Raw genomic sequence first — 230,686 nt, 5'->3', positions numbered from 1 at the left:
GCGCGATGAGCCCGGTGCCCGATGATCCGCACTCCGCTGGCCGACGGCGTCGTCGATGTCCATGCCCATTGGCTGCCGCGGGAATTGTTCGGGCTCCCGCCGGGGGCGCCGTACGCGGCGATGCACGACCGCGCCGGTCAGCTGTACCTCGGTGACCTGCCGCTATCCATCGCCACCGACGCGATGAGCGACCACACCGCGGCGCTGGCGGACATGGATCGCACCGGCGTCGGGGTGCGTGTCCTGTCGCCGCCACCGTTCGCCTTCCCCGTCGTCGACGCTCCTGGCGCGGCTGGATACGCCGATCATTTCAACGCCGCGCTCGGCGACGTCGTCGTCCGCTCCGGTGGGCGACTGGCCGGTCTGGGCATGGTGGCACTCGGCGATGCGGGAGAGGTGACCCGTCAACTCGAGGCGATGGTGCGTGCCGAGGGCATCGCCGGAGTGGCGATTCCGCCCTTGGTCGACGGGAGGTCGGTGGACAGCGCACCGCTCCGGCACGTGCTTGCCGAGGCGGCCCGGCTGGGCCTGGCGGTTCTGGTCCACCCGATGCAGCTGCCGCGCCCGGAATGGTCGAGTTACTACCTGAACAATCTGATTGGCAACCCGGTGGAATCGGCGACCGCCGTGGCCACGCTGCTGCTCAGCGGGCTGATCGACGAACTACCCGGTCTGCGAATCTGTTTCGTGCACGGCGGTGGGTGCGCGCCGGGATTGCTCGGCCGCTGGAACCACGCATGGTCGACGCGTTCGGACGTCAGCGCGCGCGCCGCCCGACCGCCGGTGGAGTCGTTCCGCGATCTCTATTTCGACACGGTGACTCACGGCGACGAACAGCTCGCGCTGCTTGGCCGGCTGGCCGGTGCCGACAAGATCCTCTGCGGCAGCGACTATCCCTTCGACATGGCCGAGGCGGAGCCGGCCCGGTTCGCCACCGAGCACGGGCCCGGAGCCGACTCACTGGGCCGCGCCGCACGCGCTTTCCTGGGCCTGGACGCCGAGTGGAGCGACCGGCGGGTCGCGTCATGAGCACGCTCTTCAGTCCATTGACGGTGCGCGAGGTGACGTTTGCGCATCGGGCCTGGATGTCGCCGATGATGCAGTTCTCTGCCGTTCCCGAGGGCCCGGACATGGGTTCGCCCACCGACTGGCATCTGCAGCACCTGGGGTCGCGGGCCGTCGGCGGGGCGGCCCTGGTGATGGTCGAAGCGACCGCCGTCGACCCGGTCGGCCGCAGCAGCATCTATGACACGGGCCTGTGGAATGACACGCAGGCCGAGAACTTCCGGCGTATCACCGGTTTCATCTCCGAGCAGGGCGCGGTGCCGGGCGTCCAGCTGGTGCACGCCGGCCGCAAGGCGTCGACGGGACGCCCGTGGCCCGACGAAGCGCGAGCCCCGCAAGGCTGGCCGACGGTGGGTCCGAGCCCGGTGCCGTTCGGGCGGCTGCCCGCCCCGGCCGAACTCGACACCGCCCAGATCGGCGCGATCGTCGAGTCGTTCGCCGACGCGGCACGGCGGGCGGCACACGCCGGCTTTCGGGTGTTGGAACTGCACGGCGCCCACGGTTATCTGATCCACCAGTTCCTGTCGCCGCAAGCAAACACCCGCACTGACCGGTACGGCGGTAGCCTGGAAAACCGGATGCGGTTCGCAGTCGAGGTTGTCACAGCGGTTCGTCGGCAGTGGCCGCAGGAGCTGCCGCTGTTCTTCCGGGTGTCGGCGACCGATTGGCTTGCCGGGGACACCGACGATCCGAGACCTGGCTGGACGCTGGCGGATTCCATCGTGCTGGCAGGACAGTTGAAGGAGCTCGGTGTGGACCTGATGGACGTCTCGACCGGCGGGCTGGTGCCCGACGCGAAGATCCCGGTCGGCCCGGGCTACCAGGTGCCCTTTGCCGAGGCGGTGCGCGGCAAGGTGCAGATCCTCGCGTCCGCGGTCGGGATGATCACCGAGCCCGAGCAGGCCGAGCAGGTGATCGCCGACGGGCAGGCCGACGCGGTGTTCCTGGCCCGCGCGCTGCTGCCGCATCCGCCGCAGTACGGCCGAGCGTTCACGTGACGCCGGGTACTCGCCAGACCGGCCTTCCTGTGACACGGGTCGAGGGCCGCGACAAGGTGACCGGCCGCGCCCGCTACACCGCAGACACCCCCGTCGACGGACTCACCTACGCCGCCGTCGTGCAGGCCGAGGTCGCCCGCGGCACGGTGACGCCGGAATCCCTGCGGGACAGCAGTGCTCGCGCGGGGGCAGCCCCCGGTGTGCTGCATGTCCTGACGCCGCTGAATTGTCCTGCGCTGCATCAGTTGCCGACCGAGCTGACCTATGACCTGCCGATTGAACGCCGGCTGCCGCTGTCGGACCTGACGGTCCAGCACGTCGGCCAGCACATGGCGGTGATCGTGGCGGACTCCCCGGAGAACGCCACCCACGCCGCAGCACTGTTCGATCTGCACTACGACATCCTGCCGCCGGTGCGCCATGTCGACCAGGTGATGTCCGAGCCCGCGCCGCCGGACGAGAAGGACGGCCAGATTCGTTACGGCAGTTACCTTCCCGACCATTTCGTGAAGCTTGAGGAGGAGAAGCTCCAGGACCGTCGCGGTCCGCACGACGAGCCGGACCTTCCGGTTCGTATCCACGCCCGGTACACGACGCCGCTCAACGCGCACTATCCGATCGAACTCAGCGCCACCATCGCCGACTGGGACGGTGATGCGCTTACCGTCCATGACACGACCCGGTGGATCACCGGGGAGCGTGCCACGCTGGCGGCGTACTTCGGGCTTGCCGAGGCCAACGTGCGCGTGATCTCGCCTCTGGTCGGCGGAGCCTTCGGCTCCAAGAGCTTCCTGTGGATGCACGTGGTGTTGTGCGCGGTCGCGGCCCGCGAGATCGGCCGGCCGGTCAAGCTCGTGCTGACCCGCAACCAGATGTTCTCCTCGACGGGTCATCGGCCGCGGACCTATCAGGACGTGACGCTGGTTGCCGACGACAGCGGTGCGCTGGCCAGCATCGAACATCACACGGTGACCGAAACCTCGACGGTGGCGCACTTCTGCGAACCGGTCGGACTCTCCAGCAGGTTCCTCTACCAGTCGCCCCGGCTGGTGGTGTCGCACCGGGTGGCCCGGATCAACACGCCGACACCGTGTTTCATGCGCGGACCCGGGGAGGCGCCGGGGCTGTTCGCGCTGGAGTCGGCCATCGACGAGCTGGCCACGGAACTGGGTATGGATCCGTTGGATCTGCGGATCCGCAACCACGCCCAATTGGATCAGGCCAGCGGCAAGCCATGGTCGGGTAAGCACCTGCTCGACTGCTACGAGCTGGGTGCGCAGCGATTTGGCTGGGACAAGCGGCCGCTGGCGCCGCGGTCGCTGGGCAGCGGCGGGGTACGGATCGGTTGGGGTATGGCCACTGCGACATACCCGGGCCGGCGCATGCCGGCGTCGTGCCGCGTGACCACTTTTGGTGACGGTTCGGTGCGGTTTGCGTCGGCCACCCACGAGGTCGGCACCGGCGTTCGCACGGTGATGAGCCAGGTGGCCGCCGACGCCGGCGGTCTTCTGCCCGGGCAGGTTTTGTTCGACTCCGGCGACTCAGAGTTCCCTGACGCCCCGTACAGCGGAGCCTCGCAAACCACCGCGACGGTGGGCTCGGCCGTGTTCGCGGCGGCGTCGCAGTGGGCCCAGCGACTGATCGAGCTCGTGCGCACCGACCTGGTGACGCCGTTCCATGGGCGCGCGGCCAGCGAGATCGCCGTCACCGGCGGTGAGATCGTCTGTGGGGGAACGCACATGGCGGTGGCCGACGCGATCGCACAAGGCGGGCCGCGCTACCTCGACGCGTTGAGTTTCACGGCATCGGTGAACGGCGGCGATCAGCGCGACACGGTCTCACAGTCGTTCGGTGCGCACTTCTGCGAAGTGGAGGTCGACGAGGAGATCGGCCGCGCGGCGGTGACCCGCTGGGTCGCGGTGATGGACTGCGGCCGTGTGCTCAACCCGGCTCTGGCGCGCAACCAGGTCATGGGTGGCATCATTTTTGGTGTCGGGATGGCCTTGCTGGAGCAGGTGCCCTACGACAGCCGGACCGCGCAACTGATCGGCGAGTACTACGTACCCACCCACGCCGACCGACCGGACTTCGACATCACGTTCGTCGACGAGCCCGACTTCGCGCTGGATCCGATCGGTGTCCGCGGGATCGGCGAGATCGGCGTGTGCGGCGTGGCCGCCGCGGTCGCCAACGCGGTCTTCCACGCCACCGGTCGCCGGCTACGTGATCTCCCCATCACCGTCGAGCAACTGCTGCAGGAGGACTGATGGACACCGACCGCGATATCACGCTGAGCGTCAACGAGACCACCCACCGGGTGACGGTAGACGTGCGCACCACACTGCTGGACCTGCTGCGTGAGCGCCTCGGGTTGACCGGCACCAAGAAGGGCTGCGATCACGGGCTGTGCGGGGCGTGCACGGTGGCCGTCGACGGGGAGCGGATCGTCAGTTGCCTGGCGCTGGCGGTATCGGTCGACGGGTCGTCGGTGACGACCATCGAAGGCATCGGTGCCGGTGACGATCTCGCACCGGTGCAGGAGGCGTTCCTCGAGCACGACGCGTTCCAGTGCGGTTGCTGCACGCCGGGGCAGATCTCGTCGGCGCATGCGATGCTGCGCGAGCACGCCCGCGGGGATCTGTCCGCAGCCTCCTTCGACGGTGATCGGCGGGCCGCCCTGGGCGGGTGTCCCGCCCTGACCGAGGACGAGATACGGGAACGCATGGCGGGCAACATCTGTCGGTGTGGCGCCTACGCCAACATCGTCGAGGCCATCGCCGCGGCAGCGGAGGGTTCGCGGTGAAGACGTTCTCCTTCGGACATGCGGTCTCGGTGGACGATGCGATCCGCTCGGTGCAGGACAGCGGAGGTACTTACCTGGCCGGCGGCACCAATCTCGTCGACCTGATGAAAAACGGTGTGCTGCAACCGCCCGCGCTGGTCGATATCCGCCAGCTGGGGCTGACCTCGGTGACCGCCACACCGTCGGGCGGGGTGCGCATCGGTTCCGGTGTCACCAACAGCGGCCTGGCCAACCATGCGCTGATCCGCAGCCAGTATCCGATGCTCTCGCATGCCATTCTCAGCGGTGCGACCACGCAGTTGCGCAACATGGCCACGGTCGGGGGAAACCTGGTACAGCGGACCCGCTGCCCGTACTTCATGCAGACCGAATTCGGCCAGTGCAACAAGCGGCTGCCCGGGTCGGGCTGCGCGGCACGCGACGGGTTCAACCGTGAGCACGCGATCTTCGGTGCGAGCGAGCGGTGTGTGGCGACCAACCCGTCGGATATGGCGGTCGCGTTGGCGGCCCTCGATGCCCTCGTGCACCTGCATGGGCCCGACGGTTCCCGGGTCGTCCAGTTGGCCGAGTTCTTCACCCTGCCCGGGGATACCCCGGAGATCGAGAACTGCCTGCTGCCTGCTGAATTGATCGTGGCCGTGGAGTTGCCGCCGTCGCCGTACGCGCCGCATTCGTGGTACGTCAAGCTGCGTGACCGGCACAGCTACGCCTTCGCGCTGGTGTCGGCGGCGGTGGGTATCGCGCTGACCGACGGTGTCATCTCCTCGGCGTCGATCGCGCTGGGCGGGGTGGCGGCTAAGCCGTGGCGGGTGCCCACGGCAGAGTCGGTGTTGGTCGGTGCGCGACCGGACGAGGCTGTTCTGGAGGCGGCGGCGCGGCAGGCGATGACGGGTGCAGTGCCGTTGAGCCAGAACGGGTTCAAGGTTGCATTGGGGCGCGCCGCGGTATTGCGTGCGCTGACCCGGGCGCTGGCCGCGGACTAAGACGGCGGGGTCGTCCCGGAGGTGCGGGAGGCGGGGACCATCACGATGTGTGCCCGCCTCTGAGCGACAACGGGTTGGGGGACTGGTCGGTGGCGGCGTTCCGGCTCTTGGTGACCATCACGATTCTTGCCCGCCTCTGAGCGACAACTGAGATTGTGTCGGTGCAGTGTGGGACGTTGGCGGCATGAGTAACGCGATGGTTCTGCGGGGGACCGAACTCCGCTACGCGCTAACGATGTACGTCCAGGTCCATGGGCCGGCCACCATCCCTACCCTGCTCGACGTGCTCGACCATTGGGGCTTCGCTATCGAAGGGCGCCCAAGCAAAGTCGTCTCAGACGCGCTGCGCTGGGAGGTGCGCTACGGCCGCGTCCGGCGGCTCGGGCGAGGCCGCTACGGTCCCGGACCGATTCCCCGCTCCACCGCGCACCGAATCGATCAGCGGGTGCTCGCGCTTCGTGCCGAGGCTCGGCGGTTGTCGCTCGGAGGCGGGCAAGAATCACCATGGTGGTGATCCCGCGCGGTGCGGCGGTATGGCGCTGGGGCAGTGCGGTGGGCAAAAATCGCACCGCTTCCGAACCGGCCCCGGCGCGCGCCCGCTACCCGCTGAGCAACCCCTTCGCGACATGGGTGATCTGCACCTCGTTGCTGCCGGCGTAGATCATCAGCGACTTCGCGTCACGGGCCAGCTGCTCCACGCGGTACTCCGTCATGTAGCCGTTGCCGCCGAACAACTGGACAGCCTCCATGGCCACGTCGGTGGCCGCCTGCGAGCAGTAGTACTTCATCGCCGAGGCCTCCGCCAGCGAGATCGGGGTGCCGGTCTGCCCGCATTCGATCACCCGGAACAACATGTTGCGGACGTTCATCCGGGCCACCTCCATGTTGGCCAGCTTGAGCTGGATCAGCTGGAACTGCCCGATCTCCTTGCCCCACAACGTCCGGGTGTTGGCGTAGTCGACGCATAGCCGCAGGCATTCCTCGATCGCCCCGTATGCCATCGCGACCACACCGATGCGTTCGGCAGCGAAGTTGGATCGCGCGCTGTCGCGGCCGTCGCCGGAGGCGTTGTTCTCGGTTTCGCCGAGCAGCCGGTCGCGTCCCAATCGCACGTTGTTGAAGAACAATTCACCGGTGCGGGAGCTGTGAATTCCCATCTTGCGGAACGGCTTTGCCTGCACGAAGCCCTCCATGCCGCGATCCAGCACGAACGTCAGCACCTTGCGGTCACGCTTGTCGACGCTCGGGTCACCCTCGTCGAGTTTGGCGTACACCACGACGACGTCGGCGTCCGGTCCGTTGGTGATGAACGTCTTTTGGCCGTTGAGGATGTAATCGTCGCCGTCGCGCACCACGTAGGACTTCATGCCGCCGAACGCATCCGAACCGGAGTCGGGTTCGGTGATCGCCCAAGCGCCGATCTTGTCGTAGGTCACCAGGCCCGGCAGCCACCGCTCCTGCTGGGCCAGTGTGCCGCGGCCCTGAATGGTCGGCACTGTCAGTCCCAGGCTCACGCCCATCCCGGTGACCAGGCCCATGCTCACCCGGCACAGCTCGGCGAGCAGGACGAAACCCATACCGCCCGAACTGCCCTCGCCGAACATGCCGCCGCCACCGCCGGACTTCGATGCCGTGCCCTCGCGCAGCCGGGCCAGCCGCTTGTCCAGCGACTCCCGTGCCATCTCGTCGATACCGAAGGCGGCGAACAACTTCCGGACGAGGGGATAGGGCTCCATGTCGCCGCTCTCCAGCTCGTCGATGTGCGGGCGCACCTCTTTATCGACGAACTCGCGGACGGCATCACGCACGGCAAGGTCGACGTCGGACCACTCGATCAAGGCAATCTCCGGTTCACGCGGCTGCGGAACGTCCTCGGGCGGGCCGCAGTCCGGCGAGTGAGAACGTGGTGTGGACCAAGGACCCGGCGCGGGCGACGAAGCTCTTGTGTCTGGGGACATAGTGCATGGGCATGCCGCGGCGATCTTTCGGGGGTGCCACAAAACCGGGCGCCTCCACCAGCGGGCCGTCAGCGGGAAGCTGCCCGGCGGCCCGCCGGTAGGCAGACAGCGCCCGCGGATGCAGCCGGATCTCGTCGGGAACACCCCAGAATGCGACTTCCACGGCTTTGCCCAAGAGGCGCAGCAGGATCTCGTCACCGGGCGTCCAGTGCATGCCGGCCTTCTCCCGCACGACCGGGTCGAACAGTCCCGCCGCGATCCAGCGCTGCCCGGCCACCATCGGCTTGAACAACTGGTCCCAGATCGGGGTGGGCATCAGCACGAATTTCGGCTTGGGGATGCGGATGTCGAAGATGTCCAGGGTGGCCTGGTTGATCTCCAGATCCTCGCGGCACACCCGGTCCCAGTACTCGCAGAACTCCTCCCAGGTGTCCGGGACGGGTCGCATGCTCATCCCGTACATCCGGTACCACTGCACGTGCTCGTCGAACAGTTGACGCTTTTCGGCCTCGGTGAGACCGCCGCAGAAGTACTCGGCGACCTTGAGGATGAGCATGAAGAAGGTGGCGTGCGCCCAGTAGAACGTCTCGGGATCCAGTGCGTGGTAGCGCCGGCCCGCGGTGTCCACGCCCTTGATGGAGGCGTGGAATCCCTTGATCTGCTCACCGGTCGTACGGGCACGTGCACCGTCGTAGACGACTCCCATGATCGGGTAGACCGACCGTGCCACCCGCTGCAGCGGCTCGCGCAGCAGGATCGAATGGTCCTCGACGCCCGCGCCGAGCGGCGGATACATGTTCTGCAGTGATCCGATCCACACGCCGAGCATCCCGGTACGCAGGTCGCCGAAGTACTTCCACGTCAGCGAATCCGGTCCGAGCGGGGTGGGCTCGGCCGCCTTTTGGGTCTTCGTCGACCTCATCGTCTGACGATAGGTCTGACAACATTCGTTGTCTATGGTGGCGACGAAGCTGTGACCAGTCGTTAGGCGAAGCGAGACGTTGGCCCGGTCACACACGTTGGCTGGGCCGAACGCCGTTCCCTACCCTTGAGCGTGTGGACGTCGAGCCGTTCGACGATCAACCAGCTCCCTCTGTTGACGTCGATCAACTTCCGCGGCCCGGACGAGGTCCCGCCGCGTGGTTGCGCAACACCAATCACAACCCTGACGTCATCGCCCTGATCCGCCGCGCCCGCAGGGCGCTGCCCGGGGATCCTGACTTCGGCGACCCGCTCTCGGCGGCGGGCGACGGCAGCGTCAGGGCGGCCGCCCGAGCCGCGGACCGGCTGCTGCGCGACCGGGAAGCGGCCACCCGCGAGGTGAGCTTGGCCACACTTCAGGTCTGGCAGGCGCTGTCCGAACGGGTCTCGGGACGTCCGGCCAATCCTGAGGTGACGCTGGTGTTCACCGATCTCGTCGGCTTCTCCGATTGGTCGCTGCAGGCCGGTGATGACGCCACGCTTCGGCTGCTGCGCCGCGTGGCTCAGGCTGCCGAGCCTCCGCTGCTCGACGCCGGCGGACACATCGTCAAGCGCATGGGTGACGGCATGATGGCGGTCTTCAACGACCCGGTCACAGCGGTACGAGCCACGATGGAGGCTCGCGAGGCGGTCAGGAACGTCGAGGTCGACGGCTATACCCCGCGGATCCGGGCAGGGATCCACACCGGCCGGCCGCAGCGCATCGGCTCGGACTGGCTGGGCGTCGACGTCAACATCGCGGCCCGGGTGATGGAACGAGCCACCCGAGGCGGCCTCATCGTCTCCGAGAAGACCCTGGACCTGATCGAGCAGGACGAACTCGATGCGCTCGGCGTGACCGTCAAGCGGGTCCGGCGCCAGGTCTTCGGGGCTCGCGCTCACGGGGTGCCGCCCGATCTGGCGATGTATCGGCTGCGAACCCGCAGGGATCTCCCAGTAGAGGACGAGGCCGACGACCTCGACGCGCAGGCATAGTGGATGGCGATGTTTCTGGCAGTAGTCGCGCGGTTGTCCCGCGTCCGGGTCACCCTCGGCTACACCACCGCGCTCGTCGCGGTGGCGACGGCGTTGCTCCTGTTGGGCCCCCACGTCCGTGATCAGGTGATCCGGCACGCCAGTACCAATCTGCACAACCTGAGCGACGGGCGCATCGGAACCCTGATCGGGAGTGCCTTCGTCACCGAAACCGGGCCCATCTATGTCTGGCTGCCCGGCCTGGTCGCACTGCTGGCGCTGGCCGAACTGCTCCTGCGTAGCCGTCGGCTGGTGGTCGCGTTCGCTGTCGGTCACATCGGGGCCACCCTGCTGGTCGCCGCAGGCCTGGCCGCCGCCATCGGCGTCGGCACGCTGTCGCTGTCGATGGTCGACGTCACCGATGTCGGCATGAGTTACGGCGCCATCGGCGTCCTCGGCGCGCTGACCGCGGCAATACCGCGACCGTGGCGGGCCGCCTGGACCGGCTGGTGGCTGGCGGTCGCGTTCGGTTCGGCGGCGATCTCCGGGGCGGATTTCACCAGCGTCGGGCACGCGATCGCCCTGGTGCTCGGCATGGTGGTGGGCACCAGGTTCGGGCATCCCGCGCACTGGACCACCGCGCGCTACGGGCTGCTCGCCGTCGCGGTCGCCTTCGGCTACATGGTCCTGGCCTCCACGCCGCTGTCGGTCGTCACGGCCGCGGCGCTCGGCGCTGTGGGTGCCCTGCTGGCCTACTGGGCCGACCGGCGTCGTCTAGCGAAACTCCTCGGCGCTGGCTTCGATCCAGTCCGACAGCCACGCCTCGGGAGCGTCGTCGAGTAGTTCACCGGGCATCAGCCAGTCGTAGATCTCGGCGTAGGTGCGGGTGCGCTGCCCCTCGATGCGGCGGTTGAGCATCGAGGGCTCCAACTGATCGAAGCCGTCCAGCCCCATCGAAGCCACGATCTGGGCCGCGCTGGCGACGGTCGCCTGCTGGAAATTGGCGACGCGGTCGATCTTGTCCGGCACATACAGAGCGCGGGCCAGACCCTGGTCCTGGGTTGCCACCCCGGTAGGGCAGCGGTTGGTGTTGCACTTCATCGCCTGGATACAGCCCAGCGCGAACATCATGGCGCGTGCCGACAGCGTGAAATCCGCGCCCTGACACATGCGACTGACGATGTCGACACCGCTGGCCACCTTGCCGGACGCGCCGACCTTGACGTGCGGGCGCAGGCCGGTTCCCACCAGTGCGTTGTGCACCAGCATCAGACCCTCGGTCAGCGGCATGCCGACGTGGTCCTCGAATTCCTGCGGTGCGGCCCCGGTGCCGCCCTCGGCGCCATCGACGATGATGAAATCCGGCGTGATGCCGGTCTTCACCATCGCCTTGCAGATCGACAGGAACTCGGTGCGCGCGCCGATGCAGAGTTTGAACCCGACTGGCTTGCCTCCGGACAGGCTGCGCAGGGTCGCGATGAAGTGCACCAACTCCAACGGGGTGTGGAACGCGGTGTGGGCCGGGGGAGACACCACCGTCTGACCCTGCGGAACGCCGCGGGTCGCGGCGATCTCGGCGCTGACCTTCGGGCCGGGCAGCACGCCGCCCAAGCCCGGTTTGGCGCCTTGGGACAGTTTGATCGAGATCGCCTTGACCGAGGGCAGCGCCGCCTTCTCGGTGAACGTGACCGCGTCGAAGTGTCCGTCGGCGTCGCGGCACCCGAAGTACCCCGAGCCGATCTCCCAGATCAGGTCGCCGCCGTGTTTGAGGTGGTACGGGCTGATCGCCCCCTCGCCGGTGTCGTGGGCGAAGCCACCGCGGGCCGCCCCACCGTTGAGCGCCTCGATGGCGTTGCCGGACAGCGCCCCGAAGCTCATCGCCGAGACGTTGAGCACGGCGATGTCGTAGGGCTGGGTGCAGTCGGCACCGCCGAGGCGCACCCGCGGGCTCAGGTCGGTGGCCGACCGGGCGCGCAGTGAATGGCGCAGGAACTCGTAGCCCAGGCCGTAGACGTTGCGTTCGGTGCCGAACGGCTCGTCACTCTTGATGCCTTTGGCCCGCTCGTAGACCATGTCGCGGGTCTCGCGGTCGAACGGGCTGGCTTCGGTGTTGGACTCGACGAAGTACTGGCGGATCTCGGGTCGTAGAAGTTCGGCCAGGAAGCGGGCGTGGCCCAGGATGGGAAAGGCCCGCAGGATCGTGTGCTTGGTCTGCAGGACATCCCAAGTGCCCAGCGCGGCCAGCGCCGCGACGATCGCGGCCGGGATCCACCAGGCCCAGTGCACCAGCAGAGCCAGCACCCCCAGGGCGAGGGCCGCGGCCCACACTCCGGCGACGATCAGCAGCCTCGTCATGGGACCTCCCCGACGCCGTATCGGCCCGGGGCGCTGCCGGGGCGGGGCGAAATGCCTGCGAGGCGTCATTGTGGCATCACCTATGATCGGCACTTGCGTCACACCCGTGTCGCGCCCCAAGCCCGCTAGCCAAGGAGAGTCTCGCCGCGTGGGTGAGCACGACGCCGACCTGTTGTCGCAGGACTCGCTGACCGAAGCCGTCAGCGCGGCCCATCAGGCGTTCGGCCAGGCCGGTGACCTCGACGGGCTGGCCCGGGCCAAGACCGAGCACCTCGGCGACCGTGCGCCGCTGGCGCTGGCCCGTCAGGCCCTGGCCACGCTGCCCAAAGACGAGCGCGCCGACGCCGGTAAGCGGGTCAACGTCGCCCGCACCGAGGCCCAGAACAGCTACGACGAGCGCCTGGCGGTGCTGCGTGCCGAGCGTGACGCGGCGGCCCTGGTCGCCGAGGCCGTCGATGTGACCCTGCCGTCCACGCGCCAGCCGCTGGGGGCACGCCACCCGATCACCATCCTCGCCGAGCACATCGCCGACACATTCGTGGCAATGGGCTGGGAGCTGGCCGAAGGGCCCGAGGTGGAGACCGAGCAGTTCAACTTCGACGCGCTGAACTTCCCGCCGGACCATCCGGCCCGCAGCGAGTCCGACACGTTCCACGTCGCGCCGGAAGGCTCCCGTCAGCTGCTGCGCACGCACACCTCACCGGTGCAGGTGCGCACACTGCTCGACCGCGAGCTGCCGGTGTACATCGTCTCGATCGGACGCACCTTCCGCACCGACGAACTCGACTCCACCCACACCCCGGTCTTCCACCAGGTCGAGGGCCTGGCGGTCGACCGTGGCCTGACGATGGCGCATCTGCGCGGAACCCTGGACGCCTTCGCGCGTTCCGAGTTCGGGCCGACCGCGCGCACCCGGATGCGGCCGCACTTCTTCCCGTTCACCGAGCCGTCGGCCGAGGTGGACATCTGGTTCCCGAACAAGAAGGGCGGCCCGGGCTGGGTCGAATGGGGCGGCTGCGGCATGGTCAACCCGAACGTGCTGCGCGCGGCAGGCATCGACCCCCAGGTGTACTCCGGCTTTGCGTTCGGAATGGGTTTGGAGCGAACCTTGCAGTTCCGCAACGGAATTCCCGATATGCGCGACATGGTCGAAGGTGACGTCCGGTTCTCGATGCCGTTCGGAGCCGGTGTCTGATGCGTCTTCCCTACAGTTGGCTGCGCGAGGTCGTCCAGCGAGGTACCCCGGGCTGGGACGTCGAACCGCACGACCTGGAACAGGCACTCATCCGAGTCGGTCATGAAGTCGAGGACATCATCACCCTCGGGCCGGTCAGCGGCCCGCTGACCGTCGGGCGGGTCACCGCGATCGAGGAACTCACCGAGTTCAAGAAGCCGATCCGGGCCTGCAAGGTCGACGTGGGCGAAGCCCAGGATCGTGACATCGTCTGCGGTGCAACGAACTTCGCGGTGGGTGACCTGGTCGCCGTCGCCCTGCCGGGTGTCACGTTGCCCGGTGACTTTCACATCGCGAGCCGCAAGACGTACGGCAGGCTGTCGGACGGCATGATCTGCTCGGCCGCTGAACTCGGTTTGGGCGCTGATCATTCCGGGATTCTGGTACTCCCGCCGGGCACCGCCGAACCGGGCGCCGACGCGGCCGCCGTACTGGGGCTCGACGACGTGGTGTTCGACCTGGCCGTCACCCCGGACCGCGGCTACTGCATGTCGATCCGCGGGATCGCCCGAGAGATCGCCTGCGCCTACGGCCTGGACTACGTCGATCCAGCCGACGTCACGCCGCTGCCCGCCGAAGGTCCCGCGCTGCCGGTGACCATCGCGCCCGGCACCGGCGTCAGCCGGTTCGCGCTGCGACCCGTCACCGGGATCGACCCGAAGGCGTTGTCGCCGTGGTGGTTACGCCGCCGACTGATGCTGTCGGGGATCCGGCCGATCTCGCCTGCGGTCGACGTCACCAACTACGTCATGCTCGAACTCGGCCACCCGATGCACGCCCACGACAGCAGCCGGATCCACGGCGAGTTCACGGTGCGCTTCGCCACGCCGGGGGAGACCGTCGTCACCCTCGACGACGTCGAACGCACCTTGGATCCGGGTGACGTGCTCATCGTCGACGACGTCGCCACCGCGGCGATCGGCGGCGTGATGGGCGCAGGCACCACCGAGATCGACGACGACTCCACCGACGTGCTGCTGGAGGCCGCGGTCTGGGATCCGGCCGCGGTGTCACGCACCATCCGTCGTCTCCATCTGGTCAGTGAGGCCGGCCGGCGCTACGAGCGCTCCGTCGATCCCGCCATCTCCGTGGCTGCAGTCGACCGATGCGCGGCGCTGCTGGCCGAGATCGCCGGGGGCACAGTGCAACCTCGCCTGACCGACTGGCGAGGCGACCCGCCGCGCGAGGACTGGTCGCCCGCGCCGGTGCGGATGCGCTTCGACCTCCCGGACCAGATGGCTGGCGTCGACTACGAACCGGGGGCCTCGGTCAACCGGCTCACCCAGGTCGGTGCGACGGTGGCCGAGGACAGCGACGATCCGGCGATCCTGGTCGTGACGCCGCCGAGCTGGCGGCCGGATCTGGTTCAGCCCGCCGACCTCGTCGAGGAGGTGCTGCGCCTGGAGGGCCTCGACAAGATCCCGTCGGTGCTGCCCACCGCACCTGCGGGGCGCGGTCTCACGGCCTCGCAGAAGCGCCGCCGGGCGATCGGCAAGTCGCTGGCTCTGTCGGGATTCGTCGAGGTGTTGCCCACTCCGTTTTTGCCTGCGGGCATCTTCGACCAGTGGGGCCTTGCCGATGACGACCCCCGGCGGGACACCACCTTCGTACTCAACCCGCTGGAGGCCGACCGGCCGCACCTGGCCACGACGTTGCTGCCGGCGCTGCTGGAAGCGTTGTCCCGCAATGTTTCTCGAGGCTTCGCCGATGTCGCGCTGTTCTCTATCGCCCAGGTCGTCCAGCCCACCGAGGACACCGGCGCCGTCGATCTGATCCCGACCCATCGCAGGCCGACCGACGACGAGATCGACGCGCTGAACGCGTCGCTGCCGCACCAGCCGGTGCACGTCGGTGCGGTGCTGACCGGTCTGCGTGAACCGCGCGGGCCATGGGGCCCGGGCCGTCCCGTGGAAGCTGCCGACGCGTTCGAGGCGGTGCGGATCATTGCGCGCGCCAGCGGTGTCGAGGTGGCGTTGCGCGCCGCCCAGCACCTGCCCTGGCACCCCGGCCGGTGCGCCGAGGTTCTGCTCGACGGCCGCATCGTCGGCTACGCCGGGCAGCTGCATCCCGCGGTGATCGAGCGCTCCGGGCTGCCGAAGGGCACCTGTGCCGTCGAGGTGAACCTGGATCTGGTGCCGATCACCGAGACCCTGCCCGCACCGCGGGTGTCGCCGTTCCCCGCCGTTTTCCAGGATGTCAGCCTCGTCGTCGGCGGCGACGTGGCCGCCCAGGCGGTCATCGACGCGGTGCGCGACGGTGCCGGCGAGCTGCTCGAGAACGTCGCACTGTTCGACGTGTACACCGGCCCGCAGGTCGGCGAGGGCCGCAAGTCGCTGACGCTGGCGCTGCGCTTCCGGGCCGCCGATCGCACGCTGACCGAGGACGAGGCCAGCGCCGCCCGTGACGCCGCAGTGGCCACCGCCGCCGAACGCGTCGGCGCCCACCTGCGCACCTAGCCCCCAGGGGTTCGCCCAAACCCACGTTTGGGCGCACTTGTGCGAGTGCGGCGCGCCATTTCGTCGATCTCGGCGAACCGGCTAAGGAATGAATTTGCATACGCGTGCATAACCATGCAGAATCGCGGGATGACTTCGGTGGCGATAGCCGGTGCCAGCGGCTATGCCGGCGGCGAGATTCTGCGGCTGCTGCTCGGCCACCCCGCCTACGCCGACGGCAGGCTGACCATCGGCGCCCTCACCGCGGCCGCCAGCGCCGGCACCCACCTCACCGAGCACCACCCGCACCTGCTGCCGCTGGCCGACCGGACACTCGAGCCCACCAACGCCGAGGTCCTCGGCGGGCACGACGTGGTGTTCCTGGGCTTGCCGCACGGCCACTCGGCCGAACTGGCCGACCAGCTGGGTGAGGACACCGTGATCATCGACTGCGGCGCTGACTTCCGGCTCACCGATGCCGCGGCGTGGGAGCGCTTCTACGGCTCGCCCTACGCCGGCAACTGGCCCTACGGGTTGCCCGAGTTGCCCGGCGGCCGCGAACGCCTACGCGGCGCGAACAGGATCGCGGTGCCGGGCTGCTATCCGACGGCCGCGCTGCTGGCACTGCTGCCCGCCGTCGCCGCGGACCTCGTCGAGCCCTTCGTCACCGTGGTGGCGGTCAGCGGCACCTCCGGAGCGGGTCGCGCGGCCAAGGTGGACCTGCTGGCCTCGGAGGTCATCGGTTCGGCGCGGGCCTACAACATCGCCGGTGTGCACCGGCACACTCCCGAGATCGCTCAGGGCCTGAGCGCCGTCACCGAGCGGCCCGTCACGGTGTCGTTCACCCCGGTCCTGATCCCCACCGCGCGCGGCATTCTGGCCACCTGCACTGCGCGGACCTCGGCGTCGGAGTCCGACATTCGCGCCGCCTACGAAAAGGCCTACGGCGCAGAGCCGTTCATCCATCTGCTGCCGGAGGGGCAATTGCCCCGGACCGGTTCGGTGATCGGTAGCAACGCCGCGCAGTTGGCGGTGGCCGTCGACGGTGACGCGGGTGTGCTGGTTGCCGTGTGTGCGATCGACAACTTGGTGAAGGGAACCGGTGGTGCGGCGGTGCAGTCGATGAATCTCGCACTGGGCTGGCCGGAAACGGAAGGACTGTCGATCGTGGGAGTGGCGCCGTGACGAGACTGCTGCGCACCCAGGGCGTGACCGCTCCGGCCGGCTTCCGGGCCACCGGGATCGCCGCGGGCATCAAGAAGTCCGGTGCTCTCGACCTTGCGTTGGTGCTCAACGAGGGTCCCGACTACGCCGCCGCAGGGGTGTTCACCCGCAATCAGGTCAAGGCAGCCCCGGTGCTGTGGAGCCAGCAGGTGCTCACCGCCGGAAGGCTGCGTGCGGTGCTGCTGAACTCCGGCGGCGCCAACGCCTGCACCGGAGCCCCGGGTTTTCAGGACACCCACGCCACTGCCGAGGCGCTTGCGGCCGCCCTGTCGGAATGGGGGACCGAGACCGGACCGATCGAGGTCGCGGTCTGCTCGACCGGCCTGATCGGCGACCGGCTCCCGATGGACAAGGTGCTGGCCGGCGTCAGCGCGATCGTGCACGAGCTCGCCGGTGGACTCACCGGCGGCGACGAAGCCGCCCGGGCCATCATGACCACCGACACCGTGGCCAAACAGGTTGCGTTGCACCACTCGCCGGACTCCGGGCAGAACTGGACCGTCGGCGCAATGGCTAAGGGTGCGGGCATGCTCGCCCCGTCGCTGGCCACCATGCTGGTGGTGTTGACCACCGACGCCGTGGCGGACGCGGGGGCACTGGACACCGCGCTGCGCCGCGCCACCGCCAGGACGTTCGACCGGCTCGACGTCGACGGCAGTTGCTCGACCAACGACACCGTGCTGCTGCTGGCCTCCGGCGCCAGCGAGATCACCCCAAGCCAGGACGACCTCGACGAGGCGGTGCTGCGGGTGTGCGACGACCTCTGCGCCCAACTGCAGGCCGACGCCGAAGGGGTGACCAAGCGGGTGGCCATCACCGTCACCGGTGCCCCGAGTGAGGCCGACGCGGTCACGGCGGCGCGAGTGATCGCCCGCGACAGCCTGGTCAAGACGGCGCTGTTCGGGTCGGACCCGAACTGGGGCCGGGTGCTCGCCGCGGTCGGCATGGTGCCGTTCCTCATCGAGCATGAACGGATCACGGTGTCGTTCAACGGTTTCCCGGTGTGTGTCGACGGGGCTGGAGCTCCCGGTGCGCGCGACGTCGACCTGTCCGGGCCCGACATCGACGTCACCGTCGACCTCAAGCTCGGTGACGGACGCGCCACCATCCGCACCACCGACCTGTCGCACGCCTACGTCGAAGAGAACTCGGCCTACAGCTCATGACCGTCCCCACCCAGGCCAAGGCGGCGGTGCTGGCCGAAGCGTTGCCGTGGCTCAAGGCGCTGCACGGAAAGATCGTCGTGGTCAAGTACGGCGGCAACGCGATGACCGACGACCTGCTCAAGGCGGCGTTCGCCGCGGACATGGTCTTCCTGCGCAATGTCGGCATCCACCCGGTCGTCGTCCACGGCGGTGGACCTCAGATCAGCGCGATGCTCAAGAAGCTCGGTATCGCAGGCGATTTCAAGGGTGGCTTCCGCGTCACCACGCCGGAGGTGCTCGACGTCGCACGGATGGTGCTGTTCGGCCAGGTCGGCCGTGAGCTGGTGAACCTGATCAACTCGCACGGCCCCTACGCGGTCGGGCTCACCGGAGAAGACGCGCAACTGTTCACCGCCGTGCGCCGCAGCGTCAACGTCGACGGTGTCGCCACCGACATCGGCCTGGTCGGCGACGTCGATCAGGTCAACACTGCCGCGGTCCTGGATCTCATTGCCGCCGGACGGATTCCGGTGGTCTCGACGATCGCGCCCGACGTCGACGGAGTGGTCCACAACATCAATGCCGACACCGCCGCCGCGGCGCTGGCGCAAGCACTCGGGGCCGAGAAGCTGTTGATGCTCACCGATGTCGAGGGTCTCTACACCCGTTGGCCCGACCTCGATTCGCTGGTGAGCGAGATCGACACCACCACCCTGGCGCAGCTGCTGCCCAGCCTGGAGACCGGCATGGTCCCCAAGATCGAGGCGTGCCTGCGGGCCGTCGAGGGTGGAGTGCCCAGCGCGCACGTCATCGACGGCCGCGTCGAGCACTGTGTACTGGTCGAGCTGTTCACCGACGAGGGGACCGGAACGAAGGTGGTGTCATGAGCGAGGGACTACTGCAGCGCTGGCAAGCCGTCATGATGAACAACTACGGCACCCCGCCGGTCGCGCTGGCCAGCGGTGAGGGCGCCGTCGTCACCGACGTCGACGGTAAGACCTACCTCGACCTGCTGGCCGGTATCGCGGTCAACATTCTCGGCCATCGGCATCCGGCGGTCATCGAGGCCGTTACGGACCAGCTGAACACGTTGGGCCACACCTCGAATCTGTATGCCACCGAACCCGGTGTGGCACTGGCCGAGGCGCTCGTCGATCACCTCGGCACACCCGCGCGGGTGTTCTTCTGCAACTCCGGCGCCGAAGCCAACGAAGTCGCCTTCAAGCTCACCCGGCTGACCGGACGGACCAAGCTCGTCGCCGCCGAGAACGCCTTCCACGGCCGGACCATGGGGGCGCTGGCGCTGACCGGTCAGCCCGCCAAGCAGGCGCCGTTCGAGCCGCTGCCCGGTGACGTCACCCACGTGCCCTACGGGGACGTCGAGGCACTCGAAGCAGCCGTCGACGACGACACCGCGGCGGTGTTCCTCGAACCGATCATGGGGGAGGGCGGCGTCGTCGTCCCCCCGGCCGGCTACCTGGTGGCCGCCCGTGAGATCACCAGCCGGCACGGGGCCCTGCTGGTGCTCGATGAGGTCCAGACGGGAGTGGGCCGCACCGGTGCGTTCTTCGCCCACCAGCACGACGGCATCACCCCCGACGTCGTCACCCTCGCCAAGGGACTCGGCGGCGGTCTGCCGATCGGGGCGTGCCTGGCCATCGGTCCGGCCGTGGACCTGATGACGCCGGGCTTGCACGGCAGCACGTTCGGCGGAAACCCGGTCTGCACTGCTGCCGCGCTGGCGGTGTTGCGGACGTTGTCCGCCGAGGATCTGGTGGAGCGCGCCGACGTGCTGGGCAAGACGCTGTCGCACGGGATCGAAGCGCTGAGCCACCCGTTGGTCGACCACGTCCGTGGCCGGGGACTGCTGCGCGGTGTGGTGCTGACCGCCCCGCAGGGCAAGGCCGTCGAAACCGTGGCACGTGAGGCCGGCTTCCTGGTCAACGCCGCCGCACCGGACGTGATCCGGTTGGCTCCACCGTTGGTCATCACCGAGGCGCAGATCGACAGCTTCCTGGCCGCACTGCCCGATATCCTCGACAAGGCGGCACTATGAGCACCCTTCGGCATTTCCTGCGCGACGACGACCTGTCCCCGGCCGAACTGGCCGAGGTTCTCGAGCTCGCCGCGGCGCTGAAGAAGGAGCCACTGAGCCGGCGACCGCTGGAGGGACCGCGTGGCGTCGCGGTGATCTTCGACAAGAACTCCACCCGCACCCGGTTCTCGTTCGAGATCGGCATCGCCCAGCTGGGCGGTCACGCGGTGGTGGTCGACGGGCGCACCACCCAGCTCGGCCGCGAGGAGACCCTGGAAGACACCGGCCGGGTGCTCTCCCGCTATGTCGATGCGATCGTGTGGCGCACGTTCGCCCAGAACCGGCTCACCGCCATGGCTTCTGCCTCCACCGCCCCTGTGGTCAATGCGCTGTCCGACGAGTTCCACCCCTGCCAGGTGCTTGCCGACCTGCAGACCCTGGTCGAACGCAAGGGATCGCTTAACGGACTGCGGATGACCTATTTCGGTGACGGCGCCAACAACATGGCGCATTCGCTGATGCTCGGCGGAGTCAACGCGGGGATCAGCGTGACCATCGCCGCCCCGGCAGGCTTCGAGCCCGATCCACGGTTCGTCGCGGCCGCCCAGCAGCGCGGCGCCCAGACCGGGGCCACCGTGACGCTGACGGCCGATCCCATCGCCGCGGCCAAGGGTGCCGATGTTCTCGTCACCGACACCTGGACGTCGATGGGCCAGGAGAACGACGGGCTCGACCGGGTGGGCCCGTTCAGGCCGTTCCAGGTCAATACCGAGCTGCTGTCGCACGCCGACTCCGAAGCCGTTGTCCTGCATTGTCTTCCCGCGCACCGCGGCTTCGAGATCACCGACGAGGTGATCGACGGCCCGCACAGCGCGGTCTGGGACGAGGCCGAGAATCGCCTCCACGCCCAGAAGGCCCTGCTGGTGTGGTTACTGGATAACCGATGACCACCGAAGTCAGTTCCACCCGCGCCGGGCGGCAGGCGAGGATCGTCTCGATCCTGTCGTCGCAATCGGTGCACAGCCAGAGCGAACTGGCCGTGCTGCTGGCCGACGAGGGTATCGACGTCACCCAGGCGACGTTGTCGCGCGACCTCGAGGAACTCGGTGCGGTCAAGCTTCGCGGGGCCGACGGCGGGGTGGGCGTCTACGTCGTTCCCGAGGACGGCAGCCCGGTGCGCGGGGTGTCCGGTGGGACCGAGAGGATGTCGCGACTGATGGCGGACCTGCTGGTGTCCACCGACGCCAGCGCTAACCTTGCCGTGCTGCGCACCCCGCCGGGCGCGGCGCATTACCTTGCCAGCGCGATCGATCGGGCAGCGTTGCCCCATGTCGTCGGCACCATCGCCGGCGACGACACCATCCTGGTGGTGGCCCGCGAACCGATGACCGGTGCTGAGCTGGCCACCATGTTCGAGAACATCCGTTAGAGCCGAAACAAAAGGAGACACTTCATGTCCGAGCGCGTCATCTTGGCGTATTCCGGCGGTCTGGACACCTCGGTGGCCATCAGCTGGATCGGCAAGGAGACCGGCCGGGAGGTCGTGGCCGTGGCCATCGACCTCGGTCAGGGCGGCGAGGACATGGAAGTGGTCCGCCAGCGTGCCCTGGACTGCGGCGCGGTCGAAGCGGTCGTGGTCGATGCCCGCGACGAATTCGCCGAGCAGTACTGCCTGCCGGCGATCCAGTCGAATGCCCTCTATATGGACCGCTATCCGCTGGTGTCGGCGCTGAGCCGCCCGCTGATCGTCAAGCACCTGGTGGATGCGGCCCGCGAACACGGCGGCGCGATCGTCGCCCACGGCTGCACCGGCAAGGGCAATGACCAGGTCCGCTTCGAGGTCGGATTCGCCTCGCTGGCACCGCATCTGGAGGTTCTGGCCCCCGTCCGCGACTACGCCTGGACCCGGGAGAAGGCCATCGCGTTCGCCGAGGAGAACGCCATCCCGATCAACGTCTCCAAGCGCTCCCCGTTCTCCATCGACCAGAACGTGTGGGGCCGAGCGGTGGAAACCGGCTTCCTGGAGCACCTGTGGAACGCGCCCACCAAGGACGTCTACGACTACACCGAAGACCCGACACTGAACTGGAATAGCCCCGACGAGGTGATCGTCGGGTTCGAGCGCGGCGTGCCGGTGTCCATCGACGGCAACCCGGTGACGGTGCTGGAGGCCATCGTCGAACTGAACCGCCGGGCCGGGGCACAGGGCGTCGGTCGCCTCGATGTGGTCGAAGATCGCCTGGTCGGCATCAAGAGCCGGGAAATCTACGAAGCGCCCGGCGCGATGGCGCTCATCACCGCGCACACCGAACTCGAACACGTCACCCTCGAGCGTGAACTCGGCCGGTTCAAGCGCGGCACCGACCGCAAGTGGGGCGAACTGGTCTACGACGGGCTGTGGTTCTCACCGCTCAAGCGATCGCTGGAGGCCTTCGTCGCCGACACCCAGAAGCACGTCACCGGCGAGATCCGAATGGTGTTGCACGGCGGCCACATTGCCGTGAATGGCCGGCGCAGCCCGCAGTCGCTCTACGACTTCAACCTGGCCACCTATGACGAAGGGGACACCTTCGACCAGTCCGCCGCCAAGGGATTCGTCCATGTGCACGGGCTGTCGTCGAAGATCGCCGCCCGCCGGGACCTGGCACTGTGACGGCTCAACCCCTTCCGCGAGCGTGCGTGTCGGTACGGCGACACGCCGCTGAAGGCAGCCGTTGGCGCACGCTCGCCGGTGGGCAACCGTGAGTACCAACGAGGGCTCGTTGTGGGGCGGGCGCTTCGCCGACGGGCCTGCGCCGGCGCTGGCGGCGCTGAGCAAGTCCACCCACTTCGACTGGGTGCTGGCACCCTATGACGTCGCCGCGTCCAAGGCGCACGCCAAGGTGCTGCACCGCGCCGGGCTGCTGACCGACGATCAGCGCGACGGTTTGCTCGCCGGCCTGGACAGCCTCGGAACCGACGTCGCCGACGGCAGCTTCACCCCGCTGGCGACCGACGAGGACGTGCACGGCGCACTCGAGCGCGGCCTGATCGACCGGGTCGGCGCCGACCTCGGCGGCCGGTTGCGGGCCGGGCGGTCACGCAACGACCAGGTGGCCACCCTGTTCCGGATGTGGTTGCGCGATGCGATGTCCCGGGTCGCCACCGGCGCCCTGGAGGTGGTCTCGGCGCTGGCCACCCAGGCCGCCGCGCACCCGACGGCGGTCATGCCCGGCAAGACCCACCTGCAGGCCGCCCAACCCGTGCTGCTCGCACACCATCTGCTCGCGCACGCCCACCCGCTGCTGCGCGACGTGGACCGCATCGTCGACTTCGACAAGCGCACCGCGGTCTCGCCATACGGTTCGGGCGCCCTGGCCGGCTCGTCGCTGGGGCTCGACCCCGACGCGATCGCTGAGGAGCTGGGATTCGCAGCGGCCAGCGACAATTCGATCGACGCGACGGCCTCCCGGGACTTCGCCGCCGAGGCCGCATTCGTTCTGGCGATGATCGGCGTCGACCTGTCCCGGTTGGCCGAGGACATCATTCTCTGGAGCACAACAGAATTCGGCTACGTCACACTGCACGACTCGTGGTCGACCGGCAGTTCGATCATGCCTCAGAAGAAGAACCCCGACATCGCCGAGTTGGCCCGCGGCAAGTCGGGCCGGCTCATCGGCAACCTGACTGGTCTGCTGGCCACCCTCAAAGCGCAGCCGCTGGCCTACAACCGCGATCTGCAGGAGGACAAGGAACCGGTCTTCGACTCGGTGGCCCAACTGGAGTTGGTGCTGCCCGCGATGGCCGGCCTGGTCGCCACCCTGACATTCGACGAGGAGCGGATGGCAGAGCTGGCGCCGGCGGGCTTCACGCTGGCTACTGATATTGCCGAATGGCTTGTGCGCCAGGGTGTCCCGTTCCGGGTGGCGCACGAGGCCGCCGGCGCTGCGGTGCGCACCGCCGAGGGGCGCGGGGTCGGGCTGGCGGAGCTGACCGACGACGAGCTGACGCAGATCAGCCCGGCGCTGACACCGCAGGTCCGCGATGTGCTCACCGTCGACGGGTCGGTGTCCTCCCGCGATGCCCGCGGCGGCACCGCCCCGGTGCAGGTTGCCAACCAACTCGGTGTCGTGCGGGATACCGCGGAGAGATTGCGGCTGCGGCTGCGGTGACAGACAGCGGGGGATACGGCCTTTTCGCGCAGCGACAGTTCCGCGAACTGTGGTCGGCGAACCTGCTTTCCAGCCTCGGCCTGGCCATGCTGTTGCTCGGCGCCGCGTGGGTGATGCTCTCACTGACGACGAATCCACTCCTGGTGAGCATGGTGCAAACCGCCATCAGCCTGCCGTTCCTCGTGTTCGGGATACCCGCCGGGATCAGCTCAGATCTCTACGGCCACCGCCGCCTGCTGCTCGGCGCGCACACCTGGATGCTGCTCGTCGTGGCCGGCCTCGCCGCGATCACCTTCGGTGGACACCTCACCGCGGCTTCGCTGTTGGTAGCGCTGTTGCTCATCGGGATCGGCCTGGTCTTCCAGCAGGCGGCGTGGAAACCCTTTCTGCACGACCTGCTTCCGGCCGATCAACTGGTTGCCGCGATTTCGTTCAACTCGTTGAGCAACAAACTCGCCCAGGTCGTCGGCCCCATGCTCGGCGGTCTGCTGGTCGGCTTCAAAGGCGCGCTGCTGGTATTCGGTACCCGCGGGCTGTCCCATGTCGTGATGATGGCCGTCGTCCGGCGGGTGCCGAAGCCCGCGGACCCACCCGAGACCGGCTCGTTTCGCGAGGCGCTGGGCTCATTCGCCGACGGGTGGCGTTCACTTCGGGCGTCGCGCCAGTTATACGGCCCGCTGATCCGGCTGACCGCGTTCATGCTGCCCTGCACCGGGATGGTGGCGTTGTTGCCGCTGGAAGCCAAGGAGAACATCCAGACCGAGGTGATCGGCTACGGCGGTCTGCTGACGGCGCTCGCGGTGGGCACGGTGTCGGCGGTGTCGTTGATGCCGTGGATGCAGAAGCACGCGCGGATGGGTGTGTTGAGTTCGGTTGCGGTCGCCGGGTTCTCGCTCGCCGTCGTCGGGATCAGTCAATGGGACAGCATGCTGCTCGACGCGTCGTTCCTGTTGGTTGCCGGATTCTGCTGGGGCATCCTCACGGTGGCTCATCAGTGGGCCGTGCAGACGGCGTCACCCGCCGACAGTCGTGGCTTGATGACGTCCTTCTACACGCTGACCCTGCAGGGCTCGTTGGCTGCGGGCAGTGTGCTGTTCGGGCTCATCGCGACCTGGATCGGGGTGAGCACGACGATCCTGATCTGTGGCCTCGTCGCCGCGTCCGGACTGCTGCTCGTGCGGCCGTTCCCGATGCCCGACGGCGTCGCGCAACCGGCCTAATCCACCAGGTCCGAAAGCTCCAGCCAGCGGTTCTCCTTCTCGGTCACCTCGGCCTCGAGCTCGCGCAACTCCTTGGTCAGCCGGCCGATGCCGACATGGTCGGACTGGTCGTGTTCGGCCAGTTCGACGTGCTTGGCGTTGACCCGGTCTGACAGCTTGCCCAGTGCGCGCTCCAGCGCCGAGATCTCCTTTTCCACGTTGCGCAGTTCGGCTCCCGACAGCGCTGCATGCGGCGCCGGGGTGGCCGAGGTGGGGCCGGTGGACGCGGCGGCGTGACGGCGGGCGGCGATCCGCAGGTATTCGTCGACCCCGCCAGGCAGGTGCCGCAGGTGACCGTCGATGATCGCGTACTGCTGATCGGTGACACGCTCGAGAAGGTATCGGTCGTGGGACACCACGATCAGGGTTCCTGGCCAGGAGTCGAGCAGATCTTCGGTGGCCGAGAGCATGTCGATGTCGACGTCGTTGGTCGGCTCGTCGAGCACCAGCACATTGGGCTCTTCGAGCAGGATCAGCATCAGTTGCAGGCGCCGGCGCTGCCCGCCGGAGAGCTCTCTGACTCGAGACGACAGCTGCTCGCGGCGAAAACCCAAGCGCTCCAACAGTTGTGTGGGCGTCAGCTCACGTCCGTCGACCACATATCCCGCCTTGAGTCGACCGACCACATCGCGGACCATCTCGTCCTCGATATCGGCCAGCTGGCTGGACTGCTGGTCGAGCATGGCCAGCCGCACGGTCTTGCCGCGCTTGACCCGGCCGCCATCGGGTTCCAGCGTGCCCGCGATCAGGCCCAGCAGCGTCGACTTCCCGGCGCCGTTGGCGCCGACGATTCCGGTGCGCTCGCCGGGACCGATGCGCCATTCGACGTCACGCAATACCGGCTTGCCGTCGAACGACACGGACGTATCGAGCAGGTCGATGACATCCTTGCCCAGCCGCGCGGTCGCGAGTTTGGACAGCTCGACGGTGTTGCGCAGCGGCGGGACGTCGGCGATCAACTGGTTTGCCGCATCGATCCGGAACTTCGGCTTGGAGGTACGCGCCGGTGGCCCCCGGCGCAGCCACGCCAGCTCCTTGCGCATCAGGTTCTGTCGCTTGGCTTCGCTGGCCGCCGCCACCCGGTCGCGTTCGACCCGCTGGAGCACGTAGGCCGCATAGCCGCCGTCGAAGGGCTCCACGATCCCGTCGTGAACCTCCCACGTCGTGTTGGCGACCTCGTCGAGGAACCAGCGGTCGTGGGTGACGATCAGCAGCCCACCGGAACTGCGTGCCCAGCGGTTCTTCAGGTGCTCGGAGAGCCAGGTGATGCCCTCGATGTCGAGGTGGTTGGTCGGCTCGTCGAGAGCGATCACATCCCAGTCGCCGATGAGCAGTTCTGCGAGTTGGACGCGGCGGCGCTGCCCGCCGGACAGCGATCCCACCGGCATCTGCCAGTCGATGTCGGACACCAGCCCGTCGACGACATCGCGCACCAGGGCGTTGCCGGCCCATTCGTGTTCGGCCTGATCCCCGACGAGCACTGTCCCGACGGCGGCGGCCGGGTCCAGGGTGTCGGCCTGATCCAGCGCCGCCACCCGCAGGCCGCCGCGGCGGGTGACGCGGCCGGAGTGCGGCGCGATGCGGCCCGTCAGCATGCCCATCAGGCTGGATTTTCCGTCGCCGTTGCGTCCCACGATCCCGATGCGAGCGCCCTCGTTGACGCCGACGGTCACCGAGTCGAAAACCACCTGAGTCGGATACTCGAGGTGGAGGGCTTCGGCCCCCAGCAGGTGCGCCACTGCAAGGACATTAGCGGTGGCTTGCCCGGCGACACCAAAGCCGCAGGCGGCAGGTCGGCTTTGTGCCATGATGTGCTGGCTGTCGGGGCCTTACGCAGCAGTGATGTCGGACAGGGAGTGGTTGTGGACTTGAACTTGTCGGCGGTCACCAGGCCGGTCGAGCGTCTGATGGCGACGGCACAGAACGGTTTCGAGGTGTTGCGCTGGGGCGGTCTGGAGACCGGTGTGGTGCCCTCGCCGTTCCAGACCGTCGAGAGCAAGTCGATGTACAAGCTCCGGCGCTACTTCCCGCCGGACAACCGCCCGGGTCAGCCACCCGCCGGGCCGCCGGTGCTGATGGTGCACCCGATGATGATGTCGGCGAACATGTGGGACGTCACCCAGGAAGACGGCGCGGTCGGAATCCTGCACGCGGCGGGCATCGATCCGTGGGTGATCGACTTCGGGTCACCCGACGAGGTCGAGGGTGGCATGCAACGCACCCTCACCGACCACATCGTCGCGCTCAGCGAGGCCATCGACACCGTCAAGGAGAGCACTGGCCAGAGTGTGCACCTGGCCGGCTACTCGCAGGGCGGGATGTTCTGCTATCAGACCGCCGCCTACCGCCGCAGCAAGGACGTCGCCAGCATCGTGGCCTTCGGGTCGCCGGTGGACACCCTGGCCGCACTGCCGATGGGCATCCCGGCCAACTTCGGTGCAGTCGCCGCCGACTTCATGGCCGACCATGTCTTCAACCGGATCGACATCCCAGGTTGGTTGGCGCGCACCGGTTTTCAGATGCTCGATCCCCTCAAGACCGCCAAGGCCCGCATCGACTTCGTCCGCCAGCTGCACGACCGTGAAGCGCTGCTGCCGCGCGAGCAGCAGCGCCGATTCCTCGACAGCGAAGGCTGGATCGCCTGGTCGGGTCCCGCGGTTTCCGAGCTGCTCAAACAGTTCATCGCCCACAACCGGATGATGACCGGCGGCTTCGTCATCAACGAACAGCTGGTGACGCTCAGTGACATCACCTGCCCGGTACTGGCATTCGTCGGTGAGGTCGACGACATCGGTCAGCCGGCCTCGGTTCGCGGCATCAAACGCGCCGCGCCGAGCGCCGACGTCTACGAGGTGATGATCCGCGCCGGGCACTTCGGACTCGTGGTCGGATCCAAGGCCGCGTCGGCCACCTGGCCGACGGTGGCCGACTGGGTGTCGTGGCAGTCGTCGGGCGGCACCGCGCGCCCGGCCAGCATCTCGCCGATGCCGGACAGCACCGCCGAACCCGAGGATTCCGGGGTGGCGCTGAGTTCGCGCATCATGCACGGTGTGGCCGAGGCGTCCGGTCTGGCGGCGTCTCTGGTCCGCGGTGTCGCCGACGCCGTCGTCACCACCAACAAGTCGATGCGCACGCTGGCCGTCGAAACCGCCCGCACGCTGCCGCGACTGGTGCGCCTCGGTCAGATCAACGACCACACCCGAATCTCGTTGGGCCGCATCATCGATGAACAGGCTGACGGCGCCCCCAACGGTGAGTTCCTGCTCTTCGACGGCCGGGTTCACACCTATCAGGCGGTGAATCGCCGCATCAACAACGTCGTGCGCGGGCTGATCGCGGTCGGGGTGCGCCAGGGCGTGCGGGTCGGGGTGCTGATGGACACCCGGCCCTCGGCGCTCGTGGCGATCGCCGCGCTGTCCCGGCTCGGTGCGGTCGCGGTGCTGATGCCCCCGGATGCCGACCTCGCCGAAGCCGTTCGCCTCGGCGGTGTCACCGAGGTCATCACCGACCCGGGCAACCTCGACGCCGCCCGCAAGCTTCCCGTGCAGATCCTGGTCCTGGGCGGCGGTGAATCCCGCGATCTCAACCTGCCCGGCGACAGCGGCGTCATCGACATGGAGAAGATCGACCCGGATGCCGTCGCGCTGCCCGGGTGGTATCGCCCCAACCCGGGTTTTGCCCGCGATCTGGCATTCGTGGCGTTCAGTACGGTCGGCGGCGGTCTGATCCCCAAACAGATCACCAACTACCGGTGGGCACTGTCGGCCTTCGGTACCGCCTCGGCGGCGGCGCTGGGCGGCAGTGACACCGTCTATTGCCTGACCCCGTTGCACCACCAGTCCGGTCTGCTGGTGAGCCTGGGCGGCGCGGTCGTCGGTGGTGCCCGGATCGCGTTGGCGCGCAGCCTCGAGCCGGAGCGGTTCTTCGCCGAGATCCGTCAGTACGGCGTCACCGTGGTGTCCTACACGTGGGCGATGTTGCGAGATGTCGTCGACGCCCCGTCGTTCAACCTCTCGGCGATCCATCCCGTGCGGCTGTTCATCGGCTCCGGTATGCCGACGGGCCTGTGGCAGCGCGTCGTCGACGGGTTCACCCCGGCCAACATCGTCGAGTTCTTCGCCACCACGGACGGACAGGCGGTCCTGGCCAACGTCGCCGGGGCCAAGGTCGGCAGTAAGGGCCGCCCACTGCCCGGCGGCGGTGTGGTGGAACTGGCCGCCTACGACCCCGACGACGATCTGATCCTGGAGGACGACCGCGGCTTCGTGCGGATCGCCGAGCCCAATCAGGTGGGTTTGCTGCTGGCCAAGCCGTGGGGCCCGATCGATCCGACCGCGTCGGTCAAACGCGGCGTCTTCGCGCCGAGTGACACCTGGATCTCCACCGAATACGTGTTCCGGCGCGATGCCGACGGTGACTTCTGGCTGCTCGGCAGCCGCAACCTGCTGATCCACACCCGCCGTGGGGTGGTGTTCCCGGAGACCTGCACCGACGCCGTCAGCCGAATCCTCGCGGTCGATCTGGCCGCCACCTACGGGGTCGAGGCGCCCGCCGGCACACTTGCCGTCACCGCCGTGACCCTGCGGCCGGGGGCCAGCGTCACCGCCGCCGATCTGACCGAGGCGGTGTCGGCGATGCCGGTCGGCCTGGCTCCCGACATCGTCCACGTGGTCGCCGAACTGCCACTTTCGGCCACTTACCGGCCGACGGTGTCGGCGCTGCGGGCGGCCGGGATACCCAAGGCGACGCGTAACAGCTGGTATCTGGACGCCGATACCCAGAAGTACAAGCGGCTCACGGCCGCGGTGCGGGCACAGCTGGCGGGTACCCAGAACTGAGTTCCTGCCCAGGTCGTGCCGCACTGTTAGGCTCGCCGGTAGTCGGGGTGCCCACGCGTCGGAGGATTGCATGACAACGCACAGCGTTTCCAGCCGCTCGGGTCGCGGCGCCAAAGGCGCAGTGATCGGTGTGCTGACCGCTGCCCTGATCGTTGGCTTCGGGTCCGCGACCGCGCTGGCCGAGCCGTCGTCCACCGCACCGGCCACCCCGACCGCGCAAGCGGATTCGGGCGTTCCCCAGTTCAAGAGCGCTGACGAACTGCTGTTGTTCATCGACCAGGAGTACGACCAGGGTGCCGGCGGCGGCCAGCTGTCCAACCTGATCAAGTCCGTGATGAAGTTGCGCTCCCAGGGCTACAAGCCCTCCAAGTCCAACGTGGCCGAGATCATCGATGCGCTGGATTCCCGGCCCAACCAGAAGCCCTTGATCCAGGCGCTCAGCGACACCCTCGGGTACCAGCAGAAGATCAAGGCGCAGACCGAAATGCTTCAGCAGGCCCAGGCCGCGCAGAACAACAACGCGGTGATGGGTGCCGGCCAGATGCCCTCGGACGGCAACCCCAACATCCCCGGGCAGTAGCCGCATCATGCTCGACGAGAAACTCCTCAGCATCCTGGTGTGCCCGGCCGATCGCGGCCCGCTGCTTTCGGTCGACGGACTTTTGTACAACCCACGCCTGCACAAGGCTTACCGGATCGAGGACGGCATTCCGGTGCTGTTGGTCGACGAGGCCGTCGACGTCGGTCCCGAGGAACACGAGCGCCTGATTACAGCGGCAAGTCCCCGGTGAGATAGCGCTGCAGATTGGGTCCGACGGTCTGCGCGATCTGCTGCGGCGGCAATGAGGCGAACGGTTCGACGCCGACGATATAGCGCGCGACGGCGATACCGAGCATCTGCGAGGCCACGAACTGTACGCGGATACGTCCCGTCCCCGGTGGATTGTCAACTCGCGGAGCGATTTCCGCGGTGACGATGTCTTGGATGAACGTCCGGATCAGGCTGACGTCGGCACCGCTAAGGATGGATCGCATGGTGGCGACCAGGGCATCGCCCATTTCCGAATCCCACAGCGCTAGCAGCATCGCGGGCAGGGCGTGACCGAGTTCCTCGATCGGGATCTCCCGCATCCGGTCGATCACCACCGTTGGGTCGATGGGCATCCGGATGGCCGCGGCGAACAGTTGCTGCTTGGTTCCGAAGTAATGATGGACGAGGGCGGAGTCCACTTCCGCGGCCGCCGCGATCGCGCGTATCGACGTTCTATCGATACCGTTGCGCGCGAACAACTCTCGCGCCGCGCCGAGGATGCGCTCGCGGGTATCTGAGGTGTTGCCCGGCGGGCGTCCCGGGCGCTTCACGGTGTGCGCCGCCGCAGGGTTGCGGCCGCCAGCGCCAGAGCCACCACCGCGAAGCCGAGGACGACGAGCATGTCGCGGATCGCAACGCTGGTCAGTTCGGCGTGGGTGCTGACCTGTTGCAGCGCTTCCAGGGCATAACTGGCCGGCATCGCGTTGCTGATCCACTCCAGCCAGGTCGGCATCATCGCGCGCGGCACGATGATGCCGGCGAGCAGCAGTTGGGGGACGATGACGACCGGCATGAACTGGACGGCTTGGAACTCGGTGCGGGCGAACGCACTGGCCAACAATCCCAGGCCCACACCGAGGATCGCGTTGATCACCGCGATCGCGAAGACCCACACCGGGCTGCCCGCGGTCTGGAACCCGAGCAGCCAAAACGACACCACACACGCCAGGCTGGCCTGTGCTGCCGCGGCGACGGAGAACGCGGTGCCGTAGGCGGCCAGCAGATCGAGCCGGCGCAGGGGAGTGGTGAGGATGCGCTCCAACGTTCCCGAAGCGCGCTCGCGCTGCATGGTGATCGAGGTGATGAGGAACATCACGAACAGCGGGAACAGCCCGAGCAGGATCAGGCACGCGTTGTGGAAGGGCGATACGGCGCCGGGCCTGGTCGGTACGTCGGAGAACATGAAGTACATCAGGGCGATCACCGCGCTGGGGACGACGAGGATCATCGCGATACTGCGGTGATCGGACCGCAGCTGTCGCAGGATGCGGGCCGTCGTGGCCAGGTAGGCGCGCGGACTCAGCCGGCTGGCGCTGCGGTGGTGTGCCGGATGACGGACAGGAACGCTTCCTCCAGTGACGTGCATCCGGTGTCCTCCCGTAGCTGGGTAGGTGTGGTGTGGGCCAGTAGTCGGCCGTCGCGCATGAGCAGGAGGTCGGCGCAGTGGTCGGCCTCGTCCATCACGTGGCTGGACACCAGCAGGGTGGCGCCGCGACGGGCCAGGGCATGGAACTGCGCCCACAGGTCGGCGCGCAGTACCGGGTCGAGGCCGACCGTGGGCTCGTCGAGCACCAGCAGGTCGGGCTGGCAGACCAGGGCGCAGGCCAGGGACACCCGGGCGCGCTGACCGCCGGAGAGGTTCCCGCAGTACGCGCCGGCATGGTCGCGCAACCCGACACTGTCGACGGCGTCGTCGGCTGCTGTCGTGGGCACGCCGTACAGGGCGGCGAAGTAGCGGACGTTGTCGATCACCCGCAGGTCGTTGTAGATCGTCGGGTCCTGGGTGACGTAGCCGACGCGACGCCGCAGCGGGGGAGAGCCCGCCGGATGGCCGAGCACCGTCACCGTTCCCGAGGCGACGATCTGGGTCCCGACGATGCTGCGGATCAAGGTCGTCTTGCCGCACCCGGAGGGGCCGAGCAGCCCGGTGACCGTGCCGCGGGCGATGTCCACCGAGAAGTCGTGCAGCGCCACCCGCTTGCCGCGGACCACCCGCAGGTGTCTGGTGTGAACCGCGCCGTCGGCAGGCGCCGCCAGTAATTCATCACCCGATGAAGTCATCACACGATGAATAATGCGCCTGTCCTGTCGTCACGTCAACGAAAACGGGCACAATGCGTGTCGTGACTGCGCAGCTGCTGGCCGGCGACCCGGTCGGCGCAGCCCGTCGGCTGCTCGGCGGGGTGATCAGCTGCCGGGGTGTGTCCGCGCTGATCGTCGAGGTCGAGGCCTACGGCGGACCGCCGACCGGGCCGTGGCCGGATGCTGCCGCCCATTCCTATCGCGGTCCCACCGCCAGGAACTCGGTGATGTTCGGACCGGCAGGCAGGCTCTATACCTATCGCAGTCACGGAATCCACGTCTGCGCCAACGTGTCGTGCGGCCCCGAGGGCGTTGCGGCGGCGGTCCTGCTGCGGGCAGCCGCGATCGAATCCGGTCTGCAGACGGCGCAGTCCAGGCGGGGTCCGTCCGTCACGCCCGTGGCGTTGGCGCGCGGCCCGGGCAACTTGTGCTCAGCGCTTGCTGTCGAGATGGGGGACAACGGGGTGGACGTCTTCGACACCGCCTCGCCGGTCACCGTGCAGCTCGGCGATCCCGGAGCGGACAGCTGCGGGCCGCGGGTCGGGGTCAGCCGCGCTGCGGATCGCGCCTGGAGATTCTGGCTGACGGGACGCCCCGAGGTGTCGGCGTACCGGCGCAGTCCCCGCGCACCAATGCCGGGCGCGAGCGACTGAGCCGATCCGATACGGGAAGATCAACCCATGAGCACGACGATTCTCGACGAGCTGGGTTGGCGGGGACTGATCGCACAGTCCACCGACATCGACGGGCTCGCCGCCCTAGCGGCGCAGCCCCCGATGACGGTGTACGCGGGGTTCGACCCCACCGCGCCGAGCCTGCACGCCGGAAACCTGGTGCCGTTGCTCACATTGCAGCGCTTCCAGCGGGCTGGGCATCGGCCGATCGTTCTGGCCGGCGGGGCGACCGGACTCATCGGTGATCCTCGCGACAACGGTGAACGCACGCTCAACACCGCCGACACGGTCGCTCAGTGGTCCGATCGCATTCGCGGACAGCTTGAGCGGTTCGTCGATTTCGACGACTCGCCAACCGGCGCGATTGTGGAGAACAACCTGAGCTGGACGTCACAACTGGGAGCCATCGAGTTCCTGCGTGACGTGGGCAAGCACTTCTCGGTCAATGTGATGCTCGACCGCGACACCATTCGCCGGCGCCTCGACGGCGAGGGCATCTCCTACACCGAGTTCAGCTACATGCTGTTGCAGGCCAACGACTATGTGGAGTTGCACCAGCGTTACGGCTGCTCCCTGCAGATCGGTGGCTCCGATCAGTGGGGCAACATCATCGCCGGCGTGCGCCTGGTCCGCCAGAAGCTCGGTGCGACAGTGCATGCGCTGACCGTGCCGTTGGTCACATCTGCCGACGGCACGAAGTTCGGCAAGTCCACCGGTGGGGGCAGCCTCTGGCTGGACCCCGAGATGACGAGTCCGTATGCCTGGTACCAGTACTTCGTCAACACCGCCGACGCCGATGTGATCGGTTACCTGCGCTGGTTCACCTTTCTGTCGGCCGAGGAGTTGGCCGAATTGGAAGTGGCCACTGCAGAGCGCCCGCACGAGCGGGCGGCGCAGCGCCGATTGGCTCAGGAGCTCACCACCTTGGTGCACGGCGAGGCCGCGACTGCGGCGGTCGAACACGCGTCGCAGGCACTCTTCGGCCGGGGTGAGCTGTCACAACTCGACGAGGCCACGCTGGCCGCGGCCCTGAAAGAGACCTCAGTGGCCACCCTCGAGCCGGGGGCTCCGGACGGGATCGTCGACCTTCTGGTGGCCACGGGCTTGTCGGCCAGCAGGAAGGAAGCCAAGCGGACAATCGCCGAAGGCGGTGTGTCGGTGAACAACGTCAAGGTCGAGGGCGACGACTGGGTGGCACAACCGTCCCACTTCCTGCATGAAAGTTGGCTTGTGCTGCGCCGAGGCAAACGGAACGTTGCTGGCGTGCAGCGCGTGCGGTGACTTCTGAGCAGCCGAAACCCTGCTTCTAGCAGGCGATTTGACTCCCCGTTAGCACTCACGTAACTTAATCCACGTCGCCGCGACGCGGTCAGCCCGCAGAGCGCGACGGCATCTTCGAGGAATACTCCCGGATTCCGGGGTGTTCCACTGTCCGCCCTACCGCTCGCGGCGAAAGTCGCGGGGTGTTTGCGCGGCCGGTGAAGGTGTCAGGTCTGTTGTTTGAGAACTCAATAGTGTGTTTGGTGGTTTTTGTTTGTTGTTTTTTGTCATGTTCTGGCACCCCCGTGTTGGGATGTGATGTTTGTTGATGCCAGTTTTTGGTGTCTTTTTGTTAGGTCAGATTTTTCTGATTCGAATTCACCTGTCTTTGGATGGGTTGTTTTTGTTTGGAGAGTTTGATTCTGGCTCAGGACGAACGCTGGCGGCGTGCTTAACACATGCAAGTCGAACGGTAAGGCCCTTCGGGGTACACGAGTGGCGAACGGGTGAGTAACACGTGGGTGATCTGCCCTGCACTTTGGGATAAGCCTGGGAAACTGGGTCTAATACCGAATACACCCTGCTGGTCGCATGGCCTGGTGGGGGAAAGCTTTTGCGGTGTGGGATGGGCCCGCGGCCTATCAGCTTGTTGGTGGGGTGATGGCCTACCAAGGCGACGACGGGTAGCCGGCCTGAGAGGGTGTCCGGCCACACTGGGACTGAGATACGGCCCAGACTCCTACGGGAGGCAGCAGTGGGGAATATTGCACAATGGGCGCAAGCCTGATGCAGCGACGCCGCGTGAGGGATGACGGCCTTCGGGTTGTAAACCTCTTTCAGTAGGGACGAAGCGCAAGTGACGGTACCTATAGAAGAAGGACCGGCCAACTACGTGCCAGCAGCCGCGGTAATACGTAGGGTCCGAGCGTTGTCCGGAATTACTGGGCGTAAAGAGCTCGTAGGTGGTTTGTCGCGTTGTTCGTGAAAACTCACAGCTCAACTGTGGGCGTGCGGGCGATACGGGCAGACTGGAGTACTGCAGGGGAGACTGGAATTCCTGGTGTAGCGGTGGAATGCGCAGATATCAGGAGGAACACCGGTGGCGAAGGCGGGTCTCTGGGCAGTAACTGACGCTGAGGAGCGAAAGCGTGGGGAGCGAACAGGATTAGATACCCTGGTAGTCCACGCCGTAAACGGTGGGTACTAGGTGTGGGTTTCCTTCCTTGGGATCCGTGCCGTAGCTAACGCATTAAGTACCCCGCCTGGGGAGTACGGCCGCAAGGCTAAAACTCAAAGAAATTGACGGGGGCCCGCACAAGCGGCGGAGCATGTGGATTAATTCGATGCAACGCGAAGAACCTTACCTGGGTTTGACATGCACAGGACGTGCCTAGAGATAGGTATTCCCTTGTGGCCTGTGTGCAGGTGGTGCATGGCTGTCGTCAGCTCGTGTCGTGAGATGTTGGGTTAAGTCCCGCAACGAGCGCAACCCCTATCTTATGTTGCCAGCGCGTGATGGCGGGGACTCGTAAGAGACTGCCGGGGTCAACTCGGAGGAAGGTGGGGATGACGTCAAGTCATCATGCCCCTTATGTCCAGGGCTTCACACATGCTACAATGGCCGGTACAAAGGGCTGCGAATCCGTGAGGTGGAGCGAATCCCTTGAAAGCCGGTCTCAGTTCGGATCGGGGTCTGCAACTCGACCCCGTGAAGTCGGAGTCGCTAGTAATCGCAGATCAGCAACGCTGCGGTGAATACGTTCCCGGGCCTTGTACACACCGCCCGTCACGTCATGAAAGTCGGTAACACCCGAAGCCGGTGGCCTAACCCGTAAGGGAGGGAGCCGTCGAAGGTGGGATCGGCGATTGGGACGAAGTCGTAACAAGGTAGCCGTACCGGAAGGTGCGGCTGGATCACCTCCTTTCTAAGGAGCACCACGAGACTGCGCCCCGCCCACATCGTGTGGGGGTTCGGTGAGTGCAGCGATTCGTTGGATGGGCCTGGCCTGTAGTGGGTTTCAGGTTCTGGTGCACGACAAGCAAAGTTGTTCAGGGCGGGGTTTTTACCCTGGCTGCTGCCAAACACACTGTTGGGCTTTGAGACAACAAGCCTGTGCCCCGGTTGCGGGGTGGCCTCACGTTGGTGGGGTCGGAGTGTTGTTGCCTCACTTTGGTGGTGGGGTGTGGTGTTTGATTTGTGGATAGTGGTTGCGAGCATCTAGCGCGCACGAATGGTGGCGCCGGCCCTTTGGGGTGGGTGTTGCGTTGGTGTGTGTTGATGTGCAATTTTTCCTAATCTCATTTTTGGTTTTATGTTTGTAAGTGTTTAAGGGCGCATGGTGGATGCCTTGGCACTGGGAGCCGATGAAGGACGTGGGAGGCTGCGAAATGCCTCGGGGAGCTGCCAACCGAGCGTTGATCCGAGGATGTCCGAATGGGGAAACCCGGCACGAGTGATGTCGTGTCACCCAACGCTGAATATATAGGCGTTGGGGGGGAACGCGGGGAAGTGAAACATCTCAGTACCCGTAGGAAGAGAAAACAATTGTGATTCCGTGAGTAGTGGCGAGCGAAAGCGGAGGATGGCTAAACCGTGCATATGTGATACCCGGCAGGGGTTGTGTGTGCGGTGTTGTGGGGCCTATCTTCTCAGATCTGCCGGTCTGGGCTGCAGTGAGAAAAGAACGTGTTAGTCGAAGTGACCTGGGATGGTCTGCCGTAGCGGGTGAGAGCCCCGTAGACGAAAACATGTTCTCTGTGGTGATGGGTTCCCGAGTAGCAGCGGGCCCGTGAAATCTGCTGTGAATCTGCCGGGACCACCCGGTAAGCCTGAATACTTCCCAGTGACCGATAGCGGATTAGTACCGTGAGGGAATGGTGAAAAGTACCCCGGGAGGGGAGTGAAATAGTACCTGAAACCGTGTGCCTACAATCCGTCAGAGCCTTCGTGTTAAAGCGTGGGGTGATGGCGTGCCTTTTGAAGAATGAGCCTGCGAGTCAGGGACATGTCGCGAGGTTAACCCGTGTGGGGTAGCCGTAGCGAAAGCGAGTCTGAATAGGGCGTATCCACACAACAGTGTGTGGTGTAGTGGTGTGTTCTGGACCCGAAGCGGAGTGATCTACCCATGGCCAGGGTGAAGCGCGGGTAAGACCGCGTGGAGGCCCGAACCCACTTAGGTTGAAGACTGAGGGGATGAGTTGTGGGTAGGGGTGAAAGGCCAATCAAACTCCGTGATAGCTGGTTCTCCCCGAAATGCATTTAGGTGCAGCGTCGCGTGTTTCTTACCGGAGGTAGAGCTACTGGATGGCCGATGGGCCCCACAGGGTTACTGACGTCAGCCAAACTCCGAATGCCGGTAAGTCCAAGAACGCGGCAGTGAGACGGCGGGGGATAAGCTCCGTGCGTCGAGAGGGAAACAGCCCAGATCGCCGGCTAAGGCCCCTAAGCGTGTGCTAAGTGGAAAAGGATGTGCAGTCGCAGAGACAACCAGGAGGTTGGCTTAGAAGCAGCCACCCTTGAAAGAGTGCGTAATAGCTCACTGGTCAAGTGATTGTGCGCCGATAATGTAGCGGGGCTCAAGCACACCGCCGAAGCCGCGGCAACGTATTTATACGTTGGGTAGGGGAGCGTCCTGCATCCAGTGAAGCAGCCTAGTGATGGAGCTGTGGAGGGTGTGGGAGTGAGAATGCAGGCATGAGTAGCGATAAGGCAAGTGAGAACCTTGCCCGCCGAAAGACCAAGGGTTCCTGGGCCAGGCCAGTCCTCCCAGGGTGAGTCGGGACCTAAGGCGAGGCCGACAGGCGTAGTCGATGGACAACGGGTTGATATTCCCGTACCCGTGTGTGCGCGCCCATGATGAATCAGAGGTACTAACCGCCCAAAACCGTCGTTACCGATCACCTTCGGGTGTGAGGATTGGCGGGGCTGCGCGGGACCTTCTCTGGTAGTAGTCAAGCGATGGGGTGACGCAGGAAGGTAGCCGTACCAGTCAGTGGTAATACTGGGGCAAGCCTGTAGGGCGACATCTAGGCAAATCCGGATGTCATGTGCCTGAGAGGTGATGCATAGCCGAGTGAGGCGAATTCGGTGATCCTCAGCTGCCGAGAAAAGCCTCTAGCGAGCACACACACGGCCCGTACCCCAAACCGACACAGGTGGTCAGGTAGAGAATACCAAGGCGTACGAGTGAACTATGGTTAAGGAACTCGGCAAAATACCCCCGTAACTTCGGGAGAAGGGGGACCTCCTACTGTCATGGCCCACGCGGCCGGCAGCGGTGGGGGGTGGCACAAACCAGTGAGAAGCGACTGTTTACTAAAAACACAGGTCCGTGCGAAGTCGCAAGACGATGTATACGGACTGACGCCTGCCCGGTGCTGGAAGGTTAAGAGGACCCGTTAACCCTTTGGGGTGAAGCGGAGAATTTAAGCCCCAGTAAACGGCGGTGGTAACTATAACCATCCTAAGGTAGCGAAATTCCTTGTCGGGTAAGTTCCGACCTGCACGAATGGCGTAACGACTTCTCAACTGTCTCAACCATAGACTCGGCGAAATTGCACTACGAGTAAAGATGCTCGTTACGCGCGGCAGGACGAAAAGACCCCGGGACCTTCACTATAGCTTGGTATTGGCGTTCGATACGGTTTGTGTAGGATAGGTGGGAGACTATGAAGCGGTCACGCTAGTGATCGTGGAGTCGTTGTTGAAATACCACTCTGATCGTATTGGACTTCTAACTTCGAACCGTATATCCGGTTCAGGGACAGTGCCTGGTGGGTAGTTTAACTGGGGCGGTTGCCTCCTAAAATGTAACGGAGGCGCCCAAAGGTTCCCTCAACCTGGACGGCAATCAGGTGTTGAGTGCAAGTGCACAAGGGAGCTTGACTGCGAGACGTACATGTCAAGCAGGGACGAAAGTCGGGACTAGTGATCCGGCACCCCCGAGTGGAAGGGGTGTCGCTCAACGGATAAAAGGTACCCCGGGGATAACAGGCTGATCTTCCCCAAGAGTCCATATCGACGGGATGGTTTGGCACCTCGATGTCGGCTCGTCGCATCCTGGGGCTGGAGCAGGTCCCAAGGGTTGGGCTGTTCGCCCATTAAAGCGGCACGCGAGCTGGGTTTAGAACGTCGTGAGACAGTTCGGTCTCTATCCGCCGCGCGCGTCAGAAGCTTGAGGAAAGCTGTCCCTAGTACGAGAGGACCGGGACGGACGAACCTCTGGTCCACCAGTTGTCACACCAGTGGCACCGCTGGATAGCCACGTTCGGACAGGATAACCGCTGAAAGCATCTAAGCGGGAAACCTTCTCCAAGACCAGGCTTCTCACCCATTAAGTGGGATAAGGCCCCCCGCAGACCACGGGATCGATAGACCAGACCTGCACACCTAGCAATAGGTTTAGGGAACTGGCACTAACCGGCCGAAAACTTACAACAACCAACAAACCACGATTGTTGTAGGAAAAACCTCGCAACCACACACCACGCAAACCACTACACCCCACCACCAAAACACACAGATTTACACTCACAAACGAGTGAATAAAGTTACGGCGGCCATAGCGGCAGGGAAACGCCCGGACCCATCCCGAACCCGGAAGCTAAGCCTGCCAGCGCCGATGATACTACCCAACCCGGGTGGAAAAGTAGGACACCGCCGAACACACATTAGGAAACGCCCCCCGAGCAATCGGGGGGCGTTTCTCTATTCCGGAATGAATTGCATTCACGAATTAAAACAATGCCGAATTGTGGGTCTCTCGGTGCTGCCCGTATCCTTTACAGGTGGTCGACGACAGGCAAGGTAATTCCGGTGGGCGGCCGGCACGGCGCCCCGCCGGTGCGGGCGGCGCTTCAGGCCGTGACCGTCGCGGACCCAAGGCTCCGTACCGCTCCAGTGGCGGACGGGCGCGCGAAGCCCAACCGCACTATCCGCCCGACGCCGAGGACGGCGCCTCCCGGCCGAGCGGCCCACCGATACCGGCGTCGATCGAAGCCAAGCAGCTCGCACCCGAGATCCGTGGTGAGCTTTCGACTTTGGACCGCACGACCGCAGACATGGTGGCCCGCCACCTGGTCGCCGCCGGCGAACTGATCGACGAGGACCCCGAGGCGGCCCTGGCTCACGCGCAGGCCGCACGTGCCCGCTCCGGGCGCATCGCCGCGGTCCGTGAGGCCGTCGGTATCGCCGCCTACCAGTGCGGCGACTGGGCGCAGGCACTGTCCGAATTCCGTGCTGCCCGCCGGATGGGCAGCAAATCGCAACTGCTGCCGCTCATTGCGGACTGCGAGCGTGGTGTCGGGCGTCCCGAGCGTGCCATCGAATTGGCCCGCAGCGCCGAGGCGGCAGCACTGACCGGCGACGACGCCGACGAGATGCGGATCGTCGCGGCCGGCGCCCGCGCCGACCTGGGCCAGCTCGAACAGGCGCTGGCCCTGCTGTCGAGCCCGCAACCGGATTCCTCGCGCACCGGAAACACCGCCGCGCGGCTGTTCTACGTCTACGCCGAGACGCTGCTGGCGCTCGATCGCGGCGAGGATGCATTGCAGTGGTTCATCCACGCCGCAGCCGCCGACATCGACGGTGTCACCGACGCCGAAGAGCGGGTCAGCGAGCTGGCCTGACGTGACAACACTTGTGCAGCAACATGATTGCCTGTTGCTCGACCTTGACGGCACCGTCTTTCGGGGCCATGAGCCCACCGAGGGGGCCATCGAGGCTCTCGACTCGGCCGACACCCGCACACTCTTCGTCACCAACAACGCGTCCCGGGCCGCCGACGAGGTGGCCGAGCATCTGCGTGAACTCGGCTTCAGCGCAACCGCCGACGACGTGGTGACCAGCGCCCAGAGTGCCGCCGGTCTGCTCGCGCAGCAGCTACCGCCCGGAGCGAAAGTCCTCGTCGTGGGGACCGACGCCCTCGCCGGTGAGGTGGCCGCGGTCGGCCTGCAGCCGGTCCGCCTGTTCTCCGACGACCCGGTCGCGGTGGTCCAGGGGCATTCGACAAGCACCGATTGGGCGATCCTCGCCGAGGCGGCCCTGGCGATTCGGGCGGGCGCCCTGTGGGTGGCGGCCAACGTGGACCGCACGCTGCCGACCGAACGCGGTCTGCTGCCGGGCAACGGTTCGATGGTCGCCGCGCTGAGGACCGCCACCGACGCCGAGCCGCAGGTCGCCGGCAAGCCGGCGCCGGCACTGATGCGGGATGCCCTGGCCCGCGGCACATTTCAGACACCTCTGGTGGTCGGCGACCGTCTGGACACCGACATCGAAGGTGCCAATTCCGCTGATCTGCCCAGCCTCATGGTGCTGACCGGGGTCAACAACGCCGCCGATGCGGTCCACGCGCGCCCCGAGCAACGGCCCACCCTTATCGCGGCGGACCTTCGCGACCTACACCGCGAATCCGCCGCCCTGGCCGTCGCCGCCCACCCGGCCTGGCGGGTCGAGGTGAGCGGGGCCGCGGTGACGGTCTTCGCCACCGGCGACAGCCCCGGCGACGACGAGTTGTCGGTGGTCCGTGCGACCGCCCGCGCCGTCTGGGATGCGGCCCCGGACGGTCGTGCGATCACCGTCAGTGCCGGCGACGACACCGCGCGCGCCGCGCTGGAGCGCTGGGCGCTGCTGACGGCGGCTGATCGGCTAGCGTGAACGGTGAGATGACCACCGATCCTGAACAGATTCGCGCCGAGATCGATGCTGTCCTGGCCGAGTTGCCCAGCGTCGACTCCGAGCGCGCTGACCTCGACAGCGTCGATATCGACGACGTCGGCCGCCGACTCGAGGAAGCGCACCAGATTCTGGTTAGTGCGCTGGAATCGGTGGAGAAAGGCTGAGGTCGGCGTGACGCGGCGTGCCCGGGTTGACGCAGAACTGGTCCGACGTGGCCTGGCGCGGTCGCGCCAGCAGGCGGCCGAGCTGATCGGCGCCGGCCGCGTCAGCATCGACGGCATGCCTGCGGTGAAGCCGGCGACGGCGGTGTCGATCACCGCCAACCTGACCGTCGAGGGTGACGGCGAGAGGACCTGGGTGTCGCGCGGCGCCCACAAGCTCATCGGCGCGCTGGACACCTTCGGTATCGACGTGACCGGTAGGCGGTGCCTGGACGCCGGCGCCTCGACAGGCGGCTTCACCGAGGTGCTGCTGGACCGCGGTGCCACCGAGGTCGTCGCCGTCGACGTCGGCTACGGGCAGCTCGCGTGGTCACTGCGTTCCGATCCACGGGTCCGGGTGATCGAGCGGACCAATGTGCGGGACCTGAGCTTCGAGGCCATCGGTGGGCAGGTTGGCATCGTGGTCGCCGATCTGTCATTCATCTCGCTGGCTACCGTCTTGCCTGCGCTGACTGCATGCGCCGATCCGGGCGCCGATATCGTTCCCATGGTGAAGCCGCAGTTCGAGGTCGGCCGCGACCAGGTGGGGTCCGGCGGGGTGGTGTCCGACCCGCAGCTGCGTGCCTCCGCGGTGCTGGCCGTTGCCGCTCGAGCCGAAACGCTGGGCTGGCAGACCGTCGGCGTGACAGCCAGCCCGTTGCCCGGCCCGTCGGGCAATGTCGAATACTTCCTGTGGTTGCGCGCCCACACCGATCGCGCGCTGGTGGGAACCGAACTGGACGCCGCGGTACGCCGCGCCGTCGCGGAAGGACCGCAATGACTCAGGAGCGGGTGATCCTGCTCGTCGTGCACACCGGCCGCGAGGAGGCCACCGACACCGCACGTCGCGTCAAAAAAGTACTGAGCGACAACGGAATCGCGCTGCGCGTCCTGTCCGCAGAGGCCGTCGACCGTGGGTCGCTGCAGCCCGAGTCGGCCGATGTGCAGGGACTCGGGGCCGACGTCGAATTGGTCGACGCAGACGAGCGTGCCGCCGAGGGCTGCGAACTGGTGCTGGTGCTCGGCGGCGACGGGACATTTCTGCGCGCAGCCGAACTGGCCCGCAACGCCGAGATTCCGGTGCTCGGTATCAACCTCGGGCGCATCGGCTTCCTGGCCGAGGCCGAGGCCGAAGCCATCGACACCGTGCTCGACCATGTGGTCGCCCGCACCTACCGCGTCGAGGAGCGAATGACGCTCGACATCGCCGTGCGGGTCGAGGGCAAGGTCGTTTCGCGTGGGTGGGCACTCAACGAGGCCAGCCTGGAGAAGGGCACCCGACTCGGGGTGATCGGCGTCGTCCTGGAGATCGACGGCAGGCCGGTGTCGTCGTTCGGCTGCGACGGCGTGCTCGTGTCGAGCCCGACCGGGTCCACGGCATATGCGTTTTCGGCGGGCGGGCCGGTGGTCTGGCCCGACCTGGAGGCAATCCTGGTGGTACCCAACAACGCCCACGCGTTGTTCGCCCGCCCGATGGTCACCAGCCCGCACGCGACCATCGCGATCGAGATCGACGCCGACAGCCACGACGGGCTGGTGCTCTGCGACGGCCGCCGCGAGATGCGGTTACCGGCCGGTGGCCGCCTCGAGGTGACCAAGTGCAGCACGCCGCTGAAATGGGTGCGACTCGACAGCGCCCCGTTCACTGACCGTCTGGTGCGCAAGTTCCGCCTGCCGGTCACCGGCTGGCGCGGGCGGTAACCCGACGATGCTCGCCGAGATCCGGATTCAGGCCCTGGGTGCGATCAGCGCCGCGACCGCCGAGTTCGACAAAGGCCTGACCGTGCTTACCGGCGAGACCGGCACCGGCAAGACGATGGTGGTGACCGGTCTGCACCTGCTCGGCGGCGCGCGGGCCGACGCCACCCGGGTGCGCTCGGGCGCCGATCGGGCCGTCGTCGAAGGACGGTTCAGCACCGAAGACCTCGACCCGGTTACCGCCAGGCAGATCGACGAGATCCTCGAGTCCTCAGGTGCCGACCGCGACGACGACGCGAGCATCATCGCGCTGCGCTCGGTCAGCCGCGACGGGCCGTCGCGGGCCAACCTCGGCGGCCGCAGTGTGCCGGCGAAGTCGCTGACCGCGTTCACCAACGGTCTGCTCACCCTGCACGGCCAGAACGATCAGCTCAGGTTGATGCGTCCCGACGAACAACGCGGCGCGCTGGACCGCTTCGCCAGTGTCGAGGCCAAACTCGAGCGCTACAAGAAGGTCCGCAACGAATGGCAGGTCGCGCGTCGTGATCTTGTCGATCGCAGCAACCGGGCCCGTGAACTCGCCCAGGAGGCCGACCGGCTGAAGTTCGCGCTCACCGAGATCGACGGTGCCGACCCCTCACCCGGTGAGGACGAGACGCTGGTGGCCGACATCCGCCGGCTCTCCGAACTCGACGCGTTGCGGGAGGCGGCCGCCAGTGCGCGAGCCGAACTGTCCGCGTCGGACGACATCTCGGAGGGTCAACCCCATTCGGCCACCGACAGTCTCGGCAGGGCCATCACCGCGCTGGAGTCCACCGACGACACCGCGCTGACCGCGCTGGCCCGCCAGCTCACCGAGGTGCTGACCGTCGTCGGGGATGCCGGCCGGGAACTCGGCGACTTCCTCGGCGACCTGCCCAGCGATGCCAGCGCGCTGGAGACCAAGCTCGCGCGGCAGGCCGAGCTGCGCATCCTGACCCGTAAGTACGCCGCCGACGTCGACGGTGTGCTGCGCTGGGCTGCCGAGGCACGCGAGCGCCTGGCCCAGCTCGACGTCTCCGAGGAGGCCCTCAGCGGGCTGGCGCGCCGGGTCGAGGAACTGGCCGGGCAGGTGGCCGCTGCGGCCGGTGAGCTCACCAAGGCTAGGACCAAGGCGGCCAAGGGCCTGGCCAAGGCGGTCACCGCCGAACTCGCCGGGCTGGCGATGGCCGACGCCGACTTCACCGTCGAGGTGTCGGGGCTGCCCGCCCGCGACGACGACAGCGCGCCGCTGCGGTTGCCATCCGGGCAACTGGTGCACGCCGGCGCCGACGGGGTCGACCTGGTGGAGTTCGGCTTCACCGCCCACCGGGGCACCGACGTGTTGCCACTGAACAAGAGCGCCTCCGGCGGTGAACTGTCCCGGGTGATGCTGGCGCTGGAGGTCGTACTGGCCGCCTCGGCCGAGGGAACCACCATGGTGTTCGACGAGGTCGACGCCGGCGTCGGCGGCCGGGCAGCAGTCCAGATCGGCCGGCGCCTGGCGCGGCTGGCCCGGAGCCACCAGGTCATCGTCGTCACCCACCTGCCGCAGGTCGCCGCCTATGCCGACACCCACCTGGTGGTCGAGTCCGGGCGCAACGGCGCCAGCGAGGTGCGCAGGCTCGACAGTGAGCAGCGGGTGGCCGAGCTGGCGCGGATGCTGGCCGGGCTGGGGGAGTCCGACACCGGGCGGGCCCATGCCCGCGAGTTGTTGGCCGCCGCCCAGGAGGACAACGCCGCAACCTGATCGTGTTGCTGATGTGACAAAATGTGACTTGTGGGGCTGGTGTTACGGCGCGCCTCCGTGGATAAGGGCATCCTCGCCGACACAATCGGCCCATGAAGATGTCAGCGCTTCTCTCTCGTAACACCACTGCGCGACCGGGAGTGACGGGCACCGCGCGCGTCGACCGCGACATCGATCGGCTGCTGCGCCGGGTCGGCGAGGGCGACATCGTCGTGCTGGACATCCTGGATCTGGACCGGATGACCGCTGACGCGCTGGTGGATGCCCGGATCGCCGGTGTGGTCAACGCCTCGCCGTCGATCTCGGGTCGCTACCCGAACCTGGGCCCCGAGGTGCTGGTGGCCAACAACATCACCCTGATCGACAGCGTCGGCGACGAGGCGTTCAAGAAGGTCAAGGACGGCGCCAAGATCCGCCTGCACAACGGCGGGGTGTACGCCGGTGACCGCCGCTTGGTGCACGGTGTCGAGCGCAGCGACGAAGAGATCGCCGACCTCATGCACGACGCCAAGACCGGGCTGGTGGCGCATCTGGAAGCGTTCGCAGGCAACACGATTGAGTTCATCCGCAGCGAGAGCCCGTTGCTCATCGATGGTATCGGCATTCCCGATATCGACGTCGACGTCTTCCGCCGCCACGTCGTGGTCGTCGCGGACGGTCCCGGCGCCGAGGAGGACCTCAAGGCCCTCAAGCCGTTCATCAAGGAGTACCAGCCGGTGCTCGTGGGCGTCGGCGGCGGTGCCGACATCCTGCACAAGGGCGGCTACCGGCCCGCGCTGATCGTCGGTAATCCCGATTCGATCAGCGCCGACGCGCTCAAGTGCGGCGCCCAGGTGGTGCTGCCCGCCGACGCCGACGGACACGCTGTCGGCCTGGAGCGCATTCAGGACCTCGGCATCGGGGCGATGACGTTCCCGGCCGCCGGCTCGGCTGCCGACCTGGCCCTGCTGCTCGTCGATCACCACGGGGCGTCGCTGATCGTCACCGCCGGCCACTCGGCGACCATCGAGGAGTTCTTCGACCGCTCCCGCCAGCAGAGCAACCCGTCGACCTTCCTCACCCGGCTCAAGGTGGGCGAGAAACTGGTCGACGCGAAAGCCGTTGCCACCCTGTACCGCAACCACATCTCGGGCGGCGCGATCGCCATGCTGATCCTGGCCGTGCTGTTCGCGATCATCGCCGCACTGTGGGTGTCGCGGGCCGACGCCGTGGTCATCGACTGGATCGTGACCTACTGGAACCGCTTGACGCTGTGGGTGCAGGGCTGGGTGACCTAGCCCACCTGCGCAGCAGAAAGGCTTATCGGCTGTGATTTCGCTACGCCACCATGCCATTTCGCTGGCAGCGGTGTTCCTCGCACTTGCCCTCGGCGTGGTCCTGGGCTCGGGTGTGCTCTCCGATACGCTGCTGTCCGGCCTGCGCAGCGAGAAGCAGGACCTGGCCAACCAGATCAACGCGCTCACCGACCAACGCAACGCGCTCAACGAAAAGCTCGGTGCGGCAAATGAGTTCGACACCGCGATGTCGGGTCGTATCTTGCGTGACACCCTGGCCGGCAAGTCTGTGGTGCTGTTCCGCACGCCCGATGCCGACAATGACGACGTCGAGGCGGTCAACCGCGTCGTCGGTCAGGCCGGCGGCGCCGTCAGCGGAACCGTGTCGCTGACCCAGGAGTTCGTCGAGGCCAACTCCGCCGAGAAGCTGCGCACGGTCGTCAGCTCGTCACTGCCCGCGGGGGCGCAGCTGAGCACCACGATGGTCGACCAGGGCTCGCAGGCCGGCGATCTGCTCGGCATCGCGCTGCTGATCAACCGCGACCCCGAGATCAAGCCCGTCGACGACCCTGCGCGTGACACCGTGCTGGCCGCGCTGCGCGAAACCGGCTTCGTCACCTATCAGGGCGACCACGTCGGAGCGGCCAACACCGCGATCATCGTCACCGGCGGTGCCCTCGGGGACGACGCCGGCAACCAGGGGTCCACGGTCGCCCGCTTCGCCGCCGGACTCGCCCCGCATGGCACCGGGACGCTGCTGGCCGGGCGGGACGGCTCGGCGACCGGGACGTCCGCGATCGCGGTGACCCGGGCCGATGCCGGGATGGCGGCCGCGGTGAGCACCGTCGACGACGTCAGCGTCGAGTCGGGCCGGATCACCGCCGTGCTGGCGCTGCAGAAGCTGATCGATGGCGCACCGCCGGGGCAGTTCGGGATCGGGCCCGGCGCGGCCGGCATCACCGTCCCGCAGTAACCCAGAGGTAACCAAGCCCACTGGCGTGTTAGCGACGGCTTGTCGGTGTCGGTGTTAGGGTGAGTTTCCGTGGGTCGGCAGGCCCCAACCAGATCTCGATCGTCATCCGAGGCCTGGAAAACCAAGTCCTGCGCCGTCATCACGGAGGTTGTTCTTGCCACCATTGCGCAAGCACCCACAGACCGCGACCAAGCATCTGTTTGTCACGGGCGGTGTGGTTTCGTCCCTCGGCAAGGGTCTCACCGCGAGTAGCCTGGGCCAGTTGCTGACGGCCCGCGGACTGCAGGTGACCATGCAGAAGCTCGACCCGTACCTCAACGTGGACCCGGGCACCATGAACCCGTTCCAGCACGGCGAGGTCTTCGTCACAGAAGACGGCGCCGAGACCGACCTCGACGTCGGCCACTACGAGCGATTCTTGGACCGCAACCTGTCCCAGTCGGCCAATGTGACCACCGGTCAGGTGTATTCGACGGTGATCGCCAAGGAGCGCCGCGGCGAGTACCTCGGTGACACCGTGCAGGTCATCCCGCACATCACCGACGAGATCAAGCGCCGGATCATGGCCATGGCGCTGCCCGACTCCAGCGGCAACCGGCCCGACGTGGTGATCACCGAGATCGGCGGCACCGTCGGCGACATCGAGTCGCTGCCGTTCCTGGAGGCGGCTCGCCAGGTCCGACACGAGGTCGGCAGGGAGAACTGCTTCTTTCTGCATGTATCGCTGGTGCCGTATCTGGCGCCCTCCGGTGAGCTCAAGACCAAGCCGACGCAGCACTCGGTGGCCGCGCTGCGCAGTATCGGCATCTCCCCGGATGCGCTGATCCTGCGGTGCGACCGCGACGTGCCCGAGCCGTTGAAGAACAAGATTGCGCTGATGTGCGACGTCGACGTCGACGGGGTGATCTCGACCCCGGATGCGCCGTCGATCTACGACATCCCCAAGGTGCTGCACCGCGAAGAACTCGACGCCTATGTGGTCCGCCGGCTGAACCTGCCGTTCCGTGACGTCGACTGGTCGGAATGGGACGACCTTCTGCGCCGCGTGCACGAGCCCAAAGAGACCGTGCGAATCGCGTTGGTGGGCAAGTACATCGACCTGTCGGATGCCTACCTGTCGGTGGCCGAGGCGCTGCGCGCCGGCGGATTCGCCCACCGCGCCAAGGTCGAGATGCGCTGGGTGGCCTCCGACGACTGCGAGACCGACAGCGGGGCGGCCGCCGTCCTCGACGACGTACACGCCGTGCTCATCCCCGGCGGCTTCGGCATCCGCGGTATCGAAGGCAAGATCGGCGCCATCCGCTATGCCCGCCACCGCGGACTGCCGGTGCTCGGGTTGTGCCTGGGCCTGCAGTGCATCGTGATCGAGGCGGCCCGCTCGGTGGGACTGACGGAGGCGAACTCGGCGGAATTCGAGCCGGGCACACCGGATCCGGTGATCTCGACGATGGCCGACCAGCGTGACGTGGTCGCCGGTGAAGCCGACCTGGGTGGCACGATGCGCCTGGGTGCCTACCCTGCGGTTCTGGAGCCGGGATCGATCGTCGCACAGGCCTACGAATCCACCCGGGTCTCCGAGCGCCACCGGCACCGCTACGAGGTCAACAACTCCTACCGTGACCAGATCGCGGGCAGTGGGCTGAAGTTCTCCGGCACCTCGCCGGACGGACATCTCGTCGAGTTCGTGGAATACCCGGCTGACGTCCACCCGTTCCTGGTCGGCACCCAGGCCCATCCGGAGCTCAAGAGCCGCCCGACCCGTCCGCACCCGCTGTTCGTCGCCTTCATCGGCGCGGCCATCGATTACAAGGCGGCTGAACGGCTTCCGGTGGAGATCCCCGAGCAGCACTCCAACGGCAGGGAACACCCCGACGGCGCGGCAGCGCAGATACCCGATCAGGTCCCAGAACACGTCACCCGTGGCTGACCACGACTTCGAGACCGTTGCCTCTGAAACCGTGTACCGCGGAAAGATTCTCGCGTTACGCACCGACGAGGTGCGGATGCCGGGCGGCAATACCGCCGCCCGGGAAGTGGTCGAGCATTTCGGGGCGGTCGCCGTTGTCGCCGTCGACGAACACCGCCGCGTCGCCATGGTGTACCAGTACCGCCATCCGGTGCAGCAGCGGTTGTGGGAGTTGCCCGCCGGGCTTCTCGACGCCGCAGGGGAGGATCCGGCCGTGACCGCGGCGCGGGAACTGCACGAAGAGGCGGGGCTGACAGCCCGGCAGTGGAGCGTGCTGGTCGACATCGTGACCTCGCCCGGGTTCAGCGACGAGGCGGTGCGGATCTATCTGGCCCGCGAACTGGCCGACATCGACCGGCCGGAGGCTGACGACGAAGAAGCCGACCTGACGCTGCACTGGGTCGACATCGAGCAGGCGGCACAGCAGGTGCTGTCCGGGAAGATCGTGAATTCCATTGCTGCCGTAGGTATTCTGGCTGCGCACGCGGTGCTCGTCGACGGCGAGCAGACCCGCCCGGTGGATGCGGCGTGGTCGACGCGGCCGAGTGCGTTCGCCGCGCGGCAGGAGACCCAGTGACCACCTTTAGCGTCACGGCGCTCGACGGCCAGCTTCAGGGCTACCTCGACCACCTCACCATCGAGCGGGGTGTGGCCGCCAACACGATCAGCTCGTACCGGCGTGATCTGCGCCGCTACGCCGAGCATCTGCAGCTGCGCGGGATCGACGATCTGCGCAACGTCGCCGAGAACGACGTCAGCGACTTCCTGGTCGCACTGCGTCGCGGCGATCCCGAGGCCGGGGTCACCCCGCTGTCGGCGGTCTCGGCGGCACGCGCGCTCATCGCGGTGCGCGGGCTGCACCGGTTCGCCGCGTCGGAAGGGATCATCGCCGCCGACGTCGCCCGGGCGGTCAAGCCACCGACACCGAGCCGGCGGCTGCCCAAGAGCCTGAGCCTTGACGAGGTGCTGGCCTTGCTCGACGGCGCCGGCGGCGACGAGCCCTCCGACGGCCCGCTGACGCTGCGTAACCGGGCCCTGCTGGAACTGCTGTACTCCACCGGGGCGCGCATCTCCGAAGCGGTCGGCCTGGACCTCGACGACGTCGACACCCAGGCCCGCTCGGTGCTGCTGCGCGGTAAGGGCGGCAAGCAGCGGCTGGTTCCGGTGGGCCGGCCCGCGATCGCCGCACTGGACGCCTACCTGGTGCGGGGCCGGCCCGAGCTGGCCCGCCGCGGGCGCGGCGTGCCGGCGATCTTCCTCAACGCCCGCGGCGGCCGGCTCTCGCGGCAGAGCGCCTGGCAGGTGTTGCAGGACTCCGCCGAGCGGGCCGGGATCACCGCGGCGGTATCCCCGCACACCCTGCGGCACTCCTTTGCCACCCACCTGCTCGAGGGTGGCGCCGACGTCCGCGTCGTCCAGGAGCTGTTGGGCCACGCCTCGGTGACGACCACCCAGATCTACACCCTGGTCACCGTGCACGCGCTGCGCGAGGTGTGGGCGGGGGCGCACCCGCGTGCGTGATGTCACCGGTATGGCTTTCGGGGAAACAACAGATGGCTAGACTTGCGCCGATGTTCACGCCGCCGATGTGCCTGATCCGGGGGGCTTGGGCGTGACCGACGAGGCAGATGACGACGCACCGATCGGTCTCACCGGCCGCCCGCCCCGCACCATTCCCGATCCCGCCCCGCTGACCTCCCACGGTCCGGCCCGGGTGATTTCCATGTGTAACCAGAAGGGTGGCGTCGGCAAGACCACCTCGACGATCAACCTCGGAGCGGCGCTGGCCGAGTACGGCCGCCGGGTGCTGCTGGTCGACCTGGACCCGCAGGGTGCGCTGTCGGCGGGCCTGGGGGTGCCGCACTACGAGCTGGCCCAGACCGTGCACAACCTGATGATCGAGCCGCGGGTGAGCATCGACGACGTGCTGATCCACACCCGGGTCAAGGGGCTGGATCTGGTACCCAGCAACATCGACCTGTCGGCGGCGGAGATCCAGCTGGTCAACGAAGTCGGCCGGGAGCAGACCCTGGCTCGGGCCCTGTACCCGGTGATCGACCGCTACGACTACATCCTGATCGACTGCCAGCCGTCGCTGGGTCTGCTCACGGTCAACGCCCTGGCGTGTTCGGACGGGGTGATCATCCCCACCGAATGCGAGTACTTCTCGCTGCGCGGTCTGGCGCTGCTGACCGACACCGTCGACAAGGTCCGCGACCGGCTCAACCCGCGGTTGTCGATCAGCGGAATCCTGATCACCCGCTTCGACACCCGCACCGTCAACGCGCGTGAGGTGATGGCGCGGGTGATGGAGCGCTTCGGCGATCTGGTGTTCGACACCGTGATCACCCGGACCGTGCGCTTCCCCGAGACCAGTGTCGCCGGCGAGCCCATCACCACGTGGGCCCCGAAATCGGCTGGTGCACAGGCATATCGATCGCTGGCCCGCGAGGTCATCGACCGATTCGGCAAGTGAGCGCCGAGCCCGCGCCCGAGAAGGGCGGATTCCGCGTCCGGCTGTCCAACTTCGAGGGCCCGTTCGATCTGCTGCTGCAGCTGATCTTCGCGCACCGCCTCGACGTCACCGAGGTGGCGCTGCATCAGGTCACCGACGAATTCATCTCCTACACCAAGGAGATCGGGCCCAAGCTGGAACTCGACGAGACCACCGCCTTCCTGGTGATCGCGGCCACCCTGCTCGACCTCAAGGCCGCCCGGCTGCTGCCCTCAGGTGAGGTGCACGACGAGGAGGATCTGGCGCTGCTGGAGGTGCGCGACCTGTTGTTCGCGCGCCTGCTGCAGTACCGGGCGTTCAAGCATGTCGCGGAGATGTTCGCCGAACTGGAGGCCGCTGCCCTGCGCAGCTACCCCAGGGCGGTCACCATCGAGGACCGGTTCAGCGACCTGCTGCCGGAAGTGATGCTTGGTGTTGACGCCGCGAGTTTCGCCCAGATCGCGGCCGCGGTGTTCACGCCGCGGCCGGTGCCTGTGGTGCGCACCGACCACCTGCACGTGCCGCAGGTGTCGGTCCCCGAGCAGGCCGAGCGGCTGCTGGAATTCCTGGAGCAGCGCGGGGTGGGGCAGTGGGCCTCGTTCAAGGAACTGGTCGCCGACTGTAACGAGCCGATGTTGATCGTCGGGCGGTTCTTGGCGCTGCTCGAACTGTTCCGGGCCCGGACGGTAGCATTCGAGCAGTCAGAACCGCTTGGTGTGCTCCAAGTTTCGTGGACCGGAGACCGGCTGGTGAATGAAGAGCTGGTCAAAGCCGAGTGGGAAGAAGAGTAAAGCCATCATGACCGACGAAGTACCCGATCTAGACCCGGGTATCGACGTCGCCAATGCCGAATTGGACGACGACGAGTTGACCCGGGTGCTCGAGGCACTGTTGTTGGTCGTCGACACCCCGGTCAGCGCCCAGACCCTGGCTTCGGTGACCGAGGAGCCGCTGGACCGTATCAGTGCGAAACTCGCCGCGATGGCCGCCGAGCTGGCCGAGCGCGACAGTGGGTTCGACCTGCGTGAGGCTGGCGGCGGCTGGCGGCTGTACACCCGCGCGCGATACGCCCCCTTTGTGGAGCGGCTGCTGCTCGACGGGTCACGCTCGAAGCTGACGCGTGCCGCGCTGGAGACGCTCGCGGTGGTGGCCTACCGGCAGCCGGTGACGCGGGCGCGGGTCAGCGCCGTGCGTGGGGTCAACGTCGACGCGGTGATACGGACATTGGTCGCGCGCGGGCTGATCACCGAGGCGGGGGCCGACGAGGACAGCGGTGCGACGACGTTCGCCACCACCGAGCTGTTCCTGGAGCGCCTGGGCCTGAGCTCGCTGACCGACCTGCCCGATATCGCCCCGCTGCTACCGGATGTGGATGTGATCGACGATTTGAGTGAAACCCTGGACAGTGAGCCTCGCTTCGCCAAGCTCGCCGGCGTCGGGCAGTCCAATGGCGAGCGCATTGCATTCGATGTGGACACCGATGGCTGACACCGAGGGCGTACGGCTGCAGAAAGTGTTGTCGCAGGCCGGAATTGCGTCGCGTCGGGTCGCCGAGCGGATGATCCTCGACGGCCGCGTCGAAGTCGACGGGCGAATCGTCACCGAGTTGGGCACCCGGGTGGACACCGACAGCGCCGAGATCCGGGTGGACGGTGCCCGGGTCGTGCTCGACGACTCCATGGTGTACCTGGCGCTCAACAAGCCGTTGGGGATGCACTCGACGATGTCCGACGACCGGGGCCGCCCGTGTATCGGTGATCTGGTCGAGCACCGGGTGCGTGGCAACAAGAAGCTCTTCCACGTCGGGCGCCTGGATGCCGACACCGAGGGGCTGCTGCTGCTGACCAACGACGGTGAATTGGCACACCGGCTGATGCACCCGTCCTACGAGGTGCCCAAGACCTATCTGGCGACCGTGACTGGTTCGGTGCCAAGGGGTTTGGGTAAGGCCCTGCGCGCTGGAGTCGCACTCGAGGACGGCCCGGCGTCCGTCGACGACTTCGCGGTGGTCGATGCGGTGCCCGGTAAGACGCTGGTGCGGCTGACGCTGCACGAAGGCCGCAAGCGGCTAGTGCGCCGACTGCTGGCGGAGGTGGGGTATCCGGTGGAGTCGCTGGTGCGCACCGAGCTCGGCTCGGTCACGCTCGGCGATCAGCGGCCGGGCAGCCTGCGGGCGCTGACCCGCAAGGAAGTCGGCGATCTGTACAAGGCGGTCGGTCTGTGAGTCCTGTGGTGGTGGCGGTCGACGGGCCAGCCGGTACCGGAAAGTCCTCGGTGTCAAGGGGTTTGGCGCGCGCCCTGGGTGCCCGCTACCTCGACACGGGGGCGATGTACCGGATTGTGACGCTGGCGATGCTGCGGGACGCGGTCGACCTCCAGGACCCCGTAGCGATCGCCGCGGCCTCCGACGTGCCGCTGTCGGTGGGATACGACCCCGAGGTCGATCGTGCTTACCTTGGCGCCGAGGATGTTTCGGCCGAGATCCGCGGTGATGCGGTGACCCGCGCGGTGTCCGCGGTGTCGGCGGTGCCGCAGGTGCGGGAACGACTGGTGGCGTTGCAACGTGAACTGGCCAGCGGCGCCGACAGTGTCGTGGTCGAAGGCCGTGACATCGGCACCGTCGTGCTGCCCGATGCGGACGTGAAGATCTTCCTCACCGCCTCGGCCGAGACCCGGGCCCGGCGGCGCAACGAACAGAACGTCGGGGCCGGCCTGGCCGACGACTATGAGACCGTGTTGGCCGATGTGCGCCGCCGCGACCACCTGGACTCCACCCGCGCGGTGTCGCCGCTTAGGCCCGCCGAGGATGCGCTGATCGTCGACACCAGTGACATGACCCAGTCCGAGGTGGTAACCCACCTCGTTGAGCTGGTCGAACAGCGAAGCGGAGCGATGCGATGACCCAGGACGGCACGTGGACCGACGAGAGTGAATGGGAAGTCGGCGAGGACGGTTTCGACGAGGACTCCAACGAGGGCGGCGGCCCGCCACCGGTGGTTGCGGTGATCGGCAGGCCCAACGTCGGCAAGTCGACGCTGGTGAACCGGATCCTGGGCCGGCGCGAAGCTGTCGTCCAGGACATTCCCGGAGTGACCCGTGACCGGGTGTCCTACGACGCATCCTGGACCGGGCGGCGTTTCGTCGTGCAGGACACCGGCGGGTGGGAGCCCGATGCCAAGGGCCTTCAGCAGTTGGTGGCCGAGCAGGCCTCGGTGGCGATGCAGACCGCCGACGCGATCATCTTCGTCGTCGACGCGGTCGTCGGCGCCACCACGGGTGACGAGGCGGCGGTCAGGATCCTGCGCCGCTCCGGCAAGCCGGTTTTCCTGGCGGCCAACAAGGTCGACAACGAGAAGATGGAAGCCGAGGCCGCCGCGCTGTGGTCGCTGGGACTCGGCGAGCCGCACGGCATCAGCGCCATGCACGGCCGCGGGGTGGCCGACCTTCTCGACGACGTCCTCGAAGCGCTGCCCGAGGCCTCCGAAGTCGCTGCCGCCCCGGGCGGTCCGCGCCGGGTGGCGCTGGTCGGCAAGCCCAACGTCGGCAAGAGTTCGTTGCTCAACCGTCTGGCCGGCGCGCAACGCTCAGTGGTGCACGACGTCGCCGGAACCACCGTCGATCCGGTGGACTCGCTGATCGAATTAGACGGCAGGATATGGCGTTTCGTCGACACTGCCGGGCTACGCCGCAAGGTCGGTCAGGCCAGCGGGCACGAGTTCTACGCCTCGGTGCGCACGCACAGCGCGATCGACTCCGCCGAAGTGGTGGTGGTGTTGGTCGACGCGTCGCAGCCGCTGACCGAGCAGGACCAGCGGGTGCTGACGATGGTGATCGAAGCGGGCCGCGCGCTGGTGCTGGCGTTCAACAAATGGGATCTGGTCGACGAGGACCGGCGCTGGCTGCTGGACCGGGAGATCGACCTGCAGTTGGCGCAGTTGCAGTGGGCGCCGCGGGTGAACATCTCGGCGATGACCGGCCGGTCGGTGCAGAAGCTGGTGCCGGCGATGGAGACCGCGCTGGAGTCGTGGGACAAGCGCATCTCGACCGGCCAGCTCAACACCTGGGTCAAGGAGATCATCGCCGCCAACCCGCCGCCGGTACGCGGCGGCAAGCAGCCCCGGATCCTGTTCGCCACCCAGGCCACCGCGCGGCCGCCGACGTTCGTGCTGTTCACGACAGGTTTCCTGGAGGCCGGCTACCGGCGATTCCTGGAGCGCCGGCTGCGCGAGACGTTCGGTTTCGAGGGCAGCCCGATCCGCGTCAACGTGCGGGTTCGGGAGAAGCGCAAGCTCAAGCCGCGCTGAATCACCCGTTCGGAGGGTTCTGGTGGCGATCGCACAGTAGATTGCCAATATGAGGTTTGCTGTGGCGGGCATTGCTGCCCTGGTTCTCGCGGGGGTTCCCGCCGGTGTGGTCGTGGCCGAGGTGTTCTCTGCGCCCGCGCCGCATGTGCTGGCCTGCCAGGAGACCGATCAGGAGGACAGCTTCTCGATGGACTGTGCTCCCACCATCCTCCCGGATACCTCAGACAACCTGACCGAAGCCGAAGTCGCCGAGCCAGGATGGAATGCGCATCCGGGCGGCGGTAGCGGCGGTGGCGGTGGGGCACACGGCCACGGCTGAGCCGTTAGGCGTTGAGCCAGGCCCGTTTTCCGTAGCTGTCGAGGTGCACCACCTGTTCGACGGGTTTGCGCGTGGTCGGTCCGTAGCGGCCCTTGGGCCAGCCGAGTGGCACCACACACACCGGGGTGACGTTCAGCGGTAGGCCCAGGATCTTGCGGGCCGAGGTCAGGTTCCACAGCGGCATGGTGATCAGCGACGCCCCCAGGCCCATTGCGCGGGCGGCCAGCAGAAGGTTCTGCACGCTCGGGTAGATGGAGCCGAAGAACGACGTCTCGGCGACGAACGGTTCCGGCACATAGGGCGGCCGGCCGCCGCGCAGGCACGGGATGACCAGCACCGGTATCTCGCTGAAGTGCTCCACCTGCCACTGCACGGCCCGCATGATCTTCTGCATCGACTCGTCGCCGGCAATCTTGCGCTGGCCGATCTTGTGGTAGATAGCCCACGGCTGGCGATAGCGCTTGGCGAGTTGGTCTTTGGTGTGCTGGTCCTTGACGACGATGAACTCCCAGTTCTGGCCGTTGGACCCGGTGGGGGCGCGCAGCGCGAGTTCGATGCATTTCAGGACGATGGCGTCGTCGACCGGATCGGGGCGCACGCGGCGCACCGCGCGCTGGGTCATCATCGCTTCGAGCAGGGGCATGTCGAGGGCGGCGAGTGCGTCGTCGGTGGTCGGCACGGGGTTGGGGGAGTCGCTCATGGTGTCGAGGCTACGGGTGTTGGTTGGGCGCGAACAGCTTTCGCAGGCTTCGCCGGGGTGAGGTTCGGGGCGGGCAGGTGTGGCCCATAGGGTTGTCGGGTGTCCGTGGCCCACATGATCCTGATCGCCCTGGCCGGTATGGGGGCGGGTGCGATCAACTCGCTCGTCGGCTCCGGCACGTTGATCACCTTCCCGACCCTGGTGACGCTGGGCTATCCGCCGGTGACGGCGACGATGTCCAATGCGATCGGGTTGGTCGCCGGTGGGGTGTCGGGCACCTGGGGGTATCGCCGGGAGCTGACCGGGCAGTGGTCCCGGCTGCGCTGGCAGATCCCGGCTTCGCTGACCGGTGCGGGTGTCGGTGCGTACCTGCTGCTGCATCTGCCGGAGAAGGTCTTCATCCAGGTGGTGCCGGTGCTGCTGATCGGCGCGCTGGTTCTGGTGGTCCTCGGTCCGCGGATCCAGGCCTATGCGCGCCGGCGCGCCGAGCAGGCGGGCCGCTCGGTCGAGCACGTCTCGGCGGCGCGGATGACCGCCCTGGTGGCCGGGACGTTCGCGGTGGGTGTCTACGGCGGGTACTTCACCGCCGCGCAGGGCATCTTGCTGATGGGTGTGATGGGGGCGCTGTTGCCCGAGGACATGCAGCGGATGAACGCGGCCAAGAACCTGCTGTCGCTGTTGGTGAACATCGTCGCCGCGGTCGCTTACACGGTGGTGGCGTTCGACCGGATCAGCTGGGCGGCAGCCGGGCTGATCGCGCTGGGCTCGCTGATCGGCGGGTGGCTCGGTGCGCACTACGGGCGGCGGCTCTCGCCGAACGTGCTGCGGGCGGTGATCGTGGTGGTCGGCCTCATTGGGCTCTACCGGCTGCTGTCGGTATGAGACACCGGTGCCCGGATTCGGGTCTGCGGGTGGGCTTGCGGTAGTCTTTCGTCCTGCTGCCGGCGATCCCGGCAGCGCCGCGGGCTGTGGCGCAGCTTGGTAGCGCACTTGACTGGGGGTCAAGTGGTCGCAGGTTCAAATCCTGTCAGCCCGACATTTGTGATGTCGCAGGACATCGGAATAGCCGCGGACCTACTTTAGGTCCGCGGTTTTTTCCGTTTGGGGCCTTTGGGGGCGCCGGTGGGTTGGTAGTCCCTGGTGGGGTCGAGGGTGAAGTCGCGCAGCGTTTCTCCGGTGGCGGCGTTGATGATTCTGATGTTGAGGTCTTGGACGAGGATCAGGACGCGGGTTCGGTAGTGGATGCGGCCGACGCCGATGTGGTGCAGGCGGCCGTTGACGCGCAGGGTGATGGATCCGGCTTGGTCGACGCGGTCGGTGCGGACGCGGTTGTGGGTGTCGATGCGGGTTGCTGGGTCGGCTTTGGGGCGGTTGGTGTAGATGGTGGCCGGTGTTGCTCTGTGGGGTAGGGAGCGATGAGGGCGGCGGTGGTTGTATTCGTCGACGACGGCATCGAGTTGGGTTTGCAGCTCGGTGATGGTGGTGGCGCGGGGTTGGCTGGTGAGTGCTTTTTTGAGGGTTTGGTGGAAGCGTTCGACCTTGCCGCAGGTGGTGGGGTGGTTGGGGGTGGAGTTGATCTGGTGCACGCCCAGGCGGCGTAGTTCTGCTTCGTAGAGGTTGCGTCCTCCTTTGCCGCCGGCGAAGCGGGTGGTGAAGACCATGCCGTTGTCGGTGAGGGTGGAGTACGGAACACCATGGAGTTCATGGGCTTTGCGGAATTCGGTGACCACGATGAGGGCGGTGACGCGATGGTGGGCGGTGACCGAGAGCGCGTAGCGGGAGTGGTCGTCGAGCCAGCAGAGGATTTCGACGTGGCTGCCATTGCGCAGCCACCAGTGGGTGAAGTCGGCTTGCCAGCGTTCGTTGGGTTGTTCGGCGGCAAAGCGGATGTAGGACGATTTGGGTCGTTTGTGTGGGCTGGGTTCGACAAGGCCGGCCGCGGCGAGGTGGCGGCTGATCGAGGCGGGCGACACGATCATCTGGTGGTGGTGTTCGAGGTGCCAGGCGATGGTGTGGGGCCCGTTGTCGAGTCCTTTGCCCGCCAGTTCGGTGCGCAGCGCCACGATGGGGTCGATGGTGGTCTGCGGTAGTCGGGTTGGGCTGGTGTGGGGTCGTCGTGAGCGGGGTTGAAAGGCCGCCTCGCCCTCGGCGGCGTAGCGCTTGAGTAGCCGTGAGACCCAGCCTTGGGAGACCCCGTAGTCCCGGGCGACCTGCGACTGTGAACGACCCTCGACGAGAACAGCGGTGATGACCAGGCGCGCTTTCGACACCAGCTGAAACTGGCCGATCCACCTATTCCGATGTCTTGCGACACCCTATTCCGATGTCCTGAAACACCACACTGTCAGCCCGACATCTAAACCGCCTGTTCACAGGCGGTTTGTTCATGTTCCGCTCGGGTCGGATCCATGGTGTGACCCGCCATTTTGAACCCGATTGGAGTTAAGTACATTTCGGTGCGCAGAAGTCCGGGTGGGTGCGGTCTGGTGCGTCCGCCGCTGAACGGGATGCGGGGCACCATGCACTTGGGAGCAGGCTCAGGCCTGATGGCTGCGGCTCTACGGCGGACGAGTGCTGGACAGCCTCGGTGAACCGGGGGTTGCCGCCCTCCAGGCTGCGCGCGTCGGGCGCTGTCGGCCATGGAGAAGGCATGCTTGACCAACTGGGTGCCACAGTGCCTGGGAGCAGATGCCATGGAGACGGAGCGTGCGACGTGGACGTCCGCCCGATCGCGCGCCAAACACCCGAGCACGCCCGGTCCGGCGGCCGCCGCGTGCCGGGAACTGCTCGCGCGGATCCAGCCGGAGCCTCCATATGCCGGGTGCGTGTGCATCTGCCCCGGGGTGCGGACGAGTAGCTGATCCCGGTGAGCGGCCGTGCGACGCGTATAGGTGTCGCATCGCGCGGGGCCTATACGCGATGTGGGACGGCGCCCTGTTCGAGTCCGTGCGGGAGCAGGTAGCCGCGCTGCTCGGGGTGCCGGCCGGGGTGAGGGAGCGGCTGCTCGGTGCGGTGGCCGCGGGTTGATCGGACCTGCACGCACTGTGCCCTCGGCTATCTCGGCTATCTCGGCTGGGGCGCAGCTGTGTCGTGGACCGGGGAGCGACACCCGCGAAGCCGACCGCATCTACTTGTCGGACGACACTTCTACGATCGCATCATGCCTCGACTCGGCGGATTCCCGCATGCTCGCCCCTTCGATTCCGACGCGCTGTACGAGACCGCGACTTCCGAGTCCGGAGTAGTGAGAACGTCCCTGCCGCCGGGGCCGGAACGGGACGCGATCCTGACCGAGATCGTGGAGGCGCTCCAGGCAGATGCGGCTGATGTGCCCGCTATGGTCGAAGAACTCCGCGGGCTGATGGTCGGCCGCGACCTCACTCAGCTCATCAACTCTGTGGCGGTGCCCGCGATGGCGGTCACGTTCACCGGCGGTGAGAGTCTCGCCGACGGCGACGCCACATCGACGTGGGCGGCGAAAATCGAATACCTCGTGGGTGTCGCACTGTCCGTGGATCCCGGTGGCGCCGCTGACACCCCCGCTGAGGTCACGCAACGGGTGAGTCAGCTGATTAGCGATATCTTCGAAGCCGACCAGGTGCGCATGTTCACCGAGTCCATCGAGATCGCAAGCGCCACCGCTGCGGAACGTGAGCTGCTGCTGCAGCAGCTGCGGTTGGAGTACCAGGCGGACCGGATGCCTGGTTACGCAGTGCATCTCGAGCAAGTGGACGCGGAGGTCTTCGGGCGACACCGCAACTACTACGTGAGCGGACTCGGCTTCGACCCCGCGGACGTCATCCGGGCGACTCGGCTTCACACGCGATCGACTAGCCGCATGCTGTCAGCGGCGCTCGACGGTATGGCCGATGCGTTGAATAGCGGCGGGCCGAGTCCCGAGGCGGGCGAAGCGATGCGCAGAGCGTTCGATGCGATCACGCTGTGGAAGCCCGAGGACGTCGCTGCCAGCACCGGCATCGCCGTGGAACAGGCCTCGGCGATGCTGGAGTTCTTCTCGACGGAGTACGGCTGCCAACCAGAGTTCCGCGTGCCCGGCGACTCGAACCGGGCACGCACCCACCCCTGCATCAAGCTCGACGACGGCACCTACCTCGTTCCGGACCCGTGGTCGATGTCGGCGATCATCCACCACCGCCTCGCCGCGGAACCCAAGCGCAACGGCTTCGACTCACAGAAGTACTTCAAGCACCGCCAGGACGCGCACGAGCGCCTCGTCGCCAGTGCGCTCGAGAAGGTGTTCGGCGTGTCCAACGTGCACTTGACGCAGCACTACGATCCCGCTTCGGGCCAGCACGGCGAGATCGACACTCTCGTCGCGTCCGAGTGGCCCCTGGTGGTCGAAGCCAAGGCGATCGCACTGACCGAACCTGGACGGCGCGGCGCCCCGCTCCGGGTTGACTCGAAGATCGAGACGATCCTTGGCAAGGCGTTGGACCAGACCCACCGCGCCCTGACCTACGTCCTCGATGAAGGCGGCCGCACGTTCGCGCCCACGGAGAACGGGAAGTCGAAACAGCCCCTTCCGGACGCCGTCTCGGGCGGCACAGCGATCATCGCCACGTTCGAGCGGATCGACCCGTTCGCCTCGGGAGGTCTGGCGGTGGCCGGCAACGTCAACCGTCCCACCTGGGTCGTATCGCTCACCGACCTGCTGATGGTTACCGACATCCTCACGGACCCTGCGGCGTTCCATCACTATGCGCGGACGCGGGCCGGGATGCACACGGCGCAGGCTTCGGCATTCGCTGAGGCTGACGCGCTCGGCGCCTATCTACTCGACCGCCTCAGGATTCTGGATAGCGCTGCGGTCGATACGCAGCTCGTCATCGGGTATTCGTGCGAGGCGCTCAACAACTTCTACACCCGGCAAGAGGCCGGTCTGCCGGCGGACAAGCCGACGGCACGTGTGCCGTACGAGGTCGCCGGAGCCTTGGCCAACGTGATGAATGAACCCGGCTGGGCGGCGGGGGTTGACGCGGTCATGGTGGCGGAGCTCGCGGTGTGGAAGAAGTGGAAGAACTTCCGCCGCAAACACCGACGCGGTGGGACCTTCACGCTCAACGATCAGGCGGCTCTCGTCGTTTCGATGGCGGCCGAGTCCTCACTCGAGAGGAAGGGCGATTCGCTCTTCATCAACATCCCAAGCTGACTCCGAACACACTGTGCCACTGGCAGATTCGCGGCTAGGCCACAGTGGTGTCTGGAGGGTGGCGCTACCCGTTCACATCGAGGACGAACCCGTCGATGTTCTCGCCAACGAACTCGTGGCTCCACGCGGCGACGATCGAGAACAGCGAAACGTATTCGACGTCCAGGCCGATGGCGGTGCGGGCCTTGTACATCGACTCCGCCTTCTCGACGCCGGCGTGCGGCTCGACGCGCAGGTCCAAGGGCGCGATCCTCACGGAGCCGTCGCGGGCGGGTGCGTCGAGCGCTGCGTCGATGTGGCGCGCCGCGGCGTTGGCGTTGGTCTTCGCGTCGTTGTGCAGGTTCCACAGAGCGGTGAAAAAAACGCGGCCGTTTGTTGTTGGCACCGAGATGCACCGTGTACTCCGCGCACGGTCGGGGGGAAGACCTGTTCGGGTCGCAACTTCGGCAGCATCTGACTCAGCCGATGAGCTTGCGCTTGGCGGTCTCGAACTCTTCCGGCGTCAACGCGCCGGCGTCCCGTAGCGCCGCCAGCTTGGTTAGTTCGTCCACCCACGAGGTGGAGGCGGCAGGTGCAGCAGCAGGTGCGGCAGCGGCGGGGACCGCCTGACGCGCGTTGCCCCCGAACCGCGGATGCGCGCGCAGAACCTGCTCGATCTTCTGGGCGGTTCCATAGCTCACGGCGGCCTCCGCGAGGACTGTGCCCGAGCCCTGGACGACGAACACCTGCTGCAGCCCAGAAGCACCGAGACGCTTCTTGTCGTCGCGCGTCACCTTGCGCACCGAGAACCCGGTGATGTCGGCGACCGTCACACGGAACGCGGGCAGCAGCTTCCCCGTCTGCCGGTACTCGATGTAGTCGCCGTAGTCGATCACGGCGCCGTTGCCGAACCCGAGCCCTATCGAGTTGCCCACTTCTCTCGCCACGCCGTGCCCCCTTCTGTACCGGTAAGCGCTGATCGTATCGATGCGCGGGGATCGCCGACGGTGGATCACATGCTCATTCGCCGAGGGTCCGGCAGCCAGGCACGGTAGCCGGAACGTCACCCCCGCCGAGTACCCTCCGCGCCCATGCACGTGCACTTCTCGGCCGGCGGCCTGCCGCTCATGCCGTAGCCCCCGCCCCGCGGAACGACCGTGGGCTCGGCGGGGGCTGCACTACCCGAGGAGACCGCCGTGTCCCGCACCGACGCCCATACCCCTTACCGCGTCCGCGTCGCCAGCCGTGAAGTAGTCGTGCGCGCCGTTCACCGCTGCGCCGGCCGCGACTGCGACTTGTTCGATCTCGTTCCCACCTGGTCGATCAGCCGTATCGGCCGCTGCTACTGGGAGTTCCGCTTCACCGACGGTGCGCTCAGTTCGGCCGTCGCGGTTGGCAACAATGTGCACGCGAGCACCAATGGCGTTCTCAACGTGGCGTCAACGCTGGGCAGCAACACTGCGGCCAGCGCAGGCACCACCACCGATGACGTTGCCAACGTCGCAGTGAGCCTCTGCGATAACGCAAACAGCTCCGCCGGAGGCACTTTCGGTACGGCCGGCTTCGGCAACGTTGCGATCAACATCGGCAGCGGCGACAACGTCACCCTTAACCGGAGCGCTGCCGTTGGACTGCTCGACATGTCCAACAACGTCGGTACCCGCAACCAGGCCGCTGCTGTCGGTGTGGCGAACTTCGCGAACAACTTCGGCGGCTCGGACAACAGCGCGCTCGTCAACGCTGGGACTGCGCTGTCGCACCCGGGTCTGAGCCATGCCTTCAACGTCTTCGGCAAAGGCAACAGCGCGACTGCAACCACCGGACCGTTCGCCGTGGCCGGGAATCTTCTCGGCACCGGCAAGAACACTGCTCAATCCGGCAGCGGCGTGAACATCAAATCCGCCGGGGCTACCAACTCCGGCGGTGCCGCCAGTGGCAAGTCCGGCAGGGCGTCGAGTACATAGCCAGACCGGCGACGCGTCTGGTCGGTTGGTGCACGCAGCGACAGTCACATCGGCTGCCTGCCGCCTCAGCCCTTCTGCTTCCACGACGGCGCCACGACATGGCCGCGCCGCACCGCCATGATCAGCAGGATGACGCCCGTCGTCGTGCACAGCAGGAACGCGATGACCGAGGCCTCGACGCCGAAGGTGCCGCCGGTCAGCAGCGCGGGGCCGTCGATGACCGGCTTGACCAGGCCCGGGTCGGTGTCACCGCCCGACACGATGCCCGAGAAGACGCCCGACTGGGTGTAGTTCCACGCGATGTGGAAGCCCATGCTCATCCACAGCCGCCGGGTCAGCATGTAGGCGGCGGCGAGCAGGATGCCGGCTTCGGCGCTGATGAAGATGGCGCCCAGCAGCGTCGCGCTCGGGTTCATCAGGTGAACGAGGCCGAACACCAGCGACGACACGACCAGCGAGATCCAGCTGCCCAGCCACTCCTCGACGATGCGGAACAACACCCCGCGAAACAGCAGCTCTTCGAAGATGCCCGAGCTCAGCGCCATGGGAATCGCCGCCAGCATGTAGGACACGGGATTGAGCCCGTCGATCGTGTAGTTGCCCAACATCATGAGGACGACGATGCAGGCGGTGTAGAGCCCGGCGCCGACGAGAAGTCCGATGCCGAGTTCCCGGCCCATCCCGGGTAGCGTCAGTTCGGTGACCGGACGGCGCTCGATCAGGCGGACCAACCCCACGTAGATGGCGAATCCGACCGCCGACCAGCCGATGACGATTGCGATCTGCAGCAGCGGATTGCCCGCCGCATCTCCCAGGAACATGTTGCTGACGCCCAGCATGCAGAACATCGCGGCGCCCAACACGGCCAGGCGCAGCAGCGGGAACTGGGCGATCCGCAGCCACATCGGCTTGTGATGCCCGATGTCGTCCTGGCTGGCGGTCACCGTCAGCACGTTACCGCCGGGCACCGACTCGATTCGTCCGTCCCGGTATCCCGCCCGCAATGGGGCACACGCTATAAATCAACGGTGAGCACACACGTGAACCTGACCGCCGAAGAAAACACGCTGATCGGCAAATCCCATCCCGAGGCCTTGGCGCGCCTAGACGAGAAGGCCCTGAAGGATCTGCTCAGCCAGCTCCGGCGGGCCCGTGACAAGAACTTCAGCCTCCTGCGCCGCGAGGGCGCAGCCCGCGTCGAAGCCGAAAGTGCGCGCGGCGCCGCCCAGCCTGCCAACGAGAAGCGCAGCGAAAAGGTCGAGGTGTTCGACGAGGCACTGGCACGGGTTCAGGATCGCCTCGACGCACTCGGCTCTGCCGAGTAGCCGTAGCCGGGTGGATATCGCGGGACGCACGGTCGCGGTCACCGGTGCCGGAAGCGGAATCGGCGCCGCATTGGCCATTGCCGCGGCTCAGCGTGGTGCGGCCGCTGTCGCCGTCCTCGACATCAACCTCGAGGCCGCCGAGGACACTGCCTCCCGCATCCGGGAGCACGGCGTGGCCAGTGCCGCGTTCGCGTGCGACGTCGCCGACCTCGCGCAGACCGAACGCGTCGCGGCCGAGGTCGTCGACACCCTCGGAGTTCCTGGCTTGGTGTGCGCGAACGCGGGGGTCAACACACCCGCGACGGCCTTGCTCGACGGCAACCTCGGCGATCTGCAATGGGCCCTGTCGGTCAACGTCATCGGAACCTGGGCCACCATCAAGTCCTTCGGGCAACACCTGCGCAGCAGTTCCGAACCCGGCTGGTTTCTGGTCACGGCCTCCGAGCACGCCGTCGGAGTTCCCTTCGCGGGCAACGGTTTCTACACCGCATCCAAGCATGCCGTGCTCGGGCTGAGTGACGTCCTTCGCCGCGAGCTGCCTGCCCACCTCGGCGTCAGCGTCATGATCCCCGGCCTCGCGGCAACGGGGTTGTGGCAGAGCGGGGCACTGCGGCCCGCCGACTACGGTGGACCGCTACCGGCCACCGAGGCGGAGAACCGCATCATCGCCCGGGGCATGGATCCCGACCTCGTGGCATCGCGTGCCCTCGACGGGGTCGCCGACGAACGATTCCTGATCGCCACCCACCACCACGTACGCGACTACTCCGACGAACGGGCCGCCGACATCGCGGCCGCCTTCGAGGCGCTCGACCCGGGCGACGACCCGTCATTCGATCTCGCGACGGTCATCGCCGCGATGCGGTCGAAGCGATCCGAGCGCACCTAGGTCGGCCCTAGTTCGCGCGGACCGCCGCCCCGGCCTCCGAATCCGCCGGTGCCACCGGTTACCCCGCTTGACGAGTTGCCCGGCTGTCCGTTCTTGCCTGCCTGAAGCCCTCCGAGGCCGCTACCGCCAGTGCCACCGTTCCCTCCTGTGCCCCCCAGCCCGGACGTCGTGGACCCGCCACGTCCGCCGGTACCACCGTTTCCGCCGGCTAGCCCGCCTGCTCCGCCGTCGCCCCCGCTTCCGCCGGGACCGCCCGCGCCGAGGGTCACACCGCCGCCGTTGCCGCCGTATCCGCCTGTGCCACCAGCGAATCCGCCGTGACCACCGTGTCCGCCGCCGCCGCCCCTGCCGCCGGGGCCTGTGACACTGGCACCTCCGTCGCCGCCCGATCCGCCGTCGCCGCCGCGGCCAGTGATACCCGCGCCACCGCCGTCGCCTCCGGTTCCGCCCTTGCCCGCTCCGTCGCCGCCCGCCCCTCCCGCGCCGCCGCGGCCGCCACTGTTGCTCAATGCGCCGCCAGCTCCGCCGTTTCCGCCGGCACCCCCGGGGGCGTTGGCCCCACCGGCGCCACCGTTCCCGCCGCTGCCCCCATTGCTCATCAGGCCGCCGCTGCCACCCGCACCGCCGCCTCCGCCGTTGGCGTGATTGGCGCCGCCGCGACCACCGTCACCACCGACGCCGCCTGGTCCACCGAAGAGTCCGCCGCTCCCGCCATTTCCACCGTTTCCGCCATTGCTGCCTGCCGACCCGGTTCCGCCCAATCCGCCGTTGCCGCCGTGACCGCCGAACAGCCCGCCGGTTCCACCATCTCCACCATCACCTCCACCGGCAGACCCGTTCCCGCCGTCGGCTCCGATCCCGAACAGCAGACCACCGCGGCCACCTGCACCCCCGTTGATGTCTTCGCTGTCGCTGTCGCCGTCGCCGCCGCGTCCACCGTTGCCGAACAGCCCGCCGTTGCCACCGTCGCCGCCGTTGGCTCCGTTACCGCCGTTGCCCATCAACAACCCACCGTTGCCACCCCGGCACAGGCTGCCGCAGGTATCGCGATTCGGCGTGTAGCCGTTGCCGATCAGCAATCCGCCGTCGGGATGTTCGGCGGTGCCGTCGCCCACCAGAACAACGGCGACCGTGGCGGCCGCGGGGCCGACCGCGGCAGACTTACCGAGGCAGGATGAGCCCGGAAGGCACTGGGTGGCAGTGCCTTCCGGAGCCGCCGACGCTGATCCGCAGTTCGTTGCGGCCAGGAGGTATCCGGCGCCGACGATCGCCGCGCCGGCAAGTGCGCTGCGCAGATATGGCGGGTGCGGGAGCCGCGCGCGGTGCTCAGCCATGACCGAGAGCCATTCTCGCCCGCCCGACTGCCAGCGGATGCACGATCGCGGGCATCCCGTGCCACACCCCGTCGTCGGCCTCGACGACGAATCCGTGGGCGCGCATGAGGTCCAGCGTCGGCCGGTTGCACACGCATCCGCCGGCGAAGCCACGCCAGGGCTTCAGCAGCGCATCCTGACATGCCGCGAGAAACGTTGAGCCCGAACGGATGTGCTCGATGAACACCAGGTGGCCCCCAGGGCGCAACACTCGGGCGATCTCGTGCAGCGCAGCACTCGGGTCCGCGACCGTGCACAAGACGAGCGTCGAGACCACCGTGTCCACCGAGGCGTCGGCCAGTGGAAGGTTCTCGGCGCTGGCGTCGAGCACCCGGGCTGCTCGGCCATCGCGGGCCAGGCGCCGGGCAAGCTTGTGCCGCATCCCCGGCTCGGGTTCGGCCAGAAGCAGCTGGTCTATCGCGGCGGGGTAGTGCGCCACGTTCAGCCCGGTGCCCGCCCCGATCTCGAGGACGGTGCCGTAGGCCGTGGCCAGGAGTTCACGCCGGCGCCGCCGCATTCCGACGATCTCGCCGAGCCACAAGAACGGGTCGTACACCCGGGCCATCACCCGCAGCCAGGTGGCGTACGGCGTCGGGGCATGCATGGTCTCGGTCATGCCCGGAATCTATGGGCCACCAGGACCTTGGCGCATCGCTCGATGCGGCCATCTCTGGCGGATGGCCCGTTTCGGCTATCTCACAACAGGCCCAGGCGCGCGGCTTCAGCGACCGCTGCGGTGCGTGACGTACGGCCGAGCTTGCGGCGGATGTTGGCGACGTGACGATGCACCGTGTGCGGGCTGAGCACCAACTGCTCGGCGATCTCCCGATCTGCGAGACCCCGTGCGACGCAACCCAAGATCTCACGCTCGCGGTCCGACAGCAGCCCCGGTTCGCCCGGACTCGTCTGCGGCGTGTCCGGCTGCGCGGAGAGGGCCAGGCGGCACGCCCGGGCCACCGAATCGACGTCGCCGTGCCACGGGAAGTGGGCACTGCCCGGCAGCGGAACGAAGGTGGCGCCGGGGATCGTCGCGGCGACCTCCCGACCCAGCCGGTACGGCACCGCGCGATCGTCTCGGCGGTGGATGACCACGGTCGGCGACTGAACCAGCGGAAGATAGTCGCGGACGTCGAGGCGATACACCAGCGCCAGCAGTGCGGCCGCGGTATCCGCGCTGGCCGACTCGCGCTGCACGCGGGCGAACCGTTCGTGCTCGGCGGCGTCGGCGCCGTCGAGGAACAGGTCACTGAGCATGCGCGAACCCAATCCCCAGTGCGCGCGGACCGCGCCGATGATCGCGTCAGAAACTCCGGGAGGGGTGAGCTCGTCACCCCGGGCATAGGAGCCGTAGAGCACCAGGTGCTCCACGCGTTGCGGACTCGCCGCGGCGAAGGCGGCCGCGGTGCAGCTGCCCGACGAGCCGCCGAGCAGCGCGGCGCGGTCGATGCCGAGTTCGTCGAGCAGCGCCCGCAGCACGGCGACCTCGCCGGCGAGTGTGAGGTCGGTCTCGCGAACGTCGCGGTCCGACATGCCGACGCCGAGCCGGTCGTAGCGGATCAGGGTGTGGCCGGCGGCCACGGTGTCCCAGAATCGCCGCACCCCGGCGTCCTGCCAATCCAGTTCCAGGTGGCTGACCCACCATGCCGGAGCCACCAGCGGCGGGCCGCTCCCGCGCACCTCAAAGGCCACCCGCCGGCCGTCGAAGGGCAGGAACCGAATCTGGGACTCGTCGGACATCGGTTCGAGCCTACGACGCGCTGGTCAGCGGCAGTGGCAGATGCCATCAGGCGCATTCCGCATGGAAACGACCCAGTTAACTGATTCGACCGGCAAATCTCCGGATGAAACGGCTGGGCAACGGGGCCGTGCCATGGCGCTCGGTGCTCCGCTGAGCTGGTACGGTGTGGGGGTTCTAGCTGGTCCTCGGGTCCGCGGATCATTCCACGCCGCGCGGGCGAGTTGCCCCTGCCGGTCGAAAGCAGGGGAGGTGTGATGGCCAAGCAGTTAACGGACGAGATTCTCCTCGCCGAACTGGAGCCCACGGCCGAGGACAACCTCAACCGACATCTCTCGGTGACCACCGACTGGTACCCCCACGACTACGTGCCCTGGGACCGTGGCCGTAACTTCGCCGCGACCGGCGGTCACGACTGGGCAGGCGAGCAGTCGCAGCTCAGCGATGTCGCGCAGGCTGCGATGATCACCAACCTGCTCACCGAGGACAACCTGCCGTCCTACCACCGCCAGGCCGCCGACAATTTCTCCCTCGACGGGGCGTGGGGCACCTGGGTGGGCCGCTGGACCGCCGAGGAGGGCCGGCACAGCATCGCGATCCGCGACTACCTGGTGGTCGCCCGCGGTGTCGATCCGGTCGCACTGGAACGCGCACGCGTCGAACACGTCACCAACGGATTCGGGCCCACCGCTGAGGAGGAGGCCCAGCACAAGACCGACTTCCTGCTGTCGATCGCCTATGTGTCCTTCCAGGAACTCGCCACTCGGGTCAGTCACCGCAACACCGGCAGGGTCTGCGACGATCCGATCGCCGACCGGCTGCTGCAGCGCATCGCCGCCGACGAGAACCTGCACATGATCTTCTACCGCAACCTCTGCGGCGCCGCGCTGGATCTCGCGCCCGATCAGGCGCTCGAGGCCATTGCCGCCGTCGTGGAGAACTTCCGGATGCCCGGCCAGGGGATGCCCAACTTCCGCCGCAACGGCGTGTTGATGGCCAAGCACGGCATCTACGACCCGCGTCAGCATCTCGACGAGGTGCTGATGCCCACGCTGCGCAAGTGGCGGCTGTTCGAACGCACCGACTTCAGCCCGGTCGGCGAGCAGCGGCGTGACGAGCTCGCCGACTACCTCGCCACCTTCCAGGGTCAGGTGCAGAAGTTCGAGGAGCAGCGGGATCGTCTGTTGGCCCGCAAGGCCAACAAGAGTCAACAGCTGACAGGCTAAAGCCGCTTCAGCCCGCCGCGCACCCGGACAGGAACAGCGACGCCGGGATCGTGGCGTCGGCTGGCGCGGTGGTGGTGGTCGGGTTGGTCCCGCACACCTTGGTCTTGTCCTGCACCACCCAGGACTGGCCTTCGGCCCGGAACGCGAACGACGTCGGGGCGCCCCGGTCGGGCTGCTGCGCGCTGGCCAGCAATCCGCTGGTAACCGCCCAGCCGTCGGCGCACTGCAGGTCGTCGATGGTGTAGACGTTGTCCTTGCCGAGTGCCCGCGCCGCCGATGCCGCGGCGTCGGCGAGTTGTGCCTTAGTGCAACGGGTTTCGCCACCGGTTGCTTTCGTGGTGGTCGTCGGACTGGCCGGTGCCGGAGAGTTGGTGGTGCTACAGCCCGACATCACCGCGGCAGCAAGCACCGCGACCGTGGCAGCGAACATACGAGGCGTCATGGTTCCCTAACCTACGAGACCACGATGGACGGCAACGTTCCGGTCGGTGCACTAGAGGCCAGCCCGGCGAAGTAACTGCCCGACCACGTCCACAGACCAGCCTGCAGGCGCAGCGAACTAGCGCCCACCGCTGCATCACCGTCGGCGGCGGCGATCATGCTCGACAGCACCGCAGCCTTGCTCACCATCAGGTAGGCCGAGCTCAAGTCCACCAGTGCCGCATAGGACGTGGGGGACAGTCCGCCGGCCGCGACGATGGCCTGCCAGACGAATCGCCCTGCCCCGGTGGCACTTTCGAGAACCTTGCTCCACACCGCCATCTCCGCCCAGCCGAGAGTGGTGGGACTGTCGAGTTTGGCCAGTGCGCTGTCGTATCGTGTCGCCAACTCCAGCGGGACGGCGCTGGAGTTGCAGTCGAGAAACCCGTTGCAGCTCAAGGTGTCTGCCATCGACGGTACGCCCGCCGGCGGATTCTCCAGCACCACGTCCAGATAGCCCTTGTTATAGCCGTAGAGGGCCAGCAGCACCGGCACCGACACATGCGCCACCGCGTTGACGATCCACGGATTGCTCTGTGCGGCGCCGACGAGTCCGGCGGCCACCCCGTCGAACAGGTGAAGCGCGATCGCCGACGGCGACAGGTCGAAGACCGGTTGGGCCGCCGCCGTCACCACTGCCGGGGCGACGGTCGCCGTCGCCGTGTCACGCAGGTTGTCGCGCAACCAGATTCCGCCGAAGTACCCCGAGGCGGCCAGATTGCCCAGCAGCAGTCGGGTCTGATCCGGGGTGACGGCGGGGTCGGCGAGTGCATCGAGACTGGCCACCGCGAGGTCGCCGAAGAAGAAACGCGGGCTGTCTGCCGGGTCGCCGCCCGCAGCAATGTAGTCGGCGGCGAAGCCCGCCATGAAGTCCCTCGACACGGTGAACGACGCGCCACTTTCGACGGGCATCGCGGGCAGATTCACCGACTCCTGTGTCGCCGACACCGACACGGTCGCGCGGGCGCCGGCGGTTCTGCGCGGGCCGGCAACGGTGGGCGTGGCGGGGCGCGCTACTGGAGTCGACCGTGTGCGGGCCGCGGCCGCCGGCTTGGCCTTCTTGGCCTGCCGCGCCGAATGCGCTGAACTGGTCGACGCCGGGCCGGAATCGCTGTCCGGCGAGGCCCACGCCGAGGCGGCGCCGAACAGGAGCGCTGCGCCCACACCGAGTCCGACCGCCAGACCGCCGACTCGGCCGACGTACCTCGAAGCGCCCATGCTTCCTTCCCCGGGCAATGATGCCCTTTGGTTCTCGCCTGCAGAGGCTATCAGCTCAGCAAATACGGACACCGGCGCAACCAAAGCGTCACGGGGCGTCGTCGAGCTCAGCGCGTACCGCCGCCACGGTGTCCTCGTCGCACAGTCCACGGGAGCGGGCGAGTTCCGCGGCCTCCGAGGCGTCGGCCACCAGGTACAGCGGGATGCCCTCATCTCGAAGCGCCGCCGCACGCACAGCCACCTCGCGGTTACGTTCGTCGTGTTCGGAGCCGACCCGGCGGATCAACACCAGCGCGACGTGACCGGGGAAGTCGCGAGCCATCTCCTCGTAGGTCAGCGGGTCGCGCTGTCCGCTGTCACCGATCAGCACGAACCGCATGCCGGGGTAGGCCTCGAACAACCGGCGGATGGCCTGGCGTTTGTGCTCGGCGCCGCTGCGCCGCAGATATCGCTCGGTCGGGCCCCAATCGGTGAGGAACATCGGGCCCTGCGGGAAACCCTGCAGTTCGGCGAACTGCTCCAGCAACGGGTAGAACGACCAGCTGCCGGTGGAGACATAGAAGAACGTCGGCTCGGGTTTGCGGTTGCCTGCGCGAGTGACGACACCGCGGTTCAGTCCCCGGTACAGCGCTGCCATGCCCGGAATGGCGCGGCGCTGCTCAGCGTCGCGCAGCAGGGTGCGCGCCACCATGCTGACCCCTTCGGTCAGCCCGGTGAGCAGGATGGTGTCGTCGATATCGGAGATGACCAGGAACGGGGCCTTCAGCGACGGCTTGACGACCGGGCCCGTGCCGGACACGGCCTCGTCCCCGACCGCCGTGGTGACCGCGAGAGCCTCGTGCCACCCGACCCGCACACCGGGAACCGCAAGCGCGAACGTGGCGAAGCCGTGGTCGTCGGTGACTGCGGTGGCGCTGTGGCGCCCGATTCGCAATTCGACCTCGGCGCCGGCGATGTCCAGTGCGGCGTGGCGGCGCAGATTGGCCTGGGCGATGTCCCAGTACGGAATTCGGCTGTCGCCCGGTAACTCCGGAGCTTCGATCACCCGAACCCGGACCCGGGCCACGTCGTCGGCGACGAAACCGCGATAGACGATGACGTGCACGCCGCGGAATGCACCCGACTGCACCTTCTGGTCGCGGCGGCGCTGAGTGAGCCGGCCCTCGATCCCGGCGACCGCACCGGCAACCTGTGGGCTGCGCAGCGTCGCATTCAATTCGGAGGCGATGCGGCGGGGGAGGCGAGCCATGGTGTTCAGCATCGCAAATTGCTCGATTGAGTTGTCGAATTTGGTCACCGGATGGGACCAGCGGAGTAGCTTTGCGGCCACGCCGCTGCGCGCGGCACTGTCGGGGGTCGGGGGTGCCCAATGTCTGCCTTGAGCACAGCTGTGCGGGTGTGTGCGGGTGCGTTCGTCGTCGGAGTGCTGTTGGTCGGTCCCACTCCCGCCGGCATCGCGTCCGCCGACGACTCCGCCCACGACGCCGCGACGACAGCGGGCCACCACCCCGGAGCCGGACCTGCGAGGGGGGCGACCAGGCAGCCGTCTGCCGGCCCCGGCACGACCCACGGTTCGTCGGCACGACGTGTCGCAGCCGATGTGGTCGACCGGGCCGAGACCGCTGGAGCCGGTAGCGGGAAGCCCTCCCGGGTTGTTTCCCGGCGTGATCTGCGCGCCACGCTCGAGAGCGCCAACCAGGCCGAGTCGGTCGCGCCGGCCGTGGCGGCGGCCGGTTCCATGCGCGGTGCTGCAACGCCTGCGCGGGCGATAGCCGAAACCAGCACGGCAAACGCGACCGTCGACACTGCGCTGCCGACCGTCGCGAGGACCCCGCGGATCCCGCCGACGTGCGCGACGTGCACGGTCGGTTCGGCGCCGGGTCAGTTCCTCAGGGCCGCGATAACCCATTTCTTCGACTCGGCAACCGAGTGGCTGTCGCACTTGCCGGCCAATCCGATTGCCGACTTCCTCTCCGGTGCACTGCAATTGGTGAGACGGACGTTCTTCAGCTGGACCCTGGGTTCGGGTTCTTCCAACTTCCAACTCATCACGTTCCCCGAACTCGACTCGGCCAGTTCGACATTGGCCGTGCGCGTCGACCCCGGCCAGCAGCGCGCTGATGCGATCAAGGTCGATGCCGGGACGACGTTCACCCTGACCCTGCCCGGACCGACCAGCGACTACACCGTGCTGGCCAACAAGCCCGATCTGGTCCAGATCACGCCATCCGGCAATCAGATCCAGGTGACGGCGACCAAGCCAGGATTCCTGGGGCTCGCCATTCGATCCCAGGACGGGGCGGCGGAGCGCTACGTCGGCCTCTACATCGCCGATCCGGCAACGCACGCCGTACCCGACACCGTCGAGGGGTACCTCCCGGTGGGCACCGTGACGACAGTCGACGGTAGCGGCGACACGTTCCTGGAGAGCTTCAACTTCCGCACCGGCGTCGCACCGATCGACTACGCCTACATCTACGACCAGGGTGGCGCCGGCTACTCCGACGGCAACCTGAGCGGTCTGCTCACCCAGGCGTTGCGGCACGGCATGGTGCCCGTGGTGGTCTACTACAACATCCAGAACGTGCTGACGCCTGCAGGCCAGCCGACCGGAGTGGTGGAAGGTCCCGATGCGGCCTACCAGGCGATCAACGACTACAACGTTGCAACACAACAGGATCCGAGCCTGTTCACCAACTACATGCAGCGCTACTACGCCAAGATGGCGACCGATTTCGGCACGATGAACAAGCTCGGCGTACCGGTTCAGGTCGTCATGGAACCCGACTTTCTGAGTTACATGGCGATCTCGCAGCCGACCTTCCAGGCCCATACCTTCGTACCGGTAGCCGGCGACCGCACCCAGAACACCGCCGAAGTTTCGGCCATGTACGACCAGGGACTGCTCACCCGCGGAGTAGACCCCGACTTCCAGAACAACCTCGCGGGCATGGTCCAGGCCATCAACTACTACGTCGGCAGCCGACTGCCCAACGTGCGCATCGGCTGGAAGACCAACATCTGGAGTGTGGCCGATCAGCAGAACTGGTCACTGGGGCTGCTGCATATGACCGACCAGAGCACCTACCCGTGGCAGGGAACGTGGACCAAGCCGGCACCGACGTGGACCGAGGGCCGCGACTTCATCGCCGCACAGGGGGCGAAACTAGCCGCGTTCCTCGCCAAGGTGGGAGTGACCTCGCTGTCCGGGGCGCCCGGGCGGACCCCGTTCCTCGCGATCGACAAGTACGGGGTCGACGGCGCCTACGCATTCGACCCGAACATCTTCAGCCCGACGACGCAGACCGCGGCATTCGGCAATCTCAGCTCGTTCGTCGTCGGGGCGTACGGCAACGTGGCTTCCCTCTCCGATGCCGACAGCCTGAAGTACTTCGGCCTGTCCAAGGCGGCCTTCCAGGCCTTCTACGCCAAGTACGGCGGCAACTTCCCGGCCGGCGCCGCCGACGTCAGGGCGGTCTTCACGACGCTGCAGAACGCCGCGAAGGCGGACCCTAACCTCGCGCAGTGGTTCTTCAACGCCGACCAGTGGAACAACTACCTGCTCTTGGTCAAGTCGTTGTCCGACGGCCTGGGCGGCACGAAGGTGATGCTCTGGCAGATACCGCAAGGGCACGTCAACGGGTCGACGACTCTGTCTGGCCGGGACCTGACGAACACCAATGCCAACTTCGAGGATTCCGCCACGAGCTACTTCTTCGGCGACTCCTTCACGGCGACGGGTGGCCGGTTCGCTCACTTCGCGGGCAACCAGGCCACCGACGCCGGCGTGAGCGTGGTGGGCTCCACCATCACCTGGGGCGAGCACATGACCTTGGCGAGGCAGTCGGGAGCGATGTCCGTGCTCTTCGGTGCCGGACTCGGGGTCTCGACGCGAGGGTCGCCGACGCCGGGCGGCGGGATCAACGACCACAACTTCTGGTACGACAAGGCAACCGGGTATCTCTCCGGCGCATAAGGCGGCGTGAGGGCGACTGTCAGGTCAACCCAGAATTCGCTGGGCCTCGCGCCGGCCGCTCAGGTACGCCCCGTGCACGGTCGCGAAATGCTCGCCATAGGTCGCCTCACCGGCGAATAGCACCCGGTCAGAGGCCGGCTCGGCCAGGGCGTCCTGGTCGGCCGGGCTGGATCCGACCGCCAGGTAGCTGTAGGAGCCCAGCGCGTAGCGATCCGCAGCCCACCGGGTGACCAGCGACCCCTTCGGCGCGGGCGCGTCCAATGCGGTGCGCACCTGCTCGACGCTCTGCTGATCGGACAGCGCTTCGCGACTGCGTGCCGCGTCGCCGCCGCGCAAGCCCACCAGTACGGCGCCCGCGCCGAAGGACAGGCCGTTGACCAGGACGGGCAGCGGCTGGCCTGGCCCGACCAGCCCGATCACATCCGGAGACTTCGGCCAGAACGGTTCGTCGAAGCTCAGCACCACCTTGTCCAGCACGCCGAAGCCGAGTCGAGCGACGGCCGCGCGCTTGGCCTCGGGCAGCGGTGGGTCGAAAGTGATCGTGTCTGCCTTGAGGACGCCGAGGGGGACGGTCACGATCACCCGGTCACCGGTGAGCACACCGCGGGAGGTGTCCAATCGCACGCCCTGTCCGTCATCGACGATCCGGGTGACCTCGGTGCCGAGTTGGATGCTCAGGCCGTCGGCGAGATGGTTCGCCAGCTGCCGGTAACCCTGCGGCAGGATCAGGTCGGGTCCGGTGAACTCGCCCTCGGCGCCGAACCACCTCAGCGACAGGTCTTCCGGGTCGGCGCCGTACTCGGCGGCGATGTCGGTGGCCACCTGCCAGGCGAACAGCGGATCATCACCGTCGCTCACCCCGGCCAGGGCACTGCCCACTGAGGCCTCCGGCGCGGCGTCCTCGCCAAGGGAGTACACCTTCTTCAACACCGCGGCCCAGGCGTCGGCCGCCGTGTCGAGCGCCGCCGCGTCCACCTGGTGGCGGCCGTCGAACACCACCACGTCGTCCCAGTCCGTTTCGGCAGTGGCGGCGCCGGCCTGGTTGGCAAGGGCGACAAGGGGATTGCCCTTGGTACCGTGAATCCACGCCGCGCCCAGGTCGATCGGCACCCCCAGGGACGTGTCGGTCCACATCCGTCCGCCGATGCGCTCGCGCGCCTCCACCACCGTCACCCGCACACCAGCGTCGGTGAGTTCGCGTGCTGCCGCGAGTCCGGCCATCCCCGCGCCGACCACGATGACGTGTTTTCCGGATGACGGGCGTTCGGTGCCGCAGGCGCCGAGGGCCGCCGCAGCCGCCAACCCGCCTGCCCCGTAGATGAACTCCCGACGAGTCAGCGCGACCACGCCGCTGAGGCTATGCCGGTTCAGGCCAGCATGGAGTCGATCGCTGAGCGGGGGACCAGAACCTGCACCGGGCCCGCGGCTTCGGCCAGCAGCGAGCCCTGGCTGAAGAAGAAGATCACCCCATCGTTGGTGATCGCGAAGTTCTGATAGTTGGCCGGGTCGAGGCCGGCGCTCGGCGGGATGAACACCTGCTGGTCGGTCTGCTTCTGCAATTCGGCGAGCACGATCGGGTAGACCACCGGCAGCGGATCGGCCGTGGGCTGCCACAGGTTGTCCCAGGTGATCGGCTTGCGATAGGCCTGGTCCCAGTTGAAGGACTTGTACGACGTCTGCGGGTGCGCACCGCCGGTGTTCTGGTAGGTCTGCAGCACCACTGCCTGCGTGCCCCGTGGCGGTATCGACGACTCGTAGGTGGTCGAGGTGATGTCCAGCGCGTAGGGCAGCTCGCGTGGGGTGGACGACTTCGCCACGTTGAGGAATGCGTCGCGGGTCTGGCTCACATAGTCGGCAACCGACTTGGCATCCGGATAGCTGCTCGGGAAGCTGACGCTGACGTCGTAGGCAGGATCGGACAGGTTGATCTGGCAGGCCTGTCCGGTGTCGACGCCGTTGATCTCGGCGCAGTAGTTCTTCGGCGCGGCCGCGGCGACGCCGGAAGCGCCCCCGATGGCGACTGCCGTGAGCACCGCGCCGATAGTCAGGATCCGCATGTCGATTCTCCTCCCCAGGATGCCGGCGACTCGAGGCCGCCGCCGACACATCGTAGGTCATCGCGGCGGGCCGGCGAGATCACCGGTGGTGGCGCAGCAACCCGATGCTGACCAGGCTCACTGCCGAGAAACCAGCCATCATCAGCGCGATCGCACCGCTGCCGTGGGCTGCCATCAGCGCCGGTGAGATGACGGGCGGTATTGCGCCACCGAGGATTGCGGCAAGGTTGCTCGTCATGGCCGCGCCGGTGTAGCGATGGTTGAACGCGAAGATGCCAGGGATGAACGAGGCCAGCGGACCCAGCACGATGCCGGTGATCGCGTACGTCACCACGATGGCCACGCCGAACAACCCCGGCTCGCCGGTCTCGATCATGGGGATCACGACGAACGACCACGGCAGCGCCAGCGCGAAGCCGACCGCGATCACGCGCTGCGGCCCGTAGGTCCGGCTCAACGTCGCCGAGATGACCACGACGGCGACCACGCACAATCCGCCCAGCACACCGACCCCGAGAATGTCTGTCTTGGAGATGCCGGCCTGGCGCTCGGCCAGGGTCGTGAAGTAGGTGCCCGCCTGGAACGCGAACATGAACAAGCCGCTCATCACGCCGATTCCCAGGATCAGCTCGCGGGCCTGATGGCGCAACAAGCCGACGATCGGCACACCGGTGTGGGCGGGTGTGGACTCGGTGAACGCCGGGGTCTCCTCGACCTTCAGCCGGATGTAGAGCGCCGCGCCGAGCAGCACCGCGCTCAGCAGAAACGGTATGCGCCAACCCCATTGGAGGAAGGCCGAGCTGGTGGTTCCCAGCAGCGTGTGCGCCAGCAGGAACACCACGTTGGACAGCACCAGGGCGGATCCCAGGCCAAGCTGGGTGAACATGCAGGCATACGAACGCTTTTCGCCAGGGGCGCTCTCGGCGCACAGCAGTGCCGCACCGGCCCACTCGCCGCCGACGGCAAACCCCTGCATCAGCCGCAGGGCGATCAGGATCAACGGCGCCGCGATCCCAATCGAGGCCGTGCTCGGAACCAGTCCGACGCCGATGGTCGCCAAGCCCATGATCATCAACGTGATGACCAGGGTGCGTTTGCGACCGATCCGGTCACCCATGTGGCCGAAGAACGCCGCACCGACCGGGCGCGCCAGGAACGCGCTGGCGAAGCTGCCCAGCGAGGCCACCGTCGCCATGGTCGCGCCCAGGTGCGGGAAGAACACCTCGGGGAACACCAGTGCGGCAGCGGTGCCGTAGATGAAGAAGTCGTAGTACTCGATCGCCGAGCCGACGTAGCTTGCCGTCGCGGCCCGCCGCATGTTCTCGCCACCGGTATGGGAGTGCAGTTCGGTCCGACCGGGGCGCTGCCGCAATGTTTGCATCGGGCCATCGTGGTCGACGCCCGCGCCCAGGAGTATCGGTCAGCGTGTGGATTCCGCCGTCCCCCAATAAGGGGACAACTCACGTGGATGCCGACTCAGAGCACCGACGAAATCCCGTCGCGGGCGAAGTACACGACGAAACCGGCGGCCACGATCCACAGCAGCGGACTGATCTCGCGCGCCTTGCCCGCCGCTGAACGCACCACCACCCAGGTAATGAACCCGACCCCGATCCCGTTGGCGATCGAGTAGCTGAACGGCATCACCGACACCGTCAGGACCACCGGGAGCGCCACCGAGAACTCCGCGACGTCGACGTGGCGCAGCTGGGAGAACATCATCGTCCCGACGATGACCAGTGCTGCGGCGGCGACCTCGCTGGGGACGATCGAGGCCAGCGGCGAGACGAACATGGCCGCCAGGAACAGTCCTCCGGTCACCAGGTTGGCTAGACCGGTTCGGGCCCCCTCTTCGATGCCTGCGCCCGACTCGATGAACACGGTGTTTGACGACGACGACGTGGCGCCGCCGACCATAGCTCCGGCGCCCTCGACGATCAGCGCTGTGCGCAGGCGGGGGAAGACGCCGTTCTCGTCGGCGACACCGGCCTCGCGCGACAGGCCGGTGAACGTCCCCATCGCATCGAAGAAGTTGGCGAACACCAATGTGAACACCAGCATGGTCGCGGCGAGAACACCGATGCGGCTGAAACTTTCGAAGCTGAACGCGCCGACCAGTGACAGGTCGGGCAGCGCGAACGGCGATCCGGACAATTCCGGCACCGACAGCGACCATCCGCCGGGGTTTTGCACCGCCGAGCCCAGATGCCAGATCGCCTCGATGGCCATGGCCACCAGGGTGCCGATCACCAGGCCGATGAGGATTCCGCCGCGGACCCGGCGCACGACCAGGATTCCGGTGAGCAGCAGGGTGAAGATGAAGACCAGCGTCGGGACGGTGCTGATCGAGCCGTGGCCGCCGCCGCCGAGACCCACTGGGGGAGAGGGCAGGCCGGTCGACTGGATGAACCCCGAGTCGACGAGTCCGATGAACAGGATGAACAACCCGATGCCGGCGGTGATCGCCAGCTTGAGTTGCATCGGAACGGCGTCGAACACCATCCGCCGAAGCCCGGTGGCGGCGAGCACCACGATGATCACCCCGTTGATGACCACCAGTCCCATCGCCTCGGGCCAGGTTAGGGTGCCGACGACTGTCGTCGCCAGGAACGAATTGATGCCCAGCCCGGCGGCGAAGGCGAACGGAAGCCGGGCGAGCACGCCGAACAGGATCGTCATCACTCCGGCGGCCAGTGCGGTGGTGGCCGACACCTGACCGAACTGGAGCTCGTTGCCTGCGACGTCGGGGGCACTCGAGAGGATGATCGGGTTCAGCACGATGATGTAGGCCATCGCGATGAATGTGACGATCCCGCCGCGTATCTCGGCACCCATCGTCGACCCGCGCGCCGACACCTCGAAAAACCGGTCTACACGATTCACGTTTCGCACCCTAGGGCTCCGCGCGCTGTTCCGCAGTCGGCTTCTAGGGTTGTCCCGCAACGGCTGTCAGCGGGATGGTGACCGTACCCTGGCAGGCGCCGCTGTCGATGGTGGTCGTGAAGGTGCCCGCCAGCGAGCCGTCGGACTGCGGTGCGTAAGTGGTCACCGAATTCGCCGGGTCGTAGGTGATCGTGCCGTCGGGCAGCAGGCAGTCCCAGCGCCAACTGTTGGACCGTGACCACTGCGACCCCGTCCAGTCGAACTTCACCGACTGCACCACGTTGTCCTTGGGGGTCGGGCCGTCGAGCACCGACGCCACGCAGGTAGCACCGGAGCAGTCGGTGGTCATCTTGTACCAGGCGGTGTAGGGCGTCTCCTGTTGTGTGGCAGCGATACTCGTGCCGGACTTCTGGTCGGTGTGGAACGTGATCTTGTACCAGCCGCCCCAGAACGGGGTGTCGGCGTACGCCGTGGGCGTGGCGAGTGCGCAGCAGACCAGCAGCGTGGCCAGCGTCGTCAGCGGGCGGGAATGTCTGTTCACCGTGATCTCAGCCGACGTAGATCTCGTTGCCGGTGGGGTAGCCGCCGCCGTCGGTGGCGATGTGAACGTGTGTGTAGTGGTTGGCGTCGTCGGAACCGTAGTTGCCCATCAGCCTGGGGGCACCGTTGTGCGAGTACATCACTCGCCGCCAGATCACGTGGTTCAGCGACAGCCGGTCGGCGTTGGCCAGTGCGAACGCGGCGATCTCGTCACCGAGTTCCTTGCCGGCCGGCGTCTGATAGTTCGGGATCATCACGTCGATCGCCAAGCCGTTGGGATGCCACTTGAGCGCATCTGCCCGCACCCCGCCGATGTTCGTGATCTCGGGGAAGTACGAACTGACGAGGCGCTCGGCGAGGATGGTCTTGACCTGCAGGCCCTTCTCGTTGCAGATCCCGACCGGCAGCACGCGACGGTTCACCGCGCTGCGGCTGGCAGCGACGTCGGCTGCTGACATGACGATGTAGTGGGCGGCCACCGGCGCTGCCGGGATATCGAGCGGGGCGGCGGCCACCAGCTCGACGCCGGAGCTGGCCGGGCGCGACGAAGAGGTGCCCGACGCGGGGACGGTGACGGTGCTCGCGGACAGCAGCGCAGCGACCGGAAGAGCGGCCAGGGCGACGCCGGCAATCGACCAGCGGCGCCGCGGCTTGGCTAACCGGTGTTTCCCCACGCGGGGCACTTTACCTGCCCCGTTATGGCGCTTTAGCGCCCTTCGCTATCTTCGGTACCCCGCCGCGCCGGCCCTAAGGACGGCCGCGGGAGCGTCAGGTGTTGCTGCCCCGCGGCCAAGCCGACCCGCCGAACACACCGCCCCGGCGCCGCGAATCAAGCCCTGAACTGGGCGTTCATCCTGCGTTCACCAAAACGAATCCGGAGCGATACTGTCGGCGTTTCAGTTCGCTCTCAGGAGCTGCCAGCGGGCTCGAGACCGGCGGTCTTATTTTTTGAACCGGCCGGCGAACCCACGCAACGGCAGATCCGCACTCGTGATCAGCCCGGGCCGGGCCGCCACCACGGAGGCGATGGCATTGAGGGCGGGCAGCCCGGTGACCGTCATCCCGATCGAGGCGAACGAATCCGGATCGGACAGATCGACGCCGGGCTTCGGGAAGATCATGTGCTTGTTGTAGATGCACGGGTCGCCCTTGATCTGGGTGATGTAGCAGCCTTTGATGTCCCAGCTGGGATCGGTGTGCGGGGTCATCTGCCACTCCAGGTGCGTCTCGACGCGAGGAACTCCGTCGACCAGGCCCTGGTACTTGATGTAGTTGCCGCCCAGCGATCCCTTCGGCAGCTGGTACCACCCGAGATCGACGTCCTTGGTGCACGCACCCAGCTCGTAGGAGAAGGTCACCTCGTCGAGTTGGACGTCGAAGCAGTCGGCCATCATCAGCACGCTGTCGGCGAAGACGCGGGTGTACTTCTCCAGCTTGGCCGGAATGCTCGGGTCGTCGACGGGCTGGCCGTATCCAACCTCGATCCAGGTGTCCTTGGAGTGGTGGCAGGACACGTCGACCGACTCGATCGTGGTGACGTTCTCGATCTCGGCGACGTCCGACGAGCAGACCACCCCGAGAATCTGGTTGACGCCCGGGTTCATGCCGGTGCCGTAGAACGTCGAACCGCCCTTCTCGCAAGCCTCTTGGAGCAGTTGGCTCACCAGCTTGCCGGAGGGGTGCGGGTGGTTGCGGTCCCGGTGCCACCCGGTGATCCAGTCGGCCGTGGTGACGATGTTGATCCCGGCCTCGAGCACCGTCACATACAGATCCTCGTCGGGGAACACTCCGTGAAAGGTGAGCACGTCGGGCTTGGCGGCGATGATCTCCTCGACCGAACCCGTCGCGATCACGCCGATCGGCGGCAGGCCGACGATCTCACCGGCGTCTCGGCCGATCTTGTCGGGGGTATAACAATGCAGCCCGACCAGCTGCAGATCCGATCGGTGCGCCATCCGCCTGATCATCTCGGACCCGACGTTGCCGGTCGCCACCTGGAACACCCGGATCGGTTTCTTGGCGGTCATGGTGTTTCTCCTCAAAGTTGTTCGGCCGCAACGGAGTGCAGCTGGACCGGGGTCTCGGGATAGAACTGATTGGCCCACGTACGGAACGCGGTGAAGCCGTCGTATTCGGAGGTGGCCAGGGCCGGCCGCAGGGTGTAGCGCTGGTGGCGCCAGATCTCGATGTCGGCGGCGAACTGGTCGATCACCATCTGGGCGAATTCGCCGGCCTTGCGTTCGGCTTTCGCGCTGTCCTCGCCTGGCACTCGGCCGATGTAGACCATGAACCGGATGTCGGAGGTGTAGTCGTCGACCGGGGTGATCGCCGAGATGGTGCGGTTGTCGACCATGCCCCAGCTCTTGGTCACCGCGATGCCCAGGCCGGCGTTGATGGCCTCCACGCCGCTGTTGACGTCGTCGATGATCTGGCCCTCGTCGCCTTCGAACGTGATCGTGAAATCGACATAGGACACCGGCCCGTCGAAGTCGTGCCGGGTGAACAGCGGCACGATCGGCGTCTGGTGGACGTACTTGAAATGCGCGAAGTCGACGCCGTTTTCGAGAACGTACTGCGGGTGGATCTGCAGCCGGGCGCGAAACAGTCGCGCCTGTGGGTAGTAGTCGGCGGCGGTGCTGTCGTCACCGAAATCGGCGAAGATGTCGGCCACCTCGAAGTAGGGCTCGCGGCCCTGCGTGTCATGCCAGATGTAGATCGACGAATTGCGCTCGACGACGGGGTAGGTGCGGATGCGCCGACCGCGGTTGGGCCGGTCCTCGTAGGGGATGCAGACGTTGCGACCCTCGCTGTTCCACTGCCAGCCGTGAAACGGGCACTGGATGACCTCGCCGACAACCGTGCCGCCGTGGCCGAGATGGGCGCCGAGATGCTCGCAGTATGCGTCCATCACGGTGACCGCCCCGGACTCGGCGCGCCAGGCCACCAAGTCGGCGTCGAAGTAGGTCATCCGGTGCACGTCGCCGACAGCGATCTCATCCGACCAGGCGACCTGAAACCAGCCGGTGGGCTTCATCGGCAGGGCGGGCTTGGGCATGTCGGCGAGTCTAGGAATTGTTCATAGAGGTGTCAATGAAACATGCGCGGCCGCTACGATCCAGGGGTGGCGGAGGCGGACAGCGCACGGCGGCGGCCGAACCGGCGAGGTTCGGCGACGCGCGAGAACCTGCTCGAGGCGGCCCTGACCGCGCTGGCATCCGGTGACCCCGGTGCGGTGTCGGCCAACCGCATCGCCAAGGAGATCGGCGCGACGTGGGGCACCGTGCAGTACCAGTTCGGCGACACCGACGGGTTCTGGGCTGCCATGCTGCGCCACACCGCCGAGCGGCGCGCGAACCTATTCACGCCGCCGGACCGGCCGGCCAGTCTGCGCGAGCGGGTGTCCCGGATCATCGACACCCTCTATGACGGGCTGACCAACCGTGATTCGCGGGCCATCGAGAATCTTCGCGCCGTATTGCCCAGCGAGAACACCGAACTCGAGCGTCTCTATCCGCAGACCGCGGCGGAGTTGATCTCCTGGCGCCAGAGCTGGCTGGAAACCTGCCAGAAGGCGTTCGCCGATCTTCACGTCGACCCGCAGCGGGTCCGTGAGGTGGCCACCCTGATCCCCGGTGCGATGCGTGGCATCGCCTCCGAGAAACAGCTTGGCACTTATGCCGACCTCGACGAGGCGCGCCGCGGCCTGACAAACGCCATCGTGGCCTACCTCGACGACGGCCGTGACGTCTAAGCGCCGCCGGCGCGGAGGCTTCGCGGTGCTCGCCGTGCTCGTGGTGGCCGCGGTTCTGGGACTGGTGCTCTGGGATCGGCAGCAGGCCGACAACCGCCACTCCGGACCCTCACCGACGTGGACCCCGACGACCTCGCGCAGTGCGCAGCCAACGGCTCCGGTGGCCTCGGCGGACGGTCCCACCCCGCGATTCGACCAGGCCCGCGCCCAACTCGCCGCACTGCCCGTCAAAGGGTGGGACCGCACGCAGGACTTCCAGCGCTGGCGTTTCGGTAAGGCCTGGAGCGACGACGTCGATGTCGAGTTCGGCCGCAACGGGTGCAACACGCGCGATGACATCCTGCGCCGCGACCTGACCAACCTCGTCGTTCGACCCGGCACCTGCTACGCGCAGACCGGCGTCCTGCGCGACCCCTACACCGGTGCCACCATCGACTTCGTCCGCGGCCCCGATACCTCCAACACCATCGAGATCGACCACGTCGTCGCGCTGGCCGACGCCTGGTACAAAGGCGCCCGCGGCTGGGATCCGCAGCGCCGGCTCGACTTCGCCAACGATCCGCGCAATCTTCTCGCGGTGAGCCCGAAGGCCAACTTCGACAAGGCATTTCGCGACGCCGCCTCGTGGCTTCCGCCGAATGCCGCGTTCCGCTGTGATTTCGTCGCCCGCCAGGTCGCCGTCAAGACCGCGTACGGACTGTGGGTGGCGGCCAAGGAGAAGGCGGCCATGATCGACGTGCTGGCCCACTGCTAGACGGTCAGCTCCGCCGCGGCGGGCGCGGGAAGAAGCCACTGGTTCGCGCCACGTACGCGTCATAGGCCGGTCCGCGGCTTCGGCGCATGTTCTTCTCCAGCAGCGCCTTACCGCTGACCCGCACCAGGAAGAACCCCATCAACAGCGGGGAGACCGCGGCGAGCAGGCCGCCCGGATGCCCGAAGGCGAGCAACCACAGGCCCACCCACACGCAGACGTCGCCGAAGTAGTTCGGGTGCCGCGTCCACGCCCACAGACCGCGGTCCATGATCTGCCCGGCGTTGGCCGGATCCCTCTTGAATCGGCTCAGCTGAAGATCGCCGAGCGCCTCGAAGAGGAAACCGACCAGCCACACCGTGATACCCAGCGCACCAACGACTCCCAGTGGCGCGTGTTGATACATCGCGAACTGGACGGGCAGCGACACGACGAACAGGATCACGGCTTGCGGGAGGTAGATCTTGCGGGCGACGAACCCGACGATCGACCCGGACCGATGGCTCATGATGGCGACGTAGCGAGGGTCCTCACCGTGGCCGATATTGCGCACCCCGATGTGCAACCCGAGGCGAAGTCCCCAGATCGCCGTGAGGACGAGCACGACGAGGCGACGGACATCGTCGCCGCCGGCCTGCCGGGAGGCCAGGTAGCTGACCGCGGCCACCACGACAAAGCCCGGACCCCAGAAGATGTCGACGATCGACTGGTTGCGCACCCTGATCGACACGGCCATGATCGCGGCGAAGTACACCGCGACGACCAGAGCACACAGCAGCAGGTTGACGCCGACGGCGCCCCAGGGCAGCTCAGTCCGCCTTGGTGATCAGCCGCTTGAGTGCCGCCCGGTCGGGCTCGAGCAGCTCGGCGATGCGATCCTGGTTGACGTCGGCCACCAGGATCTCGCCGACGTCCTTGTGCACGTCGGTGAAGATGCCGTGGGCCTTCATCTTGTCGGCCTGATAGACGTTGTCCTCGGTGGGCGTGACGTAGTAGACGGCGTCGGCCTTGAACCGGTGCACCATCCAGAGATGGATCACCGTCATCAGCCGCTTTTGCCGCAACTTCTCGGCGTAGGTGTTCTGGTCGCGGACCTGCAGGATGCTGCGGCCGTGCCGGTCCTTGATCGGGTCGAAGACCACGTCGGCCAGCTTCTCGCCGTCGTCGGCGCCGTAGATGCCCAACTCGAGGACATCGGAACCCGCGCGGCGGGGCCGCAGGGTCACCCGCAGCTTCTCGCCGAGGTCGTAGTGCTCGCTCCAGAGTCCCAGCCAGTCCTCGAGGAGCTTCTTGGGCACCTCGGTCTGCACCAGATGCTGGTGCTGCGTGGAGCCCGCCCCCATCGCCTTGGTGGTGGCGGTGCGACCCGACGACGCGGCGAGTGCGGCGTCGCTGCGCGGACCGCCCACCAGCGTCTGCGGTGTGCGGTAAGGAGATTCGACCAGGCGCATTTTACGCTGCAGCCGGGCCAGGGCCAGCATGCCGTCCTGGCGAAGTGCGGTGGCGAACTCCTCGGCCGCGACACCGTCGATCTGGTGACCGCCGTAGGTCATGAAGTTGAAGACGAAGCCCATCTTGCCGATTTCCTCGGGGAAGGCCCGCATCTCCTCGTCGCTCATCCCGGTGGTGTCCCAGTTGAACGAGGGGGACAGATTGTAGGCCAGCATCTTGTCCGGGTAGACGGCATGCACGGCGTCGGCGAACTGCTTGGCGTCGGCAAGGTCGGCGGTCTTGGTCTCCATCCACAGCAGGTCCGCAAACGGTGCCGCGGCAAGGGATTTCGCGATCGCGTAGGGGATACCGCCACGCACCTGGTAGTAGCCCTCCGGTGTCTTGGCGCGCTCGCAGTCCCAGGCGGCGTCGACCCCGAGCGTGCGGGCCTTCTCCCGCGCGGCGTACAGCGATGCGGTCTTGGCGAAGGTGTTCCAGTCCGCCACGCTCATCTCCAGCTGCTCGCCCTCGCTTTCGCGGAACTTCAGCAACTCGGCCACGGCGTCGCCGTAGGTCTCCAGCCCGGCGTCGTCCTGCCAGGCTTCGACGAACGTGGACTCGACCTTGTCGAACAGCGGATCGAGGAACTGTGCGCGGCCGTCCTGCCACGCGGCGGCCGCCTCGGTGATGGCGGCGGTGATGCCGTGCCGGTCGAGCCAGGCATCGGCGACGGCATACTCGCCCTCGGGCAGCGCGTAGAGCAGGTGGCCGTTGAGCTCGGTGACGCCGGAGGTGTAGAAGCGGCGCACCATCGCCAGGAAACACGCCTTGTAGGGCGGGATCTTGAGATTGGTGGCGCCGAGCAGGAACGGCTGGTCGCGCTCGTCGGAGCGGCTCTCCACGAGGTTGGCCGCCTCGGCGTCGGTGCGGGCCACGATGATGCCGGGCACCCGCATGATGTCGAGCTGGAACCGGGCGGTGTTGAGGCGCTTGATCTGCTCATCGGACGGGACCAGAACCTTGCCGCCCTGATGGCCGCACTTCTTGGTGCCGGGCCGTTGATCTTCGATGTGGTACCCGGACACCCCGGCCTCGACGAAGCGGCGGATCAGGTTGCGGACGTGCGGATCTCCACCGTGGCCGGTGTCGGCGTCGGCGATGATGAACGGCCGGTAGTCGACCGCAGGCGTGGCAGCCCGCTGTTCCTCGGTCATCTGCAGCCGCAGGTAATGCTGATTGCGGTCGGCGGTCAGCAGCGCGCGCACCAGGCCGGCCGCCTCGTCGGGGACCTGGCTGAGCGGATAGCTGGCGAGGTCGGGTCCCGGGTCCTCGGTGACCGAGCCCTTGGCTGATGTCGCCCAGCCGCCCAGATAGATGCCCTCGATCCCCATGCGCTTCATGGTCACGGCCTGCCCGGGCGAGTACGGGCCGAAGGTCGTGATGCTCTTCTTCTGGCCGAACAGTTCGCGCAGCCGGGCGTGGAAAGCGGTGGACGCCTCGCGTGCCACCGAGTATTCGACCGGGATCGTGCCGCGCTGCTCGACGACCTGCCGGGCGGTGTAGAGCCGGGTGATGCCCTCGAACCGCGGGCTGTCGAAATACCGCTGCGTGCTGGCGACCTCCTCGTCGAATCCCGACTGGGTCACTGGGTCCGCTTCGATGATGGACATGAGTCGTACGCTCCTCGCTGAGCCTGTTCCCGCCCTGGCGTAGTCGCCCTAGCTCTGTCGATTATCCCGACTCCACTGCCAACTGGAGTAGCTTTGGCCGCACTCGACGGGCCCCGCGGGGCCGCGGTACCACCGTTGTCGTCCACCCGGACCCGGGTTAGTTCGCAGAGCAAACCATCTCGCATTCGAGGCCCATTTATTGCAACGTTCGTCAATAAAGGCGTCTACCGGTAGAAGCCGCTGTACAGCAACACTATTCGACTGAGCCGTTAAAACTTTCCCCTGGGTAACTAATTCGGCGCTATCCAATTTGCGGCGAAATATGCGAAATGGCCTTCAAGCTAATTCGCTGCTCCGGTACATTCCTGTGGTTCGCCCCACTGCCCATCGGCGGTTGGGCGGAGGCCATTCGCTTCGGGTCGGGGAAGGAGGCGGGATGTACGGCGGTCGCACTCGGCGGGCCCTGCGATGAATCGCCCCCCACTCAAGACGGCCGGTCTGGTGACGCTGGTCGTCTGTGCTGTGGTGTTGGCGCTGATCTACCTGCAGTTCCGCGGAGACCTGTCCCCGAAGACCACCTTGACCATGGTGTCCGACCGCGCTGGTCTGGTGATGGAGCCCGGGTCGAAGGTCACCTACAACGGAGTGGTGATCGGCCGGGTCGCCACGGTGTCGTCGACCGACCGCGGCGGAAAGTCGGCCGCGCGGGTGACCCTCGACGTCGATTCGCACTATCTGGCGGCGATCCCGGCCAACGTGCACGCCGATATCAAGGCGAGCACGGTGTTCGGCAACAAATACGTGGCACTGACGGCTCCCGAGCACCCGACGCCCGCCCGCATCCGCGGCACCGACGTCATCGACGCCTCCTCGGTCACCACCGAGTTCAACACGCTGTTCGAGACCGTCACCTCGATCGCCGAGAAAGTGGACCCGATCCAGCTCAACCTGACCCTGTCGGCCACCGCTGAAGCGCTCGACGGACTGGGCAAGAAGTTCGGCCGATCCATCGTCAACGGCAATGCGGTCCTCGACGACATCAACCCGCAAATGCCACAGATCCGCTACGACATCCAGCGCTTCGCCGACCTCGCCGACGTCTATGCCAAGGCCAGTCCGCAGCTGTGGGACGGCCTGGAGAACGCCCTGACCACCGCGGACTCGCTCAACAGCCAGCAGAAGGACATCGACGCGGCGCTGCTGGCCAGCATCGGATTCGGCAATACCGGCGCCGACGTCTTCGAACGGAGTAGTCCCTACCTGGTGCGTGCCGCATCCGACCTGGTGCCGAGCACCCGTCTGCTGGACAAGTACAGCCCGGAGATCTTCTGCGCGATCCGCAACATTGCCGAGGCGTCGCCGGCCGCCCTGGCGGCGTTCGGCGGCAACGGATACTCGCTGAACACGGTCACCGAGATCCTCGGCGCCGCAAACCCCTACGTGTACCCCGACAACCTGCCGCGCACCAACGGCCGGGGCGGCCCGGGCGGTGCGCCGGGGTGTTGGCAGAAGATCGACCGGAACTTCTGGCCCGCACCGTATCTGGTGGTCGACGACGGCGCATCGATCGCGCCCTACAACCACTTCGAACTGGGTCAGCCGCTTCTCACCGAATACGTCTGGGGCCGGCAGGTAGGGGAGAACACGATCAACCCCTGAGACGGCGTGCGCTGGCCTACCCTGTTCATCCATGGCTGCCGGACATGACCGCGAGGCGGGCCCGACCTTGCGGCGCACGCTCAACGTGTGGTCCGCCGTCGGGGTTTCGGTGGCGCTGATGGCCCCGTCGATGGCCATCAACATCAATCCGCAAGGCACCGCCGCCGCCGTCGGTCGTGCCGTACCGCTGGCATTCCTCATGGCGACCGTCGGTGTCCTGCTGATAGCCCACACATTCGTCAGGCTGTCGGCACGATTCAGCCACGCGGGCAGTGTGTATGCCTTCGTCGGTGTGACGCTGGGACCGCGCAGCGGCAGTGTCGCGGGATGGCTCAATGCCGGGACCTACATCTTCTACGGTGCTGTGACATCCACCGCGGCCGGCATCTTCCTGACCGATCTGGCCCGAAAAGTTCTCGGGCCCAATGTAATACCGGGTTGGGCAGCATTCCTGTTCGCCTGGCTGGTGCTGGCCGGTGTCTGGTTGCTGGCGGTCCGCGACATCAAGCGCGGGACGGCGCTGCTGCTGGCTGTCGAAGGGGTGACCATTGCCCTGATCCTGGTGGTCGCCGCGATCGCACTGGGCAAGCTGATCACCGGGCGTGCCCCCGCGGGGCAGCGAGTCGACTTCTCGGTGTTCAGCGTGTCGCCCGGGACATCGGTATCGACGGTGTTCCTCGGAATCGTGTTCGGGTTCTTGTCCTTTGCCGGTTTCGAGGCGGCGGCGACACTCGGCGAGGAGACCCGCGAACCGCGCCGCAACATCCCTCGAGCCATCCTCGGCACCGCCCTGTTCGGTGGCGTCTTCTTCGTCGTCGTCACCGCCATCGAGATGATGGCGTTCGGCACCGACGCGCAAGGTGTTGCGGCCTTCACGAAATCCGAAGCGCTGATGGGCGATCTGTCCGAGCAGTACGTCGCGCCGTGGCTGTCCTACGTGATCGTCGTCGGCGCCACCTTCAGCGCTGCGGCCTGCTGCCTGGCCAGTGTCGTGGGCGCATCCCGGTTGATCTTCGCGCTGAGCCGCGACGGAATGGGTCCCGCCGCGCTGGCGACCGTCCACCGGTCCCGGAACACGCCGCATCGGGCGGCGACGGCCGGCGTCGTGCTGGTGGCATGCATCCAGGGACTCGGGTGGGCGGTCCTGCACGCGGCGCCGTTCGACGTGTTCACGATCTCGGCAACCGCGGGCACGCTCATCCTGTTGGTGGCCTACGCGCTGGCCACGCTGGGAGCCCTTCGTCTGCTGTTCTTCTCAAACCGCGGCGAGGTCGGCAGGTGGGAGGTGGTGATCCCGGTGCTGGGGTTGGCGCTGCTGGGATACACGCTGTACCGCAACGTCGTACCGTTGCCGACCGGCTCGGCGCTGTGGGGACCAGGCTTGGCCATCGGCGCGCTCACGCTGGTCGTCACAGTGGTGCTGGCCCGTCCAGCCGCGGCCCGCGAGGCGGGCGCGAAGCTGCTCAGCCAGCAGGGCTTCCCAGCGGTGGGGTCAGGCGGGCATCCCGGCGGGATCACCCGGCAGCGGGACGACGTCGGCGACAGGCACGACACCGGGCGCGGGCGGTAGCACCTCGGCCGGCGGCGGAGGCAGCGGCGCATCGGGCGCGGGGGCCTGCGCCGGCGGCTCAGGGTTGGCGACGTCGACGACGACGACCGGGGCATCCGGTGCGGGCGGTGCTGCGGGGTCGGTCTGCATTTCCTGGGCCGGCATCGGCAGATACATGTGATGGGTGAACTGCCTCTGGTAGGCACCTCCACCACCGACGCGCACGCCGCCGCCTTCGCCGCTGGACACCGGAGTGCCGTCGGGCAGCGTGACAGCGGTGTGGCCGCCGTTCCAGCCGATCACCAGAGAGTTGGGTGCGGTGCCGTAGTGGAACCCACGGGCGAGCAGAGCGGATTCTTCGTTTGCGGTGTGGAAGCGGCTGCCGAAGGCGGGCCGTCCGGTGGCCACGTTGGACACCCACGAGGCCAGCCCCGAGCAATCGGTGCCGGCGGGACTGTCACCGCCAGGGATGTACGGCGTGCCGGCTACCTGATTGATCAGGGCCAGCAACGACGCGGTCGCAATCTGATACATGCGATCGAACGTAACAACACAAATTTGATCTCGCCAAAACCTGTGGTTTCCATCACGTTTCACGAAAACCTATGGCGCACAGCGCAAAAAACGCGAGCAATACGAACGCAATCGGCTGGCCTGATTTTGCGTATTCGACGAATTATGTTGCCTACAAATGATTGTCGACCCTGCTCGGAGTCGTTCGCGTGTTAGCGATGCGTATGTACGGCAATCGCGGCGCTGTCAATTCCGGTTGCGCTGACCAGGGGATTTCGCCATCAGCGTGACGATCCCGATATCTCTTTATCGATCAAGAAGGTCGAACCCGACGTGCTGCCGTTACCTGTGACAGTGCGCCGGGGCTAGCCCGGTCAGTCCTGGGCGCGGACCTGGTCCTTGACCGCCGGCACAATCGGTGGTGCGTTGCGCCAGTTCGGAATGCCGTCTTCTTCCAGGGCAACCGGGAATCCGTTCTCGTGCACCTGTGCCCAGTGCGAATGGTTGAGCTGGTGCAGCGTGAAACAGGCGTTGAGCGCGTTGTGGAACCCCATGTTGTCGACGGTCTGGTTCACCGCCTCCTTGGCCAGTAGGGCGGCCACGGTCGGGACCTCGGCGATGCGGCGGGCGAACTGCAGTGTCTTCTCGGCGAGTTCGTCTTCGGGGAACACTTTCGACACCATGCCGAGCTGATAGGCCTCGTCGACGGTCAGCGCGTCGCCGGTGAGCATGAGTTCCTTGGTCTTGCGGGGTCCGAACTCCCACGGATGCGCGAAGTACTCCACCCCGCACATGCCCAGCCGGGTGCCCACAACGTCGGCGAACCGGGTGTTCTCGGCGGCCACGATCAGGTCACAGGCCCACATCAGCATCAGTGCGGCGGCGTAGACGTCGCCGTGCACCTGGGCGACGGTGATCTTGCGCAGATCGCGCCACCGCCGCGTGTTGGAGAAGAAGTGATGCCACTCCTGCAGCATCAACTTCTCGGCGCCCTCCCTGGTGCCGCCGTTGACCTGGTAGCTGGGGTGCTGATCAGGTCCGGGGGTGTATTCGGCGCGCGAGACCGCCGAACCGAGGTCATGGCCCGAGGAGAACATCGGCCCGAGGCCACCGAGGATGACGACGCGAACCTGATCGTCAGCCTCGGCGCGCAGGAACGCCTCGTTCAACTCGACGAGCAGGCCTCGGTTCTGGGCATTGCGGGCGTCGGGGCGGTTGAGCATGATGCGGGCAATGCGGCCCTCGTCGAGTTCTTCATAGGTGACGAAGCGGTAATCCTGGGACATACCGGCATTCTATGCAGGCGAGAATGTCGTTACCCGAGCCGGGCACGCAACTCGCGTTTGAGCACCTTGCCGTAGCTGTTCTTCGGTAGGTCCTCGACGAACAGGTAGCGCTTGGGACGTTTGAAGCGGGCGATGCGCTCCAGCAGGTGTGCGTCCAGTGCCGCCTCGGGGGCCGTGCCGACGACGAAGGCGACCACGATCTCGCCCCACTCCGGATCGGGTGCGCCGACCACGGCGGCCTGTGTCACCTCGGCATGTTCCAGCAGCGCCTCTTCGACCTCTCGCGGGTAGATGTTGCTGCCACCGGAGATCACGACGTCCTTGGAGCGGTCTCGCAACGTCAAATATCCGCGCGCATCGAGTGAACCCATGTCGCCGGTGTAGAGCCAGCCGTCACGCACGGTCGCACGGGTGGCTGCCGGGTTGTTCCAGTAGCCCGACATGACAACGTCTCCGCGGCAGACGATTTCACCGATGTCGCCGGTGGGTGCCGTGGCGCCGTCGGGGCCGAGCACCCGGACCTCGACCCCGGAGCGCGGGTAGCCGACCGAGCCAAGCACCGCGTCGTCGGGGGAGTCGTGGTCGGCTCGGCGCAGGCCGGTGATCGTCATCGGTGCCTCGCCCTGCCCGTAGATCTGGGCGAAGATCGGCCCGAACGCCGCCATCGCCTTCTTGAGGCTCTCGACGTACATCGGTCCGCCGCCGTAGACGATGGTGCGCAGGTTCGGCGGCCTGTCGCGGCCGGTCTCGACGAGTCGCTGAATCATCGTGGGCGCCAAGAAGGCACTCGATCCGGGGTGGTGTGCGCACAGAGCCAGGAACTCCCCGGGATCGAACGCCCCGGAGGCCGGCAGAACCTGACGGGCGCCGCGCAGCACATACGGCGCGATGTAGAGGCCTGAACCGTGCGACATCGGGGCCGCATGCACCAGGCTGCAGGTGTCGTCGGGGCTGTCCATATCGGCCAGGTGCGCGACGGTCATCGCGGTCAGGTTGCGATGGGACAGCATGGCGCCCTTGGAACGTCCGGTGGTTCCGCTGGTGTAGAACAGCCAGGCCAGCTCCGCGGGGTCGGTGGACGGCGCGGCGGCGGGCGCTGTGCTCACGCGGGATTCGTACTCGGCGCTGCCGATGATCTCCACCGGGGTCGGTGCGGCGGCAGCCAGGTTCGGCCCGATCTTGGGGGAGGCGAACACCGCCGCCGCGCCCGAGTCCTCGAGGATCTGTGTCATCTCGCGCGGATGCAGTTTGAAGTTCACCGGCACGACGACGCACTCGGCGGCCCAGACCGCATAGAACAACTCGATGATCTCCGGCCGGTTCTCGCTGGCGACTGCGATGCGGGTACCCGGCTCATGTGAGCGCCGCAGCGATGCGGCCAGCCGTAACGACCTGTCCCGCAACTCGTTCCAGGTGACCAGGCAGCGTTCGCCCAGATACACCGCGCCGCTGTCGCCGAACCGGGCCGCGGCCTGGTCCAGCGTCGCGAAGACGTTCAACGCGCGATCCACTGCGAGGACAGCGCGAACTCCGACAGATACTTGGTGGAACTCCAGCCGCCGTCGACCACGATGGTCTGGCCGTTGATGAAGCTGCCACCGGGAGAGCACAGGAACGCGACGGTCGACGCGATGTCGTCGACCTGGCCGAGTCGCGGGTACGGGGTCATCTCGGTGTTGATCTTGCGGAACCGCTCGTCGTCGAGGCGGTGCTCGACCATCGGGGTGACGGTCACGCCCGGGGCCACCGCATTGCATCGAATCCCTTGTGGCCCATACTGACACGCGATGTGGGTGGTCAGCGCCGTCAGCCCGCCCTTGGCCGCGGAGTACGCGCCGCCACGCAGTCCGCCGACGACGGCGAAGGTGGAGGTGATGTTGATGATGGCCGAGCCGGGCCGCATGTGCGGGATCACGTCGCGGGCGAGCCGGAACGGCGCGCGCAGCATCACACCGAGGAAGTAGTCCAAGGTCTCGTCGTCGGTCTCGTGCAGCGGCTTCGGGCTACCGACTCCGGCGTTGTTGACCAGGACGTCGATCCGGCCCCACCGTGACAAGGCCAGCTCGACGATCCGCCGCGGGGCGTCGTCATCGGTGAGGTCGACCGCCAGGATGGCGACCCGGTCGGGATCGCCGATCGCCTCGGCCAGACCGTGGAGCCGGTCGGCATCTCGGCCGGTCCCCACGACGGCCATGCCGGACTCGGCCAGCTTTGTCGCGCAGCCGAACCCGATTCCGCTGCTGGCGCCGGTCACGATCGCTACGGGCATGTCACTCATGGGAGTCCACCAACCTTGCTCGGATCCGATGTTTGAGAACCTTGCCCGCGTCGTTCTTGGGCAGGGCGTCCCAGACGACAACGTGTTCGGGACTCTTGAACCTGGCCACACCGTGCGCCGCCAGGAACTCGCTCAGCTCGGCCACGGTCGGGCCGGGCGCTGCGCGGCTGACGATCACCGCGCAGGCGCGCTCCCCGGTGCGCGGATCGGGAAGGCCGACGATGGCGACCTCGGTAACGTCGGGATGGCCGATCAGCACGTCCTCGACCTCCTTGGGGGCGATGTTCTCGCCGTTGCGGATGATGATGTCCTTGGCCCGCCCGGTGACGACGAGATAGCCGTCGTCGAGCAGCCGGCCCAGATCGCCGGTGCGGAAGTAGCCGTCGGCGTCGAACGCGTCGGCATCGTCGTCAGGGTGCAGGTAACCCACCAGCATCTGCGGCCCGCGGGCCCAAATCTCACCCGCGCCGTCCGGGGCTGCGTCGTGCTCGGCGATGCGGATGGTCGCGATGCCGGTGCGGCCGTCGGTGTCGGCAGCCCGTTCGGGATCCTCCGGCGACCCGACGGTGGTGACCGGCACCTCGGTTGAGCCGTACACCCGGGTCACGATGGCCCGCTCGAAATAGTCTGCGGCACTCCGGATCAGCGACGGTGACACCGAGGCACCGCCACAGATGAACACCTTCAGGTCGGGTAGTCGGGTGCCGTTGTGCCGTGCGGCGGCCAGGAGCTGCTCGAGGAACGGGGTGGCGCCTGCCATGTGCGTGCACCGCTCGGCGACCAGCAGGTCGACGGCCCGATCGGCATTCCAGCGGTCCATCAGCACCGCGGTGGTGCCGAGCAGGATCGGGCATTCGAAGGCGTAGATCGAGCCGCCGATGTGGGCGATGGGGGAGGGCACCAGGAACCGGTCGCCGGCTTCGACGAGCCAGTGGCGGCCGATCTGGCAGATCAGGGAGTGGATCGAGTTATGGCTGTGCAGAACACCTTTGGGTCTTCCGGTGGTGCCAGAGGTGTAGAGGATCATCCGCACCGCGTCGGCGTCCAGCACCGGCCAGTCGACGGGTGTGGGGCCGGACAGCGCGTCGAAGCCGGTCTGACCGGGCGGCGCCGGACCGCGCACCACCACGATCAGCGGTGCAGCGGCCATCTCGGCGGTCACCCGGGCCAGCATCGCGGGGTAGTCGTGGCCCCCGAACTCGGCGGGAACGAAGATCATCCGCACATCGGCATCGGCCAGGATGAAGCTCAGTTCGTGGTCGCGCAGTGACGGCAGGATGGGGTTGACCACCATGCCTGCCAGCGTCGCCGCGTGGTAGACGATGGCTGCCTCGTGCCAGTTGGGCAGCATGAAGGACACCACACTGCCGACCGGGATGCGCGCCAGCATGGCGGCAGCCAGTGCGGCCGCGCGCTCGTGCAGGGTGCGGCAGTCCAATCGGGTCGGTCCGTCGACGAGGACCTCCCGTTCCGGGGTGACCGCGGCGGCCTGGCGCAGCGAGTCCGCGAGGGTGCCGGTGACCCAGAGTCCACCGGCGTACGCCTCGGTGGCTCGCTGGGAATCCGTGGGCACCGTGCGCAACTGTCAGCCCTTCACGCGTCGCATCGTCATCGAGTGGCGGAACCGGGACGACGGATGGGTGTTCACGGTGACCTGGGCGATCTCCGAGTCCGACGTGATGTAGGTCCGCTGCATCTGCAGTGCGGGGGTGGCGGGCGCGACCTTGAGCGTGGCGGCCAGTTCGGGTGAGATCTGCACCGCGGCGATCTCCTGGCGCACCTCGACGATGCTGATGCCGAAGAGGTCCTCGAGCAGCGGGAAGATCGGTCCGGTGTGGTTCTGCAGCATCCGGCCCACGGCGGCGAAGGACCGGTTGATGTAGTACTCGGTTCGGCAGATCGGGGCATCGGAGCCCTCGACCTGCCGGAATCCCACCACCGCAAGCCATTCCGCGCCGACGGGCAGGCCGGTCCGGGCGGCCAACTCCCGGTCGATGGTGACCGTCGCGATCGACTCGATCGCGAATCGGGCGCCCGTGGCAAAGGCGAGCAGGTCGTTGATCGACACGACGTCCTGCACATAGGCGTGCGAGGACGGCCGTGGGACGACCATGGTGCCTGCGCGCGGGCGCGAGGAGACGAGATTGTCCTCCCGCAGCCGGCGTAGCGCCTCGCGAACGGTATACCGGCTGACCGAGAACCGTTGACAGAGTTCATGTTCGGTGGGCAGCTGCGAGCCGACGGGGTACACGCCGTCGACGATCTCCTTGCGGAGCACGCGCGCGAGCTGGATGTAGCGGTGATCAGCGGCCGGTTCGGACATGTCAGCTCCGCCGGCGAATCGCGAGCACGCTGCCCTCGGCGTCGGCCGAGACGAAGATCGTTCCGTCCGGGCCGGCCGCGATACCGGTGAACGGACCTTGGGGCCCGGAGAACGGGGGCATGCCCAGCAGCGGCTTGGGGGTGACTCCCGGCGGCGCACCGACCGGCAGGCCGGTGGCGATGGTGTTCCGGTCACCGCTCGCCAGGTCGACCTCGACCAGCGACGTGGCCTGCACGTCGACCACGTAGAGCACTTCGCCGAGGACGAGAATGCCGTGCGGGCAACCCAGTCCGTCCACCACCGGCTGCGGTGCCGTCCCCCCGAGCCTGACGACGCGACCGGCACCCGATTCGGAGACCAGGACGGCGCCGTCGGGTGCGATGGCAACCCCGACCGGGGTGTCCAGGCCCGTGGCCAGAACCTCGAGGAGACCGGAGCGAGCCGACAGCACCCGCCCGGTGCCCTGCTCGACGAACACCACGTCACCACCGGGTGCGATCGCCACACCGTAGAGCTGATCGAATCCCTCTGCGAGAACGTCGCTTTCACCGCGCTCGGGCCAGAATCGCGCGACCTGACCACTGGAGGTCGTGACGACGAACTCACCGTCACCCGAGGCTGCCAGGCCGCGCGTGTAGCCGGGGAATCCCGGCGTGAACAGCATGCCGACCGGGCGCACCGTGCCGTCGCCCGACGCGACGTGCAGGTAGGGCCCGTCGGCGATGTACACGCGGCCGTCGTGGGCGACCGTGAGATCCAGCGGCCAGTTGAATCCGCCGGGCAGCACCGGGCGCGTCGTGCCCGGCGCCAGGATCTCGGTGATCTCGCCGGAGAAGTTCGAGACGAACAGCCGACCGTCGGCGAAGGTCAGGTTGTCCAGACCGGGATGCAACTCGGCCAGCACGGTCTTCGCACCGGTGCGCGGATCGATGCGCAGCACCTGTCCGGAGTGCGCCTGGGTGGACACGAGGTATCCGTCGGAGTCGAACTTCACCGAATCGGGCACACCCAGTTCGGTGGCGACGACCTCGGGGGCCCCGGCGGGGGCGTCGGGATCGATACGCCAGATCTCGTTGGCGCCCATCACCGGGAAATACAGCAGGCCGTCGGGGCCCACCTCCATGGCGTTGGCCATCGGGACGTCCTCGAGCAGGACGCGTGGTTCCCCGCCGGCCAGATCCAGTTCGAGGATGCGCCCGCCGGGCCGGCACTCGCCGACGAACAACCGTCCGCGGTACATGGTGATGCCGTTGGCGACCGGCATGTCCGCGCGCAGGACCCGGCTGTGGCCTCCTGCGTCGAGGACGGCGACCCGGCCGTTGAGCACCTCGGTGGCGTAGATGTTGCCCGCGTCGTCGAAGACCAGGTCGTCCGGAGCGACGATGTCGCTGCCTTTGGGGCTGATGGCCTCGATGCGTCCGGACGCGATGTCCAGAGCGCTGATCTGGCTGCCGCTGACCTGCGCGATGTAGATGCGGCCGTCTGGGCCCGTCCGCAGACCGTTGGCGCCGAACAACCGACTCGGCGGGGTGATCCGTCGGATCGTCCACCCCTCGGAGACGAGCGGGGGATCGGCAGCGGCCAAGCGGCTGTCCTGCAGCGACGTCGTCACGGAGCGACGGTATCAACCAGATTTAGTCCAGACAATAGTGCTGGACTGATCAAAACCACCCCTTGACGGCGATATAACCGCTGCGGAATCATGTTCTCAATCTAGTAGAGCGGCGTTAATTGTCCGGACTAATAGCGTGCGAAAGCGAGTTATGGCTGATCTTCTGAGCCTCGACGGCCGCATCGTGGTGGTGTCGGGCGCCGGCGGCGGCGGAATCGGCACGACCGTTACCAGGATGGTGGCCGGTGCCGGGGCCACCGTCATCGCGGTCAGCCGGTCGGCGGACAACCTCGACCACCACATCGGACCCCTGGTGGCCGAAGGTCTGCCGGTCGTTCCGGTGGCGGCCGACGTGTCGACCGACGACGGCATCGCGACCGCTCTCGATGCGGTACGCCGTGCCGAGGGCCGGCCGTACGGGTTGGTCAACGTGGCCGGCGGTGCGGCGCCGTCGACGTGGATGCCGGCGACCCGGGTCAGCCGATCCGACTGGCGGGAGTTGTTCACGGCCAACCTCGAGACGATGTTCTTCATGAGCCAGGCGGTGGCCGCCGAGATCAGGTCCGCCGGCGGTCCCGGCTCCATCGTGTCGATCTCCTCGATCAGCGGGATGAACACCGCCCCGTTCCACGTGGCCTACGGCACGGCCAAGGCCGCGATCGTGGCCGCCACCCGCACCATGGCGCTCGAACTGGCGCTCGACGACATCCGGGTCAACGCCGTCGCGCCTGGCGTCACCGAGACCGCGGCGTCGCGCACCTACACCGGCGACGATCCCGAACGGGACCGGGCCGCCATCGCGATGGGGCGGCGCGGACGACCCGAGGAGCAGGCCGGCGCGATCCTGTTTCTGCTGTCCGACCTGTCCAGCTACATCACCGGCCAGACGTTGCTCGTCGACGGCGGCCTGGACCTCAAGTGGAGCCATCTCGGCGCCGACAACACCTCGCTGTTCCTGAAGGACGAGTCCTTCCGAAGAGACATCCGGAGGATCTGATGGACGAAGAGCTCGCGGAGCCGATGACCATCGGCGTGGCGGCCTACACCTCACCGGATTACGCCCGCGCCGAACGAGATCGGCTGTGGCGCAAGGTCTGGCAGCAGGTCGGCCGCGTCGAGGATCTGCCCGAGGTTGGCAGCTACCTGACCTACGACATCCTCGACGACTCGATCATCGTGGTGCGAACCGGGCCAACCGAGTTTTCTGCCCACCACAACGTGTGCATGCACCGCGGCCGCAAGCTGGTCGACACGCCCGCCGGTGCCCGCAACGCCGTGGGGCGGGCCCGCAAATCCTTCGTCTGCGGATTCCACGGCTGGACATACGGTTTGGACGGCACCTGCACCCACATCCGCGAGCAGGCGGACTGGAAGGGTGCGCTGACACCGGCCAACACCCACCTGCGTCCGGTGCAGGTCGACACCTGGGGTGGCTGGCTGTTCATCAACATGGACCCCGACTGCGAGCCACTGCAGGACTACCTGCATCCGGCGGCGAAGATCCTCGACCCGTTCGGACTGGAGAACATGCGGTGCAAGTGGCGCAAGTGGCTGCACTTCGACTGCAACTGGAAGGTCGCGCTGGAGGCCTTCAACGAGACCTACCACGTCTACACCACCCACCCGGAGTTCAACCGGTTCGGTGAGTTCAAGGGCTGGGCCAGGGCGCAGGGCAAGCACAGCAACATCGGTTACGACGCGCCCGACGATATGGCCGAGACGCAGTCGAAGATCCGCCTGGGCACCGGCGATCCGCGCATCTCCACCGCGGAGATGCAGGTGTACACCATGGAGGAGACCAACGCGACGACGACGCAGACACTGGTCAACGCCGCGCTGCGGCTGGTCGACGAACTGCCCGAGGGCACCCCGGCCGACAAGGTCCTCGAGCACTGGCTGGCCTCGGCCCGCCGCGATGACGAAGCCCGCGGCGTGATCTGGCCGCAGATTCCGCCCGACGTGCTGGGTCAGAGCGGCACCGCCTGGCAGATCTTCCCGAACTTCCAGATCGGCCAGGGGCTGACCAGCGCGCTGTGTTACAGCGCCCGGCCCGACCCGGGCTACAACCCGGACAGGTGCATCTTCGAGGCCGCGGTATACGAGCTCTATCCCAAAGGTGGAGAACCGCAGACCGAATGGGAGCACACCCCGGCCGGCGACCCGCGCTGGCGCAGTGTGCTGCCGCAGGACTTCTCGAACATGGCCGCGGTGCAACAGGGGATGAAGTCGCTGGGCTTCCCCGGCACCCTGCCCAACCCCTACCGCGAGCGCAGCACCGTCAACCTGCACTACCAGCTGTCGAAATACATGGGCGCCGGTGAACCCCGCGCGCTCGACAAGGAGAGCAATCGATGACCGTCGAGTGCGGGCCCACGAACACACCCGACGACATCGACATCGAGGCACTGCGGGCGAAGTACGCCGCCGAACGGGCGAAGCGCCTGCGGCCCGAGGGCGCTCGCCAGTATCTGGAACTCACGGGCGACTTCGCAGATTTCTACGAGGTCGATCCCTACTCGCCGGCGCCGGAACGCGACCCGGTCGTGGAGGACGCCGAGGTGGTCATCCTCGGCGGGGGGTTCGCCGGGCTGTTGGCCGGGGCCTACCTGACGAAGGCCGGCATCGAAGGTGTGCGGGTCATCGAGATGGCCGGCGACTTCGGCGGCGTCTGGTACTGGAACAGATTCCCCGGGATCCAGTGCGACAACGATGCCTACTGCTACATCCCGTTGCTCGAAGAGCTCGGTTTCATGCCGTCGAAGAAGTTCGCCGACGGCGCCGAGATCTTCCAGCACTGCCGCAACATCGGCAAACACTTCGGCCTCTACGACGGTGCGCTGTTCTCCACCCAGGTACGCGAATTGCACTGGGACGACGCATTGAATCGGTGGCGGATCGGCACCGACCGCGGGGACGACATCCGGGCCCGGTTCATCGTCATGGCGCAGGGTTCCTACAACCGCCCGAAGCTACCCGACATCCCGGGCATCAAAGACTTCGCAGGCCATGTCTTCCACTCCGCCCGCTGGGATTACGACTACACCGGCGGCGACGCCATCGGCGGCCTGGACAAGCTGGCCGACAAACGGGTGGCATTGGTGGGAACCGGCGCCACCGGCGTGCAGCTGGTTCCCCATCTCGGCCGAGATGCCAAGCAGCTCTTCGTGTTCCAACGAACCCCCTCCTCAGTCGACGACCGGGTCAACACACCGACCGATCCGACGTGGGCGGCCGAACTGGAGCCCGGCTGGCAGGAGGAACGCAAACGCAACTTCCACAACTGGTCACCGTTCGTCGGCGTGGTGTTCGGCGAGCCGGACCTGGTGTGCGACTTCTGGACCGAACTGGGTCGCAACATGACCGCCCGAATCGCGGCCAGCGAGGATCCCGCCTCGCTGAGCATCGAGCAGATCATGGCGATCCGGGAAGAAGAAGACTTCAAGATCATGGAGCGGCTGCGCCGCCGGATCGCGTCCATCGTGTCCGATCCCGCCACGGCGGAGGCCCTCAAGCCCTATTACCGCTTCATGTGTAAGCGGCCCTGCTCGAGCGAGACCTATCTGAGCGCCTTCAATCTCCCCAACGTCACCCTCGTCGACGTGTCCGAGACCAAGGGTGTGGAACGGTTGACGGCCAACGGGATCGTCGCGGGCGGCATCGAATACGGGGTCGACTGCGTCATCTTCGCGAGCGGCTTCGAGATCTCGACCGAGATCAACCGCCGGTATGCGATCGACACCATCGAGGGCCGCGACGGGCTGTCGCTGTTCGACTACTGGCACGACAGCTACAAGACACTGCACGGAATCACCACCCGGGGCTTTCCGAACATGTTCTTCACCGGCTTCATCCAGGGCGGAGTCTCGGCCAACACCACCGCGATGTTCGAGCAGCAGGCCAAGCACATCGCCTACATCCTCGGCGAGGCGCAACAGCGGGGCGCGACGACAGTCGAGCCGGGTCAGGACGGCCAGGACGCCTGGGTGCGGACCGTCAGGGAACTGGCGATCGACAACTCGGCGTTCGAACTCACCTGTACCCCTGGCTATTACAACAACGAAGGTCGCGGCGGTGGGGAAGCCAACGGCTCGTTCCTCGGCGATTTCTACTCGCCCGGGTTCTACGCATTCGACGACCTGCTGCGCGAATGGCGTGACAACGGCGATCTCGCCGGGCTGGAACTCGGGACCGATGGCTGAGCTGAGGTTCGATGGCCGGGTCGCGGTCGTCACCGGCGGCGGTCGCGGCCTGGGTCGCGAATACGCCCTGCTGCTGGCCGCCAAGGGCGCCCACGTGGTCGTCAACGACGTCGATGCCGAACCCGTCGAGCAGGTGGTGGCCGAGATCCGCGCGGCCGGGGGCGACGCGATCGCCAGTGTCGAGTCCGTCGCGACGGCCGAGGGTGGCCAGGCCGTGATCGCCGCCGCGCTGGACCACTCCGGCCGCCTGGATGTTCTGATCCACAACGCGGGCAACGTGCTTCGTGCACCGCTGTCGGAGATGAGCTACGACGACTTCGACGCCGTGCTCGATGTGCACCTGCGTGGGGCGTTCCACGTGGTGCGTCCGGCTTTCCCGGTGATGTGTGCGGCCGGGTACGGCCGGGTGGTGCTCACCTCCTCGATCGGCGGTCTGTACGGGAACCACGATGTGGCCAACTATGCGGCGGCCAAGGCGGGGATCATCGGTTTGTCCAACGTCGTCGCACTCGAAGGCGCCGCACGCGGGGTGCTGTGCAACGTGATCGTTCCCGGCGCGGTGACGAGAATGGCCGAGGGGCTCGACACCTCCGCGTATCCGCCGATGGGACCCGAACTGGTGGCGCCGGTGGTCGGCTGGCTGGCCCACGAAGCCTGCTCCATCACCGGCGAATCGCTGGCCGCCATCGCCGGACGGGTGGCCAGGGTGGTGGTCGCCGAAGCACCCGGGGTGTATCAGCCGGCCTGGTCGATCGAGGCGGTCGGCGAGCGCATCGGCGAGATCCGGGACCTGTCCGCTCCGGTGGTCTTCCCGGCCGTTCCCGCCGGGCACGCCGATCACATCGGCTACAGCTTTGCGATGGCAAGGGGCACAACGTGACTGCACTACGCAGCGGGCCGCTGGCGGGGGTGCGGGTGGTGGACCTGACCGCGATGGTGATGGGTCCGTACTGCACGCAGATCCTGGCCGACATGGGCGCCGACGTCATCAAGATCGAACCGCCGCAGGGCGACGACACCCGCTACGTCTCCGTCGGCCCGGCACCCGGCATGAGCGGGGTGTTCGTCAACGTCAACCGCGGCAAGCGCAGCGTCGTACTCAACCTGCGCACCGACGACGGCAAGGCCGCGCTGCGGGCGCTGATCGCCGATGCCGACGTCTTCATCCACTCCATGCGGGCCAAGGCGATCACGAAGCTGGGCTTCGGCTACGACGACGTTTCCGCCATCAACCCGGGAATCGTCTACACCAACTGCTACGGCTACGGCCACCGCGGGCCCGAGCGTGACCGCCCGGCCTACGACGACACCATCCAGGCCGAGTGCGGCCTGCCTGCCGTGCAGAAGGAGTTGACCGGGGAGGCCAACTACGTCGCGACGATCGTCGCCGACAAGGTCGCCGGCCTGACCGCGGTGTACGCCACGACCATGGCGCTGTTCCACCGCGAGCGCACCGGTGAGGGCCAGGAAGTCGAAGTCGCGATGTTCGAAACCATGGCGTCGTTCATGCTTGTCGAACACGCCAACGGGGCGATGTTCGATCCGCCGCTGGGCCCGGCGCTGTATCACCGCACCATCGCACCCAACCGTAAGCCGTATCGCACCAAAGACGGCTACATCTCGGCGCTGATCTACAACGACAAGCACTGGGCGGGCTTCATCAACGCGGTGCAGCCGGCGTGGAACGACGAACGGTTCGCGACGCTGCCCGCGCGCGCTGCCGAGATCGACACCATCTACTCGCTGCTGGCGCAGACGATGACCGAGCGCACCACCGACGAGTGGCTCACGCTGTTCGTCGACCTGGAGATCCCGGCGGCGCCCCTGAACACCCCCGAAGACCTGTTCGACAACGAACACCTCAACGCCGTCGGCTTTTTCGAGACCGTGCAGACACCGCACGGGGCGGTCCGGATGCCCGGCGTGCCGACCTGGTTCTCCCGTACACCCGGCAGAGTGTCCGGTCCGGCTCCGTTGCTGGGCGCCGACACCGCTGAGGTGCTCAAAGAACTGGGCCTGGCCGAGCTGAACCTCGCCGAGGCGGAAAGCCGATGAGCCTGGACTTCGACATGGGCCCGGCGGCGGCCGCCCTGCGCACCCAGCTGCGGTCGCTGGTGACAGAGCACGTGCCCGAGGGCTTCATGGGTGCGTTCACCGACGACCCCGCCGATCTCGAAGCGGCTCAACGGTTCTGCCGAACCCTGGCGAGCGACGGAATGCTGTGCCTGGCGTGGCCGCAGGAGTACGGCGGGCGCGGCGCCTCGGTGTGGGAGCAGACGGTGGTGCGCGAGGAGATGTGGGCTCACCACGAGCCGCGCGGCGCCCAGTACATGGGTGTCAACTGGGTCGGACCCACCGTGATGCGCTACGGCACCTCAGAACAACAGCGCAAGCACCTGCCGCCGATCGCCGCCGGCGAGGTCATCTGGTGCCAGGGCTTCTCCGAACCGGAGGCCGGCTCGGATCTGGCGTCGCTGCGCACCACGGCGCGCAGAGATGGCGATGGGTGGCTGATCAGCGGGCAGAAGATCTGGACCTCCTACGCCACCATGGCGCAGTGGTGTTTCCTGCTGGCGCGTACCTCGAAAGGGGAGAAGAAGCAGCAGGGCTTGACGATCTTCCTGGTGCCGATGAGCGACCCGGCCATCCAGGTGCGCCCGATCCGGTCGATGATGGGCCCGCATCACCTCAACGAGGTGTTCTTCGACGACCTGCGGGTCACCGACGCCGACGTGCTGGGCACGATCGACGGCGGCTGGTCGATCGTGCAGGACGTGCTGTCCTTCGAGCGGGTGGGGATCGCCAGATATGCCCGCTGCGAACGGCTTCTGATGCTGGCGCCCGAAGCGCTGGGGGACCGTTGGGAGCAGCTGCACGAGGAACTGCGCGGCCGCTGGACCCGCATGCTGATGCACTGCCGGCGGGCCCGGCTGCTGGCCTACCGGGTGGTGTCGCTGCAGAGTGCCGGGCGCATCCAGCCCGCGGACGCCGCCGGATACCGCATCGCGGTCACGAAGCTGGACCAGGACAGCGCCGAGGTCCTGATGGAGATCATCGCCACCGTGCCGCGCGACGACGCGCCAACCGCCTACTACCGGAGCGAGGTCGAGGACCACTGGCGGTACTCGCAGTCGGCGACGGTGGCATCCGGCAGCATCGAGATGCAACGGATCCTGATGTCGCGGGCTCTGCTCGGAGGGGCCAGGCGATGAACCTCGAACTCTCCGAGGACGCAACCGAATACGGCCGCCAAGCGCTGCGCGCCTTCGAATCCGCCGGCGGCGACCTGCTGGTGCAGCAGGCCGAGGCAAAGCCGTCGGATCGCGAAGCGCTGGTCGCCCCGGTGCTCGCCGAACTCGGCGCCTGGGACCTCGACCCGCGCGCCGACTCCGACTCGCTAGAGGCCGCCGCGGCCCTGTGCCGCAGCGCCGGTTACTGGGCACTCCCGTACCCGCTCGCCGAGCGGCTGGCCCGGCCCGCCGATCTCGATGTCGACGGGTTGATCGTCGTCTCTGCCGCGGCGCCGGAAGGCGCGATCGCAGGTCTAGAGACCCGTTGGGCCGCAGTCACACTCGACGGGGCGCGCAGCGCAGCAGTGGCCACCGCGGCGACTGGGCCCGCCTTCACGGTGGCGTTGCAACTGACCGAGATCGACGCTGCCGGTGCCGGCGATGTGGCCCTCGCGCTGATGCTGCCGTGCTGGACGCTGCTCGGAATGCTGGACCGTGCCATCGAGTTGACGATCGCCCACGTCACCTTGCGCAAACAGTTCGGTCAGCCGCTGTCGTCGTTTCAGGGTGTGCAGTTCCAGCTCACCGACGCCGAGGTGGAACATAGCGGCCTCGAGGTGCTCGCCAAACATGCGCTGTGGAGCCTCGACGTCGACGACGCGCTGGCGCTGCGACTGGCCGCGATCGAGGCCGCCGAGGTCGTCTTCCGGGTGTGCCACCAATTGCACGGCGCGGTCGGTTTCTGCGACGAGACCACCCTGTCGTGGCTGTCGCGCTACAGCCAGCCGCTGCGACGTCTGCCGTTCGGCCTGTCGGCCACCCGGCAGCAGTTGACCCAGCGGGTGGGCCGGCGTGGCCTGACCGGGTTGTACTCATGACGGCCGACCTCGATCATTTCCGCGCCAGCGTGCGGCAGTGGTGTCGCACCCACGTGCCCGCCGACTGGCGCGCCACTCAGACCGGGGCGAGCGACGAGGAGTTCGTCGCCTTCCAGAAGGCATCGTTCGCCGAACTGCACCGGGCCGGATACGCCGTGCCGCACTGGCCGGCACAGTGGGGTGGCGGCATGCCGGTCGACCAGCAGATCGTGCTCTACTCCGAACTGGCCGCCCACGACGCCCCACGCCTGGTGCTGGCGTTCGTCGGAATTCACCACGCGGCATCGACATTGCTCGTCGCCGGCACCGACGAGCAGCGCCGCCGCCATCTGCCTGCCATTCTCGACGGTGAGATCTGGGTCCAGGGCTTCTCCGAACCCGAGGCCGGATCCGATCTGGCCGCACTGCGCACCACCGCCCGGCGCGACGGCGAGCACTACGTGGTCAACGGCCAGAAGCTCTGGGCCAGCGGCGGTATGCACGCCGACTGGTGTCTGCTGCTGGCCCGCACCGATCCCGAGGCCCCCAAGCGCCAAGGCATCAGCTACTTCCTGCTGGACATGACCACACCTGGTATCGATGTGAGGCCGATCCGCAACGCGGTCGGCGACTCGCACTTCTGCGAGATCTTCCTCAACGACGTGCGGATCCCGGCGGCCAATCTGGTCGGCGAGGAGAACCGCGGCTGGCAGGTCGCCCAGGCCACGCTCGGTGCCGAGCGCGGGATGACGATGCTGGAGTTGGCCGAGCGGCTGGGCAATGCCGGCTTCGGTTGGCTGGTGCACGAGTGTGCCCGCACCGGAGCCGACGGGCACCGCCCGCTCGACGATGCCGTGGTGCGAGATCGGCTGGCGCAGTTCGAGATCGAGGTGACTGGCCTGCGCGGGCTGTGCCGCGATGTCGTGGCGGCCGGCGAGGCGGGCACCGTCGGTGCGGCCGACCCCTCGATCGTCAAGCTGTACTACAGCGAACTGCTGCAACGGATGACTGACTTCGGTGCCGAGATCGGCGGGCTGGCCGGGCAGACACACCTGACCAAGCCGGCGTCCAGCGGCTGGGAGTCGGGGTCGTGGATGCTGGACTTCATCGGGTCCTGGGAGTGGACCATTCCGGGCGGCACCAGCGAGATCCAGCGCACCATCATCGCCGAGCGGGGCCTGGGCCTGCCGCGGGAACCGAGCGCGCTCTGATGACCGGCTACGGCGACCTGCACGACGAACTGCGTTCGGTGGCACACGATCTGCTGGCCAAAGAGCGCCTCGACTGGCCGCTGCTGGTGCAGGCCGGCTGGATCGGCCTGGAAGCGCCGGAACACTGCGGGGGAGCAGGGGCGACCTTCGCCGAAGTGGCCGTGGTTCTCGACGAGATGGGCAGGGCCGCCGCCTCGACGGCTTACCTCGGCGGTGCGGTGCTCAGTGTCGGCGCACTGAATGCGCTGCAGCCCGGCGATTCTCGTGACCAACTGTTGAGCGAGCTGGTGGCAGGGCAGATCCGCGCCGCGGTGGCACTGCCCACGGATGGGAGCACGGTGCCCCGGTTCCGCTTCGACGGTGCGACGGTGAGCGGCCGCGCCGAGTTCGTGCCTGATGCAACAGACGCCGACGACCTGCTGCTGCTGGCCACCGGTCCCCGCGATCAACTGGTGGTCGTCCGCGTCCCCACAGGCGCGCTCGACGTACAGCGCCAACCGGTTCTCGACGAAACCCGCAGTCTGGCAATCGTGTCCGCGAACGCCGTCGCGGTGGACGAGTCGGCGGTGTGGGCCATAAACACCGAAGCCGCCGCCGCACTGCTGGACCGCGCCCGCCTCGCGATCGCCTGCGACAGCCTGGGACTGGCCCAGGCGATGCTGGACGCGACCGTCTCCTACGTGCGGGTGCGCGAACAGTTCGGCCGCGCCATCGGCTCCTTCCAGGCGGTCAAGCACGCCTGCGCCGACATGCTGGTGGCGGTGACCGTGAGCCGGCGCTTGGTCGACGACGCCGTCGAGGCGCTCGCCGCGGGCGGCCCCCGCGCCGGTACCGCGGTGCTGATGGCCACGGCGCATGCCTGCGGCAGCGCTGTAGAGGTGGCCGGTAAGGCGATGCAGCTGCACGGCGGCATCGGATACACCTGGGAGAGCGGCATTCACGTCTACCTCAAGCGGGCCGCGCTCAATCGTTCGCTGTTCGGATCCCCGGCAGCACACCGCAAACAACTCGCAGAGCGTTACGAGAACTGGAGACAATGACGATGGCTGTGCCGGTGTACAAGCGGATCCTGGACCTGTTCGAGGCCGAGGGTGTCAACACCCTCTTCGGGATTCCCGACCCCAACTTCGTGCACATGTTCACCGAAGCCGACGCCCGCGGCTGGTCGGTGGTGGCGCCGCACCACGAACTCAGCGCCGGATTCATGGCCGAGGCGGCTTCGCGGATGACGGGCAAGCCGGGCCTGTGCATCGGGACGCTCGGACCGGGCATGGCCAACATGGCCGGAGCGATCCAGTGTGCACTCGTCGAGAACTCGCCGGTGATCTTCCTCGGTGGGCAGCGGGCCCGCATCACCGAACGCCGGGTGCGGCGCGGCCGCATCCAATTCGTCCAGCAGGAGCCACTTTTCGCGGCGTCGGTGAAGTTCCACAGCTCCATCGAGTACGCCGACCAGACCGACGAGATCGTCCACGAGGCCATCCGTCAGGCGATGTCGGGCACCCCGGGGCCGTCCTACGTCGAGTTCCCGTCCCACGTCATCCTCGAAGAACTCGACGTGCCCGATGCGCCGCCGCCCAGCCGTTACCGGCTGGTCGACCAGGGCGCGGGTGCGCGCGAGGTCGCCGAGGCCGCCGCCCTGATCCGCGCGGCCCGCAGCCCGGTGCTGCTGGTCGGCCACGGCGTGCACACCTCCCGCACCCAGCAGCACGTCAAGGAACTGGCCGAGCTGATGGGCTGTCCGGTGATCCAGACCTCCGGCGGCACGTCGTTCATTCCGGGACTGCAGGACCGGACGTTCCCGTACCTGTTCTCGCCGGCCGCCAACGAGGCCGTCGAGGAATCCGATCTGTGCCTCGCGCTGGGCACCGAACTCGGCGAGCCCATGCACTACGGCCGCACCCAGCATTGGGCCGCCAACGATGCGAACCGCAGATGGGTGTACGTCGAACAGGATCCGACCGCCATCGGTGTGAACCGGCCCGTCGACGTGGCGTTGGTCGGCGATCTGCGCGGTGTGGTGCCGCAACTCGTGCAGGCACTGCGCGACACCCCGCGTACCCCGTCGGCCAACCTGGAGTCGTTGATCAAGACCGACGCCGCCGAACTGGTGCGAGTCGCCGAGGAGGCCCCGAGCGGGCGCACCCCGGTGCACCCGGCACGTTTCGTGGTCGAGGCCACGAAGGCGTTCGACGAACTCGACGACGGCATCATGGTGCGCGACGGCGGCGCGACGGTGATCTTTCAGTGGACCTACTCGCAGACCAAACCGCGCGACGTCATCTGGAACCAGAACTTCGGCCACCTCGGCACCGGGCTGCCCTACGCGGTCGGCGCCTCGGTCGCCGAGGGCGGTCAGCGTCCGGTCATGTTGCTCACCAGTGACTCGGCGTTCCTGTTCCACATCGCGGAGTTGGAGACCGCGGCGCGGCTGAACCTGCCGCTGGTGTGCGTGGTGGGTGTCGACCACCAATGGGGCCTGGAGGTGGGTGTCTACAAGCGCACGTTTGAACAGCCGTCCCCGCAGCCGGGCGTGCATTGGAGCAAGGACGTCCGGATGGACACGATCGCCGAGGGCTTCGGCTGCCATGGCGAGTACGTCGAGAAGGACGAGGAGATCGGCCCGGCGATCGCCCGCGCCTATGCCAGCGGGAAGGTGGGCGTGGTGCACGTGTGTATCGACCCGAAGGCCAACTCCGAAGAGATGCCGAAGTATGACCGTTTCCGAACCTGGTACGCCGAAGGCACACAGTGAGAGAGGATCAGCCCATGCGCGATTATCTGAAGTTCTACATCGAGGGACAGTGGGTCGACCCGGTCGAGTTGCGGACACTCGACGTCGACAATCCGACCACCGAGCAGGTGGGCGGACAGATTGCTCTGGGCTCCAGCGCGGATGTGGACAAGGCGGTCAAGGCCGCCCGCACCGCTTTCGGCAGCTGGTCGGTGACCTCCAAGGAGGACCGCCTCGACGTGCTGCAGGCGATCCTCGACCAGTACCAGAAGCGGACCAAGGATCTCGCCGACGCAGTCCACGAGGAGATGGGCGCACCGCCCTCGCTGGCGGCCGGCCCCCAGGTCATGATGGGGCTCGGTCACCTGGCGACCGCCATCGACGTGCTGAAGAACTACCGCTTCGAAGAGCAGCGCGGCGAGTCGCTGGTGACCAAGGAACCGATCGGGGTGTGCGGTTTGATCACCCCCTGGAACTGGCCCATCAACCAGATCGCCTGCAAGGTGTTCCCGGCGCTGGCCGCCGGCTGCACCATGGTGCTCAAGCCCTCTGAGGTGGCCCCGTTCTCGGGGCAGATCTTCACCGAGATCATCGACGCCGCGGGTCTTCCCGCCGGCGTCTACAACCTGGTGTTCGGCGACGGGCCCGGCGTGGGCGCCGCGCTGTCCAGCCATCCCGATATCGACATGGTGTCGTTCACCGGGTCGACGCGGGCCGGCATCGAGGTGGCACGCAATGCCGCCCCGACCGTGAAGCGGGTCAGCCAGGAGCTCGGCGGCAAGAGCCCGAACATCGTGCTCGACGACGACGCCTTCGGCCAGAGTGTGGCCGCCGGCGTCGCGGTGATGATGATGAACTCCGGGCAGAGCTGTAATGCGCCGTCGCGGATGCTGGTGCCCAAGACGCGGCTGGACGAGGCGATGGCAGTGGCCAAGGCGACCGCCGAAGGTGTCAAGGTGGGCGACCTGTCCGACAGTTCGGCCATCGGGCCGGTGGCCTCCCGGGTGCAGTTCGACAAGGTGCAGGGCCTGATCGAGAAGGGCATCGAGGAGGGGGCCACGGTGGTCGCCGGCGGCCCGGGACGTCCCGAGGGCGTGGACACCGGTTACTACGTGCGCCCGACCGTGTTCGCCGACGTGAACAACCAGATGACAATCGCCCGCGAGGAGATCTTCGGCCCGGTGCTGTGCATCCTGGCCTACGACGACCTCGATCAGGCCGTCGAGATCGGCAACGACACCGATTACGGCCTGTACGGCTACGTCTCCGGTGCCGACCTGGATCAGGCACGGGCGCTGGCCCGGCGCATCCGGGCCGGCGCCGTCACGATCAACCATGCCTTCGACATCAAGGCCCCGTTCGGTGGGTACAAGACCAGTGGCAACGGCCGCGAGTGGGGCGAAGAAGGTTTCGAGGACTTCCTGGAGACCAAGGCGATCCTGGGGTACGCACCGGCCGGGTCCGGGGAGTAAGGGCTAGCATCGGCGCCCATGCGGGTGTTGGTGCAGCGGGTGACGTCGGCGTCGGTGTCGGTGGCTGGCGAGGTGGTCGGGGAGATCCGGCCGGAGCGTCACGGCCTGGTGGCACTGGTCGGTGTCACCCACTCCGACACCGCGGCGATCGCTGCGCGACTGGCTGAAAAACTCTGGCAATTGCGGATTCTCGACGACGAGCGCTCAGCCTCCGACGTCGGTGCCCCGATTCTCGTGGTCAGTCAGTTCACGTTGTACGCCAACACGGTCAAGGGGCGGCGGCCGACGTGGAATGCCGCGGCCCCCGGCGCGGTGGCCGAACCGCTGGTGAGGGTGTTCACCGATACGCTGCGCGAACTGGGTGCCCAGGTGGCCACCGGAGTGTTCGGTGCCGACATGGCTGTGGAGCTGATCAACGACGGCCCGGTCACCGTGATGCTGGAGCTGTAAGGCCCGCTGCCACCAGTGGTTTGGCGGCGGTCTCCCGCAGCGTCAAAACGGTCAGCAGCGACACCACGGCGGCGATCACGACGTAGAGCCCGGCTGCGTAGTCGTTGCCGGTGCGAGCGGCCAGCAGAGTGACCACATACGGGGTGGTACCGCCGAACACCGCCACCGAGACGTTGTAGCCCACGGACAGGCCGCTGTAGCGGACCCGGGTGGCGAACAGTTCGGTGGCGGCCACCAGCGACGCCGAGACGAACACCGCCTCGATGGCACCCAGCAGGCAGTGCGCCAGCACCGCGTTGGTCAGCGATCCCGAGTTCAGCAGCAGGAACGCCGGATAGGACAACACCGCGAATGCGGCGGCACCCGCGATGAGCAGCGGTCTGCGGCCGATGCGATCCGACAGCGCGCCCAACGGCAGGATCAGCACCAGCGCGACCAGGCTGGCCAGCGTGATCGAGATGAACGACTCGGACTTGGTGAACTTCAGTGTCTTGATGAAATATGTTGGCAGATAGGTGAATACCACGTAGAAGCCCACATTGTGGATGATCATCAGGCCGATCACCTGCAGGATCGGTGCCCACGCCGTGGTGACCGCCTCCTTCAGGGGTGACGCGGCGACCGTGTCGGACTCCGACAGGGCCTCGAAGGCCGGGGTGTCTTCGAGGCGCAAGCGGATGTACAGGCCCACCAGACCCAACGGGGCGGCTAACAGGAACGGGATCCGCCACCCGTAGCTCTCCATGGCTCCTGACGGCAGCAGTGTCTGCAACAGCGTCACAGTCACCGATCCCAGCAGGAAGCCCAGCACCGCCGACCACACCAGAAATGCGACCACCAGTCCCCGGCGGCGATCCGGGGCGAATTCGGCGAGATAGCATGCGCCACCGCCATATTCACCACCGGCGGAGAACCCCTGCAGGCAACGCAGGAGTAGCAGACCGAACGGGGCCAGCACACCTGCCGTGCTGAAGGTGGGCAGAAGACCGATCGCCAGCGTCGAGCCCGACATCAGCAGGATCACGATCGCGAGCACCCGTTGTCGGCCGATCCGGTCACCGAGCGGGCCGAAGAAGAAACCGCCCAGCGGCCGGAAGAAGAACGCCGCCGCGAAGATCGCGAACGTGCTCAGCAGCGCGGCCGTCTCGTTGCCGGGTGGGAAGAACTTCACCGAAATGATCGTGGCGAGGAACCCGTAGATGGCGAAGTCATACCACTCCACGGCATTGCCGATCGAGGCGCCGGTGATGACCCTGCGCAGTGGTGACTCGGTATGGCTCTCGTCGTCGGCCGGCATCTGTTCCCCGCAGTCGAAGTCATGCGAACTCTAACCAAGAGTCACCGACTTCGACTGCAGGAAAACATAATCGGAGTGCTTAGAAGCGCATGTTCCCTGTGACGCGGGTGGCGGTGACCGGAACGTCGTGCATCATCGCCGTCCAGGTGCCGTACTGCATCGGCGGGGCCTGTTGCATCTGCTGGTCGATGCGCATCTGGCGGACCTGATCCTGGTATTGCTGCTGCTGGGCGGCGATCTGGTCGGTGATCTTGTGGTCACCGGGTGCGCTGTTGTCCATGACGCCGGTTGCGCTCCGATCGGGCCGGACCACCCAGGAGGCGCGCGCGCCGTTCATGGTGGCGGTGTAGATGCCGGCGGGAGCGGCGGCGGCCGCTGCGGTGAACGGGTAGGGAGTCTGCTCACCGTTCATGGTCAGCGTGCCACGCAATGTCGTGCCGTCGTAGGCGGCCTGGATGCGGTCGGCGTACATCGACATCATGTCGACCTTGCCGCCGTTCTGGGTGCCGAAGAACCAGGCCTCTTCGGTGGTGCCGTTGGTGGCATAGGCGACGACCTGATCGTTGTCGACGGTGACGGCCAGCGTCATGGGCTCGGTGCCGGCGGCGGCCGTATCGGTGACGTAGGTGGAATCCGCCGGCATGGTGATGGCGTGTGCCGACGGGATAACCGGACCCGCCAGCACCAGCACGGCAGCCGCGGCGCCGGCGGCATAGGTACGGATGGTGCGCTTCATCTGAGATGACCTCCTAGTGATCGGTTCCCCCAGTGGGTGCTGCGCAGAGCACCGGGCGTTACAGCGACGGCTGACACGACCGAACTGTTACCGGTCCGCGCTCTTGCGTCGCCATTGGACGTGAGAACGTAGAGGCCTATGCACACGCACAACTTCGTCACCTACGAGGAGTTCGGCCGTCGGTTCTTCGACGTCGCAGTGACCGAGGAACGTGTGGCGGCTGCGCTCGCCGAGATCGCAGGTGGCGAGTTCGAAATGGGCCCGATGGCCCAGGGGCCCGCCGGCCTGGCCAAAGTCACCGCCAAAGTGCGGATTCAGCAGCCGATCGTGCGGCGCAACGTCGGTGACACCATCACGTTCAGCATCCGGATACCGCTGGTAATCGAACTCATCGTCGACCTGCGCGTGGACAAGCAACGCTTCACCGTCGACGGCGACATCGCGTTGCGGGCCACCGCCAGGGCCGCCGAGCCACTGCTGCTCGTCATCGATGTGGCCAAACCGCGCCCATCCGATATCGCCGTTCACGTCACCTCAACATCGGTGCGCGGGGAGATCCTGCGTATCGTCGCCGGCGTCGACACCGAGATCCGGCGCTTTGTGGCGGCCTACGTCGCCGATGAGATCGACAGCCCCGGAACCCAGCAGGCGAAGGTCATCGATGTCGCCGACGCGGTGGCCTCGGCATGGGACGTGAGCTGAGCCGACCCTCCACCAGGTGAACACCGCGCGAACGCAAAGTTTCGCGAATCCGGGGTAATCCACGGCGGTGACCCGCTTAAGTGGTAGTCGATGACCGCGACAGAGCCCGCCACCGTGGGTGACCGCCGGCTGACGGTGCTGCGCCGCGTGGCCATAGCGGTCTGGGTGTCGGTGGTCGTATTCCGAACCAGCACAACAGGTTTGGCATTCAACCGCGAGCTGATCCTGCTCTACATCTGCACCGGGCTGTTGGCCGCCAGCATCGGCAGGCGCCAGGTCCTGCTGGTGATACGCGACTGGTTGCCGTTCGCTGTGGTGCTGCTGGTCTACGACCTGAGCAGGGGAGCGGCCGACCTGATCGGCACCCCCACCCAGTGGGCATGGCAGGCCGAGGTGGACCGGCGGATGTTCTTCGGATCGGTGCCGACCGTCTGGCTGCAGGAGCGACTGAAGATGCCCACCCCGCCGTGGTGGGAAGTGGTCGTGAGCACCGTCTACATGTCGTTCTTCATCCTTCCCTACGCGGTGGCCGGGGCGCTGTGGTTGCGCGACCGCGACGTGTGGAAAGCCTTCGTCCGGCGGTTCGTGGTGCTGTCATTCGCGGCGCTGGCCATTTACGCGGTGCTGCCTGCCGCGCCGCCTTGGGCGGCGGCACGCTGCCAGCCGGCCGACGTCGCAGGCGGCCCCGCCGGCCCACCATGCATGTTCCGGCCCGGACCGGCCGCCGACGGTGGCCTGCTGGGTCCGGTGGGTGTGCTGAACGAGGGGGCACGCGACTGGGTGGAGCGCATCTCCACGCGCGGGTTCAACACTTTGCACCTCGACGTCGCCCGGGCGTTGCTCGACGAAGGTCAGGCCAGCGTGAACCTGGTGGCCGCGATCCCGTCGCTGCACGCGGGCCTGTCGGTGATGATCGCGGCGTTCCTGTGGACCCGGGTGCCCCGCTGGTGGCGGCCGGTGCTGGCGGCCTACGTGGCCGTGATGGCCTTCGCGCTGGTGTATTCCGCCGAGCACTACGTGGTGGACATCCTGCTGGGGTGGGCGCTGGCCGGAGCCGTGGCACTGGCGGTCCGCCGCTTCGAACGGCGGCGATCAGTCGCGGCGCCGCCGGGACAGATTCAATGGCCGGCCGACCGCAGCCAGCTGGGTGAGAACGTCCTCGACCCGGGTCCGGGGAATCTCCGCGCGCCACTCGGGCAGGCTGCCGGACAGGTTCACCGTGCCCGGACCGAGGCTGATGCCCGTCAGCGTGAGACCGCCACCCAGGTCCGGTAGCCGCACCGGGTAGGCCGGAATGCGAGCCGGCAGCCGCCAGCGCCGCCGACCCACGCGGACCGCTCGCGGATGCAGCAACAGCGTGGTGCCGTCCACCACGACCTCGACCTCGACCCCGCCGGCTCCCGGCCTGCGCGCCCACGTCAGCCACGCCACCCCGTCGTCCCCGACATGCCCGGCAAGCCGGGGGAAGGCGACCCCCAGCACGTCGCCGAGGGTCTGCGACGACATGTCGAGGGTGAGATCGACCGGCGCCGCCACCAATACCGGCGGGACACCCGGCCGCACGTGCACGTTGCGCAACACCAGCCGGACGTCCTTGAAAGTTCTTTGTCCCCAGCTGATCTCGGTAGCGGCGAGGTGTACGTCATTGAGCTGGCCGACCGCCAGGCGGCGGATGTCGAGGCGGGATTCGAGCTCGGTGACCGTCAACGTCATATCGCCGCTGTCGAGCCGCACCGTCAATGTCCGGCCGACCACCAGACGCCTGACCGTGGTGAACAACGTCCGGTACGCCACCGCCGCGCCCGAACTCACCGGCGGCAACGCGACTGCCGACGACCACACCGAGGACAGCATGTCCAGCGGCCGCAGGAGATCCCAGCGAGCAGGACCCACCGATCGCGCCATAAGACGTTCCATCCTGCTCGGCGATGTCCACCGGACGCAACAGCTGCCCAGGTTTGTGATGCGGTCGCGCGGGTATGCGCCTGCGCGATGACGTCGGTGGTGGTAGTTGGCAGCGGTTTCACCGGGTTCGAGTGTGCGCGGCGCCTGGCCCGCGAGCTGCGGCGCCGAAGCGCCGACGTCCAGGTGACGATCGTGTCGCCCGTGGACTACATGCTCTATACGCCGCTGCTTCCCGACGTGGCAGGCGGCCTGATCGACGCGCGCTTCGTCACCATCCCGCTGGCGGGCACGCTGCGCGGCGTTCGGGCCATTCGGGGCCGCGTCGAGAAGGCCGATCTGGCCGCCCGCACGCTGGTCTACACCGATCCCGAGGAGCGCAGCCACGAACTGAGCTGGGACCGGCTGGTGCTGACTCCCGGTTCGGTGACGAGGCTCTTCGACATCCCGGGACTGGCCGCCCACGCCCGCGGGCTGAAGTCGACCGCTGAGGCGCTCTACCTGCGCGACCACGTGCTCAAGCAGCTCGAACTGGCCACCATCGACGACGACCCCGCCACGGCGGCCGGCAGGCGCACCGTCGTGGTGGTGGGCGCGTCCTACTCGGGCACCGAGCTGATCGCCCAGTTGCGCGCCCTGGCCGACGCCGCCGCCCAACAGAGCGGCTTCGACCCCGACTCGGTGCGTTTCCTGCTGCTCGACCTCGCCGAGCAGGTCATGCCCGAAGTCGGCGAGAAGCTCGGCAACGCTGCCATGGAGGTGTTACGGGCACGGGGGATCGAGGTCCGCCTCGGTACGACGTTGAAGGAAGTGCATGCCGATCGCGTTGTGCTCAGCGATGATTCGCGCGTCAACACCCGGACCGTCGCCTGGGTGACCGGGGTGACCGCCGCGCCGCTGATCGAGACCCTGGGCCTGGCCACCGAGAAAGGCCGGCTGAAAGTGGATGCCCGCCTACAGGTTCCCGGCCACCCCGATGTCTTCGCGGCCGGCGACGCCGCCGCGGTGCCCGACCTGACCCGCCCGGGTGAGATCACTCCGCCGACCGCCCAGCATGCCGGCCGGCAGGGAAAGATGCTGGCGCGCAACGTCGCAGCCAGCCTCGGCTACGGCACGGCGAAGGACTACCGGCACCGGAACATGGGTCTGGTCGTGGACCTGGGGCCGCACTACGCGGTGGCCAACCCGCTGAACATCCAACTGTCGGGATATCCGGCCAAGTTCGTCACCCGTTCCTATCACCTCTACGCCATGCCGCGGCTGGTGAACCGGTGGGCGGTCGGACTGGCGTATCTGACCGACGTACTGTTCCCGCGCACGGTGGTGTCGATGGGGCTGTCGACGCAGGAGGACGCGCAGTTCTACGCCAGTGAGGGCATCACGAAGCCCAAGGGCGACTGACCCGCCCGGGCTAGCCGACCTGGGTAGGCGTGACCGTGACGACACCGGGCGCACCGGGTGTCGGGCGGGCTCCGCCACCGTCCTGAGTGCCCTCGGTGGGCGCAGTGGCTACCGACGTCGCGGCCGGTTGTTCCGGCTGCGCGGCCTTGGTGCAATTGAGCATCAGCTGCATCTTGCCGCTGGCCAGATACTTCTGAGTCTGCACGACGCACTTGGCCTGCTGGACGTCACTGCCGACCGAACCGCCGAACACCGTCGAGACACCCTGGGCGTGCAGGATGGCGACCGCCTTGTAGTAGGGCTCGCCGAGCACGTTGAGCGTGCCGCCCGCGTTCGGGTCGGCGCTGCTGGCCCCCATGCCGAGGGCCGCGGCGGCTGAGGCCGCGGCAACCGCACCGGCAGTCACCAGGATGAGCTTCTTCACGGAACCTCCGTCTGTGTCTCCGGTCGAACATAGCGCAGTTGTGACAGCTGTGAACAACCTGGAAGCCGGCCCGCAACGGCGCGGGACGCCCTCTTGCGACATGTATCGTCGCGACCCCGCCCGGACGTTTCACCCGGATGAAAACAGGTGCCCCTCCATGCGGAGGGGCACCTGAGCTTTGTGTTTACTCCGACGAGTCGGACGAGGGCGCATCCTTCTTCGGTGTCGTCGCGCTCTTGACCGCGTCGCGGACGCTGTCGGCGACCTTCGCGGCCGGCTTGGCCGATGTCACAGTGGTCCCGGGCTTGGCCGCGCGGCGGCTGCCGCCGGTGGAGCCGGTCTTCGCCGTGGCGCCGTCGCTGTCGGCGGCCTTGTCGGTGCCGTTCGAGTCGCGGACGGCTTCGGTGCTGCTCTCGGTGACCGTCGTGGCGGTCAGCTCCGGCGTCGTGGCCTCGGCGGCGGCCACCTTGCCGCTGCCGAGCGCGGCGGTGGGCTGGGGAAGCTGTGTCGCGGGCCCGCCGACAGCCACGTTGATGCTGTTGACGGCCGTACCGACCGCCGTGGCGATGCTGGTGGGCCCGCCGCCGATGGTGGTGGCACGCAGGGTGTCCAGGATGCCCGTCGTGCCGAGCACACCGTCGATCACCGCGTTCCACACGCCCTCGGGGTTCAGCGCTGTCAGTTGGTTCACGATCTGCTGGCCGGTGGCCACAGTCGCGGCGATGGTCGCGGTCACCGAGTTCACCGTTGCGTTGATGATGCCCAGGACCGCGGTGGGCAGCACATTCACCAGCGCGGTGAGGTGGTTGATCGTGTTGGTGACGACCGCGGTGATCTTCGGGATGGTCACGTTGGTGAGTTCGATCGAAATCGGCTCGATCAGCGCGGTCTGCAGGGCCGTGATCGCGCCCTGAACGTTGCCGCTGAGCAGTGCGGTGGTGGCGGTGATGACAGCCATCGGGATGTTCCACAGCGAGGCGCCGACGCCGATGCCCAGCGCACCGGCAGCGACGAGCAGGTTGGTGACGTTACCGATCTGGTTGACGGCCACCGTTCGCGCAATGGGGAGCGGGTCGGCAACGACGCCGGAGATGAGCGACGAGATGTCTTCGACCGCGAACTCGAGCGTGGGACCGAAGACGATGAACGGATTGTCGAACACCACGTTCTGGATGGCAGGAGCGTGCACCGTCGGGAGAACGTTCGGCTGCGTGATCGGGGTAATCGCGATGGCGCTGGCGCCGACCATCGCAACTCCTGCGATGAGCTGCGAACGTAACGAGATCTGCATGTCTGCCCTTCTGGGTGTTTCAACGCTGGTGGTAAGAATCTACCTGAGAACGTGCTGAGATTGTCATACCACAGCAAATTTATCGGTCACCAGGTGGCTACCCTGCGTCTTTGCCGTCAACCGGCTGACTTGTGGAACTTGCGGCTCAGGACTGCCGGGTGTCGGTCGGCGTGACGCAGTCCTAGCAAAAAAGAACCCGAACTGAGCGCGCATTTCCTCAGAACTCGCTGCGGTGGCGTTCCTGTTCGATTACCGCCTCTAGGTCGCCGAGTTTGTTCATGGCCGACACCGAACGCGCGGTGCGCATGTTCGAGGCCAGCAGATCCTGGTGCCGGTGGACGAAGGCCCAGTAGCCGGCTGTGAACGGGCAGGCGTCCTCGCCCAGGCGCTTCTTGGGATCGAACCGGCAGTCGGCACAGTGGTTGCTCATCCGGTTGATGTAGGCCCCGCCGGAGGCGTACGGCTTGGTGGCGAGCAGTCCACCGTCTGCGTGCTGGCTCATCCCGATCACGTTCGTCGGCATCACCCAGGCGAAACCGTCGACGAACGCGGTCGCGAACCAGTCGCTGAGCTCGCGGGGGCGAAAGCCGCGTTCGACGGCATGATTGCCCAGCACCATGAGGCGCTGGATGTGGTGCACCCAGCCGCGGTCGCGGACGCCGGCCAGCGCCTGGCGCAGGCACTCGGCAGACACCGCCTCGGCATCGAGATCTGCCCACCATTGCGGCAACGGCGTGTGGGCATCGAGGCGGTTGTGGTCGGCGTAGTCGGGTCCTAGATGCCAGTACAGGTGCCACATGTATTCGCGCCAGCCGAGGATCTGGCGGATGAACCCCTCCACTGCGGCCAGCGGGGCTGCGCCGTCGCGGTAGGACTGCTCGGCGGCGTGGACCGCGTCGAGTGGGTGGAGTACGCCCAGATTCATCGGAACCGACAGCAGCGAGTGAGCCATCGCCCAGTCCCCGCCCATCATGGCGTCCTCGTAGCGGCCGAACAGGGGCAGCCGGTCGTCGATGAACCGGGTCAACGCGCGGCGCGCCTCGGTGGGGGTGACCGCGAACAACCTCGGGCCGTCGACCCCGACGGTGTCCAATTCCATGGCGTCGAGGTCACGGCGGACCGCCGCGTCGATTTCGTCCTCCCGCGGCCGGTACGGTGCTGCGACGTCGAGCGCCGCACTGCCTTTCGGTGGTGACTCACGGTTGTCGGTGTCGTAGTTCCACCGGCCGCCGACCGGCTCCGAGCCTTCCATCAGGATGTCGAACCGGCGACGCTGTTCGCGATAGAAATCTTCCATCCGGAACCGGGTACGGGAGCCGGCCCAGTGCTGAAAGTCCTTGCGGCCCAGCGCGAACGTGGGGGTCGCAAGCACGTCGGCGACCAGTCCGTCGCGCCGCAGCCGTTCGACGAATTCGGCCGCCGCGAACGACGTCGGCTCGTGCACCAGAACCGGGCGCCCGTAGCGGCGCAGCGCCTCGGTGTAGTTCTCGGCCCGCATCAGGGTGGCGCGCTCACCGAGGTCGGCGGCGGCGTGGCGAAGTGCGGACAGCACCAGGTGCAGCTTCTGGCGATGGAATCGGCGGCGGCGCAGTGCCGAGGTGGCCTCCACCAGCAGCACCGGCCGGTGTGCGTGCTCGCCGCCGTAGACCCGCGGTCCCAGTTGGTCGGCGAACAGCCACAGCGGGGTGTCGTCGGCGGGCTCGGTGCTCACGCGCGACACCTAGCCGCCGTTGCCGCGCAGGATTTCCTCGGCGCACCGCAGCCGGCTGTGGCCGGTCTCGGCCATGCAGATGCGCACCGGGGATTCGTCCTCTGACGGCGGCGCCACGGCCGGCGGAGCTGTCAGCACCGGGTTGGCAATGACGTTCTGCTGCCGTGACCACAGGTAGCGGTTCGTGTATTGGAGCTGACTGCAGTACACGGTGGCACCGTCTTCGGTGGTGCCGGTGGCCCCGGGCTCGCCGCAGCGCGCCCCGACGACAGCTGCCGGTGCCTGGTCGACCGTCACGGTGTTGGTGTCGGTCGCGGTGGCGGTCGGCACCGCCGTCGGCGTGGTCGCTGTCGTCGTGGTGGTCGGCGTGCTGGTGGGCGGTGGCGCGAGACTGCTGGTGGGTACCCGCGTCGTCGCGGAGTCTCGGATCTCCGAGCTCACCACGTCCTCACCGCGGAATCGGCCCGCGACGAACGCGACGGCCACCACGAGAAGCACCCCGAGCAGTGCCGGCAACAGGACCCGGGGACGCAGCCAGGACTTGCGGCCCGCGGAGTGCGGTTCGGCACCGGACGGCGCGGCGTCGGCGATGGGGGTGGTCCGGGTGGACTCCGGGTCGGTGCCGAGATCACCGGACAGCGGTGTGGTGATGTGGTGGCCGAGGGCACGGGCGAAGTCCACACAGCGGTCGAAGCGCTGGGCCGGCTCCTTCGCCATCGCCTTGCGCAGGGCCGAGTCCAACGTGGCCAGTTCGGGACGCCGGTCGGCCAGGCTCGGCGGCGCGGCACTGAGGTGCTGGCTGATGACGACGGCGGGGTTGGAATGCGCGAACGGCGGTGAGCCCGTCAGCAGGTGGTAGGCCGTCGCGGCGAGCGCATACTGGTCGGCCCGCCCGTCGAGGTCGCGGCCCATCAGCTGTTCGGGTGCGGCGTAGGAGACGGTACCCACCGTCATGTTCGTCTGCGTCAGTCCGCTGGACTCGTTCGCCCAGCGGGCAATGCCGAAGTCCGCCAACATGATTCGCTGGTCGCCGGATTCCTGGCGGCCCAGCAGGATGTTGGCGGGCTTGACGTCGCGGTGCAGCAGGTGCCGTTGGTGGGCGTAGTCGAGGGCCTCGGCGACCGCGGTGACGATGTTGAGCACCTCCCGCTGCGGCAGGCCGGTGGGATGGCTGCGGAGCAGTTCGGCGGCATCGGTCCCGTCGACGTAGTCCATGGCGATCCACAGCTGGCCGTCGGCATCGCCACGGTCGTGGACGCCGACGATGTTGGGATGCCACAGCGTGGCGGCCATGTCGGCCTCGCGCTCGAAGCGGGCCCGGAACTCGCTGTCGGTGCTGACCGAGGCGGGTAGGACCTTGAGTGCGTCCCGGCGCGGCAGCCGGGGATGTTGGGCCAGGTAGACCTCACCCATTCCGCCCACGCCCAGCAACCGCAGGATGGTGTAGCCGGCGAACGTCTCACCCTCGGCCAACGGCATGGACCGATCCTACGGGCGCACTGTTCTTCAGCCGACACCCTGCAGGTGCGCATCCTCGGTATAGCGGGTCAGCCGCTCACGGGTGGTGTCGCCCAGCGCCGACAGAGTCTCGCCGGTCACCCCCAAAACCCGCAGACACGCATCGGCGACGTGGTGGGGCAACGCGACGCGGTCAGGCCGGGGTTGGCCCGACCACATGTTGACCAGCGACTCGACCAGCCGAAACGGTAGATCCGCGGCATCGTCGTGCACGCCGGTGTCCGCCAGGATCGCCCGGCTCAGATCCAGATAACCCAGGCGAAGCCGCTCGCGCTCGGTCCAGAAGGTCGCCAGCCGGGCCTCCCGCAGCTCCGGCAAGAGATAGAGCGCGCCGAGGTTCCACCGCGAGGTCAGCAGCTGGGCGCCGTCGAAAGCGGCCAGCGCATGGAGGGACTGGGCAGGCGACAGCGGCGGATCGGCGGTGCGCAGCTCAGCCAGAAAATAGAGTGTCGGCGTCACGGTCTGGTGCAACAGCGCCGACAGCAGCTCGTCCTTGGTCTTGAAGTAGTGGTAGAGCGAGGCCTGCCGGATCCCGACGGCGGCCGCGATGGCCCGGGTAGACGTGCTGGCATAGCCGCGTGTGGTGAACAGTTCCCCCGCGGCGTCCAGAATCTCATCTCGGGCGGTCGTACCGGGCCTGCGTTGTTCGGTCAGGCGCGGGCGCCCCGCCCGTTGTGTCGCCATGAGTTCGATGGTGGCGCACACCACCTGCGAAAAGACAGACCTGGCGATTTTCTGTCACATGACAGAAACGCGCGATACCTATCGGTTACGCCCCGATAAGTATTGGTTACGCCAGCGACACCAACGGCGACATCACTGCCGCAAAACTGTCAAGCGACAGGCTGGTGGCTCATCGACGAGCACCGCCACCGAGACCCTCTCACCCTCCCGGGAGCAAACTGGTGATGGCGAGTACCGCAAGCGTTGCGCTCCGCACGGATGCGCCGCCCGCATCCGACGACCTGGCGGTCGCGGTGGTCGACGATCTGCGCGTCACGTTCCGCCGGTCCGGCAAGGATGTGCACGCACTCCGCGGAGTGTCGTTGCGGATCGCCGCGGGCGAAATCGTCGGCCTGGTCGGCGAATCTGGCTCTGGCAAGAGCGTGCTGGGTTTCAGCATGCTCGGCCTGCTGGGTACCAAAGCCGCGGTCGAGGGCAGCGTGCGGGTCTGCGGCACCGATATGGTCACCGGAGCGGCCAAGCAGTTGCGCAAGGTCCGCCGGCTGGACCTCGGAGCGGTGTTCCAGGACCCGATGACGTCGCTCAACCCGACCATGCGAATCGGCAAGCAGGTCGAGGAAGTCGCAGGAAGCCCCGAAGAGGCACTGAAACTACTTACTGCCGTGGGCATTCCGGAACCGGAACGCCGTATGCGGGCCTACCCGCACGAGCTGTCCGGCGGACTGCGCCAGCGGGTGATGATCGCGATCGCGGTGGCCGGCGACCCCGAGCTCATCATCGCCGACGAACCGACCACCGCACTGGATGTGACCGTCCAGGCCCAGGTGCTCGCGCTGCTGCAGCGGCTGCGTACCGAAATCGGCTGCAGCATCGTGCTGATCACCCACGACCTGGGTGTCGCGGCCCAGATCGCGGACCGCATTGCCGTGCTTTACGCCGGGCGCATCGCCGAGATCGGGCCCACTGCAGAGGTTCTCGAGGCACCCGCACACCCGTACACCTATGGCCTGCTGCGTTCCAGGCTGACCTTGGAGACCTCCCGCGACCATCGCCTGACGGCCATGGCAGGCCAGGTTCCCAGTCCTACCGCCCCGTTGCCCGGTTGCGCCTTCGTGCCGCGATGTGCGCTGGCCCGCCCGGACTGCTCGGCGACCCCACCGGAACCCGTGCCGGTCGGCAACGACCGGATCAGCGCCTGCCTGATAGCCCCGCAGGAGATGCGGACCGGCCTCGAAGCCGAGATCGGTTCACTGGGCGACGCTTTCGCCGAGCCTGAGGACGCCGGATCGGAGCAACCGCCCGCCGTCGGAGTCAGGTCGGTCACCAAGGCCTTCACGGTGCGCCGCCGCTGGCTGGATCGGTCCGCACCGAAGCAGGGCAAGCTGCAGGCCCTGCGCGGCGTCTCCTTGACCGTCGGCCACGGCGAATCCGTGGCCCTGGTCGGGGAGAGCGGTTCGGGGAAATCCACGTTGCTGCGGATCATCGCCGGGCTGGAGAACCCCACCTACGGCGAGGTCGAGCTGGCCGGCGGCAATCGGCCGCAGATGGTTTTCCAGGACGCCGGTGCGTCCCTGACGCCGTGGTTGTCGGTGGGCGAGCTCATCGGCGAGCGGCTGCGCGCGACGTCGATGTCGCGCAGTGAACGCAAAGACGCTGTCGCCGAGGTGCTCGACCGGGTCGGGCTGCCGCAGGACGTCGCCAAGTCACGGGCCGCCCAACTCTCAGGCGGTCAGCGCCAACGGGTTTCGCTGGCCCGTGCGACGGTGATCCCGCCGCAGGTGCTGCTGTGCGACGAGCCGACCAGCGCTCTGGACGTCTCGCTGGCCGCATCGGTGCTGAACCTGATCGGCGATCTGCGCCGCAGCCTGGACATGTCGGTGGTCTTCGTGACCCACGACCTATCGGTGGCCCGGGTGGTGGCCGACCGGATCGCGGTGATGTACCTGGGCCGCATCGTCGAGATCGGACCCGCCGACGAGGTGATCGGAAACCCGGTGCACCCCTACACGAGGGCATTGGTCGACGCGATCCCCGACCTGGGACGCGAATGCCGGGTGCTGGCCGGCGAGCCCGCCAGCCCGCTCTCACCGCCCACCGGGTGCGCATTTCACCCGCGCTGCCCGATTGCCGTCGAGGCGTGCGCCGACGCCCAACTCGACGTCCGGCTGGAGGGCACACCGGGCAGCCCACACCAGGTTGCCTGCATCGAACGGAGGGCACGCTGATGGCCGTCGCGCTACCCGCTCCGGCGCTGCTGCGCAGCAGGGAACGCCGACTGGCGGCACTGCCCAGGGATCGCGCCCTGATCCTCAACTGGATCGGGCTGTCGCTGATCTTCGTGGTCACCCTCGTCGCCATCGCCGTGCCCGTGCTGGCACCGCACGATCCGCTGATTCCCGTCGGAATGCCGCTGCAGGCACCGGGTAAGGACGGCTTCCTGCTCGGGACCGACAGCATCGGGCGCGACATCCTGAGCCGGGTCCTCTACGGCGTGCGCTCGAGCTGGTTCGCCGCCTTGGTGGTCGTCGCGGTCGGACTGCTGATCGGCGGGCTGATCGGCCTGATCGCCGGGGCCGCCGGCGGCTGGCTGGACGCCACCCTGATGCGTATCACCGACGCGTTCCTCTCGCTTCCGGCCCCGGTCCTCGCGATCGCCGTGGTCGCCGCACTCGGACCCGGCTTCGTCCACACCCTGATCGCGGTGTCGATCGTGTGGTGGCCGTTCTATGCCCGGCTGGTTCGCGGCGACATCGCCCGCTTGAAGGCGCGCCCGCATGTCGAGGCGGCCCGGCTGTCCGGAACCGGACCGATCCGGCTGGCGTTGCGCCACCTGCTGCCCGGTGCGGTGCCCAACGCGCTCGTCGCCGCCAGCCTGGACATCGGCACCCTGATCCTCACCCTGGCCGCGTTGTCCTTCCTGGGACTTGGCCAGTCGGCACCAGCACCCGAACTCGGTGCCGACGCCGCCCGCAACCTGAGCTACTTCCTGCAGCAGTGGTGGATTCCGGTGATGCCCGGTCTGGGGGTTCTGGTCCTGGCGCTGATCGGCAATATCTCCGGCGACAGCCTGCGCAACCTGATGAAGACGAGCTAGGAGGCCGTCGATGAAAACGTTCGTCGCCTCGCGGATGGCGGCCATGCTGGCCATCCTGATCGCCTTGACCGGGGCGATGTTTGTGCTGCAACACATTTCGCCGCTCGACCCGGTGAAGGCCCAGATGGGTGCGCAGGCCTCGGCCAGCGCGGTTGCCGCCCGCCGCGAAGCGCTGGGCCTCAACGACCCGATCCTCACCCAGTTCTGGCACTACCTGGTTGGGGCGGCGGGCGGCGATCTGGGAACCTCATACCGAACCAGACATCCGGTTGCCTCCGACCTCGGTTCGTTCTTCCCGGCCACTCTGGAACTGGCGCTCTACGGCCTCGGTATCGCGCTGCTGCTGGCGGTGCTGCTGGCGTTCAGCACGACCCTCAAGTGGCGGGGATCGGCTGTGCTACGCGCCATTCTGTTCACCGGCTCCTCGGCACCGATGTTCTTGCTGGGCATCCTCGGGTTGATCGTCTTCTACCAGAAGCTGGGCTGGGTGCCGGCCAACGGGCGCATCGCGATCAGCAACCCGCCGACCGGGCCCACCGGCCTGCTTACCGTCGACGGGCTGCTGCACGGCCGCTTCGACGTCGTCGCCGACGCATTGCACCACCTGATCCTGCCCGCGCTGGTGATCGCGCTCGGCCCAGCGGTGGCCATCGGCCGGGTGCTGCGGTCGTGCCTGCTCACCGACATGGACAGTGACTACGTCCGCACAGCGCGAGCCAAGGGCCTGTCCGAGGGCCGGATCGTGGCTCGACATGTGCTGCGCAACTGCGTGGGTTCGGCGCTGTCGATGACCGGATTGCAAGTGGGCCTGATGTTCTCCGGTGTGCTGGTCGTCGAGCAGGTCTTCGGCTGGCCGGGGATTGGGCAGTACATCGCGCAGAGCGTTCCCGTCGCCGACTTCCCGGCGATCGCCGGGGTGACGCTGATGCTCGGCGCCCTCTACGTATTCATCAATACGGCCGTGGACCTGCTCCAGGCCGCCGCAGACCCCCGCATCGCAGTGACAGGAGGATAAGTTAGGTGCCGAAACAGCCACTGATCGTGGGCAACCCCGTGCTGGTCGTCGTCGACATGCAGGAAAGCGGCGGGATGCCCGCCGACGAGATGGGCATCGCCCACATGTCCGGCTACGACGACCGCATCGAGGTTGCCGAGCGGTTGATCGCATCCGCCCGTACCGCGGGAATTCCCATCGTGTTCTTCCAGGAAGTGCACCGGCCCAGCGGCATCGACTTCGGTCGCGAACTCGACGGGTCCGAAGGTGCGCACTGCGTCGACGGCAGGCCCGGCACCCCGCTGCACCCGCGCCTGCTCCCCGACTTCAACGGGCCCAACCACGAGTTCCACATCGTCAAGCGGCGCTATTCCGGTTTCATCGGAACAGAATTCGAGATCGTCTTGTCCGGGCTGAAGGCATCGACGCTGATCCTCGTCGGTGGCCTGACCAATGTCTGCGTGCACTACACCTTCGCCGACGCCCATCAGCGCGACTTCTACGTGCGGGTGGTCTCCGACTGCGTCGGCGGCTCGTCGGTTCCCGCGCACGAGGCCGCACTGGACGCCATGGAATACCTACAGGCCGGCGCGGTACGCACCAGCGACGAGATCCTCGCCGCCTTCGCCACTTTCACCAACCCGCTTCTCGAAGGAGCCACCCGATGAAGAAAATCCGCACGCTCCTCGCGATCGCCGCGACGGCAACCCTCACTCTGACCGCCTGCGGCGGCTCCAATTCGGGTGGCAGCAGCACCCCGAATGCGGCGCCGACCGACAAGGTGCTGCACCTGTCGTTCCTGCAGGACCCGGGCCAGCCGCCGGACCCCGACATCTACTACGCGGGACAGGGCCTGCTGCTGACCACCAACACCTACGAGGGTCTGCTGCAGTACAAGGCCGGCACCGACAAGGCTGAGCTGCAGCCGCTGCTGGCCACCGAGTGGACCGCCTCGCCCGACAACAAGGTGTTCACCTTCAAACTGCGTGAGGGCGTCAAGTTCCACGACGGCACCCCGTTCACCTCCGCTGCGGTCAAGGCTTCCTTCGACCGACGGGCGGCGGTGAACCAAGGACCCGCCTACATGGTGTCCGACGTGGATTCGGTGACCACACAGGGTGATTACGGTGTGACCGTCACCCTCAAGGCGCCGAACTCGGCGTTCCTGGACTACCTGGCGTGTCCGTACGGGCCCCGCATGCTCAGCCCGGAAGGCCTGCAGAAGAACGCGGGCAGTGACCACGCGCAGGGCTACCTCACCAACCACGATCTGGGCACCGGCCCGTACACGCTGACCGCCGCCGAGGTCGGCTCGAAGTACGAGCTCACCTCATTCCCGGATTACTGGGGCACCAAGCCCTACTTCGAGAAGGTCGAGCTGCCGGTGATCACCGACGTCTCGGCGCAGCAGCTGCAGTTCAACAACGGCCAGCTGGCCGCGATCCTGCACGACCTGCCGTCCTCGGCGGTGCAGTCCTACCTGGACAACAAGTCGTTCGCGAACTACTCGCTGCCGACCATGATGTCGAACTTCGTCTACATCAACCCCAAGAAGGGCATGATGACCGACGCCAAGAACCGCAACGCGGTGATGCAGGCCATCGATGTCGACGAACTGGTCAAGCAGACCTACTTCGGCCGCGGCAAGAAGGCCGAGCAGATCTACCCGGCGAACGTGATGGCCCCCGAGTACGGCAAGCAGTCGGTGACCCACGATCCGTCCGTGCTGACCGGAATCGCGGCCGGGCTGCCGGCTGACCAGAAGGCCGTCACCATCGGCTACGACTCGTCCAACCCCGACAATCAGCTGATCAGCAACCTGGTGCAGACCCAGCTGGCGGCGGCCGGACTGACCGCCAAGGTGCAGGCCTATCCCACCTCGGAGATCTACGGCTGGGTCGGCACCGACGGGCAGTCCGCGCCGGAGATCATGACCTACCTCGGCTGGCCGGATGCGCCGTCGCCCTACACCTGGGGCCACATCTCCTGGGATGCCGACGGCGGCCTGAACTTCTTCGGCTGCTCCGCACCGGCGGTCACGGAAGCACTGGCCAAGGGTCTTCCGACCGGTGACGCCGCCGACTTCTCCACCGCGGGCGAGGAAGCCGTCAAGACGGGTTGCTGGCTCAACATCGCCGATGTCAACGACTTCATGGTCGCCCAACCGTGGCTCAAGGGTGTCGAGCAGGCACACGTCGTGACTGACCCGAACTCTTTGCGGCTCGCCGCACTGTCGGCCGGCTAGGCCGATGGGGGTTCGCCGGATCATCCTGCTGACACTGGGCTGGGAGGAGTTGCCCAAGTCGGTGTCGGTGTATGGCGCAGCTCCGGAGCTGCGGATGCGTGAGCCGGTGCCGGGCGTACTGATCCAGACCGACGGGGGCTGGGTGCTGCTCGACACCGGGTTCAACACCGCGCTCATCCGGGATCCCGCGCTCTACCGCCGGTTCTACCCGACGGTCGAGTACATCCCGGTGCTGCCGGGACCCGGTGAACCGATCGAGGAGTCGCTGCACGACATCGGCGTCGACATCGACGACATCCATCTGGTTGCGCTCTCACACCTGCATCACGACCATGCCGGCGGAGTCAAGCTGTTCGCCGGCAAGGTGCCGGTGCACGCGCAGCGACGCGAACTCGAGTACGGGTTGTCCAACCACCCCGAACCCGAGCACCATGCGATCGCCCGGATCGACTTCGACGATCCCCGCATCGACTGGGTGCTCGCCGACGGCGAGGCGCAGATTGCTCCAGGCATCACCGCGGTGCCCACCTATGGCCACACACCAGGGCATCAGAGTTTCGTGGTCGAACTCGACCGCACCGTCGGCGGCGGGGGATTCGTCTTCGCCTTCGACGCCGCGGATCTCACCGAGAACATCGAGCATGAACTGGCGATCGGCGGGTTCATCGACATCGATCCCGCCGAGACGGTGGAGCCGATCCGGCGGCTCAAGAAGCTGGCCGCCGAGAAGGGCTACGAACTGGTGCCGGGCCACGATCCGCATGTCTGGCCGGAGCTGACCCGCCGGTTCGAGGAACGTTTCGGCCCGGTACGCCCGAAGTGATCACGCTCGACCAGGTGATCCGTGCCCCGCGCGCGGTGATCGATGATGCCGTTCGGCCCGCCGCACTTGGTGTGGCCGACGGCATCATCCGGGTGGTCACCGATGTCGATGCGCCCCTTCGCGCACGCGAGGAGGCGTGGGTACCGCCCGGCGCGATCCTGCTGCCCGGCCTGGTCGATACCCACGTCCACATCAATGAGCCCGGCACCGACTGGGAGGGCTTCGCCAGTGCCACCGCAGCGGCGGCGGCCGGTGGGATCACCACCCTGGTCGACATGCCGCTGGACAGCGATCCGGTGACCACGACCACTGACGCACTTGCGACCAAACAAGCTGCCGCACAGAGCAACTGTGGCATCAGCACCGAGTTCTGGGGCGGTGTGGTTCCCGGGAATCTTGCCACCTTCGCGGAGCTGGCGGCCTTCGGGGTGCGCGGATTCAAGTGCTTTCTGTCCGACTCGGGAAACCCGAACTTCCCGCCATTGACCCCTGGGCAGTTCGGTGATGCGATGTCCGTTGTCGCCGAACTGGACTCGGTGATGTTGGTGCACGCCGAAAGCGCCCGGGTGCTCGCGGATTGTGCTCCACCGGCCGGCCGCGACTATGCACGCTTCCTGGAGTCGCGACCCGACGCCGCCGAGCACGACGCCGTGCGGCTGGTCATCGACGCCGTCGCCGACACCGGGGCGCGGGCACATATCGTGCACGTCTCCAGCGCCACCGTGCTGCCTCTCATTGCGGCAGCCAAGCGGTCCGGCCTGCCGGTGACCGCCGAAACATGTCCGCATTACCTGACTTTCGCCGCCGAGCAGGTTCCTGACGGCGGCACCGTGTTCGCCGCCTGCCCACCGATCCGCGCCGAGGAGAACCGCCGAAGACTATGGGCGGGGCTGGCCGACGGCACCCTGGACATGGTGGTGTCCGACCATTCGCCGTGCGCGCCCGAGCTCAAGGATCTCCGCGGCGGCGACTTCGGCCGGGCCTTCGGCGGAATCAGCTCCCTGCAGGTGGCGCTGCCGGCGTTGTGGACCCAGGCGCGGGCTGCCGGATTCGGCCTGCCCGACGTGTGCCGATGGATGGCGCAGGCTCCCGCGGCACTGGCAGGCCTGACCGACCGCGGGGTGATCGCGGTGGACATGCGCGCCGACTTCACCCTCTTCGACCCGGACGCGGCCTGGGTGGTCCGCGGCGCGGACCTGCTGCACCGTTACCCGGTGACCCCATACGAGGGGATGACGCTGACCGGTTCGGTGGTGCAGACCTGGCTGGGCGGACGACTCCTCGCGGTGAAGGAGCCGGCGTGAAGATCCTGGTCCTCAACCCCAACACCTCGGCGTCGATGACCGCTGAGATCGCGGCGGCCGCCCGTGCCGCCGCTGCGCCCGGAACCGAGATCGACACTGCACAGCCATCATTCGGCTCAGCCGCGATCGACTCGGCGGCCGAGAGTTACCTGTCAGCGGTGGGCGTGATGGACGTCGTGGCCTGTGCGCTGGCCGAGGGCACCTTCGAGGCCGACGCGGTGATCCTGGCCGGGTTCGGCGAGCACGGTAAAGACGCCCTTCAGGAGATGCTGGAGGTTCCCGTCCTCGACATCGCCGAATCCGCGGCCCACGTCGCGCATCTCATCGGCAGGCGCTTCTCGGTGGTGACCACGCTGGCCCGCTCGATCGCACCCATCGAGGACCGACTGTTGCTCGCCGGTCTGGATGCGCACTGCGCCTCGGTGCGGGCCTGCGGTCTGGGCACCGCCGAGGTGGACGCCGACCCCGACGGCGCGGTGGCCGCGATCGTCGCCGAAGCGGCCCGTGCGGTGGCCGAGGACGGCGCCGACGTGATCTGCCTGGGGTGCGCGGGGATGGCCGGTGTCACCGAGGCCGTCTCCAGCACCGTGGGGGTGCCGTGTGTCGACGGTGTCGCGGCGGCGGTGGGGCTGGCTCAGATGCTGGTCGGTCTGGGACTGTTCACGAGCAAAGCCGGGGTGTACGCGGCGGGTCCGGACAACCCGCGCAGCCACTGGCCACTGAGTGCAGCACTAGGGGGACACCGGTGAACATCGACTTCCAGGCCGCCCTGGACCTGGCCTCCCGCGCGGTGGGCGGCAGTGTGGTGGCGGCCAGCGACGAGTCGTTCGGGTTCAAGGAGAACCTGATCGCGGCGTCCGAGCCCAGCTTCGTACCGGGAACCTTCGACCTGCGCGGTGAGGTGGTTGACGGCTGGGAGACACGCAGGCACGCCGCGGCGGGGGACTGGGTGATCATCCGGCTCGGTGTCCCCGGACGACTGCGGACCATCGACGTCGACACCCGCAACTTCACCGGCAACCACCCCACCGCCGCCGTCGTCTACGGCGCGAACCTGGCCGCGGGTGAGGACCCGTGCGGACCGGTCCAGTGGCAGCCACTCGCGGCGTCGACACCACTGAAACCCGACGCGCACAACCCGATCTCGGTCAGTGACCGGCGCCGCTACACCCATCTGAAGTTGGTGATCGACTCCGACGGCGGGGTGGCCCGGCTGCGGGCCCACGGCGATCCCATACCCGACCCGCGGCTGTGGTCCGGCGTCACCGTGGAGGTCTCCGGTGCCGAGCAGGGCGGCCGGGTGGAGCATTGCAGCGACACGTTCTACTCCGATGCCCGATCGCTGATCGCCGGTAGCCGTCCCGGGAACATGGGGGCGGGCTGGGAAGCGCGGCGCAGACGCGACATCGGCCCCGACACCCATGACGCGGTGACGATCTCGTTCCTGGTGCCCGCGCACCTGGACCGCATCGAGATCGACACCTCCTGCTTCGTTTTCAACGCCTCCCGTGAAGTCTGCGTCATGGGCACCCATGACCGGCCCAGTGCGTGCCGGCCCTATTGGTCGCTGCCCTTCGATGAAATCGTCCTGCCGCGAATCCACGTGGTACCCGATGCCCGTCAGGTCTTCGTCGTCGATGCACCCGACATCACCGCCATCCGGCTACAGGCGTATCCCGACGGCGGCATCGCGCGGGTGCGTGCGCTCGGACGTCCGACCGCGGCGGGACTGGCAGATCTGCAGCGATGCTGGGATGAGGCACAGTGACGCCACAGATATCGGAGTGCCCGGGACTGTGGCGGCGAACCCTGCTCATCGACGTCGACGGTTCCCGGGATACCACAACGGATGTGCAATGGCTGCAGGGACTTTCGGCGTTCGTCGACCTGCGTGGCCCCGGTGCGGGATTCGCCGGGCGGCTGTCTCAGCGTGGTGACATCTTCGAGTGGACCAGAACGATCGACCTGCAGCCGGCCGGACCGCCTGATGCGGGCCGGATGAGCTGGGACGGCGCGACTTTGGTCGAGGTGGGCGTTCATGCCGACTACATCGAGCACTGGCAGCGTGAGGCCGAACCCGTCGAACCGTGTTGGGGTCTGCTGTTGTCCGGCCCCGGTGACGCGGTCGCCGTCCTGGTGCGCGTCGGGGCGCGGTTCGGGTGGGCCGTCAAGCAGGAGACCCGGGCCGAAATCTCGTTGGGCACCGTGGCCGACGCCAACTGGCTGATCACGGACTCGGCCCAATCCGGGCGCGTCGGAATGGAACTCGTACCCCGGATGACCCCGGGGCAGCTGTGGGTCGACGACGACTTCGCCTGGACCGTCGAAGAACAAGAAGGAAGCGTGACACTGTGAGTGCGGCGACATCATTTCAATCGATACCCGTCATCGACATCAGCGGGCTGCGGTCCGACGACGCCGCACAGCGCGAACGCGTCGCAGCCGAATTGGGTTTGGCGGCGCGCGATGTCGGGTTCTTCTACATCTCCGACACGGGTATCAGCGAGGACCTCTTCGAGCGCCTGCTGGCCGCCACCAAAGAGTTCTTCGCCCTGCCGATGCCGGAGAAGATGAAGTCCTACATAGGGCTATCCACCTGCCATCGCGGCTATGTTCCGGTCGGGGAGGAGGGTCTGTACGGCGACCTGACCGACCTCAAGGAGGCGTTCGACACCGCGTTGGATCTGCCCGCCGACGACCCTGACCACCTGGCCGGCAATCCGATGCTGGGGCCCAACGTCTGGCCGGACCTGCCCGGCTTCGCCGACACCGTCACCGAGTACTACCAGGCCATCCTGGGGGTGGGCCGAGACCTGTTGGCGGCGTTCGCTGTTGCACTCGGTGAAGATCCCGCCACCTTCACCCGGCACGCCACCAAGACACCGAGCCAACTGCGACTGATCTACTACCCGCACAACCCGCAGGCTCAGGACGTCCAGGGCATCGGTGCGCATACCGACTACGAATGCTTCACCCTGCTCAAGCCGACCGCGCCCGGACTCGAGGTGCTCAACGGCGACGGTGAGTGGATCGACGCGCCGCCCATCCCGGGCACCTACATCGTCAACGTCGGCGACCTGCTGGAGTTGTGGACCAACGGAGCGTTCGTGGCCACCTCCCACCGGGTGCGCAAGGTGGCTGAGGAGCGGTACTCGTTTCCGCTGTTCTTCAATGTCGACTACGACACGGTGGTCAAGCCGCTGCCGCAGTTCGAGTCCGCGTCCGAACCCGCCCGCCAGCCACTGGTGGCCGGCGAGCACCTGTTCGCCCAGACCGCCCAGACGTTCACCTACTTGCGCTCCCGGCTCGAGTCCGGTGACCTCGTCCTGCCCGAAGGGTCGCTGCAGACCGGCACCTTCGGCCAACAGGCACTGCAGTCCCGGAACTGACACCCCGGATCATCAGATGCGTTAACATCCGCTGATCTGCACAAATGCTGCTAGAGCGGGGGTTTGGCCGGTGGGGCGGTTATCGGGCGTGCTGTCACCGGGGCGGCTGCGGTCGCTCGGCTTCCAGTCCAAGCTGCTGCTGATGCTGCTCACCGTGAGCGTGGTGTCGGTGCTCATCGCCGGGCTCATCGGCTACCTGTCCGGCACCAGTTCGCTGCGCACCGCCGAATACCAGCGGCTCACCCAGCTACGCGAATCGCGAGCCAGGGAGATCACCGCGTTCTACGAGAGCATCAACGATGCGGCCACCGTGTTGACCCACAGCTCGGCGGCGATCACCGCGACCAAGGACTTCAGCGCCGCGTTCAAGGACCTGCAGAAGACACCGCTGCCGCCGGGCGCTCAGGAGACCGTGGCCAAGTACTACACCGACGTCTTCGGCCCGGAATTAGCGAAGGGCACCGGCCAGCCGTCCGATCCTCTGCTGTATCAGCCGACGTCGAACGCGCAGACCTACCTCCAGGCGCTCTACACCGCTCCGGCCAAGGGTGACTTCGAGGCGGCCGCGAAGGTGTTGTCGGCCGGTGACCCCAGTGCGTGGTCGGCGGCCAACGCCCGGTACCAGCCGTTCTTCGCCGACTTCGCCGACCGGTTCGGCTTCGACGACGTCCTGTTGCTCGACACCGACGGCAATGTGGTCTACACCGCCGCCAAGGGTGTCGACCTCGGCGCCGACGTGCTCAGCGGGACCTACCAGACCACAAGTCTCGCCGACGCGTTCCGCAGGACGATGCGCGCAACCTCGGTGGACGAGGTGGTCATGACGGACTTCCAGGACTACGCGCCGGCCTACGGTATTCCCACACCGTGGGTGCTCACACCGGTCGGCGACGCAGCAGGGATCCACGGCGTGCTGGCACTGCAGCTGAAGCCCTCCGAGATCAACAGGGTGATGACGGGAAACCGGCAGTGGGAGGACGACGGTCTGGGGGCGTCCGGCGAGACCTATCTCGCCGGACCGGACAAACTGATGAGGTCAGTATCCCGGGACCTGTTGTCCAACCCCAAGGGCTTTCTCGAGGAGGTCGTGGCGAACGGAACCCCGCGGGAGGTCGCAGAGCGCGAAGTGGAAACCGGCGACAGTATCCTGCTCCAGCCCGTGGACACCGCACCCGTGAATCTGGCGCTGGCCGGTAAGTCCGGCGTCACAACAGCTTCCAGCTACCTCGGGACGGAGACGCTGAACGCGTACGCGCCGCTGAAGCTTCCCGGCCTGGACTGGGTGCTCGTGGCCAAGATCGACAAGTCCGAGGCGCTGGCCCCGGTGAGCACCTTCGCGCGCAACATCGCGCTGTCGACGGCGGCGATCGTCGTGGTGGTGTGCTTGCTGGCCCTGCTGTTCAGCCGCATCCTGACCCGGCCCGTCAAGCGCCTGGCCACAGCGGTCCGCCGGGTCGCCGGCGGCGAGCTCGACGTCAATGTCCCGGTGGACTCCACAGACGAGTTCGGCGAACTGGCCTCGGCGTTCAACGCCATGAGCACCAGCCTGCAGACCAAGCAGCAACTGATCGACGAGCAGCGCCGCGAGAACGACGAGCTGCTGTCCAGCCTGATGCCCGAACCGGAGGCCCGGCGGTACCGCGAGGGCGAGGAGAACATCAGCACCAGGCACCGCGATGTGTCGGTGATCTATGCCCAGCTGCTGGGTTTCGACGACTTCGCCCGGTCGCTGCCGGCCCAGGAGTCGGTGGCGATGCTCAACTCGCTGGTGGAGGCCTTCGATGCCGCCGCAGAACGCCACGGCGTCGAACAGGTTCGCAGCATGCAGGACAACGGGCTGCTGGCCACGTGTGGACTGGTCGTACCGCGGGTCGACCATGCCAGCCGCACCATCGCGTTCGCCCGCGAAGTGGCCGAGATCCTCCGGGGGTTCAACCACCAGCACGACTCCCACCTCCAAGTCCGCGCCGGTATCGACAGCGGCCCGGTGACCAGTGGGCTGGTGGGCCAGCGCTCGACGATCTACGCGCTGTGGGGTGAGGCGGTGGACCTCGCCAACCGGGTGCACGCCGCCAACGACTCCGCGGGCGTGTTCGTCAGCGATCGGGTCCACGAGGCGGTGCTGGGGATCTACTCCTTCTCCCCAGCCGGGACGGTCAACGCCGAGGGCGGTGGTACCGAAACCGTCTGGCGGCTCGAGGACACCGCACGGCAGCCGGCGTGAGCTGCCAGAGAGCGAAGGGGGAGCGGGCATGGGTGCGCTGACCGGACAGCCGTGGTTCTGGCCTGCCCTGCTGGTCATCATCGCGCTGCCGCTGTCGCTGCTGATCCTCAACGAACTGCACGGTTTCCTCGCCCGCCGCGACAGCGGCTACGCCAAACCGGTTGCCCTGCTGCGTAACTGGGTTCTTCCCGCGTTCGCGGTGTACCTGCTGCTCGACCAGTTCGATCGCGTCGACGCCCACGCCGACATCCACGGGAACTGGGCCAAGATCGCGGCGACGGTGTTCGGGTTCCTGATCATGCTGGTGCTGCTGTCCGGCGCCAATGCCGCGTTGTTCGGGGAGGCCCGTGCCGGCAGCTGGCGCGAGCGGCTGCCAGGCATCTTCATCGATCTGGGCCGGCTGATCCTCATCGTCATCGGTATCGGTCTGCTGCTGTCGTGGGTGTGGGGCGCCAACATCGGCGGGCTGATCACCGCCGTCGGGGTGACGTCGATCGTGATCGGCCTCGCCGTACAAAGCGCGGTCGGCCCCGTTATCCAGGGCTTGCTGCTGTTGTTCGAGCAGCCGTTCCGGATCGGCGACTGGCTGGATACCGCCGCAGCCAAAGGCCGCGTCGTCGAGGTGAACTGGCGGGCGGCCCACATCGACACCGGCAACGGGATCCAGGTTGTCCCGAACGCGACCCTGGCCACCGGCTCCTTCACCAACCTCAGCCGGGTCACCGGGGCGGCGTTCAACGCATCCGCCGTGCTGGCCTTCGGCGCCGACGATCCGCCGGGCCTGGTCACCGCCGCCCTGCAGTCGGTAGCCGACGCACTGCCCACTAAGCTCCCATCCGTACCTGCCAAGGTGGTCGCACTCGGCGAGAACAAGTACAAGGTTATGGTTCCGGTTCTCTCGCCTGCCGAGGAGTCGCGGACCAAAACCCTTCTGCTGCATCGAATCTGGTATGCCGCCAATCGGGCCGGCGTGCACGTCGACGGCGCGAAGCTGTCGAAGAAGGCCGAGCGCGACTATGTCGAGACCCAATTGCGGTCGATAGCGGCATCATTGGGTCTCGACGATGACGCGATCGCCACGATGTCGGGGAACGCCCGGCGACTACTGTACGCCGAAGGTGAACTCGTGCAGCCCACCAACAGCATTCCTGAGGCGGTCGGGTTCATCACCGAGGGCAAGGTCGGCATGATCGTCTACGCCGGCGACGGCCGTGAGCTCGCTCTGGGCCGCCTCGGCGTCGGCGACTACATCGGCGGGACGTCGTTGACCCGCCAGCGCATGCTCACCGGGGTGATCGCGCTGGCCGACACCACCATCGTCTCGGTGCACCGCGACGCGATGAAGGGTGTCGTGCAACGCAATCACCGCTTGGCCCGCCAGATCGGCGAAGCCATCGAGATGCGGCGCAGAGCCGCCACCGACGCGCTCACCGAGGCCGCCCAGGGGATCCGCTGATCCTCAGCGCAGGCGCCGTGCCGGACGGGTCTCGATCGCGTCGATGACCAGCCGGCGGCGCGCCAGCAACCAGCCGGAGTCGGCGCGGGCGTAGTCGTCGACGTAGTGCAGGTACCAGACCAGGTCGGTGATGCTGTCATCGCGGCGGCTCCAGTGATGCGCCTGCGCCGCGATGCGCCCGTGGGCGGTATCGGGGGTGACACCAGCCCGGTATACCTCCGAAGCGATGCTGTGATGGGTGCGGCCCACCCGGGTGGCTGCGGCCAGTGCGGTGCGCAGAGCCTGCGGGCCGCGGTGGGAGCGCACCGGTGTCAGCACGTCGGGCGGGTCGGGCAGCACCAATTCGCCGTCGGCAGTGAACAATCCGACGACGGTGTCGAGGTCGGTCTCGTCGATGCCCGCCGCGTAGCGGTGCACCAGATCGGTGAGGGCCAACCGGTCCGCCACCGTCAGGGTCATGCGATCAGGCCTAGTCGTTGGGCGCAGGCCGACAGTGCGTCCTTGGCTTCGGTGATGTCGGTGACCGCCGGCATCGCCAGCACCACCCGGTCGGCTCCGGCCTCGGCGAGCCGCCCGGCACGGTCGGTGTCGATCTTGGTGACCAGGTGGCCCAGCGACAGCTCGAGGTCGTCGGGGTCGCGTCCGGCATCCTCGGCGGCGGCCCGCATGTCGGCGACCAGCGTCGCGAGCTTTTCGCCGGCCACGCCTAGGGGCTGCAGTCCGTCGCCCAGCCGGCCGGCGCGGCGCGCGGCGATCCGGCTGTGGCCGCCGATATGGATCGGAATACCCTTGGCGGCAACAGGTTTCGGATAGCATGCGGCGCTGTCGAAGTCGAAGAACTCGCCGTGGTGGCCGACCCCCTCGGGGGTGTCGGCCCACAGCGCGCGCAGCACCTCGATCTGCTCCTCGGCGCGGCGGCCGCGGCTGTCGAAATCGGCGCCGCAGGCCTGCACCTCCTCGCGCAGCCAGCCGACACCGACACACAGCCGCAGCCGCCCACCGGACAAGGCGTCGAGCGTCGCGACCCGCTTGGCCAGCACCACCGGATGGTGGTTGGGCAGCACCAGAACTCCGGTGGCCAGACCGAGAGTGCTGGTCTGGCCGGCCAGAAACGCCAGCAGGTCCAGCGGATCGGGCACCGGGCAGTCCGCAGCCAGCTCGACCCGGCCACTGGGGTCATACGGGTACACGCTGTCGTAGCGGGTCATCAGGACGGTGTGCTCGACGGCGACGATCGACTCGAAGCCGCACGCCTCGAGATGACGGGCGAACTCTGACATCCACACGGGATCGGCGGTCACCCCGGCGCCCACAGGTGCCACGACAGCGAACTTCACATTCTGGAGGCTAGCCCGGTGGGTCGCCGGCCCCTTCGGACAGTCCCACCAGATGAGGCTGGGCCATCAGCCGATCGAGGAACACTACGTGGCCTTTGAGGAGTTTGCGCCGCGCCGCCGCGACCGGAAGCCACGCCACCCGGTCGAGTTCGGGAAACTCCTGCAGGCGTCCGGAGCCTTTGGGCCACTCCAGGGTGAAGGTGTTGCTGCGGGCCGCGCTGATGTCGAGGTCGGCGCCGACGGCGAACACGGTGAGCACCTTGCCGCTCGGTTGCTTGACCGGACCGAAGGCGAGGGGTTCACCGTCGGGCAGCCCCAAGCCCAGCTCTTCGGCGAACTCGCGTCGCGCTGCAAACCAGGGGTCCTCGTCCGGCTCGTACTCACCTTTGGGGATCGACCATGCGCCGTCGTCCTTGCGGGCCCAGAACGGTCCGCCGGGATGGCCGATCAGCACCTCGACCACGTCACCGGACATCCGGTAGAGCAATACCCCGGCGCTGGACTTCGGCATGCGGCGCAGCCTAGTCCGGCGACGGCTCGATGGACTGGCGCAAGGCCTCGGCCAGGGCGGCGGCCCTGGGGTCGACCAGTACGTCCTCGATGAGCAGCGGGTTGCCGTCGGGTCCGGTCAACGGCACCCGCCAGTTCGGATACTCGTTGGTGGTGCCCGGCTGGTTCTGGGTGCGCTTGTCGCCGACCGCGTCGGGCAGGGCCAGCGCCAACAGCCGCGACGGCGTGCGGCCGAGGTAGCGGTACAGGCCGGTGATGACGTTCTCCTCGTCGCTGTCGGCGCCCAGCAGCCCTACTCGTCGCAGTTCGGCCATCCACGCCGCCTGCTCGGCCCGGTCGGCGGCGAGCTCCTCGTCGGCCGGTCTGGTGAGCAGTCCCAGCTCATGGCGTAGCCGGACATGTTCTCCGGCAAGGTAACCCGGGGTCGGCGGCAGGTCATGGGTGGTCACCGAGGACAGGCACAGCTCACGCCAGCGTTCGGCAGGCAACGGGCCGCCGCCGCCGTCGCGATCCAGTTCGAACCACAGGATCGACGTCCCGAGCACCCCGCGGGCCGCCAGGTAGTCCCGCACCCACGGCTCGACGGTCCCGAGGTCCTCACCGACGACCACCGCGCCGGCCCGGTAGGCCTCCAGTGCCACGATGCCGATCATCGCGTCGTGGTTGTAGCGGACATAGGTGCCCTGCGTCGGGGAGGCGCCCTGCGGTATCCACCACAGCCGGAACAGTCCGATGATGTGATCGATCCGCACCCCACCGGCATGTCGCAGAATCGCCGCGATCAGGGCCCGGAAGGGTTGATAGCCAAGCTCTTCGAGGCGATCCGGGCGCCACGGCGGCTGCGACCAGTTCTGGCCCAGCTGGTTGAATTCGTCGGGCGGGGCGCCGGCCGTGGCACCGAGGGCGAGAACATCCTGCAACGACCAGGCGTCGGCGCCGTCGGGATGGACCCCCACCGCGAGGTCGTGCATGATGCCCAGCGGCATCCCGGTGCGCACGGCCTGGGACTGGGCCACCGCGAGTTGCTCATCGAGCTGCCACTGCAGCCAGCGGTGGAAATCGACTGCGCGAACATGGCTTTCGACGAACTCGGTGACCTCCGGGCTGCTCGGGTGCTGCAGACCGGCCGGCCAGCTGTGCCAGTTGCCGCCGTACTTCTCGGCCAGCGCCGACCAGGTGGCGAAGTCGTCGAGCGCCCGGCCTTCGCGCACCTTGTACGCCTCGAACGCCAGCTCGCGGCCCGCCGCGCGCGGCACCCGGTAGACCAGCTTGAGGGCGGTCCGCTTGGCCGCCCAGATTCCATCGCGGTCGATACCGTCGAACGTCGCGGCCCGGGACTGGATCTGTTCCCGCCGCTTCCACACCCGTCGGCGGCGGGGGAGATAGGCGAATTCCGGGATGTTCTCCACCCGCAGATACAGCGGGTTGGCGAAGCGCCGGGATGTCGGCAGGTAGGGGGAGGGCTCCATCGGTGAGGTGGGGGCCGCCGCGTGCAGCGGGTTGACCAGGACGTAGCCGGCGCCGTGGCGGGCACCCGCCCAGACGGCGAGATCGGTCAGATCGGCCAGATCGCCGATGCCCCAGGAGTTCTTGGACCGCACGCTGTACAGCTGGGTGGCCAGCCCCCAGGTGCGTCGCGCCCCGAGCCGGGGCGGCAGCCCCAGCCACGCCGGGGTGACGATCAGCGCGGTGCTGGTCTCCTGGCCGCCGGAGCGCAGGTAGACCCGGTGATATCCCAGCGGCAGATCGGGCGGCAGCACGAAGGTGGCTTCGCCGACCAGCCGGCCGTCCAGGTCGAACGGCGGGGTGAAGTTGTCGGCCTGGCGCACCCCGGAACGCACCGTCCCGTCCTCGAGCCGCACCCAGATGTGGGCCGGATCGCCGTGGGTGACGTGCGCCCAGAACGATGTCTCGGTGTCCGCGCGACCCACGATCGTCGGCGGCAGCGCCCGCGACCAGTAGCTCCTGTCCTGTTCGGAAAGGGCTGCGGCACGGCTCTGTTCACTGCCGGCGTCGACTCCCAGAGCTGCCAGGACCGCCGTCAGGGTGGTCTCGTCGACGGCGACGTAGCGTCCGGTCCAGTCGTGGTAGTCGGTGGCCACGCCGAACCGGCGGGCGAGTTCGTACAGCGACGGGTCCGGCTGTGTCATGGGTGTCATCTTGCTTGGTTGCGCGCGATCGCGTGCAGTACAGCGGACCACCCCGTCCTGGGGTACCGTCGCGCCACGTGGGCAGCGGAGGGCTCGAGGGGCGGGATCGCAGGGCCCGGGTGGCGACGGCGGCGCTGTTTTTGACCAACGGCGCCCTGTTCGCCAACCTGATGCCGCGCTATCCCGAGATCAAGTCCGATCTGGGTCTGACCAACACCGCGTTCGGGCTCGCCGTCGCGGCGTTCTCCGCGGGCGCCCTGCTGACCGGTCTCACCGCACCGATGTTGATCCGCCGGTTCCGCTCGTCGGTGGTCGCGGTCGCAGGCAGTGTGCTGATCGCGGTGTTCACCCTGGCCGCCGGCCTGGCGCCCTCGGGTGCGACGCTGGCGGCCGCCTTGTTCTGCGCCGGCGCGGCCGACTCTGTCGTCGACGTCGCGCAGAACGTCCACGGGTTGCGGGTGCAGCGAAACTACGGCCGGTTCATCATCAACTCGCTGCATGCGGTGTGGTCGATGGGTGCTGTCACCGGCGGGCTGATGGGGGCCGCCGCGATCTATGCCGGTATCCCGCGGGCGGTGCAATTGTCCTTCTCCGCGGTGCTGTTCAGCGCGATCTGCCTGATCGGCTACCGGTTCCTGCTGCCCGGTCGTGACCACGGCCCGCCCGAGGCCGGTGAGCGGGCGGGCGGTGCGAGCCCCGCGCGCACGGTGTACCTGGTGCTGGCCGCACTGGTGGGAATCGCGATCGCCGGCTCGGTCATCGAGGACGCCGGCAACTCGTGGGCCACGCTGTATCTGCGCGACGCGCTCGACGCTCCCGCGGCGTTGGCGGCGCTGGGGTTCGTGGCCGTCGTCGGGTTTCAGTTCGTCGGGCGGCTGCTCGGTGACCGGATGGTCGACAGGTTCGGCCAGCGCGCCGTGGTCCGCTCCGGCGGTGCGCTGATCGCCGTCGGCATGGGCACGGCGCTGGCCTTCCCGACCGTCGCCGGCACCATTGCCGGGTTCGCCGCTGCGGGTTTCGGCTCGGCCACCCTGGTGCCGGCTGCCATGCATGCCGCCGACGAACTTCCCGGACTTCGGCCGGGCACCGGCCTGACGGTGCTCACCTGGCTGATGCGGGTGGGATTCCTGACCTCGCCGATCGTGGTGGGCGCTGTTGCCGACGCCGCAGGCCTGCGCGTCGGCCTGCTGATCGTTCCGGTGGCGGGCCTGGCAGCCGTCGCGCTGGCCAGGGTGCTCAGCCCACGGATCCGCTCAGTTCGATCGTGAGCACGCCGGCGAGGATCAACACGATTCCGCCGATCATCACCGGTGTCAGCGGCTCACCCCAGACCGCCTTGGCGACCACCGCCACCAGCGCGACCCCGGCCGCCGACCACACCCCGTAGGCGATCCCGACCGGCATTCCCTGCGCCAGCGTCAGCGACAGCAGGGTGAAGGCCACCAGGTAGCCGGCGACTACCGGCACGATCCACTTCTTGTTGCGGAACCCGTCCGACGCGCGCAGCGACAGCGTGGCGCACACCTCGACCACGATGGCGCCGGCCAGCGTCAGCCACATCATGAGGTGCTGTCACTGACGCCGCTGTGCCGCGATCCGAGTTCGACCATCAGCACGCCCCCGATGATCAGGGCGATCCCGGCGATGATCGGGGTGGTGAACGGGTCACCGAAGATCACCGCGGCGATCACCACGGTCGCCGCCGTGCCCAGCGCGCCCCAGATGCCGTAGGCGACCCCGACCGGCATCCCGGCCCGCAACACCAGGCTCAGGAAGAAGAACGATGCGATGTACCCGGAGACGACGAGCACCAGCCACCCGGAGTGGTCCTGGGCGGCCCGCAACGCCAGCGTGCCGCTGACCTCGGTGCTGATCGCTCCCATCAGAAGCGCCCATTTCCGCACGCCCAGCACCTCCGTCGTGGTGGTCAGCCCGCCTGCCTCCCGGCGAGTGGCCAGTTGGGACACGCGGCGGGGCGAAAATCGGGCATTAACTGGCCACTCGGTGGCGACTCGATAGTGATCAGCCCCGCCAGGATATCGCCGTGTGAGCAGCGTGACGGCCGGTGGCAGCAGCCCCGCCGATTACCCGTCGGTAACGTGGATGGTTACGCGCAAGCTGCGATGGAGGACAGCAATGACAGCGGATGCGAACATCCGGCCGGTCGTGGACCGCCCGGTGGTGGAGACCGGCTACGGGCCCGTACGGGGTAGCGACGACGGCCGGGTCCGGATCTGGAAGGGCCTGCGCTACGCGGCGGCACCGGTCGGCGATCTGCGCTGGCGCGCGCCGCAGCCGCCGCAGCCCTGGACCGAGGTCCTCGACGCGACGGCCTTCGGACCGGTGAGCCCGCAGCCGCGCAGCCCGATCCCGATGGGTCTGGGCACCCGCGCCGACGAGGACTGCCTGTTTCTCAACGTGTGGGCGCCCTCCGATTCAAACGGCGCTTCGACAGGTGACCCGAAACCGGTGATGGTGTGGGTGCACGGCGGGGCCTACATCTTCGGATCCGGAAGTCAGCCGCTCTACGACGGCACCGAACTGGCCACCGGTTCCGACGTGATCGTGGTGACCATCAACTACCGTCTCGGTGCGCTCGGATTCGTCGACTTCTCGTCGTTCGATGCGGGCTTCGACAGCAACACCGCGTTACGTGACGTGCTGGCCGCATTGCGCTGGGTGCGCGACAACATCGCGGGTTTCGGCGGTGACCCCGACCGGGTGACACTGTTCGGCGAGTCGGCCGGGGCGGGGATCGTCACCACGCTGCTCGCGGTTCCCGAGGCGGCGGGCCTCTTCTCGCGGGCCATCGCCCAGAGTTCGCCGGCTACCTCGGTGTACGACAGCCGCCGCGCGCACGCGGTGGCCCAACTTGTTCTCGACCGGCTGGGCATGACCGCCCAGGAAGCCCATCGCGCGCCGGTACAGGCACTCGTGGACGCCTCGGCCCACGTCTTCGACCACGTCCCGACGGCCACCCCCGGCCGGTTGGCGTTCGCCCCGACCGTCGACGGTCAACTGGTACCGGACTATCCGGTGACGCTGGCCAGGGCAGGCAAGACGCTGCCGGTGCCGCTGCTGATCGGCACCAACAAGGACGAGGCAGCCCTGTTCCGGTTCATGCGTTCGCCGCTGATGCCCATCGCCCCCAAGGCGATTCGCACCATGTTCGAGGAGATCGCCGACGACCAGCCCGGGCTGCAGATACCCAGCGAGGAGCAGATCGGCTCGGTGTACCGGGCGCGGCGTGCCCGCGCCCGCAGCCTCGGCGTCGCCAGCGATGTCGGCTTCCGCATGCCGACGGTCTGGTTCGCTGAAGGCCACAGCACCGTGGCGCCCGTCTACTTGTACCGATTCGACTGGGCCACACCAATTTTCAAGCTGATCCGGCTGGGCGCCGCCCACGCCACCGAGCTGATCTACGTGTGGGGCAACCTCGTGTCCGGCTCGCGTGATGTCACGTTCAAGCTCGGCGGACTCAAGACGGGGGAGGCGTTGTCGCAGCGGATGCGCACCCGGTGGGCCAACTTCGCCGCCGCCGCCGAACCCGCAGGCCCGGCCGGTGAGCCGCACTGGGCGCCCTATCGCACCGACGACCGCACGACGCTGGTGATCGATGCCCACGACGCGGTGGTCGACGACCTCGATCGCCCGGTCCGGCTGGCCTGGGGCGACCAGGTGCTCAGCTTCCGGTAGCCGGCCGCCGAATCTGCGGCCCGGTGGCGGGCAGCCCTCTACCCTGCTGAGGGTGGCGCAACAGACACCTGTGAAAGGCTCCGGCTCACTGACCGGCGCGGCCTTCGGGGTGGTGTCGCTGCTGCTGGTGTTCGGCTTCTCCTACAGCGAAGAGGTCGTCACCGCGTTCCTCGAGGCCACCGGTCTGCACGGCACGCTGTGGCGGACATTGGTGCTGGTCGTTGACGCCGCACTGCTGCTGGCCGTGGCCCTTCTCAAGCGGGCAATCGGGCGTATCGACGGCGGTGCGCCCGGCCTGTGGGGGTGGTGGTGTGCGGCGGCGGCCTTCGTCGTGGTCTACGACGTGGTGCTCGACGTCTTCGACGTGACCCCCGGTGTGTGGGTCAATCAGCTGCTGGCCGTGGTGCTGGCGGTGGTGCTGGGCATCCTGCTCACCTCCTCGCTCAACGCCGACCCGCTGACGTTGGTCAGCGCGCGACGGCGCACCGAGATGCCGCTGGACTGGCAGCGGGTGCGCGCCGTGGTCCCGCTGGTGATCGGCAGTTACGCGGCCTATGCCGGCGCCGCGCTGTGGTGGGGCTCGCTCAACGTCGGCGTGGTGCGGGAGATGGATGCCGCCACCGCGGCAGCGGCCGAGCACATGGCCCTGGTCGATCGCGGGGAGTTTTACGCGCACTTCTGCGCCGGGGCGGTCAGCCCGCGCTACTTCGAGCACATGACCGAAGTCATCCCGCTGCTGCTGATCACGTTGGGCATCGAGTTCGGGTTCTTCCGGCGCTATCTGCGCGACCCGGTTCAGCGGGTCGCCACCGGAATCACCGTCATGCTGCTGTGTCTGGGCCTGGTGGGAACATTGTCGACGCTGCCCTGGGACGGTGTGGGCTGCGGCCAGGTGGTGTCGAAATGGCATGAGTACGCCGTATTCGTGCTGACCCTGCAGGGCGTGTTCATGGGCCTGGCTACCCTGGTGTGGCAGTTACTGGTGGCCGTGCCTGACATCGCGGCCGAGCGGGACGCGCAGCTTTAGGCTCGCGCGGGGAGGTGTGGTCACGGTGGACCGAATCGGGGAGATGTTGTCCGTTCTCCCGCCGCAGATGCGCGAACCGGTGCTGTTCGCGATCCCGTTCTTCCTGGTGCTACTGACCGTCGAGTGGACGGCTGCCCGCAAGCTCGAGCGGCTGGAGAACACCGGCGAAACGGGCCGGCCGGGGACGGGCGCATACCTGACCCGGGACGCGTGGACGTCGATCTCGATGGGTCTGGTGTCGGTGGCGACAATGGGCGCCTGGAAGTTCCTGGCGCTGCTGGGCTATGCCGCGCTGTACGCCTACGTTGCGCCGTGGCACCTGTCGCCGAGCAAGTGGTACACCTGGGTCATCGCGATTGTCGGGGTGGACGTGCTCTATTACGCCTACCACCGCATCGCCCACCGGGTCCGGCTGATCTGGGCCACCCATCAGGCACACCACTCCAGCATTTACTACAACTTCGCCACCGCGCTACGCCAGAAATGGAACAACAGCGGCGAGATCATCATGTGGATTCCGTTGCCGCTCTTGGGTGTTCCTCCGTGGATGGTGTTCACCGGATTCTCGATCAGCCTGATCTACCAGTTCTGGATCCACACCGAGCGCATCGGCACCCTGCCCCGGCCGATCGAGTTCGTCTTCAACACACCGTCGCACCACCGGGTCCACCACGGGATGGATCCGGAGTACCTGGACAAGAACTACGGCGGCATTCTGATCATCTGGGACCGGCTGTTCGGGACCTTCAAGGCCGAGACCTTCCGGCCGCACTACGGCCTGACCAAGCCGGTGAACACCTTCAATCTGTGGACGCTGCAGACCCGCGAATACGTGGCCATCGCCCACGACGTCCGGTCGGCGAATCGCTGGCGCGACCGGCTCGGCTATGTTTTCGGCCCGCCCGGATGGGCACCCACTTAAGGACCGAGCTCACCCGGTTCGCCAAGTAGACGCGCCCGACGTGGCACCATGGCCAGGTGCAGACCGTTTTTGACCGGCATGTCAATCCTGAACTGATCGCGCGCTCGCTGGGCTCCGCCGCCTTCGGCTCGATGTGGCTGGACATCCCCAGGCCGGAGTACCCGCCGCTGCCCGGCGCGCTGAGCTGTGACCTGCTGGTGGTCGGCGGCGGCTACGCCGGGCTGTGGACGGCGCTGCACGCCGCCGAGCGCAACCCCGGCGCCCGGGTCGTCCTCATCGAGGCCGAGCGGGTCGGCTGGGCAGCCTCCGGCCGCAATGGCGGTTTCGTCGAGGCCAGCATCACCCATGGCGCGGAGAACGGAAAGTCGCGCTGGCCTGACGAATTCGACCGTCTCGAGGAACTGGGGCTGGCCAACCTCGACGGCATGCAAGCCGATATCGAGGCGCACGGCATGAAGGTGGACTGGGAACGCACCGGCATGCTGACAGTGGCCACCGAACCGCACCAGGTCCACTGGCTCAAGGAGTCGGCGCAGGACGGCGACGGCCAGTTCCTCGACGAAGCCGCGGTGCGCGCCGAGGTCGCCTCGCCGACCTACCTGGGCGGGCTGTTCGCCGCGCAGACCTGCGCGATCGTGCATCCGGCGCGACTGGTGTTCGAGCTGGCCCGGGCGGCCACCGAACACGGTGTGCAGATCTTCGAGCACACCCCCGCCGTATCGGTGGAGCGCGAACGCTCGTCGGTGCGGGTGAGCACCCGCGGCGGGGCGATCACCGCCGACCAGGTTGTGTTGGCCACCAACGTGTTCCCGAGCCTGCTGCGCCGCAACCGGCTCTACACCGTGCCGGTATACGACTACGTGCTGGCGACCGAGCCGCTGTCGGAGTCTCAACTGGACAGCATCGGCTGGCGTTCACGCCCCGGGATTGGCGACAGTTCCAACCAGTTCCACTACTACCGGCTGTCGGCCGACAACCGGATCGTGTGGGGCGGCTACGACGCGGTCTACCACTACGGCCGGCGGGTTGACCCGATGTACGAGGACCGGCCCGAGACCTACCGCCGGCTCGCGGCGCACTTCTTCATCACCTTCCCGCAGCTCGAGGACGTCAAGTTCACCCACCGCTGGGCCGGAGCGATCGACACCAACACCCGGTTCTGCGCGCACTGGGGGCTGGCCGGCCGCGGGCGCATCGCCTACGTCAACGGGTTCACCGGTCTCGGTGTGGGCGCCGCCCGGTTCGCCGCCGACGTCTGCCTGGACTTGCTGAGCGGTCGCCCGACCGAGCGCACCGAGTTGGAGATGGTCAACCGCAAGCCGTTGCCGTTCCCGCCGGAACCGATCGCCAGCATCGGAATTCAGACCACCAAGTGGTCGCTGGACCGGGCCGATCACAATGCGGGCAAACGCAACGTCTTCCTGCGCACCCTGGACCGCTTCGGGCTCGGGTTCGACTCGTAGATCAGCGGTTTGGGTTTGCTTAGATTGCCGTTCCCTGTGTGTTTACCGTCGTCTTGATCACAACCCACCACGACGTCGCGTTTCCTCAGTAGGCTTCGTGCGCGCGCCCAAGAAGAGGGCGGCTTACAGGAGGAAAATTTCGTGGGAGACACACTCACCGAAGGACAGCAGCTGGGCAAGGGCGATTCGCTCACCTCGCCCAACGGGGCCTACACCCTGACCCTGCAGGAGGACGGCAACCTCGTGCTCGCCGCTCGCGGCGAATCGGTCTGGGCGACCGGCACCAACGGCCAGGACATCGTGCGCGCCGAGGTGCAGACCGACGGCAACTTCGTGCTCTACACCGCTGACAAGCCGGTGTGGCACACCGACACCAAGGGCAAGAAGAGCGTGAAGCTGGTCGTCCAGGACGACCGCAACGTCGTGCTCTACGCCGCTGACGGGCCGGCCTGGTCGTCGCGCACCGAGACCGACGCCCCGCCGCCGCCCGCGGTCGAGGAAGAGGTCGTCGAGGTCGCTCCGGTGGCCGTCGAGGAGACCACCCCGCCGCCCCCGCCGCCGGCTCCCGAGCCGCGCACCTACACCGTCGTGGCTGGTGACACCTTGTTCGCGATCGCCGAGCGCTTCTACGGCGATGGCAACCGCTACCCGGAGATCGCCGCGGCCAGCGGCATCGCCAACCCTGACCTGATCAACATCGGGCAGGTCGTCACCATCCCTTAATCGGGATTCCTGCGGGAACGACGCGGGTACGCAATAGTGCGTTGGTAACGATCGGCGGGCTACGCCGATACAAAGTCGACACACTATTGCGACCGCGTCGTTGACGGGTCGCCGAGCGATCGGGGAGTAAGGTGGCCCGCTTACCTCTGCGATATGCCGTCGCCGCGGCGTTGGCCGCGGCGCTGTGCTCGACTGTCGCCCCCGCGGCGCAAGCCGAGCCCGGCGTCGTCGTCTACCCCGGCATGGAAATCCACCAGGACAGCAATGTCTGCACCCTGGGCTATGTCGACCCGGTCCAGCGAATCGCGTTCTCGGCCGGGCACTGCCGCGGCAGCGGGCCGGTCACCGACAAAGACGGCCGATTCATCGGCATGGTCTCGACGTTCCGGGACAACACCCCCGACGGCTCGGTGGTCCGGACCGACGAGGTGATCTCCGATTACGAGACCATCGGACTGGCCGCCGACGTCACGGTCAACAACTTCCTTCCCGGTGGCCGCCAGCTGGTCGCCGATCCGGCCCCGCCGATGGCGGTCGGACAGCCGGTGTGCCATTTCGGCGTCATCACCGGCGAGAGCTGCGGGTCCATCGAGCGGGTCAACAACGGCTGGTTCACCATGAACAACGGTGTGGTCAGCAAGAAGGGTGACTCCGGCGGGCCGGTCTACATGCTGGTCGACAACAACAAGGCCGTGATCGTGGGGCTGTTCAACAGCACCTGGGGTGCGCTGCCCGCCGCGGTGTCCTGGCAGGCCACCGGCCAGCAGGTCCGCGAGGACGTCGGTGGCGTCGTGAACATCGCCGCCTCCCAGCAGCAGGGGTGACGGCGGCCGCTTCGCGAGAGTGATCTGACGCAGAAACACCGCACTGTCGCTGCGTCAGTTCAGTCTCGCGTAGCAGTTATGCCCGTGCCAGCGCGAACACCGGGATCAACGGCGCCGCCGTCCGCATCTCCTCGAGGGGCGACGTCGGGGTCAACCCGGCGATATGCCCCTTGACCTCCCAGTACCACCGGTCCAGATACCGCTGCAGCAATGCCGGTTTGGCCGTGTCGGCGACCTCGGTCACCGCTACCGTCCGGCGCCGCCAGCGCGGGCCGACTTCGACAACGCCGGCCGCCCGCGCATTGCGCGCCCATTGGGTGTTCCCGCGCGGTGAGACCACGTAGTCGACGCCGTCGACGCGCAGGACGTTGACGACGACGGGGCGCATGACGCCAGTGGTCCGGCCTCGCACCCGCAGGGCGCGGGTGCCGGCGACGCTGACGCCGAGTTCAGCGAGGTGCCGGATGACGGTGTTGAAGCAGCGGGCAACCATGGTGGGCTGGTCGTAGTGGATGGACATTGGACCTCCTCGGATCAAAGTGTGAGCAGTGCTCTCGTTCTAGCGTGGCACGCCACCTCCAGAAAAACAAGAGCAGTGATCTCTTTTCGTGTCAGACTGTCCGGATGGGCAAGCGACTGGAGTCCCGGCAGCGGATCGAGGCACAGATCCTCGAGCTCGCGCGCCGACAGCTCGTCACCGAGGGGGCCGCCGGATTATCGGTGCGGGCCATCGCGCGCGATCTGGGCATGGCATCCTCGGCGGTCTACCGCTACGTCGCCAGCCGTGACGAACTGCTCACCCTGTTGCTGGTGGCCACGTACTCCGAGCTGGCCGAGCGCGTCGAGCGGGCCCGCGAGACGGCAGAGGGTGACTGGCGGGCCGAGGTGGCGGCCATCGCCCACGCGATGCGCGGGTGGGCGCTGGAGCAGCCGGCGTGCTGGGCACTGCTCTACGGCAGCCCGGTGCCGGGCTACCACGCACCACCGGAGCTGACCATCGGCCCCGGCACCCGGGTGGTCGGCGCACTGTTCGACGCGGTCGGCAAGGGTGTGGTCGCCGACGCGATAGGGCGCACCGATGACCATGTCGCACAGCCACTTTCGGCAGACCTGCAAAGACTCCGGGCCGAGTTCGACTTTCCCGGCGACGATTCATTGATGGTGCGGTGCACCACGGTGTGGGGCGCCGTCGTGGGTGCGATCTGCCTCGAAGTCTTCGGCCAGTACGGTGCGGACACCTTCGCCGACACCGATGCGCTGTTCGACCATCAGATCCGGCTCGTCGTCGACCTCCTCGGCGGCGCGACGCCGAACTAGAACACGTTCTAGCCATGTGGGCGGCGCGGCGATATCCTCGTAGCGATGACAAACCAGACACCTGTCCAGATTGCCTGGGTAACCGACGATCTCGGCGCCACCGAGGCGACGCTGTCCGCGCTGCTCGGCGCCAAGAAGTGGTTCCGGATGCCCGACGTGCACTTCGGCCCGGACACCTGCGTCCACCGCGGTGAACCGGCCGACTACCGGGCCGACATCTCGCTGAGCTACGCGGGGGACACCCAGCTGGAGATCATCGCGCCGACCGGTGGCGACAGCATCTACACCGAATTTCTCGCCGAGTGCGGACCCGGTCTGCACCACATCTGCGTGGAAGCCGACGACTTCGACGCGGCCCTGACGCAGGCCGCCGCTGCCTCGACCGTCGTCGCGCAGGGCGAGATGGCCGGCGGCATGAAGTTCGCCTACCTGTCCGCCGCCGCGGCCGGGGTGCCCTACCTGGAAATCGCCTACATCCCAACGGAAATCAAGGCGTTCTTCGACCATGTGAAACAGGAGCAGCAGCAATGAGTGGCCTCGACATTCCCGCGACCGTCAACGCCTCCGAGGTGACCGAGTGGTCCGACGACGTCGACGTACTGGTTCTCGGCTTCGGTATCGGCGGGGGATGCGCCGCCGTGGCCGCCGCCGCGCAGGGCGCGCGGGTGCTGGTTCTGGAGAAGGCCGCCGCCGCCGGCGGAACCACCTCGATGGCCGGCGGACACTTCTACCTCGGCGGCGGCACCGCCGTTCAAATCGCCACCGGACATCCCGACACCGCCGAGGAGATGTACAAGTACCTCGTCGCAGTGTCGCGTGACCCCGAACTCGACAAGATCCGCGCCTACTCCGATGGCAGCGTCGAACACTTCGACTGGCTCGAGGACCTCGGCTTCGAATTCGAGCGCAGCTTCTACCCGGGCAAAGTGGTCGTCCCGCCGGGCACCGAAGGGCTGTCCTACACCGGCAACGAGAAGGTGTGGCCGTACTGCGAGCAGGCCACACCGGCACCGCGCGGACACTCGGTCCCGGTGCCCGGTGAACTCGGCGGTGCATCGATGGTGATCGACCTGCTGGTCAAGCGGGCCGACGAGTTGGGCGTGCAGGTGCGCTACGAGACCGGTGCCACCAACCTCGTCGTCGATGACGGCGCCGTGGTCGGCGTGCGGTGGAAGCGCTTCACCGAGACCGGGGCGATCAAGGCCAAGGCGGTGGTGATCGCCGCCGGTGGATTCGTGATGAACCCCGACATGGTGGCCGCCCACACTCCCGAACTCGGCCAGCCCCGCAAGACCAAGCACCACGGCCTCGTCGCGCCGTACATCCTGGGCAATCCCAACGACGACGGCCTCGGCATCAAGTTGGGCGAATCCGTCGGTGGTGCAGCGAAATTCATGGACGAGAAGTTCATCACCGCCGCCGCCTACCCGCCGGAGATCCTGCTGACCGGCGTGATCGTCAACGCGCAAGGCAAGCGGTTCGTCACCGAGGATTCCTACCACTCGCGCACGTCTGCCTTCGTCCTGGAGCAGCCTGAGCAGGTGGCCTATCTCATCGTCGACGAAGCCCACACCGAGATGCCGGCAATGCCGCTGATCAAGTTCCTCGACGGATACGAGACGATCGAGGAGATCGAGACCGCCCTGGGGATCCCGGCCGGCAACCTGGCGGCAACCCTGGCGCGCTACAACGAGTTCGCCGCCAAGGGTGAGGACCCGGACTTCCACAAGCAACCCGAATACCTGGCCGCTCAGGACAGCGGTCCATACGCGGTGTTCGACCTGTCGCTGGGCCGGGCGATGTATTCCGGTTTCACGATGGGCGGGCTGGCCACCACCGTCGACGGCGAGGTCGAGCGTGCCGACGGCAGCGTGGTTGCGGGCCTGTATGCCGCCGGCGCGTGCGCCTCCAACATCGCCCAGGACGGCAAGGGCTACTCCAGCGGCACCCAGCTCGGGGAAGGCTCATTCTTCGGCAGGCGCGCCGGAGCGCACGCCGCCCGGCGCGCAACGGCCTGAAAAGCAGTGGGCCACAGCGTGATCGACCTCGGCGGCGTCACCGTCGCACGCATCGAGGAGAGCTACGGGATGGCGGTGCCCGCCGGTCTGCTGATCCCCGCATTCGACGCGGAGGGTCTTGCCGACCTGGGTCCCGACACCATGGCCCAACTGCTGGTGCCCGAATCGGACAGCATTCTGCTCAGCATGCACACCTGGGCTGTGCGCACACCGCAGAAGACGATCCTGGTCGACACCTGCAATGGCAATCACAAGCAGCGCAACCCGCCCAACATCGGCATGCTCGACACCGACTGGCTGCAGCAGCTGCTGGCCGCAGGCATCACCCCCGACGAGGTCGACGCCGTGGTGTGCACCCATCTGCACGCCGATCACGTGGGCTGGAACACGACGCTGGTCGACGGGCAGTGGGTGCCGACTTTCCCGAATGCGCGCTACTACATCAACAGGCGTGAGTACGAGTTCTGGAGACCGGCGACGGAGCAGGAGAGCGCAACAGGCTTCAACGGCTTCGTCTTCGAGGATTCCGTCAAGCCCGTGTTCGACCGCGACATGGTGGAGTTGTGGGACGGCGAGGGCGTCGACGTCGACGACCACCTGCGGCTGGAGCTGTGTCCCGGCCACACCCCGGGGCACAGCATCGGCTGGCTCAGCGGTTCGCGAGGAAGCGCCGTGTTCTCCGGCGACTCGATGCACTCGGCCTTACAGGTGTACCGGCCCGACTGGAATAGTGCTTTCTGCGCCGACAGTCAGCTGTCGGCGGCCAGCCGCCGGTCTCTTCTGGAGGCCGCCGTCGAACGCGACGCCGTGCTGATGCCCGCCCATTTCGCCGCGCCGCATGCCTTCGGCGTCGCCACCCGCGGCGATGATTTCGCCCTCACCCGCGCACTGTAAACCGTTGCGGCGCTGAGCTTCAGACACCCACCGGGTCGGCCCTGCGGTCGATTTCCCAGGCCCCGCCGCCGAGCAGTCGCAAGTGGTGCTGATGATGCTGTTCGACGGTGCTGCGGTGGGTCACCGACACCACGATGCAGTCCGGCAACCGGCTGCGCAACAGCCGGTACAGCGCATATTCCTGGCCCTCGTCGACCGCCGAGGTCGCCTCGTCGAGGAACACCGCCTTGGGTTCGGTCAGCAGGACGCGGGCGAAGGCGATGCGTTGTTGCTCACCGGGGGAGAGCACCTTCGCCCAGTCCTGCCCCTCGTCGAGCCTGGTGCCCAGGTGCCCCAGTGCCACGTCGTCGAGCGCGGCTACTAGTTGCTCGTCGGGAATGCTGGCCTCCACCGCCGGATAGGTCAGCACCGCACGCAGGTCGCCGAGCGGGACGTAGGGAACCTGGGACAGGAACATCGTCTGCGCCCCAGCCGGCTGGCACACGGTGCCCGAACTGTATGGCCACAACCGGGCGATGCTGCGCAGCAGCGTGGTGCGGCCGCACCCGGACGGCCCCGTGATGACCAGCGCCTCACCCGGCTCCAGTCGAAGGTCGAGACCGTCGATCAGGACGTCGCCGTTGGGGCGGCACACCTGCACCTCGCGCAATTCGACTGTGCCGTCGAGACTTTCCCGCGCGTTCAAACGTGGTAGTTCGCGCGCATGTTCGTTGGCGTCGACCAGTCCGTCAAGTCGGATGATGGTGGCCCGGTAGGCGGCGAACGAGTCGTAGACGCTGCGGAAGAAGGCCAACGAGTCATGGATGTTGAGGAACGCGCTCGAGGACTGGGTGACATCGCCGAAGGTGATCTGCCCGGCGAACAACCGGGGCGCCTGGACCACCAGCGGCAGCGGCGTGATGATCTGGCTCATCGTCTGGTTCCAGCCCAGAAGGTAGAGACTGCGCACCACGAAGGCCCGGTAGTTGGCGATGATCGCGGAGAACCGCGAGCCCAGGATGGTTCGTTCGGCGGTCTCGCCGCGGTAGAACCCGATCGCCTCGGCGGCGTCGCGCAACCGCACCAGGGCGTAGCGGAACGCGGCATTGGTCAGCTCGTTGCGGAAGCTCAGCAGGATCAGCGGCTTGCCGATCCAGAACGCGATGACGGTGGCCACCGCGACGTAGGCCAGCACCAGCCAGAACAGCGCGTGGCCCAGGGTGAAGCCGAAGAAGGTCAGCGGGCCGGACAGATTCCATAGGATGGGGGTGAACGACACCACCGACACCAACGAGTTGATCGCACCGAACAGCAGCGTGGTCGACGTGCCGACGGTGGGCGTATTGGTCTCTGCGCCAGTGCATGTGGTGAAGACGTCGATATCCATCTGGATGCGCTGATCGGGGTTGTCGATCGGCTTCTCGATGAACCGGCCGCGGTAGTAGGCCTCCTGGCCGAGCCAGTCGCCGGTGAGCCGGTCGGTCAGCCACACCCGCCAGCGGATGATGAACCGCTGCATGAGGTAGATGTCGACGATCTGCCTGCTGATGTAAACCGTCGCGATCAGCGCGAAAGTCACTATGGCAAGCCAGAATCCGTTGACCCCCGAGTCGCGGACCGCCGTGTTACCGGCGCCGGCGCCCTCGAATGCCACCTGAAGCGACGAGTAGAGGTCGTTGCTGTAGTAGCTCAGCAGCACGTCGAGGCGTACCGCGATCATCGTGGAGAACAGCAGCACACCCAGCCAGGCCCACACCTTCCAGCTGGAGCGCCCGCGGAAGTAGCCCCCGGTGATCCGCCAGAACTGCCGGCCCCAGACCGTGTAGCGGGCCAGCAGTACCAGCACGAGGACCGCGACCACCGCGCTGATCGCCCACGCCTTGGCGGCCCACAGCAGCGAGTTCGGGATCTCGTTGCTCCAGTCCAACGAGGGCTTGTACATCTCCACGGGAGTGACTCCTCGGCGTCAGATCAGACCCTGGCCGGTTCGCTACCCTCGACCCGCCCGAGCCGCCACCTGCCTTCACCCAGAAGTTCGAGATGCTTGCTGTGATGTTTGTCGACCGAGCTCCGGTGGCTCACGCTGACCAGGATCATGTTGGGTAGATCGGACCGGACCAGGTTGTAGAGCATCAACTCCAACCCCTCATCAAGAGCCGAGGTGGACTCGTCGAGGAAGACCGCTTTGGGTTTGGTCAGCAAGATTCGGGCGAATGCGATGCGCTGCTGCTCGCCCGGGGATAACACCTTGGCCCAGTCCTGGACTTCGTCAAGCCGTTCGATGAGGTGGGGCAGCGCGACCTGCTCGAGTACCCGACGCAGCTGCGTGTCGTCGACGGTGCCTTCCTCGTTCGGATACGAGACCACCGCCCGCAGATCGCCGAGGGGCACATAGGGCATCTGGGACAAGAACATCGTCGCGTTGTCGCCGCCCGGGCACTTCATCTCCCCGGAGGCGTACGGCCACATTTGCGCCAGGCTCCGCAATAGTGTGGTCTTTCCAGTACCGGATTGGCCCTTGATCACCAGCGTTTCGCCGGGTGCCAGGTGCAGATCGATCGGATCGACCAGCTGCTGGCCGTCGGGGGTACGCACTTCGACTTTGTTGAACTGAACGGTCCCGTCTATGCAATCCTCCTTCACCAACTCGGGCAGGGCCCGGGCTTCCTCGTTGGCGATGACCAAGCCGTGCAGGCGGATGATGGCGGCGCGGTAGCCGGCGAACTGGTCGTAAGCATTGCGGAAGAAGGACAGCCCGTTCTGAATGCTGCCGAAAGCCGACGCGCTCTGCGACAGATCACCCAGCCGTATTTCGCCGGCAAGAAACCGCGGGAACTGAAGCAGATACGGCAGCGGAACGATGATCTGACTGACCGACAGGTTCCAGCCGTAAAATCCCATCATCCTGCTGACGTACCGCTTGTAATTGGATACGACGGGCACGAACAACTGCCGCAGACCCGTCCGCTCGGCGACCTCACCCCGATAGAAGGCGACCGCCTCGGATGCATCCCGCAGCCGGACCAGCGCGTAACGGAAGGCGGCGTTGTACTTCTCATTGTCGAATGCCAACCGAATGATCGGACGGCCGATCCAGAACACCACGATCGTCGCGATGAAGACATAAGTCAGCCCGATGAAGAACATCGCCTTGGGGATACTGACGCCGAATATCACCAATGTGCCCGAGAGGTTCCACAGAATCGCCGTGAACGAAATCATCGAGGTAATCGAGGACACCGCACCGAAAAGCAGGGTCGCCGTCGTGGTGTTGTTGGGCGTATTGGGCAGTGGGCCTACGCCGGCGGTGAAGATATCGATGTCGTACTGGATCCGCTGGTCTGGATTATCGATCGTGTCGTCGATGAAGCGCGAGCGGTAGTAGGCCCGCCCGTCCAGCCAGTCGCCGGTCAGCCGATCGGTCAGCCAGGCCCGCCAGGCAAGCATGAAGCGCTGCATCAGGAACAGGTCGACCATGACGCGCACCACGTGGATGGCGGCCAGCACCGAGAACACCAGAATTGACATCCAGAATCCGTGCGCCCCGGACTCCTTAACCGCTTCGTTGCCGCCACCAACTCCGGCCGCCACCGCCTGGAAGGCGGTGAACATGTCGTTGCCCTGGTAACTGAACAGCACGTCGAGCCGCACACCGGCGATCACCAGCAGTAACAACAACGCCAGCCACAGCCAGACCCCGATGCTGCTGCGGCCGGTGAAGTAAGCCCCGGTGATCCGCCAGAACTGGCGGCCCCACACGGTGAACCGCATGATCGCCGTCAGAATCGCCAGGGTGCTGACCGCAGCGATAGCCCACGCTTTGACGATCCAGAGAAGGGACGGCACAAGCTCGGCGCCCCAGTTCATCGCTGGGGTGAACATCTCCATCCCGGCAAGGTACCGCGACTGGTTAAGAACTTAAGAACAGAGCGCTGGAGGCACTATGTCGAAGCGCCCACTCTGTCGAGTCGCCAATCGCCGTCACCGAGCAACTCAAGGCGCCGGCCGTGAAACTGCTCGATGGTGGCGCGGTGGCTGATGCTGACGATGATCGTTGCCGGCAGCTCATCGCGGAGCTTCTGATAGAGCATCAGCTCGAGACCCTCGTCCATTGCCGATGTCGATTCGTCCAAGAACACTGCCTTGGGCCGGGTCAGCAGAACGCGCGCGAACGCCAACCGCTGTTGCTCACCCACCGACAGTGTTTTGGCCCAGTCCCGTTCTTCGCCGACGTGCAGCACCAGCTGCGAGAGGGCAACCATTGACAGGACCTCTTGGATCTGGCGGTCACCGACTGCACCTTCGTCGCGTGGGTAGCTCACTACGGCTCGCAGACTTCCCAGCGGCAGATAGGGAAGCTGGGGGACGAACATGGTCGCAGACTGGCCGCCCGGGAGCGTCACCGTGCCTGACCGAAACGGCCACAACCCTGCGATGCTCTGCACAAGCACCGTCTTGCCGATGCCTGACGCGCCGGTGATCAGCAGGGACTCGCCCGGTTCGAGGTGGAAGTCGAGGTTGTTGACCAAGTGTCGACCGCCCGGGGTCCGCACGTCGAGATCACGCACGTCCACTGCATCGTCGAGTGAGTCGCCGATCGGTGCCGGGGTCAGGGCCCGGGCACGATGGTTGGCTTCGAGTAGACCGTTCAACCTGATCGTCGCGCCGCGGAAACTAGCGAATGAGTCGTAGGCGTTGCGAAAGAAGGACAGCGAATCGTGGATCATGTGAAAGGCGGTCGCCGACTGCATGACGCCGCCGAACGAGATCTCCCTGGCGAACAACCGCTGCGCCTGGACAATGTAGGGCAGCGGATTGATCGCCTGGCTCATCGACAGGTTCCATCCGGTGAAGACGATCATCCTGTTCAGCCAGCCCCGGTAGTTGTCCATGACTGACTGCAGCCGACCACTCAGTATTCCTCGCTCCGTCTGTTCACCCTTGTACAGACCGATCGCGGCACTGGCGTCGCGAACCCGAACCAACGCGTAGCGGAATCCGGCGTTCCGCAACTCGTTGAGATAGCTGAGCCGGATCATTGGCCTGCCGATGGTGAACGACACAATGGTGCCGATCAGCACGTACAGCAGCACGATCCAGAAAAGAGCCCGCGGAACGGTGACATTCCACAGCTGCAGCGGGCCGGACAGCTGCCAGAGGATGGTCCCGAAAGAGAACACCGACAGCACCGACCACACAGCGCCGAAAAGCAAGGTCTGCCCCGAGCCGTACGCCGGTACGTTCGATTGGCCGCCGACTCCGGTGGTGAAGGTGTCGACATCCTGCTGAATCCGCTGGTCCGGGTTGTCGACCGGCTCACGTGAGAACTGGCTTCTGAAGTATGCCCCTTCGCCTAACCAGTCATCAATTACATTGTGACTCAACCAGATTCGCCAGCGCATTATGAACCGCTGAGTCAGATACAGATCTGCCAGATAGCGCAGCACATGCAGGACGGCCAACACGGTGAACACCACCATCGTCGTCCAGAATCCGTGCACCCCTGAGTCGTTGGCGGGATCCTCGAAGGCCACCTGCAGCGCGTTGAACAGATCATTGACCTGGTAGCTCAGCAACACGTTGATCCGCACCGACACGATCGTTGACGCCAGCATCAGGGCCAACAGTCCCCAGTTCAACAGGCTGCTCTTACCGGTGAAGTACGCACCGGTGATGCGCCAGTACTGGCGTCCCCACTCGGTGAACCGTCCCAACAGGAACAGCGCGAGCACCAGGCACGGAGCCGTGAGGGCGAACACCTCGGCTAACCACCACAGCGAGCGGTAGAACTCATCGCCCCAGTCCAGCGACGGCCTGAATGTCGACGTGTCCACTCGTTATCACCTCGCTCCGATCTGCGGCGAACCTACCTCGGACGACCCGTAGGTGACGTAGCCCGACGCAAAACATGCCTGTGCCGACACCCGTCGACGTGGGCCGCCGGTACCGTTGACCCGTGGCGAAGAGAAGCAAGACCACCACGGCCGGGCCGAACCGCCTCAGCCGCGGCTTTTGGCGCCTGCTCGGGGCGAGCACGGAAAAGACGAAGGCCGAGTCGATGGCCGAGGTGGACGCCTCGGCCGAGTTCGACGACAAGGCCAAGGGACTCGACGACGAGCAGCTGCGCAAGGCCGCCGAGCTACTCGAACTCGGCGACCTCGCCGCCTCGGTCGACATCCCGCAGTTCCTGGCCATCGCCAGGGAGGCTGCCGAGCGCGCGACCGGGCTGCGGCCCTTTGACGTCCAGCTGCTCGGCGCGCTGCGGATGATGGCCGGTGACGTCGTCGAGATGGCCACCGGTGAGGGCAAGACGCTCTCGGGTGCCATCGCCGCCGCGGGGTATGCGCTGGCCGGGCGCAACGTGCACGTCGTCACCATCAACGACTATCTGGCCCGCCGCGACGCCGAATGGATGGGGCCGCTGATCGAGGCCATGGGCCTGACCGTCGGCTGGATCACCGAGGACTCCACCGCGCAGGAGCGCCGCGCCGCCTATGCGTGCGACGTCACCTACGCCTCGGTCAACGAGATCGGCTTCGACGTGCTGCGCGACCAGCTGGTCACCGACGTCGCCGATCTCGTGTCACCCAACCCCGACGTGGCGCTGATTGACGAGGCCGACTCGGTGCTCGTCGACGAGGCCCTCGTCCCGCTGGTGCTTGCCGGGACGACGCACCGCGAGACGCCGAAGCTGGACATCGTGCGGCTGGTCGGCGAGCTGCAGGCGGGCCAGGATTTCGACACCGACGAGGACAGCCGCAACGTCCACCTCACCGAGGCGGGCGCGCAGAAGCTGGAGAAGGCCCTCGGCGGTATCGACCTGTACTCCGAGGAGCACGTCGGCACCGTCCTGACGGAGGTCAACGTCGCCCTGCACGCACATGTGCTGCTGCAGCGCGACGTCCACTACATCGTGCGCAACGGCGCGGTGCAGCTGATCAACTCCTCCCGCGGGCGCATCGCCCAGCTGCAGCGCTGGCCGGACGGTCTGCAGGCAGCCGTGGAGGCCAAAGAGGGCATCGAGACCACCGAGACCGGCGAGGTACTCGACACCATCACGGTGCAGGCGCTGATCAACCGCTATCCGACGGTGTGCGGGATGACCGGTACCGCGCTGGCCGCCGGTGAGCAGCTGCGCCAGTTCTACAAGCTGGGCGTCTCACCGATCCCGCCGAACACCCCGAACGTTCGCGAGGATCAGCCCGACCGGGTGTACATCACCACGGCGGCCAAGATCGAGGCCGTCATCGAGCACATCATCGAGGTGCATGCCACCGGCCAGCCGATCCTGGTCGGGACCCACGACGTCGCCGAATCCGAGGAACTCTACGAGCGGCTGGTCCGCCGGGGCGTTCCGGCGGTGGTCCTCAACGCCAAGAACGACGAAGAGGAAGCCGCCGTCATCGCCGAGGCGGGCAAGCTCGGCGCGGTGACGGTCTCCACCCAGATGGCCGGCCGCGGCACCGACATCCGGCTCGGCGGGTCCGACGAGGCCGACCATGACAAGGTGGCCGACCTCGGCGGCCTGCATGTCATCGGCACCGGCAGGCACAACACCGAGCGGCTGGACAACCAGCTGCGTGGCCGTGCCGGCCGCCAGGGCGACCCGGGTTCCACCGCGTTCTTCGCCAGCTGGGAGGACGACGTCGTCACCGCTCATGTCGAGCGCGCCAAGCTGCCGCTGGACACCGATGACACCGGGCGCATCTCAAGCCCGAAGGCCGCCTCACTGCTCGACCACGCCCAGCGGGTGGCCGAAGGCCGTCTGCTCGACGTGCACGCCAACACCTGGCGCTACAACCAGCTGATCGCCCAGCAGCGCTCCATCATCGTCGAGCGGCGCAACACGATACTGAGCACGGCCGCGGCCCGCGAGGAGCTCCGCGAGCTCTCGCCGGACCGGTACGAGGCGCTCGCGGACAAGGTGTCCGAGGAGACGCTGGAGAAGATCTGCCGCGACATCATGCTGTTCCACCTCGACCGCGGCTGGGCCGACCACCTGGCCTACCTGTCCGATATCCGGGAGAGCATTCACCTGCGCGCCCTCGGACGGCAGAACCCGCTCGACGAATTCCACCGGATGGCGGTCGACGCGTTCGGGAATCTGGCCGCCGACGCGATCGAAGCCGCGCAGCAGACCTTCGAGACGGCCAACGTCCTCGAAGAAGAGCAGGGTCTGGATCTCTCCAAGCTGGCCCGGCCCACCTCGACGTGGACGTACATGGTCCACGACAATCCGCTCAACGACGACACGCTCTCGGCGCTGAGCCTGCCCGGGGTGTTCCGGTAGACATGGAGCCGCCCGGCGACCGGGTGCTGACCATCCCGAACGTGCTGTCGGTCATCCGCCTCGTCCTGGTTCCGGTCTTCCTGTACCTGCTGCTGGTGACCCACGCCTATGGCTGGGCGGTGGCGATCCTGATGTTCAGCGGGTTCTCCGACTGGGCCGACGGCAAGATCGCCCGGCTCGTCGACAACCAGTCCTCCCGGCTGGGCGCGCTCCTGGACCCGCTGGTCGACCGGATCTACATGCTCGCCGTCCCGGTGGGGCTGGGGTTGTCCGGCATCGTCCCGTGGTGGGTGGTCGGCACCCTCGTCGGCCGCGACGCCGTGCTGGCCGCCACCCTGCCGGTGGTGCGCCGGCGCGGGCTGGCCGCACTGCCGGTGACCTATATCGGCAAGGCCGCCACGTTCGCCCTGATGTCCGGATTCCCACTGGTGCTGCTGGGTCAGTGGGACGCGACGTGGAGTCGGGTGATCGGCGCGATCGGCTGGGGCTTCGTCATCTGGGGCATGGGGATGTATCTGTGGTCGGCGGTGCTCTACCTCGTTCAGGTACGCCTCGTCGTCCGCACGCTGCCGCGACTCGACACCGTCCGCGATGCCCGCACAAGCTGACCCCGCGCTCGGCGGGTACGACCCCCAGGCGGGCCTGCCCCCCAGCGAGATCGACCATGCCGCCCGCATTCCGCTGCCGTCGCTGCTGCGGTCCCTGCTCACCAACCACCTCGACCCCGGCTATGCCGCCGCGGCCGCACGCCGCAGCGACGGCGAACCCCGCACACCCGTCGCCGACCGGCTGTGGCAGGCGCTGGCCGCGGTGCTGATCGCGGTGGTGTTCGCAGCCGCGGTGGCCCAGGCCCGCTCGACGGCGCCCGGTGTCAGCGCGGCCCAGCAGGTGCTGGCCGCCAGTGTTCGCACGGCCGAAGGCAACACCGATGGGCTGACCCGGCGACGCGACGCGCTGGCCGCCCAGGCCGACGACATCCAACGCAGAGAACTCCGGGACGACGCCACCGGCCGCGAACTGCTGAGCGGTCTGGACCGGCTGAGCCTGTCCGCGGGGACCACCCCGGTGATCGGGCCCGGCCTCGACATCACGCTGAACGACCCGAATGTAGGGCGCGACCTGACCGACGTCTCTAAACAACGCGTCCCCGGCAGCCGCCAGGTCATCCTCGACCGGGACCTGCAGCTGGTGGTGAACGCATTGTGGGCCAGTGGGGCAGAAGCGATTTCGGTGGGCGGGGTGCGGATCGGGCCCAATGTGACCATCCGGCAGGCCGGCGGTGCGATCCTGGTGGACAACCATCCCATCGCCAGCCCGTACACGATCCTGGCGATTGGCCCGCCGAACACCATGCGGGACACCTTCGAACGCAGTTCGGGGCTGCAGCGGCTGCGGCTACTCGAGGCCTCCTACGGGGTGGGTGTCAGAGTCAGCAGCGGCGACGGCCTGTCGTTACCCGCGGGTCCGGTCCGGGAGATTAAATTTGCCAAGCAGATCGGGCCCTAGGAATCAGGAGCTGGCTCGGCGGGCAGGAGCGGAGCGACACGGGGAATATGAGGCAGACATGATCGGAATCGCGGCACTCGTCGTCGGCATCGTGCTGGGCCTGGTGTTCCATCCGAGCGTCCCCGAAGTCATCCAGCCCTACCTGCCGATCGCCGTCGTGGCGGCACTCGACGCCGTCTTCGGCGGACTTCGGGCGTACTTGGAGAAGATCTTCGACGCCAAGGTGTTCGTGATCTCGTTCGTGTTCAACGTCCTGGTGGCCGCGCTGATCGTCTACGTCGGTGACCAGCTCGGGGTAGGCACCCAGCTGTCCACGGCCATCATCGTGGTGCTCGGTATCCGCATCTTCGGCAACGCCGCGGCCTTGCGGCGCAGGTTGTTCGGAGCCTGAGATGACCGAGGGGCAACCGCGGCGCACCCGCTCACAGGTCGTGTTCGGAGTGCTGGGCGTGGTGCTGTGCCTGGTGCTGGGCATCGCGATCGTCACCCAGGTCCGCCAGACCGAGTCCGGCGACGGGCTGGAGACCGCCCGCCCGGCCGACCTGCTGGTGCTGCTCGACTCGCTGCAGCAGCGCGAAGCCGCGCTGAACACCGAGGTGACCGAACTTCAGCGCAACCTGGCCGCCATGCAAGCCGCGGGCAGCAGTGATCAGGCCGCGATCCAGAACGCCCAGTCCAGGCTGGCCGCCCTATCGATCCTGATCGGCACAGTCGCGGCCACCGGCCCGGGTGTGAGCATCACCATCAACGACCCGGGGCCGGGCGTGGCGCCGGAAACCATGCTCGACGTCATCAACGAACTGCGCGCCGCCGGCGCCGAGGCCATGGAGATCCGCGCCGGCCAGCAGGCGGTCCGTGTGGGGGTCGACACATGGGTGATTGGGACACCCGGCGCGCTGCAGATCGACGACCTCACGCTGAGCCCGCCGTATTCCGTTCTGGCCATTGGCGATCCGCCAACGCTGGCCGCGGCGATGAACATTCCCGGCGGCGCTGTCGACAGTGTCGAGCGGGTCGGCGGGACCATGACGGTGTCTCAGACCAGCCGTGTGGACATCACCACCTTGCGGCAACCGAAAGCGCGCCAATACGCTCAGCCCGTCAAATGAGCGTTCTCGAAGGAGCACTGTGAGCGAAATCCCAGCCGACCTGCGCTACACCCCCGAGCATGAATGGGTGCGTGTCACCGGTGACCGCGTCGTGCGGGTCGGGATCACCGACTTCGCCCAGTCCTCGCTGGGGGACGTGGTCTTCGTGCAGCTGCCCGACGTCGGCACCGCGGTCACCGCAGGTGAAGCGTTCGGCGAGGTCGAGTCCACCAAGTCGGTGTCGGACCTCTTCGCGCCGGTGACGGCGAAAGTAATTGCCGTCAACGGCGATCTGGACGCCGACCCGGCACTGGTGAACTCCGACCCCTACGGGCAGGGGTGGCTGTTGGACCTCGAGGTCGACGGCGATACCCTCGAACAGGGGTTAGCGGCGCTGCTCGATGCGGACGCCTATCGGGGCACAGTCACGGAATAATGCTTGTTAGGGTGCCTGCCAGCCACCGATCCGGCGGTGGTGGGCACATCGTCGACCACCGCGCGGTACGGTCGACGGAAGTGATGATGAAGGCGGACGGGCGCCTGGTGGAACTGCCCGCCAGGTATCGCCACGGCAGCCAGTGAGGAGCAGCGGGTGACGGACAAGGACCAGAACTCCGGGGCAGACCAGGTGTCTGAGGAAGTCACCGTGGAGACGACATCCGTCTTCCGCGCCGACTTCCTCAACGAGCTGGATGCCCCGGCGAGCTCAGGCAGCGACAGCGGGGTGTCCGGGGTGGAAGGCCTCCCGGTCGGTTCCGCACTGCTGGTCGTCAAGCGTGGCCCCAACGCGGGCTCGCGATTCCTGCTCGACCAGCCGACCACCTCGGCCGGACGGCACCCCGACTCCGACATCTTCCTCGACGACGTGACAGTCAGCCGCCGGCATGCCGAGTTCCGGTTGGACGGCAACGAATTCCAGGTCGTCGACGTCGGCAGCCTCAACGGCACCTACGTCAACCGCGAGCCGGTCGATTCGGCGACGCTGGCCAACGGCGACGAAGTCCAGATCGGCAAGTTCCGCCTGGTCTTCCTGACCGGCCCCAAGCCGGCCGACGACGAAGGCGGTCCAGGAAGCTAGTGACCGCCCCCGATACTCCCGCGCTTGCCGGGATGTCTATCGGAGCGGTCCTGGACCTGCTACGACCGGACTTCCCGGACGTGACGATCTCCAAGATCCGGTTCTTGGAAGCCGAGGGCCTCGTCACGCCACAGCGCAGCGGGTCGGGGTATCGGCGGTTCACCGCGTACGACTGTGCGAGGTTGCGGTTCATCCTGACCGCCCAGCGTGATCACTACCTGCCGCTGAAGGTCATCAAGGAACAGCTCGACGCGTCACCCGACGGCGAATTGCCGCCAGCCGGATCCCCTTACGGCGTACCGCGTTTGGTGCAGGTGTCCGAGCAGGCCGGCGCCGACGGTGCAGCCGCGGTGACACGCGCTCAGGCGCGGCTGAGCCGCGAGGACGTCCTGGCGCGCTCCGGCGGGGACGACGGTCTCTTGACCGCCCTGTGCAAAGCCGGGGTGATCACCACCGGCCCGGGCGGCTTCTTCGACGAGCATGCGGTGGTGATCGTCCAGTGCGCGCGGGCGCTCGGCGACTACGGTGTGGAGCCGCGCCACCTGCGTGCGTTCCGCTCTGCCGCCGACCGCCAGTCGGATCTGATCGCCCAGATCGCCGGCCCGGTGGGCAAGGCGGGCAAGACCGGGGCGCGCGACCGTGCCGACGACCTCGCCCGCGAGGTGGCGGCCCTGGCGATCACACTGCACACCTCGCTGATCAAGTCAGCTGTACGCGACGTTCTGGATCGCTGAGGATTAGACTCGCAACCGACGGCACAACCAGCTCGGAGGTCAGACACAAATGGGTGAGGTTCGTGTGGTCGGGATTCGCGTTGAGCAGCCCCAGAACCAGCCGGTTCTGCTGCTCCGCGAATCCAACGGTGACCGTTACCTGCCCATCTGGATCGGCCAGTCGGAGGCCACCGCCATCGCTCTGGAACAGCAGGGGGTCGAGCCGGCCCGGCCGCTCACCCACGACCTGATCCGAGATCTCATTGCCGCCCTTGGACATTCGCTCAAGGAGGTGCGGATCGTGGATCTTCAGGAGGGCACGTTCTACGCCGACCTGATCTTCGACCGCGATATCAAGGTCTCGGCGCGCCCGTCGGACTCGGTGGCGATCGCGCTGCGGATGGGCGTGCCGATCTACGTCGAGGAGTCGGTCCTCGCCGAAGCGGGCCTGCTGATTCCCGACGAGGGCGACGAGGAGTCCACCGGAGCCGTGCGCGAAGACGAGGTCGAGAAGTTCAAGGAGTTTCTCGACAGCGTCTCCCCGGATGATTTCAAGGCGACCTGAGCGGGTAGACGGGCTGCCGGTCAAGATCACGGATGCGTCTCATCTAGGTCTGCACGGGTTCGACACGCGCGCCGGATGCCGGGGAGCATGCCCGGCGGCGGCCATACTTTGATGACGACGACGAGCACGACCGCCCGTCGACAAGCGTATGCTCGTACCACTCGGACGCAGGGCTTACGCGGTGCGGAATGGTCAGCGGGCCATGGTTCGAACGGCGAGAGGAACATCGTGGACGAGCAGCCACGTCAGGGACAGCTGGATCTTGCTGGCGCGGGCCTTTCCGACTCCGCGGGCCGCTTCGAGGACGACAGCGCGCTGCGTCCGGTGAGCGAGCCGGTGCAGGCCGGATTGTTCCCCGACAACTCGGTGCCCGACGAACTCGTGGGCTACCGCGGGCCGAGCGCCTGCCAGATCGCCGGTATCACCTACCGCCAGCTCGACTACTGGGCCCGCACCTCACTGGTGGTCCCGTCGATTCGTGGCGCGGCAGGCTCCGGCAGCCAGCGGCTGTACTCGTTCAAGGACATTCTGGTCCTCAAGATCGTCAAGCGTCTGCTCGATACCGGCATCTCGCTGCACAACATCCGGGTGGCCGTCGACCATCTGCGGCAGCGCGGTGTGCAGGATCTGGCCAACATCACCCTGTTCTCCGACGGCACCACGGTGTACGAGTGCACCTCGGCCGAAGAGGTGGTCGACCTGTTGCAGGGCGGCCAGGGCGTGTTCGGCATCGCCGTCAGCGGTGCGATGCGTGAGCTTTCCGGCGCGATCGCGGACTTCCCCGGCGAGCGTGCCGACGGCGGCGAGTCGATCGCCTCGCCCGAAGATGAGCTCGCCTCGCGGCGCAAGAGCCGCGACCGCAAGATCGGCTGACGCCGACACCTGCCCGTTGGTACGCCCGCGGTCCTGCGCACGGCTAGAATCGAGCCTGCATCGCCCTTGTGCGGGAGAGTTTCGTGGCCGCCAGTCACGGACGCCGAAGGAGCAATACCTCTCCGTCAACCTCTCAGGCACCCGGACCGCTCATGGCCACGATGCCTCTGGAAAGTGGTGACTTCTGGTCACCCGCCCATGGGGAAAGGCGCCTGATCAGGGCGCCGAATCTCTCAGGCACCCGGCACGGGTCGACGACAGAGGGAGAGGACGCCGCTGACGGCTGCGTCCGCCCGAGTCAGGAGTGCCCCACGTGTCCGACCACACCCAGCCCACTTTCGCCGACCGCCACATCGGACCGGATTCCGACGAGGTGGCCACCATGCTCGAGGTCATCGGCGTGGCATCCCTCGACGAACTCGCCGCCAAGGCGCTGCCCGCCAACATCCTCGACGCGCTCGGGTCCGACGGCACCGCCCCGGGCCTGGACCGGCTGCCCCCGGCGGCCGGTGAACACGAGGCGCTGGCCGAGCTGCGGGCGATGGCCGACACCAACACCATCGCCGTGTCGATGATCGGTCAGGGCTACTACGACACGCTGACCCCGCCGGTGCTGCTGCGCAACATCCTGGAGAACCCGGCCTGGTACACCGCCTACACGCCGTATCAGCCCGAGATCAGCCAGGGCCGGCTGGAGGCGTTGCTGAACTTCCAGACCATGATCGCCGACCTGACCGGGCTGGAGGTCGCCAACGCCTCGATGCTCGATGAGGGCACCGCGGCCGCCGAGGCGATGACGTTGATGCACCGCGCGTCGCGGGGATCGTCGAACCGGCTGGCCGTCGACGCCGACCTGTTCACACAGACCGCCGCCATCCTGGCCACGCGCGCCGAGCCGCTGGGCATCGAGATCGTGACCGCGGATCTGCGGGGCGGTCTGCCCGAAGGGGAGTTCTTCGGCGTCCTCGCCCAGCTGCCCGGCGCCAGTGGCCGGGTGACGGACTGGTCCAAGCTCGTCGAGCAGGCGCACGAACGGGGTGCACTGATCGCGTTGGGTGCCGACCTGCTGGCGCTGACGCTGATCGCCCCGCCCGGTGAAATCGGCGCCGACATCGCGTTCGGCAGCGCCCAACGATTCGGTGTGCCAATGGGATTCGGCGGCCCGCACGCCGGCTATCTGGCCGTCCACGGCAAGCATGCCCGTCAGTTGCCGGGCCGGCTGGTCGGTGTGTCGGTGGACGCCGACGGGTCGCCTGCCTATCGGCTCTCGCTGCAGACCCGCGAACAGCACATCCGCCGCGACAAGGCCACCTCCAACATCTGTACCGCCCAGGTGCTGCTGGCGATCATGGCCGCGATGTACGCCAGCTACCACGGTGCGGCCGGGCTGACCGGGATCGCCCGCCGGGTACACGGCCACGCCCGCTCGCTGGCGGCAGGCCTGAGCGCGGCCGGTGTCGAGGTCGTCTACGACACGTTCTTCGACACCGTGCTGGTGCAGGTGCCCAACCGTGCTGCCGCCGTGCAGGCCGAGGCCAAGGGCCGTGGCATCAACATCTGGCGGGTGGACGCCGACCACGTGTCGGTCAGCTGCGACGAGGCGGCCACGGCCGAGCAGATCGCGCTGGTGCTCGAAGCATTCGGAGCAGGCCTGGCCGGCGATTACTCGGGTCCGCAGATCGATTCGCGGACAAGCGAATTCCTGACTCATCCGGCGTTCACCAAATACCGCACCGAGACCGAGATGATGCGGTACCTGCGCAGCCTGGCCGACAAGGACATCGCCCTGGACCGCAGCATGATTCCGCTGGGCTCGTGCACCATGAAGCTCAACGCCGCCGCGGAGATGGAGTCCATCACCTGGCCGGAGTTCGGCCGCCAGCACCCGTTCGCACCCGCCGGTGACACCCCGGGCCTGCGCAAGCTGATCGCCGACCTGGAGAGCTGGCTGACCGGCGTCACCGGATACGACGCAATCTCGTTGCAGCCCAATGCCGGATCGCAGGGCGAGTACGCGGGCCTGCTGGCCATCCGCGACTACCACGTCGGGAATGGGGATTCCCACCGCGACGTGTGCCTGATCCCGTCGAGTGCGCACGGCACCAACGCGGCGTCGGCGGCGATGGTGGGAATGCGGGTTGTCGTGGTGGCCTGCCGCGACAACGGCGACGTCGACACCGACGATCTGCGGGCCAAGATCGCCGAGCACGCCGACAAGCTGGCGGCGCTGATGATCACCTACCCGTCCACCCACGGTGTCTACGAACACGAGATCGCCGACATCTGCGCCGCGGTGCACGATGCCGGCGGGCAGGTCTACGTCGACGGTGCGAACCTCAACGCGCTGGTGGGCTTGGCGCGTCCGGGCAAGTTCGGCGGCGACGTGAGCCATCTGAACCTGCACAAGACGTTCTGCATTCCGCACGGCGGCGGCGGACCGGGCGTCGGCCCGGTGGCGGTGCGCGCGCACCTGGCCCAGTATCTGCCCGGCCACCCGCTGGCCGAGGAACTGCCGCACGGCCACGTCGTGTCGGCCGCACCGTACGGCTCGGCCTCGATCCTGCCGATCACCTGGGCCTACATTCGGATGATGGGCGGTGTCGGCCTGCGCGCGGCGTCACTGACGGCGATCGCATCGGCCAACTACATCGCCCGCCGGCTCGACGAGTACTACCCGGTGCTCTACACCGGCGAGAACGGCATGGTGGCGCACGAGTGCATCCTCGATCTGCGCGGCATCACCAAGGCCACCGGGGTGACCGTCGACGATGTGGCAAAGCGGCTGGCGGACTTCGGCTTCCACGCGCCGACGATGAGTTTCCCGGTGGCCGGCACGCTGATGGTGGAGCCGACCGAGAGCGAGAGCCTGGCCGAGGTCGACGCGTTCTGTGAGGCGATGATCGCCATTCGCGCCGAGATCGACAAGGTGGGTTCGGGGGAGTGGCCGGCGGAGGACAACCCGCTGCACAATGCGCCGCACACCGCCGCATGCCTGCTCGTCGACGAGTGGACCCATCCGTACACCCGCGAGCAGGCGGCCTACCCGCTGGGCAAGGCCTACCGGCCCAAGGTGTGGCCGCCGGTGCGCCGGATCGACGGCGCCTACGGCGACCGCAACCTGGTGTGCTCCTGCCCGCCGGTGGAGGCCTTCGCCTGATAACGTCCTGACCGTGCTGCCTGCCAGTGTTCGCCAGTGGCAAGACGGGGGCCGGCTCGTCTCGACGAGCGCCGGCTCTGTCTTCGTCCGCTCGTCAACCGTCTCAGCTGCCGAGGGAAGCCCCACTCTGCTTCTGCTGCATGGCTTTCCATCCAGCTCGTACGACTTCCGCGGGGTAGTGGACCGGCTCGGCGACCAGCCCTGGCTGACCCTGGACTTCCTCGGGTTCGGGCTGTCGGACAAGCCGCGCCCGCACCGCTACAGCCTGCTGGAGCAGGCTGACGTCGTCTGCGAGGTGGTGGGTGACGCCGGCGTCGGTCCGGTGGTGCTGCTGGCCCATGACATGGGCACCTCGGTGGCTACCGAACTGCTCGCCCGCGACCTGTCCGGTGCGTTGCCGTTCGACTTGCAGCGGGCGGTGCTCACCAACGGCAGCGTGATCCTCGAGCGGGCCAGCCTGCGCCCGAGCCAGAAGATCCTGCGCGGCCCGCTGGGTCCGCTGTTCGCCCGGCTGACCAATGAACGCGGCTTCATGCGGGGCTTCGCCCGTCTGTTCAGTGCGGCGCACCCGTTGTCTGCCGAGGAGGCGCAGGCGCAGTGGGCGCTGCTGGCCTGCGAGGACGGGCAACGCATCCTGCACCTGCTGTGCGCCTATCTCGATGAGCGGGTCCGCTTCGCGCCCCGCTGGCATGGCGCGGTTCGGGACTGGCCCAAGCCGCTGAGCTTCCTGTGGGCCACCGGCGATCCGGTGGCCACCACCGAGGTACTGGCCGGGTTGACCGAACTGCGACCGGCCGCCGAGGTGATCGAACTGCCCGGCATCGGCCACTACCCGCAGCTGGAAGTTCCCGACGAGTTCACCGCCGGCGCGCGCCGGCTGCTGGCCCTGAATTAGGACAGTTGCTGGCTGACGGCCGCGATCAGGTCGGGCGAGTCCGACGTCGCGACGTTCTGGTACGAGCCGCCGGAGATCTGGGCGACCGCCTCCCACGTCGAGCGATCCGAGTCGTCGCCGATATCGATGACGTTGATGGCAACCGGCCGAGCCGGGTCGGTGGCCGACTTGACGTAGTCCTGCAGGCCCGGACCGTCCAGCGACTGGTCGCTGTGCGGACCCTGGGTGATCACCAGAACCGAATTCGTCTGGCCCTGGCGGAAATTCGTCACCGCATCGCCGTACACCAGCCGCAGCGTGGTGAAGGACACCGCGCCACCACCCGACGGCGACAGCCCATTGAGGGTATCGGTCAGCACCGCCGAACGGGCCCGTCCGTCAAGCTGATCCGACAGCGGGCCGATGCTCACCGACGAGCGGCCCTCCACACCGTTGAACGTCCACAGGCCCACCGCCGCGTTGGGCGGAAGCGCACCGATGCGGCCGTCCAGTGCGGCCACCACGTTGGCCAACCGGGACTTGCCGCCCTCGTCGCCGGCCATCGCCTGGTCGAGCATGATCGTGGTGGCCGATCCGGTCGCCGGTGCCGACAGCGCCGCGGCCAGCGTGGCCCGCACCGAGTCGTCGCCGACTGCCAGCGGCGCCCCGAGCTGACCGAAGTCGACGACGTCGTTGCCCTGCGGGGTCGTGCCTTCGGCACGGAAGCCGGCCTTGGCCAGTTCGGCGAGCTGTTCGGGTTTGCGCATGAAGCGGGCGAACTCGCTGGCCGCGCTCACCTGTTCTTCGGACAGCCACGTTCCGGCCAGCAGCACGGTCGGGTAGTCGGCCAGCGCGACCGGACCCGGCGGCAGGAAACCGGCGATGTTGTCCTTGGCTGCGGCGATCGACGACGACCGCGCGAACAGTTGCTGTTCGGTGGTGGCCACCGCGTGCACCGGTGCGGCCGCGGCGTCGCCGGACGCCAGCAATGCCTTCCAGGCCTCGTCGGCGGTGTTGTCGGACAGTTTGGGCGCTCCGCCGATCAAGGTGTTGACCGAGCCGAGCCCGGCGGTCGCCGGCCCCCCGGGGGGAGCGGCCGCCGCGGCGACGGCCTCGGCGACCAGATAGGTCGCGTCGTTGTCCCCGGCGGTCGGCAGTGCCAGCCGCAGCGATCCCCACCCGGGCAGATCGAGTGATTCCAGCGAGGTCGGGTTGCTCTGCAATCCCGGCAGCGCACCCCAACCCTGTTGATCCAAGGCGGTTTTCAGCGCCGGCCGCACGGCCAGCATCACCGGTGAGGTGACCAGGGAGCGGGCGTCGCTCACCGACTCCTTGCCGGCGGTGGCCTGCAACCGCGCCGCCGACACCGAACTCGCCGGAATCCACAACGCGGGACGCTCACCGAGATCGGCAGGCCACTGACTGACGAAGCCGTTGACCACTGCATCGGAATCCGCCTTGGTGACAACGACTTTGATGCAGCGATCACCCACCGGTGTCGCGCTGGCGTTGTAGCTCTCGGCGAACTTGGTGACGTTGTCGGCGATCGACGGGTCGGCAACGACCGCGACGTTGGACGTTCCGGCCAGGCACTGCTGGGCTGCCTCGGTGGACCGATGGGACAGCACACCGCCGAAGAACCGCCATCCGATGACCGCTGCGACCACCACCACCACGGTGACCAGCGCCGCGATGACGCCGAGACTGACACCCCGGCGGCCGGCTTCACTGCGGTGACCGCCCTCCCAGCCGCCTCGCCGGCGACCGCCGTCGGACGGGGGCACAGGTGGCGGCTCGGCGCCGTAGGACGACGGGGCCGGAGCGTCGTAGTCGTCGCGGTACCCGGGCTCGTCGTCGTAGCCGGCGTCGGCCTCGTCGTGTGCCCGGTTGTCGGGTTCGTCGCCGCCGCTGACGTAGTCGGACAGATCGCGCCCCGACGGCCGGGAGAACCGGCTGGTGGGTGAGTCTGCCGAGTCGGCGGGCTCAGTCGGTTCGCCGAAGGATTCTCCGGGACCGGGTTTGCTGTGCCTGCCCATGGCGGTGAGTGATCCTCTTTCGTCGAACGGTTCGCGGGGTGTGTGCCGCCAGATCCCGCACGAGTCTAGCGATCAACAGTTCACCACCGGACGATGGTGACCCGGCCTGGTCAGCCCCCGAGGCTGGCCTTGAACTCGCGCCGGCGCCGATGCAGGATCGGCTCGGTGTAGCCGCTGGGCTGAGCTGCACCCGCCAGGATCAGCTCCTGGGCGGCCTGGAAGGCGATACTTCCCTCCGGGTCGGGCGCCATCGGGCGGAATTCGGGGTCGGAGGCGTTCTGCTCGTCGACCACCGCCGCCATCCGGCGCAGGCTCGCCTTCACGTCGTCTTCGGTGATGACGCCATGCCGCAGCCAGTTCGCCAGCAGCTGACTGGAGATCCGCAGCGTGGCGCGGTCCTCCATCAGCGCGACGTCGTGGATGTCGGGCACCTTCGAGCAGCCCACGCCGGCGTCGATCCAGCGCACCACGTAGCCCAGGATGGACTGGCAGTTGTTGTCGACCTCTTCGTGGATCTCCTCCGGCGACCAGGCCAGCTCGGCGGCCAGCGGGAGGGTCAGCAGCTGATCCCTGGTGGTCCGGGGCTTGCCGGCCAGCTCCTTGTGCACCGCGTAGACGTCGACGAGGTGGTAGTGCATGGCGTGCAGGGTGGCCGCGGTGGGCGACGGCACCCAGGCGGTCGTGGCGCCGGCGCGCGGCTGGCCGATCTTCTGCTCGACCATGGCGGCCATCAGGTCGGTCATGGCCCACATGCCCTTGCCGATCTGGGCCTTGCCGGAGAACCCGGTGGCCAGACCGACGTCGACGTTCTGGTCTTCGTAGGCCAGGATCCACGGCTGGGTCTTCATCGCGCCCTTGCGGATCATCGGGCCGGCTTCCATCGAGGTGTGGATCTCGTCGCCGGTGCGGTCCAGGAAGCCGGTGTTGATGAACGCCACCCGGTCCGCGGCGGCCTTGACGCAGGCCTTGAGGTTCGCCGAGGTACGGCGCTCCTCGTCCATGATGCCGACCTTGATGGTGTTTTGCGGCAGGCCCAGAACATCTTCGACGCGGCTGAACAGCTCGCAGGTGAAGGCGACCTCGTCGGGACCGTGCATCTTGGGCTTGACGATGTAGATCGACCCGGTGCGGCTGTTCTGCCCGCTGAGCCCGTGCGTGGCGATCAGCGTGGTGAACAGGGCGTCCTGGATGCCCTCGAAGACCTCATTGCCGTCGGCGTCGGTGATGGCGTCATTGGTCATCAGGTGCCCGACGTTGCGGACGAACAGCAGGCTGCGCCCCGGCAGCGAGAACTCGGAGCCTTCCGGAGCCGATCCGTCGGCGACATAAGGCCGAGCCGCGGTGTAGGTGCGATCACCGTTGAGCACCCGGGTGAAGGTCTTGCCGCCCTTGCTGACTTCTTCGGCGAGGTCACCCTTGTTCAGGCCGAGCCAGTTGCGGTAGCCGAGCACCTTGTCCTCGGCGTCGACCGCGGCCACGGAGTCTTCGAAATCCATGATCGTGGTGATCGCGGACTCGAGCACGACGTCGGAGATGCCGGCCTTGTCGGTCGACCCGACCGGGGACTCGGGGTTGACGAGGATCTCGAGATGCAGGCCGTTGTTGACCAGCAGCACCGACCAGTCGGGGGAGCCGAGCGTGCCGGTGTAGCCCAGGAACTGCTCCGGGCTGGCCAGGCCGGTGACCTGATCGCCCTGCGCGATCTCGAGGACGCCTTCGACGACGGACAGGCCGGTGGCGTCGTTCCACGATCCACTGGCCAGCGGCACGGCCTTGTCGAGAAAGTTCCGGGCGTAGGCGATCACCTTGTCGCCGCGGATCTTGTTGTAGCCGCTGCCGGGCTCGGCGCCACCCTCGGAGCTGATGACGTCGGTGCCGTAGAGCGCGTCGTAGAGCGATCCCCAGCGGGCGTTGGCGGCGTTGAGCGCGAAGCGCGCGTTGAGGATCGGGACCACCAGCTGCGGACCCGCGGTGGTGGTGATCTCGTCGTCGACGTTCGACGTGGTGATGGAGAAGTCGTCGGGCTCGGGCAGCAGGTAGCCGATGTCGGAGAGGAACTGTTGGTACTCGCCGGCGTCGATACCGCCGATGATGCGCTGCCGGTGCCACTTGTCGATCTGGGCCTGCAGGTCATCGCGGCGGGCGAGGAGGTCCTGGTTCTTCGGCGTCAGGTCGGTGACGACCTTGTCGACGCCCGCCCAGAAGCTGTCGGCGTCGATCTCGGTGCCGGGCAGCGCCTCGTTGGTGATGAAGTCGTACAGCACCTGCGCCACACGCAGGTTGCCGACGGACACCCGTTCTGTCATCAGACCTCCCTCACGACAATCCATTCAGCTTACCCGCCGGTAACGTGCTCTCCTGCGCCGCGGCAGCCTCCAACAGCTGCTCACAGCGCGACAGCAGAGCTGCCCGCAGCGGTGCGGCGCGCTGGGCGACAACGCTCTGGCACCGTACGTATTCCGCCCGCCCGGCCGGGTCCTCGACGGCGATCGGCTCGAAACCGAAGTCCGCCAGGTCATACGGACTGGCGCGCATGTCGAGCTCCCGGGCTTCGGCGGCCAGCCGCAGACACTCCAGCAGCAGACCGGAATCGGCCAGTGGCCCGAGTTTGTAGCTCCACTTGTAGAGGTCCATGTTGGCGTGCAGGCAGCCCGGCTGCTCCCAGTCGCTCTGCGCGGCCCTGGTCGGGGTCACCTGATTGCGCGGTACCGCCGCCGGGGTGAAGAAGCGAAACGCGTCGAAGTGGCTGCAGCGCAACGGCATCGACTCGACCACGGCGTCGGTACCCGCCCTGCCCAGCCGCAGCGGCACCGCGCCGTGCCGGACGTCGTCTGTCCGGTAGACCATGGCCCATTCGTGCATGCCGAAGCAGGTGTACTGCGGTGCCCGATCAGCGGTGGCGCGCAGCAGTCCGGCGATGAAGCCGACGGTGTCCAGCCGCGCCCGCAGGTAATCGGCGCCCACGGTCACCCCGGCCGGCGTCGACACGTAGCCCGCCTTGTCGAGGTACCGGCCGGCTGGGGAGCCGGCCAGCGCGGTCCCGTAGCCGGGGTGCCACTGCCGCAGCTGGCGTGGACGCAGGCTGTAGTAGGTGAACAGGAAATCCCAGACTGGGTGAGCTTCACCACGTTGGGCGCGGCGCCGGTGCTCGGCGGTCAGCGACTCGACGGCGGCCCGGTGTTCTGCCGCCTTCGGCAGCCACTCGTCTTCGTCGAGGACGACCTCACGCACGATGGGTTCCGTCGCGCACGGTGCCGACGAGATCCTCCACGAGGTCCTCCAGCGCCGCCATCGCGCACACCCGTCCGTCCGGACCGATCACCACGGCCAGGTGGCTGTTGTCACGTCTGAGCTTGGCCAACGCGTCGGGCAGGGGCATATCCGCCGGCAACTGCGGCAGCGGGCGCACCACGGACGCGTCGAGCACGGTGTTCGGGTCGTCGATCGCCGACAGCACATCCTTGATGTGCAGGTAGCCGATCAGGCTGCCGTCCACGCCGACCACCGGGAAGCGTGAGTACCCGGTGTCGGTCAGCGCCTCGGTGACGGCAGCCACCGTCGGACCCTGGCCCGCCGCGGCCACCGGTACCCCCCGGATCTGTCCCAGCGGCACCGCGATGTCGTTGACGACCCGGTTGCGGATCTGCAGGGCCCGGGTCAGCCGCAGGTGCTCCTCGGGATCGAGCAGCCCGACGGAACTGGACTCGGCGATCATCTCGGCGAGTTCCACGGAGGAGACCGTGACGTCGAGTTCGTCCTTGGCCTCGACGCCGAACAGGTGCAGCGTGGCGTTGGCCGCCCAGTTGTAGAACGCGATGAACGGCCGGGCGATCCGCACGTAGGCCAGGTAGAACGGCACCACCAGCATGGCGGTGCGCTCCGGTCCGGCGATCGCGATGTTCTTGGGCACCATCTCACCGAGCAGCACGTGCAGCGTCACCACGATGGCCAGGGCCACCAGGAACGACACCGTGTGCAGGACGGCGTCGGGCACCCCGAACAGGTCGAACGGTGTCTCCAGCAGGTGCGCCACGGCGGGCTCACCGACCCGGCCGAGCAGGATCGAGCACACCGTGATGCCCAGTTGCGCTCCGGCGAGCATCAGGGACAGCTGCTCACCGGCCCGCAGCACCGTCACCGCGCGCTTCTTGCCCTGTTCGGCGAGCGATTCCAGGCGGTCGCGCCGAGCCGAGATCAGAGCGAACTCCGAACCCACGAAGAAGGCGTTGGCCGCCAGCAGTGCCACGGTCAGCAGCACGCCGAAGATGTCACTGCCCATCAGCTGTCCTCCTGCTCCGCGTCGTGACCGCGGCCCAGTTCGATCAGCGCCAGCTGGTCGATGCGCCGGCCGTCCATCGCGACCACGGTGGCCCGCCAGTGCACCGGGTCGTCGTAGGGACCGTCGGGGTCGAAGGCGGACAGGTCGACGGACTCGCCGAGTTCGGGTATGTGCCCGAGCTTTTCGAGCACCAGACCGCCGATCGTCTCGTACTCGCCCTCGGGCGCACGGAATCCGGTGGCCTCGTCGACCTCGTCGATGCGCAGCAGGCCGGATACCTGCCAGCCCAGCGGGGTCTTTTGCACGTCGGGCGTGGCGTCGTCGTGCTCGTCCCGGACGTCGCCGACGATCTCCTCGATCAGGTCCTCGACCGTCACCATTCCCGCGGTGCCGCCGTATTCGTCGACCACCAACGCGGTCTGCAGGCCGTTGGCGCGCACCTGGCTCATCAGGGCATCGCCGTCGAGGGTGGACGGCACGGTCGGCACCGGGACGGCGAGCGCCTTGAGAAGGGTGGTGCCCCGCTGGTCGGCCGGGACCCCGAACACCTGCTTGACGTGCACGATGCCGATGGTCTCGTCGAGGTCGCCGTCGACGACGGGGAAGCGGGAGAACCCGGTGTCGGCGGCGGCCGCCACCAGGTCGGCGATGGTGTCGTCGGCCTGCAACACCTCGATCTCGGTGCGCGGCGTCATGAACTCCTCAGCGATGCGCGAACCGAACTGCAGCGACCGGTTGACCAGGGCGGCGGTGGCCTCGTCCAGCGCGCCGCGTTCGGCCGAGTTGCGCACCAAGGAGCCGAGTTCCTCCGGCGAGCGCGCCGAGCGCAGTTCCTCGGCCGGTTCGATGCCGAGCCGTCGCACGATCCAGTTGGCTGTGCCGTTGGTCGCCTTGATCACCGGGGTCATCAAGGTGGAGAACAACAGCTGGAAGCCCGCGGTGGCCCTGGCCGTCGGCAATGGGTGTGCCACCGCCAGGTTCTTGGGCACCAGCTCGCCGAACACCATCGACACCGAGGTGGCGATCAGGATCGCCAGCACCAGCGAGATGCCCGAACGCACACCGGCCGGGATGCCCACGGCCTGCAGGACGGGGTCGATGAGCCGGGCCAGGACGGGTTCGGCCAGATAACCGGTGACCAGCGTGGTGATCGAAATACCGACCTGTGCGCCCGAGAGCTGGAACGACAACGTCCGGTGGGCCCGCTGGACCATCTTGTCGCGCCGGCCCCCGGTCCGGGCGTTGGAGTCGACGGTGCTGCGCTCGAGCGCGGTCAAGGAGAACTCCGCGGCGACGAACATCGCGGTGCCCGCGGTCAGAACAACGATCGCCAACAGGCTCAACAGGGTGTAGACCACGCTCATTTGGTCATCACCGACTGGCCGCCGGGCCGTACGCCCGGCTGACTAGGGGAGGGTTCGGCCTCGGCCTCGTCCGGTGCCTGCTCGGCCCGGGCAGCCCGCTCAGCGGGGGCCTCGACGGGTGCCTGCGGCACTGACGATCCCTTTCCTCGTTGGGTGTGACACGTTGGGTGTGAAACAGAGCCCTATGTTAGCGGCTGCGGCGCACCGGACGGTCTCACCAGCCGGTGGGCAGCGGGTGTCCCTCGGCGAACCCGGCCGCCGACTGGACTCCCAGGACCACCCGTTCGTGCAGTTCGGCGATGGTGGAGGCACCGACGTAGGTGCAGGTGCTGCGCACCCCGGAGGTGATGTGGTCCAGCAGATCCTCCACGCCGCCGCGGTCGGGATCCAGTTCCATCCGGGAGGTAGAGATGCCTTCCTCGAACAGGGCCTTGCGGGCCCGGTCGAACGCGCTGTCGGCACTGGTGCGCGCGGCGACCGCCCGCTTGGAGGCCATTCCGTAGCTCTCCTTGTAGGGACGGTTGTCGCGGTCGTACATCAGGTCGCCGGGGGACTCGTAGGTGCCGGCGAACCACGAGCCGATCATCACGTTGGAGGCTCCGGCGGCCAGTGCCAGTGCGACGTCGCGCGGATGACGCACGCCACCATCAGCCCAGACGTGGCCGCCGAGTTCCCTTGCCGCCGTTGAACATTCGACCACAGCCGAGAATTGCGGCCGTCCGACACCGGTCATCATCCGGGTGGTGCACATGGCGCCGGGGCCGACTCCGACCTTGACGATGGAGGCGCCGGCGGTGATCAGGTCGCGGGCGCCCTCGGCGGAGACGACGTTGCCTGCGGCCAGGGGGATGCCGAGGTCCAGGGCAGACACCGCCTTGATGGCGTCGAGCATCTTGATCTGGTGGCCGTGGGCGGTGTCGACGACGAGCACGTCGACTCCCGCCTCGGCCAGCGCCTTGGCCTTGGCCGCCACGTCGCCGTTGATGCCCACCGCCGCGGCGATGCGCAACCGGCCCGAGGCGTCGACGGCGGGGGTGTAGATCCCGGCCCGGACGGCGCCGATGCGCGACAGCACTCCGGCCAGCGTTCCGTCGGCCTCGGTAAGCACGGCCACGTCGACCGGGGCGTGCTCGAGCAGGGCGAACACGGCCTTGGGGTCGGTGTGCACCGGGGCGGTGACGAAATCGGTGATCGCCACGTCGCGTACCCGGGCGAAGCGGTCCACGCCGGCGGTGCCGGCCTCGGTGACCAGCCCGATCGGGCGGCCGTCGGCGACCACGACCGCCGCCCCGTGCGCACGCTTGTGGATCAGGGCGACGGCGTCGGACACCGAATCCTCGGGTCCGAGGGTGACCGGGGTGTCGGCGATCAGATCGCGGCTCTTGACGAAGTCGACGGTCTGCTCGACGGCCTCGATCGGCAGGTCCTGTGGCAGCACCACGATGCCGCCGCGGCGGGCCACCGTCTCGGCCATGCGCCGCCCGGCCACCGCGTTCATGTTCGCCACCACCACCGGGATGGTGGTTCCGGTGCCGTCGGCGGTGGACAGGTCCACGTCGAACCGGGAGGTGACGTCCGAGGAGTTGGGGACGATGAAGACGTCGTCGTAGGTCAGGTCGTACGGAGGCCGGTGGCCGTCGAGGAATCGCACGACCTCAGCCTAATTAGCCTAGGCCTGGATTTCGCTGCGGTCCCCGCTCCAGAGGGTGTGGAAGCGGGCCGCCGGGTCGGCGTCGGTGCGCCCGTAGGTGTGCGCGCCGAAGAAGTCGCGCAGCCCCTGGGTGAGCGCCGCGGGCAGCCGCTCGGTGCGCAGCGCGTCGTAGTACGACAGCGCCGAGGCGAAGCCGGGGATCGGGATACCCAACTCGGTGGCGGTGACCACGACGCGGCGCCAGCTGTCGATCGCCGACTCGACCGCGCTGCGGAAGTACGGTGCGGCGATCAGCGTCGGCAGGTCGGGGTTCTCGTCGAACGCGTCCTTGATCCGATTGAGGAACTTGGCCCGGATGATGCAGCCGCCGCGCCAGATGGTGGCCAGGTCGCCCGGGGTGATGTCCCAGTTGTATTCGGCCGAGCCGGCCTGGATCTGGTTGAAGCCCTGCGCGTAGGCGACGATCTTCGAGGCATACAGCGCCCGCTGCACGTCCTCGGTGAATTGTGCTGCGTCGGTGGGCTGTTCGCCCAGTTGACCGGATGCCAGACCGGTGGTGGCCCGACGCTGGGGAACCGAACCGGACAGGGCGCGGGCGAACACCGCCTCGGCGATCCCGGTGACGGGCACGCCCAGGTCGAGCGCGGACTTGACCGTCCAGCGGCCGGTGCCCTTCTGTTCGGCCTCGTCGACGATCACGTCGACGAGTGGCTTCCCGGTCTTGGCGTCGATCTGGCGCAGCACCTCGGCGGTGATCTCGATGAGGTAGCTGTCCAGGTCGCCGGAGTTCCAGTCGGCGAAGATATCCGCGATCTGCGGGGCGGCCAGGCCCAGTCCGTCGCGCAGCAACTGGTAGGCCTCGCCGATCAGCTGCATGTCGGAGTACTCGATGCCGTTGTGCACCATCTTGACGAAGTGGCCGGCGCCGTCGGGGCCGATATGGGTGCAGCACGGCACACCGTCGACGTGGGCGGAGATCTCCTCGAGCAGCGGGCCCAGCGAGACGTAGGACTCGGCGGGACCACCGGGCATGATCGAGGGCCCGTTGAGCGCGCCTTCCTCGCCGCCGGAGATGCCGGCGCCCACGAAGTGCAGCCCGCGCTCCCGGATGGCCTTCTCGCGGCGGATGGTGTCGGTGTAGAGCGCGTTGCCGCCGTCGATGATGATGTCGCCGGGCTCCATGGCGTCGGCCAGTTCGTTGATGACGGCGTCGGTGGGGTCACCGGCCTTGACCATGATGATCACCCGGCGCGGCTTCTCCAGGGCGGCCAGGAACTCCTCGATGGTCTCGCTGCGCACGAAATCGCCGTCCGACCCGTGTTGATCGAGCAGCGCGTCGGTCTTGGCCACCGACCGGTTGTGCAGCGCGACGGTGTAGCCGTGGCGGGCGAAGTTGCGGGCCAGGTTGGAACCCATCACCGCCAGGCCCGTGACGCCGATCTGTGCGGTGCCGTTCGTGCTGTTTTGCGACGAGCTCATCTAACGCCTTTCACTAGGTGTTGCGGCAGAGCGGCTTTCGCCCGTTTAGGTCGAGAACAATCGGTGCAGCTCGGTCAGCCAGGGCACGGCGACCGCGACGGTGGGAACCACGAGCACTGCCGCGGCGGCGACGTAGGCGCCCAGCGAGAGCCACACGCTGTTGGGCCGGCCGCACAGCCGCCGCACCCGGATCACGGTGGTGGGACCACCGGCAGCCAGTGCGCCGGACGGGGTGCGGCCCGAGGCGCAGGCGACCAGGGCACGGGCCAGGGGAGCGGGCCCGGCGCTGCGCACCGCGGCATCGTCGGCGAGCAGTTCGACCAGCAGTTGGACGGCACTGAGCGCGCTGCCGCTCCGCACGAAGCGCGGGAAGGCGGTGTGGACCGCGACGAAGGCTTCCAGCACCAGGTCATGACGTGCCCGAAGGTGTGCCCGTTCGTGGCTCAGGATGGCGACCAGTTCCTGGTCGGACAGTGCCGACAGGGTGCCCTCGCTGAGCACCACGCGGCTGCGCACACCGGGAAGGCAGTACGCCAGCGGCTCGGCGACGTGCAGGACCCGCAGCCCGCTGGCGCGCTCGGGACAGTCACCGAGCAGGTCGACGACGTTGCGGTGGTGGGCCCGCCGCTGCCGGGTGGCGATGGCGACCTGCACCACCGCGAGCACCAGACGCGCGCCGATCGTCAGGGTTACCGCGAACACCGACACATAGATCAGCCACAGCGGCCAGCCCAGGACGGCGATCTCACTGGTGATGGTGGCCGTCGGGCGACCGTCGGGGCCGGGGACGAACAACCGGCTGGCGATGGCCAGTCCGGCACTGAACGCGGAGAGGACGGCGGCCACGGCGATCGACTGCCACAGCACGATTGCGGCCCGCGGGGCGCGCATCGGCCAGGCCGCGCGTGCCAGTACCGCCGGCACGGGGCCGACGAGAAGTAGCGCGACGAGAGTGAAGGCCAGCGCGGACACGCTGACAGTGTCCCTCAGCCGACGGGGCTACCGCCAGCGGGCTCCGATGATCGGTGTTTGGCCTCGAGTTCGGCCAGCGCGCGGCGCAGGGCGTCGGCCTCGTCCGCACCTACCCGCTCGACGAAGTGCACCAGCGCGGCGCGCCGGTCACCGGAGTCGGCGGCCTGGTCGAGTGCGTCGACCATCAGGCCCGCGACGAGCTCGTCACGCCCGTGCACCGGGGCGTACTGATGCGCCCGGTCGTCGCGGATCTGCGACACCAGATTCTTGCGGGCCAGCCGCTGCAGGACGGTCATCACGGTGGTGTAGGCAAGGTCGCGTTCCGAAGCGAGGGCCTCATGCACCTGACGGACGGTCAACGGCTCGCCGGCGGCCCACAAGTGGTCCATCACTGCGCGTTCGAGTTCGCCGAGACGATTCACCTTGGGCATATTCCGTTCATCTCCGTAGCAATCAGGTAAGGGTACTCCCGGTTACTACCGGGCGTCGTATCCAACGTGCTTCGCTCAACTCGCACGACCCCGGTCGGTGTTCCCGGCCGGCGCGCACGCCACACCTGAAACCGCAGGCCGTCGTCGCGGCGGCTGCCGGTCATGTGACAGGCCTCACATAAGCCAAGGCTGTACTCTCCATCATTCTTTGTGGTTAGGCTTACCTAACTTACACCAGGAGGTGCTGTGACCGCAGCTGTGGCCGACCCACTGATCAGCGCGATGACGATTCGCCGTGTTCTGCCCGTCCACGAGTCCAGCCGGCGGTTGCGGCGGCTCACCCCGGACGCGCCGCGGGTGCACGGTGTGGCCCTGATGGCCGACGTCTCCCGCAGGCGATGGTGGCCGCTGGCCTCGGTGGTCTCCAGCGGCCGATTGGGTGGGATGTACGAGGCTGCGACCGCCGAGTTGGACAACCGGCGCACCGCGGCCGCGCAGGTGGCGGCCGCCTTCACCCATTCGGTCCTCGGCCGGGTGCTCACCTTGCTGGTACTGGAGGGACGAGCCTGGGACGCCGGGCCGGAGAACCTGTGGATGCACGTCGACTCCGAAGGAGCGATCGACTGGACCGGGGTGGTGAACCCGACGCTGCGGGTGCTGCCCGGCGACCCGGCGAGTACCGGCGTGGTCTACCTGCCCGGCGAGGAGGCACTGGCCACCTGGACGGCACACCGGTGTCATCGATCGCTGGCCCCGCTGTTCGAGGAACTCCAGCACCTCAGTGGCGGTGCGCTCAGCACGACCAGCATGTGGCAGTCGGTGGGCGCCGCGGTGGTGATCACGGCGACCCAGGTCCCACTCATGTCAGGTGCGAGCGAAACCGTGTGCATGCATCGGGCCCAGAGCGTGCTCGACGCGCTCACCGCATTCGGCCTGCCGGTACGCGCCCTGCGCCGGACCGGCTAAGTAGCTCTGGACCGCGCCGGAGTCCTGAGGGCTGCAGTGGCTCCCGGTCCATTCCGAGGACGGACCCCGCGTCATGTACGCGGGGTCCGTCCCTGTAAACAAGGTTCGTGCAACCAGATCAGTCGCTGACCGAGCAGATCGCGTTCGATGCCCCCTTCGACAACCAACTCGGGCTGACGTTCACCGAACTGACCGCCGACGGCGCCAAGGCGCAGCTCGAGGTGGCGCCGAAGCTGCTCCAGCCGATGGGGATCGTCCACGGCGGCGTCTACTGCTCCATCATCGAATCGATGGCCAGCACGTCGGCCTACGTGTGGCTGGCCGCCAACGGCGGCGGCAACGTCGTCGGCGTCAACAACAACACCGACTTCCTGCGGGCCATCGGGTCAGGCACCGTGTACGGCGTCTCTGAGCCGATCCACCGCGGTCGTCGCCAGCAGCTGTGGCTCGTCACGATCCGCGACGGGCAGGACCGGCTGCTGGCCCGCGGACAGGTTCGGCTGCAGAACCTGGAAGCCGATCCGCCCCAGCAATAGGGCAGCGCCGCACTGCTGATCGCGCCGCGCCGTGGCAGGATCGCGCACTATGCGCCTGACACCGCATGAAACCGACCGGCTGCTGATCTCGTATGCAGCCGACCTCGCCCGCCGCCGACAGGCCCGCGGGCTGCGACTCAACCATCCCGAGACGGTCGCCATCATCACCGACCACATCCTCGAGGGCGCCCGCGACGGCCGCACCGTGGCCGAGTTGATGGTCAGCGGACGCGAGGTCCTCACCCGCGCCGAGGTCATGGACGGGGTGCCGGAGATGCTGCACGACGTCCAGGTCGAGGCCACCTTCCCGGACGGCACCAAACTCGTCACCGTCCACCATCCGATCCCGTGACGGAGCGCACTGTGATTCCCGGAGAAGTCCTCCTCGGTGACGGCGACATCGAACTCAACGCCGGTGCGCCGCGACTGGAACTAGAGATCGTCAACACCGGCGACCGCCCGGTCCAGGTCGGCAGCCATGTGCACCTTCCGCAGGCCAATGCGGCGCTGTCATTCGACCGGGCCGCCGCCCACGGGCACCGATTCGACATTCCGGCCGGGACCGCTGTTCGCTTCGAACCCGGTGTTGCACAACGGGTGTGGCTGGTTCCGTTGAGCGGATCACGCGAGGTGCACGGGCTCAGCCTGAACCCGCCGGGAAGGCTGGACTTGCGATGAGCGCTTGCGCGAAGAGAATCGACCGATGAGTTCTCTATCCCGGGCCCGCTACGCCGCGCTGTTCGGGCCGACCACCGGCGACCGGATCCGGCTGGCCGACACCGATCTGCTGGTGGAGATCACCGAAGACCGCAGTGGCGGGCCGGGTCTGGCCGGCGATGAGGCCGTCTTCGGCGGCGGCAAGGTGCTGCGCGAGTCGATGGGACAGGGCCGGGCCACCCGCGCCGACGGTGCCCCCGACACCGTGATCACCGGCGCGGTGATCATCGACTACTGGGGAATCATCAAGGCCGACATCGGCATTCGCGACGGACGCATCGTGGCCATCGGCAAGGCGGGCAATCCCGACATCATGTCCGGCGTGCACCCCGATCTGGTGGTGGGCCCGTCGACGGAGGTCATCGCCGGCAACGGCCGCATCGTCACCGCCGGGGCCATCGACTGCCACGTCCACCTGATCTGCCCGCAGATCATGCCGGAGGCCATCGGCGGCGGCATCACCACGATCATCGCCGGCGGTACCGGACCCGCCGAGGGCAGCAAGGCCACCACCGTCACACCCGGTGCCTGGCATCTGGCCCGCATGCTGGAGTCGCTGGACTCGTGGCCGCTCAACATCGCGCTGCTGGGCAAGGGAAACACCGTGTCCACCGAGGCGATGTGGGAGCAATTGCGCGGTGGGGCAGCCGGTTTCAAGCTGCACGAGGACTGGGGTACCACGCCCGCAGCGATCGACGCCTGCCTGACCGTGGCCGAGGCGGCCGGGGTTCAGGCCAACATCCACACCGACACCCTCAACGAGGCAGGTTTCGTCGAGGACACCCTGGCCGCGATCAAGGGCCGCTCCATCCACGCCTATCACACCGAGGGCGCCGGTGGCGGGCACGCACCCGACATCATCACCGTCGCGGGCGAGTCCTACGTGCTGCCGAGTTCGACGAACCCGACCCGGCCGCACACCGTCAACACCCTCGACGAGCATCTCGACATGTTGATGGTGTGCCATCACCTCAACCCGAGCGTCCCGGAGGATCTCGCGTTCGCCGAGAGCCGCATCCGGCCGTCGACGATCGCCGCCGAGGACCTGCTGCACGATATCGGCGCCATCTCGATGATCGGCAGTGATGCGCAGGCCATGGGACGCATCGGCGAGGTGGTGCTGCGCACCTGGCAGACCGCACATGTGATGAAGAAGCGGCGCGGTGCGCTCGAGGGTGACGGCGCGGCCGACAACAACCGGGTTCGGCGCTACGTCGCGAAGTACACGATCTGTCCTGCCGTCGCACACGGCCTGGATCACGAGATCGGCAGCGTGGAGGTCGGCAAGCTGGCCGACCTGGTGCTGTGGGAGCCGGCGTTCTTCGGGGTGCGCCCGCACGCGGTGGTCAAGGGCGGAATGATCGCTTGGGCCGCAATGGGTGACGCCAACGCCTCGATTCCGACCCCGCAGCCGGTGCTGCCCCGCCCGATGTTCGGCGCCGCCCCGGCGGCCGCAGCCGCGACCTCGGTACATTTCGTCGCCCCGCAGGCCATCGAGGACGGCCTGGCCGACCGGATCGACGTCAAGCGCCGACTCGTTCCGGTGGGCAACGTCCGCGCGATCGGCAAGGCCCAGATGCCGCTGAACGACGCCCAGCCACGCATCGAGGTCGACCCCGACAGCTTCACCGTGCGCATCGACGGGCAGGTGTGGCAGGAACAGCCGGCCACCGAACTGCCGATGGCGCAACGTTATTTCCTGTTCTGATGTCCGCACTGACCACCCTGCTCAACCTCGCCGACTCTCGGTTGCCAACCGGGGGCCACGTACATTCCGGCGGAGTGGAGGAGGCGGTGACCAGCCGCCTGGTGGTCGACCTGACCACCCTCGACGCCTATCTGCGGCGGCGGATCCGGACCAGTGCTCTGGTGAGCGCGTCGATCGCGGCAGCTGTGCACCGCGGGGAGCTCACGGTCACCGTCGCCGACGCCGAAACCGATGCCCGCACACCGGCGCCGGCCACCCGGCTGGCCTCCCGGGCGCAGGGCCGGGGGCTGCTGCGGCTGGCCCGGCGGGTGTGGCCCGCACACGATTGGGACGCCCTGGGGGCCCGGCCGCATCAGGCGGTCGTGGCCGGCCGGGTGGGCCTGGCCAGCGGGCTGGCCCCCGAGCAGACCGCACTGTCGCTTGTGTACACCACGATGACGGGCAGCGCGACGGCCGCCCAGCGCCTGCTGGCGCTGGATCCCGCCGATGTGGCGGTGGTGACGTTCGCCCTGGCGCAGCTGTGCGAGCACGCCGCCCACGAGGCCACCGCGGGCCTCGCCGATCTGTCCGACCCGCTGCTCGACGAACTGGCCCAGCGCCACGGCGAGCGTGACCGTCCGCTGTTCGCCTCCTGAAAGAAGCCTCATGCCACCACATTTCATTGACGGCGACCCGCATTCCCACGCCGATCGCCCCAAACGCACGCGCACGCCCGGTGAGCCGCTGCGGATCGGGGTGGGTGGCCCGGTCGGCTCGGGCAAGACCGCTTTGGTGGCCGCACTGTGCCGGCAACTTCGCGACGAGCTGTCACTGGCCGTGCTGACCAACGACATCTACACCACCGAGGATGCCGACTTCCTGCGCCGCCATGCGGTGCTGCCCGACGACCGGATCGCCGCGGTGCAGACCGGTGGGTGCCCGCACACCGCCATCCGCGACGACATCACCGCCAACCTCGACGCCATCGACGACCTGATCGCCGGGCACGACCACCTCGACCTCATCCTGGTGGAATCCGGTGGGGACAATCTGACCGCGACGTTCTCCTCGGGGCTCATCGACGTCCAGATTTTCGTCGTCGACGTCGCCGGTGGCGACAAGGTGCCCCGCAAGGGCGGGCCCGGGGTGACGTTCTCAGACCTGTTGGTGGTCAACAAGACCGACCTCGCCCCGCTGGTGGGTGCCGATCTCGAGGTGATGCGCCGCGACGCCGCCAAGGTGCGCGACGGCCGTCCGACGGTACTGATCTCGCTGACCGAGGACCCGGCGGCATCACTGGTTCTGGACTGGGTGCGCGAGCAGCTGCGCGTCCACCAGCCGGTCTGAGCCCGCAGCGTGCATTCCGAGGTCGTGGTGGTGGCCGAACCGGGTCGCCTGCCGCGCATCGAGTGTCGCGGGGGAGTTGCCGCGCGCTATACCGAGACCGACACCGTGCACCTGGTGTCGGCGGCGGCCACCCCGCTGGGCGGGGACACGATCGCCATCCGGCTGGTCGTCGAACCCGGTGCGCGGCTTCGGCTCCGCAGTGCGGCGGCCACCGTGGTGTTGCCCGGCGCGGCGACCCGGGAATCGCGGGCCTGCTGGTCCATCGAGGTCGGCGGTGAACTGGATCTCGATCCTGAGCCGACGGTGGTGGCCGCTGACTCCCGGCATCTGACGCACGTCCGGGTGCAGCTGGCCGACACCGCGCGGCTGCGCATCCGGGAGCGGGTGCAGATCGGCAGAACCGGTGAGCGGGAAGGATTCTGGAGCGGCGCGATGTGGGTGGACCGCGCGGGACTGCCGCTGCTGCGCCACCGCGTCGAGCTCGGCACCGGCGCTGTCGCCGACGACGCACTGGGCACGCCGCTGGCCTGCGTGAGCGAACTGCGTTACCCCGAGCCGGCCGACGACGCCGCCGGGACCACCCTCGAACTGGCCGGCGGCGGCAGCCTGTCCACCTGGCAGGGTGATCGTCTCTATTCCTGACGGCCGGACAGGTTCAGCACCAGCCGCGCCCCGCCGAGCGGGCTCTCCTCCAAATGTGCTGTGCCACCGTGCAATTCGGCCTGCTGGGCGACCAGGGCCAATCCGAGCCCCGAGCCCGAGCGCGACGCCGTCGAGCCCCGCGAGAATCGTTCGAACACCGCTGCGCGTTCCGCCTCGGGCACGCCGGTGCCGTTGTCGTCGACGGTGATCTGCACCCCGTCGGCCGAACTCTCCAGTGCCAGGCGCACTTCGGTGGCACCACCGTGCTTGACCGCGTTGGCTATCGCGTTGTCGATGACCAGCCGCAATCCCACCGGCAAGCCGACCATCAGCACCGCCGGCGACGGCACCAGCGACACCCTGAGATCCTGGTAGATCCGCTCGGCGTCGTGCGCCGCGCGGTCCAGCAGGTCGGTGACGTCGAACGGCACGAAATCGTCGGCGGTGGTCAGCTCGCCCTGGGCCAGGCGTTCCAGCGCCGTCAGGGTGGCTTCGATACGGCTCTGGGTGCGGATCACGTCGCCGATGACCTCGCTGCGCTGATCAGGTGCGAGGTCAAGTGTGGAGAGGACTTCGAGGTTGGTGCGCATGGCGGTCAGCGGGGTGCGCAGTTCGTGGGAGGCCACGGCCGCGAAGTCCCGCGCCGACTCCAGGGCGGCCTTGGTGCGGTCCTGCTCGTCGCCGATGCGCGCCAGCATGCCCTCGACGGCTTCGGCGATCTCGACGGCCTCCCGCACGCCCCGCACCTGCACCTCGTCGGGATTGGACTGCGCATTGATGGCGCGGGCCTGCTGAGCCAGCAGCCGGAAGGGATTGATCATGATCAGCGAGATCAGCCAGCCGACGATGATGGTTCCCACGATGACGCCGGCGCAGATCAGCAGCACCCGCAGATGCAGCTCGTCGATCCGGTGCTTGGTTTCGGCCAGCGGCGCGCCCAGCGCGATCGTCGCCCCGGCCACCGAGAAGGTGCGCACCCGGTATTCGACGCCGTCGATGGTGATGTCGGCGTAGCCGTTGGGCAGCTCGGGGAGCTCCACATTGGGTGGGACCGACATCGCCAGCCCACCGACCCGGACCGTACGGACCAGGTTGCCGTCCGGGGTCGGGGCGCCCTCACCGGGGGGCCGGGTGCTCAGCAGCGTGCTGAAGTCACCGAGGCTGCTCACCGAGTCCAGCCGACGGTCGAGCTGGCTGTACTGGTCGTGGTTGACGCCGATCCACACCCAGGTGCCCAGTGTCAGCACCAGGATCACCACCGCAAGGGCGGCCACGATGACGATCGTGCGCAGCGAGAGAACCCGCGTCGGCAGCCGCTGTAAAACCCGGTAGACGAGTTCGTCCGGCTTCATGACCACGCCGACCACCTTAGAGGGCGCCGGGTCGAGCTCTTGTTCAGATCACTCCGGGGGCCAGCGGCCGCTGCCCGATTCCGCAGCGGTTGCGGAAATCAGTCGACGGCTGGCGGATGTTGTCGAGATCGGTGCGGATCTGCGGGTTGGCATCCAGATAGACCTGCGTCTTGGCGCCGATGTCCTTCTTCGACAGGCCCTGCAGGCCGCTGAAGAACGCGTTGACGTCCGGATGCTCGAACAGATACGCCGACATGGCCGCCGACACCCCGGCCATGACCCCGGTGAGGTCGGCGGTGGTGCAGTTGGGCGGGGGCGGGTCGGCTGCGGCGGGTCCCGCCATGCTCAGCAACACCGCACCGGCGCCCAATGCCGCAGCCAGCCCGCGGCGCACGGAACGAGGTGATGACATGAGTCCCCCTTGACGTGGAATTGTCGTGAGGCCCATGTTAGGCCAGCACCGCAGCGGCAACGGCACTTTCACCCGCAGCGGGCAGCGTCAGGACGCCGCCTTCTCGTCCTCGACGGCCGCGGCGATCTCCTCGAGTTGCTCGATCCTGGTTCGCGCGTACGCCTGCTGCTCGGTGATCGTCAGCTGGCTGCGGTGGCTGCCGATGAACGTCCCGATCCACGACAATGCCGTGGTCAGCCGCGCCTTGAACCCCACCATGTAGATCAGGTGCAGGAACAGCCAGGCCAGCCAGGCGATGAAACCGCTGAACTCGAGACGGCCGACCTTGGCGACGGCCGAGTAGCGCGACACCGTTGCCATCGAACCCTTGTCGAAGTACTCGAACGGCTCGCGAGCGGCAGGGTCGGCGCCCTTGAGTTCGGCCTTGACCAGCTTGGCCGCGTAGTAGGCACCCTGGATGGCGCCCTGCGCCATACCCGGAACACCGTCGACGGCGGCCATGTCGCCGATGACGAACACGTTCGGGTGGCCCGGCACGGTCAGGTCGGGAAGCACCTTCACCCGGCCCGCGCGGTCGACCTCGGCGTCGGACTGGTCGGCGATGATCTTGCCCAGCGGGCTGGCCGACACACCGGCCGACCACACCTTGGTCGCGCACTCGATGCGGTCGATGGTGCCGTCGCCCCGCTTGACGGTGATGCCATTGCGGTCGACGTCGGTGACCATCGCTCCGAGCTGGATCTCCACGCCCAGCTTCTCCAGCCGGGCCGCGGCCTTCTGGCCCAGCTTCTCGCCCATCGGCGGCAGCACGGCGGGTGCGGCGTCGAGCAGGATCACCCGGGCCTTGGTGGAGTCGATGTGCCGGAAGGCGCCCTTGAGGGTGTCGTCGGCGAGTTCGGCGATCTGGCCGGCCATCTCCACGCCGGTCGGGCCTGCGCCGACGACGACGAACGTCAGCAGCTTGTCGCGCCGCACCGGGTCGCTGGACCGCTCGGCCTGCTCGAAGGCGCCGAGGATGCGCCCGCGCAACTCCAGGGCGTCGTCGATGCTCTTCATGCCGGGGGCCCACTCGGCGAAGTGGTCGTTGCCGAAGTAGGACTGCCCGGCCCCGGCCGCCACGATCAACGTGTCGTAGGGCGTCCGGTAGGTGTGGCCGAGCAGGACCGAGTCGACGGTCTGGTTATTCAGGTCGATGTGGGTGACCTCGCCGAGCAGAACCTGGCAGTTCTTCTGGTCGCGCAGCACCACCCGGGTCGGCGGGGCGATCTCGCCTTCGGAGATGATGCCGGTCGCCACCTGGTAGAGCAGGGGCTGGAACAGGTGGTGAGTGGTCTTGGCGATCATCTTGATGTCGACGTCGGCACGCTTGAGCTTCTTGGCGGCATTGAGCCCACCGAAGCCCGATCCGATGATGACGACCTTGTGCTTATCCGATGGGGTGGCACCGGGATGGGTCATTACTTGCTCCTCAACGACATGCACAGGACAGCCTCTACGGTAGTCGCCCTGCGCTCAGACTTCGCGCCAGTACTCGATCGGCAATGGTGACATCAGCCACCCGGGTGGGTGGTCAGCCACCCACAACCGGGCGTAGTGCCTCGCCGACCTTGGTGATCGCGCCGGGAACATAGCCGGGCATGTTGATGATGACGCCGTCGATCCCGACATCGATCACGTTGGTCTTGATCTGCTCGGCGACATGCTCCGGGCTGCCCACGACCATCCGGCCCTGCATGCCGGCGGGGATGAGGTCGTCACTGAGATTGTCGCCGGCCACCACGCTGACCAGCACGCTGGTTTCCAGCGTCGCCGGGTCGCGGTCCACCTCTTCACAGCGCTGCGCGAGCACCGAGACTTTGCCGGGCAGTTCGGGGAAGCCCGCGATGATGTTCAGGTGGTCGAAGTGGCGGGCGGCCAGGCTGAACGTCTTCTTCTCGCCGCTGCCACCGATCATCAGCGGAATGTGGTCGCGGAAGCGCGGGTTGGCCAGCGCCTCTTTGGCGCGGTAGTAGGTGCCCTCGACGGTCGGGCGCTGGCCTTCGGTCATCGGCACGATGATGGACAGCGCCTCCTCGAGCTTGTTGAACCGATCGGTGAACGTGCCGAACTCGTAGCCGAGCTGCTCGTGCTCGAGCTCGAACCAGCCGGTGCCGATGCCGAGGATGGCCCGGCCCGCACTGATGACGTCCAGCGTGGTGATCGTCTTGGCCAGCAGTGTCGGGTTGCGGTAAGTGTTGCCGGTGACCAGGGTGCCGAGCTGGACCCGCTCGGTGGCGGTGGCCAGGGCGCCCAACGCCGTGTAGGCCTCCAGCATCGGCTGATCAGGCGACCCGAGCATGGGCAGCTGATAAAAGTGGTCCATCACGAAGACCGAGTCGAAGCCGGCGGCCTCGGCCTCCCGGGCCTGGGCGATCACCGTGGGGAAAAGCTCGGCGACGCCGGTGCCGTACGAGAAGTTCGGGATCTGAAAACCAAGTCGAATCGTCACCCTGCCGACAGTAATCGCCGCCGGCGAACGGCAGGTGAATCAGCCGAAGTTGGCCAGTGCCCCGCGGCCGACATGCAACGTCTGGCCGGTGATGTGCCGGGCGGACGGACTGGTCAAAAACAGTGCGAGCCGGGCGATTTCGGCCGACACCGATGGCGGGGTGGAGCTCAGCCCGTCGTAGGTGGGCTCGGCGCTGCGGCCGGTTGCCACGGTGTTGATGGTGATGCCGCGGGTACCGAAGTAGTCGGCCTGGCCGGCCGTCCAGTTCGACAGCGCGCCTTTGATCGCGGCGTCGGCGCTGCCATCGCGCGGGTTGTCGGGCACGACGGTGACGATGGCGCCGCCCGAGCGCAGGTGGTCGCCGATGTTTTGGACGAGCAGCACCGCGGACAACACGGTGGCGTCCAGGGTCGAGCGCCACGCGTTGGCGGTGTCGACCATCGTGTAGGTGCGGGGGTCGCCGCCCATCCACCGCGGCGCGGGGACGTGCACGATGGTGTCGAGGTGGTGCGGGAACTGCGTGCGGATCTCGGCGAGCGACGACGGGTCCGTCGTGTCGCAGACGATCGCGTCGACATCGAGTTCCTTCGCAGCGACCTCCAGGTCGTCGCGGCGGGCGCCGCTGATGACGACCTTGTGGCCGGCGTCGCGGAAACCTTCCGCCACGATGCGTCCCAGTTCGGTGTCTGCGCCAGTGACCAGCACGTCCATCGCCATTGACCTCCTCGTGCGCAACGCCGGCCCAGCGTGGGGCGGCGTCGGTTCGCTGAAGAATGTTACTGGACAGTAGCTAAAGGTGCTAATACGCCTGCGACACGCCACGGTTGTTCGCCCTAGGGTGTGACGAATGAGGCGGTTCGGGGTGTCGGGCCCGAATACCACGCTGCCGCGCTGGGTCTATGTGCCCGCCGCCCTGGGCGCGGCCTTCGTGGTTCTGCCCTTGGTCGCGATGGCACTGCGCGTCGACTGGTCCCAGTTCTGGACGCTGATCACCAGTACGTCCTCGCGCGAAGCGCTGCTGCTCAGCCTGCGTACGGCGACCGCCAGCACGGTGCTGTGCCTGCTGCTGGGCGTGCCGATGGCGATGGTGCTGGCCCGACGCAGCGGCGGGTTGATCCGTGCGCTGCGCCCGCTGATCCTGCTTCCACTGGTCTTACCGCCGGTCGTCGGCGGCATCGCCCTGCTGTATGCGTTCGGGCGCCTGGGTCTGCTGGGGCACTACCTGGAGGCGGCCGGGATTCGGATTGCGTTCACCACGACGGCGGTGGTGCTGGCGCAGACGTTCGTGTCGCTGCCGTTCCTGGTCATCGCGCTGGAGGGCGCGGCACGCACAGCGGGGCAGGACTACGAGGTGGTGGCCGCGACGCTCGGCGCCCGCCCGGCCACGGTGTGGTGGCGGGTGACCCTGCCACTGCTGGCGCCGGGCCTGGTCTCCGGCGCGGTGCTGGCATTCGCGCGCGCACTGGGGGAGTTCGGCGCCACGCTGACCTTCGCCGGGTCCCGCCAGGGTGTGACCCGCACCCTGCCGCTGGAGATCTACCTGCAGCGGGAAAGCGACCCTGATGCCGCGGTCGCGCTGTCGATCCTTCTGGTCGCCGTGGCCGCCGTCGTGGTGCTGGGTCTGGGGGCGCGGCGGCTGGCCGGCTGGAACGCCCCGGTGAGCGGCTGATGGCGGGGTTGCGGTTCGCGGCCACCGTCGGCGGGCGCGGCGTAGACGCCGAGTTCGAGGTGGCCGCCGGTGAGGTGCTGGCGGTGCTCGGGCCCAACGGCGCGGGTAAGTCCACGGTGCTGCACGTGATCGCCGGCCTGCTGGTGCCCGATACGGGTCTCGTGACGGTCGGCGACCGGGTGCTCACCGATACCGCTGCCGGTGTCCAGGTGCCCACCCACGATCGCCGGGTCGGCCTGTTGCTGCAGGATCCGCTGCTGTTTCCGCACCTGAGCGTGCAGGCCAATGTCGAGTTCGCGCCGCGTGGACGCGGCCTGGGCCGAAACCGGGCTCGGGAGAGTGCGCAACGCTGGCTCGCCGAGGTCGGGGTGGCCGACCTGGCCGGGCGTAAACCGTCGCAGCTGTCCGGTGGCCAGGCTCAGCGGGTGGCGATCGCGCGGGCACTGGCCGCCGAACCGGATGTTCTTCTACTCGACGAACCGTTGTCCGGTCTCGACGTCGCGGTGGCCGCGTCGGTGCGGGCCGTCCTGCGCCGGGTGGCCGCGGCCGAGGGACGGGCGACCGTGCTGATCACCCACGACCTGCTCGACGTCCTGACCCTGGCCGACCGGGTGATGGTGATCGAGGAAGGTGGGGTGGCCGAGATCGGCGCGGTGGCCGAATTCCTGGCGGCGCCCCGCAGCCGGTTCGGTGCCCGCATCGCCGGTGTCAACGTGGTTCGCGGCGTGCTGGACGGTCCCGGCCGGATCCGCGGCGCGGACGGCATTGTGTGGCACGGCACGCCTGCCGAAACGCTGGAACCAGGGGAGCCGGTGGTCGCGGTGTTCACCCCGGCCGCCGTGGCGGTGTACCGAGACCCTCCGCACGGCAGTCCGCGCAACTGCGTCGCGGTGACGATCGCGGAGCTGGACACGAACGGGACGACGGTGCGCGTGCGCGGCGCCGCGCAGCGCGACGGCGCACCCGGGCTGGCGGCCGATATCACCGCCGAGGCGGCCGCCGACCTCCGGTTGAGCCCCGGCGACGAGATGTGGTTCACGGTCAAGGCCCAGGAGGTCGCCGTACACGGCGCGGCCCGCCCAGCTGTGCACTGACTGGGAACCCGCCACCGGTTCGCCAGCGGGCCGGACCGCCGGTACCGGCCCCTGACCTGCGATGTCGATCGGATGTGCGGGTGTGCGACGAGGCCGCCACACACCACATCGTGACCAGGCCTTACTTGCGTCACGGCTGTAACACGGTAGGTTCAACGCCATGAGTGAGCCGGACCCGACATCACGACGCACGGGCCTGTGGACGGCACTTGCGGTCACCGCCGTGACCGCGGCCAGTGCGGTCACGATCGCCCTCCCGTCGACCACCGCGACTGCCGATCCCGCGACGCCGACGCCGTCGACGACGGCGGCCCCGCCGGCCGCCCCGCCGGCCAGCCCGGTGCCGCCCCCGCCGGCCGATCCGAACGCCCCGCCCGCCGCGACGGTTGAACCCGCGCCGGCCCCGCTGGACCCGAATGCGCCGCCGCCACCCCCGGCCGATCCCAACGCCCCGCCCGCCGACCCGAGCGCGGCACCCGCGCCGCCGCCGGAGCCGGGCCGGGTCAACAACGCCACCGGCGGCTTCAGCTATCTGCTGCCGGCCGGCTGGGTGGTCTCGGACGCGTCGCGGCTGAACTACGGGCAGGCACTGCTGAGCAAGGAGACCGGGCCGTCGCAGAACGGCCAGCCCGCTCCGACCGCCAACGACACCAGCGTGCTGCTGGGCCGGCTGGACCTGAAGTTGTTCGCCGGCGCCGAGCAGGACAACAGCAAGGCAGCTGTGCGGCTGGCTTCCGACATGGGCGAGTTCTTCATGCCGTTCCCGGGGGTGCGGGTCAATCAGCAGACCGGCGCGCTGCAGGCCGGTGACCTGCCCGGATACTTCTCCTCCTACGAGGTGAAGTTCACCGACACGTCCAAGCCCAACGGCCAGATCTGGGCCGGCGTGGTCGGCAACGCCAACCCGAACGCACCGCGCACCGAACGCAACCAGCGCTGGTTCGTCGTCTGGCTGGGCACCGGGAAGGACCCGATCGACCCGGCAGCAGCCAAGGCGCTCGCCGAGTCCATCAAGCCGTATTCGCCGCCGCCGCCCCCGGCGCCGGACCCGAATGCTCCCGCCCCCGCGGCCCCGGCACCCGGCAACCGCGTCGGTATCCCGATCCCGGTCGAGACCCCGGTCCCCGAGATGATGCCCGCGGGCTGAACCGCCATCGTGGCCGTTTCGACCCGCAAATCGTTACCCGGCAGCGGTATACCAATGGGATAGCGGTGCGGCAGCCACGCCGGCCGCCCACGACAGGGAGACCCTCATGGACATGATGGCGGCCACCGAATTTCTCGCACGCTCATCCACGCTGACCAGTGTCGGCTGGATCGGCTACATCATCATCGGCGCGATCGCCGGCTGGATCGCAGGCAAGCTCGTCAACGGCGGTGGTTCAGGAATCCTGCTGAACATCGTCATCGGCGTGGTCGGCGCCCTCGTTGGCGGCTTCCTGCTGAGCTTCTTCCTGGACACTGCCGCCGGTGGCTGGTGGTTCACGTTGTTCACCGCGGTTCTCGGTTCAGTGATCCTGCTGTGGATCCTGGGCAAGGTCCGCAAGTAACCCGAGCTACGTCACCGTCTGCAGCGGCGAGCCGTCGAGGTTGGCTGCCACGTCGGTGAGCGGGCGCCGCGGCGTGGCCGGCAGCGGGTCGGCGTTGAGTCCCGCCCAGCCGACGCGCAGCAGCATCTGCGGGAACCCGTCGCCGTCGAGTAGCCGGGTCCGCACCTGGTCGCGTGTTTGGTCGATCTCCAGCGGCTCGGTCAGCGGACAGCTGGCCAGGCCCAGTGCGGTCGCGGTGAGCAGGACCGCCCCGGTCGCTTCTCCGGCGTGCAGCAGCGCCACCGCATCGTCGGTGGCGGTCGCCAGGACCAACACCACCCCGGCGTCGTCGCGGGGCTCGACGTCACTGGGTTGCTCGAGGGCCGGATTGGCGAACACCCGCGACGGGAACCGGCCCTGCTTCTCCGGCGATGGCGTGTTGCGCGCCGGCACGCCGGCGACCGTGCCGTGCCTGCCGCTCCACATCGACAGCTCGGCCAGGTATTCGGGGTCGCTGATGTGTTGGCGCACCGCGCATGTCACCAGCTGGGCCAGCTCACCCTCGTCTTCGACCCGGCGCAGCGAGACCCCCGCGCGCGCCGCCCGTGCCGCCATCAGAGCGATGTCACCGCTGGGCACCGGCCACGACGAGAACCACCGCCGGTCAGTGCGGCGGCGCGGTATCGCGGCGGCCAGGGCGATGTCCTGATCGTTGGCGGCCGCGCCGAGGATCGCGATGCTCGCCAGGTGGTCGGGGTCGGCAGGGTTGGGGAAGCGGTGCACCTCGGTGGCCCAGCCCAGTGCGGCCAGCGCAACGGTGAAATGTTGCAGCGCAACGCCACAACTGATCATGAGGTCTCGCCGGGCCGGGTCGATGTGTGGCAGATGCCGCGTCGGGTCGGCGTAGAGGTGCACGCTCTCCTCGGCGATCCGCCACCGCCACGGCTGGGAGTTGTGGACCGAGGGTGCGCGGACCGCCAGGGCCAGCGCGGCCTCGATAGTTGCTTTGTCAGGCAGTTCTTTCGGCATGCTCGCTCCTCGCCGGACAGTCAACTCGTCTCCTCCACCGTCACACCGAAAACCGTGGCGGCACAGTCATCCAAAGGCCCCGATCGGGGGCCATTGGTCCCTTGATCGGATCCCGGCGCTCGCCCGGTGACGCGGCGTTGCACGATGGGGGGATGGCTACCGAACCGACCACCATGCGCGCCTGGCGGGTGCGCCGCCCGGGGCCGATGCGCACCGGGCCACTGGAGTTCGACACCGCGGCGGCCGTCCCCGAGCCGGGCCCGGGCGAACTGCTGGTCGCGGTGCACGCCTGCGGTGTGTGCCGGACCGACCTGCACGTCAGTGAAGGCGATCTGGCCGTCCACCGATCCGGCGTCACCCCCGGCCACGAGGTGGTCGGCGAGGTGGCCGCGACCGGTCCGGACGCCGGTGACGATTTCGCCGTGGGGGACCGGGTCGGCATCGCCTGGCTGCGCCATACCTGTGGGGTGTGTGCGTACTGCCGCCGGGGTGATGAGAATCTGTGCCCGGAGTCCCGCTACACCGGGTGGGATGCCGACGGCGGCTACGCCGAATTTGCCACGGTGCCAGCCGCTTTCGCCCATCACCTGCCGGCCGGCTACACCGACAGCGAGTTGGCGCCGCTGCTGTGTGCGGGGATCATCGGGTACCGCTCGCTGATGCGCGCGCAGCTCCCACCCGGTGGGCGCCTCGGGCTCTACGGGTTCGGCGGCAGCGCCCACATCACCGCACAGGTCGCGCTGGCCCAGGGGGCGGAGGTGCATGTGATGACCCGGGGTGCGCAGGCCCGGCGGTTGGCGCTGGACCTCGGCGCCGCCTCAGCCCAGGAGGCCGCCGATCCGCCGCCGGTGAAGCTGGATGCCGCGATCCTGTTCGCCCCGGTGGGCGATCTGGTGCTACCCGCACTGGAGGCGCTCGACCGGGGTGGCACGCTGGCGATCGCCGGCATTCATCTCAGTGACATCCCGTCGTTGAACTATCAGCGACACCTGTTTCAGGAGCGCCAGGTTCGCTCGGTGACGTCCAACACCCGTCAGGACGCCCACGACTTCCTCGCGTTCGCGCTGCAGCACCGCATCGAGGTGACGAGTCCGGAATACCCACTGGCACAGGCGGATCGCGCGCTGACCGATCTGGTCGAGGGGCGCATTGCCGGGGCAGCGGTGTTGCTGACCTGACTACAGGGCGGCGAGCACCCCGCGCAGTTCGGCGGCGAGGCTGCCGCTGCCGTTGCGATACAGCGGACCCCGGCCGTCCGAGAGCAGCATCCGCAGCCGGGCCATGCCGCGGGCGCGCACCGGCCGGGGGGAGTGCAGCAGCAGGGTGATGTCGTCGATCACCGAGTGGCACGCCGCGACGCGGTCCGGATGCACCGGGATGCGCAACGGGACACCGGGCCGGGCGTGGGCCGGCTCGTTGAGCACGCCGCGCAACGAGCGCGCCAGACATTCGCGCTCTTCGAGTGAGGTCAGCCTGGACATGTGCAGGGCCAGCGCGCTTCCCGGCTCCGCCAGCAGGCCCGCTTCGACGTCGCGATCGAGCCGACCGGTCAGGAAGCGTGCGTAGAGCCTGGACAGCAGGGGCGCACCGCCGGGCCAGGGCGGAACGTCGGGCGTCCCGGATAGTTCGATGTCGGAGTGGAAATTGTTCTGCCCCATGGGCTCTTTCCTTGCTTCGGAACCTCGCCGTCCCGATTCGATTATGACCATTAAAAAAGCTACACCGGTCACGAGTGACCAGTCAAGTTGATTTACCGGTCATGCCTTTCTATGCTGTATCTCATGCCACAGGCTCCCGTCGTGTGGCTCGGCGATGCCGAGGCCAAACCCGCACCCGAACCGCTTACCCGTGTTCAGGCGTTGGTCAACACCGTCGACCTGGAATCGGGTGCGGACCGGTTGGCACTGGCCGCCGATGCCGAGCCGTGGCTGAGGTCGCATGCGTTGTTGGCCGACGGGGCCACTGCCACCTCTGAGCAGCTGCGGAGCATTCGGGAGGTGCGGGAGGCGTTGCGCGCCATGCTCGTGCACAACGCCGGCGGCTCCGCACCCAGCGCCACCCAATTGCTCCCCCTGCGGCACATTGCCGAGTCTGCCACCGCGCGGGTGCAGCTGGACGCGGATGGGGCGGTTCGGCTCGGTGTCGCCGACGAGTCGGTCGACGGGCGGCTGCTGGCGCTGCTGCTGGTCGTCGCCGAGGCGCAGCGGGACGGCACGTGGGTTCATCTGAAGGCCTGCGGTAACGACGAGTGTCGCTGGGCCTTCTATGACCGCTCCCGCAACCACGGTGGTACCTGGTGCGATATGGCGACCTGCGGAAATAAACTCAAGAACCGGGAGTTTCGCGCGCGACGCAGCCGATGTGAGTGAGGACCGGCCTCAGGTGGATAGCTGCCACACCAGGGCAGCGGCCAGAGCGCCGAGGCCGTTGAGGGCCCAGTGCAGTGCGATGGGCGCGATCAGGCTGCCGCTGCGGCGGCGCAGCCAGGTGAAGACGAAACCGGCCGCGCCCGTCGCCAGCACGGCCATCGTGACACCGGCAACCATGCCGAACACGCCGCCGCCGAAGATGCGGGTGAACCCGACATTGCTGCTCGTGAGCCCCAGCGAGGTGGCGATGTGCCACATCCCGAACAACAGCGAGCCGGCCGCGGCCACCCCGCGAAATCCCCACGCCCGGTCCATCGCGCCGTGCAGGACACCGCGGAAGGCGAGCTCCTCGGGGATGACGGTTTGCAGGGGAATGATGATCATCGAGGCGAGCAGGGCACCCGACAGGGTCGCGTAATGGTTGTTGAGGAACATCGGGCGGGTCCACGGCAGCAGTGCGCCCACGGCGATCACCGTGAGGACCAAGAGGACCGCGCCGGCGGCATAGAGTGCGCCGGACTTCCAGTGTTCACGGCCGAGACCCAGCTCGGACCAGCCCAGTCCGCGCGAGCGCACCAGGAAGACCAGCCCGATCGCGGCGGCGGGCACCACCGCGATGTTCGCCCACGGCGTGGTGAAGTGGGCGATCAGATTGGTCAGCGCCAGCACCACCACGACGATCCCGACGTCGACGTAGACGCGGGCATGGTGAAGTGCGGCCAGCTGTAGGACATGCGGGTGGGGCGCGGCCACCGCGCTGGACTCGGACATTTGCTGCTTATTCTACGCGCGCGCAAGAGTGGCCCTGGCCAACCGCACTATTCGTTGTCGCCGCCGGTCGCCGCGGTGGCATCGACGGAGGAGGCGACCCGGGCGTCCCGCGCGTCCGGCCACACCCAGTCGCGCACCTCGGGGAGGTCGTCGCCGTACTCACGGGTGTACTCGCGGGCTTCGAGTCGCTTGTCGACCATCTGCTGGCGAAGGGTGGCGCAGCGGGACTGCAGGAACGGCACCCGGTCGATCACGTCGATGACGAGGTGGTAGCGATCGAGGTCGTTGAGCATCACCATGTCGAACGGGGTGGTGGTGGTGCCCTCTTCCTTGTAACCGCGCACGTGGATGCGGCTGTCGTTGCTGCGCCGGTAGGTCAGCCGGTGGATCAGCCACGGATATCCGTGGTAGGCGAAGATGACCGGTTTGTCGGCGGTGAAGATCATGTCGAATTCGTGGTGGGACAGCCCGTGCGGGTGTTCGGTTTCGTCCTGCAGGCGCATCAAATCCACCACGTTGACGAAGCGCACCTTCAGGTCCGGCAGGTGCCGGCGCAGTAGGTCGACGGCGGCCAGGGCTTCCAGGGTGGGGACGTCACCGGCCGCGGCGATCACCACGTCGGGATCCTCGCCGAGCATCTCGTTTCCGGCCCACTCCCAGATACCCAGGCCCCGGGTGCAGTGGGCGACGGCCTGTTCCATGGTGAGGAAGTTCGGGGAGGGCTGTTTGCCGGCCACGACGACGTTGACGTATTGGCGCGACCGCAGGCAGTGGTCGTAGGTGGACAGCAGCGTGTTGGCATCGGGCGGCAGATAGACCCGGACCACCTTGGCGCTCTTGTTGACGACGTGGTCGATGAATCCGGGGTCCTGATGGCTGAAGCCGTTGTGGTCCTGGCGCCAGACGTGACTGGACAGCAGATAGTTGAGGCTGGCGATCGGGCGCCGCCACGCAATGTGGTCGGTGACCTTGAGCCACTTGGCGTGCTGGTTGAACATCGAGTCGATGATGTGGATGAACGCCTCGTAGCAGTTGAACAGCCCGTGGCGGCCGGTCAGCAGGTAACCCTCGAGCCAGCCCTGGCACTGGTGCTCGGAGAGCATCTCGACCACCCGGCCGGCCCGGGCGAGGTGTTCGTCGACCTCGGGGCCGAAGAACTCGGCGTTCCACTGCTTGTCGGTGACGTCGAAGACGGCCTGCAGCCGGTTGGACGCGGTCTCGTCGGGCCCGAAGATCCTGAAGTTGTCGGGATTGCGCCGGATCACCTCGGTGAGCCACTGCCCGAGCACCCGGGTGGCTTCGGCGATCGTCGCACCCGGCGCGGGCACGTCGACGGCGAAGTCCCGGAAGTTGGGCAGCCGCAGATCCTTGAGCAGCAGCCCGCCGTTGGCGTGCGGGTTGTCACTCATCCGCAGCTGGCCCTGCGGCGCAAGTGCGGTGATGGCGGGGTCGACGCGGCCGTCGGCGTCGAAGAGCTCTTCGGGCCGGTAGGAGGCCAGCCAGTCGGCCAGGACCTGCAGGTGTTCGGGGGTGTCGCGGGCGCTGGCCAGCGGCACCTGATGCGCACGCCACGATCCGGTGGTCTTCTTGCCGTCGATGTAGGCCGGGCCCGTCCAGCCCTTGGGGGTGCGGAAGACGATCATCGGCCAGGCCGGCCGCTGTTCGTCACCGGAGGCCTTGATCGCGGCAATCTCGTCGAGGACCTCGTCGAGGAGTGCCGCGAAGCGACGGTGAGCGCCGGCATGATCGGCGGCGTCGTCGTCGGTGACTTCGAAGAAGTAGGGCTTGTGGCCGTAACCGACCATCAGGCTGCGCAGCTCCTCTTGCGGAATGCGATCCAGCACAGTCGGATTGGCGATCTTGTAGCCATTGAGGTGCAAGACAGGCAGCACCACGCCGTCGGAGACCGGATGGAGGAACTTGTTGGAATGCCAGCTCGTCGCCAACGCGCCGGTCTCGGCTTCGCCGTCGCCGACCACGGCGAACACCAACAGGTCGGGGTTGTCGAAGGCCGCGCCGTAGGCGTGCGACAGCGCATAGCCCAGCTCGCCGCCCTCATGGATGGAGCCCGGAGTTTCCGGGGCGACATGCGACGGGATTCCGCCGGGGAAGGAGAACTGGCGAAACAACCGGCGCAGGCCCTCGGCGTCCCCGGTGATGTCCGGATACGTCTCGGTATACGTGCCGTCCAGGTAGGCGTTGGCCACCAGACCGGGTCCGCCGTGACCGGGTCCGGTGATGTAGATCGTCGACTGCGCCCGCTCGCTGATCGCCCGGTTGAGATGCGCATAGAGGAAGTTCAGCCCCGGTGTGGTGCCCCAATGCCCGAGCAGGCGGGGTTTGACGTCGTCGCGGGACAGGGGTGCGCGCAGCAACGGATTGTTGAGCAGGTAGATCTGGCCCACCGAGAGGTAGTTCGCCGCGCGCCACCACCGATCGATCTGGTCGAGCACGGAATCGGGAGTCGTCGCAGTCATTGGTCCATCCAACTCCTGATCCCCGCTGTGGGCAGGCTCGGGAACGGGTTGTTTACCCAGGCTTCGCTATCGTGAACCCGGCGTGCAGCCGGATGCGTCCACGAAAGGAGATCTTTGATGCCCGACAGGGAGGCGTTGCTGGCCGGGGTGCGGGTGCTCGACCTCTGTGGCGGGCCCGGAGACAACGTCACCCGGTTACTGGCCGACCTGGGTGCCGAGGTACTCAAGATCGAACCGCCCGAGGGTAGCGACGCGCGCGGTGAACTCCCGACCGTCGACGGTGTCAGCATCCCGTTCGCATTGCACAACGCCAATAAGCGCAGCACGGTCCTGAACCCGTCCAACGAACCCGACCGCCGACTGTTCTTCGAACTGGTGGCCGGCGCCGACATCGTCGTCGACGACGGCGACACCGGCCGGGCGACAGCGTTCGGCACCTCGTGTGCGCAACTGGCCGATCGATTCCCGCAGCTGGTCGCGATGTCGGTCACCGACTTCGGCGCTGAGGGTCCGTACGCCTCCTGGCAGGCCACCGACCCGGTGCTCTATGCCATGTCGACGGCGTTGTCCCGCTCCGGACCCGCTACCGGCACCCCCGTGCTGCCGCCCGACGGCATCGCATCGACCACCGCGGCGGTCCAGGCGGCGTGGGCGGTCCTGGTCGCTTACTTCAATCGGTTGCGTTGCGGGGCAGGCGATTACATCGACTTCTCGCGATTCGACGCGGTGGTGCTGGCATTGGATCCACCGTTCGGGACGCAAGGTCAGGCCGCGACGGCCCGCAACGCCGCCAGCCGGTGGCGGGGCAGGCCGCGCTATCAGGACGCCTATCCGATCTTCGCCTGCCGCGACGGCTACGTGCGCATCTGCGTGCTGGCCCCGCGGCAGTGGCGGGGGCTGCGGGCGTGGCTGGGGGAGCCGGAGGCGTTCCAGGACCCTCGGTTCGACTCGATCGCCGCCCGCACCCAGGCGTTCGGTGAACTCGGCGCCCTCATCGCGGCGTTCTTCGCCGACCAGACCATGGAGCAGCTGGTGGCCGACGGGCAGGCGCACAGCGTGCCGATCGCCGCCGTGTTGACACCCGCCGAGGCGCTGCAGTCCGAACATCTCGCCGACGTCGGCGCCCTCGTCGACACCGAACTGGCTCCCGGAGTCACGGCCCGCGTACCGGTGGGCTACTGGGTCGTCGACGGCGCACACGCCGGATACCGCAAGCCTGCCCCCACCGTCGGCAGCAGCGATGTCGATTGGCTCACAACACCTTTCGCACCTGAGGCCACCCGGCCTGTCGGCGGCCGGCCGCTGGAGGGCATTCGCGTCCTCGACTTGGGCGTCATCGTCGCCGGCGGTGAACTGAGCCGGCTGTTCGGTGACCTGGGCGCCGAGGTGATCAAAGTCGAGAGTTCGAGCTATCCGGACGGATTGCGCCAGAAGCGCGAGGACCAGGCCATCAGCGAGTCGTTCGCCAGGTCGCACCGCAACAACCTCGGGCTGGGTCTGGAACTGCGCAGTCCCGGCGGCGCCGACATCTTCGCCGCTCTGGTGGCCTCGGCCGACGCAGTGTTCGCGAACTTCAAGCCGGGAACCCTTGACGCCCTGGGGTTTTCCTACCAGCGATTGACCGAACTCAACCCCGGGTTGGTGCTGGCGGAAAGCAGTGCGTTCGGCGACACCGGCCCGTGGAGCAAGCGGATGGGCTACGGCCCGCTGGTGCGCGCCACCATCGGTGTGACCAGGCTGTGGACGTCGCCGGACGCGCCGACCACGACGGGGCGGCACCCGTTCTTCGATGCCACCACGATCTTCCCCGACCATGTCGTCGGGCGGATCAGCGCCATCGGCGCGCTGGCCGGGCTCATTCGGCGCCAGCGTCTGGGTGTCGGTGCGCGTCTTCACGTTTCGCAGGCCGAGGCTGCCATCAACCAACTCGACACCCGCTATGTTGCGCAGGCCGCCGAGGTCAGCGGTGTCGGCGCCGTCATCCCGGATCCGGCTGAGCACCGGGTGCTGGCCTGCGCCGGAGACGACGAGTGGTGTGTGGTGTCGCTGCGCTCCGACGACGACCGTCGCGCGGTGGCATCGGTGGCCGGTGGAGACGTCGCGGCCTGGGCCACGCAGCACCCACCGGCCGAGGTCGCGGCAGAGCTGCAAGCCGCCGGGGTGCCCGCGGGGCCGATGATCCGGGCCGCCGACATCGCCGACGACCCGCAGTTGCAGCTGCGAAACGTGTTCAGCGACATGGCACATCCGCTCTTCGAGCACCCGCTGCCCACCGAGTCCGGACCCGCGCCGTACCGAAACATTCCACCGGCCCTGCAGAACCCGGCGCCACTGCCGGGGGCCGACACCCGGCGAGTGTGCCGCGACGTCCTCGGCATGACGGAGGCGCAGATCGACGCATTGATCGCCGACGGTGTGCTGTTCACCGCCTCGGATGACAGGACAGGAGTCCGGACATGAGTGGCACCGCACAGTTGTTCATCGACGGCCGGTTGCGCAGCGCCGATCACACCGAGCCGGTGCTGGAGGCCGCCACCGGAGAGCCGCTGGGGGAGGGCGCCAGCGCCACCGAGGCCGATGTCGACGCCGCAGTCGCAGCCGCCCGGGCAGCCCTGCCGGCCTGGCGCTCGGCGTCACCTGATCACCGCGCTGAGCTCCTCGTGGCCTTCGCCGCCGCGCTGGAGCGCCGGGCCCGGACCACCGACGAACTGGTGACCCGGGAGAACGGCATGCCGATGTCGTTGTCCCGGGGCGCAAATGGCCGCTTCCCGGCCGCGCTGCTGCGCTATTACGCCCAGTTGATCACTGAGACTCCGATCGAGGAGATCCGGCCGAGCATGATCGGGCACACCATTGTGCGCCGGGAGGCCGTCGGCGTGGTGGCCGCGATCGTGCCGTGGAACTACCCGCAGGCGCTGGCGGCGTTCAAGCTTGCGCCCGCGCTGGCGGCGGGGTGCACGGTGGTACTCAAGGCCGCTCCGGAGACGGCGCTGGACGCGCTGGTCTTCGCCGAGGCCGCCCAGGAGGCGGGCCTGCCGCCGGGTGTGCTCAACATCGTGCCGGGCGGTGTGACGGCGGGTGCGCACCTGGTGTCACATCCGGGGGTGGACAAGGTGACGTTCACCGGGTCGACGGCGGCGGGCCGGATCATCGGTGAAGTCTGCGGACGGCTGCTGCGGCCGGTCACCCTCGAACTCGGCGGCAAGTCGGCGGCGATCATTCTCGACGACGCCGACCTGGCGGCCACCATCAAAGGCCTGCGGGCGGCGTCGTTGGTCAACAACGGGCAGACCTGTCATCTGAGCTCGCGCATCCTGGCTCCGCGGTCGCGCTATGACGAGATCCTCGGTGCGCTGACGGAGATGGTCAACGGTCTGACCGTCGGCGATCCGCTGGATACCGCGACCGACATCGGCCCCGTGGTCAGCGCCAGGCAGCGCGACCGCGTGCTGGGCTATATCGAGGCCGGTAAGAACAGCGACGCGAAACTGATTGCCGGCGGCGGGATTCCGAATGATCAGCCCCGCGGCTGGTTCGTCTCCCCGACAGTGTTCGCCGATGTCGACAACTCCGACCGTATCGCCCAGGAGGAGATCTTCGGGCCGGTACTGGCGGTCATCGCCTACGACAGCGACGAGGAAGCCATCGCGCTGGCCAACGACAGCGAGTTCGGGCTGGCCGGCACCGTGTGGTCCAGCGACGACGAGCGGGCCACCGAGGTCGCGCGGGCCGTACACACCGGCACCATCGGCGTCAACGACTACCAGCTGGACTTCCGCGCGCCGTTCGGCGGTGTGAAGGCCAGCGGGATCGGGCGGGAATTAGGACCCGAGGGCCTCGATGCCTTCTTCGCGCTCAAGTCGATCTACCGGGTGGGTCCCGCAGACCACTGAGGGTCTGCACAACGTCATACTTTTGCCCGCAACGATCGCAGTCAATCGCCCTGAGCCGCACATAGAGTGCGATGAGGGGATGTGCCGGAGGTGAATCGAATGCCTGCAGTTCCCCGCCGATCCGCGCTCTCGGCTGCCGCCGTCGCCGCGGCGGCGGTCGTGACGTTGAGCCCCATTCAACCGGTCGGCACCGTGGCCGTATCGCCGCCGCGGTCGGTGTCGGTAGACGTGCAGCTCACCGCGGACCCGGTCACGTCACTGATTCAGGTGGCCATCGACACCGCTGACAACATCGCGGTTCTGGCCACGAGGTTCGCGGCCAACCCGACGCCGGTGCTGAGCAAGGTCATTGCGAACCAGATCGCTTATACAAGTTACCTATTGAGCAATCCCACGCCGTCAGCATTCCTCACGGTGGCAACCGCCCAAGCCACGAATCTGGTTAATGCGCTCGGCGCCCTCTTCAGCGTGGAGGTGCTGTCGAGGATCATCGCCGCGCCGACGGCCCCGTTGCTCAGCCTCGTCGGCGGGGCGACGCTGGCGTTCCAGGACCCGATCAATGCCGTCGCAATCCTGGCGGGCGCATTTCTCAACGGGGTGAAGGTGCCGACCAGCCCAAGCAGCAGCGTGCAATTGTTCGGCGTCTTCACCCCCGGTGGTGCGACGGTCTCCGATACCGGCGGGTCGATCCAGGACGCGCTTGACGTCCCGATCATCGTGGCGAACGCGATCGAATCGTTCGTCCCACCGGTGACGGCCGCGGCCAACGCCACCGCATCCAGTGCGACGGCCGGCGCCTCCGAGTCGCGCGAGTCTGTCATTGCCGAAACGGCGCCCAAGCGGACGACCGGGTCCAGCCGACGTTCTCCCGTCACACCGGCCGGTGCGGCCAAGGATGGCGCGGCCCGCTCAGCAGCGGCGAAAGCCACTGCGCACAGCGGCGGTTCGAGCGGACGCTCCGCCCGAACCGCCGACTGACGCTTGACCAGGGGCTGGGATCAGCCCCCGGTTCCGACGCATCCGACGCCGTTGATGCAGCCGCCGCCACCGCCGGGACCGCCACCGCCGCTGCCCACGCCGGGAATCGATCCGCTGCCACCGCCGGGGCCACCGCTGCCGGTCGGACCGCCGGGGATCTCCCCGCCGCCACCGCCGGGGCCGCCGCTACCGGTCGGGCCACCCGGGACGGCGCCGCCGCCTCCGCCGGGGCCACCGCTGCCGGTCGGGCCGCCCGGCACCGGACTCGTGGTGTCGCCAGCTGCCGGACTGGTGGTCATGGTGACGGACGGCACCGTCACCTCACTGGAAGTCGGCGCTAGCGTGCTGCTGGTCTCCGAACCGCCGCTGTCGCTGCTCCCACAGCCGACGGCCAAGGCGAGCACCGCCGCTCCGCCGGCGAGCGTCAGCGCGGCTCTCGATGTCGGTTTTCCGAAAGGCATGCAGTCTCACTTTCTTAGTCGGGACCCATGTTCCGTACCCGAAAAGCCGCACGGCAAACCCACCGACCCGGGGCGTCAGGCCGCGATCACCTTGATGAGCTCCCCGTTCAGGTACATCTCCGCGGTGCTGGATGTCGCGGTGGGCGTGCCCGGAGCCGGTGGCGCGACCGAGTGATAGTGGGTGCCGGTCGGCGTGGTGAATTCAGCTGTGTGCCTGCCGTTTTCCGCGTCGGTGACCACCGTCCAGCCGTGGCTCTCCTTGGTGTAGTTGCACGCCTCGCACAACCCGGCGCCGTTGCGGGCACTGGTAGCCCCACCGCGGCGGTGCGGGGTGGCATGGTCGCCGTGTCGGATGGGTGCATCGCAGTACGGGGTGCGGCAGCGTTGGTCCCGCAACACGATGAACTGCGCCAGACCCTTCGGAAAGATCCGGGATCTGGACTCCATGGCCACCAGCGCGCCGCTGGCCGGGGTGGCATACAGCCGCCGCAGCGTGGCTCGCGACCGCTGATCGTCGACAGCGTCCAGCACCATGGCCTGCGCCACCGCCGAGGGCACAGACCCGTAGCCCACGATCGCCGCCGCGGCATGCTCGGCGCCCAGCAGCGCCTGATCCGAGATGACCAGGTTCACCGCGACAGGCACCGGTTGATCGGCGGGCCGCCCGGTCACCCGCTCGACAAGAGCGTCGGCCATCACCTGACCCCGCGAACGCGGATCACCGGAGCTGTCGGCCGCCCGTTTGAGCGCGGCATACACCGATACGCCCTGGGCCACCGGCAACAAGGCGGTCAGGTAGGTCATGGTGTCGGGGGCAGGTCGAATCGTGACGGTCCGCTCGCCGGCCGCCTTGGCCGCCCGGTCCACCACCGCGTGGGGATCCAGTCGATAGGCGATCGCTCTGGCCGCGGCCACCAACGCCGCATCTCCGAGCCCCTCGAGCATGGCCGGATCGGAACACAACTCGACATCCAGGCGCCGACGATCCGCCACATCCAGACACGCCGACTCCCGCACCACCAGCGTGGCCCGCCACTCCGAGAGCACCCCGGTCTCCAACGCCGCCAACGTGTGCGGCATCTCCAACACCAAGGCCTTGGCGAACCCCAGATGCCGACTGCCGCGCGCCGGGGAATCCCGGCGCGCCAGCGCAACCTCGGCACTCACACCCTTACCGCGACGCGCCGCCGGCACCCCCGCCGCCGCCTCCGCCGCACGACGCGACGCGTCCAACGCCACCGCCAACCGCGCCTGACCCGCCGCCGCAGCAGCCTTCAACCGCTCCAGCGCAGCAATACGCTCCACCAGCACAGACTCGGCTGCACCGGTATCGACCTCCAATGATGTATCGAACATGCGTTCGATACTACCGGGGGGTGCCGACAGGCAACGCCGATCAGTCGCGGGCGAACGCCGCCGCGGCCAGCTTCTCCAGATCGAGGTACTGGTCCTCGCCGACGTCGACCCCGACACCGAGGATCCGTCCACCGGTGAACGGGAACCCGGCCGGGTAGGAGCGGCTCACCGGGTCGGCACTGTCGTAGCCGACGCACAGTCCGTCGCCACACAGGGTGAAGGGGCCGATCTGGGCTCGCATCGGTCCTTCGGCCACAACCTGTTCTCCGACATACAGTTTCGCGGTTCCGATCGACTCCATGTGCTCGCCGGCACCCTCCCGGATGAATTCGACACCGAGGGTCAGCTGACCGGGCTCGAGTTCGGGGGAGACGAAGGTCTGCTCCGGCTTGATGCCCAGGAAGTTGTACACGTAATGCAGCTTGCGGTCCTTGATGAACAGGGTGTGCCCGCCGAACCGGGATCCGTGGGCGAAGATGACGCCTTCCGATTCCGGAGTCACCTCCACGTCGGCCAGAATCTTGTAGGAGCGCCCGCGAATGTTGACCGCGGTCGACTCGGGCACCGGTGCGGTCTCGGGGTAGTAGATGTAGCGCGAGCGGGGTGGCTCACCCTGGGGCCGCACGTCGCTGATCTGCTCAATGGCGGGCCGGTCATCAAGAGGCAGAACGAAATTCGCCTCGGCCTCCGCGAACCACGCGTCGATGAGCTCCTGCAACTTCTCCGGATACTGGGCAGCGAGGTTGCGGGACTCGGCGCGGTCCTCGTCGACGTGGTACAGCTCCCAGACATCTTGGTCGAAATGGCCCTTGCCGCTGATCGGCGCGTGCAGAGCCGCGGCCTTCCAGCCGTCCTGCCAGATACCGCGGGTGCCCAGCATCGAGAAGTACTGCCGCTTCTTGGTGGTCGGCGCCTGCGCGTCGTCGAAGCTGTATCGCATCGACACCCCGTTGAGGGGATACTGCTCGACCCCGCGGTACACCGTGGGCATCTCCAGCCCGACCGCCTCCAGAATCGTCGGGACGATATCGGTGGAGTGGTGGTACTGGTGGCGCATCTCGCCCCTGGCCTTGATTCCCTTGGGCCAGTGGATAACCAGCGGATCGCACGTGCCGCCGGCGAACTGCGAATAACGCTTGAACATCTGGAACGGTGTGGAGAACGCCACCGCCCAGCCGGTGGGGTAGTGGTTGTAGGTCTCCGGGCCGCCGAGTTCGTCGAAGTAGGACAGGTTCTCTTCCAGGCTGTCGGGGTAGCCGTTGAAGAACTTGTTCTCGTTCACCGAGCCGTTGGGAGTGCCCTCGCCGGAGGCCCCGTTGTCCGCGCAGTAGAAGATGATCGTGTTGTCCAGCTGGCCGGTCTTCTCGAGGAAGTCGACGATGCGGCCCACCTGCGCATCGGTGTACTCGGAGAAACCGGCGAACACCTCGGCCATCCGGCAGAACAGCTTCTTTTCCTCGTCGTTGAGTTCGGCCCACGGTCGCACGTAGTCGGCCTCGTTGGCGACGTCGTCGGGCATCGGGTTCAGCGGAGTCAGCTCGGTGCCTTCGGGAACCACGCCGCGCTCGATCATCCGCGCCAGAACCCATTCGCGGTAGGCCTCGTAGCCGTCGTCGAACACGCCCTTGTACTTGTCGATGTACTCCTGCGGGCTGTGATGCGGCGCATGGTTTGCGCCGGGACAGAACCACATGAACCAGGGCTTGGACGGCGCCGAGGACCGCAGATCCCGCAGCTGCCGAATCGCTTGGTCGGCAAGGTCTTTGGAGAGGTGGTAGCCCTCTTCAGGGGTGTAGGGCGGTTCGATGGCGTGGTTGTCCTCGATCAGGTCGGGATACCACTGGTTGGTCTCGCCGCCGAGGAAGCCGTAGAACCGGTCGAATCCCTTCGACAGCGGCCACTCGGACTTGCTTCCACCCGGCGAGAGGTCCTCCACCGGAACGTTGTGGTTCTTGCCGAGCCACATGGTGGCGAAGCCGTTGTCCTGGAGTACCTGGCCGATGGTCGCGCACTCGGCGGGCAGCCGGCCAGCCGCACCGGGGAAGCCCATTGAGCCCTCGGTGATCGACGCGCACCGGTTGACGTGGTGGTTGCGCCCGGTCAGGAACGTCGAGCGGGTCGGCGAACACAGGGCAGTGGTATGCCACTGCGTGTAGGTAACGCCGTTGTCGGCGAGCCGATCCATGGTCGGCATGTTGATTCGCCCGCCGTACGGCGACCAGGCGGCCAGACCGGTGTCGTCGTACAACACGATCAGGATGTTGGGGGCGCCCTCCGGGGCCTTCTTCAGCTCGTACGGTTTCCAGTCGGGGACCGAGTCGCGAATGTCGAGTTTGATGACTCCGTTGAATGGCTCGGCCATGTTCCCTCCGCAGATCGGCGGCACACTTCTTGGCCGCGACGCTCCCATGTTTACACCCCGTTTCTGGGAGCGCATACGAACGCGCGATCGGAAATCTGACGCCTTTCAGCCGCAGTCTGACTCAGTCCAGCGAATCCCAGAATTCGGAGAGTGCCTGCGCAGCCTGGACCGGATCCTCCAGCATCCACCAGTGTCCGGCTCCGTCGAGCTCCACCGTGCGGGCACCGGCGCTCTCGGCGGCGCGGCGACGGTTGTCGCTGGCACCGATGAACGGATCTGCCGTGGCCAACAGGGACAGCCCCGGCCGGGCAGCGGCATTGGACAGCGCGCGGCCCGCTTCGGCCATCGCCGGCTGCGCGGCTGATCGATACAGCGCCAGGATGGCCCGGCCCATCTGCTCGTCCTGGGCCGCGGCCAGCGCGGTCGCCACATCACTGGGGATCCCGAATCCCGTCAGCTGGGCCACCCGATCGTCGAACGGCCCGCCGACCATCGCTTCGACCACCTCTTCACCGGCCCCAGGGGTCTGCCACACCTGAGCCAGGTCGTGCCACACATAGTCCGGATCGAACAGCCCGACGACGTCGCTGGCCCAGCTGCGCACCAGTTCCGGGCGATGCATGACCACGTTCACGACATGCCCGCCACCCCAGTCATGGCCGACCAGGTCCACTGGCTCGTCGAAGCGCTCCAGCTCGGCCTCCAGCCAGTCCCGGTAGGCCAGGAAGGTCGCCGGGAAACCCTCGGGCAGCGGGGAGCCGAATCCTGGCGGGGACAGCCGCACCACGTCGTCGCGCCCGAGCGCTTCCACCAGCGGACCCCAGATCACGTCGGTCTCCGGGTTGCCATGAACGAGAACCACCGTCATGAGGACATCATGGCACCCGGAGGCCGCTCGCCCGCAGCGGCCGCTAGCCTGGCCAGCCCGGCTACGATGCTAGGTTTTGACAGGCGTCAAACGCCGCGGCGACTACGGAAAGGCTCTCGATGGACCCCAGGACACCGGTCATCGTCGGCGTCGGACAGGTCAACCAGCGCGAAGACGCGCCCGAGGTGGAACCCGTCGACCTGATGGCGGTCGCCGCCCGCGAGGCTGCCGATCCGCGCGTGCTGCAGGCCGTCGACGCGATCCGGGTGGTCAACCTGCTGTCCTGGCGCTACCGCGATCCGGGTCTGCTGCTGGCCGCGCGCATCGGCGCCCCGAACGCCTCGACCTACTACACCGGTGTCGGCGGCAACACGCCCCAGTCGCTGGTCAACCAGGCCTGCTTGAACATCCAGGCGGGCCGTAATGATGTCGTGCTGCTGGCCGGCGGCGAGACATGGCGTACCCGGATGCGGTTGAAAGCCAAGGGAATACGCCCGGACTGGACGCGCCAGGAGGAGACGGTCGCGGTGCCGCCGGGTGCGGAGGACGAGGTGCCGATGTCGGGCCCGGCCGAGGACCGCATCGGACTGCTCATGCCCTCGCACGTCTACCCGCTCTTCGAGCAGGCGCTGCGAATCGCCAACAACGAGGGCAGCGACGAGCACCGGCAGCGGATCGGGCAGCTGTGGGCCCGGTTCAGCGCGGTGGCCGCCGAGAACCCGCACGCGTGGAGTCGCGAAGCCGTACCCGCAGAACAGATCTGGCAGCCCAGCGCGGACAACCGGATGATCAGCTGGCCCTACCCGAAGCTGATGAACTCCAACAACATGGTCAACCAGGCCGCGGTCGTGGTGCTGTGCTCGGCGGAGAAGGCCCGCTACCTGCAGATCCCGCAGGATCAGTGGGTGTTCCCGTATGCCGGCACCGACTCCCACGACACCTACTCGATCGCCGAACGCGACGAACTGCACCGCTCGCCGGCCATCCGCATCGCTGGCCGCCGGAGTATGGAACTGGCCGGGGTCGGGGTCGACGACCTCGACTACGTCGACGTGTACTCCTGCTTCCCGTCGGCGGTGCAGGTCGCCGCGACCGAGATCGGACTGCCCCTCGACGACCCGCAACGGCCACTGACCGTCACCGGCGGTCTGACCTTCGCCGGCGGCCCGTGGAACAACTACGTCATGCATTCGATCGCCACCATGACCGAACTGCTGCGCGCCAACCCCGCTGCACGAGGGCTGATCACGGCCAACGGCGGCTTCCTGTCCAAACACAGCTTCGGGGTCTACAGCGCGACCCCGCCGCCTGCGGAGTTCCGCTGGCAGGACGTCCAGGCCGAGGTCGACCAGCTACCGACCAGGGTCGCCCACGCCGACTGGGCGGGTGACGGCGTCGTCGAGTCCTGGACTGCGCCGTTCGACCGGGACGGCACGCCCCAGAAGGCGTTCCTCGCCGTCCGCACACCCGACGACGGCCGCGCGCTGGCGGTCATCGAGGATGCCGAGGCGGCGGCGGTCACCGTTCGCGACGACATCGCCGGGGCCAAGGTGAGCGTGCGCGCCGACGGTAGGGCCAGCCTGAACTGACGGCCGAAAGCCCGAAAATTTTGCCCGCACCTGCCTAAGCTCGTCGCAGCGGACGGGGGAAGTAGGGCCTGGAATGCGGATCTTGCTCACGGAGGTCACCGGTGGGCTCGGTCGCGCCCTAACCCAAAGCTTGCTGGCAGCGGGCCATCACGTCGTGTACTCCCTGACCGCTGACGCCGATGCGGTCCTGATGTTGCCGAGCGAAGACGGCAGTGTGCAGCACGCCGATGTGGTCCGGGTCAGTGACGCAGCCGCACGGGTCGGGGCGCGGATCGTGTTCGTGTCGCTGTCGCTGCTCGAGCCGGGCCGGTGGAACCAGGCCGAGGATCTGGTGAGCACGGGCTGGGCGCCGAACCTGATCGTGCGAATCGCGGCCCCGCTGGGACGACAAGTCGACGGGCCGGTCTGCCGCACGGTGGCCGCGCTGCTGACCAATCCGGCCGCCGGCCCGGTGCCCGTGGTGCACGTCGACGACGTGGTGCGGTTCCTGGTCTCGGCCGTGGAGTCCGAACGAACCGGTGTCGTCGAGCTCGCGACGCCGGACACCCTTACCGTCGCCGCCGCCCGAGATATTCTCGCCCACGCCGACCCCCGGCCGAAGGCGCGTGCGACCGACGGCTGGACGGTACTGGACCCAACAATCAGCCTGGACTCGCTTCGCGAGGACTGGAAATTCGAATGCGCCTGGGGTGCAACCGAATCCGTGGCAGACGCGGTCCGCGGACTGCAGGGCCGCAGACTCTCGGCCAACGGCGCGGTGGACGTCACCGGCCGGATTCCGATGCCGACATCCGTCGCGCCCGCGCACAGCCGGTCGGATCTGGTCAGTGCGGCGCCCGACGGCGCCGAAGCAGAGTTCGACGACCGGATCGATCCGCGATTCCCGGTGTTCGTGGCCCCGCCGCTCGCGCTGACCCAGAGCGGGCCGCTGACTCCGATGTCGCTGGATCTGCACGTGGCCGGCTTGCACGCCGCCGCCCGCGCGGTGAGTCGGCTCCTCGACATCCCGGCCGGACTGGCCCCCGAATGGGAGAGCCGGCTGGTCGCGGTATTCGGCCACCGCGTGTACCTGGGCGCCTCGGCGATTGCCGCCGCAGTTCCGCGCCTCCCCGGGCGCGCCGCCGAGCTCGGCGCGCGTTTGTGCGCCGACGCGGATACCGACCGGTTCACCACGCTCCGCCCGACCCGGAGCCTGTTTCGCCAGCGCCCGCTGTCGATGACCCGGATCGTCACCGCCGGCCGGATGCTGGGCCGTCATGTCGAGGCTTACGCCACTGCCGCCGGCGCCGAGTACCGCGATGCCGATTGGCTGCTGAATCTCAGTGACGCGCAGCTGGATGGACGAATCCGGTTGCTGCGCAGCAGAGTCCATGAGGGTTGGGTACTGGCGGCCCAGGCCTGGCTGCTCACCGAGGTCGCGCCGGTGCCGTCGACGGGCGCCCGCGGTGACAGCGTCCGGATCGACGCGGAGATGGCCTCGCTGGCCAACGTGCTGCGGGCTCATCCCTACGTCCAGGAATCGCTGGAGTCCGGCGACCTCGATGCGGTGCGTACGGCGGCACCCATGGTGGGCGCCGCCGTCGATACCGTCATCGCCCGGCTCGGGCATCGCGGCCCAGGCGGCGCGGAGCTCGCCGCGTCAGTGATCGGGGACCGCCCCGATGCCGTGATCGCCGCGGGTGAGCGGGCGCTGCACCGCCATCCGCAGTACGCCGATGGCCCACCGCGGCCCTACCGCGCCGTCGCTCTGGACTGCACGCTGCGTTTCACGCACCAAGTCCGTTTGGCGGTAAGGGAATTGGCCAGCCGACGGGTGGGCGAGGAGAAGCTCTGCGAGATCGACGACATGTTCTTCCTCACCGTCGAGGAGGCGCTGGTGATGCCGGTGGACGCGCAGTTGCGGATCAAACGCCGCGCCGCCGAGCGGCAGCGCCTACAGGCGCTGAGCCTGCCGACGGTGATCGACGGTGGTTGGTCGCCGCAGTGCGCGGCAGGCCCCGGTGTCGCCGACGAGCGCCTGCAGGGCACGGTCGTTGCCGGCGGCGTGGTCGAGGGGACGGTGCGCGTGGTGCGCTCGGCCGCCGATGCCGGTCTTGGGCCCGAGGAGGTCGCGGTGATCACGACAGCCGACGTCGAATCGATCGTGCTGTTCGGCACGCCGGGCGGGATCGTCGTCGACGGTCCAATACCGGCCAATAGTCTTTCCCACCTTGGCATTCCGGTGTTAGCCGGCGTCGCCGACGCGACCACGCGACTGGTGACCGGCACGCGGGTACGGATGGACGGCACCACCGGCACGGTTACCGTGCTCGCCGACGCCGAGGTCGACACCGAACTGGTAGCCGGGGCACTCACCTGATCGCATCGCGGGTCCGGTATACCGTGACCCGATGATGTGGCGCGGGATTGCGGTGCTCTCGGCACTGTGGTGTGTGCTCGTGGTCGCTCCCGCGCTGATCGGCGCCCATCTTCTGGCCGAGGCCTCCCAGGTCTCGCAGAAGGGCTGGGCACTCGGGGTGTGGGTCGGCGGATACGTCATCCAGTTCGTCGTGTTCCTGCAGATATCGCGCCGCGCACCGCGTCCGGTGGCGCTGGGCTGGCTGATCGCATCGACGGTGCCCTGGGCGGCTGACTGGACCGCGCCGCTTAGCGGGTGGGCGGTGCCGGTGTGTGCGGCGATCGTCGCCGCCTACGCGGTGTGGTTGACGGTGGCGGTCAAACGGGTCGACCGGCTGCGCGGCGCCGGGGTGCGGGCCTGGGCTGTGGTGCTCGACGTCGTGCGGCCCGCGCTGAATGTGGTTGTCACCAAGGACTCCGCGCGGCGTGCGATGCGGGTACGTGTCGAACCGGCCTCGGGCGCTTCGCCGTACGACGCGCGGATTACGGGCACGTTCACCCTCGGTGAGGTTCCCGAACCGGGGGACAGGCTCGCGGTGCTGGTCGATCCCGCCGATCCCCAACACATCGAAGCGGTGCCCGACGAGCCGATCGTTCGCGGCACCCCGGTGCCCGATGACCTCGACGCGGAAGCGGCGGAGTCGCTTCGCCGGTTGGTGACGATGCGTGACCGCGGTGACATCACCGATGCCGAGTTCAGCGCCGCCAAGAAGCGGCTGCTGGAGTCCTGACCGGACCAACCCCGGGTCTCCCGGCCGGACATGATCATCGGTGAGACGTGGGCGCGGGTCAGCAAGGTCACGGTCTCCTCGGGCGGCACTCGCACCATGAGGTCACCGCCCCCACTGGCCGCGACGGCCATGTTGCCGTTGACCAGAAATGCCAGGCCACCGAACATCCGCTTCTCGGTGACGCCGCGAACACCGATGAGCGCCTCGCGGATCCGGTCGGCCAGTGCGGGGTCGTAGGCCATCGCCCAAGGCTATCGTCGACGACCCCGCACCACCGGGTATCAGGCCGCTGTGGTGACCGCCCCGGCCGCCGGCTCCAGGGCCAGCGCCACGATGTCGGCGACATCGGTCATCGGCTGCACACTGAGCGCCGCCAGGACCTCAGCCGGAACGTCGTCCAGGTCGGCCTCGTTGCGCGCGGGAATGAAAACCGTTGACAGTCCGGCACGTTGAGCGGCCAGCAGCTTCTGCTTGACTCCGCCGATCGGCAGCACCCGGCCGTTGAGCGTGACCTCACCGGTCATGCCCACATCCGAGCGGACCTGCCGGCCGGTGGCCATCGACACCAGGGCGGTGACCATCGTGACACCGGCGGACGGCCCGTCCTTGGGCACCGCACCCGCGGGCACGTGGACGTGGATCTTGCGGTTCAGCGCCGCGGGGTCCACGCCCAGTTGCTCGGCATGTGAGCGGACGTAGGACAGCGCGATCTGCGCCGACTCCTTCATCACGTCACCCAGTTGACCGGTCAGGATCAGAGCCGGCTCACCGGCCGCGTCCGATTCCACCGATCCGGCCTCGATGTAAAGCACATCACCGCCCAGTCCGGTCACGGCCAGGCCGGTCGCGACGCCGGGCACTGCAGTGCGTTCGGCCGACTCCGGGGTGAACCGCGGCCGGCCCAGGTACTCGACCAGATCGGGCTCGTCGATGGTGATGGGAGCGTCACTGGAGTCGAGCTTGGTAGTGGCCTTGCGCATGGCCTTGGCCAACAACCGCTCGTACTGCCGCACACCGGGTTCCCGGGTGTAGTCGGCGGCGATCTTGCGCAGCGCGTCGTCGGTGACGGTCACCTCCTCGGCCGTCAGGGCCGCACGGTCCCGCTGCCGGGGCAGCAGGTAGTCGCGGGCGATGGCGACCTTGTCGTCCTCGGTGTAGCCGTCGATCTGGACCAGCTCCATGCGATCCAGCAGGGCCGAGGGGATGTTCTCGATGACGTTGGCGGTGGCCAGGAACACGACGTCGGAGAGGTCGAGGTCCAGATCCAGATAGTGGTCGCGGAACGTGTGGTTCTGCGCCGGGTCCAGAACTTCCAGCAGGGCTGCGCTCGGGTCACCCCGGTAGTCCGACCCGACCTTGTCGATCTCGTCGAGCAGGACGACGGGGTTCATCGAACCGGCTTCGCCGATGGCGCGGACGATCCGGCCGGGCAGCGCACCGACGTAAGTGCGCCGGTGCCCGCGGATCTCGGCTTCGTCGCGAACACCACCCAGGGCGACGCGGACGAATGTGCGGCCCAGCGCACGGGCCACGCTCTCACCGAGCGAGGTCTTGCCGACGCCGGGAGGGCCGGCCAGCACCATCACCGCACCCGAGCCGCGTCCGCCGACCACCTGCAGGCCGCGCTGGGCGCGCCGCGCCCGGACCGCCAGATACTCCACGATGCGGTCCTTGACGTCGTCGAGGCCGTGATGATCGGCGTCGAGGATCTGCCGGGCCGACTTCAGGTCGGTCGAATCCTCGGTGGTGACGTTCCACGGCAGGTCCAGGACGGTGTCCAGCCAGGTGCGGATCCAGCCGCCCTCGGGGCTCTGTTCGCTGGAGCGTTCCAGCTTGCCGACCTCGCGCAGCGCGGCCTCGCGGACCTTGTCGGGCAGATCGGCGGCCTCGATGCGGCCGCGGTAGTCGTCACTGCCGTCGGGCTCGCCTTCGCCGAGTTCCTTGCGGATGGCGTTGAGCTGTTGGCGCAGCAGGAATTCCTTCTGCGTCTTCTCCATCCCGGAGCGGACGTCGTCGGCAATCTTGTCGTTGACCTCCACCTCGGCCAGGTGCTCGGCGGTCCAGTCGATCAGCACCTGCAGCCGCTCGTCGACAGTCTCGGTCTCCAGCAGCTGACGCTTCTGCACGTTGGTCAGATACGACGCGTAGCCAGCGGTGTCGGCCAGCGCCGACGGGTCGGTGAGTTGGTTGACCGCGTCGACCAGCTGCCAGGCCTCCCGGCGCTGCAGCAGGGCCAGCAGCAGTTTCTTGTATTCGGCGGCGAGCGCCTTGGTGTCGTCGGTGATCTCCGACTCGGCCACTTCGTCCACCGAGACCCACAGCGCGGCGCCGGGGCCGGTGGTTCCCGCGCCGATGTGGGCGCGGCGCTCACCGCGCACCACGGCGGCGGCGTCGCCTCCCGCTATGCGGCCCACCTGCACGATCGACGCCAGCACCCCGTAGGAGGGGTAGCGGTCGTCGAGCCGCGGCGCGATGAGCAACTTGCCGGAGTCGCTGGCGCGGGCAGCGTCGACCGCGATCCGGGCGGTGTCGTCGAGCGTGATCGGAACCACCATGCCGGGAAGCACGATGGGGTCGCTCAGGAAAAGAACGGGCACCGATGTGGCTTCAGCCATCAATCCTCCAAAGTTCAGTCTGAAAGGCTCAACCTTGGTGATCGTGGGCTTGTTCCCGACCGCGTGTTCGCCCGCGGCGGAAGGGGTGGACCCCACACAGCAGCGAGCCTGCCGCCCGAAGGCGACAGGCTCGCTGTCCAGATGTGACCGGGATCAGCCCGCGGTCGGGGTGGCCCCCAGAACCCGCTGCATGTCCGGGATCATCGACTGCAGCTGCTGTCCCCAGTAGCCCCAGCTGTGGGTGCCGTTCGCGGGGAAGTTGAACACGCCGTTGCGTCCACCAGCCGCGAGGTAGTTGTCCATGAAGGTCTTGTTGGTCCGCAGAGTGAAGCCCTCCAGGAACTGTGCGGCCATCAGGTTTCCGCCGCCACCGGAGGTGTCCAGTTCCGACGGCGTACCGGTGCCGCAGTAGATCCAGACCCGAGTGTTGTTGGCGACCAACTGATTGATGTTGACCATCGGGTCGTTGCGCCGCCATGCCGGGTCAGACGACGGACCCCACATGCTCTGCGCGTTGTACCCGCCCGCGTCGTTCATCGCCAGACCGATCAGCATCGGCCACCAGCCCTCGGAAGGGTTGAGGAAGCCCGACAGCGACGCGGCGTAGGTGTACTTCTGCGGGTAGTAGATCGAGTAGGTCAGCGCTGCGCTGCCGGCCATCGACAGACCGACGACGGCATTGCCGTTGGGGTCGACGCCGTAGTTGGCTGCCAGATAGGTCGGCAGCTCCTGGGTCATGAACGTTTCCCACTTGTAGGTGTAGTTCTGACCGTTGCCCTGCGACGGCTGGTACCAGTCGGTGTAGAAGCTCGACTGGCCGCCGACCGGCATGACCGCCGACAGGCCCGAACCGTAGAACCACTCGAACGCCGGGGTGTTGATGTCCCAGCCGCTGTAGTCGTCCTGCGCACGCAGGCCGTCGAGCAGGTAGACCGCGTGCGTGCCGCCGCCCTGGAACTGGATACGGATGTTGCGGCCCATCGAGGCCGACGGAACATCAAGGTAGAGAACGGGAAGCCCGGGCTTGGAGAAGGCGGCCGCTGTCGCCGAACCGCCGACAACGCCGATCAAGCCGGGCAAGAAGAGTGCGGCCACGAAGGCTGCGGCCACGCGGCGCAACCAAGTGCCTCGCATCATCTCGACGATTTTCATGACGACAACCATCACCTTTCATATGTATTCGGTCCGTAGTCAAAGTGCTCTGCGCCGGTAGCTAAACACGTGGCGCATGGCGGATTCGGTACGCGCAGCGGTGCGCCAAGTCGCGGTTAGCTAACGATAGGGAGACGTCCAGGACTCGCCGTATTTGTCACAGTGGTCACTCTGGACACAGGGTCGCAACCCTGTATCGCCGCTGAGCTGGGTAGACGCGGCAGATGGCGGAACGATGCACGGGCCGGGAGATAACGGCACGATCACGCCTCAGCAACACCTCGGGTATCGCCGCACCTGCTCTAGCTCACTCGGGGCGCAGCACCAGCCAGCCCTGCGGCGGGACCACCACCTCGCGCACGAGGTCCTCCGGCGGAGCGC

At 67.7% G+C, this 230,686-nt stretch carries 202 protein-coding genes, 1 tRNA gene, 3 rRNA genes, 4 pseudogenes and 2 riboswitches (2 of these 212 running past the window's edge); of the genes and pseudogenes, 130 read left to right on the top strand and 80 right to left on the bottom strand.

Features of this window, described 5'->3' with window-relative positions; genetic code table 11:
- The 7 genes and pseudogenes from OG976_RS01935 to OG976_RS01905 all read left to right on the top strand — a co-directional run.
- Positions 1–25 carry the final stretch of a hypothetical protein gene (locus tag OG976_RS01935; protein ID WP_328357160.1) on the top strand. 440 nt of this gene lie to the left of the window's left edge, so only the last 25 of its 465 coding nucleotides appear in the window; its start codon lies beyond the left edge, outside the window; the stop codon is at positions 23–25.
- Entirely contained in the window at positions 22–1,029 is a 1,008-nt protein-coding gene (locus tag OG976_RS01930; protein ID WP_328357157.1) for an amidohydrolase family protein, read from the top strand. Before OG976_RS01935 ends, OG976_RS01930 begins: the two co-directional genes overlap by 4 nt.
- Positions 1,026–2,063 carry an NADH:flavin oxidoreductase/NADH oxidase gene (locus OG976_RS01925; RefSeq protein WP_328357154.1) on the top strand — a complete coding sequence of 346 codons (1,038 nt, stop codon included), beginning with the start codon at positions 1,026–1,028 and terminating at the stop codon, positions 2,061–2,063. Before OG976_RS01930 ends, OG976_RS01925 begins: the two co-directional genes overlap by 4 nt.
- Before the next feature lie 29 nt (positions 2,064–2,092).
- Positions 2,093–4,330, top strand: a complete 2,238-nt coding sequence (locus OG976_RS01920) for a xanthine dehydrogenase family protein molybdopterin-binding subunit (protein WP_328357151.1) — start codon at positions 2,093–2,095, stop codon at positions 4,328–4,330.
- Positions 4,330–4,866, top strand: a complete 537-nt coding sequence (locus OG976_RS01915; RefSeq protein ID WP_328357149.1) for a (2Fe-2S)-binding protein — start codon at positions 4,330–4,332, stop codon at positions 4,864–4,866. Before OG976_RS01920 ends, OG976_RS01915 begins: the two co-directional genes overlap by 1 nt.
- On the top strand, positions 4,863–5,849 hold the full coding sequence (locus OG976_RS01910; protein ID WP_328357146.1) for an FAD binding domain-containing protein: 987 nt from the start codon (positions 4,863–4,865) through the stop codon (positions 5,847–5,849). Before OG976_RS01915 ends, OG976_RS01910 begins: the two co-directional genes overlap by 4 nt.
- Before the next feature lie 166 nt (positions 5,850–6,015).
- Positions 6,016–6,346, top strand: a pseudogene (locus tag OG976_RS01905) (hypothetical protein); the annotation flags it as partial.
- A 102-nt stretch (positions 6,347–6,448) separates the two neighbouring features.
- On the opposite strand, the gene OG976_RS01900 reads toward OG976_RS01905, so the two are convergent.
- A complete protein-coding gene (locus OG976_RS01900; RefSeq protein ID WP_328357138.1) occupies positions 6,449–7,687 on the bottom strand; it encodes an acyl-CoA dehydrogenase family protein in 1,239 nt (412 codons plus the stop codon).
- A gap of 13 nt (positions 7,688–7,700) precedes the next feature.
- A complete protein-coding gene (locus OG976_RS01895; RefSeq protein WP_328357135.1) occupies positions 7,701–8,729 on the bottom strand; it encodes an oxygenase MpaB family protein in 1,029 nt (342 codons plus the stop codon).
- A 101-nt stretch (positions 8,730–8,830) separates the two neighbouring features.
- On the opposite strand from OG976_RS01895, the gene OG976_RS01890 reads away from it, so the two are divergent.
- Both OG976_RS01890 and OG976_RS01885 read left to right on the top strand, forming a co-directional pair.
- Positions 8,831–9,763, top strand: a complete 933-nt coding sequence (locus tag OG976_RS01890; RefSeq protein WP_442930487.1) for an adenylate/guanylate cyclase domain-containing protein — start codon at positions 8,831–8,833, stop codon at positions 9,761–9,763.
- Between the two features lie 9 nt (positions 9,764–9,772).
- The gene (locus tag OG976_RS01885; protein ID WP_442930486.1) at positions 9,773–10,585 is read left to right on the top strand and encodes a rhomboid-like protein; all 813 of its coding nucleotides are present in this window, start codon (positions 9,773–9,775) and stop codon (positions 10,583–10,585) included.
- On the opposite strand, the gene OG976_RS01880 is transcribed toward OG976_RS01885, so the two are convergent.
- The gene (locus OG976_RS01880; RefSeq protein ID WP_328357126.1) at positions 10,517–12,097 is read right to left on the bottom strand and encodes an FMN-binding glutamate synthase family protein; all 1,581 of its coding nucleotides are present in this window, start codon (positions 12,095–12,097) and stop codon (positions 10,517–10,519) included. The two genes, OG976_RS01885 and OG976_RS01880, sit on opposite strands and share 69 nt — an antisense overlap.
- Positions 12,098–12,245: 148 nt before the next feature.
- Here OG976_RS01880 and pheS point away from each other — a divergent pair, with 148 nt between their 5' ends.
- From pheS to OG976_RS01825, 11 genes are all read left to right on the top strand, one after another.
- Positions 12,246–13,292, top strand: coding sequence for a phenylalanine--tRNA ligase subunit alpha (gene pheS, locus OG976_RS01875; RefSeq protein ID WP_328357123.1), 1,047 nt, complete (start codon positions 12,246–12,248; stop codon positions 13,290–13,292).
- Positions 13,292–15,787 carry a phenylalanine--tRNA ligase subunit beta gene (gene pheT, locus OG976_RS01870; RefSeq protein ID WP_328357120.1) on the top strand — a complete coding sequence of 832 codons (2,496 nt, stop codon included), beginning with the start codon at positions 13,292–13,294 and terminating at the stop codon, positions 15,785–15,787. Before pheS ends, pheT begins: the two co-directional genes overlap by 1 nt.
- Before the next feature lie 114 nt (positions 15,788–15,901).
- A complete protein-coding gene (gene argC, locus OG976_RS01865; protein ID WP_328357117.1) occupies positions 15,902–16,951 on the top strand; it encodes an N-acetyl-gamma-glutamyl-phosphate reductase in 1,050 nt (349 codons plus the stop codon).
- Positions 16,948–18,156: a bifunctional glutamate N-acetyltransferase/amino-acid acetyltransferase ArgJ gene (gene argJ, locus OG976_RS01860; RefSeq protein WP_328357114.1), complete on the top strand. Its 1,209-nt coding sequence runs from the start codon at positions 16,948–16,950 to the stop codon at positions 18,154–18,156. Before argC ends, argJ begins: the two co-directional genes overlap by 4 nt.
- Complete coding sequence (gene argB, locus OG976_RS01855) at positions 18,153–19,022, top strand: acetylglutamate kinase (protein ID WP_328357113.1); 870 nt, start codon at positions 18,153–18,155, stop codon at positions 19,020–19,022. Before argJ ends, argB begins: the two co-directional genes overlap by 4 nt.
- Complete coding sequence (locus OG976_RS01850) at positions 19,019–20,191, top strand: acetylornithine transaminase (protein ID WP_328357111.1); 1,173 nt, start codon at positions 19,019–19,021, stop codon at positions 20,189–20,191. Before argB ends, OG976_RS01850 begins: the two co-directional genes overlap by 4 nt.
- Positions 20,188–21,117, top strand: coding sequence for an ornithine carbamoyltransferase (gene argF, locus OG976_RS01845; protein ID WP_328357109.1), 930 nt, complete (start codon positions 20,188–20,190; stop codon positions 21,115–21,117). Before OG976_RS01850 ends, argF begins: the two co-directional genes overlap by 4 nt.
- Positions 21,114–21,599: an arginine repressor gene (locus tag OG976_RS01840; RefSeq protein WP_328357106.1), complete on the top strand. Its 486-nt coding sequence runs from the start codon at positions 21,114–21,116 to the stop codon at positions 21,597–21,599. Before argF ends, OG976_RS01840 begins: the two co-directional genes overlap by 4 nt.
- A gap of 24 nt (positions 21,600–21,623) precedes the next feature.
- On the top strand, positions 21,624–22,823 hold the full coding sequence (locus OG976_RS01835) for an argininosuccinate synthase (protein ID WP_328357104.1): 1,200 nt from the start codon (positions 21,624–21,626) through the stop codon (positions 22,821–22,823).
- Positions 22,824–22,911: 88 nt separating this feature from the next.
- On the top strand, positions 22,912–24,321 hold the full coding sequence (gene argH / locus OG976_RS01830; RefSeq protein ID WP_328357102.1) for an argininosuccinate lyase: 1,410 nt from the start codon (positions 22,912–22,914) through the stop codon (positions 24,319–24,321).
- Complete coding sequence (locus tag OG976_RS01825) at positions 24,318–25,541, top strand: MFS transporter (protein ID WP_328357099.1); 1,224 nt, start codon at positions 24,318–24,320, stop codon at positions 25,539–25,541. The genes argH and OG976_RS01825 overlap by 4 nt, the downstream gene beginning before the upstream one ends.
- Here the strand turns inward: OG976_RS01825 and OG976_RS01820 are convergent.
- Complete coding sequence (locus tag OG976_RS01820; protein ID WP_328357096.1) at positions 25,538–27,319, bottom strand: ABC-F family ATP-binding cassette domain-containing protein; 1,782 nt, start codon at positions 27,317–27,319, stop codon at positions 25,538–25,540. The genes OG976_RS01825 and OG976_RS01820 overlap by 4 nt on opposite strands.
- A 117-nt stretch (positions 27,320–27,436) precedes the next feature.
- Between OG976_RS01820 and OG976_RS01815 the strand changes: the two genes are divergently transcribed.
- The 3 genes from OG976_RS01815 (at position 27,437) to OG976_RS01805 (ending at position 31,209) form a co-directional block, all read left to right on the top strand.
- Entirely contained in the window at positions 27,437–30,418 is a 2,982-nt protein-coding gene (locus OG976_RS01815; protein ID WP_328357093.1) for an acyl-CoA synthetase, read from the top strand.
- Between the two features lie 70 nt (positions 30,419–30,488).
- A complete protein-coding gene (locus OG976_RS01810; protein ID WP_328357090.1) occupies positions 30,489–30,998 on the top strand; it encodes a hypothetical protein in 510 nt (169 codons plus the stop codon).
- Positions 30,999–31,005: 7 nt separating this feature from the next.
- Positions 31,006–31,209 carry a Trm112 family protein gene (locus tag OG976_RS01805; protein WP_328357087.1) on the top strand — a complete coding sequence of 68 codons (204 nt, stop codon included), beginning with the start codon at positions 31,006–31,008 and terminating at the stop codon, positions 31,207–31,209.
- Here the strand turns inward: OG976_RS01805 and OG976_RS01800 are convergent.
- From OG976_RS01800 to OG976_RS01790, 3 genes are read right to left on the bottom strand one after another with little or no spacing between them, the layout of a single operon-like run.
- Positions 31,187–31,780 carry a TetR/AcrR family transcriptional regulator gene (locus OG976_RS01800; RefSeq protein ID WP_328357084.1) on the bottom strand — a complete coding sequence of 198 codons (594 nt, stop codon included), beginning with the start codon at positions 31,778–31,780 and terminating at the stop codon, positions 31,187–31,189. The two genes, OG976_RS01805 and OG976_RS01800, sit on opposite strands and share 23 nt — an antisense overlap.
- Positions 31,777–32,595, bottom strand: coding sequence for an ABC transporter permease (locus OG976_RS01795; protein WP_328357081.1), 819 nt, complete (start codon positions 32,593–32,595; stop codon positions 31,777–31,779). Before OG976_RS01795 ends, OG976_RS01800 begins: the two co-directional genes overlap by 4 nt.
- Entirely contained in the window at positions 32,529–33,293 is a 765-nt protein-coding gene (locus OG976_RS01790; protein ID WP_328357078.1) for an ABC transporter ATP-binding protein, read from the bottom strand. Before OG976_RS01790 ends, OG976_RS01795 begins: the two co-directional genes overlap by 67 nt.
- Before the next feature lie 50 nt (positions 33,294–33,343).
- Between OG976_RS01790 and OG976_RS01785 the strand changes: the two genes are divergently transcribed.
- The 23 genes from OG976_RS01785 (at position 33,344) to OG976_RS01675 (ending at position 57,916) form a co-directional block, all read left to right on the top strand.
- Positions 33,344–33,964 carry a DNA-3-methyladenine glycosylase gene (locus tag OG976_RS01785; protein WP_328357075.1) on the top strand — a complete coding sequence of 207 codons (621 nt, stop codon included), beginning with the start codon at positions 33,344–33,346 and terminating at the stop codon, positions 33,962–33,964.
- Between the two features lie 27 nt (positions 33,965–33,991).
- Positions 33,992–35,266, top strand: a complete 1,275-nt coding sequence (gene tyrS / locus OG976_RS01780) for a tyrosine--tRNA ligase (protein ID WP_328357072.1) — start codon at positions 33,992–33,994, stop codon at positions 35,264–35,266.
- A gap of 383 nt (positions 35,267–35,649) precedes the next feature.
- Positions 35,650–37,170 (top strand): 16S ribosomal RNA (locus OG976_RS01775).
- A 391-nt stretch (positions 37,171–37,561) separates the two neighbouring features.
- Positions 37,562–40,684: ribosomal RNA gene (locus OG976_RS01770) — 23S ribosomal RNA — on the top strand.
- Between the two features lie 112 nt (positions 40,685–40,796).
- Positions 40,797–40,910 (top strand): 5S ribosomal RNA (rrf, locus tag OG976_RS01765).
- Together the 16S, 23S and 5S rRNA genes form the textbook arrangement of a ribosomal RNA operon.
- A 122-nt stretch (positions 40,911–41,032) precedes the next feature.
- Complete coding sequence (locus OG976_RS01760) at positions 41,033–41,872, top strand: tetratricopeptide repeat protein (RefSeq protein WP_328357069.1); 840 nt, start codon at positions 41,033–41,035, stop codon at positions 41,870–41,872.
- Between the two features lies 1 nt (position 41,873).
- Entirely contained in the window at positions 41,874–42,899 is a 1,026-nt protein-coding gene (locus OG976_RS01755; RefSeq protein ID WP_328357066.1) for an HAD-IIA family hydrolase, read from the top strand.
- 8 nt (positions 42,900–42,907) lie between these two features.
- Positions 42,908–43,084: a hypothetical protein gene (locus OG976_RS01750; RefSeq protein ID WP_328357063.1), complete on the top strand. Its 177-nt coding sequence runs from the start codon at positions 42,908–42,910 to the stop codon at positions 43,082–43,084.
- 7 nt (positions 43,085–43,091) lie between these two features.
- Positions 43,092–43,901, top strand: coding sequence for a TlyA family RNA methyltransferase (locus OG976_RS01745; RefSeq protein ID WP_328357059.1), 810 nt, complete (start codon positions 43,092–43,094; stop codon positions 43,899–43,901).
- Positions 43,898–44,821 (top strand): NAD kinase, encoded by a 924-nt coding sequence (locus OG976_RS01740; protein ID WP_328357056.1) that lies wholly within the window; start codon positions 43,898–43,900, stop codon positions 44,819–44,821. The genes OG976_RS01745 and OG976_RS01740 overlap by 4 nt, the downstream gene beginning before the upstream one ends.
- Before the next feature lie 7 nt (positions 44,822–44,828).
- Complete coding sequence (gene recN / locus OG976_RS01735; RefSeq protein WP_328357054.1) at positions 44,829–46,586, top strand: DNA repair protein RecN; 1,758 nt, start codon at positions 44,829–44,831, stop codon at positions 46,584–46,586.
- Between the two features lie 92 nt (positions 46,587–46,678).
- Complete coding sequence (gene steA / locus OG976_RS01730; protein WP_328357051.1) at positions 46,679–47,863, top strand: putative cytokinetic ring protein SteA; 1,185 nt, start codon at positions 46,679–46,681, stop codon at positions 47,861–47,863.
- Between the two features lie 31 nt (positions 47,864–47,894).
- Entirely contained in the window at positions 47,895–48,833 is a 939-nt protein-coding gene (locus OG976_RS01725) for a copper transporter (RefSeq protein ID WP_328357048.1), read from the top strand.
- A 163-nt stretch (positions 48,834–48,996) separates the two neighbouring features.
- Positions 48,997–50,760 carry a CTP synthase gene (locus OG976_RS01720; protein WP_328363043.1) on the top strand — a complete coding sequence of 588 codons (1,764 nt, stop codon included), beginning with the start codon at positions 48,997–48,999 and terminating at the stop codon, positions 50,758–50,760.
- Complete coding sequence (locus OG976_RS01715) at positions 50,753–51,376, top strand: NUDIX hydrolase (RefSeq protein WP_328357045.1); 624 nt, start codon at positions 50,753–50,755, stop codon at positions 51,374–51,376. Before OG976_RS01720 ends, OG976_RS01715 begins: the two co-directional genes overlap by 8 nt.
- Positions 51,373–52,320 carry a site-specific tyrosine recombinase XerD gene (gene xerD / locus OG976_RS01710; protein ID WP_328357042.1) on the top strand — a complete coding sequence of 316 codons (948 nt, stop codon included), beginning with the start codon at positions 51,373–51,375 and terminating at the stop codon, positions 52,318–52,320. The genes OG976_RS01715 and xerD overlap by 4 nt, the downstream gene beginning before the upstream one ends.
- Positions 52,321–52,411: 91 nt before the next feature.
- Positions 52,412–53,275 (top strand): ParA family protein, encoded by an 864-nt coding sequence (locus OG976_RS01705; protein WP_328357040.1) that lies wholly within the window; start codon positions 52,412–52,414, stop codon positions 53,273–53,275.
- The gene (locus OG976_RS01700; RefSeq protein ID WP_328363040.1) at positions 53,263–54,084 is read left to right on the top strand and encodes a segregation/condensation protein A; all 822 of its coding nucleotides are present in this window, start codon (positions 53,263–53,265) and stop codon (positions 54,082–54,084) included. The genes OG976_RS01705 and OG976_RS01700 overlap by 13 nt, the downstream gene beginning before the upstream one ends.
- A gap of 7 nt (positions 54,085–54,091) precedes the next feature.
- A complete protein-coding gene (gene scpB / locus OG976_RS01695) occupies positions 54,092–54,781 on the top strand; it encodes an SMC-Scp complex subunit ScpB (RefSeq protein WP_328357037.1) in 690 nt (229 codons plus the stop codon).
- A complete protein-coding gene (locus tag OG976_RS01690) occupies positions 54,774–55,517 on the top strand; it encodes a pseudouridine synthase (RefSeq protein ID WP_328357034.1) in 744 nt (247 codons plus the stop codon). The genes scpB and OG976_RS01690 overlap by 8 nt, the downstream gene beginning before the upstream one ends.
- The gene (cmk, locus tag OG976_RS01685; protein WP_328357031.1) at positions 55,514–56,194 is read left to right on the top strand and encodes a (d)CMP kinase; all 681 of its coding nucleotides are present in this window, start codon (positions 55,514–55,516) and stop codon (positions 56,192–56,194) included. The genes OG976_RS01690 and cmk overlap by 4 nt, the downstream gene beginning before the upstream one ends.
- A complete protein-coding gene (gene der / locus OG976_RS01680; protein WP_328357029.1) occupies positions 56,191–57,597 on the top strand; it encodes a ribosome biogenesis GTPase Der in 1,407 nt (468 codons plus the stop codon). The genes cmk and der overlap by 4 nt, the downstream gene beginning before the upstream one ends.
- 49 nt (positions 57,598–57,646) lie before the next feature.
- The gene (locus OG976_RS01675) at positions 57,647–57,916 is read left to right on the top strand and encodes a hypothetical protein (RefSeq protein WP_328357026.1); all 270 of its coding nucleotides are present in this window, start codon (positions 57,647–57,649) and stop codon (positions 57,914–57,916) included.
- A gap of 4 nt (positions 57,917–57,920) precedes the next feature.
- On the opposite strand, the gene OG976_RS01670 is transcribed toward OG976_RS01675, so the two are convergent.
- Entirely contained in the window at positions 57,921–58,616 is a 696-nt protein-coding gene (locus OG976_RS01670; protein ID WP_328357023.1) for a nitroreductase family protein, read from the bottom strand.
- 114 nt (positions 58,617–58,730) lie between these two features.
- Between OG976_RS01670 and OG976_RS01665 the strand changes: the two genes are divergently transcribed.
- Positions 58,731–59,498, top strand: coding sequence for a sulfite exporter TauE/SafE family protein (locus OG976_RS01665; protein WP_442930485.1), 768 nt, complete (start codon positions 58,731–58,733; stop codon positions 59,496–59,498).
- A gap of 80 nt (positions 59,499–59,578) precedes the next feature.
- Positions 59,579–59,652 (top strand) — tRNA-Pro (locus tag OG976_RS01660).
- 43 nt (positions 59,653–59,695) lie between these two features.
- On the opposite strand, the gene OG976_RS01655 is transcribed toward OG976_RS01660, so the two are convergent.
- A complete protein-coding gene (locus OG976_RS01655) occupies positions 59,696–60,886 on the bottom strand; it encodes an IS481 family transposase (RefSeq protein WP_328357017.1) in 1,191 nt (396 codons plus the stop codon).
- 1,028 nt (positions 60,887–61,914) lie between these two features.
- Here OG976_RS01655 and OG976_RS01650 point away from each other — a divergent pair.
- Positions 61,915–63,786 carry a hypothetical protein gene (locus OG976_RS01650; RefSeq protein ID WP_328357014.1) on the top strand — a complete coding sequence of 624 codons (1,872 nt, stop codon included), beginning with the start codon at positions 61,915–61,917 and terminating at the stop codon, positions 63,784–63,786.
- A 64-nt stretch (positions 63,787–63,850) separates the two neighbouring features.
- Here the strand turns inward: OG976_RS01650 and OG976_RS01645 are convergent, their stop codons facing one another.
- Positions 63,851–64,171 carry a hypothetical protein gene (locus tag OG976_RS01645; protein WP_328357011.1) on the bottom strand — a complete coding sequence of 107 codons (321 nt, stop codon included), beginning with the start codon at positions 64,169–64,171 and terminating at the stop codon, positions 63,851–63,853.
- A 73-nt stretch (positions 64,172–64,244) separates the two neighbouring features.
- On the bottom strand, positions 64,245–64,712 hold the full coding sequence (locus OG976_RS01640) for an SHOCT domain-containing protein (RefSeq protein ID WP_328357008.1): 468 nt from the start codon (positions 64,710–64,712) through the stop codon (positions 64,245–64,247).
- A 249-nt stretch (positions 64,713–64,961) separates the two neighbouring features.
- Between OG976_RS01640 and OG976_RS01635 the strand changes: the two genes are divergently transcribed.
- Positions 64,962–65,729 (top strand): hypothetical protein, encoded by a 768-nt coding sequence (locus OG976_RS01635; RefSeq protein WP_328357005.1) that lies wholly within the window; start codon positions 64,962–64,964, stop codon positions 65,727–65,729.
- A gap of 65 nt (positions 65,730–65,794) precedes the next feature.
- Here OG976_RS01635 and OG976_RS01630 read toward each other — a convergent pair whose 3' ends face one another.
- Complete coding sequence (locus OG976_RS01630) at positions 65,795–66,673, bottom strand: CPBP family intramembrane glutamic endopeptidase (protein ID WP_328357002.1); 879 nt, start codon at positions 66,671–66,673, stop codon at positions 65,795–65,797.
- A gap of 84 nt (positions 66,674–66,757) precedes the next feature.
- Here OG976_RS01630 and OG976_RS01625 point away from each other — a divergent pair, with 84 nt between their 5' ends.
- Together OG976_RS01625 and OG976_RS01620 are read left to right on the top strand one after the other, a co-directional pair.
- Positions 66,758–67,054 (top strand): hypothetical protein, encoded by a 297-nt coding sequence (locus tag OG976_RS01625; protein ID WP_328356999.1) that lies wholly within the window; start codon positions 66,758–66,760, stop codon positions 67,052–67,054.
- Positions 67,055–67,064: 10 nt separating this feature from the next.
- Positions 67,065–67,943, top strand: coding sequence for an SDR family NAD(P)-dependent oxidoreductase (locus OG976_RS01620; RefSeq protein ID WP_328356996.1), 879 nt, complete (start codon positions 67,065–67,067; stop codon positions 67,941–67,943).
- Here the strand turns inward: OG976_RS01620 and OG976_RS01615 are convergent.
- The 3 genes from OG976_RS01615 to OG976_RS01605 all read right to left on the bottom strand — a co-directional run bounded on the left by OG976_RS01615 (position 67,940) and on the right by OG976_RS01605 (position 71,053).
- Complete coding sequence (locus OG976_RS01615; protein ID WP_442930484.1) at positions 67,940–69,058, bottom strand: hypothetical protein; 1,119 nt, start codon at positions 69,056–69,058, stop codon at positions 67,940–67,942. The two genes, OG976_RS01620 and OG976_RS01615, sit on opposite strands and share 4 nt — an antisense overlap.
- Positions 69,059–69,269: 211 nt before the next feature.
- Positions 69,270–69,932 carry a class I SAM-dependent methyltransferase gene (locus OG976_RS01610; protein ID WP_328356990.1) on the bottom strand — a complete coding sequence of 221 codons (663 nt, stop codon included), beginning with the start codon at positions 69,930–69,932 and terminating at the stop codon, positions 69,270–69,272.
- An 80-nt stretch (positions 69,933–70,012) separates the two neighbouring features.
- Entirely contained in the window at positions 70,013–71,053 is a 1,041-nt protein-coding gene (locus OG976_RS01605) for an alpha/beta fold hydrolase (RefSeq protein ID WP_328356987.1), read from the bottom strand.
- Positions 71,054–71,308: 255 nt separating this feature from the next.
- On the opposite strand from OG976_RS01605, the gene OG976_RS01600 reads away from it, so the two are divergent.
- Complete coding sequence (locus OG976_RS01600; RefSeq protein WP_328356985.1) at positions 71,309–72,277, top strand: acyl-ACP desaturase; 969 nt, start codon at positions 71,309–71,311, stop codon at positions 72,275–72,277.
- A 7-nt stretch (positions 72,278–72,284) separates the two neighbouring features.
- On the opposite strand, the gene OG976_RS01595 is transcribed toward OG976_RS01600, so the two are convergent.
- The 3 genes from OG976_RS01595 to OG976_RS01585 all read right to left on the bottom strand — a co-directional run bounded on the left by OG976_RS01595 (position 72,285) and on the right by OG976_RS01585 (position 75,224).
- A complete protein-coding gene (locus OG976_RS01595; protein WP_328356982.1) occupies positions 72,285–72,719 on the bottom strand; it encodes a hypothetical protein in 435 nt (144 codons plus the stop codon).
- 11 nt (positions 72,720–72,730) lie between these two features.
- The gene (locus tag OG976_RS01590) at positions 72,731–73,975 is read right to left on the bottom strand and encodes a hypothetical protein (RefSeq protein WP_328356979.1); all 1,245 of its coding nucleotides are present in this window, start codon (positions 73,973–73,975) and stop codon (positions 72,731–72,733) included.
- Between the two features lie 88 nt (positions 73,976–74,063).
- Positions 74,064–75,224: an App1 family protein gene (locus OG976_RS01585; protein WP_328356976.1), complete on the bottom strand. Its 1,161-nt coding sequence runs from the start codon at positions 75,222–75,224 to the stop codon at positions 74,064–74,066.
- Positions 75,225–75,353: 129 nt separating this feature from the next.
- On the opposite strand from OG976_RS01585, the gene OG976_RS01580 reads away from it, so the two are divergent.
- The gene (locus OG976_RS01580; protein WP_328356973.1) at positions 75,354–77,951 is read left to right on the top strand and encodes a hypothetical protein; all 2,598 of its coding nucleotides are present in this window, start codon (positions 75,354–75,356) and stop codon (positions 77,949–77,951) included.
- Between the two features lie 24 nt (positions 77,952–77,975).
- Here the strand turns inward: OG976_RS01580 and OG976_RS01575 are convergent, their stop codons facing one another.
- The 8 genes from OG976_RS01575 to OG976_RS01540 all read right to left on the bottom strand — a co-directional run bounded on the left by OG976_RS01575 (position 77,976) and on the right by OG976_RS01540 (position 86,486).
- Positions 77,976–79,298, bottom strand: a complete 1,323-nt coding sequence (locus OG976_RS01575) for a flavin monoamine oxidase family protein (RefSeq protein ID WP_328356970.1) — start codon at positions 79,296–79,298, stop codon at positions 77,976–77,978.
- A 20-nt stretch (positions 79,299–79,318) separates the two neighbouring features.
- On the bottom strand, positions 79,319–80,008 hold the full coding sequence (locus OG976_RS01570) for an esterase (protein ID WP_328356967.1): 690 nt from the start codon (positions 80,006–80,008) through the stop codon (positions 79,319–79,321).
- 79 nt (positions 80,009–80,087) lie between these two features.
- Positions 80,088–81,389: an MFS transporter gene (locus OG976_RS01565; protein WP_328356964.1), complete on the bottom strand. Its 1,302-nt coding sequence runs from the start codon at positions 81,387–81,389 to the stop codon at positions 80,088–80,090.
- Positions 81,390–81,484: 95 nt separating this feature from the next.
- On the bottom strand, positions 81,485–82,891 hold the full coding sequence (locus OG976_RS01560; protein ID WP_328356961.1) for an NCS2 family permease: 1,407 nt from the start codon (positions 82,889–82,891) through the stop codon (positions 81,485–81,487).
- Between the two features lie 43 nt (positions 82,892–82,934).
- On the bottom strand, positions 82,935–83,432 hold the full coding sequence (locus OG976_RS01555; RefSeq protein ID WP_328356958.1) for a hypothetical protein: 498 nt from the start codon (positions 83,430–83,432) through the stop codon (positions 82,935–82,937).
- Positions 83,433–83,439: 7 nt separating this feature from the next.
- Positions 83,440–84,105 carry a hypothetical protein gene (locus OG976_RS01550; protein ID WP_328356955.1) on the bottom strand — a complete coding sequence of 222 codons (666 nt, stop codon included), beginning with the start codon at positions 84,103–84,105 and terminating at the stop codon, positions 83,440–83,442.
- Positions 84,106–84,372: 267 nt separating this feature from the next.
- Positions 84,373–85,458: an NAD(P)H-dependent amine dehydrogenase family protein gene (locus OG976_RS01545; protein WP_328356952.1), complete on the bottom strand. Its 1,086-nt coding sequence runs from the start codon at positions 85,456–85,458 to the stop codon at positions 84,373–84,375.
- A gap of 11 nt (positions 85,459–85,469) precedes the next feature.
- Entirely contained in the window at positions 85,470–86,486 is a 1,017-nt protein-coding gene (locus OG976_RS01540) for a Rieske 2Fe-2S domain-containing protein (protein WP_328356949.1), read from the bottom strand.
- A gap of 66 nt (positions 86,487–86,552) precedes the next feature.
- Here OG976_RS01540 and OG976_RS01535 point away from each other — a divergent pair, with 66 nt between their 5' ends.
- The gene (locus OG976_RS01535) at positions 86,553–87,182 is read left to right on the top strand and encodes a TetR/AcrR family transcriptional regulator (RefSeq protein ID WP_328356946.1); all 630 of its coding nucleotides are present in this window, start codon (positions 86,553–86,555) and stop codon (positions 87,180–87,182) included.
- On the top strand, positions 87,172–87,936 hold the full coding sequence (locus tag OG976_RS01530; protein ID WP_328356944.1) for an HNH endonuclease family protein: 765 nt from the start codon (positions 87,172–87,174) through the stop codon (positions 87,934–87,936). Before OG976_RS01535 ends, OG976_RS01530 begins: the two co-directional genes overlap by 11 nt.
- Before the next feature lie 4 nt (positions 87,937–87,940).
- On the opposite strand, the gene OG976_RS01525 is transcribed toward OG976_RS01530, so the two are convergent.
- Both OG976_RS01525 and aceA read right to left on the bottom strand, forming a co-directional pair.
- A complete protein-coding gene (locus OG976_RS01525; protein WP_328356941.1) occupies positions 87,941–88,687 on the bottom strand; it encodes a DUF1295 domain-containing protein in 747 nt (248 codons plus the stop codon).
- Between the two features lie 55 nt (positions 88,688–88,742).
- Positions 88,743–91,034, bottom strand: a complete 2,292-nt coding sequence (gene aceA / locus OG976_RS01520; protein ID WP_328356938.1) for an isocitrate lyase ICL2 — start codon at positions 91,032–91,034, stop codon at positions 88,743–88,745.
- A gap of 468 nt (positions 91,035–91,502) precedes the next feature.
- Here aceA and OG976_RS01515 point away from each other — a divergent pair, with 468 nt between their 5' ends.
- Positions 91,503–92,693: an MCE family protein gene (locus OG976_RS01515; RefSeq protein ID WP_328356935.1), complete on the top strand. Its 1,191-nt coding sequence runs from the start codon at positions 91,503–91,505 to the stop codon at positions 92,691–92,693.
- A 31-nt stretch (positions 92,694–92,724) separates the two neighbouring features.
- Positions 92,725–94,263, top strand: a complete 1,539-nt coding sequence (locus OG976_RS01510; protein ID WP_328356932.1) for an APC family permease — start codon at positions 92,725–92,727, stop codon at positions 94,261–94,263.
- On the opposite strand, the gene OG976_RS01505 is transcribed toward OG976_RS01510, so the two are convergent.
- The 7 genes from OG976_RS01505 to OG976_RS01475 form a co-directional block, all read right to left on the bottom strand.
- Positions 94,186–94,776, bottom strand: a complete 591-nt coding sequence (locus OG976_RS01505) for a peptidoglycan endopeptidase (protein ID WP_328356929.1) — start codon at positions 94,774–94,776, stop codon at positions 94,186–94,188. The genes OG976_RS01510 and OG976_RS01505 overlap by 78 nt on opposite strands.
- Positions 94,777–95,129: 353 nt before the next feature.
- Entirely contained in the window at positions 95,130–96,041 is a 912-nt protein-coding gene (locus OG976_RS01500) for an enoyl-CoA hydratase (protein WP_328356926.1), read from the bottom strand.
- Positions 96,042–96,070: 29 nt separating this feature from the next.
- Positions 96,071–97,552 carry an AMP-binding protein gene (locus tag OG976_RS01495; protein ID WP_328356923.1) on the bottom strand — a complete coding sequence of 494 codons (1,482 nt, stop codon included), beginning with the start codon at positions 97,550–97,552 and terminating at the stop codon, positions 96,071–96,073.
- Positions 97,537–98,319, bottom strand: coding sequence for an SDR family NAD(P)-dependent oxidoreductase (locus OG976_RS01490; RefSeq protein ID WP_328356920.1), 783 nt, complete (start codon positions 98,317–98,319; stop codon positions 97,537–97,539). Before OG976_RS01490 ends, OG976_RS01495 begins: the two co-directional genes overlap by 16 nt.
- Positions 98,312–99,901 carry an AMP-binding protein gene (locus tag OG976_RS01485; RefSeq protein ID WP_442930404.1) on the bottom strand — a complete coding sequence of 530 codons (1,590 nt, stop codon included), beginning with the start codon at positions 99,899–99,901 and terminating at the stop codon, positions 98,312–98,314. Before OG976_RS01485 ends, OG976_RS01490 begins: the two co-directional genes overlap by 8 nt.
- A gap of 3 nt (positions 99,902–99,904) precedes the next feature.
- Complete coding sequence (locus tag OG976_RS01480; protein WP_328356914.1) at positions 99,905–100,642, bottom strand: GntR family transcriptional regulator; 738 nt, start codon at positions 100,640–100,642, stop codon at positions 99,905–99,907.
- Between the two features lies 1 nt (position 100,643).
- On the bottom strand, positions 100,644–102,254 hold the full coding sequence (locus OG976_RS01475) for a Vgb family protein (RefSeq protein ID WP_328356911.1): 1,611 nt from the start codon (positions 102,252–102,254) through the stop codon (positions 100,644–100,646).
- Positions 102,255–102,405: 151 nt separating this feature from the next.
- Between OG976_RS01475 and OG976_RS01470 the strand changes: the two genes are divergently transcribed.
- From OG976_RS01470 to dtd, 13 genes and pseudogenes are all read left to right on the top strand, one after another.
- Positions 102,406–103,251 (top strand): SDR family NAD(P)-dependent oxidoreductase, encoded by an 846-nt coding sequence (locus tag OG976_RS01470; RefSeq protein ID WP_328356909.1) that lies wholly within the window; start codon positions 102,406–102,408, stop codon positions 103,249–103,251.
- Positions 103,251–104,609: an aromatic ring-hydroxylating oxygenase subunit alpha gene (locus OG976_RS01465; protein ID WP_328356907.1), complete on the top strand. Its 1,359-nt coding sequence runs from the start codon at positions 103,251–103,253 to the stop codon at positions 104,607–104,609. The genes OG976_RS01470 and OG976_RS01465 overlap by 1 nt, the downstream gene beginning before the upstream one ends.
- Positions 104,606–106,453, top strand: a complete 1,848-nt coding sequence (locus OG976_RS01460) for a flavin-containing monooxygenase (RefSeq protein WP_328356905.1) — start codon at positions 104,606–104,608, stop codon at positions 106,451–106,453. Before OG976_RS01465 ends, OG976_RS01460 begins: the two co-directional genes overlap by 4 nt.
- Positions 106,446–107,333, top strand: a complete 888-nt coding sequence (locus OG976_RS01455) for an SDR family NAD(P)-dependent oxidoreductase (RefSeq protein WP_328356902.1) — start codon at positions 106,446–106,448, stop codon at positions 107,331–107,333. Before OG976_RS01460 ends, OG976_RS01455 begins: the two co-directional genes overlap by 8 nt.
- A 53-nt stretch (positions 107,334–107,386) precedes the next feature.
- Positions 107,387–108,508, top strand: a complete 1,122-nt coding sequence (locus OG976_RS01450; protein ID WP_328363037.1) for a CaiB/BaiF CoA transferase family protein — start codon at positions 107,387–107,389, stop codon at positions 108,506–108,508.
- Positions 108,505–109,665 (top strand): acyl-CoA dehydrogenase family protein, encoded by a 1,161-nt coding sequence (locus OG976_RS01445; protein ID WP_328356900.1) that lies wholly within the window; start codon positions 108,505–108,507, stop codon positions 109,663–109,665. Before OG976_RS01450 ends, OG976_RS01445 begins: the two co-directional genes overlap by 4 nt.
- A complete protein-coding gene (locus OG976_RS01440) occupies positions 109,662–110,561 on the top strand; it encodes an acyl-CoA dehydrogenase family protein (protein ID WP_328356897.1) in 900 nt (299 codons plus the stop codon). The genes OG976_RS01445 and OG976_RS01440 overlap by 4 nt, the downstream gene beginning before the upstream one ends.
- The gene (locus OG976_RS01435; protein ID WP_328356894.1) at positions 110,558–111,751 is read left to right on the top strand and encodes an acyl-CoA dehydrogenase family protein; all 1,194 of its coding nucleotides are present in this window, start codon (positions 110,558–110,560) and stop codon (positions 111,749–111,751) included. The genes OG976_RS01440 and OG976_RS01435 overlap by 4 nt, the downstream gene beginning before the upstream one ends.
- A pseudogene (locus tag OG976_RS26795) lies at positions 111,751–111,981 on the top strand (acyl-CoA dehydrogenase family protein); the annotation flags it as partial. The gene OG976_RS01435 and the pseudogene OG976_RS26795, both read left to right, overlap by 1 nt.
- Positions 111,970–112,791 (top strand): acyl-CoA dehydrogenase family protein, encoded by an 822-nt coding sequence (locus tag OG976_RS01430; protein ID WP_442930483.1) that lies wholly within the window; start codon positions 111,970–111,972, stop codon positions 112,789–112,791. The pseudogene OG976_RS26795 and the gene OG976_RS01430, both read left to right, overlap by 12 nt.
- Before the next feature lie 2 nt (positions 112,792–112,793).
- Complete coding sequence (locus OG976_RS01425; protein WP_328363034.1) at positions 112,794–114,506, top strand: thiamine pyrophosphate-binding protein; 1,713 nt, start codon at positions 112,794–112,796, stop codon at positions 114,504–114,506.
- Between the two features lie 14 nt (positions 114,507–114,520).
- Complete coding sequence (locus OG976_RS01420; RefSeq protein WP_328356888.1) at positions 114,521–115,957, top strand: aldehyde dehydrogenase family protein; 1,437 nt, start codon at positions 114,521–114,523, stop codon at positions 115,955–115,957.
- 18 nt (positions 115,958–115,975) lie between these two features.
- The gene (gene dtd / locus OG976_RS01415) at positions 115,976–116,407 is read left to right on the top strand and encodes a D-aminoacyl-tRNA deacylase (RefSeq protein WP_328356885.1); all 432 of its coding nucleotides are present in this window, start codon (positions 115,976–115,978) and stop codon (positions 116,405–116,407) included.
- Here dtd and OG976_RS01410 read toward each other — a convergent pair.
- Both OG976_RS01410 and OG976_RS01405 read right to left on the bottom strand, forming a co-directional pair.
- Positions 116,385–117,704 (bottom strand): MFS transporter, encoded by a 1,320-nt coding sequence (locus OG976_RS01410; RefSeq protein ID WP_328356882.1) that lies wholly within the window; start codon positions 117,702–117,704, stop codon positions 116,385–116,387. The genes dtd and OG976_RS01410 overlap by 23 nt on opposite strands.
- A 79-nt stretch (positions 117,705–117,783) precedes the next feature.
- Positions 117,784–118,440 (bottom strand): hypothetical protein, encoded by a 657-nt coding sequence (locus OG976_RS01405; protein WP_328356880.1) that lies wholly within the window; start codon positions 118,438–118,440, stop codon positions 117,784–117,786.
- Between the two features lie 138 nt (positions 118,441–118,578).
- On the opposite strand from OG976_RS01405, the gene OG976_RS01400 reads away from it, so the two are divergent.
- Positions 118,579–119,142 carry a hypothetical protein gene (locus OG976_RS01400; RefSeq protein ID WP_328356877.1) on the top strand — a complete coding sequence of 188 codons (564 nt, stop codon included), beginning with the start codon at positions 118,579–118,581 and terminating at the stop codon, positions 119,140–119,142.
- 90 nt (positions 119,143–119,232) lie between these two features.
- A pseudogene (locus OG976_RS01395) lies at positions 119,233–120,234 on the top strand (phosphatase PAP2 family protein); the annotation flags it as partial.
- Here the strand turns inward: OG976_RS01395 and OG976_RS01390 are convergent.
- A complete protein-coding gene (locus OG976_RS01390) occupies positions 120,235–121,047 on the bottom strand; it encodes a hypothetical protein (RefSeq protein ID WP_328356874.1) in 813 nt (270 codons plus the stop codon).
- Between the two features lie 87 nt (positions 121,048–121,134).
- On the opposite strand from OG976_RS01390, the gene OG976_RS01385 reads away from it, so the two are divergent.
- The gene (locus tag OG976_RS01385; RefSeq protein ID WP_328356871.1) at positions 121,135–122,445 is read left to right on the top strand and encodes an NAD(P)/FAD-dependent oxidoreductase; all 1,311 of its coding nucleotides are present in this window, start codon (positions 121,135–121,137) and stop codon (positions 122,443–122,445) included.
- Between the two features lie 10 nt (positions 122,446–122,455).
- Here OG976_RS01385 and OG976_RS01380 read toward each other — a convergent pair whose 3' ends face one another.
- From OG976_RS01380 to OG976_RS01360, 5 genes are all read right to left on the bottom strand, one after another.
- Entirely contained in the window at positions 122,456–122,869 is a 414-nt protein-coding gene (locus tag OG976_RS01380; RefSeq protein ID WP_328356868.1) for a hypothetical protein, read from the bottom strand.
- Positions 122,870–123,053: 184 nt separating this feature from the next.
- Positions 123,054–124,118 carry a hypothetical protein gene (locus tag OG976_RS01375; RefSeq protein ID WP_328356866.1) on the bottom strand — a complete coding sequence of 355 codons (1,065 nt, stop codon included), beginning with the start codon at positions 124,116–124,118 and terminating at the stop codon, positions 123,054–123,056.
- 259 nt (positions 124,119–124,377) lie between these two features.
- A complete protein-coding gene (locus OG976_RS01370; RefSeq protein ID WP_328356864.1) occupies positions 124,378–125,871 on the bottom strand; it encodes a cryptochrome/photolyase family protein in 1,494 nt (497 codons plus the stop codon).
- A gap of 9 nt (positions 125,872–125,880) precedes the next feature.
- Entirely contained in the window at positions 125,881–127,350 is a 1,470-nt protein-coding gene (locus tag OG976_RS01365) for a serine/threonine-protein kinase (RefSeq protein WP_328356862.1), read from the bottom strand.
- A 27-nt stretch (positions 127,351–127,377) separates the two neighbouring features.
- Positions 127,378–128,073, bottom strand: coding sequence for a TetR/AcrR family transcriptional regulator (locus OG976_RS01360; protein WP_328356860.1), 696 nt, complete (start codon positions 128,071–128,073; stop codon positions 127,378–127,380).
- Between the two features lie 224 nt (positions 128,074–128,297).
- Here OG976_RS01360 and OG976_RS01355 point away from each other — a divergent pair, with 224 nt between their 5' ends.
- The 13 genes from OG976_RS01355 to OG976_RS01295 all read left to right on the top strand — a co-directional run bounded on the left by OG976_RS01355 (position 128,298) and on the right by OG976_RS01295 (position 143,602).
- Entirely contained in the window at positions 128,298–130,298 is a 2,001-nt protein-coding gene (locus OG976_RS01355; protein ID WP_328356858.1) for an ABC transporter ATP-binding protein, read from the top strand.
- Entirely contained in the window at positions 130,298–131,167 is an 870-nt protein-coding gene (locus tag OG976_RS01350; protein ID WP_328356855.1) for an ABC transporter permease, read from the top strand. The genes OG976_RS01355 and OG976_RS01350 overlap by 1 nt, the downstream gene beginning before the upstream one ends.
- Positions 131,168–131,177: 10 nt before the next feature.
- Entirely contained in the window at positions 131,178–132,182 is a 1,005-nt protein-coding gene (locus OG976_RS01345; RefSeq protein ID WP_328356852.1) for an ABC transporter permease, read from the top strand.
- 5 nt (positions 132,183–132,187) lie between these two features.
- Positions 132,188–132,829 (top strand): cysteine hydrolase family protein, encoded by a 642-nt coding sequence (locus OG976_RS01340; protein WP_328356850.1) that lies wholly within the window; start codon positions 132,188–132,190, stop codon positions 132,827–132,829.
- The gene (locus tag OG976_RS01335) at positions 132,826–134,406 is read left to right on the top strand and encodes an ABC transporter substrate-binding protein (protein ID WP_328356847.1); all 1,581 of its coding nucleotides are present in this window, start codon (positions 132,826–132,828) and stop codon (positions 134,404–134,406) included. The genes OG976_RS01340 and OG976_RS01335 overlap by 4 nt, the downstream gene beginning before the upstream one ends.
- 4 nt (positions 134,407–134,410) lie before the next feature.
- On the top strand, positions 134,411–135,229 hold the full coding sequence (locus OG976_RS01330; RefSeq protein ID WP_328356844.1) for an N-acyl homoserine lactonase family protein: 819 nt from the start codon (positions 134,411–134,413) through the stop codon (positions 135,227–135,229).
- A gap of 14 nt (positions 135,230–135,243) precedes the next feature.
- Positions 135,244–136,533 carry an allantoinase AllB gene (gene allB / locus OG976_RS01325; RefSeq protein ID WP_328356842.1) on the top strand — a complete coding sequence of 430 codons (1,290 nt, stop codon included), beginning with the start codon at positions 135,244–135,246 and terminating at the stop codon, positions 136,531–136,533.
- Positions 136,530–137,282: an aspartate/glutamate racemase family protein gene (locus OG976_RS01320; RefSeq protein ID WP_328356840.1), complete on the top strand. Its 753-nt coding sequence runs from the start codon at positions 136,530–136,532 to the stop codon at positions 137,280–137,282. Before allB ends, OG976_RS01320 begins: the two co-directional genes overlap by 4 nt.
- A complete protein-coding gene (locus OG976_RS01315) occupies positions 137,279–138,301 on the top strand; it encodes an allantoicase (RefSeq protein WP_328356838.1) in 1,023 nt (340 codons plus the stop codon). Before OG976_RS01320 ends, OG976_RS01315 begins: the two co-directional genes overlap by 4 nt.
- Positions 138,298–138,888: a hypothetical protein gene (locus OG976_RS01310; protein ID WP_328356836.1), complete on the top strand. Its 591-nt coding sequence runs from the start codon at positions 138,298–138,300 to the stop codon at positions 138,886–138,888. The genes OG976_RS01315 and OG976_RS01310 overlap by 4 nt, the downstream gene beginning before the upstream one ends.
- The gene (locus OG976_RS01305; RefSeq protein WP_328356833.1) at positions 138,885–139,922 is read left to right on the top strand and encodes an isopenicillin N synthase family dioxygenase; all 1,038 of its coding nucleotides are present in this window, start codon (positions 138,885–138,887) and stop codon (positions 139,920–139,922) included. Before OG976_RS01310 ends, OG976_RS01305 begins: the two co-directional genes overlap by 4 nt.
- A gap of 88 nt (positions 139,923–140,010) precedes the next feature.
- A complete protein-coding gene (locus OG976_RS01300) occupies positions 140,011–142,146 on the top strand; it encodes an adenylate/guanylate cyclase domain-containing protein (RefSeq protein ID WP_328356831.1) in 2,136 nt (711 codons plus the stop codon).
- Between the two features lie 28 nt (positions 142,147–142,174).
- On the top strand, positions 142,175–143,602 hold the full coding sequence (locus OG976_RS01295) for a mechanosensitive ion channel domain-containing protein (protein ID WP_328356829.1): 1,428 nt from the start codon (positions 142,175–142,177) through the stop codon (positions 143,600–143,602).
- Positions 143,603–143,605: 3 nt separating this feature from the next.
- Here OG976_RS01295 and OG976_RS01290 read toward each other — a convergent pair whose 3' ends face one another.
- From OG976_RS01290 to malQ, 4 genes are read right to left on the bottom strand one after another with little or no spacing between them, the layout of a single operon-like run.
- Entirely contained in the window at positions 143,606–144,061 is a 456-nt protein-coding gene (locus OG976_RS01290) for a nuclear transport factor 2 family protein (protein WP_328356826.1), read from the bottom strand.
- Positions 144,058–144,939, bottom strand: a complete 882-nt coding sequence (locus tag OG976_RS01285) for an LLM class F420-dependent oxidoreductase (protein ID WP_328356823.1) — start codon at positions 144,937–144,939, stop codon at positions 144,058–144,060. The genes OG976_RS01290 and OG976_RS01285 overlap by 4 nt, the downstream gene beginning before the upstream one ends.
- Positions 144,940–144,949: 10 nt before the next feature.
- On the bottom strand, positions 144,950–145,450 hold the full coding sequence (locus OG976_RS01280; RefSeq protein ID WP_328356820.1) for an NUDIX domain-containing protein: 501 nt from the start codon (positions 145,448–145,450) through the stop codon (positions 144,950–144,952).
- Positions 145,451–145,460: 10 nt separating this feature from the next.
- Complete coding sequence (gene malQ, locus OG976_RS01275; protein ID WP_328356817.1) at positions 145,461–147,599, bottom strand: 4-alpha-glucanotransferase; 2,139 nt, start codon at positions 147,597–147,599, stop codon at positions 145,461–145,463.
- Positions 147,600–147,676: 77 nt separating this feature from the next.
- Between malQ and OG976_RS01270 the strand changes: the two genes are divergently transcribed.
- Entirely contained in the window at positions 147,677–148,867 is a 1,191-nt protein-coding gene (locus OG976_RS01270) for an MFS transporter (RefSeq protein ID WP_328356814.1), read from the top strand.
- Here OG976_RS01270 and OG976_RS01265 read toward each other — a convergent pair.
- Both OG976_RS01265 and OG976_RS01260 read right to left on the bottom strand, forming a co-directional pair.
- On the bottom strand, positions 148,836–149,159 hold the full coding sequence (locus OG976_RS01265; protein WP_328363031.1) for a DMT family transporter: 324 nt from the start codon (positions 149,157–149,159) through the stop codon (positions 148,836–148,838). The genes OG976_RS01270 and OG976_RS01265 overlap by 32 nt on opposite strands.
- Entirely contained in the window at positions 149,159–149,503 is a 345-nt protein-coding gene (locus tag OG976_RS01260) for a DMT family transporter (RefSeq protein WP_328363028.1), read from the bottom strand. The genes OG976_RS01265 and OG976_RS01260 overlap by 1 nt, the downstream gene beginning before the upstream one ends.
- Positions 149,504–149,735: 232 nt before the next feature.
- On the opposite strand from OG976_RS01260, the gene OG976_RS01255 reads away from it, so the two are divergent.
- The 6 genes from OG976_RS01255 to OG976_RS01230 all read left to right on the top strand — a co-directional run bounded on the left by OG976_RS01255 (position 149,736) and on the right by OG976_RS01230 (position 156,254).
- Positions 149,736–151,295, top strand: a complete 1,560-nt coding sequence (locus OG976_RS01255) for a carboxylesterase/lipase family protein (protein ID WP_328356811.1) — start codon at positions 149,736–149,738, stop codon at positions 151,293–151,295.
- 52 nt (positions 151,296–151,347) lie between these two features.
- Positions 151,348–152,322, top strand: a complete 975-nt coding sequence (locus OG976_RS01250) for a hypothetical protein (protein ID WP_328356808.1) — start codon at positions 151,348–151,350, stop codon at positions 152,320–152,322.
- Positions 152,323–152,365: 43 nt separating this feature from the next.
- Positions 152,366–153,244, top strand: coding sequence for a sterol desaturase family protein (locus OG976_RS01245; RefSeq protein ID WP_328363025.1), 879 nt, complete (start codon positions 152,366–152,368; stop codon positions 153,242–153,244).
- A 56-nt stretch (positions 153,245–153,300) separates the two neighbouring features.
- Positions 153,301–154,707 (top strand): NAD(P)/FAD-dependent oxidoreductase, encoded by a 1,407-nt coding sequence (locus OG976_RS01240; protein WP_328356806.1) that lies wholly within the window; start codon positions 153,301–153,303, stop codon positions 154,705–154,707.
- 141 nt (positions 154,708–154,848) lie between these two features.
- On the top strand, positions 154,849–155,430 hold the full coding sequence (locus tag OG976_RS01235) for a LysM peptidoglycan-binding domain-containing protein (RefSeq protein ID WP_328356804.1): 582 nt from the start codon (positions 154,849–154,851) through the stop codon (positions 155,428–155,430).
- Between the two features lie 131 nt (positions 155,431–155,561).
- The gene (locus tag OG976_RS01230) at positions 155,562–156,254 is read left to right on the top strand and encodes an Rv1815 family serine proteinase (protein ID WP_442930403.1); all 693 of its coding nucleotides are present in this window, start codon (positions 155,562–155,564) and stop codon (positions 156,252–156,254) included.
- Positions 156,255–156,330: 76 nt separating this feature from the next.
- Here the strand turns inward: OG976_RS01230 and OG976_RS01225 are convergent, their stop codons facing one another.
- On the bottom strand, positions 156,331–156,774 hold the full coding sequence (locus OG976_RS01225) for a nitroreductase family deazaflavin-dependent oxidoreductase (protein ID WP_328356801.1): 444 nt from the start codon (positions 156,772–156,774) through the stop codon (positions 156,331–156,333).
- 104 nt (positions 156,775–156,878) lie between these two features.
- Between OG976_RS01225 and OG976_RS01220 the strand changes: the two genes are divergently transcribed.
- The 4 genes from OG976_RS01220 to OG976_RS01205 are packed head-to-tail and all read left to right on the top strand — an operon-like array spanning position 156,879 to position 160,483.
- The gene (locus OG976_RS01220; protein WP_328356798.1) at positions 156,879–157,571 is read left to right on the top strand and encodes a TetR/AcrR family transcriptional regulator; all 693 of its coding nucleotides are present in this window, start codon (positions 156,879–156,881) and stop codon (positions 157,569–157,571) included.
- Between the two features lie 45 nt (positions 157,572–157,616).
- Entirely contained in the window at positions 157,617–158,102 is a 486-nt protein-coding gene (locus tag OG976_RS01215; protein ID WP_328356795.1) for a VOC family protein, read from the top strand.
- Positions 158,099–159,589: an FAD-binding protein gene (locus tag OG976_RS01210; RefSeq protein ID WP_328356792.1), complete on the top strand. Its 1,491-nt coding sequence runs from the start codon at positions 158,099–158,101 to the stop codon at positions 159,587–159,589. The genes OG976_RS01215 and OG976_RS01210 overlap by 4 nt, the downstream gene beginning before the upstream one ends.
- Positions 159,590–159,607: 18 nt before the next feature.
- Positions 159,608–160,483 (top strand): MBL fold metallo-hydrolase, encoded by an 876-nt coding sequence (locus OG976_RS01205; RefSeq protein WP_328356789.1) that lies wholly within the window; start codon positions 159,608–159,610, stop codon positions 160,481–160,483.
- Between the two features lie 19 nt (positions 160,484–160,502).
- Here the strand turns inward: OG976_RS01205 and OG976_RS01200 are convergent, their stop codons facing one another.
- Genes OG976_RS01200 through OG976_RS01190 form a run of 3 tightly spaced genes read right to left on the bottom strand, consistent with a single transcriptional unit; the run spans position 160,503 to position 166,296 of the window.
- Entirely contained in the window at positions 160,503–162,404 is a 1,902-nt protein-coding gene (locus OG976_RS01200) for an ABC transporter ATP-binding protein/permease (RefSeq protein ID WP_328363020.1), read from the bottom strand.
- A gap of 29 nt (positions 162,405–162,433) precedes the next feature.
- Positions 162,434–164,350 carry an ABC transporter ATP-binding protein/permease gene (locus OG976_RS01195; protein ID WP_328356787.1) on the bottom strand — a complete coding sequence of 639 codons (1,917 nt, stop codon included), beginning with the start codon at positions 164,348–164,350 and terminating at the stop codon, positions 162,434–162,436.
- 53 nt (positions 164,351–164,403) lie between these two features.
- The gene (locus OG976_RS01190; protein WP_328356785.1) at positions 164,404–166,296 is read right to left on the bottom strand and encodes an ABC transporter ATP-binding protein/permease; all 1,893 of its coding nucleotides are present in this window, start codon (positions 166,294–166,296) and stop codon (positions 164,404–164,406) included.
- A 122-nt stretch (positions 166,297–166,418) separates the two neighbouring features.
- On the opposite strand from OG976_RS01190, the gene secA2 reads away from it, so the two are divergent.
- From secA2 to OG976_RS01130, 12 genes are all read left to right on the top strand, one after another.
- Entirely contained in the window at positions 166,419–168,752 is a 2,334-nt protein-coding gene (gene secA2 / locus OG976_RS01185) for an accessory Sec system translocase SecA2 (protein ID WP_328356783.1), read from the top strand.
- 2 nt (positions 168,753–168,754) lie between these two features.
- The gene (locus tag OG976_RS01180) at positions 168,755–169,360 is read left to right on the top strand and encodes a CDP-alcohol phosphatidyltransferase family protein (protein WP_328356780.1); all 606 of its coding nucleotides are present in this window, start codon (positions 168,755–168,757) and stop codon (positions 169,358–169,360) included.
- Positions 169,344–170,258: a DUF881 domain-containing protein gene (locus OG976_RS01175; protein ID WP_328356777.1), complete on the top strand. Its 915-nt coding sequence runs from the start codon at positions 169,344–169,346 to the stop codon at positions 170,256–170,258. The genes OG976_RS01180 and OG976_RS01175 overlap by 17 nt, the downstream gene beginning before the upstream one ends.
- 58 nt (positions 170,259–170,316) lie before the next feature.
- Positions 170,317–170,649 carry a small basic family protein gene (locus OG976_RS01170; RefSeq protein WP_059019068.1) on the top strand — a complete coding sequence of 111 codons (333 nt, stop codon included), beginning with the start codon at positions 170,317–170,319 and terminating at the stop codon, positions 170,647–170,649.
- Between the two features lies 1 nt (position 170,650).
- Positions 170,651–171,367, top strand: coding sequence for a DUF881 domain-containing protein (locus OG976_RS01165; RefSeq protein WP_328356768.1), 717 nt, complete (start codon positions 170,651–170,653; stop codon positions 171,365–171,367).
- Positions 171,368–171,386: 19 nt separating this feature from the next.
- Entirely contained in the window at positions 171,387–171,782 is a 396-nt protein-coding gene (gene gcvH / locus OG976_RS01160) for a glycine cleavage system protein GcvH (RefSeq protein ID WP_328356765.1), read from the top strand.
- Positions 171,783–171,938: 156 nt separating this feature from the next.
- The gene (gene garA / locus OG976_RS01155) at positions 171,939–172,424 is read left to right on the top strand and encodes a glycogen accumulation regulator GarA (RefSeq protein WP_328356762.1); all 486 of its coding nucleotides are present in this window, start codon (positions 171,939–171,941) and stop codon (positions 172,422–172,424) included.
- A complete protein-coding gene (gene ftsR / locus OG976_RS01150) occupies positions 172,424–173,158 on the top strand; it encodes a transcriptional regulator FtsR (RefSeq protein ID WP_328356759.1) in 735 nt (244 codons plus the stop codon). Before garA ends, ftsR begins: the two co-directional genes overlap by 1 nt.
- Positions 173,159–173,207: 49 nt before the next feature.
- Positions 173,208–173,702, top strand: a complete 495-nt coding sequence (locus OG976_RS01145; RefSeq protein ID WP_328356756.1) for a bifunctional nuclease family protein — start codon at positions 173,208–173,210, stop codon at positions 173,700–173,702.
- 228 nt (positions 173,703–173,930) lie between these two features.
- On the top strand, positions 173,931–174,575 hold the full coding sequence (locus tag OG976_RS01140; RefSeq protein WP_442930402.1) for a MerR family transcriptional regulator: 645 nt from the start codon (positions 173,931–173,933) through the stop codon (positions 174,573–174,575).
- A 61-nt stretch (positions 174,576–174,636) separates the two neighbouring features.
- A riboswitch (glycine riboswitch) is annotated at positions 174,637–174,734 on the top strand.
- A riboswitch (glycine riboswitch) is annotated at positions 174,735–174,846 on the top strand.
- 42 nt (positions 174,847–174,888) lie between these two features.
- Positions 174,889–177,732, top strand: a complete 2,844-nt coding sequence (gcvP, locus tag OG976_RS01135) for an aminomethyl-transferring glycine dehydrogenase (RefSeq protein ID WP_328356753.1) — start codon at positions 174,889–174,891, stop codon at positions 177,730–177,732.
- A 13-nt stretch (positions 177,733–177,745) separates the two neighbouring features.
- The gene (locus OG976_RS01130; RefSeq protein WP_328356750.1) at positions 177,746–178,627 is read left to right on the top strand and encodes an alpha/beta fold hydrolase; all 882 of its coding nucleotides are present in this window, start codon (positions 177,746–177,748) and stop codon (positions 178,625–178,627) included.
- On the opposite strand, the gene OG976_RS01125 is transcribed toward OG976_RS01130, so the two are convergent.
- The 10 genes from OG976_RS01125 to OG976_RS01080 all read right to left on the bottom strand — a co-directional run bounded on the left by OG976_RS01125 (position 178,624) and on the right by OG976_RS01080 (position 190,818).
- Complete coding sequence (locus tag OG976_RS01125; protein ID WP_328356747.1) at positions 178,624–180,642, bottom strand: substrate-binding domain-containing protein; 2,019 nt, start codon at positions 180,640–180,642, stop codon at positions 178,624–178,626. The two genes, OG976_RS01130 and OG976_RS01125, sit on opposite strands and share 4 nt — an antisense overlap.
- A 110-nt stretch (positions 180,643–180,752) precedes the next feature.
- Positions 180,753–182,948 carry a malate synthase G gene (locus tag OG976_RS01120; RefSeq protein WP_328356744.1) on the bottom strand — a complete coding sequence of 732 codons (2,196 nt, stop codon included), beginning with the start codon at positions 182,946–182,948 and terminating at the stop codon, positions 180,753–180,755.
- Positions 182,949–182,958: 10 nt separating this feature from the next.
- Positions 182,959–183,873 carry a 3-methyladenine DNA glycosylase gene (locus OG976_RS01115; RefSeq protein ID WP_328356741.1) on the bottom strand — a complete coding sequence of 305 codons (915 nt, stop codon included), beginning with the start codon at positions 183,871–183,873 and terminating at the stop codon, positions 182,959–182,961.
- Positions 183,866–184,921 carry a hemolysin family protein gene (locus OG976_RS01110; protein WP_328356738.1) on the bottom strand — a complete coding sequence of 352 codons (1,056 nt, stop codon included), beginning with the start codon at positions 184,919–184,921 and terminating at the stop codon, positions 183,866–183,868. Before OG976_RS01110 ends, OG976_RS01115 begins: the two co-directional genes overlap by 8 nt.
- Positions 184,921–186,285, bottom strand: a complete 1,365-nt coding sequence (locus tag OG976_RS01105) for a hemolysin family protein (protein WP_328356735.1) — start codon at positions 186,283–186,285, stop codon at positions 184,921–184,923. Before OG976_RS01105 ends, OG976_RS01110 begins: the two co-directional genes overlap by 1 nt.
- Positions 186,282–186,416 (bottom strand): hypothetical protein, encoded by a 135-nt coding sequence (locus OG976_RS01100; protein WP_328356733.1) that lies wholly within the window; start codon positions 186,414–186,416, stop codon positions 186,282–186,284. Before OG976_RS01100 ends, OG976_RS01105 begins: the two co-directional genes overlap by 4 nt.
- An 83-nt stretch (positions 186,417–186,499) precedes the next feature.
- Positions 186,500–187,936, bottom strand: coding sequence for a GuaB1 family IMP dehydrogenase-related protein (locus OG976_RS01095; RefSeq protein ID WP_328356730.1), 1,437 nt, complete (start codon positions 187,934–187,936; stop codon positions 186,500–186,502).
- An 18-nt stretch (positions 187,937–187,954) separates the two neighbouring features.
- Complete coding sequence (gene gndA / locus OG976_RS01090) at positions 187,955–189,415, bottom strand: NADP-dependent phosphogluconate dehydrogenase (RefSeq protein WP_328356727.1); 1,461 nt, start codon at positions 189,413–189,415, stop codon at positions 187,955–187,957.
- Positions 189,416–189,460: 45 nt separating this feature from the next.
- On the bottom strand, positions 189,461–190,387 hold the full coding sequence (locus tag OG976_RS01085; protein ID WP_328356724.1) for a M56 family metallopeptidase: 927 nt from the start codon (positions 190,385–190,387) through the stop codon (positions 189,461–189,463).
- A gap of 14 nt (positions 190,388–190,401) precedes the next feature.
- Positions 190,402–190,818, bottom strand: a complete 417-nt coding sequence (locus OG976_RS01080; RefSeq protein WP_328356721.1) for a BlaI/MecI/CopY family transcriptional regulator — start codon at positions 190,816–190,818, stop codon at positions 190,402–190,404.
- Positions 190,819–191,064: 246 nt separating this feature from the next.
- Between OG976_RS01080 and OG976_RS01075 the strand changes: the two genes are divergently transcribed.
- The 8 genes from OG976_RS01075 to OG976_RS01040 all read left to right on the top strand — a co-directional run bounded on the left by OG976_RS01075 (position 191,065) and on the right by OG976_RS01040 (position 196,713).
- On the top strand, positions 191,065–191,784 hold the full coding sequence (locus OG976_RS01075) for an iron reductase (protein WP_328356718.1): 720 nt from the start codon (positions 191,065–191,067) through the stop codon (positions 191,782–191,784).
- A gap of 107 nt (positions 191,785–191,891) precedes the next feature.
- Positions 191,892–192,320, top strand: coding sequence for a PaaI family thioesterase (locus OG976_RS01070; RefSeq protein ID WP_328356715.1), 429 nt, complete (start codon positions 191,892–191,894; stop codon positions 192,318–192,320).
- A 49-nt stretch (positions 192,321–192,369) separates the two neighbouring features.
- Complete coding sequence (locus OG976_RS01065) at positions 192,370–192,672, top strand: urease subunit gamma (protein ID WP_328356712.1); 303 nt, start codon at positions 192,370–192,372, stop codon at positions 192,670–192,672.
- A gap of 11 nt (positions 192,673–192,683) precedes the next feature.
- Entirely contained in the window at positions 192,684–192,998 is a 315-nt protein-coding gene (locus OG976_RS01060) for an urease subunit beta (protein WP_328364072.1), read from the top strand.
- A gap of 25 nt (positions 192,999–193,023) precedes the next feature.
- Positions 193,024–194,745: an urease subunit alpha gene (locus OG976_RS01055; RefSeq protein ID WP_328356709.1), complete on the top strand. Its 1,722-nt coding sequence runs from the start codon at positions 193,024–193,026 to the stop codon at positions 194,743–194,745.
- Positions 194,745–195,380 carry an urease accessory protein UreF gene (locus tag OG976_RS01050; protein ID WP_328356706.1) on the top strand — a complete coding sequence of 212 codons (636 nt, stop codon included), beginning with the start codon at positions 194,745–194,747 and terminating at the stop codon, positions 195,378–195,380. Before OG976_RS01055 ends, OG976_RS01050 begins: the two co-directional genes overlap by 1 nt.
- 10 nt (positions 195,381–195,390) lie before the next feature.
- Complete coding sequence (gene ureG / locus OG976_RS01045; protein ID WP_328356703.1) at positions 195,391–196,071, top strand: urease accessory protein UreG; 681 nt, start codon at positions 195,391–195,393, stop codon at positions 196,069–196,071.
- A 9-nt stretch (positions 196,072–196,080) separates the two neighbouring features.
- Positions 196,081–196,713, top strand: coding sequence for an urease accessory protein UreD (locus OG976_RS01040; protein WP_328356700.1), 633 nt, complete (start codon positions 196,081–196,083; stop codon positions 196,711–196,713).
- Here the strand turns inward: OG976_RS01040 and OG976_RS01035 are convergent.
- From OG976_RS01035 to OG976_RS01015, 5 genes are all read right to left on the bottom strand, one after another.
- On the bottom strand, positions 196,704–198,065 hold the full coding sequence (locus tag OG976_RS01035) for a sensor histidine kinase (RefSeq protein ID WP_328364069.1): 1,362 nt from the start codon (positions 198,063–198,065) through the stop codon (positions 196,704–196,706). The genes OG976_RS01040 and OG976_RS01035 overlap by 10 nt on opposite strands.
- Before the next feature lie 43 nt (positions 198,066–198,108).
- Entirely contained in the window at positions 198,109–198,477 is a 369-nt protein-coding gene (locus OG976_RS01030) for a heme-binding protein (RefSeq protein ID WP_328356697.1), read from the bottom strand.
- Positions 198,478–198,564: 87 nt separating this feature from the next.
- Positions 198,565–199,935: an NAD(P)/FAD-dependent oxidoreductase gene (locus OG976_RS01025; protein ID WP_328356694.1), complete on the bottom strand. Its 1,371-nt coding sequence runs from the start codon at positions 199,933–199,935 to the stop codon at positions 198,565–198,567.
- A 112-nt stretch (positions 199,936–200,047) separates the two neighbouring features.
- On the bottom strand, positions 200,048–200,965 hold the full coding sequence (locus OG976_RS01020) for an LLM class F420-dependent oxidoreductase (protein WP_328356691.1): 918 nt from the start codon (positions 200,963–200,965) through the stop codon (positions 200,048–200,050).
- Between the two features lie 39 nt (positions 200,966–201,004).
- Entirely contained in the window at positions 201,005–201,682 is a 678-nt protein-coding gene (locus OG976_RS01015) for an SDR family oxidoreductase (RefSeq protein WP_328356689.1), read from the bottom strand.
- 130 nt (positions 201,683–201,812) lie between these two features.
- Between OG976_RS01015 and OG976_RS01010 the strand changes: the two genes are divergently transcribed.
- The 4 genes from OG976_RS01010 (at position 201,813) to OG976_RS00995 (ending at position 205,278) form a co-directional block, all read left to right on the top strand.
- Positions 201,813–202,634, top strand: coding sequence for an ABC transporter permease (locus OG976_RS01010; RefSeq protein ID WP_328356686.1), 822 nt, complete (start codon positions 201,813–201,815; stop codon positions 202,632–202,634).
- A complete protein-coding gene (locus tag OG976_RS01005; protein WP_328356683.1) occupies positions 202,634–203,728 on the top strand; it encodes a sulfate/molybdate ABC transporter ATP-binding protein in 1,095 nt (364 codons plus the stop codon). The genes OG976_RS01010 and OG976_RS01005 overlap by 1 nt, the downstream gene beginning before the upstream one ends.
- 160 nt (positions 203,729–203,888) lie before the next feature.
- Positions 203,889–204,875 (top strand): APA family fibronectin-binding glycoprotein, encoded by a 987-nt coding sequence (locus OG976_RS01000; RefSeq protein ID WP_328356680.1) that lies wholly within the window; start codon positions 203,889–203,891, stop codon positions 204,873–204,875.
- A 106-nt stretch (positions 204,876–204,981) separates the two neighbouring features.
- Positions 204,982–205,278 carry a GlsB/YeaQ/YmgE family stress response membrane protein gene (locus tag OG976_RS00995; protein WP_328356677.1) on the top strand — a complete coding sequence of 99 codons (297 nt, stop codon included), beginning with the start codon at positions 204,982–204,984 and terminating at the stop codon, positions 205,276–205,278.
- Positions 205,279–205,284: 6 nt separating this feature from the next.
- Here OG976_RS00995 and OG976_RS00990 read toward each other — a convergent pair whose 3' ends face one another.
- Positions 205,285–206,286 (bottom strand): Acg family FMN-binding oxidoreductase, encoded by a 1,002-nt coding sequence (locus OG976_RS00990; protein ID WP_328356674.1) that lies wholly within the window; start codon positions 206,284–206,286, stop codon positions 205,285–205,287.
- Positions 206,287–206,438: 152 nt separating this feature from the next.
- Here OG976_RS00990 and OG976_RS00985 point away from each other — a divergent pair, with 152 nt between their 5' ends.
- The gene (locus OG976_RS00985) at positions 206,439–207,464 is read left to right on the top strand and encodes a zinc-binding alcohol dehydrogenase family protein (protein WP_328356671.1); all 1,026 of its coding nucleotides are present in this window, start codon (positions 206,439–206,441) and stop codon (positions 207,462–207,464) included.
- Here the strand turns inward: OG976_RS00985 and OG976_RS00980 are convergent, their stop codons facing one another.
- Positions 207,465–207,944 carry a hypothetical protein gene (locus OG976_RS00980; RefSeq protein WP_328356668.1) on the bottom strand — a complete coding sequence of 160 codons (480 nt, stop codon included), beginning with the start codon at positions 207,942–207,944 and terminating at the stop codon, positions 207,465–207,467.
- Positions 207,945–208,067: 123 nt separating this feature from the next.
- Between OG976_RS00980 and OG976_RS00975 the strand changes: the two genes are divergently transcribed.
- Entirely contained in the window at positions 208,068–208,655 is a 588-nt protein-coding gene (locus OG976_RS00975; RefSeq protein WP_328356665.1) for a CGNR zinc finger domain-containing protein, read from the top strand.
- 9 nt (positions 208,656–208,664) lie between these two features.
- On the opposite strand, the gene OG976_RS00970 is transcribed toward OG976_RS00975, so the two are convergent.
- Positions 208,665–209,426 (bottom strand): CPBP family intramembrane glutamic endopeptidase, encoded by a 762-nt coding sequence (locus OG976_RS00970; RefSeq protein ID WP_328356662.1) that lies wholly within the window; start codon positions 209,424–209,426, stop codon positions 208,665–208,667.
- 47 nt (positions 209,427–209,473) lie between these two features.
- Positions 209,474–211,903: a phosphoketolase family protein gene (locus OG976_RS00965; RefSeq protein WP_328356660.1), complete on the bottom strand. Its 2,430-nt coding sequence runs from the start codon at positions 211,901–211,903 to the stop codon at positions 209,474–209,476.
- Positions 211,904–212,020: 117 nt separating this feature from the next.
- On the opposite strand from OG976_RS00965, the gene OG976_RS00960 reads away from it, so the two are divergent.
- The 3 genes from OG976_RS00960 to OG976_RS00950 all read left to right on the top strand — a co-directional run bounded on the left by OG976_RS00960 (position 212,021) and on the right by OG976_RS00950 (position 216,774).
- Entirely contained in the window at positions 212,021–214,363 is a 2,343-nt protein-coding gene (locus OG976_RS00960; RefSeq protein WP_328356657.1) for a CaiB/BaiF CoA transferase family protein, read from the top strand.
- Complete coding sequence (locus OG976_RS00955) at positions 214,360–215,796, top strand: aldehyde dehydrogenase (RefSeq protein ID WP_328356654.1); 1,437 nt, start codon at positions 214,360–214,362, stop codon at positions 215,794–215,796. Before OG976_RS00960 ends, OG976_RS00955 begins: the two co-directional genes overlap by 4 nt.
- A 99-nt stretch (positions 215,797–215,895) precedes the next feature.
- Positions 215,896–216,774 carry a hypothetical protein gene (locus OG976_RS00950; protein ID WP_328356651.1) on the top strand — a complete coding sequence of 293 codons (879 nt, stop codon included), beginning with the start codon at positions 215,896–215,898 and terminating at the stop codon, positions 216,772–216,774.
- 20 nt (positions 216,775–216,794) lie between these two features.
- Here the strand turns inward: OG976_RS00950 and OG976_RS00945 are convergent, their stop codons facing one another.
- The 4 genes from OG976_RS00945 to OG976_RS00930 form a co-directional block, all read right to left on the bottom strand.
- Positions 216,795–217,235 (bottom strand): hypothetical protein, encoded by a 441-nt coding sequence (locus OG976_RS00945; RefSeq protein WP_328356648.1) that lies wholly within the window; start codon positions 217,233–217,235, stop codon positions 216,795–216,797.
- Between the two features lie 75 nt (positions 217,236–217,310).
- On the bottom strand, positions 217,311–218,591 hold the full coding sequence (locus OG976_RS00940; RefSeq protein WP_328356645.1) for an HNH endonuclease: 1,281 nt from the start codon (positions 218,589–218,591) through the stop codon (positions 217,311–217,313).
- 40 nt (positions 218,592–218,631) lie between these two features.
- Positions 218,632–221,001: an arylsulfatase gene (locus OG976_RS00935; protein WP_328356642.1), complete on the bottom strand. Its 2,370-nt coding sequence runs from the start codon at positions 220,999–221,001 to the stop codon at positions 218,632–218,634.
- A gap of 73 nt (positions 221,002–221,074) precedes the next feature.
- Positions 221,075–221,821, bottom strand: a complete 747-nt coding sequence (locus tag OG976_RS00930; protein WP_328356639.1) for an alpha/beta fold hydrolase — start codon at positions 221,819–221,821, stop codon at positions 221,075–221,077.
- A 119-nt stretch (positions 221,822–221,940) separates the two neighbouring features.
- Here OG976_RS00930 and OG976_RS00925 point away from each other — a divergent pair, with 119 nt between their 5' ends.
- The 3 genes from OG976_RS00925 to OG976_RS00915 all read left to right on the top strand — a co-directional run bounded on the left by OG976_RS00925 (position 221,941) and on the right by OG976_RS00915 (position 226,538).
- Entirely contained in the window at positions 221,941–223,410 is a 1,470-nt protein-coding gene (locus OG976_RS00925) for an acetyl-CoA acetyltransferase (protein ID WP_328356636.1), read from the top strand.
- 73 nt (positions 223,411–223,483) lie between these two features.
- The gene (locus tag OG976_RS00920; RefSeq protein WP_328356633.1) at positions 223,484–225,769 is read left to right on the top strand and encodes a hypothetical protein; all 2,286 of its coding nucleotides are present in this window, start codon (positions 223,484–223,486) and stop codon (positions 225,767–225,769) included.
- 31 nt (positions 225,770–225,800) lie between these two features.
- Positions 225,801–226,538, top strand: coding sequence for an SHOCT domain-containing protein (locus tag OG976_RS00915; protein ID WP_328356630.1), 738 nt, complete (start codon positions 225,801–225,803; stop codon positions 226,536–226,538).
- Here OG976_RS00915 and OG976_RS00910 read toward each other — a convergent pair.
- The 4 genes and pseudogenes from OG976_RS00910 to OG976_RS00895 all read right to left on the bottom strand — a co-directional run.
- Positions 226,529–226,780: pseudogene (locus OG976_RS00910) on the bottom strand (TfoX/Sxy family protein); the annotation flags it as partial. The gene OG976_RS00915 and the pseudogene OG976_RS00910 sit on opposite strands and share 10 nt — an antisense overlap.
- Before the next feature lie 39 nt (positions 226,781–226,819).
- Positions 226,820–229,153, bottom strand: coding sequence for an endopeptidase La (lon, locus tag OG976_RS00905; protein WP_328356627.1), 2,334 nt, complete (start codon positions 229,151–229,153; stop codon positions 226,820–226,822).
- A 153-nt stretch (positions 229,154–229,306) separates the two neighbouring features.
- On the bottom strand, positions 229,307–230,305 hold the full coding sequence (locus OG976_RS00900) for an esterase family protein (RefSeq protein WP_328356624.1): 999 nt from the start codon (positions 230,303–230,305) through the stop codon (positions 229,307–229,309).
- Positions 230,306–230,612: 307 nt separating this feature from the next.
- Positions 230,613–230,686, bottom strand: the end of a protein-coding gene (locus OG976_RS00895) for an alpha-amylase family glycosyl hydrolase (protein WP_328356621.1). Its footprint extends 1,237 nt past the window's final position; 74 of the gene's 1,311 nt are visible here — the last part of the coding sequence; its start codon lies beyond the right edge, outside the window — the gene reads right to left on this strand; its stop codon occupies positions 230,613–230,615.

It is taken from the genome of Mycobacterium sp. NBC_00419, from assembly GCF_036023875.1.
Classification (GTDB): domain Bacteria; phylum Actinomycetota; class Actinomycetes; order Mycobacteriales; family Mycobacteriaceae; genus Mycobacterium.
This window is presented reverse-complemented; position numbering and strand designations above follow the sequence as displayed.

Excerpts from the sequence above, each read along its gene's own strand:
- OG976_RS01930 (WP_328357157.1), top strand. The coding sequence starts at position 22 with ATGATCCGCACTCCGCTGGCCGACGGCGTCGTCGATGTCCATGCCCAT.
- OG976_RS01925 (WP_328357154.1), top strand. The coding sequence starts at position 1,026 with ATGAGCACGCTCTTCAGTCCATTGACGGTGCGCGAGGTGACGTTTGCG.
- OG976_RS01915 (WP_328357149.1), top strand. The coding sequence starts at position 4,330 with ATGGACACCGACCGCGATATCACGCTGAGCGTCAACGAGACCACCCAC.
- OG976_RS01895 (WP_328357135.1), bottom strand. The coding sequence starts at position 8,729 with ATGAGGTCGACGAAGACCCAAAAGGCGGCCGAGCCCACCCCGCTCGGA.
- OG976_RS01885 (WP_442930486.1), top strand. The coding sequence starts at position 9,773 with ATGTTTCTGGCAGTAGTCGCGCGGTTGTCCCGCGTCCGGGTCACCCTC.
- OG976_RS01880 (WP_328357126.1), bottom strand. The coding sequence starts at position 12,097 with ATGACGAGGCTGCTGATCGTCGCCGGAGTGTGGGCCGCGGCCCTCGCC.
- pheT (WP_328357120.1), top strand. The coding sequence starts at position 13,292 with ATGCGTCTTCCCTACAGTTGGCTGCGCGAGGTCGTCCAGCGAGGTACC.
- argC (WP_328357117.1), top strand. The coding sequence starts at position 15,902 with ATGCAGAATCGCGGGATGACTTCGGTGGCGATAGCCGGTGCCAGCGGC.
- argB (WP_328357113.1), top strand. The coding sequence starts at position 18,153 with ATGACCGTCCCCACCCAGGCCAAGGCGGCGGTGCTGGCCGAAGCGTTG.
- OG976_RS01850 (WP_328357111.1), top strand. The coding sequence starts at position 19,019 with ATGAGCGAGGGACTACTGCAGCGCTGGCAAGCCGTCATGATGAACAAC.
- argF (WP_328357109.1), top strand. The coding sequence starts at position 20,188 with ATGAGCACCCTTCGGCATTTCCTGCGCGACGACGACCTGTCCCCGGCC.
- OG976_RS01840 (WP_328357106.1), top strand. The coding sequence starts at position 21,114 with ATGACCACCGAAGTCAGTTCCACCCGCGCCGGGCGGCAGGCGAGGATC.
- OG976_RS01835 (WP_328357104.1), top strand. The coding sequence starts at position 21,624 with ATGTCCGAGCGCGTCATCTTGGCGTATTCCGGCGGTCTGGACACCTCG.
- OG976_RS01810 (WP_328357090.1), top strand. The coding sequence starts at position 30,489 with ATGACAACGCACAGCGTTTCCAGCCGCTCGGGTCGCGGCGCCAAAGGC.
- OG976_RS01805 (WP_328357087.1), top strand. The coding sequence starts at position 31,006 with ATGCTCGACGAGAAACTCCTCAGCATCCTGGTGTGCCCGGCCGATCGC.
- OG976_RS01795 (WP_328357081.1), bottom strand. The coding sequence starts at position 32,595 with ATGCACGTCACTGGAGGAAGCGTTCCTGTCCGTCATCCGGCACACCAC.
- OG976_RS01785 (WP_328357075.1), top strand. The coding sequence starts at position 33,344 with ATGCGTGTCGTGACTGCGCAGCTGCTGGCCGGCGACCCGGTCGGCGCA.
- tyrS (WP_328357072.1), top strand. The coding sequence starts at position 33,992 with ATGAGCACGACGATTCTCGACGAGCTGGGTTGGCGGGGACTGATCGCA.
- OG976_RS01750 (WP_328357063.1), top strand. The coding sequence starts at position 42,908 with ATGACCACCGATCCTGAACAGATTCGCGCCGAGATCGATGCTGTCCTG.
- OG976_RS01740 (WP_328357056.1), top strand. The coding sequence starts at position 43,898 with ATGACTCAGGAGCGGGTGATCCTGCTCGTCGTGCACACCGGCCGCGAG.
- recN (WP_328357054.1), top strand. The coding sequence starts at position 44,829 with ATGCTCGCCGAGATCCGGATTCAGGCCCTGGGTGCGATCAGCGCCGCG.
- steA (WP_328357051.1), top strand. The coding sequence starts at position 46,679 with ATGAAGATGTCAGCGCTTCTCTCTCGTAACACCACTGCGCGACCGGGA.
- scpB (WP_328357037.1), top strand. The coding sequence starts at position 54,092 with ATGACCGACGAAGTACCCGATCTAGACCCGGGTATCGACGTCGCCAAT.
- OG976_RS01690 (WP_328357034.1), top strand. The coding sequence starts at position 54,774 with ATGGCTGACACCGAGGGCGTACGGCTGCAGAAAGTGTTGTCGCAGGCC.
- der (WP_328357029.1), top strand. The coding sequence starts at position 56,191 with ATGACCCAGGACGGCACGTGGACCGACGAGAGTGAATGGGAAGTCGGC.
- OG976_RS01675 (WP_328357026.1), top strand. The coding sequence starts at position 57,647 with ATGAGGTTTGCTGTGGCGGGCATTGCTGCCCTGGTTCTCGCGGGGGTT.
- OG976_RS01670 (WP_328357023.1), bottom strand. The coding sequence starts at position 58,616 with ATGAGCGACTCCCCCAACCCCGTGCCGACCACCGACGACGCACTCGCC.
- OG976_RS01665 (WP_442930485.1), top strand. The coding sequence starts at position 58,731 with ATGATCCTGATCGCCCTGGCCGGTATGGGGGCGGGTGCGATCAACTCG.
- OG976_RS01610 (WP_328356990.1), bottom strand. The coding sequence starts at position 69,932 with ATGACCGAGACCATGCATGCCCCGACGCCGTACGCCACCTGGCTGCGG.
- OG976_RS01605 (WP_328356987.1), bottom strand. The coding sequence starts at position 71,053 with ATGTCCGACGAGTCCCAGATTCGGTTCCTGCCCTTCGACGGCCGGCGG.
- OG976_RS01600 (WP_328356985.1), top strand. The coding sequence starts at position 71,309 with ATGGCCAAGCAGTTAACGGACGAGATTCTCCTCGCCGAACTGGAGCCC.
- OG976_RS01595 (WP_328356982.1), bottom strand. The coding sequence starts at position 72,719 with ATGACGCCTCGTATGTTCGCTGCCACGGTCGCGGTGCTTGCTGCCGCG.
- OG976_RS01590 (WP_328356979.1), bottom strand. The coding sequence starts at position 73,975 with ATGGGCGCTTCGAGGTACGTCGGCCGAGTCGGCGGTCTGGCGGTCGGA.
- OG976_RS01585 (WP_328356976.1), bottom strand. The coding sequence starts at position 75,224 with ATGGCTCGCCTCCCCCGCCGCATCGCCTCCGAATTGAATGCGACGCTG.
- OG976_RS01570 (WP_328356967.1), bottom strand. The coding sequence starts at position 80,008 with ATGCGGATCCTGACTATCGGCGCGGTGCTCACGGCAGTCGCCATCGGG.
- OG976_RS01565 (WP_328356964.1), bottom strand. The coding sequence starts at position 81,389 with ATGCAAACATTGCGGCAGCGCCCCGGTCGGACCGAACTGCACTCCCAT.
- OG976_RS01545 (WP_328356952.1), bottom strand. The coding sequence starts at position 85,458 with ATGACCGCCAAGAAACCGATCCGGGTGTTCCAGGTGGCGACCGGCAAC.
- OG976_RS01540 (WP_328356949.1), bottom strand. The coding sequence starts at position 86,486 with ATGCCCAAGCCCGCCCTGCCGATGAAGCCCACCGGCTGGTTTCAGGTC.
- aceA (WP_328356938.1), bottom strand. The coding sequence starts at position 91,034 with ATGTCCATCATCGAAGCGGACCCAGTGACCCAGTCGGGATTCGACGAG.
- OG976_RS01515 (WP_328356935.1), top strand. The coding sequence starts at position 91,503 with ATGAATCGCCCCCCACTCAAGACGGCCGGTCTGGTGACGCTGGTCGTC.
- OG976_RS01510 (WP_328356932.1), top strand. The coding sequence starts at position 92,725 with ATGGCTGCCGGACATGACCGCGAGGCGGGCCCGACCTTGCGGCGCACG.
- OG976_RS01505 (WP_328356929.1), bottom strand. The coding sequence starts at position 94,776 with ATGTATCAGATTGCGACCGCGTCGTTGCTGGCCCTGATCAATCAGGTA.
- OG976_RS01500 (WP_328356926.1), bottom strand. The coding sequence starts at position 96,041 with ATGTCCCAGGATTACCGCTTCGTCACCTATGAAGAACTCGACGAGGGC.
- OG976_RS01490 (WP_328356920.1), bottom strand. The coding sequence starts at position 98,319 with ATGAGTGACATGCCCGTAGCGATCGTGACCGGCGCCAGCAGCGGAATC.
- OG976_RS01480 (WP_328356914.1), bottom strand. The coding sequence starts at position 100,642 with ATGTCCGAACCGGCCGCTGATCACCGCTACATCCAGCTCGCGCGCGTG.
- OG976_RS01470 (WP_328356909.1), top strand. The coding sequence starts at position 102,406 with ATGGCTGATCTTCTGAGCCTCGACGGCCGCATCGTGGTGGTGTCGGGC.
- OG976_RS01465 (WP_328356907.1), top strand. The coding sequence starts at position 103,251 with ATGGACGAAGAGCTCGCGGAGCCGATGACCATCGGCGTGGCGGCCTAC.
- OG976_RS01460 (WP_328356905.1), top strand. The coding sequence starts at position 104,606 with ATGACCGTCGAGTGCGGGCCCACGAACACACCCGACGACATCGACATC.
- OG976_RS01455 (WP_328356902.1), top strand. The coding sequence starts at position 106,446 with ATGGCTGAGCTGAGGTTCGATGGCCGGGTCGCGGTCGTCACCGGCGGC.
- OG976_RS01450 (WP_328363037.1), top strand. The coding sequence starts at position 107,387 with ATGGTGATGGGTCCGTACTGCACGCAGATCCTGGCCGACATGGGCGCC.
- OG976_RS01445 (WP_328356900.1), top strand. The coding sequence starts at position 108,505 with ATGAGCCTGGACTTCGACATGGGCCCGGCGGCGGCCGCCCTGCGCACC.
- OG976_RS01440 (WP_328356897.1), top strand. The coding sequence starts at position 109,662 with ATGAACCTCGAACTCTCCGAGGACGCAACCGAATACGGCCGCCAAGCG.
- OG976_RS01435 (WP_328356894.1), top strand. The coding sequence starts at position 110,558 with ATGACGGCCGACCTCGATCATTTCCGCGCCAGCGTGCGGCAGTGGTGT.
- OG976_RS01425 (WP_328363034.1), top strand. The coding sequence starts at position 112,794 with ATGGCTGTGCCGGTGTACAAGCGGATCCTGGACCTGTTCGAGGCCGAG.
- OG976_RS01420 (WP_328356888.1), top strand. The coding sequence starts at position 114,521 with ATGCGCGATTATCTGAAGTTCTACATCGAGGGACAGTGGGTCGACCCG.
- dtd (WP_328356885.1), top strand. The coding sequence starts at position 115,976 with ATGCGGGTGTTGGTGCAGCGGGTGACGTCGGCGTCGGTGTCGGTGGCT.
- OG976_RS01410 (WP_328356882.1), bottom strand. The coding sequence starts at position 117,704 with ATGCCGGCCGACGACGAGAGCCATACCGAGTCACCACTGCGCAGGGTC.
- OG976_RS01405 (WP_328356880.1), bottom strand. The coding sequence starts at position 118,440 with ATGAAGCGCACCATCCGTACCTATGCCGCCGGCGCCGCGGCTGCCGTG.
- OG976_RS01400 (WP_328356877.1), top strand. The coding sequence starts at position 118,579 with ATGCACACGCACAACTTCGTCACCTACGAGGAGTTCGGCCGTCGGTTC.
- OG976_RS01390 (WP_328356874.1), bottom strand. The coding sequence starts at position 121,047 with ATGGCGCGATCGGTGGGTCCTGCTCGCTGGGATCTCCTGCGGCCGCTG.
- OG976_RS01385 (WP_328356871.1), top strand. The coding sequence starts at position 121,135 with ATGACGTCGGTGGTGGTAGTTGGCAGCGGTTTCACCGGGTTCGAGTGT.
- OG976_RS01375 (WP_328356866.1), bottom strand. The coding sequence starts at position 124,118 with ATGGTCGGCGCCAGCGCCATCGCGATTACCCCGATCACGCAGCCGAAC.
- OG976_RS01365 (WP_328356862.1), bottom strand. The coding sequence starts at position 127,350 with ATGCCGTTGGCCGAGGGTGAGACGTTCGCCGGCTACACCATCCTGCGG.
- OG976_RS01360 (WP_328356860.1), bottom strand. The coding sequence starts at position 128,073 with ATGGCGACACAACGGGCGGGGCGCCCGCGCCTGACCGAACAACGCAGG.
- OG976_RS01355 (WP_328356858.1), top strand. The coding sequence starts at position 128,298 with ATGGCGAGTACCGCAAGCGTTGCGCTCCGCACGGATGCGCCGCCCGCA.
- OG976_RS01350 (WP_328356855.1), top strand. The coding sequence starts at position 130,298 with ATGGCCGTCGCGCTACCCGCTCCGGCGCTGCTGCGCAGCAGGGAACGC.
- OG976_RS01345 (WP_328356852.1), top strand. The coding sequence starts at position 131,178 with ATGAAAACGTTCGTCGCCTCGCGGATGGCGGCCATGCTGGCCATCCTG.
- OG976_RS01335 (WP_328356847.1), top strand. The coding sequence starts at position 132,826 with ATGAAGAAAATCCGCACGCTCCTCGCGATCGCCGCGACGGCAACCCTC.
- OG976_RS01330 (WP_328356844.1), top strand. The coding sequence starts at position 134,411 with ATGGGGGTTCGCCGGATCATCCTGCTGACACTGGGCTGGGAGGAGTTG.
- OG976_RS01295 (WP_328356829.1), top strand. The coding sequence starts at position 142,175 with ATGGGTGCGCTGACCGGACAGCCGTGGTTCTGGCCTGCCCTGCTGGTC.
- OG976_RS01290 (WP_328356826.1), bottom strand. The coding sequence starts at position 144,061 with ATGACCCTGACGGTGGCGGACCGGTTGGCCCTCACCGATCTGGTGCAC.
- OG976_RS01280 (WP_328356820.1), bottom strand. The coding sequence starts at position 145,450 with ATGCCGAAGTCCAGCGCCGGGGTATTGCTCTACCGGATGTCCGGTGAC.
- malQ (WP_328356817.1), bottom strand. The coding sequence starts at position 147,599 with ATGACACAGCCGGACCCGTCGCTGTACGAACTCGCCCGCCGGTTCGGC.
- OG976_RS01265 (WP_328363031.1), bottom strand. The coding sequence starts at position 149,159 with ATGTGGCTGACGCTGGCCGGCGCCATCGTGGTCGAGGTGTGCGCCACG.
- OG976_RS01255 (WP_328356811.1), top strand. The coding sequence starts at position 149,736 with ATGACAGCGGATGCGAACATCCGGCCGGTCGTGGACCGCCCGGTGGTG.
- OG976_RS01245 (WP_328363025.1), top strand. The coding sequence starts at position 152,366 with ATGTTGTCCGTTCTCCCGCCGCAGATGCGCGAACCGGTGCTGTTCGCG.
- OG976_RS01225 (WP_328356801.1), bottom strand. The coding sequence starts at position 156,774 with ATGTCCATCCACTACGACCAGCCCACCATGGTTGCCCGCTGCTTCAAC.
- OG976_RS01220 (WP_328356798.1), top strand. The coding sequence starts at position 156,879 with ATGGGCAAGCGACTGGAGTCCCGGCAGCGGATCGAGGCACAGATCCTC.
- OG976_RS01215 (WP_328356795.1), top strand. The coding sequence starts at position 157,617 with ATGACAAACCAGACACCTGTCCAGATTGCCTGGGTAACCGACGATCTC.
- OG976_RS01210 (WP_328356792.1), top strand. The coding sequence starts at position 158,099 with ATGAGTGGCCTCGACATTCCCGCGACCGTCAACGCCTCCGAGGTGACC.
- OG976_RS01200 (WP_328363020.1), bottom strand. The coding sequence starts at position 162,404 with ATGTACAAGCCCTCGTTGGACTGGAGCAACGAGATCCCGAACTCGCTG.
- OG976_RS01195 (WP_328356787.1), bottom strand. The coding sequence starts at position 164,350 with ATGGAGATGTTCACCCCAGCGATGAACTGGGGCGCCGAGCTTGTGCCG.
- OG976_RS01180 (WP_328356780.1), top strand. The coding sequence starts at position 168,755 with ATGGAGCCGCCCGGCGACCGGGTGCTGACCATCCCGAACGTGCTGTCG.
- OG976_RS01175 (WP_328356777.1), top strand. The coding sequence starts at position 169,344 with ATGCCCGCACAAGCTGACCCCGCGCTCGGCGGGTACGACCCCCAGGCG.
- OG976_RS01170 (WP_059019068.1), top strand. The coding sequence starts at position 170,317 with ATGATCGGAATCGCGGCACTCGTCGTCGGCATCGTGCTGGGCCTGGTG.
- OG976_RS01165 (WP_328356768.1), top strand. The coding sequence starts at position 170,651 with ATGACCGAGGGGCAACCGCGGCGCACCCGCTCACAGGTCGTGTTCGGA.
- OG976_RS01145 (WP_328356756.1), top strand. The coding sequence starts at position 173,208 with ATGGGTGAGGTTCGTGTGGTCGGGATTCGCGTTGAGCAGCCCCAGAAC.
- OG976_RS01125 (WP_328356747.1), bottom strand. The coding sequence starts at position 180,642 with ATGGGCAGGCACAGCAAACCCGGTCCCGGAGAATCCTTCGGCGAACCG.
- OG976_RS01120 (WP_328356744.1), bottom strand. The coding sequence starts at position 182,948 with ATGACAGAACGGGTGTCCGTCGGCAACCTGCGTGTGGCGCAGGTGCTG.
- OG976_RS01110 (WP_328356738.1), bottom strand. The coding sequence starts at position 184,921 with ATGGGCAGTGACATCTTCGGCGTGCTGCTGACCGTGGCACTGCTGGCG.
- OG976_RS01105 (WP_328356735.1), bottom strand. The coding sequence starts at position 186,285 with ATGAGCGTGGTCTACACCCTGTTGAGCCTGTTGGCGATCGTTGTTCTG.
- gndA (WP_328356727.1), bottom strand. The coding sequence starts at position 189,415 with ATGAGCTCGTCGCAAAACAGCACGAACGGCACCGCACAGATCGGCGTC.
- OG976_RS01080 (WP_328356721.1), bottom strand. The coding sequence starts at position 190,818 with ATGCCCAAGGTGAATCGTCTCGGCGAACTCGAACGCGCAGTGATGGAC.
- OG976_RS01065 (WP_328356712.1), top strand. The coding sequence starts at position 192,370 with ATGCGCCTGACACCGCATGAAACCGACCGGCTGCTGATCTCGTATGCA.
- OG976_RS01055 (WP_328356709.1), top strand. The coding sequence starts at position 193,024 with ATGAGTTCTCTATCCCGGGCCCGCTACGCCGCGCTGTTCGGGCCGACC.
- OG976_RS01050 (WP_328356706.1), top strand. The coding sequence starts at position 194,745 with ATGTCCGCACTGACCACCCTGCTCAACCTCGCCGACTCTCGGTTGCCA.
- ureG (WP_328356703.1), top strand. The coding sequence starts at position 195,391 with ATGCCACCACATTTCATTGACGGCGACCCGCATTCCCACGCCGATCGC.
- OG976_RS01035 (WP_328364069.1), bottom strand. The coding sequence starts at position 198,065 with ATGAAGCCGGACGAACTCGTCTACCGGGTTTTACAGCGGCTGCCGACG.
- OG976_RS01030 (WP_328356697.1), bottom strand. The coding sequence starts at position 198,477 with ATGTCATCACCTCGTTCCGTGCGCCGCGGGCTGGCTGCGGCATTGGGC.
- OG976_RS01025 (WP_328356694.1), bottom strand. The coding sequence starts at position 199,935 with ATGACCCATCCCGGTGCCACCCCATCGGATAAGCACAAGGTCGTCATC.
- OG976_RS01015 (WP_328356689.1), bottom strand. The coding sequence starts at position 201,682 with ATGGCGATGGACGTGCTGGTCACTGGCGCAGACACCGAACTGGGACGC.
- OG976_RS01010 (WP_328356686.1), top strand. The coding sequence starts at position 201,813 with ATGAGGCGGTTCGGGGTGTCGGGCCCGAATACCACGCTGCCGCGCTGG.
- OG976_RS01005 (WP_328356683.1), top strand. The coding sequence starts at position 202,634 with ATGGCGGGGTTGCGGTTCGCGGCCACCGTCGGCGGGCGCGGCGTAGAC.
- OG976_RS01000 (WP_328356680.1), top strand. The coding sequence starts at position 203,889 with ATGAGTGAGCCGGACCCGACATCACGACGCACGGGCCTGTGGACGGCA.
- OG976_RS00995 (WP_328356677.1), top strand. The coding sequence starts at position 204,982 with ATGGACATGATGGCGGCCACCGAATTTCTCGCACGCTCATCCACGCTG.
- OG976_RS00990 (WP_328356674.1), bottom strand. The coding sequence starts at position 206,286 with ATGCCGAAAGAACTGCCTGACAAAGCAACTATCGAGGCCGCGCTGGCC.
- OG976_RS00985 (WP_328356671.1), top strand. The coding sequence starts at position 206,439 with ATGGCTACCGAACCGACCACCATGCGCGCCTGGCGGGTGCGCCGCCCG.
- OG976_RS00980 (WP_328356668.1), bottom strand. The coding sequence starts at position 207,944 with ATGGGGCAGAACAATTTCCACTCCGACATCGAACTATCCGGGACGCCC.
- OG976_RS00975 (WP_328356665.1), top strand. The coding sequence starts at position 208,068 with ATGCCACAGGCTCCCGTCGTGTGGCTCGGCGATGCCGAGGCCAAACCC.
- OG976_RS00970 (WP_328356662.1), bottom strand. The coding sequence starts at position 209,426 with ATGTCCGAGTCCAGCGCGGTGGCCGCGCCCCACCCGCATGTCCTACAG.
- OG976_RS00965 (WP_328356660.1), bottom strand. The coding sequence starts at position 211,903 with ATGACTGCGACGACTCCCGATTCCGTGCTCGACCAGATCGATCGGTGG.
- OG976_RS00960 (WP_328356657.1), top strand. The coding sequence starts at position 212,021 with ATGCCCGACAGGGAGGCGTTGCTGGCCGGGGTGCGGGTGCTCGACCTC.
- OG976_RS00955 (WP_328356654.1), top strand. The coding sequence starts at position 214,360 with ATGAGTGGCACCGCACAGTTGTTCATCGACGGCCGGTTGCGCAGCGCC.
- OG976_RS00950 (WP_328356651.1), top strand. The coding sequence starts at position 215,896 with ATGCCTGCAGTTCCCCGCCGATCCGCGCTCTCGGCTGCCGCCGTCGCC.
- OG976_RS00945 (WP_328356648.1), bottom strand. The coding sequence starts at position 217,235 with ATGCCTTTCGGAAAACCGACATCGAGAGCCGCGCTGACGCTCGCCGGC.
- OG976_RS00940 (WP_328356645.1), bottom strand. The coding sequence starts at position 218,591 with ATGTTCGATACATCATTGGAGGTCGATACCGGTGCAGCCGAGTCTGTG.
- OG976_RS00935 (WP_328356642.1), bottom strand. The coding sequence starts at position 221,001 with ATGGGAGCGTCGCGGCCAAGAAGTGTGCCGCCGATCTGCGGAGGGAAC.
- OG976_RS00930 (WP_328356639.1), bottom strand. The coding sequence starts at position 221,821 with ATGACGGTGGTTCTCGTTCATGGCAACCCGGAGACCGACGTGATCTGG.
- OG976_RS00925 (WP_328356636.1), top strand. The coding sequence starts at position 221,941 with ATGGACCCCAGGACACCGGTCATCGTCGGCGTCGGACAGGTCAACCAG.
- OG976_RS00920 (WP_328356633.1), top strand. The coding sequence starts at position 223,484 with ATGCGGATCTTGCTCACGGAGGTCACCGGTGGGCTCGGTCGCGCCCTA.
- OG976_RS00915 (WP_328356630.1), top strand. The coding sequence starts at position 225,801 with ATGATGTGGCGCGGGATTGCGGTGCTCTCGGCACTGTGGTGTGTGCTC.
- lon (WP_328356627.1), bottom strand. The coding sequence starts at position 229,153 with ATGGCTGAAGCCACATCGGTGCCCGTTCTTTTCCTGAGCGACCCCATC.
- OG976_RS00900 (WP_328356624.1), bottom strand. The coding sequence starts at position 230,305 with ATGAAAATCGTCGAGATGATGCGAGGCACTTGGTTGCGCCGCGTGGCC.